Raw genomic sequence first — 230686 nt, forward strand, 5'->3', positions numbered from 1 at the left:
ATCACCGTAACCGGTGTCCGGAAATACTTGACCAGAACATGCCCGCTCCCACAGGAACATTGCAGGACTTGGCTTTGCTACAAAACCTGTGGGAGCGGGCGTGCCCGCGAATAGGCCCTTGAAGATAAAAACAAAAATGGAATAAATAAATGAAAAAATATGATTTCTAGATATATGCGGGGGCTGTTAATGTCACCTCCAACAGAACACAAGGAAGCGCTGCAATGCTGGTCGTCTCAATCGGTGGTAGCCCCAGTACCCGTTCACGCTCCGGCGTGCTGTTGGAGCGTTCTCGCCAGTGGCTGCAGGACCGTGGCGTCGAGGTAGTGACGTTCCAGGTGCGCGACTTTCCCGCCGAAGACCTGCTGCACGCCCGTTTCGACAGCCCGCAGGTGCAGCACTTCCAGCAGCTGGTCGCCCAGGCCGATGGCCTGATCGTCGCCACGCCGGTGTACAAGGCCTCGTTCGCCGGAGCCCTGAAAACCTTGCTCGACCTGCTGCCCGAACGCGCCCTGGCACACAAGATCGTGTTGCCTATCGCCACCGGCGGCAGCATCGCCCACATGCTGGCGGTGGATTACGCACTGAAACCCGTGCTGTCGGCACTCAAGGCGCAAGAGACCCTGCAAGGGATCTTCGCCGACGACAGCCAGGTCGCCTACGCAGAAGGCTCCAGGCCCGCGCAGCTGGTAGCGGCGCTGGAAGAACGCCTGCAGGACGCGCTGGAAACCTTCCACGTTGCACTAGCCCGCCGGCCGCGCCCCGTGGCGCCCGGCGTATTGAACGAACGCCTGATCAGCGCTCGCTGGAGCATCTGACCGGCCCAACCCGCTTCACCACCTTACTCGCCCGACAACGAGGCAAGCAGGTGCAACCCGAACCCACTCGCACAGGAGAGCGCCATGCGCACAGTCTTCTTGCGTCGCGGTCTGGTCGCCCTGTTTGCGGCGGCTGTGTCCTTCGGCGCCATCACCCAAGCCCAGGCCGAGAGCCTGCGTATCGGTTACCAGAAATACGGCACCCTGGTGCTGCTCAAAGCCAAGGGCACGCTGGAAAAGCGCCTGGCCGAGCAGGGCGTGCAGGTGCAATGGACCGAGTTCCCCGGCGGCCCGCAACTGCTTGAGGGGCTGAACGTCGGCTCCATCGATTTTGGCGTCACCGGTGAAACCCCGCCGGTGTTCGCCCAGGCCGCCGGTGCCGACCTGCTGTACGTCGCCTACGAGCCGCCAGCACCGCACAGCGAGGCGATCCTGGTGCCGAATGGCTCGCCGATCCAGTCGGTCAAAGACCTCAAGGGCAAGAAAGTCGCTCTCAACAAAGGCTCCAACGTTCACTACCTGCTGGTTCGCGCCCTGGAAGACGCCGGCCTGAAATACAGCGACATCCAGCCGGTGTACCTGCCCCCGGCCGACGCCCGCGCCGCCTTCGAGCGCGGCAGCGTGGACGCCTGGGTGATTTGGGACCCGTACCAGGCTGCCGCCGAGAAACAGCTTCAGGCTCATGCCCTGCGCGATGGCAAGGGCCTGGTCGACAACCATCAGTTCTACCTGGCCACTCGCAACTACGCGACCCAGCACCCGGCGGTGATCAACACCCTGATCGAAGAAGTGCGTGCCGTAGGTGAATGGTCCCAGGCCAACCCGCAGGAAGTGACCGACCAGGTCGCGCCGCTGCTCGGCCTGCCCGCCGATATCACCCTGACTTCGGTCAAGCGCCAAGGCTACGGTGCCGCGCCGCTCACCCCGGAAGTGGTGGCCGCGCAACAGAAGATCGCCGACACGTTCCAGGCACTGAAGCTGATTCCCAAGCCGCTGAGCATCAAGGACGTGATCTGGACTCCCCCGGCCAAGGTCGCCAGTGCGCCTTGATTGATTCGCCTGCGCCGGGGCGCCGCCCTGGCTGAGCCCCCCTTGAGGAGACAACTCCAATGAGCCTTGACATCTTCTGGTTTCTTCCTACCCACGGTGACGGCAAGTACCTGGGCACCTCCGATGGCGCCCGCGCAGTCGACCATGGCTACCTGCAGCAGATCGCCCAGGCGGCCGACCGGCTCGGCTTTGGTGGCGTGCTGATACCTACCGGGCGCTCCTGCGAGGACTCCTGGCTGGTCGCGGCATCGCTGATCCCGGTGACCCAGCGGCTGAAGTTCCTGGTCGCCCTGCGCCCCGGGATCATTTCGCCGACCGTGGCGGCACGCCAGGCAGCAACCCTTGATCGCCTGTCCAATGGCCGCGCGCTGTTCAACCTGGTGACCGGTGGCGACCCGGACGAGTTGGCCGGTGACGGCCTGCACCTGAACCATCAGGAACGTTATGAAGCCTCTGTAGAGTTCACCCGTATCTGGCGCAAGGTGCTGGAAGGCGAGGTGGTCGACTACGACGGCAAGCACATCCAGGTGAAGGGCGCCAAGCTGCTCTACCCGCCGATCCAGCAACCACGCCCGCCACTGTATTTCGGTGGTTCCTCCGAAGCCGCACAGGACCTGGCCGCCGAGCAGGTCGAGCTGTACCTGACCTGGGGCGAGCCGCCGAGTGCGGTCGCTGAAAAAATCGCCCAGGTGCGTGAGAAAGCCGCTGCTCAGGGCCGCGAAGTGCGCTTCGGCATCCGCCTGCACGTGATCGTGCGGGAAACCAACGAAGAAGCCTGGGCCGCTGCCGACAAGCTCATCTCGCACCTGGACGACGACACCATCGCTCGTGCACAGGCCTCGCTGGCGCGCTTCGACTCGGTCGGCCAGCAACGCATGGCCGCCCTGCACAACGGCAACCGTGACAAATTGGAGGTCAGCCCCAACCTGTGGGCCGGGGTCGGCCTGGTGCGTGGCGGTGCCGGTACCGCGCTGGTGGGGGATGGCCCGACCGTCGCGGCACGCGTCAAGGAATACGCCGAGCTGGGCATCGATACCTTCATCTTCTCCGGCTACCCGCACCTGGAAGAGTCGTACCGGGTGGCCGAGTTGCTGTTCCCGCACCTGGATGTGCAACGCCCGGAGCAAGCCAAGGCCGGCGGCTATGTGAGCCCGTTTGGCGAAATGGTGGCCAACGACATCCTGCCCAAGTCCGTTGCGCAGAGCTGAGGGCCAGGCCATGAGTCGTGCAACTTCCAACAACCTTGGCCAGCGCCTGGCGCCATGGGCGCTGCCGGTACTGCTGCTGGCTGCCTGGCAACTGGCGGTCAGCGCCGGCTGGCTGTCGACGCGCATCCTGCCCGCGCCCAGCGCCGTGGTCAGCGCCGGCGTCGAGCTGGTGCGCAGCGGCGAGATCTGGACCCACCTGGCCATCAGTGGCTGGCGTGCCGGGCTGGGCTTCGTCATCGGTGGCAGCATCGGCCTGGTGCTGGGTTTCATCACCGGCCTGTCGAACTGGAGCGAACGCCTGTTCGACAGCTCGGTGCAGATGATTCGCAACGTGCCGCACCTGGCGCTGATCCCGCTGGTGATCCTGTGGTTCGGTATCGACGAGTCGGCAAAGATCTTCCTGGTGGCGCTGGGCACGCTGTTCCCGATCTACCTGAACACCTATCACGGCATCCGCAACGTCGACCTTGCGCTGGTGGAAATGGCGCGTAGCTATGGCTTGTCCGGCTTCAGCCTGTTCCGCCAGGTGATCCTGCCCGGAGCATTGCCTTCGATCCTGGTAGGCGTGCGCTTTGCCCTGGGCTTCATGTGGCTGACCCTGATCGTTGCCGAAACCATTTCGGCCAATGCCGGCATCGGTTACCTGGCGATGAACGCCCGTGAGTTCCTGCAGACCGACGTGGTAGTGCTGGCCATCGTCCTGTATGCCGTGCTCGGCAAGCTTGCCGACCTCGCAGCCCGGGGCCTGGAGCGTGTGTGGCTGCGCTGGCACCCGGCCTATCAAGTGGCGAAGAAGGAGGGCGCATGACCGTACTCAAGGAACAGCCGCCACGCCTGCTGCGTGGCATCCCGCTGGCTTCCAGCGGCCTGCGCAAGACCTTTGGCCAGCGCGAAGTGCTGAAGGGGATCGAGCTGCATATTCCTGCCGGCCAGTTCGTCGCCATCGTCGGCCGTAGTGGCTGCGGCAAGAGCACCTTGCTGCGCCTGCTGGCCGGTCTCGACCAGCCCACTGCAGGCCAGTTGCTGGCCGGTGCGGCGCCGCTGGAGCAGGCCCGCGAAGAAACCCGCCTGATGTTCCAGGACGCGCGCCTGCTGCCATGGAAGAAGGTGATCGACAACGTTGGCCTGGGCCTGTCTGGCGACTGGCGCCCGCGTGCGCTGGAAGCGTTGGAGTCGGTTGGCCTGGCCGATCGCGCCAATGAATGGCCGGCGGCTCTGTCGGGTGGCCAGAAGCAGCGTGTGGCCCTGGCCCGGGCGCTGATTCACCAGCCGCGCCTGCTGCTGCTGGACGAGCCGCTCGGTGCGCTGGATGCATTGACCCGTATCGAGATGCAGCAACTGATCGAACGCCTGTGGCGTCAGCACGGCTTCACCGTGTTGCTGGTTACCCACGATGTCAGCGAGGCAGTCGCCGTGGCTGACCGGGTGATCCTGATCGAGGACGGCGAAGTCGGGCTCGACCTCACTGTCGACCTGGCACGGCCTCGGGCGCGTGGTTCGCACCGCCTGGCCGCGCTGGAAAGCGAAGTGCTCAACCGTGTTCTGTCGGCCCCGGGCGCTGCGCCCGAGCCGGATCCTGTAGCCCCTTTGCCCACGCAACTGCGTTGGGCGCACTGACTCACTTACCAGACTGAAGCCATAGAGAAGGAATCAAATCATGACCATCAAAGCCATCAACGTTCGCAACCAGTTCAAAGGCACCGTGAAGGAAATCCTGGAAGGCCCGGTACTGTCGGAAATCGACGTGCAGACTGCCTCGGGCATCGTCACTTCGGTCATCACCACCCGCTCTGTGCGTGAGCTGGAGCTGCAGGTGGGCAGTGAAGTGATTGCCTTCGTGAAATCGACTGAAGTGTCCATCGCCAAGCTGTGATGGGTGTTGGCCATGGGGCTGCTGTGCAGCCCTTCGCGGGCACGCCCGCTCCCACAGGTACTGCGCAGGTTTCATGTTTTGCGCGGCCCCAATGATCTCAGCTGGAACGCTTCGCCAGAAATGGCGGTAGATACAACCCCAGATACGCCTCGAACACTCGCTTGCCTTCCTCGGCCATGCGCGGGGTGATCGCCTCATGCAGCTGCACCGACCGCGCATACACCCGGTCACTCAATTCCATGGCCAGGGCAAACACGTCCACATCCGCCGGCATCACCGGCAGATGAAAATGCTGGCCGAACAACTTGTGCATCAAGTCGCCCAGTTCCATGTCGTGCTGCCGGTCGGCCTGCACCACTTCGCTCAGGCCATGCTGGGCCAGGATCAGTTGCCGCGCCGCCGCGTCCTCGTTATAGATATCCAGCATGCGCTGCTCGATCAGCCGTGACAGTTCGTGCCAGGTGTTGAACGCACTGCTGTCGATCGGCGCGCTCAGCGCTTCCCGGAAGGCCCGGTGCACATCGGCCGTCAACGCCTCCAGCAGCGCCGGCACGCTGGCGAAGAAGTGGTACACCGACGACGGTGGTATCTGTGCGCGCTCGGCCACGCTGTAGATCGACAGGCTCGCCACTCCCAGCTCGGCCAGTAACTCGCGTGCAGCAGCCAGGATCGCCTCGATCCTGGCCTGGCTGCTGGCGCGCGGCTTGCGCGGGGTGGCAGTGCGGGTCATCAGTTGCTGATCGCCAGGATGCTGGCCTGGTAGGCGCCGACGAACAGGTCGAAGTCGCCGACTTCCTGCTGTTCCAGGCGCGACTGCTCGGCCAGCGAGTCGCGGGCGAGGGTTTCGAAGGCCTGCTGGCGTTCGACCGGCAGTGGCTGCTCGCGGAAGGTTTCGGCGTGAATACGACTCTGGCGCAGGGCGAACTTGACGAAGCTTTCGTTATGCTCGGTCATGCGCGCCAGCACTTGGGCCGACGGGGTCAGCGAGGCGTCGTCGACCTTGGCCTGCTGGGCATCCAGGGCATTGCCGTGCTCTGCACCGCCTTGCGCCTGGTCGAGCAGATCGGCCAGTGGCCGGATACGCTCGATCAGCTCGCTGGCCCAGGTCTTCAGGCCGATCGGCTGGCCATTGCGGCGCAGTTCCAGGCCCGGGCGCCGGCCTTCCTTGACCACGGTCAGGAAGTTGTTGGTGCACTGGCCGCATTCGCCGTTGTCCAGTTGCGGGCTGTCTTCCAGCGCGCAGAACAGCAGGAACGCGTCGAGGAAGCGCGCCTCGGTCAGGTCGATGCCCACCGGCAGGAACGGGTTGATGTCCAGGCAACGCACTTCCACGTACTGCACGCCGCGCGAGGTCAGGGCCTGGATCGGCCGCTCGCCGGTGTAGGTGACGCGCTTGGGGCGAATGTTCGAGTAGTACTCGTTTTCGATCTGCAGGATGTTGGTGTTCAGCTGTACCCACTCGCCATCCACGTGCGTGCCGACTTCGACGTAAGGAGGGTAGGGCGTGCCCACCGCCTTGCGCAGGCTGTCGGTGTAGCTGGCCAGGTTGTTGTAGCACGGCGTGAGGCCGGCCTGGGCGTTGCTCTGGTAGCCCAGGTCGCTCATGCGCAGGCTGGTGGCGTAGGGCAGATACAAGGTTTCGGCATCCAGCTCTTCGAGCTGGTGCGGGCGGCCACGCAGGAAGCCTTTGTCCAGGGCCGGCGAGGCGCCGAACAAGTAAATCAGCAGCCAGCTGTAGCGGCGGAAATTACGGATCAGCGCGATATAGGCCGACGACTGGTAGTCGCGGTCGCTTTCTCTGCCGCCTTCTGCGGAGCGCAGCAACGGCCACAGCGCTTCGGGCAGCGAGAAGTTGTAATGGATACCGGCGATGCACTGCATGGTGCGGCCGTAGCGCAGGGCCAGGCCCTTGCGGTAGACATGCTTGAGCTTACCGATGTTCGAGCTGCCGTACTCGGCGATCGGGATGTCCTCCTCGGCCGGCAGCGTGCAAGGCATCGACGGGCTCCACAGGTATTCGTCGCCCAGCTTGCTGTAGACGAAACGGTGGGTCTCTTCGAGGCTTTCCAGCACCTTGGCCGGGTCGGGAAGGGCCGGGGTGATGAACTCCAGCAGCGACTCGGAATAATCGGTGGTGATCTGCTCGTTGGTCAGCGCCGATCCCAGAGCTTGCGGATGCGGGGTCTGGGCCAGGCGACCTTCGTCGGTCACGCGCAGACATTCGCGCTCAATACCGTGCAGGCACTGCTTGAGCAGGGGAAGATTGGCGCCGAGCAGGCTCAGGCGGCGGTTGAGGAGGTCGCTCAAGATGTATTCCTTCACGCGTCAGTCGCCCCAATATGGGGGTAGAGATAACGGTCTACAAGGGTAGGAAGAAAGGAACTGGCGTTGTCGCCTGGTTAACGCGGATCCAGCAGTGCCAGCGCACTGCTGAAAATACCGCAGATAATGCTTGGTGAGCTAGAGAACCGCGAAGGTTCCTTGCGCTTTCGCCACCAGCTTGTCGCCCTGAACTACGTCGGCGTCGACCACCAGGGTACGCCGCCCGGCGTGCAGCACGCGGGCGGTGCACAGCACCTCGCCGTCACTGACGGCGCGCATGTAGTTGATCTTGCACTCGATGGTGACGCTTTGCTGGTCGAAGCCATGGCTGGCCGAGCAGGCCAGGCCCATGGCGATGTCCACCAGGCTGAAGATCGCCCCGCCGTGCAGCTTCTGGCCACGGTTGCGCAAGTGTGGCTCGAGCGCCAGGGCTACCTCGGCAACACCTGTTTCCAGGCGTTGCAGGCGGCAGCCGAGGAGCTGGCTGAAGGCGCTTTCGACGTATTCGCGTGGAACGTCCATCACTTCTTCTTCAGCTGCTTGGCGTTGGCGAACAGGGCTGCCATGGCGTTGTTGGCCGGTGCAGCGGTGGCGGTTTCGCGCTGGCGCGGCGCCTGCTGCTGGCGGTTGCCGCCATTGCCACGGTTACCGCCGCGGTTGCCATCGACCTTCTCGCCAGGGGTGTCGCTCATGCGCATGGACAGGCCGACACGCTTGCGCGGGATGTCCACTTCCATGACCTTGACCTTGACCACGTCGCCGGCCTTGACCGCTTCACGCGGGTCCTTGATGAACTTCTCCGACAGCGCCGAAATGTGCACCAGGCCGTCCTGGTGCACGCCGATGTCGACGAAGGCGCCGAAGTTGGTGACGTTGGTCACCACGCCTTCGAGGATCATGCCCGGTTCCAGGTCCTTGAGGTCTTCGACGCCGTCCTGGAAGGTGGCGGTCTTGAATTCGGGGCGTGGGTCGCGGCCAGGCTTGTCCAGTTCTTGCAGGATGTCGGTGACGGTCGGCAGGCCGAAGGTTTCATCGGTAAATTTCTTCGGGTCCAGACGCTTGAGGAAGCTGCTGTCACCGATCAGCGAGCGGATGTCACGGCCGGTATCGGCGGCAATCCGTTGCACCAGCGGGTAGGCCTCGGGGTGCACCGCAGAGGCATCCAGCGGGTTGTCGCCGTTCATCACACGCAGGAAGCCGGCGGCTTGTTCAAAGGTTTTCTCACCCAGGCGGCTGACCTTTTTCAGTGCCGCGCGAGTGGCGAACGGGCCGTTGGCATCGCGGTGGGCGACGATGTTCTGCGCCAGGGTAGCGTTAAGGCCGGAGATGCGCGTCAGCAGGGCCACCGAGGCGGTGTTGACGTCCACGCCCACGGCGTTCACGCAGTCCTCGACCACGGCGTCCAGGCCGCGCGCCAGTTTCAGTTGAGACACGTCATGCTGGTACTGGCCGACACCGATGGATTTCGGGTCGATCTTCACCAGCTCGGCCAGCGGGTCCTGCAGGCGGCGGGCAATCGACACGGCGCCACGGATCGACACGTCCAGGTCCGGGAATTCGCGGGCGGCCAGTTCCGATGCGGAATACACCGAAGCGCCGGCCTCGGAAACCATGATCTTGGTGATCTTCAGCGCTGGGTACTTCTTGACCAGCTCCGCCACCAGCTTGTCGCTTTCGCGGCTGGCGGTGCCGTTACCGATGGCGATCAGCTCCACCGAGTGCTTGGCGCACAGCGCAGCCATGATCGAAATGGTGCGGTCCCAATCGTTCTTCGGCGCGTGCGGGTAGACCGTGGTGTGGTCCAGCAACTTGCCTGTGGCATCGACCACAGCGATCTTGCAGCCGGTACGCAGGCCCGGGTCGAAGCCCAGGGTGGCGCGCGGGCCGGCCGGGGCGGCCAGCAGCAGGTCGTGCAGGTTGTGGGCGAACACATTGATCGCCTCGCCTTCGGCGTTGTCGCGCAGCTCGCCGAACAGGTCGGTTTCCAGGTGGGTGTACAGCTTGACCTTCCAGGTCCAGCGCACCACTTCGCCCAGCCACTTGTCGGCCGGGCGGTTGCGGTTCTCGATGCCGACGTGGTTGCCGATCATCAGTTCGCACGGGTGCAGGGTGCCGGGCAGTTCTTCGCCGACTTTCAGCGAGGCGCTCAGCACGCCTTCGTTACGCCCGCGGAAAATTGCCAGGGCGCGGTGCGACGGGGCGTTGCGCAGCAGTTCGTCATGGGCGAAGTAGTCGCGGAACTTGGCGCCTTCCTCTTCCTTGCCAGGCACGACGCGGGCGCTGAGCACCGACTCCTGCTTGAGGAAGCTGCGCAGCTTGTCGAGCAGGGCGGCGTCTTCGGCGAAGCGCTCCATGAGGATGTACTTGGCGCCTTCCAGCGCGGCCTTGACGTCGGCCACGCCCTTGTCGGCGTTGACGAAGCGTGCGGCTTCGCTTTCCGGGGCGAGGTCTGGGTTGTTGAACAGGCAGTCGGCCAGCTCGCCGAGGCCGGCTTCCAGGGCGATCTGGCCCTTGGTGCGGCGCTTCTGCTTGTACGGCAGGTACAGGTCTTCGAGGCGGGTCTTGGTATCGGCCAGCTTGATCTCGCGGGCCAGTTCCGGGGTCAGCTTGCCCTGCTCCTCGATGCTGGCCAGGATGCTGGCACGGCGCTCGTCGAGTTCGCGCAGGTAGCGCAGGCGCTCTTCCAGATGGCGCAGCTGGGTGTCGTCCAGGCTACCGGTCACTTCCTTGCGGTAGCGGGCGATGAAGGGCACGGTCGAGCCTTCGTCCAACAGGCCCACGGCCGCCTCGACCTGCTGGGGGCGTACGCCCAGTTCCTCGGCGATACGGCTGTTGATGCTGTCCATGTAAACCACCTGACATTTGTGAATACGGGGGTCGCCTGTGGGCCTGTCGCCCGGCGGCGCTGGATGAAAGCCGCGCATTATACCCATCGCAAACGGCTTGCGGTGATGGCGCCCGGCCAGCCGGAACTGGCGCCGGGGGAAAAATCTGCTAACAATGCTCACGCAACGTGCAGCAATGGCTACGCCATAATGCGCGGCGATATCAGAGGAGTTATTCATGACCGGCACGCCAAACACCGCTGAAGGTGACAAGATTCTCATCGTCGACGACGACCCGGGGCTGAGCAGCCTGCTGGAACGTTTCTTCACCAGCAAGGGCTACCGTGCCCGTGCGGTGCCCAACACCGAGCAGATGGACCGCCTGCTGCAGCGTGAGGTGTTCAACCTGGTGGTGCTCGACCTGATGCTGCCCGGCGAGGATGGCCTGTCGGCGTGCAAGCGCCTGCGCCAGCAGAACAACCAGATCCCGATCATCATGCTCACCGCCAAGGGTGACGAGCTCAGCCGTATCAAGGGCTTGGAGCTGGGCGCAGACGACTACCTGGGCAAGCCGTTCAACCCGGACGAGCTGATGGCCCGGGTCAAGGCCGTGCTGCGCCGCCAGGCACCGAGCGTGCCGGGTGCGCCTGGTAGCGAAGACGAGTCGGTCACCTTCGGCGACTACGAGCTGTCGCTGGCCACTCGCGAACTCAAGCGTGGCGACGAAGTGCACATGCTCACCACCGGCGAGTTCGCCGTGCTCAAGGCGCTGGTGATGCACGCACGCGAGCCGCTGACCCGCGACAAGCTGATGAACCTGGCGCGTGGCCGCGAATGGGATGCGCTGGAACGCTCCATCGACGTGCAGATTTCGCGTCTGCGCCGCATGATCGAGCCGGACCCGTCCAAGCCGCGTTATATCCAGACCGTGTGGGGCGTGGGCTACGTGTTCGTGCCGGACGGAAACGCCGGTAAATGATGCCGCGCCGTCGATGAAAACACCGCTCTGGTTTCCGCAAAGTTTCTTCGCCCGCACCCTGTGGCTGGTGTTGATCGTCGTCCTGTTCTCCAAGGCGTTGACCCTGGTCTACCTGTTGATGAACGAGGACGTGCTGGTCGACCGTCAGTACAGCCACGGTGTTGCGCTGACCCTGCGCGCTTATTGGGCGGCCGACGAAGAAAACCGCGACAAGATCGCCGAAGCGGCAGGCCTTATCCGGGTCACCGGCTCGGGCGTGCCCGAGGGTGAGCAGCACTGGCCCTACAGCGAAATCTACCAACGGCAGATGCAGGCCGAGTTGGGTGAAGACACCGAGGTACGGCTGCGCATTCATGCGCCGCCGGCGTTGTGGGTCAATGCGCCAAGCCTGGGGCCGGGCTGGTTGAAGGTACCGCTGTACCCGCACCCGCTGCGTGGGCAGAAGATCTGGAACGTGCTGGGTTGGTTCCTGGCCATCGGCCTGTTGTCCACAGCTTCGGCCTGGATCTTCGTGCGCCAGCTGAACCAGCCGCTCAAGCGCCTGGTGTTCGCCGCCCGGCAGCTGGGCCAGGGGCGCAGCGTGCGCCTGCCGATCAGCGATACGCCCAGCGAGATGACCGAGGTGTACAAGGCCTTCAACCAGATGGCCGAGGATGTCGAGCAGGCCGGGCGCGAGCGCGAGCTGATGCTGGCCGGGGTTTCCCACGACCTGCGTACACCGCTGACGCGCCTGCGCCTGTCGTTGTCGTTGCTGGACAGCGACAGCGAACTGAGTGACGACATGGTCCGCGATATCGAGGACATGGACGCGATCCTCGACCAGTTCCTGGCCTTTATCCGCGATGGGCGTGACGAGCCGGTTGAGGAGGTCGACCTGGCCGACCTGGTGCGCGAAGTGGTGGCGCCGTACAACCAGCCGGAAGAACGGGTGCGGTTGTGCCTGGAGCCGATCCCACCGTTCCCGCTGCGCCGGGTTTCGCTCAAGCGCATGCTGGGCAACCTGATCGGCAACGCCCTGCACCACGCCGGCAAAGGGGTCGAGGTGGCCGCCTATGTGTCGGGCGACGAGAGTGCGCCGTATGTGGTGCTGAGCGTGCTGGACCGCGGGACGGGGATCGACGAGTCGGAGCTGGAGACCATCTTCAACCCGTTCATTCGTGGTGACCGGGCCCGGGGGGGCAAGGGCACCGGGCTGGGGCTGGCGATCGTCAAGCGGATCGCGGCGCAGCATGGTGGGAATGTGGAGTTGCGCAATCGCTCTGGTGGCGGGATCGAGGCGCGGGTACGGTTGCCTTTGGGGCTGTTGCTACCGCGCAATGCCGTGTGATTGCCGGGGCCGCTTTGCGGCCCTTTCGCGACACAGGGCCGCTCCTACAGAGGATCGCGTAATCCTGTAGGAGCGGCCTTGTGTCGCGATGGGCTGCGCAGCAGCCCCAAAATCTCAGCCCTTACCCTTGGTCCGAGTCTGATTAGGCCCACCATTCTTCTCCAGATGCTCGATGATCATGGCGGCCACGTTCTTGCCGGTGGTCACTTCGATGCCTTCCAGCCCCGGCGATGAGTTCACTTCCATCACCAGCGGCCCGTGGTTGGAGCGCAGGATATCCACACCCGCCACACTCAAGCCCATTACCTTGGCCGCGCGAATGGCGGTCATGCGTTCTTCCGGGGTGATCTTGATCAGGCTGGCCACTCCACCGCGGTGCAGGTTGGAGCGGAATTCGCCTGGCTTGGCCTGGCGCTTCATCGACGCAATGACCTTGTCGCCGACCACGAAGCAGCGGATATCCGCGCCACCCGCTTCCTTGATGTATTCCTGCACCATGATGTTCTGCTTCAACCCCATGAACGCCTCGATCACCGATTCGGCGGCCTTGGTGGTTTCGCACAGCACCACGCCGATGCCCTGTGTACCTTCCAGTACCTTGATCACCAGCGGGGCGCCGTTGACCATCTGGATCAGGTCGGGGATGTCGTCCGGCGAGTGGGCGAAACCGGTAATCGGCAGGCCGATGCCGCGCCGCGACAGCAATTGCAGTGAACGCAGCTTGTCGCGGGAGCGGGCTATCGCTACCGACTCGTTGAGCGGATACACACCCATCATCTCGAACTGGCGCAGCACTGCGCAGCCATAGAAGGTCACCGATGCACCGATGCGCGGGATCACCGCGTCGAAGCCTTCCAGCGGCTTGCCGCGGTAGTGGATCTGCGGTTTGTGGCTGGCAATGTTCATGTAGGCCCGCAGGGTGTCGATCACCACCATTTCGTGGCCCCGCTGGGTACCGGCTTCGACCAGGCGGCGGGTGGAATACAGACGCGGATTGCGCGACAGCACAGCGATCTTCATGCAGCACCTGTGGCAGTAGAAAGGGTGGCCGGGAAGGCCGGTTTGTCTTGTACGTATTTGAGGCCAGGGTTGACCACCAGTTGACCATGGATCAGGGCCTTGGAACCCAGCAACAGGCGATAACGCATGTTCTTGCGGCAGGCCAGGGTGAACTCCACTTCCCACACACCATCGCCCAGGGCCAGTGACGTGCGGATGACATAGCGGGTCTGGGCCTGGCCGTTGGAGCTCTTGATGGTTTTCATGGTCACCAGCGGTGCCTCGCAGCGGCGGTGGCGCAACTGCACCACCGAGCCAAGATGTGCGGTAAAGCGGACCCAGGGCTGGCCGTCGCGCTCGAACGGTTCCACCTCGGTGGCGTGCAGGCTGGAGGTGCTGGCACCAGTGTCGATCTTGGCGCGCAGCCCGGCCACGCCGAGGTCGGGCAGGGCGACCCACTCGCGCAGGCCGATCACAGTCAAATGGTCAAATGTCTTCACGAAACGCACCCTGCGGATGAGGTGGTGAACTGTAAGCACGGCGGGGATTTTTTGCATCCGATCGTTACGGTAGTACAGTTCGATGAAACACAGCGTTCGAGGTAACGGGATGGCACAAAAAGCCGAAGACGACGACAAGGTCCGCCTGGACAAATGGCTGTGGGCGGCACGCTTCTACAAGACTCGCGCGCTGGCCAAGGCGGCGATCGAGAGCGGCAAGGTGCATTGCCGGGGTGAGCGCTGCAAGCCGGGCAAGGAGCCGCGGGTGGGTGACGAGTTCGTGCTGCGCACCGGGTTTGACGAGCGCACCGTGGTGGTGAAGGCTCTGTCGGTGGTGCGGCGTGGGGCGCCAGAGGCGCAGACGTTGTACGAAGAGACCGAGGACAGCGTGCGCCGGCGTGAACAGGCGGCGGAACTGCGCAAGGCCGGGGCGATGGGCGTGACCACCGATGGGCGGCCGACCAAGAAGCAGCGGCGGCAGATTCATCAGTTGCATGGGAGCTTCGAATAGCCGGGGCCGCTTTGCGGCCCTTTCGCGACACAAGGCCGCTCCCACAAGCAGGGCGTTGCCTGAATGCCTTGTGCGGTACTTGTGGGAGCGGCCTTGTGTCGCGATGGGCTACGCAGTAGCCCCAAGGATCTAGCGGGTCACCGCCAAGCGCCCGACCAGCGGTAACTTGGCCGTGATCGCGAACACTGGCGCCGTCCAGCGCATCAGCACCGCACTTCCCTTGGCCGCCAGCGGCGTGTAGCAGCTCCAGCCCAACGCCAGCACCGCCATCAGCAGCCCGCCGATGTAGTCATCCTGCCCCCAGTGGGCACCGGCCACCAGGCGCGGCAACATGAACAAAACCGCCAACCCCCAGACCACCAGGTACTGCACCAGGCGGCGGCTGAACACGCTCATGAACAGCGCCCAGACCAGCAGCACCGAGGCATGATCGCCCGGGAAACTCTTGCTGGAACGGTCCTTGAGCTCCCAGACCGCCTCCAGGTTCGGATAGTAGTCGCTGAGGTGCACCACCTCGTCGAACATCATCGAAGGGCTCTTGTGCTGCCAGCCGGCTGCATCCACCCACTTGGAAAACAGCGCGCGAATCACCACTAAGAGGATTAGCGTGACCAGGAAGCCGAAAAAGGCCTGGCGCACCTGGGTTGCCTTGAACACCCAGTCGCCACGGATAAGCACTGCCAGAAGGATCAGGCCGACGACGATGTCGAATGGGCGCAGGCTACCGACGGTCCAGATGTAGCGCCAGGTGGTGTTGTCGGCCAGCGGCGCATTCAGGCTGTGGAATAGCCACTCGTCGAAAGTCAGGCACAAGATCTGGCCAATGGGCCATAACCAGAAACACAGTAGAGCGATAGGAAGCAGCGTACAGGCTGCCAATGGCCCCCAGGACCACCTTGCTTGGAACAGTGGTCGATTGTCCATAAAATACCTCTATTGCAAACAGGAATCGGAGCGCCTTGTGAGCGCTCTGTCACGGGTTCTCGCATGTTTTCCGACAACCCTTGTAACCATTTTGTCATCATTTTTCAGATAGCCAAAACCTATGAGCGACTTGCCTGATACCGATTTCACCCAACGTTTCATCTTCGACGAGCGCGATGTGCGCGGCGAGTGGGTGTCTCTCGATGACAGCTACGCCGCGGTGCTGGCGCGTCATGAGTACCCACAGCCGGTGCAGGCACTGCTGGGCGAGCTGATGGCCGCCACCGCCTTGCTGGTGGGGGCGCTGAAGTTCGACGGCCTGCTGATTCTGCAGGCGCGTTCCGCAGGGCCGATCCCGCTGTTGATGGTCGAATGTTCGGGTGACCGGGACATCCGTGGCATGGCCCGCTACGAAGCGGACCAGATCCCGGCGAATGCGACCCTGTCGCAGCTGATGCCTGACGGCCACCTGACCCTGACCATTGATCCAGTCAAGGGCCAGCGCTACCAGGGCACTGTCGACCTCGACGGCGCCACCCTGTCGGAGTGCTTCACCAACTACTTCGTCCAGTCGCAACAGCTCAACACGCGCTTCTGGCTCAACGCCGAAGGCGGCAAGGCCCGTGGCCTGCTGCTGCAGCAACTGCCGCGCGATCGCCAGCCGGACGATGAAGAGCGTGAAGAAAGCTGGCAGCATGTTGTGGCATTGGCCACCACGCTCAAGGCCGATGAGTGGGCGCTGGACAACGAAACCCTGTTGCACCGCCTGTACCACGAAGATGCCGTGCGCTTGTTCGATATCCAGCCGCTGCGCTTCAACTGCAGCTGCTCTCGCGAACGTTCCGGCAATGCGCTGGTCAGTTTGGGCGAGCACGATGCCAAGGCACTGGTGGAAGAGTGTGGCGGTCAGGTTGAGATCGATTGCCAGTTCTGCAACGAGCGCTATTTCTTCGACGCCAGCGATGTGGCGCAACTGTTTGCTGGTGGCGGCACTGACGTAGCCTCAGAAACTCGTCACTGAAACGTTTAACTACAGGATAATCTCCTGTCGAATTGCGCAAAAGCGCAGTTCTGACAGGAGGGGCCTACTTTTTTTGGGCGTTTCTGGCATAATCCGGCCACTTTTTTCGCTGTAGTAGTTTTTTCAAGACAACTACAAAACGTTTGGAGCACTCGGCCTCGGGCCGGATGGGGTATCTCATGACGCAAGCCAAAAACACCGTGTACACCGACCTGAGCGTCGATGAGCTGGTAAAAGAAGCGCTGCAACGCGGTGAAGGCGTACTAGCCGATACTGGCGCACTGGTCGTGGAGACTGGTCACCGTACAGGCCGTTCGCCGGCTGACCGTTTCATCGTCGAAGAACCTTCCACCCAGGATGCCATTGCCTGGGGCCCGATCAACCGCAAGTTCCCGGCCGACAAGTTCGATGCCCTGTGGGACCGCGTCGAGGCGTTCAACAACGCCCAGGATCACTTCGTTTCCTACGTTCACGTAGGGGCGGCCGCCGAGCACTACCTGCCGGTGAAGATGACCACCCAGACTGCCTGGCAGAACCTGTTCGGTCGTTGCCTGTTCATCAACCCGGAGCAGTACAACCCGGCTGGTCGTGGCGAGTGGCAGGTCCTCAACGTCGCCAACTTCGTGTGCGAGCCTGAGCGTGACGGCACCAACTCCGATGGTTGCGTGATCATCAACTTCGCTCAGAAGAAGGTTCTGATCGCTGGCATGCGCTACGCCGGCGAAATGAAGAAAGCCATGTTCTCGGTACAGAACTTCCTGCTGCCGGCTGCCGACGTACTGCCGATGCACTGCGCCGCCAACATCGGCGAAGCAGGCGATGTAACCCTGTTCTTCGGCCTGTCCGGCACCGGCAAGACCACCCTGTCGGCCGACGAAAGCCGTTACCTGATCGGTGACGACGAGCACGGCTGGGGCGAGGGCGTGGTCTTCAACATCGAAGGCGGCTGCTACGCCAAGTGCATCGACTTGTCCGAGAAGAACGAGCCGGTCATCTGGAAAGCCATCAAGCATGGCGCCGTGCTGGAAAACGTCGTTCTCGACGCCAACAAGCACGCCGACTACACCGATGTCAGCCTGACCCAGAACAGCCGTGCGGCCTACCCGCTGGAGCACGTTGCCAAGCGTTCCGAAGCGAACCTGGGCGGCGAGCCGAACGCAGTCATCTTCCTGACCTGCGACCTGACTGGTGTACTGCCGCCGGTTTCGATCCTGAACAACGAGCAGGCGGCCTACCACTTCCTGTCCGGCTACACCGCGCTGGTCGGTTCCACCGAAATGGGTTCGGGCAGCGGCATCAAGTCGACCTTCTCCACCTGCTTCGGCGCCCCGTTCTTCCCGCGCCCGGCTGGCGAATACGCCGAGCTGCTGATCAAGCGTATCAAGGGCTTCGACTCGAAGGTCTACCTGGTCAACACCGGCTGGACCGGCGGTGGCTACGGCGTTGGCAAGCGCTTCAGCATCCCGACCACCCGTGCCGTGATCGCTGCGATCCAGAGCGGCGCGCTGATCGGTGCCGAAACCGAGCACCTGGACATCATCAACCTGGACGTGCCTAAGGCCGTTCCAGGCGTTGATACCGTGCTGCTCAACCCGCGCACCAACTGGGCTGACAAGGCTGCCTACGACGAGGCTGCCAAAGGCCTGGCCAAGCTGTTCATCGAAAACTTCAAGAAGTTCGAAGTTTCCGACGCCATCAAGGCCGCTGGCCCGCAGCTGTAAGCTGAGCTTGCCGGTAACGAAAAGGCCGCCCCAATGGGCGGCCTTTTCGTTTTCTACTGCCTGTACCGGCCTCTTCGCGGCTAAAGCCGCTCCTACAGGTACTGCACTGCATTCAACGTTGGTGGTGTAGCCGCGAAGAGGCCGGCACAAGCAGCGGGAAACCGGTTTTTCTGTTTCACTGTCAGCATTCATTGCGAAGACAAGAGCCAGCCAGATGACCGAATCCCCACAGCGCACTGCCTTCTCCCACTTCCACCCCATCCTCACTCGCCCCCAGGACAATGACCTGAATGGCCACGTCGCCGGTGCCACCGTGCATGGCTTTTTCGAAACCTCCATTCAAGCGTTCCTCGTCGAACAGGCCGAACTGGACCTGCGTGACGGCGAGCTGGCGGCCTTCGTGGTCAGTTCGGCGGCGGATTTCTACGCACTGCCCGGCTTCCCGGATGTGCTGGAAGTGGGGCTGGGGGTGATGCGCCTGGCGGGCAGCACGGTGGAGTACCGCCTGGCCCTGTTCCGCCCAGGGGAGCCGGAGGCGTGTGCGGCAGGCACGGTGGTGCAGGTGTTCATCGAACGCGCCAGTGGCCGGCCGGTGGCATTGCCAGAGACGCTGCAGGTGATCCTGTCTGGTGTACTGCTGGAACAGCAGGCATAAAAAAGCCCCGCTGGCAGGGGCGGGGCTTTTGTTGCCGGGGCAGGGCCCTCAGGCGTTAGTCGCGCCAGTGGCGCTTGTGCTTGCGATGGCCGTAATGATGGCCACGGTCCCAGTGGCGACGGTCGTCGTCATAACCACGACGGTAGCGGCGGCCATCGTGGTAATCGTCTCTGTCGGCCTCCTTACCCATGTAGTTACCCAGTGCGCCACCGGCACCACCGCCGGCTGCCGCGCCAATGTAGCTACCGGTAGTGCCGCCCACGGAGCGGCCGACCACGTTACCGCCTGCTGCGCCCAGCGCGCCGCCGATTGCGGCTTCCCCACGCTGATGCTTGTCGGCACCCAAGGCACCGCCAGCCGCGCCGCCCAGGCCGGCACCAATGGCGCCGCCGGTGCTACCACCGATGGAGTTGCCCACCACGGAGCCCAGTACCCCACCCAATGCGCCGCCAATGCCGGCCTCGGTGGTGCCGCCTGCCATGGCAACGCCGCTGAGCAAGCTGAAAGACAACAACAGTATCGAGGAGTACTTCTTCATCAAGAGAGCCTCATTAGGATGACGGGGCGATTTTTGAGCCTTACAGGCGCGGCTGGCAACGGAAATCCGACGAGTAACACGAGTTGTACACAATTCTCTAACTTACTGTATTTACTGTGAAACTTTATCGTTTTTTCGCTGTCTGAGACCTTTATGACGAAGCCCTGAACCTTGATGGAACAGGGCTTTTTTCGTTTTTGGCGGCACGGCTTCCGGCCTCTTCGCGGGTGAACCCGCTCCTACAGGGATACCACCGCTCTCAGACCTTGAGTTACCTCTGTGGGAGCGGTTTTACCCGCGAAAAGCCAACACCATTCCTACAGGATGCGCCCGTCGTCCCGCGCCCGCTCCAGTTTGATGGCAATGAACTTCGACGTCGGCGTATGGCTGCCATCGCCAATGCTTTCCAGAGGCACCAGCGGGTTCACCTCCGGGTAGTACGCCGCCGCCTGCCCGGCCGGGATGTCGAAGGCCAGCAGGGTAAAGCCATGCACGCGGCGTACATGCTCATCCCCCCACAACGACACGATGTCGACCTGCTGCCCAGGCTGGAAGCCCAGGCGGATGATGTCGGCTTCGTTGGCGAACAGCACCTCGCGCTGGCCACGCACGCCACGGTAGCGGTCGTCCAGGCCGTAGATGGTGGTGTTGTACTGATCGTGCGAGCGCATCGATTGCATGATCAAGTCTGGCACCTGGCCGCTGGCGCGTACACGCTCGTCGAGCAGCGTGTCGGGCAGCAGGTTGGCCTTGAAGTTCGCGCGGCCGGTGCTGGTATTCCATTCGCGGCTGGCGGCGCTGTTGCCCAGGTAGAAACCGCCCGGCTCGCGCAGGCGCTGGTTGAAGCCGCTGAAGCCGGCGATGGTGTCGCCGATCAGCTCGCGGATACGGTCGTAGTCAGCCACCAGCCAGTGCCAGTCCACGGGCTTCTTGCCCAGGGTGGCGGCGGCGATACCGGCGATGACCGCCGGCTCCGAGCGCATCTGCGTCGACAGCGGCTTCAGCTGGCCATTGGAGGCGTGGACCATGCTGAACGAGTCCTCTACCGTTACCGCCTGTGGCCCTTCTGCCTGCAGGTCGATGTCGGTGCGCCCCAGGCACGGCAGGATCAGAGCCTGCTTGCCGTGCACCAGGTGGCTGCGGTTGAGCTTGGTGCTGATGTGCACGGTCAGCTCGCAGTTGCGCAGTGCCTGGGCGGTGCGCTCGGTGTCTGGCGTTGCCTGGGCGAAGTTGCCGCCCAGGCCGATAAATACCTTGGCCCGGCCGTCGAGCATGGCGTGGATCGCCTCGACGGTGTTGTGGCCGTTGTGCCGGGGCACGGGGAAGCCGAAGCGCTGCTCGATGGCGTCCAGCAGGGCCACCGGCGGGCGCTCGTTGATGCCCATGGTTCGGTCACCCTGCACGTTGCTGTGACCACGCACCGGGCACAGGCCGGCACCTGGCACGCCGATATTGCCGCGCAGCATTTGCAGGTTGACGATTTCCTGAATGGTCGGCACCGAGTGGCGGTGCTGGGTAATGCCCATCGCCCAGCACATGATCACCCGCTTGCCACGGCAGTACATGCGCGCGGCCAGTTCGATATCGGCCAGCGCCAGGCCGGACTGGGTCTGGATGTGCTCCCACGGGGTGGCATCCACTACCGCCAGGTAGTCGTCGACGCCATGGCCATGTTCGGCGATAAAGGCGTGGTCGAAGACTGCCGGTTCGCCGTTGGCCTGGGCTTCGCGTTCCCATTGCAGGACGAACTTGGCCATGCCGCGCAGCAGCGCCATGTCGCCGCCCAAGGCCGGGCGGAAGAATGCGGTGTTGGTCGGCCGGTCGCTGTTGGTCAGCATTTCCAACGGGTTCTGCGGGTGCTGGAAGCGCTCCAGGCCACGTTCCTTGAGCGGGTTGATGCACACCACCTGGGCGCCGCGTTTTACCGCATCGCGCAGCGGGTCAAGCATGCGCGGGTGGTTGGTACCGGGGTTCTGGCCCCAGACGAAAATCGCATCGGCGTGTTCGAAGTCATCGAAGGTGACGGTGCCCTTGCCGACCCCGACGCTTTGCCCCAGGGCCACGCCGCTGGCCTCGTGGCACATGTTCGAGCAGTCGGGGAAGTTGTTGGTGCCGTAGGCCCGCACGAACAGCTGGTACAGGTACGCTGCTTCGTTGCTGGCGCGCCCCGAAGTGTAGAACTCGGCCTGGTCAGGGCTGGCCAGCTTGTTCAACTCGCGAGCGATCAGGGTGAAGGCGGCTTCCCAGCTGATCGGCTGGTAGCGGTCGCTGGACGCGTCATAGACCATCGGCTCGGTCAGGCGCCCCTGGTACTCCAGCCAGTAGTCGCTCTGCTGCAGCAGCGAAGTGACGCTGTAGCGGGCGAAAAAGGCGGCATCGACGCGGCGCTTGGTCGCCTCCCAGTTCACTGCCTTGGCACCGTTCTCGCAGAACTTGACCATGCCGCTTTCCGGCGAGTCGCCCCATGCGCAGCCGGGGCAGTCGAAACCGCCGTTCTGGTTGGTCTTGAGCAGCGCGCGAATGTTCTTCAGCGCGTTATCGCTGCCAACCCAGGCCTTGGCCACGCTGCGCAGCGCGCCCCAACCACCGGCGGGGCCGTGGTAGGGCTTGTAACGAGGTGGAGAGGCTGGGGCGTTGTCCGGGAGGTGTTGGTACGAGGTCACGACTGTTACGACTCCGCCGCTGGGCTGTAGACCCGCGGTGCGCTGTGCTTGGGCAGATGGATAAGGTTGAGGTTGTGCTTGCGCGCCCATTGCAGGGCAAGGCCGGTGGGCGCCGACAGGCTGACCAGGGTCTGGATACCGGCCCGCAGCACCTTCTGGATCAGCTCCAGGCTGCAGCGGCTGGTGACGATGGCCAGGCCACCCTGGCTGTCGATGTCTTGGCGAAGCAAGGCGCCGATCAGCTTGTCGAGGGCGTTGTGTCGGCCGATGTCTTCACGGCCTAGCAGCAGCTCGCCATGGCGGTCCATGAACAGCGCCGCATGCACCGCGCCGCAGTGTTGGCCGAGGGGCTGGAAGGCATCGATGCGCTCACGCAGGCCGACCAACCATTGCGCGGGTGGCAAAGGTGCGCCAGGCAGCTTGGCCAGCTCTGGCAGTGCCTGCTCCAGCGCTTCGACCCCGCACAGGCCGCAACCACTGGTGCCGGCCATTTGGCGGCGCTGGTTTTTCAGGTTCCAGAACGCACGGCTGGAAATCTCCAGGTCGGCGTACATTGCCGAGCCGCTGCCGGAGAGTTTCAGGTCGTAGATTTCCGTTGTGCCTTCGACTATGCCGCTGCCGACACTGAAGCCGACGGCGAAGTCTTCCAGGTCGGTGGGGCTGACCAGCATCACCGCCTGGTTCAGGCCGTTGTAGGCAATGGCCAGGGCCACTTCTTCGGCCAGGGGCGTGCTGTCGCGTCTGGCATCGTTGAGCTGGACGTAATCGTAGGTGTTGCTGGCGGCGGGCATGGTCAAGGGCGATGAGGCCGCGCAGACCGGAGGCTTGCTGTTCATCGGGGCTGACTGTTCATCGGACTATCGGCAACTTTCAGATAGCACAAGCCTAGGCGTGCGGGCCGGCGGCGTCTAATCGCTAGGGTCTATGCCTTGATAGACCGCGTCGATTGGTCGCATGGGGCGCCAGGGGAAAAGCTGGCCTAGACTGCTGTGTCCGAGGTTTCGTCAACAAGGAGAGCGTTATGAGCTTGTTCAGTTTCGTCAAGGAAGCGGGCGAGAAGTTGATCGACCTGCTGACCCCCGGCAATGCCAATGCCGAAGAGCAACTGAAGAAACACGTGGAAAGTGTCGGCCTGGGCAACCCGAATATCACGGCCACTGTAGAGGGAGACACGATCATCCTCAAGGGTGAGGTGGCCAGCCAGGAGGAGAAGGAGAAGATCATCCTGGCGGCGGGTAACGTCGAAGGCGTTGCCAGTGTCGACGACCAGATCACCGTGACCGGGCCGGTGGCCCAGGCCGCGCGGTTCGTGACGGTGGAGAAGGGGGATACGTTGAGCGCGATTTCGAAGAAGGTGTATGGCGACCCCAACAAGTACCAGAAGATCTTCGAGGCCAACAAACCGATGCTCAAGCACCCGGACAAGATCTATCCGGGGCAGGTGCTGCGTATTCCTGACTGATCTCTGCAGCCTGTACCGGCCTCTTCGCGGGTAAACCCGCTCCCACAGGGATCGCACACAGTTCAGACCTGTGGTGATCCTGTGGGAGCGGGTTTACCCGCGAAAGGGCCTTCACAAGCCTACCAATAATTCCCGGTAATCCTCGACCGCCGCAAACTCTTCGGTATCGCGCGGCCCGGCCTGGCTATCCGGCTGGCGCACCGCCAGCAGATGCCCCACGCCAAACCGTCGCGCACTGCGCAGAATCGCCAAGGTGTCATCAATGAACAGGCTGCGCTCCGGTTCAAAGCCGATGTCCGCCTGCAATGCATCCCAGAACTGCGGGCTTTCCTTCGGGTAGCCGTAGTCATGCGAGCTGATCAGCCGTTCGAAGTAAGGCGCCAGCTCCACCCGCTCCAGCTTCAGTGACAGCGAATCCCGGTGCGCATTGGTGATCATCACCACGCGCTTGCCCGCGTCGCGGATCGCGGCAAGGAAAGTGTCGGCATCCGGGCGCAGGGCGATCAGGTCGGCGATTTCCTGTTTCAGCTCACGGATCGGCAGCCGCAGTTCGCGGCTCCAGAAGTCCAGGCAATACCAGTTAAGCGTGCCGGCATTGCGTTCGAACAGCGGCTGCAGTTCCATTTCCGCCATGGCCCGGCTCACCCCGTGCAGCTCGGCATAGCGCTGGGGCAGGTGGTCCAGCCAGAAGCGGTTGTCGTAATGCAGGTCGAGCAGGGTGCCATCCATGTCCAGCAGGACGGTATCGATGGCGGACCAGGGAAGAACAGGCATGGGAAACTCTCGATCAGTCGGCAAGCCACGGTATAGTAACCCGTTCACGCCAAGGAGCCGCCCCATGCGCCAGAAACCCACCGTCCTCAGCCGCGAAATCGTCGCCAGCAGCCGCCTGTTTCGCGTCGAAGCCGTGCAATTGCGCTTCAGCAATGGCAACGAGCGTACCTACGAGCGCCTGGTGGGCCGAGGTAATGGTTACGGCGCGGTGATGATCGTGGCCATGCTCGATGCCGAGCACGCGGTGCTGGTGGAGGAATACTGCGGCGGCACCGACGAATACGAGCTGTCGTTGCCCAAAGGCCTGATCGAGCCGGGCGAGGACGTGCTGGCGGCAGCCGACCGGGAGCTCAAGGAGGAAGCCGGCTATGGCGCTCGCCAGCTGGAGCACCTTACCGAGCTGTCGCTGTCGCCGGGCTACATGAGCCAGAAGATCCAGGTGGTGCTGGCCAGCGACCTCTACGAGGAGCGCCTGGAGGGCGATGAGCCGGAGCCGATGCGGGTCGACAAGGTTAACCTGCGCGAGCTCTCGGCCCTGGCCATGCACCCACAGTTCACCGAGGGGCGTGCCTTGGCGGCGCTGTACCTGGCGCGTGACCTGCTGATTCAGCGGGGGCTGCTGGAAGCATGAACGACCTGCAACTGATGCACGAAGTGGTCAAGCTGGCCCTGTTGGCGGGCGAGGCGATCTTGCCGTTCTGGCGCGCCGATGTGGCAGTGACCAACAAGGCCGACGATTCGCCGGTCACCGCCGCCGACCTGGCGGCGCACCGGGTGATTGCCGATGGCCTGCTGGCGCTGGCGCCGCAGATCCCGGTGCTGTCCGAAGAGGACTGCAACATTCCGCTGGCCGAGCGTCAGGGCTGGAGCCGCTGGTGGCTGGTCGACCCGCTGGATGGCACCAAGGAATTCATCGCCGGCAGCGAGGAGTTCACGGTCAACATCGCCCTGGTCGAAAACGGCGAGGTGGTGTTCGGCGTGGTATCCATGCCGACCAACGGGCGCTGCTACTTCGGTGGGCGTGGGTTGGGCGCCTGGCGTGCGGAAGCGGGTGAGGCTCCGCAGCCGATCCAGGTTCGCGACGCGCCGCCGGCAGGTGGGCGTTTCACCGTGGTTGCCAGCCGTCGCCATTCCAGCCCGGAACAGGAAGCGCTGTTGGCCGGGTTGGGGGCTGCGTTGGGGGAACTGGAGCTGGCCAATATCGGCAGTTCGCTGAAGTTCTGCCTGTTGGCCGAGGGCAGCGCTGATTGCTATCCCCGCCTGGCACCGACCTCGCAGTGGGATACCGCGGCGGCGCAGGGGGTGGTGGAAGGGGCTGGTGGGGAGGTAATCGGGCTGGATGGCTTGCCGTTCCGGTACCCGGCGCGGGAGTCGTTGCTCAACCCGCATTTCCTGGCGTTGCCGGCAAATGCTGCTTGGCGCGAAGCTTTCCTGAGCCTGATCTGATCGCCGCTTCGGCACGATCTTGTGGGAGCGGCCTTGTGTCGCGAAAGGGCCGCAGCGCGGCCCCAGTGTTCATAGTTCGCCGCCTATTTTTCTGGGGCCGCTTTGCGGCCCTTTCGCGACACAAGGCCGCTCCCACAGAGATCGTGCCAGCCTGTTACCAAGTGGTCCGTGTCAGCGGTGCAGCACGTACTGGCCGCTGAATTTCACCGCAGGCTCGTCACTACCGGCATTGCTCACCGTGGTCTCCAGCGTCAACCGTGCCCGCCCGCGCCGCTGGTACATGGTCAGGAACCGCTCCCAGGTCTTCTCATCCGGCGCCGCACAGCGCGCCACCGCCGCCCCGGTAACCGGCAGCGGATAACTGATCTGCCCTTCCTGGATGACGATATGCCCGTCATCGATACCCGACTCGCGCAGGCGCAGGTGCAGCCAGCCCCAGCCCACCAGCACTGCGGCGCAGTACAGGCTACCGCCGAACATGGTGCTCTTGTGGTTGACGTTGGCCGCCAGCGGCAATTGCAGGCGCAGGGTGTGCTGCTGCCAATCGAGCACTTCCAGGCCCATTTCGCGGGTCAGGGGGATGTCGCCGTGCAGGACGGTCTGCAGGTACTGGCTATCGGTGTTCATTAACGGTTGTCCTCTTGATCGTCATGCCCGCCGCTACCGCCATCGAAGCTCAAGCCATGCTTGCGCAGCTTGTCGTGCAAGGTTTTGCGGGGGATACCCAGCGCCTCGGCCAGGCTGCGCATGGAGCTGTGTGGCTGGGCCAGTTCGGCAGCGATCAGCGAGCGTTCGAACTGCTCGACCTGTTCGCTGAGGTTGCCGCTCGGCATCGGTGCCGAAGGCATTGCCGCCGGCGGCGCCTGGCCGTCCAGAGCCAGTTCCAGGCCAAGGGCGAAACGCTCGGCGGCGTTCTGCAGCTCGCGTACGTTACCGGGCCAGTCGTGACGCAGCAGCATGGCGCGCTGGGCCGGCTGCAGGGAGTGTGGCGGCAGACCATGGCGCTCGCTGGCGGCGTCGGCGAAGTGCTGGAAAAGCACCAGGATGTCATCGCCGCGTTCGCGCAGCGGTGGAATACGCAGCGGCGCCACGTTCAGGCGGTAATACAAATCGGCGCGGAACCGCCCTTGGTCAGCGGACTGGCGCAGGTCCTCCTTGGTCGCGGCGATGATGCGGATGTCCAGCGGGATCAGCTGGTTGCCACCCAAGCGCTCGACCACCCGTTCCTGAAGCATGCGCAGCAGTTTCACCTGCACATCCAGGCTCATGCTCTCGATTTCGTCGAGGAACAGCGTGCCGCCGTTGGCGAACTCGAACTTGCCGATGCGGCGTTTCTGCGCGCCGGTGAACGCCCCGGGCTCATGGCCGAACAGCTCGCTTTCGACCACCGACTCGGCCAGTGCGCCGGCGTTGATCGCCACGAACGGCCCGTCGCGGCGGCTGGACAGGTCGTGCAGGGCGCGGGCCACCACCTCTTTGCCGGCACCGGTCTCACCCAGGATCAGCACGTCGGCGCGAGTGCCGGCCAAGGCGCCGATCTGCTCGCGCAAGCGCTGCATGGACGGCGACTGGCCCACCAGGCGGGTGGCCAGTTGCTGGCGGTCGCTCAGGGCCAGGCGCAAGCTGCGGTTGTCCAGCACCAGGCGGCGCAGGGCCAGGGCGCGGCGCACGCTGTCCAGCAGGGCGTCGCTGGCAAAGGGTTTTTCCAGGAAGTCATAAGCCCCGGCGCGCATTGCCTGCACCGCCAGCGGCACATCACCGTGGCCGGTGATCAGCAATACCGGCAGCTCGTTGTCACGGCCGTGCAGTTGTTCCAGCAGCTGCAGGCCATCGATACCCGGCATGCGGATGTCGCTGACCACCACGCCGGGCCAGTCGGCCTCGATGCGTTCGGCCAGGCCCTGGGCGTCGGCCAGGGCGACCACCTTGAGCCCGGCCAGGTCCAGGGTCTGGCTCAGGGCCTGGCGAAGGTGCGGGTCATCATCGACCAGGATGACCTGGGCTCGGCTGTCGATCAGTGTCTCGGTGGTCATGCCGAGGGGTCCTCCGAATTGGGCAAAGTAGCGCCAGGCGCGGCCACTCGCAGCTGCAGGGTCAGCAGTGCGCCACCTTCCGGGTGGTTGGCCAGCAGCAGTTCACCGCCCAGGGCACGCATCAGGCTTTCGCAGATGGCCAGGCCCAGGCCCAGGCCCTGGGTGCGGGTCTTGGTGGTGAAGAACGGCTCCTTGGCGTGCTCCAGGGCCTGGCGGCTGAAGCCGGGGCCGTTGTCGCGAATGTACAGGTAGACGCAGTCATCGCGCTGTTCGGCACTTAGCCACAGGCGGCGCGGGTTGGCTTTTTCGGTCAGGGCGTCGAGGGCATTGGCCAGCAGGTTGCCGAGCACCTGGCGCAGGCGGGTCTCGCCGGCCTGTACCCACAAGGTGGCTTCCGGCAGGTCGCGGATCAGCTCCACGGCCATCGCCCGGCGGCGCTTGGCCAGCAGCGCCAGGGCGTCGTCCAGGGCCGGCTGCAAGGCCACGCTCTCCGGGGCATGGCGGTCACGGCGGGCGAAGGCGCGCAGGTGGGCGATGATCGAGGCCATGCGCCCGGTCAGCTCGCCAATCAGCTTGAGGTTGCCGCGGGCTTCTTCGGTTCGCTGGTGGTCGAGCAGGATCTCGGCGTTTTCCGCGTAGCTGCGGATGGCGGCCAGCGGCTGGTTGAGTTCGTGGCTGATGCTGGCCGACATGGTGCCGAGCACCGACAGCTTGCCGGCCTGTACCAGTTCGTCCTGGGCGCGCACCGCCTCCTGTTGGGCGTTCTCACGCTCCAGTACGGCGCTCTTGAGCCGGGTGTTCAGGCCTTCGAGGTCGGCGGTGCGCTCGGCCACGCGTTTTTCCAGTTCCTGGCGGCCGCGTGCCTCGAAGTCGATGCGGTCGATGTAGTGACGGCGCCGCTGCATCACCAGGCCGGCCAGCAGTATCAGCACCAGCAGGGTGCCCGCGCCGATGGCCATGACGGTTTGCACCGAACGGTCGACCAGCATGCGCGGGGCGAGGATGCTGACCTGCCAGCCGGTTTCCTTGATGTCGCGGGTCTGGCTGATCCAGGCGTCCGGGTTGAGCACCAGCGGCTGCGGGGCTTGGGTCGGGTAGGGCTGGATGGCGATGATCGCCTGACGCTCGGCCTCGGTCAGCGCGCGGGTCGCGCGGAAGCGCCAGTCGGGCCGCGAGGTCAGGATGACCACGCCATTGTGGTCGGTCAGCAACAGCTGCTCTGGGGTGCGGCCCCACAGGGTTTCGGTGTGGTCGAGGTCGACCTTGACCACCAGTACGCCAACGATGCGTTCACGGTCTCGCACGGCGGCGGCGAAGAAGTAACCGCGCTTTGCCGATGTGGTGCCCTGGCCAAAGAAGCGCCCCAGGCGGCCGGCCATGGCTTCGTTGAAGTAGGGGCGGAAGGCGAAGTTGCGGCCGACGAAGCTGTCGCGCTTGTCCCAGTTGGAGGCAGCCAGGGTATTGCCGCTGACGTCCATCAGGTACATCACCTCGGCGCCGGTCTGCTGGACGATGTCCTTGAGCAGGCGGTTGGCATTGGTCACTGCCTCCAGGCGGAGCGGGTCGGCCAGCACACCGCGCAGCGCCGGCAGGTCGCCGAGTATCTGCGGCAAGGTTTCGTAGCGGTGCAGGGTACCGAGCAGGTTGGCGACGTACAGGTCGAGGGTCTGTCGGTTCTGCGAGGCCAGTTCTTCCTGATAGTAACGTTCGGCCAGGTGATGCAGGGGCCACAACAACGGAACCAGGCACACGGCCAACAGGGCCAGGCTGCGCCAGCGGGGACGGCGTGGGGGCGTGGGTTTTGCAATCATCAGGTAAATGCGCCAGAAAGGTCTGCCGCAATTATGCGCTAGTTAAGGCAGCAGTTCCGCCTCTGCCAGCGGCAGGCCGAGCTTGTCCTTGTCCGAGAGCACGGGTGGCTGCTGCAACCCCCAGTCTATGGCCAGCGTCGGGTCATCCCAGCGGATGCAGCGGTCGGCGCCCGGGTTGTAGTAGTCGGTGGTCTTGTAGAGGAACTCGGCCGACTCGCTCATCACCGCAAAGCCATGGGCGAAGCCGGGGGGAATCCATAACTGGCGATGATTGTCGGCCGACAGCTGCACCGCGACCCATTGGCCGAAGGTTGGCGAGCTCTTGCGCACGTCCACGGCAATATCACGGATTTCCCCCTGCACCACGCGCACCAGCTTGCCTTGGGTGTTTTCCACCTGGTAGTGCAGGCCACGCAGCACACCCTTGATGGAGCGCGAGTGGTTGTCCTGGACGAACTGGACATTCACGCCGGTTTGCCGGGCGAACTCACGGGCGTTGAATGCCTCGAAGAAAAAACCACGGCTATCACCGAAAACCTTCGGCTCGATGATCAGTACTTCAGGGATCGCGGTAGGGATGATGTTCATGGCGGTTCGCTGGCCCGTTCTGCTCATGTATTGACCCTAGCCGGTCTGGCCGTTTTTTCCGCCTCGGGCTTCAACGGCGTTCACAAGGGCTGGCTATGGTAGATGTCGTGCCGTTTTGCTTCTCGGTCAAGGTTGGGGGTTTATCGATTGTTATCGATTTAATTCCCTTGCATTCTCATGATTTTCCCGATTATCGGGCTTCAAATATCGATATATATCGGTTATAAATTGACAAACGCCCCAGCACAGTCCGGCTCAGGGCCATCACAGAGGTCAATCATGAAAACCCTCAACTCCACTCCCCGTGCCGATGGTTTCCACATGCCCGCCGAGTGGGCCCCGCAAACCCAGGTGTGGATGGTCTGGCCGGAGCGCCCGGACAACTGGCGCCTTGGCGGCAAGCCGGCGCAGGCTGCCCATGTGACCCTGGCCAAGGCCATTGCCCGCTTCGAGCCGGTAACCGTCGCGGTTTCCGCTGGCCAGTACGAAAATGCCCGCCGCCAGCTCGACCAGCCGAACATTCGCGTGGTCGAGATCAGCAATGACGATGCCTGGGTGCGTGACACCGGCCCGACCTTCGTCATCAACGACCAGGGTGAAGTGCGTGGTGTGGACTGGGGCTTCAATGCCTGGGGCGGCTTCGACGGCGGCCTTTACGCACCGTGGAACCGTGACGAGGAGCTGGCGGCCAAGGTCCTGGAAATGGAGCGCTGCCAGCGCTACCACACCGAAAGCTTCGTGCTCGAGGGCGGCTCGATCCACGTGGACGGCGAAGGCACGGTGATTACTACCGAAGAATGCCTGCTCAATCGCAACCGCAACCCGCACCTGAACCGCGAGCAGATCGAAGCGGTGCTGCGCGATCATCTGGCGGTGGACACCGTGGTCTGGTTGCCGGATGGCCTGTACAACGACGAGACCGATGGCCATGTCGACAACTTCTGCTGTTACGTGCGCCCGGGCGAAGTGTTACTGGCCTGGACCGATGATTCCAACGACCCCAACTATGCACGCTGCCATGCCGCCATGGAGGTGCTGAAGAACACCCGCGATGCCAAGGGCCGCGAGTTCATCGTGCACAAAATGCCGATCCCGGGCCCGCTGTTCGCTACTGCCGAAGAGTGTGCCGGGGTCGATCAGGTGGCAGGCAGCCAGGAGCGTGACCCATCGGTGCGCCTGGCAGGCTCGTACGTGAACTTCCTGATCGTCAACGGCGGCATCATCGCGCCTAGCTTCGACGACCCGGCAGATGCCGAGGCCAGAGCGATCCTGGCGAAGATTTTCCCCGACCACGAGGTGGTGATGATCCCTGGTCGTGAGCTGCTGTTGGGTGGTGGCAACATCCACTGCCTGACCCAGCAGCAACCGGCACCGGTAAAGCGTTGAGCGCACGGTGAATCAAGAGGCCCGTCATGACGGGCCTTTTTTATTCGCGAGGGCCGTCCGCAGGCTGGTGCTGGCATAGGTTTTGTATTGTTTTCAGTGAGATAGCTCGGCCATGCCGCGCTCTCGGACCTGTAACAATCCTTACGTAGATTAGCCGCTCACGGGCCAGGGAGTACGTGTAGAAATGAACGCAGCAAGTGAGTCGGCTTTGCGCCCATCGGCAGTGAATCACCAATCGCTCAGGCTTGTGGCGAAGTGGTTGAAACACCATGGAAGCATCAGGGTCAGGACGACCGACCCACGACGTCTGCTTGCCGGACGATACCCCCAAGGGCTGATCAGCGAAGCAGAAATGCAGGCGCTGATGGCGGTGTGGCACTGATCGATTGCTTAAACCTGTGCTGGCCCCTTCGCGGCTAAAGCCGCTCCCACAGGTACCCCACTGGGCTCGATACATGTTGGGTACCTGTGGGAGCGGCTTTAGCCGCGAAGAGGCCGGCACAGGCAATAAAGATCAGAAGCTGTAGCTACCAGTCACCACCAGGCTACGCGGCTCACCCACCTCGATCTGCGCCGCACTGGTCGCCGAGCTGTAGTAGGTCTTGTCGGCGATATTGCTCAGCGCCGCCCGCACATCCCAGTCATGCGTGCGGTACCCCGCCAGTGCATCCCAGCGGCCATACCCCGGCAGCACCGTGGTGTTCTGGTTGTCCGCATAACGCTCGCCTACCAACGTCAGGCCGGTTTCGGCGTACCAGCCCAGTTCCGGTTTCCAGGTCACGAACAGGCTACCGTTGCGCTTGGCCACGTCATTGATGCGGTTGCCTTCCTGGCCGTTGTTGTCCTTGACGATGGTCGCGTCCTGCAGGCCGATGCCACCGCGCACGTACCAGTTGCCAACGATGTTGCCGGTGGCGGTCAGCTCGATACCGCGCGAACGCTGCATGCCGCTGAGCAAGATGTTTTCCGGGACAAGCGGGTCGCGGGTGCGGCGGTTGTACAGCTCCAGCTCGTAGATGGCCAGGGTGGTGGTCAGGCGCTGGTCGAGCCAGTCGCTCTTCACGCCGATTTCCTTCTGACGGGTTTCTTCCGGCTTGGCGTCGTTACCGTTGCCTTTTGCGCCTGGGGTGATGCCGATCAGCCCGCCGCCAACCGGCGAGAAGGTCTTGCTCCACGAGGCGTAGAACGAATGGTCGCGCCACGGTGTATAGACCACACCCAAGCGTGGGCTGGTGCTGTTGCTGTCCTGTGTTTCGCGCACGCCATCCTTGTTGGTGGTCTGCACGTCGAACTGGTCGAAGCGTACACCGGCAAGAACCTGCCACTGATCGTTCAGGCGGATCTGGTCTTGCAGATAAAGGCCGCGGCTATCGACCACGGTATGGTTGTCACTAAACAACGTCATTGGGCCATTGAGCTGCTGGTTGCGGCCGGGCTTGCCCAGGCCCTGCAATTTCTGGTCGACCGCTTTGTACAGCACCGGGTCGCGCTTCTGGTTGCCGAACTCCAGGCCCAGCAACAGCTTGTGCTCCAGGCCCAAGGTGTCGAAGTCGCCCTCGGCCTCCAGGGTGTTGAACAGGTTTCTGGTGTTCAGGTCCTGCTGCCAGCGCTGGCGGGTCAAGGTGTCGGTGCTGGCGTCGTAGCCCGTGACGTAGGTGTTGTCGAACTCACTGTCGAGCTTGAACAGGCCCAGGGTATGGCGCAACTGCCAGGTTTCGTTCAACTGGTAGTTAAGGCGCGAGCGCAGCGACTGGGCGCGGTCGTCGATGTAGTCGCGCTGGGTGTCGCCATAGGTGGTGCTACGGCCGACATCGGCCGGGCGGCCGTTGACCCCGGGGATGCCTCGGTCCGGGGTGCGGTTGTAGCGGCTGTATTCGTATTGCACCAGCCAGTTCAGGTCGGAGGTGACCTGCCAACTGATCGACGGGGCGAACAGCTGGCGGCTGCCGTCGATGCCGTCGCGGAAGCTGTTGTTGTCCTGGTTGCCCATGTTCAGGCGCAGGCTGACGGTGTCGCTGGGGTCGGCACTGAGGTCGGCATACAGGCTGCGCAGGTCTTCGCTGCCGGCCTGCGCCTCGATGCTCGAACGGCGGCCGTGCTCCGGCGCCTTGCTCACCCGGTTGACGATACCGCCCTGGCTGCCACGGCCATAAAGCACCGCTGCCGGCCCCTTGAGCACTTCGACCCGCTCGATGTTATGCAGGTCGCGGATGTACTGGCTGTCGTCGCGAATGCCGTCCAGGTAGAAGTCGTTGCTGGCTTCGAAGCCGCGGATGCGCACGCTGTCGAAGCGGGTGTCGGCACCGCTGCTGACGTTGGGGATGCCTTCCAGCGCCTTGCCCAGGGTGTTGCTGCCGTAATCCAGCACGTTGACGGTCTTCACCGTGTCGATGGCCTGCGGCACATAGCGTACTGGCGTCGAGGTGCGGGTCGCGGTGCTTACCTCCTTGACCCGCGGGTTGTCCTCTTCGCGTTCACTGTCGGCGGTTACCGACAGTTCCGGCAGGGTGGTGGTGGCGGCACTGGCCAGGCCGGCGCCGAACAGCAGCGACAGGCCAAGCGTCAGGGGTGAAAGACGGCAGGGTACAAGCATGAGCACATCCGGAGCGAGCAGGTGAAAAAGAGGTGCGGATGGTAATGCTTGTTATTTGCTATTGCTTGAGTATTTGTAAAGGCTTGTCATTACATCTGTGTCAGTTTGTTACGGTCTCTGCCGCCCCGCGTTTCCGTGTAGGAGCAGCCTTGCGCTGCGAAGGCGCCCTGACAGGAAAATTGTCCGTTCGATCAAAAGGCTATTTCCCACACAAGATAAATTGTCCGCTGATAGCGCAAACCTGCATGGAAATGCACCAGACCCATAGGCAATTTTGGTTATATCAACCTGCATTTCACGACTTTTTGACATTTGTAATCGCACACGGCTAGGATTCGGCCAACGCCTGCTGGCCATGATCTTGGCCATGCTGCTGCCAGAGGCCGCCGTGTGATTACCGGCAGGCCTTCCAGTCTGGATCCGCATAGCGTCGAACCTACGAAGGGGCGTTGGTTCCTGGCGTCATATTGCAGAGCGTTTTTGATTAACAAATAAGGAAAACAACATGTTGAAAACCAGGATCAGCCTGGTCGCCCTGGCGATGATCGCCGCGACCCAGGCACAGGCCAATGATCAGGCCGACAGCAAAGGCTTCATCGAGGACAGCCACGCCAACGTCCTGCTGCGCAACGCCTACATCAATCGTGACAAGAAGCACGGCACCGACGACCAGATCGAATGGGGCCAGGGCGTCATCGCCAACTTCTCCTCCGGCTTCACCCAGGGCACCGTCGGTGTCGGCGTCGATGCATTCGGCCTGTACGCCGTGCGTCTGGACGGCGGCAAGGGCCACAACGGTGGCGCCGGTGTCGACTTCTTCAAGCCTTCGGACTTCAAGGACGAGAACGGCAACGCCAACTCGCCGCACAACCTGGCCCGTGGTGGCGCTGCAGTGAAGTTCCGCATCTCCAACACCGTGCTCAAGTACGGTGACCAGATGCCGGCACTGCCAGTGCTGCAGTACGACGACGCCCGTCTGCTGCCAGAAAGCTTCACCGGTACCCTGATCACCTCCAAAGAGATTCAGGGCCTGGAACTGAACGCCGGCCGCTTCACCCAGGAAGCGCGCAAGAGCGCCGAGCGCCGTGACGGTGGTGGCCTGAAGTCGATCAACGTCCTTGGTGGTAGCTACAAGTTCACCGACAACTTCACCGCTTCGCTGTACACCGCCGACAACGAAGACGTGATGAAGAAGCACTACCTGGGCCTGAACTACGTCTTCCCGATTGCCAACGACCAGTCCCTGACCCTGGACTTCAACGGCTACAAGTCGGACATCGACAACAAGTTCGTGAAATCCGCTGGGCTGAACGGCGACTCCAACACTATCTGGAGCCTGGCAGCCACCTACGCCTACGGTGCCCACTCGTTCACCATCGCCCACCAGCGCAGCACCGGCAGCACCGGCTACAACTACGGCTGGTACCAGAACGAGGGTGGCGTGGGTGACGGTGGTTCGACCATCTACCTGGCCAACTCGTACTGGTCCGACTTCAACGCCGAAGACGAGCGCTCCTGGCAGCTGGGCTACGGCCTGGACTTCGGTGCCTACGGCATCCCGGGCCTGACCTACAAGCTGGCCTACGTGGTGGGTGACAACATCAACACCCGCAACGTCGACAACCCGCAGGGCTTCGGTGAAGGTAAAGAGCGCGAGATCTTCAACCAGATCCGTTACGTGGTGCAGGACGGCCCGGCCAAGGACCTGTCGATCAAGCTGCGTAGCTCGTTCGTGCGTACCAACAACGCCGTGCAGCAGAACGGTTACAACGACGACGGCAACGAAGTCCGCGTATTCGTCGAGTACCCGATCAGCATCTTCTGATCCTGATCTGATGGCCTAGGGGCTGCTTTGCAGCCCATCGCGACACAAGGCCGCTCCCACACGATTCTGTAGGAGCGGCCTTGTGTCGCGAAAGGGCCGCAAAGCGGCCCCCGGCTTTCACGCCGTCTCCACCACTTCCCTGCGCCGCACCCCAGCAACCTTCACCTCTCCCTCCCCAGTCTCCGGCGCAAAGCTGTCACTACGCGCCATCCGCCACATCCGCGCATAAAACTCGCTTTCAATCGAGCCACTGAGCAATTCGCCCGGCTTGAGGAACGTGTGCAGGTCCGAGAACAGCCCGATTTCGCTAGGGCTGATACGCCGCGCCAGGTGCTTGGGCTTGAGCTCCGAAGGGTGTTCCAGGCCCGCGGCAGCCAACATTTCGGCCAACGTATGCAGCGTGTTGCGGTGGAAGCTGGCCACCCGCTCGGCCTTGTCCGGCACCACCAGGGCGCGCTGGCGCAGCGGGTCTTGCGTGGCCACCCCGGTCGGGCATTTGTTGGTATGGCAGCTCTGCGACTGGATGCAGCCAATGGCGAACATGAAGCCGCGCGCGGAGTTGACCCAGTCCGCCCCGATGGCCAGCACGCTGGCGATGTCGAAGGCGCTGACGATCTTGCCTGCCGCGCCAATGCGGATACTGGCGCGCAGGTTCAGGCCGACCAGGGTGTTGTGCACGAACATCAGGCCCTCGCGCATCGGCACGCCCATGTTGTCGCTGAACTCGCGTGGCGCCGCACCGGTGCCGCCCTCCTTGCCATCGACGACGATGAAGTCCGGAGTGATGCCAGTGGCCAGCATGGCCTTGGCAATGCCCATGAACTCCCAAGGGTGGCCCAGGCAGAATTTGAACCCCACCGGCTTGCCGCCCGACAGCTCGCGCAGGCTGGCCACGAACTGCAGCAACTCGACTGGCGTGCGGAAGGCACTGTGCGCCGCTGGCGAGATGCAATCTTCGCCCACGCGCACGCCACGGGTTGCGGCAATTTCGGGGCTGACCTTGTGCCCCGGCAGGATGCCACCGTGGCCCGGCTTGGCGCCCTGGCTGAGCTTGATCTCGATCATCTTCACCTGCGGCGAGCGCGCCTGCTCGGCGAATCGCTGCGGGTCGAAGCGGCCGTCCTCGGTGCGGCAGCCGAAGTAGCCACTGCCGATTTCCCAGATCAGGTCACCGCCATGTTCGCGGTGGTACGGGCTGATGCTGCCTTCGCCGGTGTCATGGGCAAAACGGCCCATGCGTGCACCGCGGTTCAGGGCAGCGATGGCGTTGGCGCTGAGGGCGCCGAAGCTCATGGCCGAGATGTTGAAGATAGATGCCGAATAGGGCAGGCGGCATTGCGGCCCGCCAATGGCGATGCGGAACGATGCCGGGTCTGGCGTGGCCACTGGCAGCATGGAATGGCTGATGAACTCGAAGCCGGGCTTGTAGGCATCGTTGAGGGTGCCGAAGGCCTTCTCGGCGCTTTCGTTCTTGGCCCGGGCGTAGACCAGCGAACGCTGCGAGCGGGAGAACGGCAGCTTGTCGTCGTCGCCCTCGATCAGGTACTGGCGGATTTCCGGGCGGATGGTTTCGATCAGGTAGCGGATGTTGCCCAGGATCGGGTAGTTGCGGCGCACGGCGTGGTGGCTTTGCCGCAGGTCGTTCAGGCCGACCAGGCTGAGCAGCGTGGTAATCAGTGTCAACGGCCACAACCAGGCATGCTGGGGTAGCAGCGGCAGGCTGGCGAAGGTGAACAGCAGGCAGAGGGCGAGGCAGGCGTAGCGGCTGGGTAGAGAGTGTTTCATGGGTCCATCGCAGGCAGGATGACCGGGCATAGGATAGGCAAAGGCGGGGAGGGGAAAACCTGGGTAATCGGTAAAAGACTGTTACCTGATCGCGTATTTCCAGGCTCATGCGCTCCTACAGGGGGGCGCGTAAAGGCTGATTGGGTAGCAACACGCTGACCCGCAACCCACCCCCCTCGCGGTTCGCCAACAGCAACTCGCCCCCATGGCTGGCAGCAATCCGCTGGGCGATGCTCAACCCCAGCCCATACCCCCCGGACGCCTGATTGCGCGACCCGTCACCGCGCACGAACGGGTCGATGATGGTCGCCAGCAGGCCCGGCGCAATCCCCGGGCCGCGGTCATCGATATGGATGAACACCCCCGTGGTCGCCTGCTCCAGCGTGACCGAAACCTCCTTGGCATAACGCAACGCATTGACCAGCAGGTTCTGCAGGCAGCGCTGCAGCAGCAGGGCATCGGCCTGCAGGCTGCCCGCCTGGCCATGCACCGGCAGTGGCTCTTCGGCAGTGGCCAGCTCCGCGCACTGGCGCACCACCAGCCGGTCCAGGTCTACCTGTTGCAAGTTCTGCTGCTCCCCCGCGCGCAGGTAATCGAGCACCTGGCCGATCATGTTGTCCATCTGCGCGATGTTCTGCCGCAGGCGTTGCCGGTTTTCGTCGTCCGGCAAGCGCTCCAGGCGCAGGCGCATGCGCGTCAGCGGGGTGCGCAGGTCGTGGGACACGGCGGCCAGAAAGTAGGCCTTGTCGTTGACCATCGCGATCAGCCGCTGCTGCATGGCGTTGAAGGCTTGGGCCGCCTGGCGCACTTCCTCCGGGCCATCCAGCGCCAAGGGCGGCTGCTCGAGGTTGCTACCCAGGCCGCGCGCGGCATCGGCCAGGCGCCGAAGCGGGCGCAGGCACAGGCGCACGGCTATCAGGCACACCAGCAATACCGCGACGATGCGCAGCGCGTACACCCGCAACAGGTAATCGCTGATCAGCACCCAGGCCGACTCGCCGCTCCAGCCTTGCAGTTCCTGGCCCTCGATGGTCAGCCAGTGCCCATCGGCCAACGGCACCGCAAACTGCAGATGCGCCTGGGCCGTGCGCAGGCCGAACAGGCTGCGCCAGACGATCGGCTGGCCCTGTTCGTCGGTCAACTGCACCTTCATCAGGCGCACGTCCTGGGCATGCCCCAACTCGTACTCGAGGGCCTGGTGCAGCAACAGCTCGACACGCCTGCGCCCGCGGCGCTCGTCCTGCACCGGCGTGGGCAGGGCTTCGCTGCACCGCAGTTGGTAATGGGCTGGCGCCTGCAGTGCACCGGCACGGCAGTCGGCCTGGGCGATCAACGGAGCGCTGCGTGCGGCAATCAGCCGGACAGGGGCCTCGAGAACCTGGGCAAAACGCACATCGAACCAGATGCTGCTGGACATCAACTGGATCAGCACGGTGCCGCTGACCATTATCAGCAGCAACTGGCCGAACAACGTGCGTGGCCACAGCCGGCGCAGCCAGCGCATGTCAGGCATCGGCCCCGTTGGCGGCGATGCTCAGCAAATAGCCTTCGTTGCGGATGGTGAGAATTTGCGCGGCACCCGCCGGCGCGTGGCGCAGGTGCTGGCGCAGGCGGCTGACGCACATGTCCACCGAACGGTCGTCGGGCAGGTGGTCGCGGCCGAACGCACTGCGCGTCAGCTGGTCGCGGGACACCACGCGGTTGTTGGCTTCCAGCAGCTCGCGTAGTACGCGGTAGTCGGAGCGGGGCAGGGTCAGGGTCTCGCCATCGGGGCGGGTGAGCAGGCGTTTCACGTGTTCCAGGCGGAAGCCGGCGAACAGCTGGGCATCTTCTACCGGCTCTACGGCGGGCGCATCCAGGCGTTGCGGACGACGCAGCACGGCCTTGATCCGGGCGATCAGCTCGCGTGGCTCGAAGGGCTTGGCCAGGTAGTCATCGGCACCCACCTCCAGACCGATGATGCGGTCCAGCGTGCTGCCCTTGGCCGACAGCATGATCACCGCCAGCCCCGGCGTGGCTTGAAGCTGGCGGCACAGGCTCAGGCCATCTTCGCCCGGCAGCATCAGGTCCAGCACCACCAGCTCAACCTTGTGCCGGGCCAGATGCTCGCGCATCTGCTCGCCGTCAGCCGCTGCCAGCACGTTATAGCCGGCATCTGTCAGGTAATCACATAGAAGTTCGCGGATCTCGTCGTCATCGTCGACAACAAGCAAAGTTGTGCTCATGCAGAAAAACACCTGTTCGGTTAGGGCTGGTAGCGCTCGTTACGTTCGATTACATCCCCGTACAAGCCGGGTCTGGAGCCCGGGGGGCCGATCCCTAGAATCCTAACAAAAAATCATCTGCAAATACGAAGCCTTCCCAAATGAACTCCGAGAGCACCCCGAACGCCTTCCCCTCCATCAGCCGAGGCGGCACGCGCCTCAAACCGCTGGCCCTGTTCATTGCCGTGGCCGTCAGCGGTGGCGCGATGGCTGCCGACAGCAAGCCCCTGGAACTGGAGGCCACGCAGATCGAAGACAGCGCCCTGCTGCCTGCCGACGAAGCTGGTCAGCTGGGTTACACCGTCGAAAGCACCCGCAGCTCCACCGGCCTGGCCCTGACGCCGCGCCAGACGCCGCAGTCGGTCACCACCATTACCCGCCAGCAAATGGATGACCGCGACATCCACACCATCGAGCAAGCGCTGGAAACCACCCCAGGCGTGACCGCGAGCAAGTCCGAAGTGGGCGGGCGTACCGACTACCGTGCCCGTGGTTACTCGATCAGCAACTGGAAGGTCGATGGCCTGCAGTTCCAGGGCGGGTCCGATTTCAGTGGCGGCGGCAACGCACTGAACATGGACCTGTACGAGCGCATCGACATCGTGCGCGGCGCCAACGGCCTGCTGGGCGGTACCGGCGACCCGTCGGCCACCGTCAACCTGATCCGCAAGGCACCGACCAGGACGTTCGGCGGTAGCGCCTATGCCACCTACGGCAGCTGGGACAAGCGCCGCCTGGGCGCCGACCTTAACCTGCCGCTGTCCGAAGACGGTCGCCTGCGTTCGCGCTTCGTGATGACCCAGCAGGACGCCAACTCATTCCGCGACAACCAGTCCGAGCGCTCCCGCGCAGCGCTGGCCAACTTCGAGTTCGACCTGGACGACGCCACCACTCTCGGTGCCGGCTACCAGTACGAGTACAACAAGATTGTCGGCGGTGGCTGGGGTGCGAACATCCCGATCTGGTACAGCGATGGCAGCAAGACCGACCTGCCGCGCAGCACCAACGTGGTACCCAGCTGGAGCTTTGGCGAGTACACCACCCGCACCGCGTTCGGCTCGCTGGAACACCGCTTCGACAACGACTGGACGCTGGACCTGAAAGCCACCCAGAGCACCGCCGAAACCCTAAACCACCGCGGCCTGGCCAAGGTCAACTCGGCGGGCCGTGGCAGCTACGGTGGCTACTGGGACCAGGATGGCAGCGGTGCCGTGCTCAACGGCCTGCACAGCTCCACCGACACCACCCAACAGTCGGCGCAGATCGACCTGTCCGGCCCGTTCCAGCTGTTCGGCCGTACCCACCAGGCGATGGTTGGCTACAACGACAGCCGCACCGTGGCCTGGTCGCCGGAATACACCTGCACCATGGTTGGCGACGGCATGGCCAGTGCGCCTGCGCTGGGTTGCCAGTTCCGCGCCAACAACGGCTTCCCGCTGACCGACTGGCGCAATGGTGTGGATGACGACTACAACATCATCGCCTCGCGCACCGGCCGCCACAGCAAGACCACCACCCGCCTGCAGGGCATGTACGCGGCAACCCGCCTGAGCATCACCGACCCACTGTCGGTCATCCTCGGTGTGCGCACCAGCAACTACTCGGCCACCACCCGCAGCGTGGCTGGCGCACGTACCAGCCAGGAAGAGAACGGCATCGTCACCCCGTACCTGGGCGCCGTGTACGACCTCAACGACAACTACTCGCTGTACGCCAGCTACACCGACATCTTCACCCCGCAAACCGCCGAAACCAGCAGCGGCAGCAAGGTTGAGCCGATTCGCGGGCAAAGCTACGAGACGGGTATCAAGGGAGAGTGGTTCGATGGCCGCCTGAACGCCTCGGCGGCGTACTTCCGCACCAAGCAGGAAAACAAGGCAGTGCTCGACGGCGACCTGACCACCCCGACCGGTGGCGACGCCTACAAGGCCGGTTCCGGCCAGGAAACCGACGGTATCGACCTGGAAATCGCCGGCGCCCTGACCCCCAGCTGGAACGTGTACGCCGGCTACACCTACCTGCACTTCCGCCGCCTCGACAGCGACGGCCGCAGCGACCCATCGCACCTGTTCAAGGCTTCGACCACCTACCGCCTTTCCGGCCCGCTCGACCGCCTGACCCTGGGTGCCGGGGTTACTGCGCAGAGCAACATCCGCGCAATCTCCAGCCCGGCGGGCCAGCCGAGCAATGGTGTGAGCACCGGTGCCACTGACGTGAATTGGTCCGGTTATGCCATCTGGAATGCCATGGCCAAGTACCAGCTGACCGACGACACCAGCGTCAGCCTTAACGCCAATAACCTGTTCGACAAGCACTACTACACCCGCTACGGGTTCTATGCCGGGGCGATTTATGGTGACCCACGCAACCTGTCGCTGACGGTCAGCACAGCGTTCTGATCAACCGCACCTGGGGCTGCTGCGCAGCCCATCGCCGGCAAGCCGGGCTCCCACAGGTACAGCGCACACCTTGAGCCCGGCGCTCCCCATTGGTAGCAACTGCCTTGCTCAATTTCTAACAGGTGGCGCGATCCTTGTGGGAGCGGGCGTGCCCGCGAACACGGGCGAAGCCCGTGCCATCCACCGCAGCACCTCATTCGCTGGGTCGGCGCCAGGCTCAAACCATGCGCTGTACCTGTGGTAGATGGCCCAGCCCTTTGGGCTGCGCTGTCGTGAAGATAACTGAAATTGCAAGCAATCCGCGTACCCTGTGGGAGCGGCTTTAGCCGCGAAGAATCCAACGCGGTGTATGGCACCGGCTGCGCCGGTGTTCGCGGCTAAAGCCGCTCCCACAGGGCCCCCGCTAATTCAATGAGTTATGTGCAGTTCTATGAGAGCCTGGCTTGCCGGCTATGGGCCGCAAAGCTGCCCTATTTCACCTAGGGCCAGTCTCTTGCTGGCAATCAACCGGCTTCTCCAGCCGGTCCTCGAAACTGTCCCAGTCCTCGCCAAACAGTTCCACCGGGTGCATGGTCCGACTCGACCCATTGCCACAGGCCAATGCCTTGGCCGGGCAGTACAGGTCGCAGCCCCAGCAGATGCGCTCCGGGTGGCTGGGGGTTTTGGGGAATTTCTTGGCCATGGTTTCCTTCCCTCAAGGGCTGACTGATCTCAGGCTAAGCTGCGTGCCGGCGTTAGGCTTGATTGAGATCAATCTTGGAGGAAGGGGTCATGCAGAGCGTGCTGGAAACAAAAAAGGCCCACCTTTCGGTGAGCCTTTTTTGATACTGCGTATGGTGCCGGCACCAGGAATCGAACCCGGGACCTACTGATTACAAGTCAGTTGCTCTACCATCTGAGCTATACCGGCAATGGGGCGTCATTATAACGATCGGTTGGCGCCTGTAAACCACTTCGTTGCGAATGTTCGCAAATGACCTAAGTCACCGACCTGAAAGAAGAATTTTCCTACCAGCCGCGATGGATGGTGGTGACGCTCGGCTCGGTTTTGCCCGGGTTGAAGAACAGCTTGTCGTTGTCGCAGCCGCGCTTGCGGCAGGGGCTTTCGGTGCGCAGGGGCAGGCCGTTGTCGCCGCCGAGCTGCATGCCGGGGTGGTTCCAGCCCAGGCTGCTGGTGGGGTGGGGAGCGGTGCCGCTGGCGCAGGCGGTCAGGGCCAGGGTGAGGGTCAGCAGGGCGAGGGGCTTGGCTTGGGTCACGATGGTCGGGTCCGTTAGTCCATTGTCGGCTCTGGCGCAACGCCAGAAGGTCGCGGGGCTGGCGGGCAGCGCGCGACGTCACTTTTTAATCATTTGGGGGGCGGATGATACACCGTTGCGGTGGTCAGGCATTAGCTTTGTGTTGCTTGTGATGGCCTATTCGCGGGCTTGCCCGCTCCCACAGGATCTCCACAAGCCTTGAAACTGTGTAGTACTTGTGGGAGCGGGCGCGCCCGCGAATAGGCCATCAGCTGTACGAAGATTCTGAACTTTAGGGCTAACAGCTTCAGGGGTTGGTGGCTTCGGAACTATCCTACGCGCGCCGCCGAAGTATCGCTGTTGTCGGGGAAATGGCTCACGGATACCGTTTTCGGGTCGCTCTGGCGACCGGGTGTGAGAACCCTGATCGAATAAGCGCTACCCATTTATGGTGGCCGTACGCGGGCAGACTTCGGTCTGGCCGGGCTTCCTTATTCGACCGGTTTCTCACCCCGCGAACGGCTGCCACCCAAATCCGTGAGAAAGATTTCTGGCAGTCCCCTCCCCGAGTAAGGATTTATGCCATGAAGAAAACCATCATCGAACCCATCACTACCGCAGGCGTGGAAACCTTCCTCGCAGCCGGTAACCCATCCCTCAATCTGCTACGCGTCGAGCCTGGTGTCCCCGTCGATGCTGCCTATGAGCATGTCTCGATCCTGATGGGCTACATCAAGCATCTGGTGCGCGAAGGGGATATGGAGGATGACCATAAATTCCTGGGCGCCGCCGATTATCTGTGCGACATGGCCAAGGCGCTGATGAACGATATCGAGATTGCCAAGAACAAGGCGCATTGAAAGGTGTGGGAGTGGGCACCGCGTTGCATGGCACGGGCTTCGCCCGTGTTCGCGGGCACGCCCGCTCCCACAGGAATCGCGTAAACCTGCCGGTTTTTGAGCGAGAAAAAAAGAGCCTACAAAGGCCGTGCAAACAATGCTTGCGCCAACCATAAGAAATGTTTATGCACAAGTGGCATCGGCGACTTGCGCGAAAGGCATGCCGGATCGATACACCGCCGGTCTTTGCGCAAACGCCTGTTTTTACTGGCCTTGACGCGCAAGCCGGAATAAGCCAAACGCTTGAAATAGCGCTTGGATCCAACAGGTAATCACAAGCTTGTTCACAGAGTTATCCACAGGTTGTGCTGCGGCTAACGGTCGCGTTCGGCAAGGATTAGCAGGTTGCGCGGGGTGAGTGGGTAGTCGCAGAACAAGCCAAGGCGCACGTTGTAGCCTTGTTCTTCGAGGAACAGGGCCCGATCGAGAACCAGCCACAGCTCCAGCGGCCGGCGGAACAGGTTGCGCACGCGCTCCAGGTTGCGGACCTCGGCCAGGCGTTGCCAGCCGGCGGCTTCCAAGGCTGCCCAGTCCGGGTTGCCAGTCAGCTGCAATTGCTTGAGTTCGGCCAGGTCGCGGCAGTACTGCTCGAAGGGCTTCTCCAGCCAGGCCACGGGTAGCGACGGTGTCGGCAGGTACTCGTCGGTCTGGCGCTGCTGGCGTTGCAGCAGGTCGAAGCCCAGGCGCCGGGCCATCGAGGTGTCGCGCTGGCGCCGCACGCGGGCGCCGGCGGTAACGGTTTCGCTCAAGGGCAGGCCAAGGTCATCCAGTGACAACCGCAGGCTGGAGGCTTGGGCGGCTGTGGATAACGCCTGGTAATGCTGCGCCGCGATGCGGTTGTAGCAGCAGGGGGCCACGGCCAGTTGTCGGCAACCTTGCTGGCTGGCCAGTTGCATCAGGCGCACATGCAGGTCGCCACAGGCGTGCAGGGCAACCACGCTTTTGTCGCCAGCCAGGTGGCGGGCGCTGTCGTTGGCCATCACATCCTGGTGCACATGCTGCGCCGGCAAGTGGTGGTGCGTGCTCAGGGCCTGGCCGGCGGCGACCAGTTCGGCATCGTATTCCAGGCAGGTCAGGTGTTGGCCGGGTTGCAGCAGGCGGCGGCCCAGGTGGCCTTTGCCGGAGCACCAGTCCAGCCAGTGACGGGGCTGTTCGCGGAAGGCCAGGTGGCTGGCGAAGGCTTCGATCTGCTGCCATTTGCGGCCCGGGACGGCTACGTCGAGGCGATGCGCGGCGGGGGGCAGGTCGGTTGCCGGGAGGTTGCCGAGTGCCGAAAGCTGTCGGGCTTGCTGGGCCAGTTGCGGGAACGGGGCGGGCAACCGGGCAGCGGTGGTGTCGGTTTCGGCGTCTTCCAGGGAGCATTGGCGCAGGTGGGCGGCAAGCTCGGGGTGGGCGGTTTCCCAAGCCAGCTTCAGGCTGGTGAAGGGGCGGGGTTTCCACAGTTGCTGGTGCTCGATCAGGAACTGGTCGAGGGCCTGGAAGCGGGTGCTTAGGTGGGGGCTGTGGAGGTGGTTGGGCATGGGATGTGTGTTGGTTTTGAGGGCCTCTTCGCGGGTGAACCCGCTCCCACAGGTATAGTGCACAGCTTGAGGGCTGTGGGGTCCCTGTGGGAGCGGGTTCACCCGCGAAGCAGTCAGTGAGGTCTCAGCGGCCCTGGCACGCATCCACGCGCAACCAGCGCTCCAGCAGCTTGAAGCCCTGCACCAGCACGAACGAGATCACCAGGTAGAACACCCCGGCGGCAAAGAAGATCTCTACCGGCAGGTAGGTGCGGGCGATGATGGTACGGGCCATACCAGTCAGTTCCAGCAGGGTCACGGTACTGGCCAGGGCGCTGGCCTTGAGCATCAGGATCACTTCGTTGCTGTACGCCGGCAGGCCGATGCGCGCGGCGCGTGGCAGCATGATGTAGAACAGCGTCTTGCCTCGCGACATGCCCAGCGCCCGCGCCGCCTCGATCTCACCCTTGGGGATCGACTGCAGCGCGCCGCGCAGGATCTCGGCGATGTAGGCAGCAGTGTGCAGGGTCATGGTCAGCACGGTGCACCAGAACGGGTCGCGCAGGTACGGCCATAGCGAACTCGAACGCACCATGTCGAACTGCGCCAGGCCGTAGTAGACCAGAAACAGCTGCACCAGCAGCGGCGTGCCACGGAAGAAGAAGATGTAGCCGAACGGCACCGCGCGCACATACCAATGGCGCGAGGAGCGGGCGATGCCCAGCGGGATGGCCAGGACCAACCCGGCAACCACCGCGATGGCTACCAGCTCCAGGGTCAGGGTCGCACCCTGGGCCAGGCGTGGCAGCCATTTGATGATGACTTCCCAATTCATTATTCGGCCCTCGCAAAGCCGCGAGCGGCGCGTTTTTCCATGAAGTGCATACCGGTCATGGCAATGATGGTCAGGCTCAGGTAGATGCAGGCCGCGACCATGTAGAAGGTGAACGGCTCTTTGGTCACGGTCACGCCGATTTGTGCGTGGCGCATGATTTCTTCCAGGCCGATTACCGATACCAGGGCAGTGTCCTTCATCAGGATCATGAACAGGTTGCCAAGGCCGGGCAGGGCGATGCGCCACATCTGCGGCAGGATGATCCGCGACAGGATGCGGCCTTTGGACAGGCCAAGCGCCAGGCCGGCTTCACGGTGGCCCTTGGGGATTGCCAGGATGGCGCCACGGAACACTTCGGTGGCGTAGGCGCCGAAGCACAGGCCCAGGGCGATCACGCCCGCAGCGAAGGCGCTGAGCTCCAGGCCTGGCATGTTCAGGGCTTCACCGAGGGCGTTCATCAAGCCGACGGTGCCGAAATAGATAAGCAGTACCCACAGCAGTTCGGGCACGCCGCGAACCAGGGTCGAATAGAAGCCACCAAGCCATTGCAGCGGCTTGATTGCGGAAGTCTTGGCCAGGGCGCCGAGCAGGCCCAGGACCAGGCCCAGCAGCAAGGCGCAAAGCGCCAGTTTTACGGTCATCAGGGTGCCGGCCATCATGGCCGGACCGAATCCGTGCAGGTCGATATTCATGGGCAGGTCATTCTAGGGACTGGCGCGCCGCAAGGGCGCGCCGGTCGGGGCGGATCATTCGATGCTGAACGGGAAGTACTTGTCGTTGATCTTCTTGTACGTGCCGTCGGCCTTGATTTCTGCCAGGGCCTTGTTCAGGTCGTCGCGCAGCTTGGTGTCACCCTTGCGCACGGCAATGCCGATCTTGTCGCTGTCCATCACTGGCTCGCCCTTGAACTCGAAGTTCGAGCCGTCTTTGCTCTTCAGCCACTCGTACTGCACGTACTTGTCGGCCAGGATGCCGTCGATGCGGCCGGAAACCAGGTCGAGGTAGGCGTTTTCCTGGGTGTCGTAGAGTTTGATCTCGACATCCGGGTAGTTGTCTTCAAGGTAGGTGCCAGCCAAGGTTGCGCGCTGGGTGCCAATGACCTTGCCCTTCAGCGAAGGTTTGTCAGTCTTGAAGTCGACGTTTTTCGGCGCGATGAACTGCAGCTTGTTGGAGTAGTACGGCTCGGTGAAGTCCACGGCCTGCTTGCGCTCGTCGGTGATCGACAGCGACGACACCAGGAAGTCGAACTTCTTGGCGTTCAGGGCCGGGATGATGCCGTCCCAGTCGGAGGTGACGACCGAGCACTCGACTTTCATCTTGGCGCACAGGGCGTCGCCGATGTCTTTGTCGAAGCCGACCACGTTACCGCTGGCATCCTTGTTGTTGAACGGTGGGTAGGCGGCTTCGATACCCATGCGCAGTTTTTCTGCGGCCAGGGCGTTGGCCGACATCACCAGCGTGGCAGCAGCTGCCAGGAGGAACTTCTTGTAAGTGTGCATGTATTGCTCCGTTAGCGGTGGCTGGACATGAATTGCTTGCAACGCGCCGAGGTCGGGTTCTCGAAGACCTGCTGCGGCGATCCCTGCTCTTCGACCAGGCCCTGGTGCAGGAAGACGACTTCACTGGACACATGGCGGGCAAAGCTCATCTCGTGCGTCACCAGCAGCATGGTACGGCCTTCTTCGGCCAATGCGCGGATAACGTTTAGCACTTCCTGGACCATTTCCGGATCGAGCGCCGAAGTTGGCTCGTCGAACAGGATGACCTTGGGCTTCATGGCCAGGGTACGGGCAATGGCGGCGCGCTGCTGCTGGCCACCGGAAAGCTGGGCGGGGTAGCTGTGACGCTTGTCGTAGATGCCCACCTTGTTCAACAGGGCTTCGGCGGCTTCGATGGCCTCGGCCTTGCTCTGGCCGAGCACGCGGCGTGGCGCCTCGATGATGTTGTCGAGGATCGACATGTGCGGCCACAGGTTGAAGTTCTGGAAGACGAAACCGATCTCGCTGCGCAGGCGGTTGATCTGGCGGTTGTCGGCGGCGACCAGGTCGCCGTTCTTGGCGGCCTTGAGCTTGAGGGCTTCACCGGCAACCAGGATTTCGCCCTGGTGCGGGTTTTCGAGCAGGTTGATGCAGCGCAGCAGGGTGGACTTGCCGGAGCCGGACGACCCCAGGATGGAGATCACGTCACCGTCGCGTGCGGTCAGCGAAATGCCCTTGAGAATTTCCTGCTCGCCGTAGCGTTTGTGCAGATTGCGGATTTCCAGCGCGGGCGTGGCCTGAGCCATGTGCGGTCCTCATGTGTACGGGTGCGTTCCCAGCTGTTGGCGGCCTTCCTGGCGTGCGCCACGCTAGCATAGCGGCATTATCACGGCCAACAGGGTCGCTGGGGACTCGGGGCGCTGGTGGGGCAGTTTGTCGCATCGTTGCAGCGCAACGTCGCGCGGATGTCCGCGAAGGTGTCGCCCAGCACCAGAGCCTTGATGAAAAAAGGCGCGATGGTGCCAGCTTTGGCCCGCTCATGGAAGCGGTTTTAGACCTTTCGCGGGCACGCCCGCTCCCACAGGTTCTTTAAAAGGGCTCAAATGGTTGCACCTGACCTGTGGGAGCGGGCATGCCCGCGAACGGGGGCGGCCAGGTCTTCAGGTTGTACCTCTAGGTTGCACTTTTTTGCATTGCAGCGGTGCACAGGTGTTACCGGGGAGCACCTTTGGTGCGTTTGTAAGTGGGTATTTCAGTAATCCGATGATTTGATGGTCTTTCGGTCAGCCGTTGGCCGAAAGCCCTCCAAACCGCATGCTAAAAGGGATACCGACTTTTCTGACGAATGTATTCAGCACATGGCGCGCTTATTGCCAGTAGGAAACCGCCGATTGCAGCGACGCCCAGGTCAACCCCAGGCGCGCTCCGTAACCGCAGTCGGAGTGGTCCACTCCTTACAAAGGTAGTTTCAATGAGCGGTAACAATTCCAATGACCTCGCTCAGGGGCTCAAACAACGGCATGTGACCATGCTGTCCATCGCTGGCGTCATCGGTGCCGGCCTTTTCGTTGGCTCCGGCCACGCCATTGCTGCTGCCGGCCCTGCCGTGCTGCTGGCTTACGCTGCCGCCGGTACGCTGGTCGTGCTGGTCATGCGCATGCTGGGTGAAATGGCTGTCGCCTCGCCTGACACCGGTTCGTTCTCTACCTATGCCGACCGCGCCATCGGGCGCTGGGCCGGTTTCACCATTGGCTGGCTGTACTGGTGGTTCTGGGTACTGGTAATTCCGCTGGAGGCCAACGCCGCCGCGGCCATCCTGCATGCCTGGTTCCCTGCGGTCGACCTGTGGGCGTTCTCCCTGGTCATCACCTTGGCGCTGACCCTGACCAACCTGTGCAGCGTGAAGAACTACGGCGAGTTCGAGTTCTGGTTCGCTCTGCTGAAGGTGCTGGCGATCATCGGCTTCATCGCTGTGGGTTGTGCTGCCTTGTTCGGCTTTGTGCCGAGCAGCCAGGTAAGCGGTGCCAGCCACCTGTTCGACACCCAGGGCTTCATGCCTAACGGCCTGGGCGCGGTGCTGGCAGCCATGCTGACCACCATGTTCTCGTTCATGGGTACCGAAATCGTTACCATCGCCGCTGCCGAGTCGAAGGACCCGGGCAAGCAGATCAGCCGCGCCACCAACTCGGTGATCTGGCGTATCTGCCTGTTCTACCTGGTGTCGATCTTCCTGGTCGTGGCCCTGGTGCCGTGGAACGACCCGGCCCTGGCCGAGACCGGTTCCTACCAGACCGTGCTGAGCCGCATCGGCGTGCCGAATGCCAAGCTGATCGTCGACATCGTCGTGCTGATCGCCGTGACCAGCTGCCTGAACTCGGCGCTGTACACCTCGTCGCGCATGCTGTTCTCGCTGAGCAAGCGTGGTGACGCTCCGGCCATTGCCCAGCGCACCACCAAGTCGGCTACCCCGCATGTGGCGGTTCTGCTGTCCACTGCAGCGGCGTTCCTCTGTGTGTTCGCCAACTTCGTGGCCCCGGCCCAGGTGTTCGAGTTCCTGCTGGCCAGCTCTGGTGCCATTGCGCTGCTGGTGTACCTGGTGATTGCCGTATCGCAGCTGCGCATGCGCGCCCAGCGTGAGGCCCGCGGCGAGAAGATCACCTTCAAGATGTGGCTGTTCCCGGGCCTTACCTGGGCGACCATTGCCTTCATCATTGCCATTCTGGTGGTAATGGCGCTGCGTGAGGACCACCGCGCCGAAATCATCGCGACCGCGCTGCTGAGCATTGGTGTGGTGGCGGCTGGCTTGCTGGTGCACCGCAAGCGTGAAGCTGCCGGGCGGGTGGCGCTGGATAACTGATCCGCGCTGGCTGAAATGAAAAGGCCGCGCCCTGTGAAGGGCGCGGCCTTTTTTGTTGCCTGTTCCGGCCCTTTCGCGGGCTTGCCCGCTCCCACAGGGACGGCATTGCCTTTGGGCCTGGGGTGTACCTGTAAGGAGGCGGCTTGCCGGCGATAGGGCCCGGTCAGGCTACACAGCCCTGTCAGCCAAATTGCTTCTGCTGCTGTTGCTGCTTGGCAACCAGCTCCGAAGCCGCCACGTAGGCGGCCTGGAACTCATCGCTCTCCAGCCAGGCCATGGTGGCTTCTTCGTCGGCCCCATCCAGCCATTTGCGGTAGGCGTTGAACACCAGCACGATGTAATCGGTGGCGTGTTCTTCCTTGTGTCCCTTGAGCACAAGGGCCAGCAGCGGATCTACCAGGAACACCGAAATCATCGGTACCAGGCCGCCTTCCTGGGCTTCCTTCATCTTCTTGAATAGCGGGTCGTAGCTGCCCGACTCCATGGCCTTGTTGTACACCTGCTCGATGCTGGCGCTGTCGCCAGCACTGGCCTTGACCGCCTGGCCGCTGCGTACCATGCGGTTCTGCTTGGCCTTGCTGGCGGCGCGCTTGGCGCGTTTCTGTTGCTTGGTTGGGGTGGCCATGGTGAATCCTTGGTGGGGCGGAAATTGCGCGTATTGAAGCGCAGCAGGCACGCCGATTCAACAGGCCTGCGGCTCTGCCTCATCTTCCTCGAAGCCGCGGGACGCTCGCCCGACCAGTAGCGCATCCGGCGCATGCGCCACGCTGCGGTCCTTGCCCGGGTAGTCCAGCGAATGCAGGAAGTGCCGGATGCAATTGATCCGCGCACGCTTCTTGTCATCGGACTTGATCACCGTCCAAGGTGCATCGGCCGTGTCGGTATGGAAGAACATCGCCTCCTTGGCTGCGGTGTAGTCCTCCCACTTGTCCAGCGACTTGATGTCGATGGGGGACAGCTTCCAGTGTTTGAGCGGGTCGTCCCGGCGCGAGATGAAGCGGCGCAGCTGCTCTTCGCGGTTCACCGAGAACCAGTACTTGAACAACAGGATGCCGCTGTTGCACAGCATGCGCTCCAGCTCCGGCGCCTGGCGCATGAACTCCAGGTACTGCAGTGGCGAGCAGAAATCCATCACCTTCTCGACGCCGGCGCGGTTGTACCAGGAGCGGTCGAAGAACACCATTTCACCTGCCGTGGGCAGATGCTGGATGTAGCGCTGGAAGTACCACTGTCCTTTTTCCTGCTCGGAAGGCTTTTCCAGGGCCACGATGCGCGCGCCGCGTGGGTTGAGGTGCTCCATGAACCGCTTGATGGTGCCGCCCTTGCCTGCGGCATCGCGCCCTTCGAACAGGATCACCACGCGCTGGCCGGTTTCCTTCACCCAGCTCTGTACCTTCAGCAACTCGATCTGCAGCGCATGCTTGGCCTTCTCGTAGTCCAGGCGACGCATGCGGGTGCGGTACGGGTAGCTGGTGGGCAAGCGGGCCGAAGTGCTGTCTTCGTTGCTGCCCTTGGGGGCGGTGGCGACTTCCAGTGCAGCAGGTTGCTGGCTGATGCTGGTGATCGTCGGCTCCGGCTTGCGCTGGCGTGGGCGACGCGTGCGGGCTGGGGTGATGGCGGGCTCGCTGGGGGCGGGGAGCAGGAGGGGGGATTCTTCGCTCATGGAGGTCCTTGCGGGTCGAGTCGGATGTCCGTCTTCGATTGTGAAGGTGAGCGAGTGATAGCTATTTGATGTCTATCAATGAGACGTGAGGGGATTTGAGGATTGAAGCTGTTGGATTATGAAAATTCACAGACAACAAAAAACCCGCACTAGGCGGGTTTCTTGTTGTCGCTTCGGGTAACTTTGCAACCACCAGAAGCTTGAAGGTGGTGCCCAGAGACGGAGTCGAACCGCCGACACGAGGATTTTCAATCCTCTGCTCTACCGACTGAGCTATCTGGGCGACGAGGTGAATTAAATAGACTTTCAGACCGCTCGTCAACGACTTTTTGAAAAAATTTTAAATTAATTCCGTCGCTTACGTTCCGTGGGGTCATTCCGAGGGTGGAACGTAGCCTTCCGCCTGGGCGTATTCTTCGCCGGCGAAAAACTTGTCCATCTCGCCCTGGAGGAATTTGCGGTCCTCGGCGTTCATCATGTTCAGGCGCTTTTCGTTGATCAGCATGGTCTGGTGCTTCTGCCAGTCAGCCCAGGCTTTCTGCGAGATGTGTTCGAAGATGTCCTGGCCCTTGGCGCCGGGGTAGGGCGGGCGCTCCAGGCCTGGCAGTTCTTCTTTGTACTTGCGGCACATCACGGTGCGGGTCATCGGGCGTCTCCTGCAATCAGTTCGTCGGCCGCGCGTTTGAGCAGCTTTTTCACCGGGGCGGCGAGGCCCAGGCGCGGCGGGGTGGCGAGGTTATACCAGAGCCAGTCGGCCTCGGCCACGTGCTGGCCGACCGGGTCGACGCGCACCAGCCAGGGCTCGATCGCCAGCTGGAAGTGGCTGAAGGTATGGGTCAGGCCGTCCATGGCGCGGCTGTCAGCCAGGCGCAGGCCGTGCTGGTAGGCCAGGTCGTCGAGTTGGGCAATGTCGTCCAGTTCCGGCAGGCTCCACAAACCACCCCATAGGCCGCTGGACGGACGGCGGTAAAGCAGGATGGCGCCTTCGTGGTTGGCCAGCAGCGGCATCAGCGTGCGGCGCTGCGGCAGTGCCTTGCGCGGCTTGGGCTCGGGGTAGCGGGTTTCTTCACCGTGCAGGTGCGCTTCGCAGCCGCGCTGCAGCGGGCAGATCAGGCAGCTGGGCTTGCTGCGGGTGCACAGCGTGGCACCCATGTCCATCATCGCCTGGGTGTAGTGGTTGGCGCGCTGCTGTGGGGTAAAGCGTTCGGCCGTGGCCCACAGCTGGTTGGCCACCTTGGGTTCGCCGGGGTAGCCGGCCTGGGCGGTGTAGCGGGCCAGCACGCGCTTGACGTTGCCGTCGAGGATCGGTGCGCGGATGCCCATGCTGATACTGGCGATGGCGCCGGCGGTGGAGCGGCCGATGCCAGGCAGCTCGGTGAGCTGCTCGACACTGCGCGGGAATTCGCCGCCATGCTGTTCGACCACGATCTTCGCGGCCTTTTGCAGGTTGCGTGCCCGGGTGTAGTAGCCCAGGCCCGTCCACAGGTGCAGCACCTCGTCCTCCGGCGCTTCGGCCAGGGCCTGCACGGTCGGCAGGGCCTGCATGAAGCGGTCGAAGTAGTTGAGCACGGTGCTGACCTGGGTCTGCTGCAACATGATTTCCGACACCCACACCCGGTACGGGTTGATGCCCTGTTGCCAGGGCAGGTCGTGCCGACCGTGTTCGTCATACCAATCCAGCACAGCGCTGGAGAACTGCTCGGGGCTCATCGCTTGAACAGCCCCTTGAGCGCGTCTTTCAATTCTGGGCTCACTTTGTCTCCGAGTTTTTCATCGATCTTGTCTTGCAGACGGTTGCCGGCCACCTTGGCGGCAACCTTGCCCAGGCCGTCCTGGTCCAGGCGGCAGGCTTTGGCGCCCAGCTCCAGCGGGCCGCGGCAACGCAGCGGTATTTCGACACCGACATACCGTTCGTTGACCTGGCAGGCCGGGTCCGGCATGGCGCGCTGGTCGCCTTCGACGACCACGCCAACGTTGTAGTCCATGCCCAGTACACGCAGGTCGAGGTCACCATGGCCATTGACGGTAAGGCCCGGAATTCGTGCCTTGAGGTCCGGGTTGCTGGCAACGCCATTGCGTACTACCAGGCTGCCACGCAGTTCCTGGAACGGGGTGTCCTTGCCACGCGGCTCGCCGCTGAGCGACTTGCGGTTCAGCGTGGCGATGGCCTTGCACAGTTGCTGTTCCAAGTTGGCATTGACCAGCACGCCATCGTTGATGACGAAGTTGGCGTTGCCGTTGAGGGTGTCGACCAGGGTCTTCTGGCTGTTGCCGGTGGCGGTCAGGTCGCTGGTCAGGGTTAGCAGGCCTTTGACCGGTGGCGTCTGTTCCTTGCCCTCGGTCTTGATGAAGTGTTCGACCGGCACCCGCTGGATGCTGGTGTTGACGCCCAGTTGCGGCACGGCAGGGCGCACGTCGACGGTGCCCTTGGCCTCGAAGGTGCCGTTGTACAGTTCACCGCGCAGGGTTTGCAGGGTCAGCAGGCCGCCCTGGCCGATGGCCTTGAGCTGGGCGTCTTCGATCGGCAGTTTGTCCAGGGTCAGCGAGCCGAAGGCCAGGTCGGCCTGTAGGTCGAGGGCGCGCAGGCGATCGACCGGCAGCAGCTTGTCGTCGCTCCAGGCGACCTGGGTCGGGGCATTGGGGAGCGGCGTGGTGCCAGGGCCGGCGACCGCAGTGGTTTCCTGTTGCTTGACCTCGGCCTGACGCGCGGCGGTGGCGCCCTTGGCCTCTTCACTCTTGGCCGGCAGGTAGCGGTCGGCGTTGAAGGTGTCGCCCTTGAGCTGCAGGCGCAGGGCCTGTTTGGCGAAGTCTTCGACGGCCACGCGGCCAGTGAAGGTGCTGTCGTCCAGCTTCACCGCCAGGTCTTCCAGGGCCAGGCTGTTCGGCGTGCCCTGCAGGCGGGTGACCAGTTCCAGCTTGGCGAAGGCCGCCGGGTCGTTGGTGGCCGGCAGCGGGCGGCCGATGCTGTCGAGGAAGGTGCGCAGGTCGAACTGGGCGATGGACAGGCCGCCGCTCAGCTGCGGTGCCTTGTCCAGGTCTCGCAGGTTCAGCTCGCCCAGGGCGCGCAGCTGGTTGGCCGAGACTTTCAGGCCGTTCCACGAGGCGACATTGGCGGCCAGGTCGACCAGCAATTGGCCTTGGGCGGCGAAGGTCACGGTCTTGCCGCCGGTGGGCTCACCCGAGGTTTCGCCCGACAGGCGCATGTCTTCGAAGTTGTAGCGCTTGAGCTTGCGGTCGAAGCGCAGCTCGCCGGCCAGTTCGGTGCGGGCCTTGATGTTCGGCTGGCTGGCGCTGAGGAAGGCGCTGGCCTTGAGCGGAATGTTCGCCCCTTCGTGGACTGGGCCGGTGCTCAGCTGGATGCTTTCGGCGCTGTAGCTCTGGCCGGTCTTGGCATCGGTGTACTGTACGCGGGCGTTGTTCACGGTCAGGCTGTCGATGTCAAGCTTGACGGCGCGTTCGTTGCTGGCGACCGGTGCCGACGCCTGTTCGGCCGGTGCCTGGGCTGGAGCACTGGCCTGCCCATCGGCACTGGCGCCGTTCTGCGCGGGCAGCGGTTTACCGATGTCTTCCCAGTTGCCATGGCCCTGTTCGTCACGGGCCAGGGTCAGGTTCAGGCCCTCGACGCGCACGTCGCTCATCTGCACTTCGCGGCGCAGCAGTGGCAGCACACGTACAGAAAGCCCCAGCATCTGCAGGTCGGCGAACGGCTCCTTGGGTTTGTTCAAGGTGGCGATGCTCGCATCGTGCAACTCCAGGCCCAGCCACGGGAACAGGCTCCAGCCAATGTCACCGTTGAGGGTCAGCTCGACGTGAGCCTTGTCACGTGCCAGCTGGCGAATCTCGTCTTTGTAGTCGTTGGGATCGAAGAGGTGGGTCAGGGCGAAGCCCAGCGCCACGATGATCAGCAGCAACCCGAGAAGCCCAAGTCCCAGGATTTTGCCGAACGCTTTCATGGGCGAGTCCTTGTAGTCCGTTTTTGAAATTCAAGCGCCAGAGTATAGCGCCGCAGTGGTTACCCCTGCGTATTCGACTAGAGATACGGGGCATTTCCTACGCGTACAACAGATGGTACGGCTTTCGACAGCCATGATTTTGTCAGTTCCGAATGTGTGGCCTGTACTGGCCCTATCGCCGGTATAGGCAACATGACCGTTTCAGCCGAGCAAAAATTAACGATATCAGATTGCTTTCACGCTACTTGATGCTGCTACCCTTGCGCCGCTTTGCCTGCACCCTCCCTATAAGAAGGATCTGATCCATGAGCAGTACCGTCGCGGCGGGGACCTTGGCCAGTGCGCCAAGCTTCCTGTCGAAGGAGCGCATCATCGCCCGTCCGGGCTTCAACCGCTGGCTGGTCCCACCGGCCGCCCTTGCCATCCATCTGTGCATCGGCATGGCCTATGGCTTCTCGGTGTTCTGGCTGCCGCTGTCGCAAGCCCTAGGCATCACCGCCCCGGTCGCCTGCGCGGCGGACATGGGCTTCATGGCCCGCATGTTCAGCGCCGAATGCGATTGGCCGATTTCCATGCTGAGCTGGATCTACACCCTCTTCTTCGTCTTCCTCGGTTGCTCGGCGGCCGTGCTGGGTGGTTGGCTGGAACACGCCGGCCCGCGCAAGGCCGGCCTGGTGTCGGCGCTGTGCTGGTGCGGTGGCATGCTGATTTCGGCGATTGGCGTGAAAACCCATCAGTTGTGGCTGATGTGGCTGGGTTCCGGCGTAATTGGGGGTATCGGCCTGGGCCTGGGCTACATCTCGCCGGTGTCGACCCTGATCAAGTGGTTCCCGGACAAGCGCGGCATGGCCACCGGCATGGCGATCATGGGCTTCGGTGGCGGGGCCATGGTCGGTGCTCCGCTGGCCACCGCGCTGATGGGCCATTTCGGCAATGCGCAAGAAGTGGGCGTGTGGCAGAGCTTCGTCGTCATGGCGGCGATCTACTTCGTGTTCATGACCGCTGGTGCCCTGGCGTATCGCGTACCGCCAACCGGCTGGAAGCCCGAAGGCTGGAGCGCCCCAGTGAAGAAAGCTGGCAACACCATGGTCACCGACCGCCACGTTCACGTCAGCGTGGCCTGGAAGACCCCGCAGTTCGCGCTGATCTGGCTGGTGCTGTGCCTGAACGTGTCGGCGGGTATCGGCATCCTCGGCATGGCTTCGCCGTTGCTGCAGGAAGTGTTCGCCGGCAAGCTGCTGGGCAACGGGCTGAGCTTCAGCGAGCTGAACAGCGCCCAGTTGGCGCAGATTGCCGCGATCGCCGCCGGCTTCACCGGCCTGCTGAGCCTGTTCAACATCGGCGGGCGGTTCTTCTGGGCGTCGTTCTCGGACTACATTGGCCGCAAGAACACCTATTTCGCCTTCTTTGCCTTGGGCGTGGGCTTGTACAGCCTGGTGCCGAACATGGGGCACCTGGGTAACGTGGCGCTGTTCGTGGCGGCGTTCTGCATCATCCTGTCGATGTACGGTGGTGGTTTTGCCACGGTACCGGCCTACCTGGCCGACCTCTTCGGTACGCAGATGGTCGGCGCAATTCATGGCCGCCTGCTGACTGCCTGGGCGGCGGCGGGGGTGCTGGGGCCGGTGCTTATCACCTACCTGCGCGAGTACCAATTGGCGGCCGGGGTGGAGCGTGCGGCTGCTTATGACATGACCCTGTACATCCTCGCCGGCCTGCTGGTGCTGGGCTTTGTCTGCAACATGCTGGTACGACCGGTGGCCGACAAGCACTTCATGAGCGATGCCGAACTGGCTGCCGAGCGGGCTTTGAGCCATGACAAGGGCGCCGACGGGGCGCGCTCGCTGGAGTGGAAGGCGGCGCCGGGTAGCCTGCCGCTGGTACTGCTGGCCTGGGCTGTGGTGGTCGTGCCGTTGGCCTGGGGCGTTTGGATTACCTTGCAGAAGACGGCTGTGCTGTTCCATTGATTGGGGGCGCTTTGCGCCCCATCGCGACACAAGGCCGCTCCTACAGGCGACCCCTGTAGGAGCGGCCTTGTGTCGCGATGGGCTGCAAAGCAGCCCCAAGCCATGCGGTTGTATAGACCTGTAACGGTATCCAGCCTGCGTAATTCCTCGTTTTGCCATATGTCATCCGCGTTTCAAGCCGGCGCGTTCTAGGCCTATAATGAAGCCCTTTTCGCCTAATGATTTTGCGGAGCTGGTGATGGTCGAACGTAAGGCTTCCGTCGAGCGCAATACCCTGGAAACCCAGGTCAAGTGCTCGATCAACCTCGATGGCAGTGGCAAGGCCCGATTCGATATCGGTGTGCCTTTCCTTGAACACATGCTGGACCAGATTGCCCGCCATGGGCTGATCGATCTGGATATCGAGTGCAAGGGTGACACGCATATCGACGATCACCATACCGTCGAAGACGTCGGCATCACCTTGGGCATGGCATTTGCCCAGGCCATCGGTGACAAGAAGGGCATCTTCCGCTACGGCCACGCCTATGTGCCGCTGGACGAAGCGCTGTCGCGCGTGGTCATCGACTTCTCCGGTCGCCCGGGCCTGCAGATGCATGTGCCGTACACCCGCGCCAGCGTCGGTGGCTTCGATGTCGACCTGTTCCAGGAGTTCTTCCAGGGCTTCGTCAACCACGCCCTGGTGACCCTGCACATCGACAACCTGCGTGGCCACAACACCCACCACCAGATCGAGACCGTGTTCAAGGCTTTCGGCCGCGCCCTGCGCATGGCCATTACCCTCGACGAGCGCATGGCCGGGCAGATGCCTTCCACCAAAGGGTGCCTGTAAATGCAGACGGTAGCCGTAATCGACTATGGCATGGGCAACCTGCATTCGGTGGCCAAGGCGCTCGAGCATGTAGGTGCCGGCAAGGTGCTGGTCACCAGTGATGCCACGGTCATCCGCGAAGCCGACCGCGTGGTATTCCCGGGCGTGGGCGCGATTCGCGACTGTATGGCAGAAATCCGCCGCCTGGGCTTCGACAGCCTGGTGCGTGAAGTCAGCCAGGACCGCCCGTTCCTCGGCATCTGCGTGGGTATGCAGGCACTGCTCGACCACAGCGAAGAAAACGACGGTGTCGACTGTATCGGCCTGTTCCCCGGCCAGGTTCGCTTCTTCGGCAAAGACCTGCAGGAAGACGGCGAGCACCTGAAGGTGCCGCACATGGGCTGGAACGAAGTCGGCCAGACCAACGACCACCCGCTGTGGCACGACATCCCCGACCGTGCGCGGTTCTACTTCGTGCATAGCTATTACATCAATGCAGGCAAGCCGGCCCAGGTGGTCGGTCGCGGCCATTACGGTGTCGATTTCGCCGCTGCACTGGCCGATGGCTCGCGCTTTGCCGTGCAGTTCCACCCGGAGAAGAGCCATACCCATGGCCTGCAGCTGCTGCAGAACTTCGTCGCCTGGGACGGGCGCTGGTAAATGAGCAGGTCGAAGACCAAGGCCCCGGTCATCACCCTGGCCCCCGAGCAGGAGCGCGAAGCGCTGCACACGCTCAAGCGCTTCCTCGAAGACCGTTTCGAGCTGGAGCTGGGGTCGTTCGAAGTGGCCGAAGTCCTCGAACTGTTCAGCAAAGAAATTGCACCCCTTTACTACAACAGGGCGATTGCCGATGTTCAGCTGCACCTCAAGGAGCGGTTCGAGAGCATCGAAAGCGATCTGTGGGCGCTCGAGAAGCCCTGAAACCCCAAGAACAGACAGGTTCCCAAGATGCTGATTATCCCCGCTATCGATCTGAAGGACGGTGCCTGCGTGCGCCTGCGCCAGGGCCGCATGGAAGACTCCACGGTATTTTCCGACGACCCTGTGAGCATGGCCGCCAAGTGGGTCGAGGGTGGCTGCCGCCGCCTGCACCTGGTCGACCTCAACGGCGCCTTCGAAGGCCAGCCGGTCAACGGTGAAGTGGTCACCGCCATTGCCAAGCGCTACCCGACCCTGCCGATCCAGATCGGTGGTGGCATCCGCTCGCTGGAAACCATCGAGCACTACGTCAAGGCTGGCGTCAGCTACGTGATCATCGGCACCAAGGCGGTCAAGCAGCCGGAGTTCGTCGCCGAAGCGTGCAAGGCCTTCCCGGGCAAGGTCATCGTTGGCCTGGACGCCAAGGACGGCTTCGTCGCCACCGACGGCTGGGCTGAAGTGAGCTCGGTGCAGGTCATCGACCTGGCCAAGCGTTTCGAGGCCGATGGCGTCTCGGCGATCGTCTACACCGACATCGCCAAGGACGGCATGATGCAGGGCTGCAACGTGCCGTTCACCAAGGCGCTGGCAGAAGCTACCTCGATCCCGGTGATCGCCTCGGGCGGCATCCACAATCTGGGCGACATCAAGGCCCTGCTGGACGCCAAGGCCCCGGGCATCATCGGCGCCATCACCGGCCGTGCCATCTACGAAGGCACCCTCGATGTCGCCGAGGCCCAGGCCTTCTGCGACAACTACCAAGGCTGAGGACTGAACCATGGCACTGGCCAAGCGCATCATCCCTTGCCTGGACGTGGACAACGGCCGGGTGGTCAAGGGCGTCAAGTTCGAGAACATCCGTGATGCCGGCGACCCGGTGGAAATCGCCCGTCGCTACGACGAGCAAGGTGCCGACGAAATCACCTTCCTCGACATCACTGCCAGCGTCGACGGCCGCGACACTACCCTGCATACCGTCGAGCGCATGGCCAGCCAGGTGTTCATCCCGCTGACCGTGGGCGGTGGCGTGCGCACCGTGCAGGACATCCGCAACCTGCTCAATGCCGGTGCCGACAAGGTCTCGATCAACACGGCCGCGGTGTTCAACCCAGAGTTCGTCGGCGAGGCAGCGGACCGTTTCGGTTCGCAGTGCATCGTTGTCGCCATTGATGCCAAGAAGGTGTCCGGGCCGGGCGAAGAACCACGCTGGGAAATCTTCACCCACGGCGGGCGCAAGCCGACCGGGCTGGATGCCGTTGAATGGGCGAAGAAGATGGAAGGCCTGGGTGCTGGCGAGATCCTGCTGACCAGCATGGATCAGGACGGCATGAAGAACGGCTTCGACCTGGGTGTTACCCGTGCGATCAGTGATGCGCTGGGTATTCCGGTGATTGCCTCGGGCGGTGTGGGTAACCTGCAGCACTTGGCTGACGGCATTCTGGAAGGGCATGCCAGTGCGGTGCTGGCTGCCAGTATCTTCCACTTTGGTGAGTACACGGTGCCGGAAGCCAAGGCCTACATGGCTTCGCGCGGGATCGTCGTTCGCTGACCCATTGTTGGGAGGGCTTTGCCCTCTCGCGACACAAGGCCGCTCCTACAGGGATATGCGTTCCCCTGTAGGAGCGGCCTTGTGTCGCGAAAGGGCCGCAAAGCGGCCCCAATGGCATCAGCCGTGGTTCTTGCCGAGCAATGCGTGATAAAGCTCGGTATCCCCAAGTATCCCCACCACCTTGTCGTTATCCTGCAACACCAGCTTGTTGCCGGTCTGATAACGAATCTGCAGCGCCTCGCGCATGCCGATATCGGCATTTACCAACGTTGGGCGGCGGCCCAGCAGCTCCACATCCTGCCCTGGTGCCCAGTTTTGCAGGTCAAGCCCGTTCTGCCCCTGGCGTGCGCGCTTGATCGAGCCGCCTTCGCCAAGGTCCAGCCACGAGTCGATGCCGGGGTCTAGGCACACCGAACCGTTCACCCGCTTGCAGTTGTCCAGGCTGCGCATCAGGCTGCGCCCGCACAGCACGTTCAGTGGGTTGGTATGGGCAACAAAGGTACGCACATACTCGTCGGCCGGGTTGAGCACGATCTCTTCCGGCTTGCTGTACTGAATGATCCGCCCGTCCTTCATGATGGCGATGCGGCTACCCAGTTTCAGTGCCTCGTCCAGGTCGTGGCTGACGAACACGATGGTCTTGCTCAGCTTGGCCTGCAGGCCAAGCAACTCGTCCTGCAGCCCTTGGCGGATCAGCGGGTCCAGTGCCGAGAACGGTTCGTCCATCAGCAGGATGTCGGCATCCATCGCCAGCGCCCGGGCCAGGCCCACACGCTGCTGCATGCCGCCAGACAGTTCGTCCGGCTTCTTGTTGCGCCACTGGGTCAGGCCCACCAGTTCGAGCTTCTCGTCTACCAGCTTGCGCCGTTCCTTCTCGGGGCGGCCCTGCATTTCCAGGCCAAAGCTGATGTTCTCGCGCACCGTCAGCCAGGGCATCAGGGCGAATTTCTGGAACACCATGGCAATGCGCTTGGTGCGCATCATCTTCAGTTCGGCCGGGGTGCAGTGGGCAATATCGATGTGCTTGCCTTCGTGCTCGACGAACAGCTTGCCGCGGCTGACGGTGTTGAGGCCGTTGATGCAGCGCAGCAAACTCGACTTGCCCGAGCCGGACAGGCCCATCAGCACGCAGATCTCGCCCTTCTGGATATCCAGGTTGGCCTTCTCGACACCCACCACCAGGCCGGTCTGCTTGAGAATCTGCTCGCGGGTCTGGCCTTGGTCGAGCAGCGCCAGCGCTTCGCGCGGCTTGTTGGAGAAGATGACGTCGACGTCTTCGAAACGAATGATGCTCATGCTTCACCCCTTACCGGCAGGTCCGGTTGCTTGCAGATACGGTCGAGCATGATCGCCAGCAGCACGATCGCCAGGCCCGCTTCGAAGCCCAGGGAAATATCGGCGGTGTTCAGTGCGTTGACCACAGGTTTGCCCAGGCCGTCAGCGCCGACCAGGGCGGCGATCACCACCATCGATAGCGACAGCATGATGCACTGGGTAACGCCGGCGGCGATGCTTGGCATCGCGTGCGGCAGTTCGATACGGGTGAGCAGCTGGCGCCGTGAGCAGCCAAATGCCTTGCCGGCATCCATCAGCTCCTGCGGGACGTCGCAGATGCCCAGATACGTGAGACGGATCGGCGCGGCGATGGCAAACACCACTGTCGAGATCAGCCCCGGCACCACACCCAGGCCGAACAGGGTCAGGGTGGGGATCAGGTAGACGAAGGTAGGTACCGTCTGCATCAGGTCGAGTACCGGGCGCATGGCGGTATAGAACATCGGTTTGTGCGCGGCGACGATGCCCAGTGGCACGCCGATGGCCACGCAAACCACCGTGGCGAAGGTGACCTGCGCCAGGGTTTCCATGGTTTCCTGCCAGTAACCCAGGTTGAGGATCAGCAGGAACGACAGGGCGACGAATGCGGTCAGCGCCCACTTGCGCTGGATGAAATGCGCCAGGGCGGCGAACAGAGCGATGAGCACGAACGGATTGAAGAAAGTCAGGGCACTGGTTACGCCATGGATCATGAACTCCAGGCCTTGCGCGATGGCGTCGAAGTAATTCGCGCCGTTCTGGGTCAGCCACTCGACGAACGACGCGATGTACTGGCCCAGGGGTATTTTCTGATCGATAAGCATGATAGCGAGCTTCCACCTGCATAGATTGAACTCAACCCGGGGCAGGCACGGTCCTGCCCCGAGGTAGCGCTATTGCGTATTTCGTTATTGCGTCAGCTTGGCCTTGGCCGCCTCAAGGCCGGGTTTGCCATCCACGGTGGTTACGCCGGCCAGCCAGGCATCCAGTTTGCCAGGGTTGTCCTTGAGCCACTTCTTGGCAGCCGCCTCGGGTTTCATCTTGTCGTCCAGGACATAGCCCATCATGGTGCTTTCATCCTTGAGCTCGAACGACAGGTTCTTCAACAGCTGGCCAACGTTGCTGCACTCCTGCACATAGCCCTTGCGGGTGTTGGTCAATACGGTCGCCTTGCCGAAGTCGGGGCCGAAGAATTCGTCTCCGCCGGTCAGGTACTGCATCTTGAAGCGGGTGTTCATCGGGTGCGGTTCCCAGCCGAGGAACACGATGGCCTCGCCGCGTTTCTGCGCGCGGTCGACCTGCGACAGCATGCCGGCCTCGCTGGACTGAACGATCTTGAATCCGGCGTCCTTCAGGCCGAAGGCGTTCTTGTCGATCATGCTCTGGATGGTGCGGTTGCCATCGTTGCCGGGCTCGATGCCGTAGATCTTGCCGTCCAGTTCCTGCTTGAACTTGGGAATGTCGCTGAAATCCTTCAGGCCCTTGTCATACAGCGCCTGGGGCACGGCCAGGGTGTACTTGGCGTTTTCCAGGTTGGCGCGCACGGTTTCCACGGTGCCGGCGTCGCGATACTGCTTGATGTCGTTCTCCATGGTCGGCATCCAGTTGCCGAGAAACACGTCCAGGTCCTTGCCGGTGGCCAGCGACTTGTAGGTCACCGGTACCGAGATCATGGTGGTGTGGGTCTTGTAACCCAGTGCTTCGAGCACAACGCTGGTGGTCGCGGTAGTGACCGTGATGTCGGTCCAGCCGACATCCGAGAACCGTACCGTCTGGCATTGCTCGGGTTCGGCGGCCTGGGCCAGCAAAGGCGCGGACAGCAACGCAACCAGCAACAGCGAGGGTGAACCTTTCATGGATGGACTCCTGTGATTTTGTCTTCGGGTTCGCGTGGGTCGCCGGGCTTTCTCAGGGTCCGGTCGACCAGGCCTGCAGAGGGCAGGATGCGTGGCCGTGCTTTACGAGTCGCTTTCGATAATCCTCCAGCGCCGGGCAATCGCCTACTGGTGGGGTCGTAACCAGTACGGAACGGGTCGTATCCAGTATGGGCGATGTCGTTTATGGATTTTTCCACCCCCTCAGCCGCATTTTTACGTCACCAGGCCGCCGTAAAGCGGCGTGGCAAGGGCAGCTCCCCGGTTGAAAACAGCGCGGCGCTGCTGGACAAAAGTACGTCGGTTGCAGACGGCGAGGGGGTTGGTAAAAGCCCGATGATGCGTGCATTCAAGGCGGCCCGCTGCTTCAGCCTAGCAGTTGCCCCGCCCTGCGCATGGCGCGCAGAGACAAGCCCAGCAAGAGGTGATTCGACAATGGCCATCAGCGTGTTCGACCTGTTCAAGATCGGTGTCGGGCCCTCCAGCTCCCACACCGTAGGCCCCATGCGTGCTGGCGCCCTGTTCGTCCAGGGCCTGCGCGAACGCGGCGAGCTGGAACGTGTGAAGCGGATCGAAGTGCGCCTGTATGGCTCGCTGTCGGCCACAGGTGTGGGGCACGGCACCGACAATGCCATCATCATGGGCTTGATGGGTGAATGGCCTGACGCCATCGACCCGACCCAGATCGTGCCGCGTATAGCCGACCTGCGCGAAACCAACACCCTGCAGCTGGACAGCCGCCTGCCCATCGAATTCGTCTGGGCCCGCGACATGCTGTTGCTGGACGAGAATTTGCCGTACCACCCCAACGCCATGACCCTGGTTGCCGAAGGCGAACAGGGCGAGCTGCACCGCGACACCTACTACTCGGTGGGTGGCGGCTTCGTGGTCGATGCCGCCCAGGCCGCCAGCGGCGTGCTGGATGCTGACCAGACGGTGCTGCCTTACGATTTCAATAGCGCTGCCGAACTGCTGCGCCTGTGCAAGCAAAACGACCTCAGCGTGTCGCAATTGATGATGGCCAACGAGAAGGTCTGGCGCAGCGAGGAAGAGATCCGCGCCGGCCTGCACAAGCTCTGGGAAGCCATGCAGGAATGCGTCAACAACGGCCTCAAGTACGAAGGCACGCTGCCCGGCGGATTGAACGTGCGCCGCCGCGCCGCCAAGCTGCACCGCAGCCTGCAGGAAATCGGCAAACCCAACGTGATCGGCTCGACCATGAGCGCCATGGAGTGGGTCAACCTGTTCGCCTTGGCGGTCAATGAAGAAAACGCTGCCGGCGGGCGTATGGTTACCGCACCGACCAACGGTGCGGCGGGCATCATCCCGGCGGTGTTGCACTACTACATGCGCTTCAGCGATGCGGTGGACGAGTCCAGCGTGGTCGACTTCTTCCTCGGTGCTGCCGCGGTGGGCATCCTGTGCAAGAAGAACGCCTCGATCTCTGGTGCCGAAGTGGGTTGCCAAGGGGAAGTCGGTTCGGCTTGCGCCATGGCAGCGGCGGGGCTTGCCGAAGTGCTGGGCGCGACCCCGCCACAGGTGGAGAACGCTGCCGAGATCGCCCTGGAGCACAACCTGGGCCTGACCTGCGACCCGGTCGGTGGGTTGGTGCAGGTTCCGTGCATCGAGCGCAACGCGATTGCCGCGGTCAAGGCCATCAACGCTGTGCAGATGGCCCTGCGTGGTGACGGCGAGCACTTCATTTCCCTCGACCAGGTGATCCGCACCATGCGCGATACCGGGGCCGACATGCACGACAAGTATAAAGAGACTTCGCGCGGTGGTTTGGCGGTCAGCGCGATCGAGTGCTGATAGCTTGACCGGACCTCAAGGGCCTCTTCGCGGGTGAAACCGTGAAGAGGCCCTTGAGTTTGACGCAGGTGCAGCACAGCCCCCCCAATGCATCCTTATGGTGCAGTGCGACGCATACCAATCGTCGGGTGTCGTAATCAGTGCGGGCATTGTCGGTGACACTCAAGAGTGTCGTTTCTGGGCATCCTACACTGCGCGTGTCACCAAATTGCTCAGCCATTCCACGCACACCGCCTAGCACGCCCGTTCTACGATGATTGACCAACTCGATCAAAGCACCTGATTTGCCTAACAAAGGCGTCGTTTTCAGGTTTTTTTGGATGGCCGTTCAACTTCAGGCACGGCGTTTGCGTAGAGATTGGTACCAAGGCCCCCACACATGAAACCGGGGCCATACATAACAAGAAATCAGTGCTCGCCTGAGGCACCCCCTGCATTTGTGTGAGGAGAAATCGCGATGACGTCGTACACCTCCGGGAACCCAACCCAGAACCGCACAGCCCCCCAGTCCATCGGGTTTCTCCTATTGGACAATTTCACCCTGATTTCCCTGGCGTCGGCCGTCGAGCCGCTGCGCATGGCCAACCAGCTGTCCGGCCGCGAGCTGTACCGCTGGCACACCCTCACCGCCGATGGTGGACAGGTGTGGGCCAGCGATGGCTTGCAGATAACCCCTGACGCCGCGATGCACAGTGCGCCTCCCATCGATACCGTGATTGTTTGCGGCGGCGTGGGCATCCAGCGCAGTGTCACCCGCGAGCATGTCACCTGGTTGCAAACCCAGGCCCGCCAGTCGCGCCGCCTGGGCGCGGTATGCACCGGCAGCTGGGCCTTGGCCTGTGCCGGGCTGCTGGATGGTTTCGATTGCAGTGTGCACTGGGAATGCCTGGCCGCGATGCAAGAGGCTTTCCCGCGCGTCAACATGAGCACCCGCCTGTTCACCCTCGACCGTAACCGCTTCACCAGCTCCGGCGGTACTGCGCCGCTGGACATGATGCTGCACCTGATCAGCCGCGACCACGGCCGTGAACTGTCGGCGGCGATCTCCGAAATGTTCGTCTACGAGCGCATCCGCAACGAGCAGGATCACCAGCGCGTGCCGCTCAAGCACATGCTTGGCACCAACCAGCCGAAGCTGCAGGAAATCGTTGCGCTGATGGAGGCCAACCTCGAAGAGCCGATCGACCTGGACGAACTGGCGGTATACGTGTCGGTATCGCGCCGGCAGCTCGAGCGCCTGTTCCAGAAGTACCTGCACTGTTCGCCGTCGCGTTACTACCTGAAGCTGCGCCTGATCCGCGCCCGGCAGCTGCTGAAGCAGACGCCGATGTCGATCATCGAAGTGGCGTCGGTGTGCGGCTTCGTGTCTACCCCGCACTTCTCCAAATGCTACCGCGAGTATTTCGGCATTCCGCCGCGTGACGAGCGCGTGGGCTCCAACACCGCGCAGCAGGTGGCGATGATGCCGATCCCGCAGGCCATGACCCTGTCGCCGCACAGCGGGCCGATGGCGGCCCTGAGCCAGGCGCGCAACGAGTCGACCTTTGCCAGTGTAAGGCTCTGAAACAGCACTGGCCTCTTCGCGGGTAAACCCGCTCCCACAGGTACTGCACCGGATTCAAAAGCGGTGCGATACCTGTGGGAGCGGGTTTACCCGCGAAGAGGCCAGTACAGGAAAACGAATCAGCCGCGCTTGTTGAACTGCGCCAACGCCGGCAACAGCTGTTTGTCGATGGCCTGGCGCACCGCCGGCAGGATCGTCGCACTACCAGTATACATCTGCTCCACCATCCCCTTCAGCGCCCGTGCATTGGGCTCGGTCAACCCACGCACCACCGCTTCGCACGCCTGCTCGGCAGTAGCGCCGGCCGGAATCTCGAACCCGCGCGCGCGCAGGTGGCCTGCCAGATCGTCCTGGTCAATCAAATCCGCATGCATCATGGCTGTTGTCCCTTTTATCGCTAAGAGAGTGCTGCTGTGATTTACGACCGATTCTGTGACGCCGGCGACATGCCCGCAACAACAGAATGGCGCCATGGCTGCTTTGGCTAAGAACAGGTCGTTTACGGCTAAATCCAGTGTTCGGGAAGTGCGCAAACTCAAGCCATCTGCCGCAACGGAGGGTTTGGTCACCCTCGTTCGTGTACAGTGGATGTTGCTCGCTCTTGGCCCCGGATGCTCACGGCTTTCCGGGGTTATTTTTTTGCCCGGAGCAACACCGCCACCGCTGTTGGCTCACTGTCTTGCTCAATACTTGCAGGCATGCATGCCTCTGTGGGAGCGGGTTCACCCGCGAATGCGTCGGTAGCTTCACCATCGCATTCGCGGGTGAACCCGCTCTCACAGGGTACGCAGTTTTGTTCAGGATCGGGTGTTCAAACCCATCACCCGTCCGACGAACTCAGCCGGGGGCACATCCTGCTGCTCATCCACCAACCCTTGCAGCAACTCGACACTACGCTCACTGAACGGTGCCGACCTCGGCCCCGCCAGGTCCACATGCAGCAGCATCTGCTCACTGGTCGCCAGCGCTTCGGCGAACCCTGCCCGGTGCAGGCTGTGGTAGACATGCAGGCGCTTGCGATCAAAGCCGATGATCTGCGTCTGCACCCATACCTCGGTGCCCAGCTTTACTTCGTGCAGGTAGTTGATGTGCGCCTCCAGGGTGAACAGCGAGTTACCGCTCTGGCCGCGGCTGTCGGCATCCAGGCCGATGCGCTCCATCAGCGCGTCGGTGGCGTAGCTGAAGATCAGCAGGTAGTAGGCATCGCGCAGGTGCCCGTTGTAGTCGACCCAGTCCTCCTGGACCGGGGTGCGGTAGGTGATCAGTGCGGGCATCGCGGTCTCCTCAGTCGCCGAAAGCCATACCGTGGCTGGCCTTGCTGGTCTTTACCGCTTCCAGCACTGCCAACAGGGTGTCATCACGATAGCGCTCCAGCGCGGCGATGCTGCGATCCGCCAGTTGCACGGATGTCCCTTCGACCACATCGTCGATCAACTTGTCGGTGAGTTCCGGCGCCGGCAGGTAGGTCCAGGGCAGTTTCAACGCCGGGCCGAACTGGGCCATGAAGTGACGCATGCCCGCATCACCACCGGCCAGGGTGTAGGTGAGGAACGTGCCCATGAACGACCAGCGCAAGCCGGCACCGAAACGGATGGCATCGTCGATCTCGCCGGTACTGGCCACGCCGTCGTTGACCAAGTGCAGTGCTTCGCGCCACAGCGCTTCGAGCAGGCGGTCGGCGATGAACCCGGGCACTTCCTTGCGTACGTGTAGCGGGCGCATGCCCAGGGCGGTGTAGATGGTCCGGGCCGCTTCGATGGCTTCGGGGGCGGTGCGGTTGCCACCGACGATTTCCACCAGCGGCAGCAGGTACACAGGATTGAACGGGTGGCCGACCACGCAGCGCTCGGGGTGGGTGGCCGACTCGTAGAACTCGCTGGGCAGCAGGCCCGAGGTGCTGGAACCGATGATCGCGTCGGGTTTGGCGGCGGCGCTGATCTTTGCGTGCAGGTCGAGCTTCAGGTCCAGGCGCTCAGGGGCGCTTTCCTGGATGAAATCGGCGTCGCGGACACATTCCTCGATGGTGGCGACGAACTTCAGGCGGTCTTGTGATGCTCCTGGTGCCAGGCCTTGTTTTTCCAATGCCGGCCAGGCGTTGGCGATGCGCTTGCGCAAGGCCTGCTCGGCGCCTGGCGCCGGGTCCCAGGCGACCACGTCCAGGCCGTGGGCCAGGGCGCGCGCGACCCAGCCGCTGCCGATCACGCCACTACCCAGCGCGGCGAAGGTCTTGATCTCGGTGATGAAGGTCATGTTGAGCTCCTGAAGGTGTCAGCGGCGTTTGAGGTTCATCTTTTCCCGGCCTTCGGCCGGGGTCAGCACACGGGCGCCAAGGCGCGAAATGATTTCCACCGCGCGCTCGACCAACTGGCCGTTGCTGGCCAGCACGCCACGGTCCAGGTAAAGGTTGTCCTCCAGGCCCACCCGCACGTTGCCGCCCAGCAGCACCGCCTGTGCGGCCATCGGCATCTGCATGCGACCGATACCGAACCCGGCCCAGGTGACGTTTGGCGGCAAGTTGTCGACCATCGCCTTCATGGTGGTGGTATCGGCCGGAGCGCCCCACGGGATACCCAGGCACAGCTGGAACAGCGGGTCTTCGAGCAGGCCTTCCTTCATCATCTGCTTGGCGAACCACAGGTGGCCGGTGTCGAAGATTTCCAGCTCGGCTTTTACCCCCAGCTCGGTAATGCGCTTGGCGCCGGCGCGCAGTTGTGCCGGGGTGGAGACGTAGATCGAGTTGCCGTCGCCGAAGTTGAGAGTGCCGCAGTCGAGGGTGCAGATTTCCGGCAGCAGCGCTTCGACATGGGCCAGACGCTCCAGTGGGCCGATCAGGTCGGTACCCGCGCCGAACTCCAGTGGTGTTTCACCCGGGCCGATTTCCAGGTCGCCACCCATGCCCGCGGTAAGGTTGACGATGATGTCCACGTCGGCTTCGCGGATGCGCTCCATGACTTCGCGATACAGCGCCACGTCACGGCTGAAGCGACCGGTTTGCGGGTCGCGCACGTGGCAGTGGACCACGGTGGCGCCGGCTTTGGCGGCCTCTACGGCAGACTCGGCGATCTGCTTGGGGGTGACTGGAACAAGGTGGCTTTTCGAGGCGGTGTCGCCGGCGCCGGTGAGGGCGCAGGTGATGATGACGTCGTGGTTCATGGCGGGGTTCCTTGTGGTGTCTGGTGGCCTTTTCGCGGGTAAACCCGCTCCCACAGGGGACGATGTTGCCCCTGGCATGTGCATGCCTTGTGGGAGCGGGTTTACCCGCGAATGGGCCGGATCAGTTGGCAGTGAGGTTTAGGTTGTCGGCAGCCGGCTTGCCATCGAAGGTGGTCACACCCTCCAGCCAGCGGGCCTTGTCCTCGGGGTGGTCCTTGAGCCACTGGCGGGCCGACTCCAGCGCATCCTTGTGGTCGAGCAGCGGCTGCATCATGCGGCTCTCGTCCTCGGCACTGAAATTCAGGTTGGCCAGCAGGCGGTGGGCGTTGGGGCAGCGTTCGGCGTAGTCCGGCGCGGTCACCGTCCACACTGTCGCGCGGCCTTCGTCCGGGCCCAGTGCGTCCTGGCTGTCGCCCAGGTAGACCATGTCGATATTCACGTTCATCGGGTGCGGTGCCCAGCCGAAGAACACCACTGCCTCGTTGCGCCGCACCGCGCGGTCGACGGCGGCGAGCATGCCGGCCTCGCTGGACTCGACCAGCTGGAACTTGCCCAGGCCGAACTGGTTCTTGGCGATCATCGCCTTGATCTGGGTATTGGCGCCGGAGCCTGGTTCGATGCCGTAGATTTTCCCACCCAGTTCCTTCTCGAACTTGTGGATGTCGGCAAAGGTCTTCAGGCCCTTGTCGGCCAGGTACTTGGGCACCGCCAGGGTGGCGCGGGCGTCTTCCAGGCTCGGCTTGTCGAGCACCTTGACCTGTTTGGCGTCGACGAACGGTGTGATGGTCTGGGTCATGATTGGGTTCCAGTAACCCAGGAACATGTCCAGGCGCTTGTCGCGGATGCCGGCGAAGATGATCTGCTGTGAAGCGCTGGTCTGCTTGGTCTGGTAGCCAAGGCCATCGAGTAGCACCTGCGCCATGGCGCTGGTGGCGATGACGTCGGTCCAGTTGACCACGCCCAGACGGACGTTCTTGCAAGCCGCGGGCTCGGCGGCGAATAGTGGGGAAGTGGCGATGCTGCTCAGGGCAAGGGTCAACAGGCTGCGGCGGATCAAGCTGTGCATGGTGGCTCTCCATCGGCAGTGCATATTGTTATTGGGGTTCGACCTCTCTGGGTCGTATGAAGAAGCTACGCTGCTGTCAGGGTGGAAAATCGCACCCTGGCGACCAACATTTGCACGGAGGCGACCACCTTTGCCGTGGAGCATGCAATGCCGCAAATCATTCACTTCCTGTTGTTGCCCGGGTTCTCGGCCATGGGTTTCATCAGTGCCCTGGAACCACTGCGGGTGGCCAACCGCTTCAAGGGCCCGTTGTATCGCTGGCAGGTGTTGAGCCTGGACGGCGGGGCGGTGCTGGCCAGCAATGGCATGTCGGTGAACGCCGATGCAGCGCTGGCGGCGGGCGAGCCTGGTGGCATCCTGCTGATCGTCGCCGGTTTCGAGCCATTGGCCTGTTATGGGCCGGCGCTGCAGCAGGCGCTACGCCGCCTGGACCATGAGCGGGTGGTTCTGGGTGGCATCGATACCGGCGCGGTGGTGCTGGCCGAGGCCGGCCTGCTCGACGGCCACCGCGCCACCGTGCACTGGGAGGCGCTGGAGGCGTTCAAGGAGCGCTATCCACGCTTGCAGGTGACCCAGGAGCTGTTCGAGATTGATCGGCGTCGCATCACCTGCGCAGGCGGTACCGCGTCGATCGATCTGATGCTCGACCTGATCGGCCAGGCCCATGGCAGCGAGCTGGCGGTGCAGGTGTCCGAGCAGTTCGTGCTCGGGCGCATTCGCCAGCGCCAGGACCACCAGCGCATGCAGATCGCGAGCCGTTACGGCATCAGCAACAAGAAGCTCGTGAAGGTGATCGGAGAAATGGAGCGAAATATCGAGCAGCCGCTCAACAGCCAGGTGCTGGCCGATGCAGTGCAGGTGACCCGGCGGCAACTGGAGCGCCTGTTCCGCTTGCATCTGGACGACACGCCCAGTGGCTTCTATCTGCGATTGCGACTGGACAAGGCTCGGCAGTTATTGCGCCAGACCGACATGAGTGTGCTGGAGGTGGCGGTGGCGTGCGGGTTCGAGTCGGCGTCGTATTTTACACGCAGCTACCGGGCACGGTTCGAGCGGTGTCCGCGGGAGGATCGGTTGGCCCGGGTGGTGTGACTGGTCCTCGTGAGCCATGGAGGTTCAACTCTCACCTCCTTGGAAACTTGTTTGGTTAGACGAGGTGGGAACCCCGATTAGTTTTTTGACCGCCTTTACAACTGATCGGGGGGGCACATATTAGGGTTGAGCAAATCCTGGTTTGCCGTTTGCAGCACGCCAAGCCTTCACCTCGGCCACAATTTGCTCAGGACTATCTTTCCCTTCCTCTGGGTAAAAAAGAAGATCTGATCCAGCGGGGTGCTCTGACAGTTTCTCAAACTTCTCCACAGCGCTACGGTGCGCTTCGTCGCTAGGGTAGTCAACTACGTAAATTTTGTTCACAAACTCCAAAAATTCTATTTCTTTAATATTGTTAATCGAATCATTCATCTTTAATCACCTTGGTGAATTTGGATGTGGAGGCCGGCAGTTATAAGGAGAATGCTCTCTGCGTTATTGCAGCGCTTCCCTTCTTATGGCCTCTTTGGTCTGTTGGGCCAACTTACGGCGTGCCTGCTCACCGCAGTTGTCGGGGCAGATATGAAGGGGCGTTCAACGTCCCAGACATGTATCAGGAACATCCGCTGCCTAAGGGGCTGAGCATGGCGCAATCGGTAGGAGGTATCGAGCGAATCGGCCAAGTTGTCTACCGAGCAGAAGCCAAACAGGGTGAAAAAGTAACTGAAATCCTTTACGCGGCCCATGCTCTGGGCCATGCGTTCTTGCGACTAACCTTTGCACGGTGGCGACCACCCTCAGCCGTGGAGCGTGCAATGCCGCCTGGTTAGAACTGATCGAGGTCAGAAAGCGCCTGGAGGCGGTTTTCGACCTGTACTCGTCGCGCCTCGAAAGCCCGGGCGTCGAGTTTCGCGCCCATGTGGTCCAGTTGCAGGGCAAGGCGCGTACGTGGGGCATCCGGGTCGGTCGAACAGCACAGGTTGAAGACGATCGCCAGCGGGCTGCCGCTGTCATCTAGGTCAAATTCGATGCGCAGGTGCGAGCTGGCCGAAGTGCTGCGCAGCAGGGCGAGGTCTGGCTGTTTCAAGCCATTAAGTATGTCGTTGGCAACCCGCTCGAACTTGAGGTTGCGACGCTGGGGCGCTGGAATCCAGCCGTTGAAGACGTCTTGAAACACAGCATCCGTGGGTACGCAGTTGATGCTTTTCGTCGTCCGTTCGATCAGTTCGACACCGCTGTTCTCCAGGCCCTGCAGAAAACGGCTGAACCAGCGCTGGCCATCCTGTTGGCGATCGTGAGCCTGGTTGGCCTCTAGTTGCGCCAGGCGCAGGCAGGCATGAAGGTCTTCCCAGGGTTGGTTGGCGAGTTTGGTGGGCATGCTTGTGGTCCTCGCTGCAGGCGTAGGAAGGGGAGCCTGGCGCCGCTGGGCGGCGCCAGGTGCAGGTCAGAGTTCCAGCGCCAGGATGTCGAACGCCTGGCTGGCCAACTTCATCCTGACGGCTTCGCGCATGGCGTCGAAGTGGCGAACACTGAACGAGCCCTGTTGCGAGGCCCGGTATACACGGGTATTCGACTTGTCGATGATGCGGCCAGCGGACCCTGCGGCTTTCTCGGCCTTGTCATAGCTCAGCTGAACGCTGGTCATGTGCATGATCGGCAGGCCTTGCGGTGTCATCTCGCAGGCCGAAATCTGGATGGTGCTGGATTTGCCCGAAACACTCACGCTGCTTTCTTCGAGCAGTTGCTGCGCCTTGGGTGTTTGCACGATCACTTCGAAGGAGCGTTTTACACAGCGGCTCAGGCGGTGGCTGGCGCCGATCTGGACGGTGACGATCTGCGGCACCAGGGTGGCCAGCGTGTGGGTGTCCTTGTCGATTGCTTCCTCGACATGGGCGGCGCCGGTCAGCGTCCAGCCGAACTTGCCCAGGCCGTCGTTGTAGAAGTTGTACCACTCGCGCTGCTGGGTTTCCTTGTCGAACTTCTTGTTTGCCGACAGGTTCATCAAGCGCATGCCATCGAGCACGTCTTCGGCAACGCTGGCAGGTACATCCGGGGCAAAGATGCAGACGGTGTTGGCAACCATGACGGCGCGTTCTTCGCCTTCTTTCTTCAGGGCGGCAATGGCGCTGTTCATGTCGGTCTTGCTGATAGTAGAGGTCATGTCTTGGTTTCCGATCGAGTTCATCATCGGCACCTCGGGTGAGGCGCCGGGGACGCACTTTGGTTCGGATCGTCAAGACAGATAAGCCGAAAGCCTTTCCTGCCGAGGAACTCCCTTACTGCTGGCCGATGGACTGCAGGTACTCCGAGCGGTCATCGCTGCGTTGTGCCACGCAGGTGTTCCACGCCGCTTCGAACGCCTTGCTGCCCGGTTTCTCGGCATAGGTTTCGACCTTGCAGTCGGCATCGCGCAGTTGCGTCCACAGTTTCTCGGCCGCCTCCATACGCTCGGCCAAGGCGTCTGCCTTGTCGCCTTCGTCGGCGTACTGGTCGCGAATGCGCTGTATCAGGTCGTCATACGCCGACTTAAGTTCACGCTCGGCCGTCTGCTTGTTGAACGCCGCGCAAGCGAATGTCTGCTGGTCGGTCTCGACGTTGTCGCACGGGGTGCTTTCTTCCTCGCCGGCCTGGGCGCCCGATACGACAGCCAGCAGTACCAGCCATGCCATTGATTTCATCCGTTTTCTCCTCAACAAGGCTGACGAATCGGCTGGATTCTCGCTCAGCCGCCGACAAGACGATAGCTCCCTGAAGAAATGTTCATGAAACGGTCGGAAATGTCGTTATCGAGACTGTCTCTCATCGCCAGACGGCGCGCCAGAGGGCGCGATGTCGCGCATTGACGCTTTCGGCAAACCCCCTGTCGTTTTTGCATCGGGGCGCCTTTGGGCACAGGCATATGCTGGCCCCAAAGCGCCGGCAATAAGGTTTGGCGCAAACCCATTCAATAAAAGGGGACAGCCTGATGAGCCCAGCCGAACTTCACGCCGACAGCATCGTCATCGACGGCCTGATCATTGCCAAATGGAACCGCGAGCTGTTCGAAGACATGCGCAAAGGCGGGCTGACTGCGGCCAACTGCACGGTGTCGGTCTGGGAAGGCTTCAAGGCTACCGTCGACAACATCGCCGCCAGCCAGAAGCTGATCCGCGATAACAGTGACCTGGTGATGCCGGTACGCACCACCGCCGACATCCGCAAGGCCAAGGAACTGGGCAAGACCGGCATTCTCTTCGGCTTCCAGAACGCCCACGCCTTCGAAGACCAGATCGCCTACGTCGACGTATTCAAGCAGCTGGGCGTGGGCATTGTGCAGATGTGCTACAACACCCAGAACCTGGTCGGTACCGGTTGCTACGAGCGTGACGGCGGCCTGTCGGGCTTCGGTCGCGAGATCGTTGCCGAAATGAACCGCGTCGGCATCATGTGCGACCTGTCCCACGTGGGCTCCAAGACCTCCGAAGAAGTCATCCTCGAGTCGAAAAAGCCGGTTTGCTACTCGCACTGCCTGCCTTCGGGCCTGAAAGAGCACCCGCGCAACAAGTCGGACGAAGAGCTGAAGTTCATCGCCGACCACGGCGGTTTCGTTGGCGTGACCATGTTCGCGCCGTTCCTGGCCAAGGGCATCGACTCGACAATCGACGACTACGCCGAAGCCATCGAGTACACCATGAACATCGTCGGTGAAGACGCCATCGGTATCGGTACCGACTTCACCCAGGGCCACGGCCAGGACTTCTTCGAATACCTGACCCACGACAAGGGTTACGCCCGTCGCCTGACCAACTTCGGCAAGATCATCAACCCACTGGGCATCCGCACTGTGGGCGAATTCCCCAACCTCACCGAAACCTTGCTCAAGCGCGGCCACTCCGAGCGCGTGGTGCGCAAGATCATGGGTGAGAACTGGGTCAACGTCCTCAAGGACGTGTGGGGCGAATAAGCCGCTCTCCAAGCCTGAAAGCCCCTGCCAGCAACGCCGGGGCATCCCGATAAAAAATTTTATGGAGTTGAGTTTCCATGGCCAAGATCGCCCCGCAATTGCCAATCGAAGTAGACAGCGAGACCGGTGTCTGGACCAGCGACGCCTTGCCGATGCTGTATGTGCCGCGCCATTTCTTCGTCAACAACCACATGGGCATCGAAGAAGTCCTGGGCGCCGACAAGTACGCCGAGATCCTCTACAAGGCCGGCTACAAGTCCGCCTGGCACTGGTGTGAAAAAGAGGCCGAGTGCCATGGCCTGGAAGGCGTGGCGGTGTTCGAGCACTACATGAAGCGCCTGAGCCAGCGTGGCTGGGGCCTGTTCGAGATCCAGGACATCGACCTCGACAAAGGCACCTGCAGCGTCAAGCTCAAGCACTCCGCGTTCGTGTACGTCTATGGCAAGTGCGGCCGCAAGGTCGATTACATGTTCACCGGCTGGTTCGCCGGCGCCATGGACCAGATTCTCGCTGCCCGCGGCAGCTCGATCCGCACCGTGGCCGAACAGGTCTATGGCGGGTCGGAAGAAGGCCACGAAGATGGCCTGTTCGTTACAAAGCCGTTGTAAGCCGGAGATAGCGTCATGGCATTCGAAGCAATGTTCCAGCCGATCCAGATCGGCAAACTGACCATCCGCAACCGTGTGCTCAGCACCGCGCACGCTGAGGTCTACGCCACTGACGGCGGCATGACTACCGACCGCTACGTGAAGTACTACGAAGAAAAGGCCAAGGGCGGTATCGGCCTGGCGATCTGCGGCGGCTCGTCGGTGGTGGCCATCGACAGCCCGCAGGAGTGGTGGTCGTCGGTCAACCTGTCGACCGACCGCATCATCCCGCACTTCCAGAACCTGGCCGACGCCATGCACAAGCATGGCGCCAAGATCATGATCCAGATTACCCACATGGGCCGTCGCTCGCGTTGGGACGGCTTCAACTGGCCGACCCTGATGTCGCCGTCGGGTATCCGTGAACCCGTGCACCGCGCCACCTGCAAGACCATCGAGGTGGAGGAGATCTGGCGCGTGATCGGCAACTATGCGCAAGCTGCCCGCCGTGCGAAGGAAGGCGGCCTGGACGGCGTGGAACTGTCGGCCGTGCACCAGCACATGATCGACCAGTTCTGGAGCCCACGGGTCAACAAGCGTACCGACGAATGGGGCGGCACCTTCGAAGGCCGCATGAAGTTCGGCCTGGAAGTACTGAAGGCCGTGCGCGCCGAAGTCGGTGACGACTTCTGCGTGGGCATGCGTATCTGTGGCGACGAATTCCACCCCGATGGCCTCAGCCACGAGGACATGAAGCAGATCGCTGCCTACTATGACGCCACCGGCATGCTCGACTTCATCGGCGTGGTCGGCTCGGGTTGCGACACCCACAACACCCTGGCCAACGTCATCCCGAACATGAGCTACCCGCCGGAGCCGTTCCTGCACCTGGCGGCCGGCATCAAGGAAGTGGTCAAGGTCCCGGTGCTGCACGCGCAGAACATCAAGGACCCGAACCAGGCCACGCGCATCCTCGAAGGCGGCTACGTGGACATGGTCGGCATGACCCGTGCGCACATGGCTGACCCGCACCTGATCGCCAAGATCAAGATGGGCCAGATCGACCAGATCAAGCAGTGCGTCGGTGCCAACTACTGCATCGACCGCCAGTACCAGGGCCTGGATGTACTGTGCATCCAGAACGCCGCGACCTCCCGTGAATACATGGGCGTGCCGCACATCATCGAGAAGACCACCGGCGCCAAGCGCAAGGTGGTGGTGGTTGGCGCCGGCCCGGCCGGCATGGAAGCGGCCCGCGTGGCTGCCGAACGTGGCCACGATGTGACCCTGTTCGAGAAGAAGGAGCAGATCGGCGGGCAAATCACCATCGCCGCCAAGGCCCCGCAGCGCGACCAGATCGCCGGTATCACTCGCTGGTACCAGCTGGAGCTGGCGCGCCTGAAGGTCGACCTGCGCCTGGGCACCGCCGCCGACGTGGCTGCCATCCAGGACCTGCGCCCGGACATCATCGTGCTGGCGGTGGGTGGGCATTCCTTCCTGGAGCAGAACGAGCACTGGGGCGCCGCCGAAGGGCTGGTGGTCAGCAGCTGGGACGTGCTCGACGGCAAGGTTGCGCCGGGCAAGAACGTGCTGGTGTACGACACCATCTGCGAGTTCACCGGCATGTCGGTGGCTGACTTCATCGCCGACAAGGGCAGCCAGGTCGAGATCGTCACCGACGACATCAAGCCGGGTGTGGCCATGGGCGGTACTACCTTCCCGACCTACTACCGCAGCATGTACCCGAAAGAAGTGATCATGACCGGCGACATGATGCTGGAAAAGGTCTACCGCGAAGGCGACAAGCTGGTGGCGGTGCTGGAAAACGAATACACCGGCGCCAAGGAAGAGCGCGTGGTCGACCAGGTGGTGGTGGAGAACGGCGTGCGTCCTGACGAGCAGCTGTATTACGCACTGAAGGAAGGTTCGCGCAACAAAGGCCAGATCGACGTGGAGGCACTGTTCGCCATCAAGCCACAGCCGATCCTCAGCCAGCCGGGCGAAGGCTACCTGCTGTACCGCATCGGCGACTGCGTGGCCCAGCGCAACGTGCATGCGGCGATCTACGACGCCTTGCGCCTGTGCAAGGACTTCTGATCGAGAAAAATCGTCGCCACCGGGCGCGGTCCCTGTGGGAGCGGGTTCACCCGCGAAAGCGTCAGCACAAGCAACAAAGTTGTCTGATCTGACGCATTCGCGGGTAAACCCGCTCCCACAAGGGGCCGATCCCATCTTCAGAGTGGCGCAAGAATCCAGCTGTTGTGGGAGCCTCCCATGTTGAACACCCTTCTACCTATCCTGCTGTTCGCTGCCCTTGGCCTGGCAGTGCTCGGCGCCCTGCGCCGGGTGCGCATGTGGCGGCGTGGCCGGCCGTCCAAGGTCAACCTGATCGGCGGCTTGCTGGCCATGCCACGCCGCTACCTGGTGGACCTGCACCATGTGGTCGAGCGCGACAAGTACATGTCCAAGACCCACGTGGCTACCGCTGGCGGCTTCGTGCTGTCGGCCGTGCTGGCGATCCTGGTGCACGGCTTCGGCCTGCAGAGCAAGATCCTCGGCTACGCGTTGCTGGTGGCCACGGTGATCATGTTCAGCGGCGCCATCTTCGTCTTCAAGCGCCGCCTCAACCCGCCTTCGCGCCTGTCCAAGGGCCCGTGGATGCGCTTGCCGAAGAGCCTGCTGGCGTTTGCCGTGAGCTTCTTCATCGCCACCTTGCCGGTCGCCGGCATCCTGCCGGCCAACACCGGTGGCTGGGTGATGGTGGGCATTCTCGGTCTGGGCGTGCTGTGGGGCGTGTCTGAGCTGTTCTTCGGCATGACCTGGGGCGGCCCGATGAAACACGCCTTCGCCGGTGCCCTGCACCTGGCCTGGCACCGCCGCGCCGAACGCTTCGGCGGCGGCCGTTCCACCGGCCTCAAGCCGCTGGACCTGGAAGACCCGAACGCGCCGCTGGGCGTGGAAAAGCCGGTGGACTTCACCTGGAACCAGCTGCTGGGCTTCGACGCCTGCGTGCAGTGCGGTAAATGCGAAGCCATGTGCCCGGCCTTTGCCGCCGGCCAGCCGCTGAACCCGAAAAAGCTCATCCAGGACATGGTCATCGGCCTGGCCGGTGGCACCGACGCGCAGTTCGCCGGCAGCCCATACCCGGGCAAACCGATCGGTGAGCATGGCGGCCACCCGCACCAGCCGATCGTCAATGGCCTGGTCGACGCCGAAACGCTGTGGTCGTGCACCACCTGCCGTGCCTGCGTCGAGGAATGTCCGATGATGATCGAGCACGTCGATGCCATCGTCGACATGCGTCGTCACCTCACCCTGGAAAAAGGCGCCACCCCGAACAAGGGCGCCGAAGTGCTGGACAACCTGATCGCTACCGACAACCCGGGCGGCTTCGCCCCTGGCGGGCGCATGAACTGGGCCGCCGACCTCAACCTGCAACTGCTGTCGGAGGTGAAAACCACCGAGGTGCTGTTCTGGGTCGGTGACGGTGCCTTCGACATGCGCAACCAGCGCACCCTGCGCTCGTTCGTCAAAGTGCTCAAGGCGTCGGGCGTGGACTTTGCCGTGCTCGGCCTGGAAGAGCGCGACAGCGGCGACGTGGCGCGCCGTCTGGGCGATGAAGCGACCTTCCAGCAATTGGCCAAACGCAATATCCAGACCCTGGCCAAGTACAAGTTCCAGCGCATCGTCACCTGCGACCCGCACAGCTTCCATGTGCTGAAGAACGAGTACGGCGCCCTGGGCGGCGACTATCAGGTGCAGCACCACAGCACGTACATCGCCGAACTGATCGCGGCCAACAAGCTCAACCTCGGCCAGCACAAGGGCGGCAGCGTCACCTACCACGACCCGTGCTACCTGGGCCGTTACAACGGTGAGTACGAAGCTCCGCGTGCCGTGCTCAAGGCCCTGGGTATCGAAGTGCGCGAGATGCAGCGCTCGGGCTTCCGTTCCCGTTGCTGCGGCGGTGGTGGCGGTGCGCCGATCACCGACATCCCTGGCAAGCAGCGTATCCCGGACATGCGCATGGACGACATCCGCGAGACCGAGGCCGAGCTGGTGGCCGTGGGTTGCCCACAATGCACCGCCATGCTCGAAGGTGTGGTCGAACCGCGCCCGCAGATCAAGGACCTGGCCGAACTGGTGGCCGACGTGCTGATCGAAGAGGACGCGCCCTCTGCCCCAAAGCCGCAAACGGCCAAACGTGAACCTGCGGAGGTGCACTGATGAGCGACATTATCCGCCGCGACCCACGCGCCGAGTGGATCGCCCGTAACCGTCTGCACCCGCTGCATGCAGCGATGCAGACGCAGCAGACCAGCTGGATGGGGCCCAACGGCCTCATCCGCAAGAACCCCCATGCGATTGCCGCAGGCTTCATCGGCCCGGCCGGCATCAAGCGCATCGACCGCAGCGGCGCCCAGCAGGGCACCGCCGTGGGCGGGCGACGCACGGCGGCGGCCGAGGTCAAGCTGCCGCTGCACCAGGTGCCGGCGCCGGCGTTCTACATCGCCGTGGTGCCGGACATGGTCGGTGGCCGCCTGAGCAGCCACGACCGCGACCTGCTCGGCCTGGCCCACAGCCTGGCCGGCAGCGACGGTGCGGTGCTGGCAGTGGTGTTTGGCGAGCACAAGGAAAGCAACTTTTCCACAGCCGGGGTCGACCGCCTGCTGGTCATCGAAGGCGAGGCGTTCGAAGGTTATGCACCGGAGCAACTGGTACAAGGCCTGCGGGCTGTGGATAACCAGTTCACCCCGCGCCACTGGCTGCTGCCCGACAGCCGCACCGGTGGTGGCGAACTGGGCCGGCGCCTGGGCGCGGCACTGGGCGAGCGCCCGGCGACGCGGGTATGGCAGGTCAAGGACGGCCAGTGCATCGGCCGTGCCGGTGCCGGCCAGCAGGACCTGCAGCGCGCCGTACCACGCTTGATCCTGGCGGCGGCCGAGTGCGCCGAGCCGGTCAGCGAAACCCGTCACGAAGCGCTGCCCGTGGAGTTGTCCACAAGCGTGGCGCGCAGCCTGTCGCGCATCGAAGACCTCGGTTCGGTGGCCGTGGACCCGGCCACCATTGCCATGGCCGAAGCCGAGTTCATCATCTCGGGCGGCAACGGGGTCAAGGACTGGGACCTGTATCACAAGGCCACCGCGGCCCTTGGCGCCACCGAAGGCGCCTCGCGGGTGGCGGTGGACGACGGCTTCATGCCGCGCAACCGCCAGGTGGGTGCCACCGGTACCTGGGTTACCGCGCGGGTCTACGTGGCTGTGGGTATCTCGGGCGCGATCCAGCACCTGCAGGGCATCGGCGCCTGCGACAAGGTGGTAGCGATCAACATGGACCCGGGCTGCGACATGATCAAACGGGCGGACTTGTCGGTGATTGGTGACAGTTCGGCGATTCTCCAGGCACTGATCGAGGCTGTGGACAACTACCGCAGCGGCGGCCAGCGCGACGCGGCATAAGGGCACGAGCATGAGTACGAAAGTGATCAGCCTGGTTTCCATCGGTGCCCACCCCAGCTCCGGCCGCGCTCGCCGCGCCGAGCAGGATGCGCGCGCCGTGGAGCTGGGTTTGCAGCTGGCTGGGGATAACTTACAGGTGGTGCATGCCGGCGACCCACGGGAAGAGGCGCTGCGCGCCTACCTGGGGATGGGCCTGGACCACCTGGATGTGCTGGAGCAGCCGGCCGGCGCCGACGTGCTGGGCGTGCTCGGGGATTACCTGCGCGATGCCGGGGCACAGCTGGTGCTGACCGGCAGCCAGGCCGAGACTGGCGAAGGGTCGGGCATGTTGCCGTTCCTGCTGGCCGAAAAGCTCGGCTGGCCGCTGATTGTGGGGTTGGCTGAAGTGGAGTCGATCGAAAACGGCACCGCCCAGGTATTGCAGGCGCTGCCGCGCGGTCAGCGGCGTCGGCTGAAGGTGCGCCTGCCGTTGCTGGCGACTGTGGATAACGCCGCGCCCAAGCCGCGCCAGAGTGCTTTCGGGCCGGCGCGTCGGGGTGTGTTGGCGGCACGCAACGTGGCTATCGTCGAAGACGAACTGCTGGCCGAAGCCGAACTGCAACCAGCCCGCCCACGGCCCAAGCGGCTGAAGGTGATCAAGGCCAAGAGCGGTGCCGACCGGATGAAGGCGGCGACGGCCAAGGCCAGTGGCGGCGGTGGCAAGGTGTTGAAGGACGTTTCTCCACAGGAAGGCGCCGAGGCCATCCTCAAGCTGCTGGTGGAAGAGGGCGTGCTGCGCTAGAGCCTCACGCGGTCCCGGTGTGGGAGCGGCCTTGTGTCGCGATGGGCTGCGCAGCAGCCCCGGCAATCTTGACTCATAGTCGAGATCCTGAGGCCGCACTGCGGCCCATCGCGACACAAGGCCGCTCCTACATTCCATACACAGCCTCGATCGAGCGCTTTTGCCCACCGAATCTGTTCGCCAAGGTGTGGATAAAGTGTTGGCGCATGGCCGCAGCCCTTGTGTGACGGCGCCTCCAAGATTATGGTCAAAAAACAACCAGTATTATCCCTGCCTTCGCATGCAACGCGCGGCAGTACCCTCCGGATTTTGTCCACAATCACTGTTAGCCGGTCTGTGGATAATCTGTTCGGTAGCACCTGTAAGCCACATAGTTAAAGGCTTTGACAGGTTTGTTCAGAAAGTGATCAATCTCGCCACAATCCTGCTCGATCCTTGATAATCATGGTCGTGAGTGGCTTATCCACAATCCGATTGCACAAACTGCATCAGTTGCTCACAAACTCTGTTGGTGTTTCTGTGGACAAGGTGTAAGAAATCCGCTGTAGCCCAATATCCACGCCATCCTGGCCGGTTTGATCAAACAATGATCAGGGGTTTGTCTGATATTTTTGCCAGTACGCAAACCTGGCGTCCGTCGTTACCCTGTCCACATGCGATCAGTGTGAGTCAACCATGGCGACATCCCTGTTGAATATCGATCGGCAGCACTCTGTACTGGGCGCGCTTTCCTTGGGTCCGCGCGCTTACTCACCCTATGGCTTCCTTAGCGGTTCCCTGGGTTCAGGGCTGGCTTTTTGTGGCCAATACCAAGATCCGTTGACGCATAATTATCTGTTGGGCAGTGGCCATCGCTCCTACAGCCCGGGCCTGATGCGGTTCATCACGCCGGATTCGCTTAGCCCATTCTCCAAGGGCGGAATCAATGGATACGCCTATTGTGAGGGGGACCCGATTAACAGGCACGATTCAACGGGCCGCGTTTGGCAGTGGATACCTCCACTGGCTCAGGCCGCCTCTAGTGTTTCAACAGGACTCGGCGCGGTTAACCGCAGGTCGCTTGCTGTGGTTAGACAGCGGATTCAGAGGATGAACGGGGAGTTACCCGACCAGGAACTTGTGCGCGCAGAGCTTGCAGACTCGCTCCAGTTTTATTCCTCTATCCCTATGGGGGCTGGTGCCAATCTCGCCCGAAATATCCTCAATGCACCTGTGTCGCCGGCAGATCCACTGGTCAGTCAGCTTGTCTGGACCGGAGCTGGGGGAAGTTCTGGCGTTGCCATAGGCACCCATTTAAACGGCTATTCGGTGTATCAAACATGGACGCAACTCGCAGATCAACATGGCATCAACCGGTGGAGCGTGGTGGCCGAGGCCATAGGGCAAGTCTTGCTCCCACCTTTCGTCAGGAGGGGGAGTTTGCAGGCGGGGCAATGGGCAGCGGAAGCGCTCGGTAGCGGAATAGCCGGGGCCTACCGTGTGCCGGGGAGGGTGATGGCCAAGGTACATAGCGATGATGGAGGAGAAGTTCTGAGAGCTGTCCTTGTCGTTAGAGGGAGTTGATGCTATTAGCGCCCCTTACTGAAACGCAGGTGTGTCGTGCCTCGTCATACCGGACGAGGCACGGCATCATCGTTTACTGTGCCTGAACTTCCTTCAGATACGCCGCCGGCTCCGCCCCCAGGTTGTTCAGCAAGCGCTGGCTGTACCAGTCAATGAAGTTGACCACGCCAAACTCGTAGGTTTTCGAGTATGGCCCAGGCTGGTAAGCGGTGGAGTTGATACCACGCTGGTTTTCCTCGGCCAGGCGACGGTCCTGGTCGTTGGTGGCGTCCCACACCTTGCGCATGTTCTCGGGGTTGTAGTCCACACCCTCCACGGCATCCTTGTGCACCAGCCACTTGGTGGTGACCATGGTTTCCTGGGCGCTGATCGGCCACACGGTGAACACGATCATGTGGTCGCCCATGCAGTGGTTCCAGGAGTGCGGCAGGTGCAGGATGCGCATCGAGCCCAAGTCCGGGTTCTGGATACGACCCATCAGCTTCTGGCAGGCCTGTTTGCCGTCCATGGTCATCGACACGGTGCCCTTGAGCAGCGGCATGCGCACGATACGGTTACGCAGGCCATGGCTTTTGTGCAGGTACGGGATCTTCTCGGCTTCCCAGGCGGCGGCGGAGGCAGCCACGTGGTCCTTGAATTCCTGGCTGGCGCGCGGGTCGTTGGTGTCGTCCCATTCCAGCAGGGTTTGCAGCAGCTCCGGGTGCGAACCGTTGCAGTGGTAGCACTCGCGGTTGTTTTCCAGCACCAGCTTCCAGTTGGCCTTTTCCATCAAGGTGGTCTGTACCGCCACCTTGGTGTTTTCCATGTCGTACGGTTCCATGTAGTGGTCCAGGGTGGCCAGGAACTCGTCGATGGCAGGCGGGTTTTCCGCCAGGCTGATGAAGATGTAGCCGCCGGCGACCTTCACGTTCACAGGCTTCAGGCCATACTGGTTCATGTCGAAGTCGGCACCCATTTCGGTACCGGCGAACAGCAGGCGGCCGTCCAGCTCGTAGGTCCACTGGTGGTACGGGCAGACCAGCTTGGCCACCTTGCCCTTGTCGCTGACGCACAGGCGCGAACCGCGGTGGCGGCAGACGTTGTGGAAGGCGTGCACCTTACCTTCGGCGCCACGCACCACGATGATCGGGTTCTTGCCGATCTGCAGGGTGATGTAGTTGCCCTTGGCCGGGATCTCGCAGGTCATGCCGGCGATCAGCCACTCCTTGTGGAAGATCTCCTGCATGTCGATCTGGAACAGACGCTCGTCGGTGTAGAAAGGCTGGGGCAGCGAGTAGGTGCGCTCGCGGGTCTGCAGCATCTCGGCGGTGGCCTTGCGTGCAGGTTCCAGTGGATCGCCCAGGCTCAGGGTTGCGGTGACGTCCATCGTGTATTCCTCGGGGCCGTGTGCGGCCGGCAAAAGGTGGCTAATCGTTGTTGTGGTGCCGCAAGGCTGCTCATCAGAAACAGCTAGTTGTTTTGCGGTGGAGTGTGCGTCCGAAGGCGTCATGAACCGTATCCATGGGCGACATGGCCGATTTGAATTACGACGCGCCAGCCCTTGCAGTGCGGGGCTGGTCGCGATAAGCACGCCGATGTCGCTGGCAGGAATGTACGTCGTCTTCAGCTTGCGCATTATCCAAGCCATAAAACGGCCAATAGTCGGCTGCTGGAGATGAACATGTCCGATACCTTCCTCAATCCGGTCACTACCCAGACCTGGGCCAACGGCCGCCACATCGTGCGCTGCGTCAAGGTCATCCAGGAGACCTGGGACGTGCGCACCTTCTGCTTCATGGCCGATCAACCGATCATGTTCTTCTTCAAGCCGGGGCAGTTCGTCACCCTGGAGCTGGAGATCGAAGGCAAGCCGGTGATGCGTTCCTACACCATCTCCAGTTCACCGTCGGTGCCCTACAGCTTCTCGATCACCGTCAAGCGTGTACCGGGCGGCCTGGTGTCCAACTTCCTCCACGACACCATGCACGAAGGCGCCGAGCTGCCGGTGCACGGCCCGGTGGGGCTGTTCAACGCCATCGATTTCCCGGCGCAGAAGGTGCTGTACCTCTCGGGCGGTGTCGGGATCACCCCGGTCATGTCGATGGCGCGCTGGTTCTACGACACCAACGGCAATGTCGACATGGTGTTCGTGCACAGCGCCCGTTCGCCGAAGGACATCATCTACCATCGTGAACTGGAGCAGATGGCCTCGCGCATCCCCAATTTCAGCTTGCACATCATTTGTGAAAAGCATGGCCTGGGTGAGCCGTGGGCGGGTTATCGCGGTTACCTCAACCAGCGCCTGATGGAGCTGATCGCGCCGGACTACATGGACCGTGTGGTGTTCTGCTGCGGCCCGACGCCATACATGACTGCGGTCAAGCGCATGCTCGAAGCGGTCGGCTTCGACATGAAGAACTATCACGAGGAATCGTTCGGTGCGACGCCGCCTGAGGCCAAGGCCGATGCGGTGGAGCATGCCGAGCAGGCTGCCGACGCGCCGGAACTGGATGCGGCCGACCTCAACCTGGTGGAGTTCATCGGTAGCGAGAAGAGCATCCGCATCGCCCCGGGCGAGACCGTGCACGCGGCGGCGGCCAAGGTTGGCCTGATGATCCCGAAAGCCTGCGGTATGGGCATTTGCGGCACCTGCAAGGTGCTCAAGCTGGGCGGCGAAGTGGAGATGGAACACAACGGCGGCATTACTGAAGAGGACGAAGCCGAGGGCTACATTCTGTCGTGCTGCAGCGTGCCGAAAGGGGATGTGCGGATCGATTACTGATCCGGGAATGCAGGGGGCTGCCTTGCAGCCCATCGCGACACAAGGCCGCTCCCACAAAGGCTCCGGTTACATCGGCCAATGTGGGAGCGGCCTTGTGTCGCGAAAGGGCCGCAAAGCGGCCCCGGCTTTTTAAAGTCAGGTACGGAACCGCGCCACCAAGCCATTCAGATCCACGGCCAACCGCGACAACTCCGCACTCGCCGCACTGGTCTGATGCGCCCCGGTAGCACTCTGCACCGACAGGTCATTGATGTTCACCAGGTTGCGGTCCACTTCCCGCGCGACCTGCGCCTGCTCTTCCGCCGCGCTGGCAATTACCAGGTTACGCTCGTTGATCTGCGCCACTGCCCCGGCAATGGTGTCCAGCGCCATGCCTGCGCCACGAGCAATGTTCAGGGTGGATTCGGCACGCTCGGTGCTGGTGCGCATCGATTCCACCGCTTCTTCCGTACCGCCCTGAATACTGCCGATCATCCGCTCGATCTCACTGGTCGACTGCTGGGTACGATGAGCCAGCGCTCGCACCTCATCAGCCACCACGGCAAAGCCCCGGCCCGCCTCACCGGCACGTGCCGCCTCGATCGCGGCGTTCAGCGCCAGCAGGTTGGTCTGGTCGGCCAGGCCACGGATCACGTCCAGCACCTTGCCGATATCGCGCGACTGTTCGGCCAGGTGGGTGACCAGTTTGGCGGTGGCCTGCACATCGCCACTCATGCGCTCGATGGCACCCACGGTTTCCATGACCAGGTCGCGGCCGTCGCCCGCCGAACGGCTGGCTTCGCTGGAGGCTTCCGAGGTGCTGACTGCATTGCGCGCTACTTCTTCGACGGCGCTGGTCATCTCGGTCACCGCCGTGGCGGCCTGTTCGATTTCGTTGTTCTGCTGCTGCAGGCCGCGGGCGCTTTCGTCAGTGACGGCGTTCAGCTCTTCGGCAGCCGAGGCCAGCTGTGTCGCCGACCCGGCGATCAGCTGCAAGGTGTCGCGCAGTTTGTCTTGCATGCGGGCCATGGCGCGCAGCAGGCGGGCAGCTTCGTCGGTACCCTCGGCATGGATGACATGGGTCAGGTCGCCGTCGGCAATCTGTTCGGCACATCTAAGCGCCTCGTCGATCGGCTTGACGATGCTGCGGGTCAACAGCAGGGCACAGACAAAAGTCAGCACGGTGGCGGCGACCAGCAGGCCGATCACCAGAGAGAAGGCCGCGTCATACTGGCTGGCGGCTTTCGCGTTGGTGTCACGGGTCTGCTCGGTATTGATGCCCACCAGGGTCTCCATGATCTTGTTGATCTGCTCGGAGTTGGCCTGCAAGTCACGGTTGAGAACATCTCTCAGCTCGTCGAGGCGGCCGGCCTGGTTGAGGCTGCGCATTTGCGCCTCCAGCTGGCGATACTGGTTGAGCAACTGAACATACTGGTCGTACGCAGCCTGTTCGTCGGCGGCAGTGATCAGCGGCACGTAGGCCTCTCGCGCGCGGTCGATCTGCTGGTTGCGCTGGTCCATCAGGTTGAGGATTTCCTGCTGGTTTTGCGGGTCGCGGTTCACCAGCAGGCGGTAGGAGAGGCTGCGCAGGCGCAGGTTCAGCGCGCTGATCTCATCCAGTGTCTTGATGGCGGGGACGCTGATTTGCTCGATGACCAGGCCGGCCTGGCGGATGTTGCCCATCTGCATCAGAGAGAAGATACCGAGGCCGAGCATCAGCAGGCCGATGAGCGCAAAGCCCAGCAATGCGCGTGGGGCAATATTGATGTTGCGTAATGACATGGTGGGCAGATCCAGGCAAGTGAAGGAGACGCTTCCAGTGCGACAGAATGTGTCTCTCTGAGTATCGGTCGTGACCCGTCAGCCTTGAGTGCGCGCCTGGCAAAACTCCGAGTTGGCCCGGTTGTTCCTGACCGGCGGTTGACCCAGGTCGGAACAAGGGGCCGGTTACCCTGTCAATCTGCGGGTTAGACACTTTGTGAATCCGATATTTAATGGCGATGGGCCGCACTTTTCTTTATCGTGTGCGCCCCTCGCAACAACCTGAGATAGACCCATGCTGGAAGCTTCCCTGAATCAAATCGAGCAACTGGTCAGCGACCTGATGCAGAAGAACGCTCAACTCACCGAGCAGAACGCCGCCCTCGGTCAGGAACTGGCCCAGGCCAAGGAAGAGAACGAAACCCTGCAGCTGTCGCTGATGGAGCAGGAAGAGAAGAACGGCAGCACCGCCGCACGCCTGCAGGCCCTGCTCGAGCGCGCCAACGCCGGCGTCGTAGGCGCATGACACTGCGAGCGCAGCCGATCAATGTCGTGTCGATCCTCGGCAACGACTATTCGATCAAGGCGCCTGCAGGCCAGGAAGCGACCCTGGCCCAGGCGGTGCAGATGCTCAACACCGCCCTGGCCCAGACCAAGCGTCAGTACCCGACCCTGATCGGCGACAAGTTGCTGGTGCTGGCCGCGCTGAACCTATGTTCGCGGCAGATCGAGCTGCAGGATGAGCACCGCAAGACGCTGGAGCGTACCCAGGCGCAGATCGATGCCACGGTGGACGCCATCGTGCGGACCATAGCCGAACAATAAGGCCTTGCATCGACCTCTGTGGGAGCGGATTCACCCGCGAATGCGTCAGTGCATTCAGCATCGCATTCGCGGGTAAACCCGCTCCCACAGGGTATCTGATTGCTTCAGGTCACTGGATTAACTGCATACGCAAGTGTATACACTTTCCGCAAAACAATAATTATGCGGGGAGTAGGGCATGCGTATCTGGCGTAAAAGCATCCAGTGGCAGTTGATCACCAGCATGGGCGCCGCCCTGCTGGCGAGCATCCTGGTGGTGGTCATCATTTTCACGGTGGCGCTAAACCGCCTCACCGAACGCTACCTGGTCGATACCGCGCTGCCCGCCAGCATCGAGGCCATCCGCAACGACATCGAGCGCATGCTCGGCCAGCCGCTGGTGGCGGCGGCGGATATTGCCGGCAACACCCTGCTGCGCGACTGGCTTGCCGCCGGTGAAGACCCCGCCCATGCCGCTCCATTCATCGAATACCTGACCGCCGCCAAGCAGCGCAACCAGGCCTTCACCACTTTGTTCGTTTCGACCGAAACCGGCCACTACTACAACGAGAATGGCCTGGACCGTACTCTCAGCCGCAGCAACCCCAAGGACAAATGGTTCTACGGCTACATCGACAGCGGTGCCGAACGCCTGATCAACATCGACATCGACGGTGCCACCGGCGAGCTCGCGCTGTTCATCGACTATCGCGTGGAAAAGAATGGCCAACTGGTCGGTGTGGCTGGCATGGGCCTGCGCATGACCGAACTGTCGAAGCTGATTCATGACTTCAAATTTGGCGAGCACGGCAGGGTGTTCCTGGTGCGTAACGATGGCCTGATCCAGGTTCATCCGGACGCTGCCTTCAGCGGCAAACGCCAGCTCACCGAACAGCTCGGCGCGGATGCCGCCAAGGCGCTGATGACCGGCGACGAGGGCCTGCGCAGCAGCCGCTTCAGCCGTGACGGCGAAAGCTACCTGGCGCTCGGCCTGCCCTTGCGCGACCTCAACTGGACCCTGGTGGCCGAGGTGCCGGAGGAGGAAATCTACGCGCCAATGCACCAGGCGGTATGGCTGACCAGCCTGATCGGTGGTGCCGTGGCCCTGGTATCGCTGCTGCTGGTGGTGCTGCTGGCGCGTGGCCTGGTGCGGCCGATCCGCCGCGTGACAGCGGCGCTGGTGCAGATTGGCAGTGGCGCGGGCGACCTCAGCCACCGGCTGGACGATTCACGCCAGGACGAACTGGGCGACCTGGCGCGTGGCTTCAACCGCTTCCTCGACAGCCAGCGCCGGTTGATCGGCGAGATATTGCACACTTCCGAGCGGCTGCACCTGGCGGTCGAGCAGGTGACACAGGTGGTGGACAACACCGCCGAGCGTTCCGGGCGCCAGCAGGAAATGACCGAAATGGTCGCTACCGCCGTGCACGAAATGGGTTTGACCGTGCAGGACATTGCCCGCAATGCCGGTGATGCGGCCCAGGCCTCGCAGTCGGCGAGGGACGAAGCCTTGCAGGCGCGTGAAGTGGTGCAACGCTCGATCCGTGGTATCGAAGGGATGTCGGGTGATATCGGCAAGGCTGCCGATGCAGTCAGCCAGCTGGCCGAGGAAGTAGCTTCGATCGACGAAGTTCTGGCGGTGATCCGTAGTATTTCCGAGCAAACCAACCTGCTGGCGCTGAATGCCGCCATCGAGGCGGCCAGGGCAGGGGAGATGGGCCGTGGGTTTGCCGTGGTGGCCGATGAGGTGCGTACCTTGGCCCGGCGCACGCAGCTGTCCACCGACGAAGTGCAGCAGATGATCCAGCGCTTGAAGCAGGGCGCGGGTTCGGCTGTGAGTTCGATGCAGGCTGGGCAGCAGGCGACGGGTAGCGGGGTGGAGTCGAGCCAGCGCACCGGAGCGTCATTGGGGGCGATCACTGACCAGGTCGAGCACATCAGCGACATGAACCATCAGGTAGCTACTGCGACCGAAGAGCAGTCGGCGGTGACCGAGGAGATCAATCGTACGGTGCAGGGGATTTCCGACCTGGCGCGGGAGACCGCGGCGGAGGTGCAGGGCTGTCGTGAAGAGTGCCAGGCGCTGCGTGGCTTGGCGGATGACCTGGCGCGGCAGATGGGTGGGTTCAGGCTTTAGATCAGTGTTGGCTTCTTCGCGGGTAAACCCGCTCCCACAGGTTCATCATTGCTCTTGAGGGCAGAGCTGTACCTGTAGCTCCCACAGGCTCACCTCAGGCCTTGAAACCTGCGCGATCCCTGTAGGAGCGGGTTTACCCGCGAATGCGGCCTGTCAGGCGCCGATGATGGCGCGGATATCCGCCGCCAGCTCGCGCACCCGCTCTTCCTCGGTATCCCACGAGCACATGAACCGCGCCCCGCCGCTACCAATGAAGGTATAGAACCGCCATCCCCTGCTGCGCAGTGCCTCGATCGCATGCTCCGGCATCTGCAGGAACACCCCGTTGGCCTCAACCGGGAACATCAGATCCACTCCCGGCAAATCACTCACCAGCGAGGCGAGCAACTGCGCGCAATGGTTGGCATGCGCGCCATGGCGCAACCAGGCGCCATCTTCCAGCAGGCCCACCCAAGGCGCCGACAGGAAGCGCATCTTCGATGCCAGTTGCCCGGCCTGCTTGCAGCGGTAGTCGAAGTCCTCGGCCAGTTGGCGGTTGAAGAACAGGATCGCCTCGCCCACCGCCATGCCGTTCTTGGTGCCGCCAAAGCACAGTACATCGACACCGGCCTTCCAGGTCAGCTCTGCCGGGCTGCAGCCCAGGAACGAGCAGGCATTGCTGAAGCGTGCGCCGTCCATGTGCAGGTTCAGCCCCAGCTCTTTGCAGGTGGCGCTGATCGCCTTCAGCTCGTCGGGGCGATAGACGGTGCCCACCTCGGTGGCCTGGGTAATGGTCACCACCCGTGGCTTGGGGTAGTGGATGTCCTGACGCTTCAGCGCCACTTCGCGGATCGACTGTGGTGTCAGCTTGCCGTTGACGCTGGGCGCGGTCAGCAGCTTGGAGCCGTTGGAGAAGAACTCCGGCGCACCGCACTCGTCGGTTTCGACGTGGGCGGTCTCGGAGCAGATCACGCTGTGGTAGCTCTGGCACAGCGAGGCCAGCGCCAGGGAGTTGGCGGCGGTGCCGTTGAAGGCGAAGAACACCTCGCAGTCGGTTTCGAACAGCTTGCGGAAGTATTCCGCGGCGCGTTCGGTCCACTGGTCGTCGCCGTAGGCGCGGTCGTGGCCATGGTTGGCCTTTTCCATCGCTGCCCAGGCTTCGGGGCAGATGCCGGAATAGTTGTCGCTGGCGAATTGTTGGCTCTTATCTGTCATGACACTGTCCTGTGAACGACGCAGAACAGCACTCTAAACCATCGATTCAGCAGTTGCCTATACAAGCGGTGCAGCGTTTGATTTCGGCATTGCCTGTACTGGCCTATTCGCGGCTAAAGCCGCTCCCACTGGGAGATTGCAAGCATTGAGGCAGCGCCGTACCTGTGGGAGCGGGTTCACCCGCGAAAGGGCCGGCACGGTCAACACAAAAGCGAATGTCGTAAACGCGCCATTGCAAGGCGTGCGCAGGCATCTGACCCGCCCCGGCCAGTCATAACATCGCCACAAAGGGCCACAGTGCCCCACGACAAAAAACGATCGCTGCCGGGAGATACACGATGTTCAGCAAGCAAGACCAGATTCAGGGTTACGACGATGCACTGCTGGCGGCGATGAATGCCGAAGAGCAGCGCCAGGAAGACCACATCGAGCTGATCGCCTCGGAAAACTACACCTCCAAGCGCGTGATGCAGGCCCAAGGCAGCGGCCTGACCAACAAGTACGCCGAAGGCTACCCGGGCAAGCGCTACTACGGTGGCTGCGAGCACGTGGACAAGGTCGAGGCCCTGGCCATCGAGCGCGCCAAGCAGCTGTTCGGTGCCGACTACGCCAACGTCCAGCCGCACTCCGGCTCCTCGGCCAACGCTGCGGTTTACCTGGCCCTGCTGCAGGCTGGTGACACCATCCTCGGCATGAGCCTGGCCCACGGCGGCCACCTGACCCACGGCGCCAAGGTGTCGTCCTCGGGCAAGCTGTACAACGCTGTGCAATACGGCATCGACACTAACACCGGCCTGATCGACTACGACGAAGTCGAGCGCCTGGCTGTCGAGCACAAGCCAAAAATGATCGTTGCCGGCTTCTCGGCCTACTCCAAGACCCTCGACTTCCCACGCTTCCGCGCCATCGCCGACAAGGTCGGTGCGCTGCTGTTCGTCGACATGGCCCACGTAGCCGGCCTGGTTGCCGCTGGCCTGTACCCGAACCCGATCCCGTTCGCCGATGTGGTTACCACCACCACTCACAAGACCCTGCGCGGCCCACGTGGCGGCCTGATCCTTGCCAAGTCGAACGAAGAGATCGAGAAGAAGCTGAACGCCGCGGTGTTCCCAGGCGCCCAGGGCGGCCCGCTGATGCACGTGATCGCCGCCAAGGCCGTTTGCTTCAAGGAAGCGCTGGAGCCTGAATTCAAGGCCTACCAGCAACAAGTGATCGAAAACGCCCAGGCCATGGCCCAGGTGTTCATCGACCGCGGCTACGACGTGGTTTCCGGCGGCACCGACAACCACCTGTTCCTGGTCAGCCTGATCCGCCAGGGCCTCACCGGCAAAGATGCCGACGCCGCCCTGGGCCGCGCGCACATCACCGTCAACAAGAACGCCGTGCCGAATGACCCGCAGTCGCCATTCGTCACCTCGGGCCTGCGCATCGGTACCCCGGCCGTTACCACCCGCGGCTTCAAGGTCGCTCAGTGCGTGGCCCTGGCCGGCTGGATCTGCGACATCCTCGACAACCTCGGTGACGCAGACGTCGAAGCCGATGTGGCGAAGAACGTCGCGGCCCTGTGCGCAGATTTCCCTGTTTACCGCTGAGTGGAGTCACACACCATGCAACGTTACTCGGGCTTCGGCCTTTTCAAGCACTCCCTCAGCCACCACGAGAACTGGCAGCGCATGTGGCGCACGCCAACCCCTAAAAAGGTCTACGACGTGGTTATCGTCGGCGGTGGCGGCCATGGCCTGGCCACGGCCTACTACCTGGCCAAGGAACACGGCATCACCAACGTTGCCGTGATCGAGAAGGGTTACCTGGGCGGCGGCAACACCGCCCGTAACACCACCATCGTGCGTTCCAACTACCTGTGGGACGAGTCGGCGCACCTGTACGAGCACGCCATGAAGCTGTGGGAGGGCCTGTCCCAGGACCTCAACTACAACGTGATGTTCTCCCAGCGCGGCGTGTACAACCTGTGCCACACCCTGCAGGACATGCGTGACTCCGAGCGCCGGGTCAGCGCCAACCGCCTGAACGGCGTGGATGGCGAGCTGCTCAACACCGCCCAGGTCGCGGCCGAGATCCCGTACCTGGATTGCTCGAAGAACACCCGCTACCCGATCCTTGGTGCCACCGTGCAGCGCCGTGGCGGCGTGGCCCGTCACGACGCCGTGGCCTGGGGCTTCGCCCGTGCCGCCGACGCCCTGGGCGTGGACCTGATCCAGCAGACCGAAGTGATCGGCTTCCGCAAGGAAAACGGCGCGGTCATCGGTGTGGAAACCAACAAAGGCTTCATCGGCGCCAAGCGCGTCGGCGTGGTCACCGCCGGTAACTCCGGGCACATGGCCAAGCTGGCCGGCTTCCGCCTGCCGCTGGAATCGCACCCGCTGCAAGCACTGGTATCCGAGCCGATCAAGCCGATCATCGACAGCGTGATCATGTCCAACGCCGTGCACGGCTACATCAGCCAGTCCGACAAGGGCGACCTGGTGATCGGTGCCGGTATCGACGGCTGGGTCGGCTACGGCCAGCGCGGTTCGTACCCGGTGATCGAGCACACTCTGCAGGCCATCGTCGAGATGTTCCCCAACCTCTCGCGCGTGCGCATGAACCGCCAGTGGGGCGGCATCGTCGATACCTCGCCGGACGCTTGCCCGATCATCACCAAGACCCCGGTCAAGAACATGTTCTTCAACTGCGGTTGGGGTACTGGCGGCTTCAAGGCGACCCCGGGTTCGGGCAACGTCTTCGCCGCGAGCCTGGCCAAGGGCGAAATGCACCCACTGGCCGCGCCGTTCTCCATGGACCGTTTCTACAACGGCGCACTGATCGACGAACACGGCGCCGCCGCCGTCGCCCACTAACCGGAGACACCGTCATGTTGCATATTTTCTGTCCCCACTGCGGCGAGCTGCGCTCCGAAGAAGAGTTCCACGCCTCTGGCCAGGCGCACATCGCCCGCCCGCTGGACCCTAACGCCTGCTCCGACGAGGAGTGGGGTACCTACATGTTCTACCGTGACAACCCACGCGGTATTCACCACGAACTGTGGGACCACGTTGCCGGCTGCCGCCAGTATTTCAACGTCACCCGTGACACCGTGACCTACGAGATTCTGGAAACCTACAAGATTGGCGAGAAGCCGCAAGTGACCGCCAGCGGCAAGCAGAGCAGCGCCGCGTCGACCGTCAAAGGCCAAGGGGAAAAAGTATGAGCCAGACCTATCGCCTCGCCAGCGGCGGCCGTATCGACCGCAGCAAGGTCCTTAACTTCAGCTTCAACGGCAAGACCTACCAGGGTTATGCCGGTGACAGCCTGGCCGCCGCGTTGCTGGCCAACGGCGTCGACATCGTCGGCCGCAGCTTCAAGTATTCGCGCCCACGCGGCATCATCGCCGCCGGTACCGAAGAGCCGAACGCCATCCTGCAGATCGGCTCCAGCGAAGCCACCCAGATCCCCAACGTGCGTGCCACCCAGCAGGCGCTGTACGCAGGTCTTGTAGCTACCAGCACCAACGGCTGGCCGAACGTCAACAACGACGTCATGGGCATCCTGGGCAAGGTTGGCGGCAGCATGATGCCGCCGGGCTTCTACTACAAAACCTTCATGTACCCGAAATCGTTCTGGATGACTTACGAGAAGTACATCCGCAAAGCCGCAGGCCTTGGCCGCGCGCCGCTGCAGAACGACCCGGACAGCTACGACTACATGAACCAGCACTGCGACGTGCTGATCGTCGGCGCCGGCCCTGCCGGCCTGGCCGCTGCCCTGGCCGCTGGCCGCAGCGGTGCCCGCGTGATCCTGGCTGACGAGCAGGAAGAGTTCGGCGGCAGCCTGCTCGACACCCGCGAAACCCTCGACGGCAAGCCTGCTGCCGATTGGGTCAGCGCTGTGGTCAAAGAGCTGGAAAGCCTGCCGGAAGTGACCCTGCTGCCACGTGCCACGGTCAACGGCTACCACGACCATAACTTCCTGACCATCCACGAGCGCCTCACCGACCACCTCGGCGATCGCGCCCCTATCGGCCAGGTACGCCACCGCGTGCACCGCGTCCGCGCCAAGCGCGTGGTGCTGGCTGCCGGCGCCCACGAGCGCCCGCTGGTGTACGGCAACAACGACCTGCCGGGCAACATGCTGGCCGGTGCCGTGTCCACCTACGTACGCCGCTACGGCGTGGCCCCGGGCCGCAAGCTGGTGCTGTCGACCAACAACGACCACGCCTACCGCGCCGCGCTGGACTGGCACGACGCCGGCCTGCAAGTGGTCGCCATTGCCGACGCCCGCCACAACCCACGTGGCTCGCTGGTTGAAGAAGCACGTGCCAAAGGCATCCGCATCCTTACCTCCAGCGCCGTGATCGAGGCGAAGGGCAGCAAGCACGTCAGCGGCGCCCGTGTGGCCGCCATCGATGTGCAGGCACACAAGGTCACCAGCCCTGGCGAAACTCTCGAGTGCGACCTGATCGCCACCTCCGGCGGCTACAGCCCGATCGTGCACCTGGCTTCGCACCTGGGCGGTCGCCCGGTATGGCGTGAAGATATCCTCGGCTTCGTGCCGGGCGATGCTCCGCAGAAACGCGAATGCGTGGGTGGCATCAACGGCGTCTACGCCCTGGGCGACGTGATCGCCGATGGCTTCGAAGGCGGCGTTCGCGCAGCCACCGAAGCGGGCTTCAAGGCCACCGTCGGCAGCCTGCCGAAAACCGTTGCGCGCAAGGAAGAGGCCACCGTGGCACTGTTCCAGGTGCCGCACGACAAGGGCACTGCCCGCGCACCCAAGCAGTTCGTCGACCAGCAGAACGACGTCACCGCGGCCGCAATCGAACTGGCCACCCGCGAAGGCTTCGAGTCGGTCGAGCACGTAAAACGCTACACCGCGCTGGGCTTTGGTACCGACCAGGGCAAACTGGGCAACATCAACGGCCTAGCCATCGCCGCCCGTTCGATCGGCATTACCATCCCTGAAATGGGCACCACCATGTTCCGCCCCAACTACACGCCGGTTACCTTCGGTGCAGTAGCGGGCCGTCACTGTGGCCACCTGTTCGAGCCCGTACGCTTCACCGCCCTGCATGCCTGGCACGTGAAGAACGGCGCCGAGTTCGAAGACGTCGGCCAGTGGAAACGCCCGTGGTACTTCCCGAAAGCCGGTGAAGACATCCACGCCGCCGTGACCCGTGAATGCAAGGCCGTGCGCGACAGCGTGGGCCTGCTGGACGCCTCGACCCTGGGCAAGATCGACATTCAGGGCCCGGATGCGCGTGAGTTCCTCAACCGCATCTACACCAACGCCTGGACCAAGCTCGACGTGGGCAAGGCCCGCTATGGCCTGATGTGCAAGGAAGACGGCATGGTCTTCGACGACGGCGTAACCGCCTGCGTCGGCGACAACCACTTCATCATGACCACCACCACTGGCGGCGCCGCCCGCGTGCTGCAGTGGATGGAGCTGTACCACCAGACCGAATGGCCGGAACTGAAGGTGTACTTCACCTCGGTCACCGACCACTGGGCCACCATGACCCTGTCCGGCCCCAACAGCCGCAAGCTGCTGAGCGAGCTGACCGACATCGACATGGACAAGGAAGCCTTCCCGTTCATGACCTGGAAGGAAGGCAACGTCGGCGGCGTACCGGCCCGGGTGTTCCGTATCTCGTTCACCGGCGAGCTGTCGTACGAAGTCAACGTGCAGGCCAACTACGCCATGGGCGTGCTGGAACAGATCATCGAGGCAGGCAAGAAGTACAACCTGACCCCGTACGGTACCGAGACCATGCACGTACTGCGTGCCGAGAAGGGCTTCATCATTGTTGGCCAGGATACCGACGGCTCGATGACCCCGGACGACCTGAACATGAGCTGGTGCGTAGGCCGCAACAAGCCGTACTCGTGGATCGGCCTGCGTGGCATGAACCGCGAAGACTGCGTGCGCGAGAACCGCAAGCAACTGGTAGGCCTGAAGCCGGTCGACCCGAACCAGTGGCTGCCGGAAGGCGCCCAGCTGGTATTCGACCCGAAACAGCCGATCCCGATGGATATGGTTGGCCACGTCACCTCCAGCTATGCGTCCAACTCCCTGGGCTACTCGTTCGCCATGGGTGTGGTCAAAGGCGGCCTCAAGCGCATGGGCGAGCGCGTCTACTCGCCGCAGGCGGATGGCAGCGTGATCGAGGCGGAGATCGTGTCTTCGGTGTTCTTCGATCCGAAGGGTGAGCGGCAGAACGTTTGAGGCTTCACCGGTAGCTCTGATTGGAATGCGGCCTCTGTGGGAGCGGGTTCACCCGCGAATGCGATGGTGGATTCACCGCCCTCTTCGCGGGTAAACCCGCTCCCACAATGGGTCTCCTCAGTCTGTGACTACAGGTTCTACCTCAGGTCTTCGCGATCAACAGAATTCAAGGCAGGTAAGAAATGAGCGCTATCAACGTCTTCCAGCAAAACCCCGGTGCCGAGGCCAAGGCCCAGTCGCCACTGCACCACGCCGACCTGGCCAGCCTGGTTGGCAAAGGCCGCAAGAACGCAGGCGTAACCCTGCGTGAACGCAAGTTCCTCGGCCACCTGACCATTCGTGGCGATGGCCACGACCCGGAGTTCGCTGCCGGCGTGCACAAGGCCCTGGGCCTGGAGCTGCCAGTGGCACTGACCGTGGTCGCCAACAACGAAATGTCGCTGCAATGGATGGGCCCCGACGAGTGGTTGCTGATCGTCCCGGGTGGCCAGGAGTTTGCCGTTGAGCAAAAGCTGCGCGCAGCCCTCGAAGGCCAGCACATCCAGGTGGTCAATGTCAGCGGCGGGCAGAGCCTGCTGGAACTGCGCGGCCCGAACGTGCGCGAAGTGCTGATGAAATCCACCAGCTATGATGTTCACCCGAACAACTTCCCGGTGGGCAAGGCAGTCGGCACCGTGTTCGCCAAGTCGCAACTGGTGATCCGCCGCACCGCCGAAGATACCTGGGAGCTGGTGATTCGCCGCAGCTTCGCCGACTACTGGTGGCTGTGGCTGCAGGACGCTTCGGCCGAGTACGGCCTGAGCATCGAGGCTTAAGGAGAACAGAACATGAGTCGGGCACCGGATACCTGGATTCTCACCGCCGACTGCCCGAGCATGCTCGGCACCGTCGACGTGGTGACGCGTTACCTCTTCGAGCAGCGCTGCTACGTGACGGAGCACCACTCCTTCGATGACCGGCTGTCGGGGCGTTTCTTCATTCGCGTGGAGTTCCGCCAGCCGGATGATTTCGATGAAGCCGGCTTCCGGGCCGGCCTTGCCGAGCGCAGCGAGGCGTTCGGCATGACCTTCGAGCTGACCGCACCTAACCATCGCCCCAAGGTGGTGATCATGGTGTCCAAGGCCGACCACTGCCTTAACGACCTGCTGTATCGCCAGCGTATCGGTCAGCTGGCCATGGACGTGGTCGCGGTGGTATCCAACCACCCTGATCTCGAACCACTGGCACACTGGCACAAGATTCCTTACTACCACTTTGCCCTCGACCCCAAGGACAAGCCCGGGCAAGAGCGCAAGGTACTTCAGGTGATCGAGGAAACCGGCGCCGAACTGGTGATTCTTGCGCGCTACATGCAGGTGCTGTCACCGGAGCTGTGCCGGCGTCTGGATGGCTGGGCGATCAATATTCACCACTCGTTGCTGCCAGGGTTCAAGGGTGCCAAGCCTTATCACCAGGCGTACAACAAGGGCGTGAAGATGGTTGGCGCTACGGCACACTACATCAACAACGACCTGGACGAAGGCCCGATCATCGCCCAGGGCGTGGAGGTGGTCGACCACAGCCATTACCCCGAAGACCTGATTGCCAAAGGGCGCGACATCGAGTGCCTGACCCTGGCGCGAGCGGTGGGGTATCACATCGAGCGACGAGTGTTCCTCAATGCGAACAGGACTGTGGTGCTCTGACCGCGTCTAGCTTTTATCGCGGGCATGGGCTTTCAGGGTTTCGCGGATGGCTGTAACGAACCTCTGGCGCATGTCCGCACCCAGTTTGTTGCCTGGGATTGGATCGCCGTCGCGGTCCACCCAGCCTGCTTTGAACTCGTGAAGATCCATGTCTTCGGCTTCTTCGTCGAAGTCGTAGCCGGGACCATAAGCCGCGTAATAGAAGATCTTATCGGCGTCCAGAAAGTACCGCTGTTTGCCGAACAATGCTGCTTCGATGTCTGGGTCGAAGCCCTGCTGCCTGGCAGCCTCGACCCAGTAGGGCCAGAAGGCGTCCTCGGGGCGCTCAGTATCCGTCATGGTGGTTCTCCAGTTTGATAGACGATGGGTTACTGCATCCCTATCGAAACACTCGGTCGCCGACGTATTGCGGTAGATATTCATCGTCCCGGGCATGCGCGCGACCACCACCTGGCCGATTGCCGTTCAGAGGCATTTGCCTGTCGTTTCCAGTCAGCGCATCCGTCCCCATCAGGCCCACAATTCCCTGCATTCCAGTAACACATGCCGCCCACGGATGGCGGCGCGTTCAACCACCGCTGCATAAATATAAATCAAGCGAGGTAAGAGCATGTCTGGCAATCGTGGAGTGGTATATCTCGGCGCCGGCAAGGTCGAGGTGCAGAAGATCGACTACCCGAAAATGCAGGACCCACGCGGCAAGAAGATCGAGCACGGCGTGATCCTGAAGGTGGTCTCCACCAACATCTGCGGCTCCGACCAGCACATGGTCCGCGGCCGCACCACTGCCCAGGTCGGCCTGGTCCTGGGCCACGAAATCACCGGTGAGATCGTCGAGAAGGGCCGTGACGTCGAGCGCATGCAGATTGGCGACCTGGTCTCGGTGCCATTCAACGTCGCCTGTGGCCGCTGCCGCTCCTGCAAGGAAATGCATACCGGTGTCTGCCTCACTGTCAACCCTGCCCGCGCTGGCGGTGCCTATGGTTACGTCGACATGGGCGACTGGACCGGCGGCCAGGCCGAGTACGTGCTGGTGCCGTACGCTGACTTCAACCTGCTGAAACTGCCCGAGCGCGACAAGGCCATGGAGAAGATCCGTGACCTGACCTGCCTATCTGACATCCTGCCTACTGGTTACCACGGTGCCGTGACTGCCGGTGTAGGCCCAGGCAGCACCGTCTACGTTGCTGGCGCCGGCCCGGTCGGTCTGGCTGCCGCTGCCTCGGCGCGCCTGCTGGGTGCTGCTTGCGTCATCGTCGGCGACCTCAACCAGGCCCGTCTGGCTCACGCCAAGTCCCAGGGCTTCGAAGTGGTCGACCTGTCCAAGGATACCCCGCTGCACGAGCAGATCGTCGATATCCTCGGTGAGCCGGAAGTGGACTGCGCCGTCGACGCCGTCGGCTTCGAAGCCCGCGGCCATGGCCATGAAGGTGCCAAGCATGAAGCCCCGGCCACCGTGCTGAACTCGCTGATGCAGGTTACCCGCGTTGCCGGCAACATCGGTATCCCGGGCCTTTACGTGACCGAAGACCCGGGTGCGGTGGATGCTGCCGCCAAGATCGGCGCGCTGAGCATTCGCTTTGGCCTGGGCTGGGCCAAGTCGCACAGCTTCCACACCGGCCAGACCCCGACCATGAAGTACAACCGCCAGCTGATGCAGGCAATCATGTGGGATCGAATCAACATCGCTGAAGTGGTTGGTGTGCAGGTGATCAACCTGGATCAGGCGCCGGAAGGTTATGGCGAGTTCGATGCAGGTGTACCGAAGAAGTTCGTGATCGACCCGCACAAGATGTGGGGTGCGGCGTGATGCCATGATGTAACGAGAAGCCCCTCATACTGAGGGGCTTTTTGCATGGGTGCGCCAGCGCATTAAGCTTGTCTGTAGCGGCCGTGCTGGTGATTTGGTGGTGGCGAGACGTGATGCAATACTTAATTTCTTCGAGCATTGCTCATTATTGCCCAAACAGCCAGCCCGACAATTATCCCGCCAAAAAGAACCCCGAATATCCCTCCAAGCATATTGGAGCTGCGTCTGTCTCCAATGATACGGTTAACTCTGACTTCGCTAGGTTGAGTCGGTTTTCTGACCGCAGGGGTGTGGATCTTATCAATATTCGAAAAAACGGGTTCAACGGGTTTTTCTGGGGCGATTGTCAAAGCTTTGGAGCCAGTCGATGTAGATGCTGGAGCAGTACCTGCTAATGTGGAGGGATTTGCAGTTATCGTGGTGGCGTTATTTGCAATGTTATTAAAGCCTGCTTTTTTTCTGCTGGCGCCTTTTCCTACGAATCCGTGACCCCCATTAATAGCAAAATTGACCGATGCTTTCTTGAACGAGTTGAAAGCGCGGAAAAGCAGCAACCGGGAAGATTCACCCGTTGGGTCATCCCGATTGATAGGGTCTCCCACGCAGTAGGCATATGAATTCAGACCGCCTTTTCCGAATGGGCTCGACGGGTCTTCGGTGCACAAGCGCATAAGTCCGGGTGAGTGAAACCGACGCCCCGCACCCAGGGGGTTCCCTTGAGTAACCCGGTCATACCTCTGCCCAGTGAATCCCAGCAACGCTTCCAATCTGTCGGTGGCCAAGTATCCATAGGGTGAATACGCCATTGGCCAAGAACCAATACCGAGGACTGAATTGGCAAGGTCAACTCGAAGCATCTTTGCCGATGGTGCCTGATCCAGTTGGGCTAGCGCCATGTCATTTGCCCATAACAAGCGACGATTGCCCTGCGCGGCTATTTCAGTTGTCAGATTCTCACTCTTGTAGAAGTGCAGGCTACGCTGGGGAGCCAGACCCTGATCGTTCTTGCTTGTGGAAGAGGTAGGCATGATGGTGACCTGAGTGGTGATTGCTGTGTCGATTACTTTGCGGGTCCTGTAAAACCATCACAACTAGCAGTTTTAACAGGTCGTGAGCACTGTGGCGGATTGCAAAGGTGGTCGACAGCCGGGTCGGAACAAACCTGCAAAAAGCCAGTCAGATGTCGCGTTTCCCAGGCCATCCCGGCCCACGAGGTCCCACCCGATGAAAGCATTCACCTTGGCAACCTTGATGACCCTGGCCGCAAGCCCGGTGTTCGCCTTCAACCTCAGCGACGCCGCTAACGCCGTGTCGGCCATGCAGAACCAGAATCAAAGCCAGCAAGGCCAGGTGCAGGCACCCGAGGCGCAGGCAAACCTGCTCAACACCTTGGGTAGCCAATTGAATATCACCCCAGAGCAGGCCGTGGGCGGGGCAGGGGCCATGCTGGGGCTGGCGCGCAACAACCTGAGTTCCGACGACTACGGTCAGCTGACCAAGGCCGTGCCAGGGCTGGACCTGCTTGCCGGGGCCAATGCACTGGGTGGCTTGAGTGGCTTGGGTGAGTTGCTGGGCAAGAACAGCGAGAGCCAGTCGGCGTTGAGCAATGCGCTGGGCAACAATGTGGAAAACCGCAGCGACCTGGACAATGCGTTCAAGGCGCTGGGCATGGATACCGGGATGATCGGGCAGTTTGCGCCGTTGCTGCTGCAGTACCTGGGGCAGCAGGGGATTGCCGGGTCGCTGTTGCAGAACCTGGGGAGTTTGTGGACCACTCCTGCTCCATTGACCCGACCTTCGGTCTGAGGGTTTTGCCAGCATCACAGCCTTGAAGGCTGACGCTGTACCTGTTGTGGGAGCGGCCTAGCGTCGCGAAAGGGGCGCGAAGCGGCCCCAGGGTTTCGGCATAATTGCAGAGATTGCTGGGGCCGCTTTGCGGCCCTTTCGCGACGCAAGGCCGCTCCCACAAAAAGGCAGATTTGCGTCGGGTCAGCAGATCAGGTCGCTTCGGTGAAATCCACCAGCCGCACCGGGCGGCGGAAGCCGGCGGTCAGTACTGCCAAGTACGCAAGACCCAGCGCAAACCAGCACAGGCCAATCACCAAGGTAAGCGCCGACAGGCTGGTCCACAGCCACAGTGTCAGCCCCAACCCCACCATCGGCACCAGGCCATAGCTCAGCAGCCCTTTGAGGCTGCGCTGCGAGCCATCGTCCACCAGGTGGGTCTTAACCACCGCCAGGTTCACTGCCGAAAACGCCACCAGCGCACCAAAGCTGATCAGCGAGGCAAGGGTCGCCAGGTCGATTATCAACGCCAGCAACGAGAACGCCGAAACCAGCAGAATGGCGAACACCGGCGTGTCAAAGCGCGGTGACAGGTAGCCGAACGTTCGCTGCGGCAGCACCTTGTCACGACCCATGGTGAACAGAATGCGCGACACCGCCGCCTGCGAGGCCAGCGCCGAGCCCAGGCTCCCAGCTACATAGGCCGCAGTGAAGAAGTTGGCCAGGAATTGCCCACCCGCCTTGAACATTACCTCGTTGGCCGCCGCATCGGCATTGGCAAAGTTGGTGCCGGGCAGTACCAGTTGGCTGACATAGGCCAGCACGGTGAACAGCACGCCGGCGAACAGGGTGGTGAGGATGATTGCCCGTGGCACATCGCGGCGGGCATCGCGGCATTCTTCGGCCAAGGTCGAGACAGCGTCAAAGCCGAGGAACGAGAGGCACAGCACCGCCGCACCAGCCATCAGCGCGCCGAAGCCCGGCTGCGAGCCGTCGCCCAGCAGTGGCGAAAGCAGGTCGAGCGGTTGGCCGGCCAGGGACTGGCAGGACAGGGCGACGAACACCACGATGAAGACGATCTGTGCACCGACGATCAGGTTGCTGGTCTTGGCCACAGAGTGAATTCCGACCACGTTGAGCACCGTGACCAGGGCGATAGCAGCCAGTGCGATCGACCACGCAGGGATGGCCGGAAAGGCGATGTTCAGGAACAGGCCGATCAGCAGGTAGTTGATCATCGGCAGGAACAGGTAGTCGAGCAGCAGCGACCAGCCGGCCAGGAAGCCCACGTTCGGGCCGAAGGCCATGTTGGTGTAGGAGTACGCCGAGCCCGCGACCGGGAAGCGTTTGACCATGAAGCTGTAGGAGGTGGCGGTGAACAGCATGGCCACCAGGGTGACGATATAGGCGCCGGCCGTGCGGCCACCAGTAAGTTCGGTGACGATGCCGTAAGTGGTGAAGATGGTCAGCGGGACCATGTACACCAGGCCGAAGAATACCAGGGCGGGCAGGCCGAGGACACGGCGGAGCTGGACGGGGGTGGAGCTGGGTGGGTTGGCCATCGTTCGATCCAGAGCTTTTTTGTAGTTGTGCTTTGGTCGATTTTTATCCACTTAGGTGGGGTGTGACAAAGAAGTAATCCTAATGCTGATTATTAGCCAGGTTTTTAATCGGATTCTTGTAATGCCTGTACCGGCCTCTTCGCGGGTAAACCCGCTCCTACAGGGGGCTCACAGGTCTTGAGTACTGCGCAGTACCTGTGGGAGCGGGTTTACCCGCGAAGAGGCCTGGTCAGGCAATGGAAATCTCAGCCCATCTCCACCCGCAGCTGCTCGATCCGCAAGTCCTTCTCAACCCACAACTGGTTCACCCAGGCCTGCACGGTCTGCCTGAACTCAGCATCATTCTCGTAATCCCCCGCCCACAGCATCGGGTCCAGTTCACGTACACGAATGTCGATAATCACCCGGCTGATGCTGCCATTGAGCAAATCCCAGAACCCCGGCGCCTTGTTGCCGGGGTACACGATGGTCACGTCCAGCAAGGCATCCAGCTGCTCGCCCAATGCCGCCAGCACGAACGCCACGCCACCAGCCTTGGGCTTGAGCAGGTAGCGATAGGGCGATTGCTGCTCGCGGTGCTTGGCCTCGGTAAAGCGTGTGCCTTCCAGGTAGTTCACCACGGTCACCGGCTGGCGTTTGAACAGCTCGCAGGCCGCCTTGGTGATCTCTAGATCCTTGCCCTTGAGCTCTGGGTGTTTCTCCAGGAAGGCCTTGCTGTAGCGCTTCATGAACGGGTAATCCAGGCCCCACCAAGCCAGGCCCAGCAACGGCACCCAGATCAGCTCCTTCTTCAGGAAGAACTTGAAGAACGGTGTACGGCGGTTGAGGCTCTCGATCAGCGCCGGGATATCGACCCAGGTCTGGTGGTTGCTGACGGCTAGGTACGAGGTGTCCTTGCGCAGGTTCTCGACGCCGCGGATATCCCACTGGGTAGGAATGCACAGGGCAAAGATGGCCTTGTCGATCTCCGACCAGGTCTCGGCCACCCACATCACCGCCCACGAGGCATAGTCACGCCCACGCCCCGGCAGCACCAGTTTGAGCAGGGCGAAGACCAGCAGCGGGCAGATCAACACCAGGGTGTTGAGCAGCAGCAGGGTGGTAGTGAGGATGCCGGTCAGCAGGCGACGCATAAAGAGACTCTTGTTGTGGGAGATAAACGGTTGGCAATGATAAGCAGGGCAGTGGCCTACGCCAAATTTCCAGTGCCCTGCGGCGAGGACAAATGTTTCACATTATGTTGGATAGGCTTGTGACAGCGAACCTATCCTGCCAGTGCAGTCTAAGCACTGACTCTCCTCAAGGAAGCTTGCCTGTGAAACCTCTGCTTGCCCTGTTGTCGTTGTTGGCGCTGCCGGTCATGGCCGCCGAGCCCACAATCTATGGCCGTTACGAGAACATAGCCCTGCCCGAACTGGGCGAAACCCTGAAAGCCAAGATGGATACCGGTGCCTTCACCGCGTCGCTGTCGGCCAAGGACATCGAGCTGTTCACCCGTGATGGCGACGAGTGGGTGCGCTTCCGTCTGGCCACCAAGGACTCGGACGGCAAGGTGTATGAGCACAAGGTCTCGCGCATCAGCAAGATCAAGGGCCGTGCCGATGAAGAGGAGGAAGGCGATGCGCCGGAAATCTCCAAGCGCCCGGTGGTCGACCTGGAGCTGTGCCTGGGGGACGTGAAGCGCACCGTCGAGGTCAACCTGGTGGACCGCAGCAGCTTCAACTACCCGTTGCTGGTGGGCTCCAAGGCTTTGCGCGAGTTCAAGGCGGCGGTCAACCCGGCCAAGAAGTTCACCGCTGGCAAGCCTGACTGCTGATCGCAAGCCACCTGTGCCGGCCTCTTCGCGGGCTTGCCCGCGAAGAGGCCGGTAAGTTAAAAGTCCAGTCTGCCCCCAGTTAGGCCGGACGCCATGCCCCACATCCTCATCGTCGAAGACGAAGCCGCCATCGCCGACACCTTGGTCTATGCCCTGCAGGCCGACGGCCATAGCACCGAATGGGTAACCCTGGGCAGCGCCGCCCTCGACCAGCAGCGCCAGCGCCCGGCCGACCTGGTCATCCTCGATATCGGCTTGCCCGATATCAGTGGCTTCGAAACCTGCCGTCAGCTGCGCCGCTTCAGCGAAGTACCGGTAATGTTCCTCAGCGCCCGCGACAGCGAAATCGACCGGGTGGTGGGACTGGAAATCGGCGCAGACGACTATGTGGTCAAACCCTTCAGCCCGCGTGAAGTGGCGGCGCGAGTACGGGCGATCCTCAAGCGCATGGGCCCCAGGGTCGAGCCAGCTGTCGAGACCACGCTGTTCCAGCTCGATACCTTACGCATGCAGATCACCTACCGCAGCCAGCCTCTTCCCCTTACCCGCCACGAATTCCGCCTGCTGCAATGCCTGCTCGAGCAACCGCACCGGGTATTCAGCCGCGAACAGTTGCTCGACGCTGTGGGCGTGGCCTCTGACGTGGGGTACGAGCGCACCATCGACAGCCATATCAAGAGCCTGCGCGCCAAGCTGCGCCAGGTGGCCAGCGACGCCGAACCGATCCAGACCCACCGCGGCCTCGGCTACAGCTACAGCCCGGACCATGCCTGATGCGCCTGGGTATCCGGATCTTCCTGGTGTACTTCCTGTTCGTCGGGCTGGCGGGCTACTTTCTGCTCAACACGGTGCGTGAACAGATCCGTCCGGTAGTGCGACAGTCCTCGGAAGAAACGCTGGTGGACACCGCCAACCTGCTGGCCGAGATCCTGCACGATGACGTCAAGGCCGGCACCCTGAACCAGAGCCGCTTGCCCGAAGTGCTCAAGGCCTACGGCTCGCGCAGCCCGGGTGCGCAGATCTGGGGCCTGGCCAAGAACCAGGTCAGCCACCGCATCTATGTCACCGACGCCAAGGGCACCGTGCTGCTGGACTCCAGCGGCGAGGACCTGGGCAAGGACTACTCGAAGTGGAATGACGTGTACCTGACCTTGCGGGGCCAGTACGGCGCCCGCTCCACCCGCAGCGACCCCGACGATGAAAGCACGTCGGTGATGCACGTGGGCGCACCGATCATCGACGAGGGCAAGATCATTGGCGTGGTCACAGTGGCCAAGCCCAACAGCTCGCTGCAACCGTACATCGACCGTTCCGAACGGCGCTTGCTGACCCTGGGCCTGGGGTTGATCGGCCTGGGCCTGCTGATCGGTGCCGCGTTGTCATGGTGGCTGGCGCGCTCGCTGCGCCGGCTGGCCCACTACGCTCAGGCGGTCAGCGAGGGCGAGCGCGCCGCTCTGCCGCATTACAAGGGTGGTGAACTGGCGCACCTGGCCCAGGCGGTCGAGCGCATGCGCACCCAACTGGAAGGCAAGGCTTATGTCGAGCGGTATGTGCATACCCTGACACACGAGCTGAAAAGCCCGCTGGCGGCCATTCGTGGCGCTTCCGAGCTGTTGCAGGGCGATGACATGCCGGCTGACCAGCGGGCGCGCTTTGCCGGCAACATCGAGCGCGAGAGCGAGCGTTTGCAGCAGATGATCGACCGCCTGCTCAACCTGGCCCGGGTCGAGCAGATGCAGGCGCTGGAGGATGAGCAGCAGGTGGCGCTGGCGGCATTGGTGGACGAGTTGCTGTTGGCCCATGCGGCGCGTATCGAAGGTGCCGATTTGCAGGTGCGCCAGCGGGTGCCGGCTGGTTTGCGCTTGTTGTGTGACCCATTCCTGATGCGCCAGGCGCTGGCCAACCTCCTCGACAACGCGTTGGACTTCACCCCGGAGGGCGGCGCGCTGCTGTTCGACCTGGAGCGCGATGGCGAGCGGGTGGCGCTGAGTGTGTTCAACCAGGGGCAGGCGATACCTGCCTACGCCATTGGGCGGGTGAGCGAGCGGTTCTACTCGCTGCCGCGGCCGGGGAGTGGGCGCAAGAGCACCGGGTTGGGGCTTAATTTTGTGGCCGAGGTGATGCAGCTGCATGGCGGGGCGTTGGCTGTGGATAACGTCGATGGAGGGGTGCGGGTGAGGTTGTGGCTGCCGGTGCGGCGTATCAGCTGACATTGCCGGGGCTGCTGCGCAGCCCCAAAAACACACAATCTCCACACCATCTCCCCGAGGCCTCCACGCAAGGCGCAGACACTGCGCCCACTGCCACAGGAGGCCCCATGAACAAGACCCTCGGTTTCAAACTCGGCATGATCGCCGTATTGATGTTGCTGCTGCTCGTCCCGCTACTGCTGATCAGCGGCCTGATCGGTGAACGCCAGGCCCTGCGCGACAGTGTGCTGCGCGATATCGCCCAGAGCGCCAGCTTCGACCAGCAACTCAGCGGCCCGCTGCTGGTGGTGCCCTACCGCAAGTACCAGCGCCGCTGGATCGAAAAGGACGGCGAGCGCACCCAGGAAACCAGCACCATTGCCGGCCACCTGTACTTCCTGCCGGAAACCTTCGCCGCCGACCTTGGCGTGGACACCGAACTGCGCGCCCGTGGCATCTACCAGGCCCGGCTGTTCCACGCCAAGGGCCGTATCAGTGGCCGCTTCAAGCTCCCGGAACGCTGGGGCATCGACAAGGATTTCGACGACTACCGCTTCGACAAGCCGTTCCTGGTGGTGGGTATCAGCGATATCCGCGGCATCGAGAACGGCCTTGAGCTGAGCATCGGCGAGCAGAAAGTACCGTTCGAAGCCGGTACCCGGCTCGACTGGATGCGCGGCGGCGTGCACGCCAGCCTGCCGGGGCTGGACGGCCTGCAGGCGCGTGAATTCAGCTATGGTTTCGATCTCGCACTGCAAGGCACCGGCCAGCTGCATGTAGTGCCGGTGGGCCGCACCAGTGCCGTGGACCTGCGTGCCAACTGGCCGCACCCGAGTTTCGTCGGCAACTACCTGCCCAGTCGCCGCGATATCGAGGCCCACGGCTTCAGTGCCCACTGGCAGACCTCGTTCTTTGCCACCAACCTCGAAGACGCCCTGCGCCAGTGCGCCACCGCCGGGCAGTGTGCGGACTTCAGCGAGCGCAGCTTCGGCGTCAGCTTCGTCGACCCGGTGGACCAGTACCTGAAGAGCGAGCGGGCGATCAAGTACGCCTTGCTGTTCATCGCCCTGACCTTCGCCGGCTTCTTCCTGTTCGAAGTGCTTAAGAACCTCAGCGTACACCCGGTGCAGTACATCCTGGTGGGGGTGGCGCTGGCTTTCTTCTACCTGCTGTTGCTGTCGTTGTCCGAGCACATCGGCTTTGGTTTGGCGTATGGGCTGTCAGCTTCGGCGTGTGTGCTGCTGATCGGCTTCTACCTGAGCCATGTGTTGCGCAGCCTGGGGCGTGGAGTGGGCTTTGCGGTGGGGTTGGCGGCGTTGTATGCGCTGCTCTACGGGCTGCTGAGTGCCGAGGACTATGCGCTGTTGATGGGCTCGTTGCTGTGCTTTGGCTTGCTGGGGGTATTCATGGTGCTGACCCGGCGGCTGGATTGGGCCCGGGTGGGGAGAGTGGCATGAGGGAGGACAGAGAGATCGGGCGGTGGTTGGCTCTCAGAATCGGGCAGCTGTTTCCTTTGATACCGAGGTAAGGCCTTCGCGGGTGAACCCGCTCCCACAGGTACGGCGCACATTTCGAACCTGGCGCTATTCCTGTGGGAGCGGGCATGCCCGCGAAGAGGCCCTTCAGGCCACCGGAGAGGTTGCGACCATCGACGGCCGCTTGACCACCTCGGCATACCACGCAGCCAAGCCAGGCTGGTGCTCACGCCAGCCAAACTCGGGCTGGCGCAAATCCAGATACCCCAGCGCACAGGCCACGCCAATCGCTGCCAGGTCGAACCCGGACATCAACTCGGGCAAATGCTCCTGCTCCAGATTGGCCAGGCTACGGCGGATCTTGTCGCCCTGTGCCTGCAGCCAACCATCCCAGCGCTTGTCTACAGGGCGCAGGAAACTCTCGTAGCGGCTCGACACCGCCGCATCCATGATGGCATCGGCCTGCGACACCAGCGTCATGCGCCGCCAGCGTGCCGAGCCTTCGCGCGGCAGCAGCGGCAGGCCGACGTGCTGCAGGTCGAGGTACTCGCAGATCACCCGGCTGTCATGCAGCACGGTGCCGTCTTCCAGGCGCAGGGCCGGGATCTTGCCGATCGGGTTGTCCTGGTTGAGCTGTGGGTCGCCGCTGACCGGGCTGATGTTCACCGGCTGCAGCTGCACGCGCTCAAGTTGGCCGGTCTCGTGCAACACCACCATGACCTTGCGCACGAAAGGCGACAACGGCGAGTGGAACAGGGTCATCGTGCTCATGCTTCAGTTACCCTGCAGGCTCGGTGGCAGGCACACGCCGGTACCGCCGATACCGCAGTAGCCGTCCGGGTTCTTGGCCAGGTACTGCTGGTGGTAGGCCTCGGCGAAGTACACGGTCGGTGCCTGGTCGATTTCGGTGGTGATCTCACCGAAGCCGGCCTTGCTCAGTTCGGCCTGGAAGGCGTCGCGGCTGGCCTTGGCCTGTTCCAGCTGCTCAGGGCTGGTGCAGTAGATGGCCGAGCGGTACTGGGTGCCGATGTCGTTGCCCTGGCGCATGCCCTGGGTCGGGTTGTGCAGTTCCCAGAACATCGCCAGCAACTCGCGGTAGCTGACTCTGTCCTTGTCGAACACCACCAGCACCACTTCGGTGTGGCCGGTCAGGCCCGAGCACACTTCCTCGTAGGTGGGGTGGGGGGTGAAGCCGCCTGCGTAGCCGACCACTGTGCTGACCACGCCTTCACGCTGCCAGAAGCGGCGCTCGGCGCCCCAGAAGCAACCCAGGCCGAAGATGGCGAAGTCGATGGCGCCTTCGAAGAATGGGCCGAGCAGCGGCGTGTCTTTGAACACGTAGTGGAACTCGGGCAGGCTCATTGGCGTTTCGCGGCCAGGCAGGGCCTGTTCCGCGGTTGGCATGACGTTTTTGTTCACCAGGATTTCCGAACGCAGGACCATGGCCGTTCCTCTGTAGATCTTTGAGATGGGGGCTGGGGGCATTCGCGGGTAAACCCGCTCCCACAGGTCCTGCACAGATTTCGAATATTGTGATGTACCTGTGGGAGCGGGTTCACCCGCGAAGGGGCCCGTATGGGCTCTATAGTGCCCGAGGTTTGCGCGGCTGTCAGGCCACCGGACCACGCGGATAGCGCTTCAGCCGTTCAGCCAGCTCGCGCCCCGGAATCGGCCGGTCGAACAGGTAGCCCTGGCCCACGTCGCAGCGGTGCCGACGCAGGAACGCCAGCTGCTCCGGTGTCTCTATACCCTCGGCCACCACCTTCAGCTTGAGGTTGTGAGCCATGGCTACCACCGCCGAGGTGATTTCCATGTCGTCCTGGTTGTCCGGGATCTCGTTGATGAAGCTGCGGTCGATCTTGAGGATGTCGATCGGAAACTTCTTCAGGTAGCTCAGCGACGAATAACCGGTGCCGAAATCGTCCATGGCCAGGGTCAGGCCCAGGGCCTTCAGTTCATCCAGCTGGCGGTGGGTATCTTCGGTGGCCTCCAGCAGCAGGCCTTCGGTCAGCTCCAGCTCCAGCAGGTGCGGGGGCAAGGCTTCTTCCTCAAGGATCGTGCTGATCGATGCCACCAGGTCCGGGTCGGAGAACTGCTTGGGGGACAGGTTGATGGCCACATGCAGGTTGCCCATGCCGGCTTCGCGCAGTTGCTGGCTCATGCGGCACGACTGGCGCACCACCCATTTGCCGATGGGGATGATCAGGCCGGTTTCTTCCGCCACGCTGATGAACTGGTCCGGGCGGATCATGCCGCGTTCGGGGTGGTTCCAGCGCAGCAGTGCTTCCAGCCCCAGCAGGCGGCCGCTGCGCAGGCACAGCTTGGGCTGGTAGAACACCTCCAGCTCGTTCTGGGTCAGGGCACGACGCAGGTTGTTCTCGACGAACAGCTTGTAGCTGGCTTCGGCATTGAGCACTTCGGTAAACACCTGCACCTGATGCTTGCCGTTGGCCTTGGCCTTGTGCAGCGCCAGGCCGGCGTTCTTCATCAGGCTGGCCGGGTCGGCGCCATGCAGTGGCGCGCAGGCCAAGCCCACCGAGGCGGTGACGTTGATCAGCTGGTTGTCGACGAACATCGGTTTGTCGAGGGTGCGCAGCAATTGCTGGGCGACGCCCTGGCCATCTTCAAGGCTTGTATCGTCGAGCAGTACGGCGAACTCGTTACTGGCAAAGCGCGCCAGGATACCGCCGGAGTGCAAGCTGTTGCGCAGGCGCCGGGCCAGGCTGATCAGCAGCTTGTCGCCGGTCTGGTGGCCGAGGCTGTCGTTGATGCGCTTGAAGTTGTCGATGTCCACCAGCAGCAGGCACATCGAGTATTCGCCATCACGGGCAAAGCGCTCGTCCAGGCTGCGAATGAACGCCGGGCGGTTGCCCAGGTTGGTCAGGTTGTCGGTGTAGGCCAGGCGCTCGATGCGCTGCTGGGCCAGCTTCGTCTGGGTGACGTCTTCGTAGATGCCGATGTAGTGGGTCAGCTCACGGTTGTCGCCATATACCTTGGAAATCGAAAGCTGCCCCCAGTAGGGTTCGAGGTTCTTGCGCCGGCTCTTGAACTCGCCCTGCCAGCTGTTACCCATGGCCAGGCTCGACGGCGAGTCGAACAGCAGCTCGCTCAGGTTCTCCAGCGCTGGCAGCTCAGCCAGGTGGCGGCCTTGCACTTCTTCGGTGCTGTACTGGGTGATGGCAGTAAAACTGGGATTGACGTATTCCACCACACCGTCGCGGTTGACCAGCAGGAAGGCGCTGGCGCTTTGCTCGACTGCGCGCTGGAACAGGTGCAGGGCGCTGGCGGCGGTGCGCCGGTTGTGGTTGGTGATGACCTGGGCGAACTGGTCGGCCAGTTCGCCGGCAAAAGCGATTTCGTCCGACTGCCAGGCCCGTGTCTGGCCGGTCTGCTCCAGGCACAGCACGCCGACAACCTGGCCATCGACACGGATACTGGCATCGAGCATGGCCTTGTTATCCGGGCACAGGCTTTGCGTCAGGGCGCGGGTCCGCGGGTCGTGGCTGGCATTGTGGGCGTCGATGGCGCGGCTGGCGTGCAACGCGTCAAGGTAGTCGGGGAAGCGGCTGGCATCGATGGCTTCGGGCTGGCGGTGTTCTTGCGCGTCCCGGTACCAGGCGATGATCGGCTCCAGGCGCTGGTCTTCAAGGTGCCAGATACTCGCAATATCGACCTTGTAGATTTCGCAGGCGCTCTGGGTAATCAGCTGGGCGGCTTCCCGCAGAGAGTTGCCTGCGCTGTAGCGCTGGCGGGCCAGGCGCAGGATCAGGTCTTGCTGGCCACGTACCCGCTCCAGGTGCTCGAGTTGTTCCTGCTGCGCGCGCTGGTTCAGTTGCAGTGCCAGTTGCAGGCGGTTGTTGCGCGATTCCAGGTCGCTGGCACCGGCCTCGCTGGTATCTTCGGCGAGGTCGTCGAGCACGCTCAGGAAGCCGCGCAACAGATGGCGGTTGTGCTGCTTGTAGGCTTCCCCAGCCTCCAGCAGGCGTAGCGAAGCAGTTGGCGTGTGCAAGGTGTAGCGCACGCGGTAGTAGCCGCGCTGGGCCAGTTGCAGCTGGATCTCGTCGTGCAGCCGGTAGCGGGCCTCGGGTTCCATCAGGCTGGCGTAGGGTGCGTCTACCAGGGCGCAGAGCTCGCCAGCGTGCAGGCCGAACTGGCGCTCGCAGGCCGGGTCGAGGTAAAGCATCGCCCAAGTGGCTTCGTTGAGCCTTTCGAAGCGCAGCATGCCGAGCCGCGAGGGCACGGGTAACTGCGTGACGACCTCGGCCGCCACACGGCTGGCGGCATCGGGTTGGCTTTTCATCGAAGACTCGCTTGAAGAGGAAACGCGGCCTTTGGGGGCGGCAGGTCTGGCAAGGTTGCATCATGTCCCGGGGGCTGGCAAGCAGCCATGCGTGATGCTGTGGACGGGTTATCGGCTGGTGGGCGGGAATCTGTAGTCTGGCTGATATTTCCGGGGCCGCTTTGCGGCCCATCGCAGGCAAGCCAGCTCCCACAGGCGATCGCGGTACCTTGTGGGAGCGGCCTTGTGTCGCGATAGGAGGGCAAAGCCCTCCCTGCTTTCTCAAGGCAAAAAAAGCCCCGCCAATCGACGGGGTTGAGGTACGAGCGTGGCAGCTCGAAAAGCATACTGCCCCTCGCAGGGAGGGGCAGCGGGCTGCCTTACAGCAGCATGGTGCGGATATCGCTCAGCACGTCGCCCAGGCGCTTGGTGAAGCGCGCGGCGGCAGCGCCGTTGATCACACGGTGATCGTAGGACAGCGACAGCGGCAGCATCAGCTTCGGCTGGAAGGCCTTGCCATCCCAGACTGGCTGCATGGTCGCCTTGGAGACGCCCAGGATCGCCACTTCCGGCGCGTTGACGATCGGCGTGAAGCCGGTGCCGCCAATGTGGCCGAGGCTGGAGATGGTGAAGCAGGCGCCTTGCATCTCGTCGGCCGACAGCTTCTTGGTGCGGGCTTTTTCGGCCAGCGCAGCCGCTTCGGCAGCCAGTTGCAGCAGGCTCTTCTGGTCGACGTTCTTGATCACAGGGACCAGCAGGCCGTCCGGGGTGTCCACGGCAAAGCCGATGTGGACGTACTTCTTGCGGATGATGGCCTTGCCGCTTGGCGCCAGCGAGCTGTTGAAGTCTGGCAGTTCCTTGAGCAGGAAGGCGCAGGCCTTGAGCAGCAGGGGCAGCACGGTCAGCTTAACGCCAGCCTTCTCGGCCACGGCCTTCTGCGCAACGCGGAAGGCTTCCAGCTCGGTGATGTCGGCGGAGTCGAACTGGGTCACGTGCGGCACGTTCAGCCAGCTGCGGTGCAGGTTGGCAGCACCGACCTGCATCAGGCGGGTCAGGGCCACTTCTTCCACTTCACCGAACTTGCTGAAGTCCACGGCAGGGATCGGCGGGATGCCGGCGCCACCGGTTGCGCCGGCGGCTGCCGGTGCTTCCTTGGCCTTCTGCATCATCGCCTTGACGTAGACCTGCACGTCTTCTTTCAGGATGCGGCCGTGCGGACCGGTCGCGGCAACCGCGCCCAGGTCGACGCCGAATTCACGGGCCAGCTGACGAACCGCCGGGCCTGCGTGAACCTTGGCGTTGCTACCGGCAGCCGGTGCGGTAGCAACCGGTGCAGGAGCAGCAGACGGGGCAGCAGCGGCAGGTGCGGCGGCCGGAGCCGCTTCAGCCTTGGCCGGGGCAGCAGCGGCAGGTGCCGGAGCAGCAGCCGGGGCAGCACCCGCGACTTTCAGCTTGAAGATCAGGTCGCCAGTGCCGACTTCGTCTTCCAGCTTGCACAGGACTTCTTCGACCACGCCGGCAGCCGGCGACGGGATTTCCATGGAGGCCTTGTCGGACTCCAGGGTAATCAGCGACTGGTCGGCTTCGACGGTGTCGCCGACCTTGACCAGCACTTCGATGATCTTGGCCTTGCCCGACGAACCGATGTCCGGCACGTGGATGTCCTGCACGCTGGCGGCAGCCGGGGCTGCTGCCGGAGCTGGGGCAGGGGCGGCTTCGGCGGCCGGAGCCGGCGCAGCAGCCTGGGCCGGAGCCTCAGGGGCCGCTGCAGCGGCGCCCTCGGCTTCCAGGACCAGCAGCTCGTCGCCTTCTTTCAGGCGGTCGCCCAGCTTGACCTTCAGTTCCTTGATGACGCCGGCTTTCGGGGCCGGGATCTCCATGGAGGCCTTGTCGGACTCCAGGGTCAGCAGGCTCTGGTCAGCCTCGATACGATCACCGACCTTGACGAACAGCTCGATGATTTCACCTTCACCGCTGCCGATGTCAGGTACGCGAATGAGTTCGCTCACTTAAAAATACTCCTCAGCAGTCCAGTGGGTTGCGCTTGTCCGGGTCGATACCGAACTTGACGATAGCGTCTGCAACAACCTTTGGTTCGATCTCGCCGCGGTCAGCCAGGGCTTCCAGGGCAGCCAGCACCACGAAGTGGCGGTCGACTTCGAAGAAGTGACGCAGCTTCTTGCGGCTGTCGCTGCGACCGTAACCGTCGGTACCCAGGACCTTGAACTCTTTGCTCGGTACCCACTGGCGAATCTGCTCGGCGAACAGCTTCATGTAGTCGGTGGAGGCGATGACCGGGCCCTTGCGACCGTTCAGGCACTGCTCGACGTAAGTCTGCTGTGGCTTCTGGCCAGGTTTCAGGCGGTTGGCGCGTTCCACGGCCAGGCCGTCGCGACGCAGTTCGTTGAAGCTGGTGACGCTCCACACGTCGGCACCAACGTTGAACTCTTCACGCAGGATCTTCGCTGCTTCGCGGACTTCGCGCAGGATGGTGCCGGAGCCCATCAGCTGTACGTGGTGCGCGGCTTCGCGGGTGTCTTCTTCCAGCAGGTACATACCTTTGATGATGCCTTCCTCGACACCGGCCGGCATGGCTGGCTGCTGGTAGGATTCGTTCATCACGGTGATGTAGTAGAAGATGTCCTGTTGCTCTTCGGTCATCTTCTTCATGCCGTCCTGGATGATCACCGCCAGCTCGTAGCCGTAGGTCGGATCATAGGTGCGGCAGTTCGGGATGGTGCCCGCCATCATGTGGCTGTGACCGTCTTCGTGCTGCAGGCCTTCACCGTTCAGGGTGGTACGGCCGGCAGTACCGCCGATCAGGAAGCCACGGGTGCGGCTGTCGCCAGCGGCCCAGGCCAGGTCGCCAATACGCTGGAAGCCGAACATCGAGTAGAAGATGTAGAACGGCAGCATCGGCTGGTTGTGGCAGCTGTACGAGGTACCGGCAGCGATGAACGACGACATGGCGCCGGCTTCGTTGATGCCTTCCTCGAGGATTTGGCCCTTCTTGTCTTCGCGGTAGAACATCACCTGGTCTTTATCGACTGGCTCGTAGAGCTGGCCGACCGACGAGTAGATGCCCAGCTGGCGGAACATGCCTTCCATACCGAAGGTACGGGCTTCGTCCGGGATAATCGGGACGATGCGCTGGCCGATTTCCTTGTCCTTGACCAGCTGCGCCAGAATACGCACGAAGGCCATGGTGGTGGAGATTTCGCGGTCGCCCGAGCCGTCCAGGATCGCTTTCAGCGTTTCCAGTGGAGGGGTCGGTACGCTGAAGCTCTTGGCGCGGCGCTGTGGCACGAAACCACCCAGGGCAGCACGGCGCTCGGCCAGGTACTTGGCTTCGGCAGAACCTTCTTCCGGCTTGAAGAACGGCAGGTTCTCCAGGTCGGCATCCTTGACCGGGATGTCGAAGCGGTCACGGAAGTGACGCAGGCTGTCGACGTCGACCTTCTTGGTGTTGTGCGCGGTGTTCTTGGCTTCGCCGGCACCGGTACCGTAACCCTTGATGGTCTTGGCCAGGATGACGGTAGGCTGGTCCTTGTGATTGACCGCCTGGTGGTACGCCGCGTAGACCTTGTACGGGTCGTGGCCGCCACGGTTGAGCTTCCAGATCTCTTCGTCGGACAGGTCTTCGACCATGGCCTTGAGCTCTGGGGTGTTGAAGAAGTTTTCACGAACGTACGCGCCGTCTTTGGCTTTGTAGTTCTGGTACTCGCCGTCGATGACTTCGTCCATGCGGCGCTGCAGGGCACCGTTGGTGTCCTTGGCGAACAGTGGGTCCCAGAAGCGGCCCCACACGACCTTGTTGACGTTCCAGCCACCGCCACGGAACACGCCTTCGAGTTCCTGGATGATCTTGCCGTTGCCGCGAACCGGGCCGTCGAGGCGCTGCAGGTTGCAGTTGATGACGAAGATCAGGTTGTCCAGCTTCTCGCGGCCGGCCAGGGCGATTGCGCCCAGGGATTCCGGCTCGTCGCACTCGCCGTCACCCATGAAGCACCAGACCTTCTGCTTGCCGGCCGGGATGAAGCCGCGGGCTTCCAGGTACTTCATGAAACGTGCCTGGTAGATGGCCTGGATCGGGCCCAGACCCATCGAAACGGTCGGGAACTGCCAGAAATCAGGCATCAACCATGGGTGCGGGTACGAAGACAGGCCGTTGCCGTCCACTTCCTGACGGAAGTTGTTCATCTGGTCTTCGCTGATGCGGCCTTCCATGAACGCACGGGCGTAGATGCCTGGCGAAGCATGGCCCTGGAAGAAGATCAGGTCGCCGCCGTGTTCTTCGGTCGGGGCCTGGAAGAAGTAGTTGAAGCCGATGTCGTACAGGGTGGCGCTGGAGGCGAAGCTGGAGATGTGTCCGCCCAGGTCCGAGTCTTTCAGGTTGGTACGCATGACCATGGCCAGGGCGTTCCAACGCACCATCGAGCGAATGCGGCGTTCCATGAACAGGTCGCCAGGCATGCGTGCTTCGTGGGTGACAGGGATGGTGTTGCGGTATGGCGTGGTGATCGCATACGGCAGCTGGGAGCCACTACGGGTGGCCAGCTCGCCCATACGGGTCATCAGGTAATGAGCGCGGTCTTCGCCTTCTTTGTCGAGGACCGACTCCAGGGCATCCAGCCATTCCTGGGTTTCGATTGGATCGAGGTCTTGCATGGCTTGCTCCAGGGCGGAAAGGCAACCAGAATCGATTGCCTGAGATTGCGACTGGCCTTATGGGCAGACGTCGTGAATTCTTGGATTACCGGGGTGTCCTCCGGCGCCGTGTAGTTTTACTACATTTGCTTTCGCATTTCATGCTTTTACACGACACGAGTAGTAGTAAAACTACATTTGTGCGACGTTTCGTCGCATGTTGGCTTGTGAGGAAAAACGTTCATGTTGGTTGGCATTGTGTCGCGAACGGGTAATTCTTGATGTTTGTTGCCATTTTTGCGCTTCTTTCAGCTATTTCCAACTTTTGTACGACAGTCCAACCGTGGTCCGGCTTCCCCTTGGCCGCTTCTTCCCCTCTATTTCACGCCGATCAAGGATAGACCATGCGCCTACCTTTGCCGTCCGATCTGCCCGCTACCCTGCAGCCGCTGGTCGCGCGCAACCAGCAATTCATCAGCGATGCGGTGGCTACCCACCCGGAACTCGACCTCCAGGCCTGGAGCCCGCTGCACCGGCAACAGTTCGATCAGGTAGCCGCCGCCAGCGACTTCGTGCTCGGCCTGGTCCGGCGCGAGCCGGCCATGCTGTTCGGCCTGCTGGCCAGTGGCGAGCTGGATCGGCGTTACGCCGCGGGTGAACTGCGCGGGCACATCGCTGCAGCCGCCCAGGCGGCGCAGAGCGAGGACGAGCTGGCGCGCAACCTGCGCCGCGAGCGCAACCGCCAACAGCTGCGCATCATCTGGCGCGACATCACCCGCCAGGCCGCGCTGGGCGAAACCTGCCGCGACCTGTCCGACCTGGCCGACGCCGCCATCGACGAAGCCTACCAATGGCTGTACCCGCGCCACTGCCAGCAGTTCGGCACGCCTGTCGGCAACCGCAGCGGCCAGCCGCAGCACATGGTGGTGCTGGGCATGGGCAAGCTGGGTGCAGTGGAGCTGAACCTGTCGTCGGACATCGACCTGATCTTCGCCTTCCCCGAAGGCGGCGAAACCGAAGGGGTGAAGCGCTCGCTGGACAACCAGGAGTTCTTCACCCGCCTGGGCCAGCGCCTGATCAAGGCGCTGGACCCGGTCACCGTCGACGGTTTCGTGTTCCGCGTCGACATGCGCCTGCGCCCGTATGGTTCGGCCGGCGCGCTGGTGCTCAGCTTCAATGCCCTGGAGCAGTACTACCAGGACCAGGGCCGTGACTGGGAACGCTACGCGATGATCAAGGCGCGGGTTGTGGCCGGCGACCAGGCGACCGGGGCACAGTTGCAGGAGATGCTGCGGCCGTTCGTGTACCGCCGCTACCTGGACTTTTCCGCGATCGAAGCGCTGCGCACCATGAAGCAGCTGATCCAGCAGGAAGTGCGGCGCAAGGGCATGGCCGACAACATCAAGCTGGGTGCCGGTGGCATTCGCGAGGTGGAATTCATCGCCCAGGCCTTCCAGCTGATCCACGGCGGGCGCGACCTCAGCCTGCAACAGCGGCCACTGCTGAAAGTGCTGGCCACCCTCGAGGGCCAGGGCTACCTGCCGCCAGCCGTGGTCGCCGAGTTGCGCGAGGGCTATGAGTTCCTGCGCTATACCGAACACGCCATCCAAGCCATCGCCGACCGCCAGACGCAGATGCTGCCGGACAACGAGATCGATCAGGCGCGGGTGGCCTACATGCTTGGCTATGCCGACTGGCAAAGCTTCCATGACCAGCTGACGCACTGGCGTAGCCGTATTGACTGGCACTTCCGCCAAGTGATCGCCGACCCGGATGATGAAGACGGCGAGGGCGAGCTGGTGGTGGGGGGGGAATGGTCACCGCTGTGGGAGCAGGCACAGGATGAAGATGCGGCTGGCCGTCAGCTGCAAGAGGCCGGATTCCGGCAGCCTGCCGAAGCCCTGCGGCGCCTGGCCGCGCTGCGCTCCAGCCCGCAGTTGCGTTCGATGCAGCGGATTGGCCGTGAGCGCCTGGACGCCTTTATCCCACGGTTGCTGGCCCAGGCTGTGGAACATGACAACCCCGACCTGGTGCTCGAGCGCGTGCTGCCGCTGGTCGAGGCCGTGGCACGGCGTTCCGCCTACCTGGTGCTGCTCACCGAAAACCCCGGGGCCTTGCGCCGCTTGCTGACACTGTGCGCCGCCAGCCCGTGGATTGCCGAGCAGATTGCCCGCTACCCGCTGCTGCTCGACGAGCTACTTAACGAAGGCCGCCTGTTCAGCCCGCCACTGGCGCCGGAGCTGGCCAGCGAACTGCGCGAACGCCTGACGCGCATCCCTGAGGACGACCTGGAACAGCAAATGGAGGCGCTGCGCCACTTCAAGCTGGCCCACAGCCTGCGCGTGGCCGCTTCGGAAATCAGCGGCAACCTGCCGCTGATGAAAGTCAGCGACTACCTGACCTGGCTGGCCGAGGCCATCCTCGACCAGGTACTGGCCCTCGCCTGGCGCCAGACCGTGACCCGCCACGGCCAGCCCAAGCGCAGCGACGGCAGCCTGTGCGACCCGGGCTTCATCATCATCGGCTACGGCAAGGTAGGTGGCCTGGAGCTGGGCCACGGCTCGGACCTGGACCTGGTATTCATCCATGACGGCGACCCGCAGGCGGAAACCGACGGCGCCAAGCCGATCGACAGTGCGCAGTTCTTCACGCGCCTCGGCCAGCGCATCATTCACCTGCTGACCACCCAGACCAACTCGGGCCAGCTGTATGACGTGGACATGCGCCTGCGCCCGTCGGGTGCCTCGGGTCTGCTGGTGAGCTCGCTGGGAGCGTTCGAGCGCTATCAGCAGAACGAGGCCTGGACCTGGGAGCACCAGGCCCTTGTGCGGGCCCGGGTGCTGGTGGGCTGCAAGCAGGTGGGCACGGCGTTCGAAGGTGTGCGCGCCAAGGTGTTGGGCCAGGCCCGCGACCTGGAAAAACTGCGCAGCGAAGTGAGCGAAATGCGCGCCAAGATGCGCGACAACCTCGGCACCAAGGCCACCGCTGCCGGTACCGCGGCCAACGCCTTCGAGGCCGGTGTACCGTTCGATATCAAGCAGGATGCCGGCGGTATCGTCGATATCGAATTTATGGTGCAATACGCCGCTTTGGCCTGGTCCCACGACCACCCGGCCATACTCCGATGGACCGATAACATCCGCATTCTGGAAGAGCTGGAGCAGGCGGGTTTGATGCCGGCCAGTGACGCGGTGCTGTTGCGTGAAGTGTACAAGGCGTTCCGCTCGGCCTCGCACCGCCAGGCCCTGCAGAAGCAGGCCGGGGTTATCGATGCGGCGCAGTTTGCCGATGAACGCCGTGAGGTGCGGCGGATCTGGGGTGAATTGGGCCTTACCTGAAGGCCCCGCCAACCCTGTGGGAGCGGGTTCACCCGCGAATAAGGCCACGCGGTGCCTGGCACCGGCTTCGCCGGTGTTCGCGGGTAAACCCGCTCCCACAGGGTCTGCAATCAGCGGCGGATATGCCTGAGTGGTACACTGTCCGCCACATAGCCTGAATATAAAGAGGGGAGGCCAGGCTGTACCGCAGCCTGTAGCCTCCCCGAGCGTTTCTGGACTAAGCATGAGAATACTGATCATTGGCCCCAGCTGGGTTGGCGACATGGTGATGGCGCAGACCCTGTTCCAGTGCCTGAAACAGCAGCACCCCGACTGCGTGATCGATGTGCTGGCCCCCGAGTGGAGCCGGCCGATCCTCGAACGCATGCCCGAGGTCCGTCAGGCCCTGAGCTTCCCGCTCGGCCACGGCGCACTGGAACTGGCCACGCGGCGACGCATCGGCAAGTCCTTGGCCGGCCAGTACGACCAGGCCATCCTGCTGCCCAACTCGCTGAAGTCGGCGCTGGTGCCGTTCTTTGCCGGTATCCCCAAGCGCACCGGCTGGCGCGGCGAAATGCGCTTCGGCCTGCTCAACGACGTGCGCAAGCTGGACAAGGCCCGTTACCCGCTGATGATCGAGCGCTTCATGGCCCTGGCCTACGCACCCGGCGCCGAGCTGCCGCAGCCGTACCCGCGCCCCAGCCTTCAGATCGAAGCGCAAAGCCGCGACGCCGCCCTTGCCAAGTTCGGCCTGGAGCTGGACCGCCCGGTGCTGGCGCTGTGCCCCGGTGCCGAGTTCGGCGAGGCCAAGCGCTGGCCGGCCGAGCACTACGCCACCGTGGCCGATGCGATGATCCGCCAGGGCTGGCAGGTGTGGCTGTTCGGCTCGAGGAACGATCACCCGGTCGGTGAGCAGATTCGCGATCGGCTGATCCCGGGCTTGCGTGAAGAGTCGTCCAACCTGGCCGGCGAAACCTCGCTGGCCGAGGCCATCGACCTGATGTCCTGCGCCCATGCCGTGGTGTCCAACGACTCGGGCCTGATGCACGTGGCCGCCGCGCTGAACCGCCCGCTGGTGGCGGTGTACGGCTCGACCTCGCCGGGCTTCACCCCGCCGCTGGCCGAGCATGTGGAAGTGGTGCGCACCGGCATCGAGTGCAGCCCGTGCTTCGACCGCACCTGCCGCTTCGGCCACTACAACTGCCTGCGCCTGCTGGAGCCGGGCAAAGTCATCGCTGCCCTGCACAGCCTGACCGGGCCGGACCTGATCGATACCGTGGCCGAGGTCGACTAAGTGCGGGTACTGATCATCAAGACTTCGTCGCTGGGTGATGTGATCCACACCTTGCCGGCGCTTACCGATGCCGCCCAGGCCATCCCGGGCATCCGTTTCGACTGGGTGGTGGAAGAAGGCTTCGCCGAAATCCCCAGCTGGCACCCGGCGGTCGACCAGGTGATCCCGGTGGCCATTCGCCGCTGGCGCAAGAACCTCTGGCAAACCATCAAGAGCGGTGAGTGGAAGGCATTCAAGCAGCGTGTACGCGAGCGCAAGTACGACCTGGTGATCGACGCCCAGGGCCTGGTCAAGTCGGCCTGGCTGACCCGCTATGTGAAGGCGCCTGTGGCTGGCCTGGACCGCTACTCGGCCCGGGAGGGCTGGGCCAGCCGCTTCTATGACCGGCGCCTGTCGGTTGCCACCGGCCAGCATGCGGTGGAGCGGGTGCGCCAGCTGTTCGCCATGGCCCTGGCCTACGACCTGCCGGAAGGCATCGGCAACTACGGCCTCGACCTCGAGCGCCTGCAACTGCCGCCGGCCGCCCCCTATGTGGTGTTCCTGCACGGTACCACCTGGGCGACCAAGCACTGGCCCGAAGCCTACTGGCGCGAACTGGCCGAGCGCATGGGCCGGCGCAAGCTGGAAGTGCGCCTGCCGTGGGGCAACCCGGCCGAGAAGGCGCGGGCCGAGCGCATCGCCCAGGGCTTGAACAACTGCCAGGTGCTCCCCAAATTGAACCTTGCCGGCGTCGCACGCGTGTTGGCGGCGGCAAAAGCCTGTGTGGCGGTCGATACCGGCCTCGGCCACCTGGCGGCGGCACTTGATGTGCCCACCATTTCGCTGTTCGGCCCGACCAACCCGGGCCTGACCGGCGCCTACGGACGGACCCAGATTCACCAGGCCAGTGACTGGCCCTGCGCGCCCTGCCTGCAGAAGAAGTGCACCTACAAACCGAGCGCCGACGACCTGCGCCGGTTCGATCTGAAACGCGAGTGGCCGCTGTGCTTCACTCGCCTGAATCCCGAGCATGTGGCGAGCCGCTTGAGCGCGTTGCTGCTGGCTGAGGATGTCCGTTGATGCAACTGGCTTTCGTGCTTTACAAATATTTCCCCTTCGGCGGGCTGCAGCGCGACTTCATGCGCATTGCCCTGGAATGCCAGAAGCGGGGCCACCAGATCCGTGTGTACACGCTGATCTGGGAGGGTGACATTCCGCCGGGCTTCGAAGTGCTGGTGGCGCCGGTGAAGGCGATTTTCAATCACCGCCGCAATGAGAAGCTCAGCGCCTGGATGGCCGCCGACCTGGCCAAGCGCCCGGTCGACCGCCTGATCGGCTTCAACAAGATGCCTGGGCTGGATGTGTACTACGCCGCCGACGGCTGCTTCGAGGACAAGGCGCAGACCCTGCGTGGCGGCCTGTACCGCCGCTGGGGCCGCTACCGGCACTTTGCCGAGTACGAACGTGCGGTGTTCGCCAAGGACGCCCATACCGAAGTGCTGATGATTTCCGAAGTGCAGCAGCCGCTGTTCATCAAGCACTACGGCACCCCGGTGGAACGTTTCCACCTGCTGCCGCCGGGCATTTCCCAGGACCGCCGCGCGCCGGCCAATGCCGGCGAAATCCGCGCCGAGTTCCGCAAGGAATTCAACCTGGGCGATGACGACCTGCTGCTGGTGCAGATTGGCTCAGGCTTCAAGACCAAGGGCGTTGACCGCAGCCTCAAGGCCCTGGCCGCGCTGCCATCGGCCTTGCGCAAACGTACCAGGCTGATGGTGATAGGCCAGGATGACCCCAAGGTGTTCCAGCTGCAAAGCGCTACCTTGGGCCTGGGCGAGCAGGTGCAGTTCCTCAAGGGCCGCAGCGACATCCCGCGCTTTCTGCTTGGCGCCGACCTGCTGATCCACCCGGCGTACAACGAGAACACCGGCACGGTGCTGCTCGAGGCACTGGTGGCCGGCCTGCCGGTGCTGGTCTCCAAAGTATGCGGCTACGCCCACTATATCGCCGAGGCCGACAGTGGCCTGGTGCTGGACGAGCCGTTCGAGCAGGAACAGCTCAATGGCTACCTGCAGCGCATGCTCGAAGACCAGCAGGCCCGCGCCAGCTGGTCGCGCAACGGCCTGGCGTTTGCTGAAACCGCCGATCTGTACAGCATGCCGCAGCATGCCGCCGACGTGATCCTGGGGCAGGAGTCCGCATGAAGCTGATACTGGCCGAACCGTTCAAGCGCCTGTGGGCCGGGCGTGATGCCTTCGATGCCGTGGAGGCGCTGCAAGGCGAGGTCTATCGCGAACTGGAAGGGCGCCGCACGCTGCGCACCGAAGTCGCTGGCGAGGGCTTTTTCGTCAAGATCCACCGCGGCATCGGCTGGGGCGAGATCTTCAAGAACCTGCTTACCGCCAAGCTGCCGGTACTCGGCGCCGGCCAGGAATGGCAGGCCATACAGCGCCTGCACCAGGTTGGCGTGCCGACCATGACAGCCGTCGCCTATGGCGAGCGTGGCAGCAACCCGGCCGCGCAGCACTCGTTCATCATCACCGAAGAGCTGGCGCCGACCATCAGCCTGGAAGACTTCAGCATCGACTGGGTCAGGCAGCCGCCCGAGCCGCGCCTGAAGCGCGCGCTGATCGCCGAAGTGGCGAAGATGACCGGCGGCATGCACCGCGCCGGGGTCAACCACCGCGACTGCTACATCTGCCACTTCCTGCTGCACACCGACCGCCCGGTGACGGCGGAAGACTTCAAACTGTCGGTAATCGACCTGCACCGCGCGCAGACCCGGGCGAAAATCAGCCGCCGCTGGCGCGACAAGGACCTGGCCGCGCTGTACTTCTCGGCGCTGGACATCGGCCTGACCCAGCGCGACAAGCTGCGTTTCCTGCGCGGTTACTTTCAGCGCCCGCTGCGGCAGGTCCTTAAGGATGAAGCCGCGCTGCTCGCCTGGCTGGAGCGCAAGGCGCAGAAACTCTATGACCGCAAGCAACGTTATGGGGATGCACTCTGATGGCGGGGTGGACACTGGCGCCAGGCTACCAACACCTGGCGGCGGACTTCGGCAGCCTGGAAGCGGTATTTGCCCTGCAAGGCGAGCGCCTGACCCGCGACCCGCTCAGTGAGGTGGTGCGTATCACGCGTGACGGGGTCAATTATTACGTCAAGCGCTACACCGGGGCCGGCAAGCACATGCGCCGTTACCTGGGCCGGCCGCGGATCAAGGCCGAATGGCAGAACCTCAAGCAGTTCGCCAAGTGGGGCATCGCCACTGCCGAAGTGGTGGCGTGGGGCCTGGAGCGTAATGGCCTGGCCTTTGGCCGGGGGGCCATGATCACCCGCGAACTGCCGCGTACCGAAGACTTGTCGGCGCTGGCCGAGCGCAACGATGCACGCCTGGCCGATCGCGCCTGGGTCGGGCATGTCAGCAGCCAGCTGGCGCGCCACACCCGGGTCATGCACCAGCACCACTTCGCCCATAACGACCTGAAATGGCGCAACTTGCTGGTCGACGACCAGGGCACGCTATTCTTCATCGACTGCCCCACCGGCGATTTCTGGCGCGGCTTCATGTGGCGGCACCGGATGATCAAGGACCTGGCATGCCTGGACAAAGTGGCCAAATACCACCTGTCGGCGACCCAGCGCCTGCGTTTCTACCTGCAATATCGTGGCCGCGACCGGCTGAATGTGCGTGACAAGAAGCGCATTCGCCAGGTGGTGAGCTTTTTCGAGGGAAGGGAATGACCGATTACCTGGCCAGCGCGGACCTCGCGCTGCTCAAGCGCCATGGCCTGGACGACTTCGAGGCACTGTGGGCGCTGCAACTGGATGCCGTGGACGAACCGAACACCGGCCGCGGTGGCTGGAGCAGCGTGTACCGCCTGGAGCTCGAGGGCAAGGGCTACTACCTCAAGCGCCAGAGCGACTACCTGACCCGTACCCTGCACCGGCCATTCGGCGAGCCGACCTTCGCCCGCGAATTCCGCAACATCAGCCGTTACCAGAAACTGCAGATTCCGGCCTTGCAGGCGGTGTTCTACGGCGAGCGCAAGAAAGGCGGCACGCACCGGGCGATCCTGATGACTCGTGCTCTGGACGAATGGGCCGACCTCGACAGCTTGTTGGCCCGGTGGCCACAACTTAGCGATGCCGAACGCAATGGTGTCCTGCAGGCCTGCGGCCAGCTGGCGCGCACCCTGCACCGTGCCGGCCAGGTGCATGGTTGCTTCTACCCCAAGCACATCTTCCTGCGTCAGCGCCGCGAAGGCTGGGACGCGCAACTGATCGACCTGGAGAAGACCCGACCCCTGTTGTTCGGCATGCGTGACCGCCTCAAGGACCTGGAACCGTTGCTGCGCCGCGCACCGGTCTGGGGCGAGCGCGATGTACGTACCTTGCTGGCCAGCTACCTGGCGCAGCCTGCCGATGGCACGCTGGTCGATACCTGGCTGCAACGCCTGACGCAACGCCGTCGTGAAAAAGAGGCCCGCTGATGCGTTTGTCTGAATTGAAAGAGGCCGGGCGCAGCCCCTCGTTGCCCCTGAGCATCACCCTGGCCGATGCCGCCGGCACGGCCGACCTGCAATTGCTCAGCCTGCTGCGCGTGCTGCCGGGCCAGCGCTATGTGGGTGCCGGCGTGTGGCGCGGTACCCCCGTGCTGGCCAAGCTGCTGGTCGGTGGTAACGCTGCACGGCATTTCCAGCGCGAACTGCAAGGCGTGAAACTGCTGGCCGAGCAGGGCCTGACCACGCCGAAGCTGCTGGCTGACGGCCTCAAGGAAGGCGAGGGCGGCTGGCTGCTGTTCGAATTCCTCGACGGCGCCGAGAGCCTGGCCGATGCCTGGGCGGCAGTGGAGAGTTTGCCGGTGTTGGCAGACGAGCAGCATCTGGTGCTGGGCGAGGCGCTCACTGCAGTGGCGCACATGCACGCCCGGGGTTTATGGCAGGAAGACCTGCACCTGGACAACCTGCTGCGCCACGGCGGCAAGCTGTACCTGATCGACGGCGCCGGCATCAAGGCCGAAACGCCTGGCCAGCAGCTGTCACGCCCGCGTGTGCTGGAAAACCTGGGGGTGTTCTTCGCTCAGCTCCCCAAGCGCCTGGAGCCTTTCATCGAAGAACTGTTGGTGCACTACCTGCTGGCCAACGCCGAGCATGCGCTGCCGCTGGAAGCCTTGCAGAAGCAGGTGGACAAGGTGCGCAGCTGGCGCCAGAAGGATTACCTGGAAAAGGCTGGTCGTGAATGCAGCCTGTTCAGTGTCGAGCGCAGCCTTTCGGGCTTGCGGGCAATCCGCCGCGACGAGGTCGAAGCCATGCTGCCGGTACTGGAGCAGGCTGACGCGTTGATCGACCAGGGTCACCTGTACAAGACCGGGGGTGCGGCCAGTGTGGCGCGCATCGAGGTTGGCGGCCGCACGCTGGTGCTCAAGCGCTACAACATCAAGAACACCGCACACTGGTTCAAGCGCTTCTGGCGCCCGAGCCGGGCCTGGCATTCCTGGATTGAAGGCCATCGCCTGGAATTCCTCGACATTGCCACGCCGCGTCCACTCGCGGTGCTGGAGCAACGGGTGATGGGGCTGCGAAGCCGTGCCTACCTGGTCACCGAGTATATCGATGGCCCAGACCTGGCCGAATGCTTCGCGCCCTACGTGGATAACGGCGATGCGCCCGAGGAGCAGGTGGATGCCCTGGTGCATGTGATGCAGCAGCTGATTCGCGAGCGTATCAGCCATGGTGACTTCAAGGGCCACAACCTGTTCTGGCACAACGGCCAATGGTCGCTGATCGACCTTGACGCCATGTGCCAGCACGCCACCCAGCTCAGCTTCGCCCCGGCCTACGCCCGTGATCGGGCGCGGCTGCTGCGCAACTGGCCGAGTGGCAGTGCCTTGCATCAGCGGCTGGACCGGCTGCTGCCCAAGCTGGCCGAGTAATCCGCCGGCAGTGCCAGCCAGTCGCTGCTGCGGCCTGGCTGGCGCACGCGAATGCGCCATTGGCCGCCCTGTTGGCGCAATACTGCCCAGGCGTGGACTGCGCCCAGTGCCTTCTCGGGCAGCAGCAAATGGTATTGCCCGGCAAGCAGGTGCCGTCGAACCGGCAACTGATGGTTACCCAACTGCAAATAGAGTTGCCCCCCATCGTCGTGCAGGTCGGCGTCCCCTGCCACCGGTTCGCCCGCTAATGGTTGTTGCAGGCGTACCTCTTCCAACAGGTGGGCTATGTCAGGCAACCCGTCATGCCAAAGCACGATGGAATCGACCACCCAATTGCCGTTGCGCAGCCGTTTGATCGGCAGTTGCGCGTAGGCATCCGGCTGCCTGGGGTCGAGTACCCGCCAGCGATAGCCGTCGAAGTGGACGTTGTACAACCGCCCCTGGCTGTCCTTGACGAAGTACCGGTCCGGACCTGGCACGCTGTTGATCTGTTCGTACACTTCCTCGCCATGAACGCCGTCGATCCGGTAGCGCAGCTTGCTCACATCCACGGCCGCTTCGTGGGTATTCGGCAGTGGGCGCGGAGGTTGCGGCGGCAGGCCGCGCATCGCCCGGCGCATGAGGGGCGAACCAGCGAAACTGGACAACCCATCGGCGCTGTGGCTCAAAGCGGCCATGGCGTGGTGGAAGGTTGCTGCATAGTCCTCTTTTTCCAGGGCTTCGAAGCCGTCCCACAGCGAAATCGACATACGGCCGAAGGCCAGGGCTGACATTGTCGGGGCCGGTAGCACGAGGCTGATCATGTCGAGAACCAGGCGCAGCGTCGACAGCCCGTACTCGCCGAGCAGCTCGCGGTTGCTGCGGCTGTTGGTATCGGCCTCGGCGATCATGGCGTGGACCTGGGCCTTGTAAAGGGCATCGAAGAGGTTGCCGTTGATCATTGGTCTTTGCACATATGGCCCGAGGCGGCCTTTGCGCACCAACTTGTCGAGCCGCTTGCCATCAGCCAGAGGCGCGCGCTGGATCAGGTACTTTCGCAAGGAAGGCGTGCTGCGAAGGGTTCTGAGCAGCGCCCGGGTATCGGGGTATTCACGCCATGCGCGCCGGTCGGGAGCGTCCGGTGTATACAGCACCAGCGACGGCTGGTTGTCGCTCTCGGCATTGAGCAGCAGTACCCCTTGCAGCGTGTGCCCGTCGATGATCAGTTGGCGCACCGCGATACGATGCTCGTCGATGGTAGGACGCCAATTGTTGTCGGGGTGGTCGGTGACGGCCTTGACCCAGCGATAGCCCCGCTCGTGGGTATCGTTCAGAAAGTGCCTGGCATAGCGGGCCTTGGCAGCCTCGGCGCGCATGCGGGCGCGGTTCATGTTGCCGTGGCATTGCATGCGCCAGCGCGCACCTGGAGACTCCAGCAGGTGGGTTCGCAGGTAGCGGATGTAGCCACTGCCGGCGTCCAGCTCACGCACCAGGCGCTTTACCCCTTCAGCGGATATTGATTCCAGCGTGGAACCGTCTTCGTGGTGTATTCGGGCAGTCAGCCAGTAATCGACGTCGAACCAGCCGATGTTCAGCAGGGCCAGCTCGTCCAGGCGGTAGGTGGTGGTTACCAGTTCGATGGTGCCACCGACATGGCGACGGTTGGCAACGGCCACGTAACCCGAAGGTGCCAGCGGGTTGATCAGCGGGCCGGTGCGGTGTGCAAGCGTGACGGTTATGCAGACTTTTTCGGCAGGCAATTCGATGGAGAATTCGCGCCGCAGCGCCTTGCCAAGGCGTTCGCGCACCCATGCCAGCAGGTGGTGGCGATTGCCGAACGCCTCCAGGGTCAAAAGGCCGGGTGCAGCAGCCTGGGTGATGGCCCCGGCGAGCTCTTGGATCGTTTGCATGATGTGCGTCAGGCTTTGCGTGGAGCTCTGGCGCAGCCAGGCGGGCAGGTGTTTTTCCAGCAGCAGCGCATAACGGGTGGACAACGCATATTGGCTGCCCATGAGATCGGTCAGTGACTGCTGTTTGGCCAGGGTGCTTTTCAGTGCCGGTAGATTCGGGTTCTGGTCAAGCGCCCAGGCGGCGTGCCAGGCGATGGTAAGCCGTTGATGCTGCGCGTCGATCACGTCAGTGGCCTGTTGTTCGACCAGGTCGCCAGTAAACCACTCGTAGCGCAGCCGGTCGGCACACCGGACCAGTTGCTGGTCCTGCAGGCGGGGGAGCAGTTGCAGCATTGGCCGGCTTTGCATGGGGTCGTCCAGGCGCTCGCACAGCTCCCTATGCAGTTCAGCCAGGTTGGCGAAGCCTTCAACGCCATGAGACACGCTGCACAGCAGTGCCTGGCCTGTGGCTGTTGCAGGCTCGGCAACGGCCCCTTCCGGTGCGTCTGCCACCAATACCAGCACGCCGGGTAACGGCAACCGGCCATGGGGGCTTGAACGGTTGAATACCGGCCGATAAACCTGGGCCCGGTGGGTGTCTGGCAGGTGGTTGCGCTGCCAGGGTAGCGGCAGCTCCAGGGAGGTGCGCAGCAGGCTGATGTGGCTGTAGTCCAGGGTCTGGTCGGCGAGGCGCAGTTCCAGTTCGGCCAGAAGTTGCTCATGACGCAGTTCGCGCAGTTGCCGGACGCGGCTGTGGCCTGTTTCGACAGGGTCGTTCCAGAACGCTGCCAGGTCACCAAAAAAACGCTGGCGCAGGGCGGCCGGTTCCGTTTCGCTCGCCAGTTCGGGTTTGCCTTGCTCAAGGGCGATGAGTTGTTGATCGAGCGCTTCGAGGCGCTGCAAAGGTGTCATGGTATGGCTCCTTGGAAAATGGCAGCCAACCATGTCGCGGCAAAAGAGGGTGCGGGTATTATCCGGTTACTGCCGTGGACGAGGGTAGAAACCTTGCAGGCCGAGAGCCGTCGACACCCCCAGGCCGAGCCAGGCCAGGCTGTCCCAGACCCCGTCCCCCAGCAAGGCGGCAAACAGCCCCACGGCAGTGAGCAAGGCCACGACCATCGGCCAGATGAAGATGCGCCAGGTCGGCTGTGACTTGTGGCTCATGCCCGCGCCTCCCGCTTCGTGCGCTGTTTGCCCCACCACAGATACAAGCCGCTGCAGAGGACGATGATGGTCAGCACATCGAGTAGCGCCCACAGGATTTGCATGGGCCGGCCACCGTAGTCACCGAAGTGCAGCGGTTGCGACAGGCCCATGGCATCCATGTACCAGGGGCGTTCGCCGACGGCGGTCACTGCCAGTGTTCGCGCATCGATCAGCACGGGCGTGAGCAGGTGCGAGGTCAGGTGCGTGGCGCCCTTCATGAACACCGCATAGTGGTGCTCACTGGAAAAGCGTGTGCCCGGGAAGGCGATGAAGTCCGGACGCATGCCGGGGGCGGCCTGTTCGGCGATGGTCAGCAGGTGGGTTGCCGGGGCGCGTTCGGTGAGCGGTGGGGCATCACGGTATGGGGCAACCATGGCGGCCAGGCTGTCGTTGCGCCAGGCGGCGATGACCAGGTCCGACAGCGCGCTGATGACACCGGTCACGCCTACCGTCAGTGCCCAGGCCAAGGTGACCACGCCGATCAGGTTGTGCAGGTCGAGCCAGCGCAGGCGACGGGATTTGCCGTGGCGCACCGTGCCGAAGTCCAGACGGCGCATGAACGGTGCATAGAGCACGGTGCCGGAGATGATCGCCACGACGAACAGCACGCCCATGAAGGCCAGCAGCAGCTTGCCGGGCAGGCCGGCGAACATGTCCACGTGCAGGCGCAGCATGGTCATCATGAAGCCGCCGTTGGCGGCCGGCATGGCCACGGCTTCACCGGTGCGGGCGTCGAGCATGAAGGTGTGCGAAGAATTGGGTTCGGTGCCGGCGGTGGCGGCGGTTATGGCCACTACGCCGTTGGCTTCGTCCTTGTCGTAGCCGAAGTACTGCATGACCTCGTCGGGTCGGTGCTGCTCGGCCTTGATCACCAACTGCTGCAGGTCGAGGTGTGGCGTATCGGCCGGCATTTCCCGCAGTTCGGGGGCGTCGCCGAGCAGGTGTTCGAGTTCGTGGTGGAAGATCAGCGGCAGGCCGGTGACTGACAGCAGCAGCAGGAACAGGGTGCAGACCAGGCTGCTCCAGGTGTGGATCACCGACCAGCGGCGGATGGTTGGGCTTTTCATCACGGTACCGATTTTTGCCTGTTGGAAGCTGGGGCCGCAAAGCGGCCCCCGTTCACTCAGAACTTGTAATTGACACTGGCCACCACGTTGCGCTCGTCGCCGTAGTAGCAGTAGTACCCGTCACAGGTAGACAAGTAGTCCTTGTTGAACAGGTTCTTCGCATCCACGGCTACGGTCACCCCCTTGAGGGTGCTGTTCAGGCGGCCCAGGTCGTAGTGCACCGAAGCGTCGTACACGGTGTAGGACCCAACATGCCCCCAATCGGTGTTAGTGGTATTACCGTAGGTGTCGCCCACGTAGCGCACGCCAACGCCGACCCCGAACCCATCCAGTGGTCCGCTGTGCCAGGTGTAGTCAGCCCAGGCAGTAGCCTGGTTGCGCGGCACCTGCGCCATGCGCTTGCCTTTCTCGTCACTGGTGCCTTTGATGATTTCGCTGTCGTTGTAGGTGTACGAGCCCACCAGTTTGAGGTTCTCGGTCACATCCGAGGTAGCCTCCAACTCCAGGCCTTTTACGCGCACTTCGCCTACCTGGCGGGTGACACCACCCTCGGTCACCGACATGTTCTCCTGTGTCAGGTCGAACACAGCAGCGGTGAACAGGCTATTGCTGCCTGGAGGCTGGTACTTGATGCCCAGTTCGTATTGCTTGCCTTCGGTCGGTTCGAAGGCATCGGAGCTGTTGACGGTGGAACCGGTGGCAGCCTGGAACGACTCGGCATAGGAGATGTAAGGCGTCAGGCCGTTATCGAATACATAGCTGAGAGCTGCGTTACCACTGAACTTCTTGTCGCGTTGGGTGTTGGTTGCGTCGCCTTGATTGTGGAAGGTGGTGCCGGTGTGCACCCAGTCCTCACGGCCACCAAGGGTCAGGCGCCAGTTGTCCAACGCCATCTGGTCCTGGATATACAGGCCGGTCTGCTGGGTTTTCTGGTCGTAGTCGTACATGTCGAAGTACTGAACGTTCGAGAAATCCTGACCGTAGATGGGGTTGTGGATATTGCTCGGTGGCACACCCGCCGAGCCCCAGCGCCAGCGGGCATTGCTGTCCGAGCGCTGGTGGTCGAGCCCCAGCAGCAGGGTATGGGCAACCTGCCCGGTCTGGAAGTCGGCCTGGAAGTTGTTGTCCAAGGCGAACTGTGAGATGTCCTCCTCGACGATACCGGCGGTGCGTTGCACGGTGCCATCGGCGCTGACAGCTTCGTCCGGGCCGGCTGGCCAGATCGAACCACCGGCGGTAATGCCCTTGAAGTCCAGTTCGTTACGCGCGTAGCGCAGGTTCTGACGGAACTGCCAGGTATCGTTCAGGCGGGTCTCGAACGCATAGCCCAGGTGGTAGTAGGTGCGGTCGTAGGACTCCCAATCCGGGTCGCCCAGGTTCTTGTGGTGCGAAATCTTGCCTGCGGGGCTATCCAGCTTGGTGCCTTGCAGTGGCAGGAACTGGCCGGTGATGCCGGTGTCATCGCGGGTGTATTGGCTGATGAAAGTCAGCTTGGTGTCGTCGTTGATGTTCCAGGTCAGGCTGGGCGCGATGTTGTAGCGTTTGTCCGGGATGTGGTCTACCGGCGAACCGCTGTCACGCACGGTGCCGCTCACTCGGTACAGGAACTGGCCTGCATCGTCGAGCTTGCCAGTGCTGTCGAAGTTGATCTGCTTGTGGTTGTTGCTGCCAACCTGGGCTTCGACTTCGTGGCTGCTTTCCAATTGCGGCTGACGACTGGTCATGTCCAGCAGGCCGCCTGGTGGAGTCTGGCCGTAGACCGAAGAGGCAGGGCCACGCAGCACGGCGATGCGCTCCAGGTTCCAGGGCTCGATCTTGGGGGTGGCGTAGTTGCCCTTGGGCAATGGCAGGCCATCGAGGAACTGGGTAGGCACAAAACCCCGTACCAGCAACCAGTCACTGCGCGAGTCGGATCCATAGCCGCTGCTCTGCACGCCAGCGGTGTAGCGAAGGGCGTCGTTCAGGCTGAGCACCGGCCGGTCTTCCATCTGCTGGCGGGTGATCACGCTTACCGAGCGGGGAAGTTCGGCGATGGCGGTGTCGGTCTTGGTGCCAGCTGCTGTCCGGGTCGCGGTGTAACCCTCTACCGGTCCCCAGGCGCTTTCATAGCTGGAAGTCGCATTGATCGCAGTCTCCGGCAACGCCAGTGTCCCTTCCGGCGTAGCCACCAGGCTGTAGCTGCCCACGCTGCTTTGCTGCAGTTGCAGGCCGGTGCCGCGCAGGGCGGCCTGCAGGGCACCAAGGCCATCGTACTGCCCGCTCACTGGGGCCGAGGTGCGGCCGCTTACCAATGCCGGGTCGATGGCCAGGGTGATGCCGGCCTGGCTGGCGATCTGGTTGAGAGTGGTGGCCAGCGGGGCGCTGGTCAGGTCGTAGGCGCGCTGAGCGGATTGCTCGGCGGCGAACAGGGCAGGGCTGGCCAATGGTGCGGTCACGGCGATGGCCAGGGCCATCAGGCTGGGGCGCAGGATACGATCAACAGCACGGGACATGCAGAGGCTCCTCGACGGATAAGTGCTTTCTGCTTCCTTGCCGAGCGAGATTTGAAAAGTGACAGGGCGAATCTGAAAAAAATTGAGAATTATTTGAAGTTGGTTTTCGCCTGTACCGCCCCTTTCGCGGGCTTGCCCGCTCCCACAGGGATCGCGGGGGCTTTGAGGCTGGTGCAACCCTGTGGGAGCGGGTTTACCCGCGAAGAGGCCGGTGCAGGTTTATTTGGGAACGACGGTCACCCACCACGGCGTATGCCGCTCGACCTTCACTGGCAGTGCCGGCACCAGCGACGACAGTGCCAGGTCGGTATCGGTCAGCGGGAAGCTGCCGGTCACCCGCAGATCGGCGACCTGGTCGTCTACCCCGAGGTAACCGCTGCGGTACTGGCCAAGCGTGGCCAGCAGGTCAGCCAGGCGCACGTTGTCCACCACTAGCATGCCGCGGGTCCAGGCGTCGGCACCGGCTGGCACCGTGCCGATCCGGCCAAGGCCGTTGGCGTTCATCAGAACCTGCTGGCCTTCGCGCAGCACCTGTTCGTCGCCGCTGTTCAGCGGCATGGCAGCGACCGAGGCTTGCAGTACTTCCAGGCGCGTGCCGTCGTCCTCGCGGCGCACCAGGAAGCGTGTGCCCAACGGGCGCAGGCGGCCATCGTCGGTGCGCACCAGCAGCGGGCGCCGGTCCTGATGGCCGGTTTCGACCGAAATCTCGCCTTGGTGCAGCACAATCACCCGTTGCTTGCCGGTGTAGTCGATATCCACGGCCGTGTGGCTGTTCAGGCTCAACAAGGTGCCGTCTTCCAGGCGCAGGGTACGCAGTTCGCCGGTGGCGGTACGCTGATCGGCCAGCCAGTAGCTCGGTGCCAGCGATGGTGCGCCGACCCAGGCCAGCAGCGAGCCCAGCAGAAACATGCCGGCCAGCCCGCCGCCGACCTTGCCGATACGTCGGCGCAGCCCGGCGCGCGATTGCAGCAGGGCCTGGCGTGCCGGGCCGGCAGCGGCGCTCACGCGCTGGTCCATGGCACCGAGTTGGCGCCAGGCGCGGGCATGCTCCTCGCTGGCGGCATGCCAGCGCATGAATTCGCTGCGCTCGTCAGGTGTGCCGCTGCCGTTGTCGAGGCTGAGCTTCCAGGCAATGGCGGCTTCCAGCACCCGGGACGAAACCGGTGAACTGCTCACGTCGGCTCCCCGTACAGGGCCACGTAGCACTGGCGCATGCCCTGGGCGATGTACTGGCGCACCCGCGAAACCGAAACCCCCATGTGCTCGGCGATTTCGGCATGGCTCATACCTTCCAGGCGATTGTGCAGGAATGCTGCGCGGGCCTTGCTCGAGAGCTTGCCGAGCAGGCGGTCGATGGCCTTGAGGTCCTCAAGGATCAGGTGTTGCACTTCCGGGGAAGGTTGTTCGACTTCCGGCATCAGGGCCAGTTCGGCCAGGTAGGCCTGTTCCAGCGCGGCGCGGCGGAAGTGGTCGAACATCAGGCCCTTGGCCACGGCGGCCAGGAACGCGCGGGGTTCGCGGGGCGTATCCAGTTGCGCACGGCCGAGCAGGCGCACGAAGGTGTCCTGGCTCAGGTCTTCGGCACGTTGGCGGCAGGCCATGCTGCGTTGCAGCCAGGCGAGCAGCCAGCCGCGATGGTCGCGGTACAGCGCACCGACCAGATCGGCGTGTGGGCTCTGTGCAGAAGACAAGCAGCGTCCCCCCGGAACGAATGCATTAACTAACGATAATTATTCGCGATTGTTGCAGAGGGGAGGGGGTGGGTGCAATGGACGCTTATCGGATGGCCATCATCCAAGTCGTGCAGATGTTATGCCTGTGCTGGCCTCTTCGCGGGTAAACCCGCTCCCACAGGATCTCCAGGGCATCAAAGGCAGTACAGTCCCTGTGGGAGCGGGTTTACCCGCGAAGAGGCCAGCAAGGGCGGTGAAAAGCTACAGGCCGTGGTTGTGCACCTTGCGCCTGCGCCACCCGCGCAAGCGCTGCTCCAGCTGCAGCGGGCTGTCCAGCTGCTGGCGCCGGGCCTGGCTGAACAGGATCAGCGCCAGTTCGGCGGTAACCAGGGCATCGGCGCTGGCATGATGGCGCTCCTCGACTTGCAGGCCAAACCGCGCGACCCAGTCATCCAGCCCGGCCTCGCGCAGCACTGTGTCGGGGTTGAGCATCGGTGCCAGTTCGGCAACATCCAGGAAGGGCGAGTGCAAGCGATAGCCCAGGCTTTCCTTCAGCGCACGGGCCAGCATGCGCTGGTCGAACGGCGCGTGGAATGCCAGCACCGGGCTGTTGCCAATGAAGTCGAGCAGGTCGAGCAAGGCCTCGGCCGGGTCGCAACCGGCAGCCAGGGCACTCGGGCCCAGGCCATGGATCAGCACGCTGGCGTTGGTCTTCTGCAAAGGCCGGTGCAAGGTGCGTTCGAACTGCTGGGCAAAGTCGATGGCGCCGTCTTCGATGGCGACGGCACCAACCGATAGCACCTGGTCACGGTTGGTGTTCAGGCCGCTGGTCTCCAGGTCCAGCACCACCCAGCGTTGCTCGCGCAGGGTACACACCCCCAATGGCGCTGGCTTGGGCAGCCGGGCCAGGCGCTGGCGCGTGGCGTGGTCCAGTTCCGGCGCACTGGGGCGCAGCCAGGCGAACAGGCTCATAGCTGGTACCGCAAGGCCAGGCTGCTTTGCAGGCGCTGGGCCTGGCGCAGGGACTCGCGCAGGATGCGCCGGTCCAGGTGGTTGAGGCTGTCCGGGTCCAGGCGGTTGGAATAGGGCAGGTTGTCGCGGGTCTGGCGCTGGTGCTGCTGCATGCGCGTTTGCTGGATGAAGTGGTAGGCCTCTTCATACGCTGCGCCATCCAGTGCCTCGATCACGCCCTTGGCCACGAGCTGGCGCAGGCGCTCCAAGGTATTGCAAGCACCGATGCCGTTGGCCAGGGCCAGCAGCCGCGCACCATCGACGAAGGGCGTCAGGCCCTGGACCTTGAGGTCGAGGGTGGCGGCCTTGTCGTTGCCCTGGCGGGTCAGCACGAACTCGCGCAGGCGGCCCACCGGCGGGCGCTGGCGCAGGGCGTTGTCAGCCATCATGCGCTGGAAGATGCGGTTGTCGGCCACCTGGTCCAGCAGGCCCTGGCGCAGCTGCTCGCAACCTTGCTCGTCGCCCCACACTACGCGCAGGTCGAAATAGATGCTCGAGCCCAGCAGGTTCTCCGGGCTGGCTTCGCGGACAAAACCGGCAAAACGCCGCGCCCATTCACTGCGCGACAGGCACAGCTCGGGGTTGCCGGCCATGACGTTGCCCTTGCACAGGGTGAAGCCGCACTGGGCCAGGCACTGGTTGATGTATTGCGCCAGCGGCAGCAGGCGTGCGCGGATGGCGTCGGCTTCGGTGCTGTCGGCGGCTTCGAAGAGGATGCCGTTGTCCTGGTCGGTGTGCAGGGTTTGTTCTCGTCGCCCCTCGCTGCCAAAGCACAGCCAACTGAACGGCACGCCCGGGTCACCGCGCTCGGCCAGCGCCAGTTCGATCACCCGGCACACGGTGTGGTCGTTGAGCAGGGTGATGATCTGGGTGATCTGCGTGGAGGACGCGCCATGGGCCAGCATGCGCTCGACCAGCTGGCTGATTTCTCCGCGCAGCGAGACCAGGGTATCCAGGCGTGGCGCATGGCGGATGGTGCGTGCCAGGTGCACCAGGTCGACCCGTTGCAGGGAGAACAGGTCGCGCTCCGAAACCACACCGCACAGGCGTCGGTTTTCCACCAGGCATACGTGGGCGATATGCCGCTCGGTCATGGCCATGGCTGCGTCGAAGGCGCTGGCCTGGGGGCTGAGGTAGAACGGCTGGGCGGTCATGTGCCGCGCGATGGGCGCGCCCAGGTCGGCATCGGCCGCCGCCACCACCTGGCGCAGGTCGCGCAGGGTGAAGATACCGGTGGGGTAGCGCTGCGGGTCGACCACCACGATGCTGCCAACCTGCTGCTCGTGCATCAGCCGCACGGCGTCGCGCAGGGGCGTGTCGGGGCTGCACACCACCGGGTGGCGCATGGCCAGTTCACCCAGTGGCGTGTTCAGCGAATACTGGGTGCCGAGGGTTTCCACCGCGCGCTGGCGTACCTGCTGGTTGACCTGGTCGAGCAGGCTGCTGACCCCGCGCAGGGCAAAATCCCGAAACACTTCCGACATCGAGAACACGCGGATGAACGCGGCCTTGTTCAGCTGCAGGCAGAAGGTGTCCTCGCCGGCCAGATGTTCGGTGCGTGTCGCCCGCTCGCCGAGCAGGGCAGCCAGCGGGAAGCATTCGCCACTGGTGATCTCGAAGGTAGTCTCCACACCAGGTTTGACCAGATGCTGGCGTTCGCCGACCACGCGGCCCTGCTTGACGATGTAGAAGTGCTCGACCGGCCCGTCGGCAGGTTTGACGATGCTTTCGCCGCTGGCATAGAAGCGCAGCTGGCACTGTTCGACCAGGTAGGCCAGGTGGCTGTGTTCCATCTGGTTGAACGGCGGAAAACGCTGCAGGAACTGCAAGGTGCCCTGGATGTTCTGCAGCACTGCCGTCCTGCCCGCCTGGCTGTAGGCGTCCTTTTTGCTCATGAAACTGACCGTATCGCTATGCCGAACTATATATCTATATATATAGGTGCCGGCCATGTTGTTCTCTGCCTCCATGGTCGGCTTGCGGCGGGATGGTGCCCATTGGACGTAAGTCTATGAGAGCCCCTGTCAAAGACCCGACGAAAGGCCAGCCGGGTTACGCAAGTTCTGCGGTCCTAATGCTGAAGCGGAAATTTTTTGACGAGATGAGCATGCCTGAGCAATACGACATCCTGAGCGACGCCGAGCGCGAGGCATTGGCCGTCGTAAGTGCGCCCGTGGCTGCCAAGCCGCTGGTGCTGGTGGTGGATGACAATGCGGTGAATCGTGAGGCGCTGATCCTGTACCTGAAAAGCCGGGGGATTGACTGTGTCGGGGCGGATGGGGCCGAGGAGGCCAGGCTGTACCTGCACTACCAGCAACGGATTGGCTTGATGATTACGGATTTGCGCATGCAACCGGAGGATGGCCTGGACCTGATCCGCAAGGTTCGCGAATCAGAGCGGGCGGCGTTGTCGATCATCGTGGTGTCGGGCGATACCGACGTGAAAGAGGCGGTGGACGTGATGCACCTGGGGGTGGTGGATTTTCTGTTGAAGCCGGTGGATCTGGGCAGGCTGTTGGAACTGGTGAAGAAAGAACTGAAGATCGAGTAGTGCAGGAGTGGGGCTGCTTTGCAGCCCTTTCGCGACACAAGGCCGCTCCTACAAGTACCGCGCCAGACCTCAGCCTTGCGCGGTACATGTAGGAGCGGCCTTGTGTCGCGAAAGGGCCGCAAAGCGGCCCCCTGTCGCAGATGTTGCTTACAACCCGTTACGCGCCTTGAACTCGCGGCGACGGCGGTGCAGTACCGGCTCGGTATAGCCGTTCGGCTGCTTGCCACCTTCCACCACCAGTTCTACCGCCGCCTGGAACGCGACGTTGTCGTCGAAGTTCGGTGCCATCGGGCGGTACAGAGGGTCGCTGGCGTTCTGCTGGTCCACCACCACGGCCATGCGTTTGAGGCTTTCCAGCACCTGCTCCTGGCTGACCACGCCATGGCGCAGCCAGTTGGCCAGCAGCTGGGCCGAGATGCGCAGGGTGGCGCGGTCTTCCATCAGGCCGACGTTGTTGATGTCTGGCACCTTCGAGCAACCTACGCCCTGGTCGATCCAGCGCACCACGTAGCCGAGGATGCCCTGAGCGTTGTTGTCCAGTTCGTTGCGGATCTCTTCGGCCGACCAGTTGGTGTCGGCGGCCAGCGGGATGGTGAGGATGTCATCCACCGACGCGGGTGTGCGCGAAGCCAGTTCACGCTGACGCGCCTGTACGTCCACCTTGTGGTAGTGCAGAGCATGCAGGGTGGCTGCAGTCGGCGACGGCACCCAGGCGGTGTTGGCACCGGCCAGGGGGTGGGCGATCTTCTGCTCGAGCATGGCTGCCATCAGGTCGGGCATGGCCCACATGCCTTTGCCGATTTGCGCACGGCCTTGCAGGCCGGTGGCCAGGCCAACGTCGACGTTGTTGTTCTCGTAGGCACCGATCCACTTCTCGTTTTTCATGGCGCCCTTGCGCACCACGGCGCCGGCTTCCATCGAGGTGTGGATTTCATCGCCGGTGCGGTCGAGGAAGCCGGTGTTGATGAACACCACGCGCTCGGCTGCGGCCTTGATGCACGACTTGAGGTTGACCGTGGTACGGCGCTCCTCGTCCATGATGCCGACCTTGACGGTATTGCGCTTCATGCCCAGCAGGTCTTCGACCTGGCTGAAGATTTCGGCGGCGAAGGCTACTTCCTCCGGGCCGTGCATCTTCGGCTTGACGATGTACACGCTGCCGGTGCGGGTGTTCTTGCGGCTGGTGTTGCCATTGAGGTTGTGCAGGGCGATCAGGTTGGTGAACAGGCCGTCCTGAATGCCTTCGGGGATTTCGTTGCCTTGGGCGTCGAGGATCGCCGGGTTGGTCATCAAGTGGCCAACGTTGCGCACGAACAGCAGCGAACGGCCATGCAGGGTCACGCTACCGCCGTTGGGCGCGGCGTACTCGCGGTCCGGGTTCATGGTGCGGGTGAAGGTCTTGCCACCCTTGCTAACGCTTTCTGCCAGGTCGCCTTTCATCAGGCCCAGCCAGTTGCGGTAGACGATTACCTTGTCGTCGGCGTCCACGGCGGCAACCGAGTCTTCGCAGTCCATGATGGTGGTCAGCGCCGATTCCATCAGGATGTCTTTCACGCCTGCGGCGTCGGTGCTGCCGACCGGGGTGCTGGCGTCGACCTGGATTTCGAAGTGCAGGCCGTTGTGCTTGAGCAGCACCGCAGTCGGCGCGGCGGCATCGCCATGGAAGCCGATCAGCTGGGCGTCGTCACGCAGGCCGCTGTTGCTGCCGCCTTTCAGGGCAACTACCAGCTTGCCGCCTTCGATGCGGTAGCCGGTGGAGTCGACGTGCGAGCCGGCCGCCAGTGGCGCGGCTTCGTCGAGGAAGGCGCGGGCGAAGGCGATGACCTTGTCGCCACGCACCTTGTTGTAGCCCTGGCCTTTCTCGGCGCCGCCTTCATCGCTGATGGCATCGGTGCCATACAGTGCGTCGTACAGCGAACCCCAACGGGCGTTTGCGGCGTTCAGGGCGAAGCGGGCGTTCATCACCGGTACGACCAGCTGCGGGCCGGCCATGTGGGCGATTTCTTCGTCCACGTTCTGGGTGGTTGCCTGGAAATCGTCGGCTTGTGGCAGCAGGTAGCCGATTTCCTGAAGGAATGCTTTGTAGGCTACGGCGTCGTGGGCCTGGCCTTTGCGTGCCTGGTGCCAGGCGTCGATCTTGGCTTGCAGCTCGTCGCGCTTGGCGAGCAGGGCTTTGTTCTTTGGAGCGAGGTCATTGATGATCTTCTCTGCACCGGCCCAGAACTGCTCGGCGACGATGCCGGTCCCTGGGATGGCTTCGTTGTTCACGAAGTCGTACAGGACCTTGGCGACCTGAAGGCCACCGACTTGAACGTATCCAGTCATTGCTTGCCTCACTCTGCTCAGCTATTTCGCTCTTCTGTATTAAGCCTGTAGCGCTTCTCTAAACACGGCACCAGTGCATGCCCCCGAGTAAAGCCCCGAGCGCGGCTGGGTGCGGCCTGCCAGACCGGCTGGCAGACAGTGTGCGTATTTTCACAGGCGCCTTGGCAGACATCCAAACGACGTTTTGTAGTCCGCGCCACGGGATACTACATGAAGCAGTAGGCGGGGCAAAATCAGACTAAAAGCGCCGTTATGCGACCCGTTGGTCGCGTATGGTCACGCTGGGAGTGAGTATGTTCGCAAAAAACAGGTGGATTGTTCCAGATAAATCTTGAAACAGTACACGATTCGTTGTGCGGATTGCCCTGCGGCAGGTTGCCGCGCCTTGCCTATACTGAGTCGATCCCCCGATTTTCTGCCGCACGGCGCGGTCCGACACGAGGAAGGGCTTGTGGATCATCTTGTACTGACTGTGATTGCCCCTGACAAGGCCGGCCAGGTCGAGCGCATTGCCCAGTGCATCGCCGACCACAGTGGCAACTGGCTGGAAAGCCGCATGTCGCGCATGGCCGGGCAGTTTGCCGGCATCCTGCGTGTGGCGGTGCCGGCGGAAAACTACGACGAGCTGGTGGCTTCGCTGCAGGGGTTGGTCCGATATGACATCCGCGTGCTGATCGCCGAGAGCGGCATCGAGCCGTCGTGCACCTGGAAACCGATTGCCATGGAGCTGGTAGGTAATGACCGGCCAGGGATCGTGCGTGATATCACCCGCTTGCTGGCTGAATTGCAGGTGAACGTCGAGCGGTTTTCAACAGAAGTGCGGCCGGCGCCGATGAGCAGCGAGCCGTTGTTTCATGCAGATGCGTTGTTGGCTTTGCCGTTGACTCTACCGCTCGAAGAACTGCAGCAGCGACTGGAGAGCCTGGCGGATGACTTGATGGTGGAGTTGAAGCTGCGGCCGGAGGATTGATCCGAGATTGCCGGGGCCGCTTCGCGGCCCATCGCGACACAAGGCCGCTCCTACAAGGGTTACGCGTTCCCCTGTAGGAGCGGCCTTGTGTCGCGATGGGCTGCAAAGCAGCCCCCTGCGGTTATCCCGATATCACGGGGAAGGCCCTGTGGATAACCTGGGGGTTCCCCTCTCCAGCCCAGGCCGCTCGCGCCTTGCACGGCCGTGATCAAAAAACACCCAAAAATCAGCAGCTTGTGCACAAAGCACGGGGACGAGGGTGTGGATAACCTTTGGAGATGTCTCTGCAGGCCACGAATCACAAGGCCTGCAGAGTTTTGATCATTTTCTGATCAACTACGCTTGCGCAAACTGACCCACGCATCGACGCTGTAAATCGCCAAACCTGCCCAGATGAACATGAACGCCACCAAGTTGCTCGACGACAAGTGCTCATCAAACAGCAGCACCGCCTGCAGCAGCACCAAGGTCGGCGCCAAGTACTGCAGGAAGCCCAGCGTGGTGTACGGCAAGTGCCGCGCGGCAGCGTTGAAGCACACCAGCGGCACCAGTGTCACCGGCCCCGCAGCCATCAGCCACAACGCTTCGCTGCTGGTGTAGAACGCGCCCTGGGCACTTGTCGCCGCCGGATGCAGTAACAGCCAACCAAGGGCCAGCGGCACCAGCATCCAGGTTTCCACCACCAGGCCCGGCAGTGCCGCTACCGGTGCCTGTTTGCGAATCAGCCCATAGAAGCCGAAGCTCAGCGCCAGTACCAGCGACACCCACGGCAGGCTGCCCACCTGCCACACCTGCTGAGCCACACCCACGGCGGCCATGGCCACGGCCAGCCATTGCAGCCGACGCAGGCGCTCGCCAAGAATCAGCATGCCCAGCAGCACATTGATCAGCGGGTTGATGTAGTAACCCAGGCTGGCCTCAAGCATGCGCCCGTTGTTCACCGACCATACGTAGGTCAGCCAGTTGCCGGCGATCAGCGCCCCGCTCAGGGCCAGGATGCCCAGCCGGCGCGGGTTGTCACGCAGTTCACGCCACCAGCCGGGGTGTTTCCACACCAGTAGCAGCAGCGAGCCGAACAGTGCCGACCACAGCACCCGGTGGACAATGATTTCCACCGCCGGAACGCTCTGGATTGCCTTGAAGTACAGGGGGAAAAGACCCCAGATGATGTAGGCGCTGAGGCCCAGTAGGTACCCGCGACGCGGGTTTGCGGCGTGCATGCAGAATCCTTGCTTAGGTAGCTAAATAAAGCGACGCCTATTGTAGACAGAGGCGGGCGTGCTTCTAGAACAATTTCAGCGGCGCTTCATCCAGTGCGGCCATTTGCTCGCGCAGGGCGAGAATCTGGTCTCCCCAGTAGCGTGGCTGGCCGAACCAGGGGAAGCTCGGCGGGAACGCCGGGTCGTCCCAGCGCCGCGCCAGCCAGGCGCTGTAGTGCAGCTGGCGCAGGGCGCGCAAGGGTTCGATCAGGGCCAGTTCGCGCGGGTCGAAATCGTGGAACTCGTTGTAGCCGTCGATCAGTTCGGCCAGTTGGCCCAGGCGCTCCTCGCGGCTGCCGGCCAGCATCATCCACAGGTCCTGCACCGCCGGGCCCATGCGGCAGTCGTCGAGGTCGACCACGTGGTACACCTCGTCGCGGTGCATAAGGTTGCCGGGGTGCAGGTCGCCATGCAGGCGGATGAGCTTGTGCGGGGTGCGGGCATAGATGTCCTCCACTCGCTTGAGCAGGTCGCGGGCCACCGATTCGAACGCCGGCAGCAGTTCGCGAGGGACGAAATCGCCTTCCAGCAGGGTATTCAGCGAGGCGTGGCCGAAGTTGTCCACAGCCAGCGCTTCGCGGTGCTCGAACGGTTTGCTGGCGCCCACGGCATGCAAGCGGCCGAGCAACTGGCCAAGACGGTAGAGCTGGTCGAGGTTACCCGGCTCTGGCGCGTGGCCGCCGCGGCGGGGGAACAGGGTGAAGCGGAAGCCCTGGTGTTCGAACAGGGTGCGGCCGTCGTGCTGCAGCGGGGCGACCACCGGCACTTCGCATTCGGCCAGTTCGGCAGTGAAGCTGTGCTCTTCGAGGATGGCCGCGTCGCTCCAGCGGCCTGGGCGGTAGAACTTGGCGATCAGCGGTTGCGCGCCCTCGATGCCCACCTGGTAGACGCGGTTTTCGTAGCTGTTCAGCGCCAGCACCCGGGCATCGCTGAGAAAGCCCAGGCTTTCCACGGCGTCCAGGACCAGGTCGGGGGTGAGGGTATCGAAGGGGTGGGACATGGTGGCTCCGGGGATAGGCTGCGTGGGGACCATGGTAACGCGTTATGCCTGTACCAGCCTCTTCGCGGGTAAACCCGCTCCCACATGGACGGCGCAGCTGCCGGGGAAACGATGCACCTGTGGGAGCGGGTTTACCCGCGAACCGCGCAAAGCGCGGCCAGGCTATGCAGGAATCCCAAGCAATACATAAGAGGGATGAAATTGAACCCGCACCGAACTGCCTGCTGCTACCCGCTGCCCAGCCAACCAATCCGTCTCGGCAAACGCACACAACGTCTGCCCATTCCCCAACGCCAACCGGACCTCACCAGGCCCATCAGCCTCCGCCAGCACCTCCTCCACCGTCGCCCGTAGGCAATTGCTATCCGCTTCGGCCTCTTCGTCGTCGGCCAGCAACCTCACCCACCCCGCCTTGAGCAGCGCCACTACCGTCGTCCCCAGCGTCAGTTCCAGCCGTGCGGTGCTGTCGTGGGTGATCAACGCCTCGATCTCCAGCCCACCACCCAACGCCAGGCTGACGCGATCATGCCGTCCCTCGCGGCGCAGGCCGCTGACCTGGCCCTGCAACTGGTTGCGCGCACTGGTACGCAGCATCAGCCGGCCGAGCAGGTCGAGGTCGCTGGACTCCTCGGCCGCTTCGAGGATTTGCGCCTGAAGGGCCTGCAGCCTCTGGTACAGGCGCAGCACCCGCTGGCCTTCCGGAGACAGACGGGCACCACCGCCACCACGCCCGCCGGTACTGCGCTCGACGAGGGGCTGGCTGGCCAGGTTGTTGAGTTCGTCGATGGCGTCCCAGGCGGCCTTGTAGCTGATGCCCGCAGCCTTGGCGGCGCGGGTGATCGAACCTTCTTCGGCAATGTGCTGCAGCAGCGCGATGCGCTGGGGGCGGCGGGCGATGTGCTGGGTGAGGTGGGGGGGCAGGGGCATGGGCATTTGGTCATTGTAAGTGGCAGCGAAGTGTAGCTTGTGTGGGAGCGGCCTTGTGTCGCGAAAGGGCTGTGTAGCAGCCCCAGCGATTTTTGCTGTGGCAGAGATCCTGGGGCTGCTACGCAGCCCTTTCGCGACACAAGGCCGCTCCCACAAGTCATACATACCCCGGCTTGGCCGTACGCGCCAGGCAATACACATCCACCCGCCGCGCACCGGCCTTGCGCAGCACTTCGGCAACCGCTTGCGCGGTCGCACCGGTGGTCAACACGTCATCGATAATGGCGACATGCTTGCCCGTCAGCTTGCCCGTGACGGTAAACGCCTGGCGCAAGTTGCGGCGCCTGGCCTTGGCGTCCAGTTGCTGCTGCGCAGGTGTCTCCCGTGTGCGCAGCAGCAACCGCTCGTCGCAAGGTACCCCCACGTGCGACGACAGCCAGCGCCCGAGCATCCCCGCCTGGTTGAACCCCCGCTCCCGTAGTCGACGTTTGGCCAAGGGTACAGGCAACAACAGGTCGGGGCGCGGCAGCCCTTCGGTAAAGCGGTGCAGCAGCCCATGCGCGAGCAATTCGGCCATCAGGCGCCCCAAGGGCCACTGGCGGTTGTGCTTGAAACGGCTGATCAGCGTGTCCACCGGAAAGCCGAAATGCCACAGTGCAAGCACCTGCTCGAAGGCCGGTGCGCGGCGCTGGCATTGAGCGCAAGTCAGGCCGGCTATCGGCAATGGCAGGGCGCAGCGCAGGCAATGATCGCCCAGCCAGGGCAGTTCCTGCTCGCAGGCGACGCACAGCGGGTAGGCCTGCTCGGCAGGTTCATCGCACAGCAAACACAGTTGATTAATAAGTGAGCACTTGTAAACCAGTATTTTCCAGTGTGGTTGACAGTTCATAGGCCTTCCATGACTATGCGAGCTATCCGTGATGCGCTGGCGGGCTTTCCTGTCCCGGCGCCTGCTTCAGCCTAAACAAGGAAACGCCAATGAGCGCCAGCACAACTGCAACAACACGTCACGACTGGTCCCTGGCCGAGGTCAAGGCGCTGTTCCAGCAACCGTTCAATGACCTGCTGTTCCAGGCGCAGACCGTGCACCGCGCGCATTTCGACCCGAACCGCGTGCAGGTTTCGACCCTGTTGTCGATCAAGACCGGCGCCTGCCCGGAAGATTGCAAATATTGTCCACAGTCCGGCCACTACAACACCGGGCTGGAAAAACAGAAGCTGATGGAAGTGCAGAAGGTGCTGGAAGAAGCCGCCCGCGCCAAAGCCATCGGTTCTACACGCTTCTGCATGGGCGCGGCGTGGAAGCACCCGTCGGCCAAAGACATGCCCTACGTGCTGGAGATGGTCAAAGGCGTGAAGGCCATGGGCCTGGAAACCTGCATGACCCTCGGCAAGCTCGACCAGGAGCAGACCAAGGCCCTGGCCCAGGCCGGCCTGGACTACTACAACCACAACCTCGACACCTCGCCTGAGTTCTACGGCAGCATCATCACCACCCGCACCTACAGCGAGCGCCTGCAGACCCTGGCCTACGTGCGCGATGCCGGGATGAAGATCTGCTCCGGCGGCATCCTCGGCATGGGCGAGTCGCTGGACGACCGCGCCGGCCTGCTGATCCAGCTGGCCAACCTGCCCGAACACCCGGAGTCGGTACCGATCAACATGCTGGTCAAGGTGGCCGGTACGCCGCTGGCCGAGGAAGAAGACGTCGACCCGTTCGACTTCATCCGCATGCTGGCCGTGGCCCGTATCCTCATGCCCAAGTCGCACGTGCGCCTGTCCGCCGGCCGCGAGCAGATGAACGAGCAGATGCAGGCCCTGGCCTTCATGGCTGGCGCCAACTCGATCTTCTACGGCGAAAAACTGCTGACCACCGCCAACCCGCAGGCCGACAAGGACATGCAGCTGTTCGCACGCCTGGGCATCAAGCCCGAAGCGCGTGAAGAGCACGCCGACGAAGTGCACCAGGCGGCCATCGAGCAGGCGCTGGTCGAGCAGCGCAGCAGCGAGATGTTCTACAACGCCGCGACAGCCTGAAATGGCCTTCGACCTGGCAGCGCGCGTGGCCGAACGGCGCGCCGCAGACCTGTATCGGCAGCGGCCACTGCTGGAAAGCCCGCAGGGGCCGGAAGTGGTGGTCGATGGCCAGCGTTTGTTAGCCTTCTGCAGCAATGACTACCTGGGCCTGGCCAACCACCCCGATGTGATTGCCGCCTGGCAGGCCGGCGCCGAGCACTGGGGTGTCGGTGGCGGTGCCTCGCACCTGGTGATCGGCCACAGTACGCCGCACCACCAGGTGGAAGAGGCCTTGGCCGAACTCACCGGGCGCCCGCGCGCGCTGCTGTTCTCCACCGGCTACATGGCCAACCTGGGCGCCATCACCGCGCTGGTGGGGCAGGGCGACACGGTGCTGCAGGACCGCCTGAACCACGCTTCGCTGCTGGATGGCGGGTTGCTCAGTGGTGCCCGTTTCAACCGCTACCTGCACAACGACCCGGCCAGCCTGGCCAGCCGCCTGGACAAGGCCGTCGGCAATACCCTGGTAGTGACCGATGGCGTGTTCAGCATGGACGGCGACCTGGCTGACTTGCCGGCGCTGGCCGATGTCGCCCGCGCTCGCGGTGCCTGGCTGATGGTTGACGATGCCCATGGCTTGGGCACCCTCGGCACCCAGGGCGGCGGTATCGTCGAGCACTTCGGTCTGGGCGTTGAGGATGTGCCGGTGTTGATCGGTACGCTGGGCAAGGCTTGTGGTACCGCCGGTGCCTTTGTGGCCGGCAGCGAAGAGCTGATCGAGGCGCTGGTGCAGTTCGCCCGCCCGTACATCTATACGACCAGCCAGCCACCGGCGCTGGCCTGCGCCACCCTCAAGAGCCTGGAATTGCTGCGCCGCGAAACCTGGCGCCGCGAGCACCTGGCCGCGCTGATCCGCCAGTTCCGTGAAGGTGCGCAGCAGATCGGCCTGGAGTTGATGGACAGCCCGACGCCGATCCAGCCCATCGTCATCGGCGACAGCGCAAAGGCCCTGCGCCTGTCACACATGCTGCGCGAGCGCGGCTTGCTGGTGACGGCCATCCGCCCGCCCACCGTGCCGGCGGGCAGCGCACGCCTGCGGGTGACATTGAGCGCCGCGCACAGCGAGGCGCAGGTGCAGCTATTGTTGAATGCATTGGCCGAGTGTTATCCACAGTTGGAGAGCGCCGATGCGTAATCGACTTGTTCTGTTGCCTGGCTGGGGCTTGGGCACTGCTTCCCTGGAGCCGCTGGCCGCCAGCCTGCGTGCCCAGGACGCCCGCCTGCAGGTAGAGCTGGTGCCCTTGCCGGAACTGGCCCACAGCGATGTGCAGGCCTGGGTCGACCACCTCGACCGCAAGCTGCCGAGTGATGTCTGGCTGGGTGGCTGGTCGTTAGGCGGCATGCTGGCCAGCGCGCTGGCGCACAAGCGCGGCGACCATTGCTGCGGCCTGCTGACCCTGGCCAGCAACCCCAGTTTCGTGGCTCGCCCCGACTGGCCCCACGGCATGGCCGAAGACACTTTCGGCACCTTCCTCGACGGCTGCCGCAGCCATACCCAGGTCACCCTGAAGCGCTTCCGTACCTTGTGCAGCGACGGTGCCCTGCAACCGCGCACCCTGCTGCGCCAGCTGGGTGTCGGCGTGCCGGACACCGACCCGCTGTACCTGGCCACCGGCCTTGAAGTGCTGGCCAAGCTGGATACCCGCGAAGCACTGCAGGCCTACGGTGGCCCGCAACTGCACCTGTTCGCCGGCAGCGATGCGCTGGTGCCGGCAGAGGCGGCAAAAGCGCTGAGCGAGCTGCTGCCCGATGTGGAAGTGGGCCTGGTCGAAGACAGTTCCCACGCGTTCCTGCTGGAATACCCGCAGGAACTGGCGGCGGGCATCAAGAGTTTCCTGCATGAGAGTGGCGATGACTGACCTTTCCCGTCCGACCCTACCCGGCGCGCTGCCCGACAAGCGCCAGGTAGCGGCCTCGTTCTCCCGCGCCGCAGCCAGCTACGACAGCGTGGCAGCCTTGCAGCGTGCGGTGGGTTCGAGCTTGCTGGAGCAGTTGCCGGAAGGCCTGCAGCCGTCACGCTGGCTGGACCTGGGCAGCGGCACCGGTCATTTCAGCAGGGCGTTGGCCGAGCGGTTCACCCAGGCCAGCGGCGTTGCGGTGGATATCGCCGAGGGCATGTTGTGCCATGCCCGCAACGAACAGGGCGGGGCGCTCTATCACGTGGCCGGTGACGCCGAGCGTTTGCCGCTGCGTGATGCCAGTGTCGACCTGGTGTTCACCAGCCTGGCCGTGCAGTGGTGCGGCCAGTTCGCCAGCGTGCTGGCAGAAGCGCTGCGAGTGCTGCGCCCGGGCGGCGTGCTGGCCTTCAGCAGTTTGTGTGTGGGTACCCTCGATGAACTGCGCGCCAGTTGGCAGGCGGTGGATGGCCTGGTGCATGTGAACCGCTTCCGCCGTTTCGAGGACTATCAACGCCTGTGCGCAGGCAGCGGCTTCGAGCAGCTTGGGCTGCAGCGCTGCCCGCACGTGTTGCACTACCCGGATGTACGCAGCCTGACCCATGAGCTCAAGGCACTCGGCGCCCACAACCTGAACCCTGGCCGGCCTTCCGGGCTTACCGGCCGGGCCCGCATGCAGGGCCTGCTGCAGGCGTATGAGGCGTTTCGCCAGCCCGAGGGGCTGCCAGCCACCTACCAGGTGGTCTATGGTGTGTTGCGCAGGCCACAGGCTTAAGGGGAGCGAGATGAGCCAGGCGTATTTCATTGCCGGTACCGATACCGATGTTGGCAAGACCACCATCGCTGCCGGGCTGTTGCATGCGGCACGGTCGCAAGGCTTGAGCACGCTGGGGGCCAAGCCGGTGGCCTCCGGTTGCACGATGACGCCCAAAGGCTTGCGCAACAGCGACGCTCAGGCGCTGATTGATGAAAGCACGATCAAGCTGCCCTACGAGCAGGTCAACCCGTTTGCCTTCGAACCTGCGATTGCGCCGCATGTGGCAGCACGTGAGGCAGGGGTGACGCTGGCCGTGCCGGAACTGCTGGCGGCGATGCGGAATGTGCTGCAACAAAATGCCGATTTCACCCTGATCGAGGGAGCCGGAGGCTGGCGCGTGCCGTTGTCGGGGCTGGAAAACCTGTCCGACCTTGCGGTGGCCCTGCGGCTGCCGGTGATTCTGGTGGTCGGGGTGCGGCTGGGCTGTATCAGCCATGCCTTGTTAAGCGCTGAGGCGATCGAGCGTGACGGGCTGCAATTGGCTGGATGGGTGGCGAACATCATCGAGCCGCGTACTTCGCGCCTGGAAGAGAACCTGGCCAGCCTGGCCGAGCGTTTGCCGGCGCCATGCCTGGGGCGGGTGCCCAAGTTGAAGCAGGCCAGTGCCGACATGGTTGCTGAACACCTTCAGCTGGATCTTCTGGATTAGCCGTTTCCAGGCCCGGCTCTTTCGCGGGTAAACCCGCTCCCACAGGTATTGCACAAGTCTCGAAAACTGTGGAGACCCTGTGGGAGCGGGTTTACCCGCGAAGAGGCCCGTGCAGGAATACCCAGGGCCTATCAAATGGCACCAGGCCATTAGGGATTTAAACGGGCCTTTTCACCCCTGGCCTGCTTTAATTGGGCCTGTTCGTCATCCAGCGTCAATGGAGTCCTGACATGGAAATCACCGGTAGCTCCGCCTATTACGCAGGCCTGAGCGCAATCCAGACCGGCCAGAACCGCGTCGATCAGGCTGCTAGCCAGATCGCCAGCACCACCGCCGAACGTAGCGCCACCAGCCAGTCCAGCGATTTTCAGGCCGAACGCCTGCGCGCGGTCGACCGCAGCCAGCAGATGGACCTGGCCACCAGCACCGTGCAGCTGACTCTGGGCAAACTCGAAGTAGAGCTTGGCGCAAAGGTCGCCAAGGCATCCGACGAAATGCTCGGCCGGATCATCGACACCTACGCCTGACCCGGCGGCCCTTCCCGAACATAACGCTATCCCTGTGGGAGCGGGTTTACCCGCGAATGCGTCCGCCCGGAAACCTCTGTTTTCCGGGCTGGCCCATTCGCGGATAAACCCGCTCCCACAGGGGGACTTATCATTGATTGACGCTTTTGCCATTTTTCGTGGCGCAAATGGCACCATAGTCCATCCTTGACATAAGGCGGAGCTAAACGTAAGTTTCAAACAACTGTTTGATCGACGGCCGCCAAGTGCGGGTCACCCCACAGAACTCACCTAGAGGTTCATCGCAATGCCTGATTACAAAGCCCCCTTGCGTGATATCCGCTTCGTTCGCGACGAGCTGCTCGGCTATGAGGCGCACTATCAGAGCCTGCCGGGTTGCCAGGACGCCACGCCCGACATGGTCGACGCGATCCTCGAAGAAGGCGCGAAGTTCTGTGAGCAGGTGCTGTCGCCGCTGAACCGCGTGGGTGACCAGGAAGGCTGCACCTGGAGCGAGGCGGGCGTTAAAACCCCGACCGGCTTCAAAGCGGCCTACGAACAGTTCGTAGAAGGCGGCTGGCCGAGCCTGGCGCATGACGTCGAGCACGGCGGCCAGGGTCTGCCGGAGTCGCTGGGCCTGGCGCTGAGCGAAATGGTCGGCGGTGCGAACTGGTCGTGGGGCATGTACCCGGGCCTGTCCCATGGCGCGATGAACACCATCTCTGCGCACGGCACCCCCGAGCAGCAGCACACCTACCTGACCAAGCTGGTATCCGGCGAGTGGACCGGTACCATGTGCCTGACCGAGCCGCACTGCGGTACCGACCTGGGCATGCTGCGCACCAAGGCCGAGCCACAGGCCGACGGTAGCTACAAGGTGTCGGGTACCAAGATCTTCATTTCGGCCGGTGAGCACGACATGGCCGACAACATCGTCCATATCGTCCTGGCCCGCCTGCCGGACGCACCGGCTGGCACCAAAGGCATCTCGCTGTTCATCGTGCCGAAGTTCCTGCCCAACGCCGAAGGCGGTGTGGGCGAGCGCAACGGCGTGAGCTGCGGCTCGATCGAACACAAGATGGGTATCCACGGCAACGCCACCTGCGTGATGAACTTCGACGGCGCTACCGGCTACCTGATCGGCCCGGCCAACAAAGGCCTGAACTGCATGTTCACCTTCATGAACACCGCTCGCCTGGGTACCGCGCTGCAAGGCCTGGCCCACGCCGAAGTCGCGTTCCAGGGTGGCCTGAAGTACGCCCGTGAGCGCCTGCAGATGCGCTCCCTGACTGGCCCGAAAGCACCGGACAAGGCTGCTGACCCGATCATCGTCCACCCGGACGTGCGTCGCATGCTGCTGACCATGAAGGCCTTCGCCGAAGGTAACCGCGCGATGGTGTATTTCACTGCCAAGCAGGTGGACATCGTCAAGTACAGCCAGGATGAAGAAGAGCGCAAGAAGGCCGATGCCCTGCTGGCGTTCCTGACCCCGATCGCCAAGGCGTTCATGACCGAGGTCGGCTTCGAAGCAGCCAACCATGGCGTGCAGATCTACGGTGGCCACGGCTTCATCGCCGAATGGGGCATGGAGCAGAACGTACGGGACAGCCGCATTTCCATGCTGTACGAAGGCACCACCGGCATCCAGGCCCTGGACCTGCTCGGCCGCAAGGTGCTGATGACTCAGGGCGAAGCGCTGAAGGGCTTCACCAAGATCGTGCACAAGTTCTGCCAGGCGCAGGAGGGCAACGAAGCGGTCAAGGAGTTCGTCGAACCGCTGGCGGCGCTGAACAAGGAATGGGGCGAGCTGACCATGAAAGTGGGTATGGCCGCCATGAAGGACCGCGAAGAAGTGGGTGCGGCCTCGGTCGATTACCTGATGTATTCCGGCTACGCCTGCCTGGCCTACTTCTGGGCCGACATCGCCCGCCTGGCGGCCGAGAAACTGGCTGCCGGCACCAGCGAAGAAGCGTTCTACACCGCCAAGTTGCAGACCGCGCGCTTCTACTTCCAGCGCATCCTGCCGCGTACCCGTACCCATGTGGCGACCATGCTGTCGGGTGCCAACAACCTGATGGCGATGGACGAAGAGCACTTCGGTCTGTCGTACTGATCCTGCCGCTGTAAAGCAAACCCGCCTGCCTTCACCGGCAGGCGGGTTTTTACATTCTGGAAAGCTGAACGCTATCCCCTGTGGGAGCGGCCTTGCGTCGCGAAAGGGTTGCGTAGCAACCCCGGCAATTTCGGCTGTGATACAAAAAGCTGGGGCCGCTTCGCGCCCCTTTCGCGACGCAAGGCCGCTCCCACAATGATCGCGTGCACGCCGGAATTTCCTGTTCATTCAATCCGCATACTCAACTGTTCATGTGCACTGCCGATGAAGTAAGGGCACAATGCCATCATTGATCTGCCGGGTTGGAGATTACCCTTGTTTCGTTTTAACGCTGTTCGCGCGAGCCACTTCCTGCCTTCGCTGATTCTTTTGCTGGCAGGACTCGCCGCGGCCTATGTGAGAGACCTCAGTGTCTTTTTCACATCGCTGTTCAACGTCCTGCCCACCTTGGTCCTGCTGCTGGGTGGCGCCTACTGTGCGGTGTACCGTCGCCAGCGCGAACTGTTCCTGATGCTTACGGTGTACATCGCCTACTACCTGCTCGACACCCAGACCGACTTCTACCGTGACCATGGCCGCGTTCGCGAGGACGCGGCGGTGATCTTCCATCTCGTGTGCCTGCTGCTACCCGCCCTGTTCGGGCTGTATGGTGCCTGGCAGGAGCGCACCCACCTGCTGCAGGACCTGGTCGCCCGTGGCGCCGTGCTGTTCGCCGTCGGTAGCGTGGCGGTGGCCCTGGAGCAAAGCTACCCCCAAGCACTACTGACCTGGTTGGCGGAAATCCGCTGGCCAACCTTGCATGGCCAATGGATGAGTCTGATCCAGATGGTCTATCCGCTGTTCCTCGGCGTGTTCATCCTGCTGGTGGTGCAATACCTGCGTGCGCCACGGCCGCTCCACGCTGCGCAGGTGATGGGCCTGCTGGGTATCTTCTGGATGTTGCCGCAAACCTTCATCCTGCCGTTTACCCTGAACATCATGTGCAGCCAGGTCATGCTGATGATCGCCGCAGCGGTGGCGCACGAGGCCTACCAGATGGCTTTCCGCGACGAACTGACCGGCCTGCCGGGGCGCCGTGCGCTGAACGAGCGCATGCACCGCCTGGGACGCAACTATGTGATCGCCATGACCGATGTCGACCACTTCAAGAAATTCAACGACACCCACGGCCACGACGTCGGCGACCAGGTGCTGCGCCTGGTTGCCAGCCGTCTGTCCAAGGTAACCGGGGGTGGCCGTGCCTACCGCTATGGCGGCGAGGAGTTCGCTCTGGTGTTTGCCGGCAAGACCGCCGAGGAATGCGTGCCCCATGTGGAAGCCGTGCGCGAAATGATCGCCAACTATGTGATGCACCTGCGCGACCAGCACAACCGTCCGCAGGATGATACCGCCGGGCGCCAGCGGCGGGCGGGCAGCAGTGGGGGTACGGTGTCGGTCACCATCAGCATCGGTGTGGCGGAGCGCCATGCCGATCATCGTAACCCCGAAGCGGTGCTGAAATCCGCCGACCAGGCGCTGTACAGCGCCAAGGGCGCAGGGCGTAATTGTGTCATGGTTCATGGGCAACAAGCGCAGCGAGGGGCGGTGCGCACGGCGTGACCGAGCCAGACTATACGGTCTATTGATGACCCTATGTCTCGTAAAAGTTGTTCGGTTACACTGCCTGCAACCCAGTGTCGCGGTTCCCCGAGACCGCCCCGACCCGACTAGCGAGAGGTTGTCATGGCTGAATATAAAGCGCCCCTGCGCGACATGCGCTTCGTACTGAATGAAGTCTTCAACGTGGCCGAGCAGTGGGCGCAGTTGCCCGGGTTGGCCGAGGTTGTCGATGCCGACACAGCCATGGCCGTGCTGGAAGAAGCCGGCAAGGTTACCGCCAAGTCCATCGCACCGCTCAGCCGTGCCGCCGACGAAGAGGGCTGTCACTGGGAAAACGGCGCGGTAAGTACCCCAGCCGGTTTCATCGAGGCGTACAAAACCTACGCCGAAGGCGGTTGGGTGGGTGTGGGTGGCGACCCGCTGTTCGGCGGCATGGGCATGCCCAAGGTCATCTCGGCCCAGGTCGAGGAAATGGTCAACGCCTCCAGCCTGTCCTTCGGCCTGTACCCGATGCTGACTGCTGGCGCCTGTCTGTCGATCAATGCCCACGCCAGTGAAGCGCTGAAGGAAAAGTACCTGCCAAACATGTACGCCGGCGTGTGGGCCGGTTCCATGTGCCTGACCGAGCCGCACGCCGGTACCGACCTGGGCATCATCCGCACCAAGGCCGAGCCCCAGGCCGACGGCAGCTACAAGGTCAGCGGCACCAAGATCTTCATCACCGGCGGCGAGCACGACCTGACCGAGAACATCATCCACCTGGTGCTGGCCAAGCTGCCGGACGCACCGGCGGGGCCGAAAGGCATTTCGCTGTTCCTGGTGCCGAAGTTCCTGGTCAATGAAGATGGCAGCCTGGGGGCGCGCAATCCCGCCACCTGCGGCTCGATCGAGCACAAGATGGGTATCCAGGCCTCGGCCACCTGCGTGATGAACTTCGATGAAGCGGTCGGCTATATCGTCGGTGAGCCGAACAAGGGCCTGGCGGCCATGTTCACCATGATGAACTACGAGCGCCTTGGCGTTGGTATCCAGGGCCTGGCGTCGGCCGAGCGCTCCTACCAGAATGCCGTGGAGTACGCCCGCGACCGCCTGCAGAGCCGCGCCCCGACCGGGCCACAAGCCAAGGACAAGGCCGCTGACCCGATCATCGTCCACCCGGACGTGCGCCGCATGCTGTTGACCATGAAGGCGCTGATCGAGGGTGGCCGTGCCTTCTCCAGCTATGTGGCCATGCAGCTGGACAGTGCCAAGTTCAGCGAAGACACCGCCGTGCGCAAGCGCAGCGAAGAACTGGTGGCACTACTGACGCCGGTTGCCAAGGCCTTCCTCACCGACCTGGGCCTGGAGTGCGCGGTGCACGGCCAGCAGGTGTTCGGCGGGCATGGCTACATTCGCGAATGGGGGCAGGAGCAACTGGTGCGCGATGTGCGCATTACGCAGATCTACGAAGGCACCAACGGCATCCAGGCCCTCGACCTGATGGGGCGCAAGGTGGTGGCCAGTGGTGGGGCATACTACCGGCTGTTCTCCGACGAGATTCGCCAGTTCATTGCCAGCGCAGGTAGCGAGCTGGATGAATTTGCCAAGCCGTTGGGTGCTTGTCTCGATCAGCTCGACGGGCTGACCGAGTGGGTGCTGGAACAGGCCAAGGGCAACCCGAACGAAATCGGGGCGGCTTCGGTCGAGTACCTGCAGGCCTTTGGTTATGTCGCCTACGCCTACATGTGGGCACTGATGGCGCGGGCGGCGAAGGCGGGTGAGGGGGATGAAGCGTTCTATACGGGCAAGCTGGGTACGGCGCGGTTCTACTTTGCGCGGTTGCTGCCGCGGGTGAATTCGCTGGTGGCTTCGGTGAAGGCGGGGAGTGAGTCGTTGTACCTGCTGGATGCCGAACAGTTCTGACAGATATGGGGACTGCGTAGCAGTCCCTGCCGTGTAAGCTTTTTCCTACACAACGTGGTGACTTTTCACCACTGTTCTCAGATTGGATCCACGGTTATTCTTTACCACATGGACGTTGCGCAGGAAGCGCAAAGGACAGATCAAGGACGACGACGAAGGACCACCTGCCAGGATGGCGGGGCGATACGGATGTCACAGGGAAACAGTCTGGAAAACCCCGCTTCGGCGGGGTTTTCTTTGTGCGCGTGTTTTTCAGCCCAGCACATCCAACGGTGATGCACCCAACAGGCGGGCGTCCGTCTCTTCCTCCAGCAACGTGCGCAGCAGCTCCACAGAGGCCTGCTGGCGCTGGGCATCGCGGAACACCAAGCCAACCTTCAGCGGTACCCGTGGCTCGCTCAACGGCTTCCACAGCAGCCCCTGGTCATCCTCGGCGGCCTCCTTGGCCCGCCCCGGCAAGATGGTGGCCAGCGCGGTATGGGCCAGGCTGTCGAGAATCCCCGCCATGTTGTTCATCTCTGCCTGCACCTGCGGCCGACGCCCTTGGCTGGCCAGCTGCGCCTGCCAGATCTGGCGGATCTGGAATTCCTCGCCCAGCATCAGCATGGGCAGCTCGGCGGCCTGGCGAATGGACACCTTCTTGAAGTCCTTCAGCGGGTGGGTAGCGGGGATGACCAGTTGCAGCTCATCTTCGTACAGCAGCAGACCATGCAGCCCCGGCTGGCGTGGCGGCAGGTAGCTGATACCGATGTCCAGGCTGCCATTGAGCAAGCGCCGTTCGATCTCCAGCCCTGACAATTCGTAGATCTGCACCACCAGGTGCGGCTGTGCCCTGCGCAGGCGCTCAAGCAGCTGCGGCACCAGGCTCGGCCGCACGGTCTGCAGCACGCCGATGGCCAAGGTACGCAGCGACTGGCCCTTGAAGTTGCGCATGGCCTCGTGGGCGCGCTGCAGGCCGTCGAGCAACGGCAGGGCGTGGTTGTACAGGGTGTGGGCGGCCAGAGTCGGCAACAGGCGCTTGTTGCTGCGTTCGAACAGGCTCAGGTCGAGGCTGTGCTCCAGCTGGCGGATCTGCTGGGAAAGCGCTGGCTGGGACAGCGACAGGCGCTCGGCGGCGCGGCCCACGTGGCCTTCTTCATACACCGCGACGAAATAACGCAGTTGGCGGAAATCCATAAGTGATACTTATCGAAAATGCTGGAAAAACGAAATGGTCGAAAACCCTCGCGAGGCCTAGTCTATCGCCGTATTCCAACGGGTTACAGCGATGAATCGATCGATTGTTACTCCGGATGAAAAACACTTTTGATAGGCAAGGCAAAATATCGAGTGCCGCACCAAGACCGCACCGTGACCGCCCCTGTCGTGATTGGTTGGAGCCCTGATGAACCTGTTCAACCTGCGCCGCCCGGCCCCTGCCGCCGTCGCCGAGCCCAAGCGTGCGCCGGTGATCGTGCCGGAAGCGCCACAGCTGTCGCGTGAGTGCCTCATGCCCAGCACCGAACGCGCAGCGCAGGTATTCGTGCGTGGCCAGGGCTCCTGGTTGTGGGACAACGAAGGGCATGCCTATCTGGACTTCACCCAGGGTGGTGCGGTCAACAGCCTGGGCCACAGCCCCAGTGTGCTGGTGAAGGCGCTGGGCAGCCAGGCCCAGGCGTTGATCAACCCGGGCTCGGGCTTCCACAGCCGTGGCCTGCTGGGGCTGGTCAACCGCCTGTGCCAGAGCACCGGCAGCGACCAGGCCTACCTGCTCAACAGCGGCGCCGAAGCCTGCGAAGGTGCGATCAAGCTGGCGCGCAAGTGGGGCCAGCTGCACCGTAACGGCGCCTATCACATCATCACCGCCACCCAGGCCTGCCATGGCCGCAGCCTGGGCGCGTTGTCGGCGTCCGACCCGCTGCCGTGCAACCGCTGCGAGCCGGGCCTGCCGGGCTTCAGCAAGGTGCCGTTCAACGACTTGGCGGCGCTGCACGCCGAGGTGGACTCGCGCACCGTGGCGATCATGCTCGAGCCGATCCAGGGCGAGGCGGGTGTCATCCCGGCCACGCAGGAATACCTCAAGGGTGTGGAAACGCTGTGCCGCGAACTCGGCATCCTGCTGATCCTCGACGAGGTGCAGACCGGCATCGGCCGCTGTGGCGCGCTGCTGGCTGAGGAAACCTACGGCGTGCGCGCCGACATCATCACCCTGGGCAAGGGCCTGGGCGGTGGCGTGCCGCTGGCGGCCTTGCTGGCCCGGGGCACGGCGTGCTGCGCCGAGCCTGGCGAACTGGAAGGCAGCCACCATGGCAACGCGCTGATGTGCGCCGCCGGCCTGGCCGTGCTGGATACCGTGCTGGAGCCTGGCTTCTTCACCCAGGTGCAGGACAACGGCCGCCACCTGCGTGAAGGCCTGAGCCGGCTGGCCGGGCGTTATGGCCAGGGCGAAGTGCGCGGACAAGGCCTGCTGTGGGCCCTGCAAATGAAAGAAAACCTGGCCCGCGAGCTGGTGGCGGCTGCCTTGGATGAAGGCCTGTTGCTCAATGCACCGCAGGCGGATGTGGTGCGTTTTTCGCCAGCGTTGACCGTGAGCAAGGGCAACATCGACGAAATGCTGCTGCGCCTGGCCCGTGCCTTTGCCCGCCTGCATGCCCAGCAGCAGGCCCGCCGCGAAATGCCAGCCTAGCGGCCTGGTGACATCGAGAATTCTACGAACCGTCTGGCGTTCCTGCGCATCGCCCTTGGCCTGTTTCATTCGGCCCGGGGCGTTTTTTTTTACCTGTTGAACCTCTGTGGTGGGCGGCTAGTCTCTGATGTAACCCCTTCAGGAGAGACTCGCATGGACTTTATACGCATCATCATCGCCATCATCCTGCCACCGCTGGGCGTGTTTCTGCAGGTGGGGTTTGGCGGGGCGTTCTGGCTGAATATCTTGCTGACCTTGCTGGGGTACATTCCGGGGATCGTGCATGCGGTGTATATCATCGCCAAGCGCTGAAATTGCTGGGGCTGCTCTGCAGCCCTTTCGCGACACAAGGCCGCTCCCACAGGTAAAGTGCAACATTCGGGTTTGCGCGATCGCTTGTGGGAGCGGCCTTGTGTCGCGATGGGCCGCAAAGCGGCCCCAGAGGCTCAGCCCCTCAACACCCGGCAATAGAACTTCCACTCTTCTTCCAAGGCATGCGCCAGGTTCTCCGCCTTGCGGAACCCGTGCCGCTCCCCCGCATAGAAGTGCCCTTCAGCCTCGATCCCGTTAGCCTGCAGTGCCGCCAGCATCGACCGCGTCTGCTCCGGCACCACCACCGCATCCAGTTCGCCCTGGAAGAAGATCACCGGCACCTTGATCTGCCCCGCATGCAGCAGCGGCGTACGCTGGCGATAGCGCTCGGCATCCTGCAGCGGGTCGCCGATCAGCCAGTCCAGGTAGTCCCCTTCGAACTTGTGGGTGGCCCGGCCCAGGGCAACCGGGTCACTGACCCCGTACAGGCTGGCGCCGGCGCGGAACACATCATGGAATGCCAGGGCGCACAGTGTGGTGTAGCCGCCCGCGCTACCGCCGCGGATGAACGCCTTGCGGCTGTCGACCAGCCCACGTCCGGCCAGGTGTTCCACCGCCGCGCAAGCATCGGCCACATCGCTTTCGCCCCAGCGCAGATGCAAGGCCTGGCGGTATTCACGGCCATAGCCGGTGCTGCCCCGGTAGTTCAGGTCGGCGACGGCGAAGCCGCGTTGGGTCCAGTACTGGATGCGCGGGTCGAGCACGGGATAACAGGCCGAAGTCGGCCCGCCATGGATGAACACCACCAACGGCGCGGCACCTTGCGAGCGGGCTGCTGGGTAGAAGAAGCCATGGGCGCGCTGGCCGTCACTGCCGTAGTGGATCGACTGCGGCAGGCTGATATGCCTTGCCGGCAGCACTTCGGCGCCACCAGCCAATACGCTGACCTCGTGGTTGTTGCGGGCGACTGCGATGACCGCCGGCGGGCTGATTGGCGAGGCGGCTATCGCGTACAGGTGTTCTGCATCCATGGCCAGGCTGCGAAAGCGCGTGTAGGCGTTGGCGAAACGCTCCAGGCGGCCATCGGCAGTGCGCAGGCCCAGTTGCCCGAAGCCGTCTTCGAACCAACTGGCCAGATAGCTTCGCGGCCCCAGCGCCAACCAGGTACTGGCGCCCAGTTGCCAGGGGGCTGCGGCGTGGTCCGCCGGCTCGGCAGGAAGGGCCTGCCAGCAGCCATCGACCTCGCCCCAGGGTTGCCAGAAGCCATTGCGGTCAGACAGGCAGTAGAGTCGGCCTTCGCTATCGAAGCGCGGCTGCTGCAGCGATTCGTCAGCGCCGGCCACACATTGCGGGGGCCCCCAGTGGCCACTTGCATCACGTGTGCGGCACATCAGCCTGGTGACGGTCCAGGGTTGTGCCGGGCGGTCCCATTCGACCCAAGCCAGGCGCTGGCCGTCGATACTCGCCGTAGGTGAGGCATAGAAGTCGGCCCCCTCAGCGAGCACTTCGCGAGCTTGTTCCCAAAGGGCGACCAAGCGATGCTCGACCCGTTCGCCATGCTGCTCCTCGACCGCCAGCACCAGGCCGTCGTGCCACTGCACATCGCCGTAGCGGCAGCTGGCATCATCAGTCAGGGCGCGCGGTACCGCGCCTTCCAGGGCCTGGGTATAGACCTGCTGGTCCTTTTCATTGACGAACAGCAGCCCATCACCACCCAGGCAAAAACTGCCACCGCCGTATTCGTACACCCGGCTACGTACGCTGAAGCCATCAGGTGTCAGGCAGCGGGCCTGCTGGTGCTGCCAGTGCCAGATGCGACAGGCACCATCGGCCGGGCGAAACTCGTTCCAGAACAGCCCCGCGGCGCTGACCTTGAGTTCGGCGAAGTCGGTGCCGGCGGCAACTGCCTGGGCCGCGCTGAACTCAGCCGCGGACGATGACACGGGAGTTTCGTTCATTGCGGAAGGTCATCTCTTCAATGGTGAGCTGGGCGCTTTCCGCCTCCTCGCGGGCCTTGAGGATGATGCCGTGGTCGGCCGACTTGGCGCACACCGGGTCGGCGTTGCTGGCATCGCCGGTGAGCATGAAGGCCTGGCAGCGGCAGCCGCCGAAGTCCTTTTCCTTCTCGTCGCAGGAACGGCAGGGTTCGGGCATCCACTCATAGCCACGGAAGCGGTTGAAGCCGAACGAGTCGTACCAGATGTGGTGCAGGTCGTGGTCGCGCACGTTGGGGAACTGCACCGGCAGCTGGCGCGCGCCGTGGCAGGGCAGGGCGGTGCCGTCCGGGGTGATGGTGAGGAACAGGCTGCCCCAGCCATTCATGCAGGCCTTGGGGCGCTCCTCGTAGTAGTCCGGGGTGACGAAGATCAGCTTGCACGGGTTGCCCTCGGCCTTGAGCTTGTCCCGGTACTCGTTGGTGATGCGTTCGGCCCGTTCCAGCTGCGCGCGGGTCGGCAGCAAGCCCAGCCGGTTAAGGTGGGCCCAGCCGTAGAACTGGCAGGTGGCAAGCTCGACGAAGTCGGCCTCCAGGGCGATGCACAGCTCGATGATGCGGTCGATCTTGTCGATGTTGTGCCGGTGGGTGACGAAGTTGAGCACCATCGGGTAGCCATGGGCCTTCACCGCACGGGCCATTTCCAGCTTTTGCGCAAAGGCCTTCTTCGAGCCGGCCAGCAGGTTGTTGACCTGCTCGTCGCTGGCCTGGAAGCTGATCTGGATATGGTCCAGGCCGGCCTTCTTGAAGTCGGCGATGCGCGCCTCGGTCAGGCCGATGCCCGAGGTGATCAGGTTGGTGTAGTAGCCCAGCCGGCGGGCCTCGCCGATCAGTTCGGCGAGGTCCTGACGTACCAGCGGTTCTCCGCCGGAGAAACCGATTTGCGCGGCACCCATTTCCCGGGCTTCGGCCATCACCTTGAACCACTGCTCGGTGCTCAGCTCCTGGCCCTGGGCTGCGAAGTCCAGTGGGTTTGAGCAGTACGGGCACTGCAGCGGGCAGCGGTAGGTCAGCTCGGCCAGCAGCCACAGCGGCAGGCCGACTGCGGGCGTGGGCGGTAACTCAGGCGAGGACGATCCAGTGTTCGGCACGGGCCACCTCCATGAACTGCTCGATGTCATCGGCCACTTCCGGGACACCGGGGAACTGTTGTTCGAGTTCGCTGATGATCGCGGCAACGTCGCGTTGGCCGTCGATCAGGCCACCAATCAGGGCTGCGCTGTCGTTGAGCTTGATCATGCCCTCTGGGTACAGCAGCACATGGCCCTTTTGCGCCGGCTCGTACTGGAAGCGGTAGCCGGGGCGCCAGGCTGGCACTTGATTACGGTCGAAACTCATAGGGGGATCCCTTTGTGCCACACCCGTTCCTGGGTGACGGAGTGATAGGGCGGGCGGTTCAGCTCGTAAGCCATGCTCATGGCGTCGAGCATGCTCCAGAGAATATCCAGCTTGAACTGCAGTATCTCCAGCATACGCTCCTGGCCCGCGCGGGTGGTGTAGTGCTGCAAGGTAATCGCCAGGCCGTGCTCCACGTCACGCCGGGCCTGGCCCAGGCGGGTGCGGAAGTATTCATAGCCGGCCGGGTCGATCCACGGGTAGTGCTGCGGCCAGCTGTCCAGGCGCGACTGGTGGATCTGCGGGGCGAACAGCTCGGTCAGCGAGCTGCTGGCCGCTTCCTGCCAACTGGCCCGGCGGGCGAAGTTGACGTAGGCGTCCACGGCAAAGCGCACACCGGGCAGTACCAGTTCCTGGGAGCGCAGCTGGTCAGGGTCCAGGCCCACGGCCTGGCCCAGGCGCAACCAGGCTTCGATGCCACCGTCCTCGCCGGGCGCGCCATCGTGGTCGAGCAGGCGCTGGATCCACTCGCGGCGTACTTCGCGGTCCGGGCAGTTGGCCAGAATCGCGGCATCCTTCATCGGGATGTTGACTTGGTAGTAGAAGCGGTTGGCTACCCAGCCCTGGATCTGTTCGCGGGTGGCGCGACCCTGGTACATCGCCACGTGGTACGGGTGATGGATGTGGTAGTAGGCGCCCTTGGCGCGCAGGGCCTGCTCGAATTCGGCAGGGGACATTGGCAGTGCGTCGCTCATTCGGCTGGCTCCTGTATAGCTGAGTCTCGGCGCGATCCCTGTGGGAGCGGGTTTACCCGCGAACACCGGCGAAGCCGGTGCCATACACTGTGTGGGATTCTTCGCGGGTGAACCCGCTCCCACAGGGCCTGTGTTGCTTGTGCGATCTGGCTGTTACAACTCGATACTCATGCCATCGAAGGCCACTTCCACACCCCGGCGCAGCACTTCAGCACGCTCGGGCGAGTCTTCGTCGAGAATCGGGTTGGTGTTGTTGATGTGGATAAGTACCTTGCGCTGGCGCGGGAAGCCATCCAGCACCTCCAGCATGCCGCCTGGGCCGTTCTGCGCCAGGTGGCCCATCTCGCGGCCGGTGCGGGTGCCCACGCCACGGCGCTGCATTTCATCATCTTCCCACAGGGTGCCGTCGACCAGCAGGCAGTCGGCGCCGTGCATCATCGTCAGCAGCTTGTCGTCCACCTGGCCCAGGCCCGGGGCGTAGAACAGCTTGCCGCCGGTGCGGGTGTCCTCGACCAGCAGGCCAAGGTTGTCGCCCGGGTGCGGGTCGAAGCGGTGCGGCGAGTAGGGCGGCGCGGCGCTGCGCAGGGGGAACGGGGTGAAGCGCAGGTTGGGGCAGGCGTCGATGACGAAGCTGCCTTCCAGCTCGATGCGGTTCCACTGCAGGCCGCCGTTCCAGTGGCTGAGCATGTTGAACAGCGGAAAGCCCGTGGTCAGGTCCTGGTGGACCATGTCGGTGCACCACACCTGGTGCGGGCAGCCTTCGCGCAGGCTGAGCAGGCCGGTGGTGTGGTCGATCTGGCTGTCCAGCAGGATGATGGCGTTGATGCCGGTGTCGCGCAGGGCGCGGGCCGGCTGCATCGGCGCAAAGGCCTGGAGCTGGGCACGAATATCGGGCGAGGCATTGCACAGCACCCAGTGCACGCCGTCGTCGGACAAGGCGATGGACGACTGGGTGCGTGGCGTGGCTCGCAGGGTGCCGTCACGCAAGCCCTTGCAGTTGACGCAGTTGCAGTTCCACTGTGGGAACCCGCCGCCGGCGGCGGAACCGAGAACCTGGATGTACATGGCCACTCTCTCTGCAGAAACCGTAGCGAAAAAACGAAAACGCCCCGGCAGGCCGAGGCGTTGAACCGTAAGCCGGGCTTAGCGGTTGGCGAAGTACATGGTGACTTCGAAGCCGATGCGCAGATCAGTGTATGCAGGTTTGGTCCACATGGAATTACTCCTTCCGGATGAGGGGGTGGGTTTGTCAGCTACTACTTGGGTACCGCCATTGGCTGGAGGTTCCCAAGGTTGGGATTGCGCTATCTTACAAGAAAAATTTGTACCGAAAGGTTAATTATTCGAAAACTCCGTTGCGGTTTTCGTAACAATCATGGGTTTGTACCCAGCCAGGAAGTATCTGGTGCGACTGCGTTGGCAAGGCATAGCCAAGTGGAATCTTTATCGAGCAAGTGGTTCAGCAACTGGTCCAGATCCGTCTGCCGCGTTTTCAGGATAGACCTGCACAGCGCATCCAGCCTGCCGGGTTGTGTGGCCAGGAATGTCTGCCACGCCCATTCGGCGACTTCGGCGTTGCCCATCGCCGGTTCATCGAATTGCCCGGCCAGGGCCTGACGAGCGGCAGGGGCCAGGGTAACGCCCTGGCGCAGCAAGGTGAGCAGGTGGTCGAGGATCTGTACCTGGCTGGCATGAGGCGACTGGACCCCGAACAGCAGGCCGCCGACACCCTCTACCTGACGAAAGGTACTGAATACCGCATAGCCGAGTTGCAGTTCTACCCGTAGCCGTTGGTAAACCGGCCCTTGCAGCAACTGCGCGAGCAGGCGGCCAGCGGCTTCCATGGCCGCTGGCAGTGGGCAGAACAGCAGCAGGGCATGCTCACTGCCGGGTACTTCGGCATGTTGCCAACGGTGGTTGGCCCAGGCGGGCAGAGGGCCAGGCGCTGAGCCTTGCCCAGGGCAGTGCTGCAGCACGGTGCCCAATGCGTTCAGGGCGCCATCGTCGAAGCCGGCAGCCAGGCCGTACCAGCGTGCTTGCTGCCACAGTTTGTCGAGATGCGTCTGTGCCAGGGTGCAGGCCGCAGCAGGTGCAGGCGTGGCGCCCAGCACGGCGTCGGGCAGCTGCTTGAGCAGGGCCCGGATGGGAATCAGTGCCGGAGGCTGCGTCGAACTGGGCAGCCAGCTGCCTGCCGGGGGCTTGCGCATCAGCGCCAAGGCTTGGTCCACAGTGCGCAGTACCGCTGCCGGCAGCCCGGCGCAGCGAAGTTGCCAGTATTCGCCAGCGGCACTGAACTGCAACTGCACCGATACGCGCTCGCAGCGCTCCTGCAGGGGGTGCAAGGCGCGTTCGAGCAGCGCATGCAGGCGCTGGCGCAACGGCGAAGGGACATGCCAGCGCAGGTACAGCGCCGCGTACTGACGAGCACCAGGCAGCTGGTCGCTGACTTTCAGTGCCGCTGGCAGCGGGTGCGGCCTGGCATCAGGCAAGTCGGCCAGGAGCAAGGGGTCGACTGCGGGCAGTTGCCAATGCCCATGTGCGCGGCCCGGCAGGCCTTCCAGCAGGGCACGGAGCGCCTGCAAGCCTTGTGTGTCCAAACCGCTGAACGGCTGGCCGGCGCTGTCCCGGCGGGCCAGCTCAAGCGCACTGGCACTGCGTTCGCGGCTTTGCTGCAGCAGCTCGAATTCGGCACTCAATTGCTCAGGGGCGGCCTGGCGGATGAAGCCGAACCAGCCCTGCAACAGGGCATCGGCTTCCTCTGGGCAGGCGTCCTCGCTCAGCTTCAGGTCAATGTGCCACAGCAACTGCCCGGCGAAGGCATACAGCGCCTCGGCCTTGAAACCTTGCAGCCAGCCACGCTGGCGAAGCGCATGCAGCCAGGTGCCCGGGCGGCTATCGCCGAGGCAGGCGATCAGCAACTCAAGGGCCTGCTCGGCACCTGCCGGCAGGTTTTCGTGGCTGAACAGCAGGTGCGTATCGGACGTCGATAAAGGCGGTGGCAGAGCTTGTGGCACCCGTTCACCTGTTGCGAACAGCTTGGCATGCTGCCGGCCCAGCAATTCCAGTTCATCCAGCGATTGCGGGCCGCACAGGCTCAGGGTGACCTGGCCGCCTTGGTAGAAGCGCTGGTGAAAGCCACCGAGCGCTTGCTGGAAGGCAGGGTCCTGCAAGGCCAGGGTATGCCGGTTACCGGCATGAAAAGCGCCCAATGGATGGCCGGGCGCTGCCGATTGCAGCAAGGCGAACTGCTGCTGGGCCTGAGGGTTGCGCGACCAGGCAATGAACTCGGCATGGATTACTTCGCGTTCGCGGCGTTGGCGCTCGATGCCCAGGTCTGGTTCGGCCAACATCTGGCACAGGCGCTCCAGCCCCCCGGCCAGGGCGCTGGGCGGGACCTCGAAGAAGAAGTCGGTGGTGCGTTCGCGGGTGCTGGCATTGACCTGGCCGCCGAGGGCCTGCACATAGCGCATTAGGCCGTCGTCGAGAGGGAAGCGCGAGGTGCCGAGGAAGAACAGGTGCTCCAGGAAGTGGGCCAGGCCGGGCCATTTGGTCGGCGTGTCGTGGCTACCCGCGTGCACCCGCAGGGCCGCGGCCGAGCGCTTCAGGCGCGGGGCGTGGCGCAGGGTCAGCTGCAGGCCGTTGGCGAGGGTGAGGTGGCGGGTGGCGTCAGGCATGGAAACTCCGGGGCAGGTGTTCATGCTAACCCATTTGTTTGCAGGGCCGGCCTCTTCGCGGGTAAACCCGCTCCCACAGGCACGGCATAGCTTTCAGGCCTGTGATTTACCCTGTGGGAGCGGGTTTACCCGCGAATGGGCCGCCCAGCGGCCCCTGTCAGCCTTTACGCAGGTGCAGCTCCTGGCGCAGATCGCTCAGGTAAGGAAACGCCGCCCGCCCCTGCACCACCCGCTCATGCTCCAGCTCCGCCAGCAACTGGCATTCGTCCCGCCCGGCCATGGCCAGCAGGCTGCCATCCGGGCCGATGATGCTGCTCTGCCCGCAATACTGGATCTCGCCTTCCGAGCCGCAGTAGTTGGCATACACCAGGTAGCACTGGTTCTCCTGCGCCCGCGCCCTCACGGTCACCTGGCAGATGAAGTCGTACGGCGACATGTTCGCCGTCGGCACCAGGATCAGCTCGGCACCGTCCAGCGCCAGGCGCCGGGCATTCTCCGGGAACTCGATGTCGTAGCAGATCAGCAGGCCGACCTTCCAGCCATCCAGCTCCACCACCGGGAAGTGATCGGCACCTGCGCTGAACATCGAGCGGTCCAGCTCGCCGAACAGGTGGGTCTTGCGATAGTTGCTCAGGCTGCGGCCGTGACCATCGATCAACTGCACGCTGTTGTAGATCGCGCCATCATCGCCACGCTCCGGATACCCGTAGACGATGGCGATGCGGTGCGCCTGGGCGATTTCCACCACCTCCATGGCCGTCGGGCCATCGGCGGCCTCGGCCAGGCGCTCGACCTGGGCCAGGCCGATGTTGTAGCCGGTCAGGAACATCTCCGGGCACACCAGCAAACTGGCGCCGCGTTCGGCCGCCAGTTGCGCCTGGTGGCGCAACCGTTGCAGGTTGCCGGGCACGTCCAGTGGCTTGGGTGCGCCCTGGAACAGAGCGATGCGCATGCTGCCTCCTTGTCTCAGTCCGGCAGGGCGATCGGGCCGATTTCGTCGAACACGTCGCCTGGGCCGGGGTTGTCCGGGTGGGTGCGGCCACCGAAGTGATTCATGATACCCCACACCGCATTCAGCGATGTCTGTACCGCGCCTTCCACCCAGGCCGGCGTCCACGACACGTCGTCACCGGCGATGAACATGCCGCGCTGTTCGGCAGGCATGTCCTGCTGCATGAAGTGCGCGTACATGCGCTGGTTGTAGCGGTAGTGCCCAGGCAGCGCGCCCTTGAAGGCGCCGAGGAAGTGCGGGTCGGCCTCCCAGGAAACGGTAATCGGGTCGCCGATGATGTGCCCGGCGATGTCGGTCTTCGGGTAGATCTTCTTCAGTGCGTCCAGGGCCAGTTGCACGCGTTTTTCCACCGGGTGCGGCAGCATCTTCAGCGCATCGCTCATCCACGAGTACGAAAGGCAGATCACCCCCGGCTTGTCGTTACCGTTGTCGAACAGGTAAGTGCCGCGGGTGAGGCGATCGGTGAGGGTCATGCTCATCAGGTCGCGGCCGGTTTCCGGGTCTTTGTCCTTCCAGAACGGCCGGTCGACCATGACGAAGGTCTTCGACGACTGCATGTAGCGGGTGCGGTCCAGGGCCATCCACATCTTCTGCGAGAACAGCGATTCCTCGCAGTCGATCTGGGTGGTCAGCAGCCAGGTCTGGCAGGTGGCGAGCACGGCACTGTAGTGACGGGTGTCGCCCCAGTTGTCGGTGACCGCCAGGCGGCCATCGGCAGCGCGAGCGATGCGCTTGACCCCGGTACGCGGTGCGCCGCCATGCAGCCCGCTCAGGCTGGTGCCTTCCGGCCAATGCACGCAGCGCTCCGGTACATGGCGCCAGATACCTTGCGGTACCTGCTCCACACCGCCGACCACCAGGTGTTGGTGGTCGTCGCAGTTGGTCATCACCACGCGGAAGATTTCCAGCATCGAGTTGGGGAAGTCCGAGTCCCAGCCGCCGGTGCCGAAGCCGACCTGGCCGAACACTTCGCGGTGCTGGAAGCTCAGCTGGGCGAACGAGCGCGAGGTGGCGACGAAGTCGTAGAACGTGCGGTCGTCCCACAGCGGTACCAGCTTGTTCCACAGCTCTTTCAGGCGCGGTACGTCCCGGTCGCGGATGGCCTGCTGGATGTCGGCGAACCGGGCACCGCTTTCCAGCGCGTCGGCCCAGGCATCGGCCACTTCGTGGAACAGCTTGGGCAGGTCGGTGGGTTTTTCGGCGTAGTAGGTCTGGCCTTCCAGGTCGATCACGGTGCTGCCCGAGGCCGGGGTCAGCGGGTTGGGGAACGGTTTGGTCTCCAGGCCCAGCTTGTCCACGTAGTGGTAGAAGGCAGTAGACGACACCGGGAAGCGCATGCCACCCAGTTCGGCGATGATCCCGTCGGTGCCGTTGAAGGTTTGCGAGCGCAGCCGGCCACCCAGCTTGGATGCTTCGTACACCACCGGCTTGAGGCCCAGCTTCATCAGCTCGTAGGCCGCCACCAGGCCGGCGATACCGGCGCCCACGATTGCCACTTCCTCACCATGGCGCTCGGCCGGGATGCTGCCCAGGCCTGCGGGATGTTCCAGCCAGTCGTCGAAGGCGAAGGGGAAATCCGGGCCGAAGATGGTGACGGGTTTTTTACCATCGGCGGGGTGGCGGTTTTTCTTGTTCATGAAGTGACCTTGCCAGAGAGGCTGCGCAGCGGGCGGAGCCTGAGTATAGGAGATGCCTGGAGGCCATTTTAGGGAGTGGGGTGTTCGTTATTAAGGTGCAGATTGTTGTCTGAATGTAGCTTGTGTCGTCGAAATGAAGGTATTCATAGGTATTATGACGAAAAGCGCGATTGAGTAATCGAGAGTTGAACTGGTCTATGTAGGAGCGGGTTTACCCGCGAATGCTGCAGTCAATCTACCGACGCATTCGCGGGTAAACCCGCTCCCACAGGGGGGCTGTGTTGCCCTTGCCATGCGGTCGATCAGACAGTGCCTACACCCATGCCGGGAAATAACGAATTACCCTACGCCCCCTATCGCCTTGGTCTGGCATCGCGGGAATCGCTTCATCGTTAACTTCACTGGGTCGCCGGAAATTCGGCGATCGGGCGTGAGAACCCGCGGACCGTTCTGGAGGCGCACTGCTATGGCAGCTGTGCGCGGGCAGGCTTTGCCTGGCCGGGACGCGCCTCCAAGTTCGCCGGTTCTCACCTCGTGCATGGCTGCCACCCAATTCCCGTGAGAAGGATGCGATTGGCCGCCGATCACCCTTGTGATTTGGAGGCTATACCATGACCAACCGCTTACCCGACCAACCCGAAAAACTGAAACCCACCGCAGAAAAAACCTTCTGCAACTGCGAATCCAGCCATCCGCCATTATTCGCCATACGCCCCGGCATCGACGCTGCAGACGCCTTGGTCCACGCCTGCCTGCTGGCCCGTGGCCTCAATCAGATCGCCACCGACTACGCCCAGCATCACGCCCCCGAGCGTAGCCGTGACATCGTCTGGTCGATGCAGCATTCCGCCGAAAGCCTTTCGGCGATTCTGGAAGGCCTGCTCGACGGCCAGGAGGCCTGACCGCCAGCCAGGTTCAGAACGGCTGCCCGCGGTCCACCTTGCTGCTGAGAATGATCGACGTGGTGGTCTTCTCCACCCCGTCGACACTGCCGATCTGGTCGAGCAACTGGTCCAGTTGCTCGGGCGAATCCGTACGCAGCCAGGCCACATAATCGAACTCGCCGCTCACTGCGCACAGCTGTTGCACCTGGCCCATGGCACTCAGGCGCCGCACCACCTCCTTGCCCGAGCGCGGCTGCACCTTGATCCCCACATATGCCTGCAGCCCACCACCCATCACCCGCTGGCCCAGGCGCACGCCATAGCCGGAGATGACCTTGTTCTTCTCCAGCCGCTCCAGACGCGAGTTGACGGTAGTACGAGCGATGCCCAGCTGGCGGGCGAGGGTGGCTACGCTTTCGCGGGCGTTTATCTGCAACAGGGCGATCAGCTGGCGATCGATTTCATCCAGCGTGATGGAGCGGGAATCCGACATGGCGAGTCTCTACGGTTGACCCGCTAGCCTAGCTAGCCTGCGGTAAGCAGGGCAAGGGTAGACAGTTGTCCATGCTTTGCATCAGTGCTGCAATCCCGGGGCCGCTTCGCGACACAAGGCCGCTCCTACAGCTGCTGCGCCGGCATGTAAGCATCGGGCGCAATGACAGAACTGCTCGATTGGTCCGGCAGGTCGAGGTGCGGTCTAGGGTGGAATAGGAGCTCACAAAATCTAACGATTTATAGCTGTTTAGATAGCCATGCCTGAGCAGAGAATGGCCCTCTCACGAACGTTGTGTTTCGGAGGACGAGGATGCCAGCCTACCACCTTGCATCAGCTCCCTCATTGCGCAATACTGCCGACAACAACTAACCCTCACGACCGGCGTGGCATGACCATCTGGTTGGAGGGGGAAAAAGCCGGCTTAAGCCGGTTTTTTCGTTTCTGGAGTGCAAAAAATGCAGAGAAAGCTTGATTCTGAGCCTCTGCGCACTCGTATCTATATCGACGGCTACAACTTCTACTACGGCTGCTTGCGCGGCACACCGTACAAATGGCTCGACCTGTTGCCTCTCTTTGAAAAGCACATCTAGCCTTCCATACTGGTCACGGACAGCCATGGCCAGATCAGGGCATCGCGGCTCCTGGAATCCCCCTCGATCAAATATTTCACGGCAAAGATCATTGAATCGGTCGCCCGTGCCGGCGATTCGGTATCGTCACAAGCTCGCTACCACACCGCTTTGCGAAAGCTGCATGACGGTCGAATAGAGCTCATCGAAGGTTATTACGCCGTCAATAAAATGAAGGTGAAGATCGTCGACCCTGAAGATCCGGACAAGGCTCCGCGTGAGTGCCAGGAAATCCAGGCCTGGAAGGTGGAGGAGAAACAGAGCGACGTGAATCTGGCCCTCCAGGCTTATCATGATTCGATCACGGGGCAGGTTGACCATGCCGTCATCGTTACCAACGATACTGACATCGCTCCTGCACTTCAGATGATTCGTGCTCACACAGATGTGCAGATTGGCGTGGTTGTGCCGACGTCCGGGCAAAACCGCTCGGCGAATACCGACCTGATCAAGTTTGCGCACTGGAAGCGAGAGCACATCAATTCAGGCGAGCTTGCGGCCTGTCAGCTACCGAGAGTGATTCCAGGGAGGAAACCAACCATCAAGCCGGAGTCCTGGTATGGGCAACCTGAACTGCTGCAGGAAATTCTGGATTTGGCCATCCCTGTACGCGGAAGCAGGGCGGCAGCGTTCAAGTGGATGGAGCAGCCCAATCAGTTCCTCAGTGGTGAGCGGCCGATAGAGCTGGTGGAAACTGCCGAAGGTGCGACACGGGTTCTTCAGTACATACACAGCTGGATAGCCCAGCAAGAGGAGTTGCCCTAGTCAGGAGAACATGACTGCAGTCCCCGAAAAGACAAAGGCCTACGTTCTGCAACGTAAGCCTTTGATTATCTGGTGGGCCCACACGGACTCGAACCGTGGACCAAAGGATTATGAGTCCTCTGCTCTAACCGACTGAGCTATAGGCCCTCAGTAAGTGGCCGGATTATAACGAGGGTTTCGCACCTGTGCCATCTGAAAGATCCGATAGTGCTATGCGAAGAAACGTCGCCGCGAACTCGTCCGGGGGCAGGGGCAGGCTGACGATGTAGCCCTGGATCTGCTCACAGCCTTCCGCCGCCAGGAACCGTTGCTGGGCCTGGTTTTCCACGCCCTCGGCAATGATGGTCAGCTGCATGCTGCGGCCCAAGGCGATGATGGCGCGGGCGATGGCGGCGTCATGAGGGTCGTCGGGCAGCCCGCGGATGAACGACTTGTCGATCTTGAGAATGTCCAGCGGGAGGCGCTTGAGGTAGCTCAGCGATGAATAACCGGTGCCGAAATCGTCGATGGCCAGTTGCACGCCCAGTTTCTTCAGCTGGTACAACACGGCCAAGGCTTCCTCTGCCTGGCTCATGATGAAGTTTTCGGTGATTTCCAGCTGCAGGTCACCGGCTGTGAGCTGGTAGTGCTTCAGCAACTGTTCGATGCGCCTGGCAAGATGGGGATGGCGCAGCTGGGCGCCGGCGAGGTTTATCGACAACGGGCCGAAGGGTTCGTAGTGCATCTTCCACGCCTGCATCTGCCGGCAGGCCTGCTCCAGTACCCAGTCACCGATCTGGAGGATGGTGCCGTTCTCTTCCGCCAGGTGAATGAAGTGCTCTGGCGGCACTTCACCAAAGGTCGGGTGGCTCCAGCGTATCAGCGCTTCGGCACCGACCAGGCTCTGTGTCTTGAGGCTGAGCTTGGGCTGGAAGCACAGGCTCAGTTCGTTGCGTTCGATGGCGCGGCGCAGTTCGTGCTCCAGGGCGATGCGTTCGCTGGCCTGGGCGGTGAGGTCGAGGGTGTAGGCTTCGACGCGGTTACGGCCCTTGGCCTTGGAGCGGTACATGGCGGCGTCGGCGTTGCGAATCAGTGTGGCAACGTCGGTGCCGTCCTGTGGATAAAGGCTGATGCCGATGCTGGCGCTTGTGAAGAACTCATGCTCGCCAGCCTGGAACGGCGCGTTGAAGCAGGTCAGCAGCTTGTTGGCGATGGCGCTGGCGTCACTGGGTTTGTGCAGGCCGGGCAGCAGGATGATGAACTCATCGCCACCCAGGCGGGCCACGGTGTCGACATCACGCACCTGCTCCTTCAAGCGTTGGGCGATGCCCTTGAGCAGCAGATCGCCGACTGGGTGGCCGAGGCTGTCGTTGATGTGCTTGAAACGGTCGAGGTCAAGGAACAGCACCGCGCCCTTGCGGTTGGAGACCTGCGCGCAGGTGAGCGCGGCCTGCAGGCGGTTCTCGAACAGGGCACGGTTGGGCAGGCCGGTCAGTGGATCGTGGTGGGCCTGGTAGTCAAGCTTGGCCTGGGCGTGCTTGAGGCTGGAGATGTCGGCGAACACAGCGACGAAGTGGGTAATCTCGCGCTCGCTGTTGCGCACGGCGCTGATGGTCAGCCAGCCGGGGTACAGTTCGCCGTTCTTGCGCTTGTTGTAGATCTCGCCTTGCCAATGGCCTTCATCGGTCAGCTGGTGCCACATGGCGGCATAGAACGCACTGTCGTGCTGGCCGGAGGCGAGCAGGCGTGGGGTCTGGCCGAGGGCTTCGATCTCACTGTAACCGGTGATTTCGCTGAAGGCGCGGTTTACGGCACTAATGTGCTGGTCGATGTCGGTGATCAGCACGCCTTCGGCGGTGTTCTCGAACACGGTGGCGGCCAGCTGCAGCTTTTCCTGCATCAGATGGCGCTCGGTGATGTCGCGGGCGATGGTCAGTATGCAGTCGTCGCCAGCAATCGGCAGCGGCCGTGCAGAGAGTTCGCAGAGGCGAATCTGCCCGTCGCTGCGGCGCAGGTGGCACGTGAAGTCGCGTACGAAGCCGTCGCGGTTTAGCTGTTGGACCAGACGCTTGCGCTCGTTGAGGTCGACCCAGATGCCCAGGTCCAGCGAGGTCTGGTCGATGGTCGGGCTGAGGTCATAGCCGGTCAGGCGGCAGAAGCCTTCGTTCACTTCGAGCAGCAAACCGTCGCTCTGGCGTGACAGCAGCAGGCCATCGGGCGAGGCATGGAAGGCCTTGGCGAATTTCTCTTCCGAGGTTTGTAGCTGCTCCTGGGTTTCCTTGAGCTGGCTGATATCGCGTACCGCCACCACGAACGCGAGGTTGCCGTCGAGTTCAAAGGTTTCGGCCGAGGTCAGGCCGGTGAAGAGTTGGCCGTTGCTGCGGCGGAAGCTCATTTCCAGGTTGCGGATACCGCCTTGGTGCAGGCGTTCGAGCAGCCGCGGGCCGTCGCCTTCGACGCCCCACAGGTTGAGTTCGGTGGCGGTGCGGCCAATTACCTGGTTCGGGGTGAGGCCGATCTGCTCTTCGAAGGCCTCGTTCACCTCCAGCAGGCAGCCGTCGCTGTGGCGGGCGATCAGCAGGATGTCGGGGCACTGCTGGAACACCGAGGCGAACTTCTGTTCGGACAGGCGCAGGGCGTCCTCGGTGCGCTTGGTCTCGCTAATGTCGATCATCAGGCCACGCATCACCGGCTGGTGGCCATGCTCGATCATGCTGACGATGTTGCGTACCCACAGTGGCTGGCCATCGGCTCTGATCACCCGGTAGTCGAGGCTGTGGTCGCGGCCGGCGGCAGTCTCGCTGTCGCAGTAGGCCTGGGCCCAGAGGGCATCCTCCGGGTGCAGGATGCTGCGCCAGAAGCCAGGTTTGAGCCAGTCGGCCAATGGGTAGCCGAGCAAGCCTTCTGCGTGGGGCGAGACGTAGCTGTAGGTGAAGTCGTTGGCGTCGGCCTCCCAGGCTATGGCGGACAGGCTCTCGACCAGGCTGCGATAGTGGTACTCGCTGCTGCGCAGTTCCTGCTCCAGGGCGATGCGCCGTGAAATTTCCGAACTGAGCCGGCGGTTGATGCGGATGACCGCTGCCAGCACGGCCATCAATACCAGCACCGTGGGCAGGCCATACACCAGCAGGTCCGACCAGAACATCCGTTGGTCGACCACATTGCCCACCCAGCGTTGCTGGATCTGGCTGACTTCGCTGCTGCTCATGTCGGCTATCACTTTGTCGAGTATGCCGACCAGTACTTTCTTGTCGCGCGGGGCGGCCATGGCCAGTTGGTAGCGGTAGGGCGTTTCGCCGCTGACGTAGAGGCCGTCGAGCTTGAGCTGGCGCAGGCTCCAGATGCTTGAAGCGAGGTCACCGACCACGGCGTCCACTTCGTCGGTGGCCAGGGCCTGCAGGGTGGAGCTGACGTTAGGTAGAGCCACCAGGTTGAGGTCTGGGTGGTGGGTGCGCAGCAGTTCGTGCGGGGCGTAGTTTTCGACCACGGCGATCTTCAGGCCGTAAAGGTCGTCTAGGTTGCGCGGCTGTGCACCGCCTTTATGGGCGAGGATTACGATGGGGAAGTCGAGGTACGGCCGGGTGAAGGCCAGGTAGCCTTGGCGTTCGGGGGTGGACATGATGCCGGGCAGCAGGTCGATGCGGCTTTCGCGTGCTTGCGCCAGTACCTCGGTCCAGCTGCTGGGTTCGACCGGTTTGAGCGTCACGCCCAGGCGTTGCTGGATCGTGGCGATGTAATCGGCGGCCAATCCCTGGTACCGGCCCTCCTGGTCGCGAAACTCGAACGGTGGCCAAGAGGCGTCTACACCCAGGCTTAGCTGCGGGTGGGCAGCCAACCAGGCTTTCTCCTCGTCTGTCAGGGTCAGGGCGCCGGCCGCTGTGTTCCACAAAATCAGGAGCAGCAACAGGATGGCCGGCATCAGCGGCATAGCGGCCTCACATTCAAGTGGTATGAAGTCGAGTGTAGACGGGCATTGCTGTAGGTGTGCGGTGGAAGGACGGGCTTTGTGTTCTGGCTGTCGGAAGGGGGAGGTAATGAGGAAATGGGGCTGCTGCGCAGCCCATCGTCGGCAAGCCGGCTCCCACAGGGATCGCGCAGGGCCGGAAAAGAAAAACCCCGGCCTAGGCCGGGGTTTTGTCATCACTCGTCGAGGAAGGAGCGCAGATGCTCGCTGCGAGTCGGGTGGCGCAGTTTGCGCAACGCCTTCGCTTCGATCTGACGGATCCGCTCGCGGGTCACGTCGAACTGCTTGCCCACCTCTTCGAGGGTGTGGTCGGTGTTCATGTCGATACCGAAGCGCATACGCAGCACCTTGGCTTCGCGTGCGGTCAGGCCCGAGAGCACGTCACGAGTGGCTTCCTTGAGGCTTTCGACCGTGGCCACGTCAATCGGGGACTGCATGGTCGAGTCCTCGATGAAGTCGCCCAGGTGCGAATCTTCGTCGTCACCGATCGGGGTTTCCATGGAGATCGGCTCTTTGGCGATCTTCAGTACCTTACGGATCTTGTCCTCAGGCATTTCCATGCGCTCGCCCAGCTCTTCCGGGGTCGGTTCGCGACCCATTTCCTGCAGCATCTGGCGGGAAATACGGTTGAGCTTGTTGATCGTCTCGATCATGTGCACCGGAATACGGATGGTGCGCGCCTGGTCGGCGATCGAACGGGTGATCGCCTGGCGGATCCACCAGGTGGCATAGGTCGAGAACTTGTAGCCGCGACGGTATTCGAACTTGTCCACCGCTTTCATCAAGCCGATGTTGCCTTCCTGGATCAGGTCGAGGAATTGCAAGCCACGGTTGGTGTACTTCTTGGCGATGGAGATCACCAGACGCAGGTTCGCCTCGACCATTTCTTTCTTGGCGCGGCGGGCCTTGGCTTCACCGATCGACATGCGACGGTTGATTTCCTTGATCTCGGCAACGGTCAGGCCGGTTTCGGTCTCAAGGTCGATCAGCTTCTGCTGGCAAGCGACGATGGCAGCGTCCTTTTCACCCAGGGCGGCAGCCCATTTGGTGTTGCGCTTGGCCAGGTCACCGCTCCAGGTCTGGTCGGTTTCGTTGCTCGGGAACATGCGCAGGAAGTCGGCACGCGGCATGCGGGCATCACGCACGCACAGCTGCATGATGGCGCGTTCCTGCTGGCGCAGGCGGTTCAGGGCGTCACGAACACGCTCTACCAGTACCTCGAACTGCTTCGGTACCAGCTTGATCGGCATGAACAAATCGGCCAGGGCCTGCAGGGCGTCGATGCTTTCCTGGTGGGTGCGACCATTCTTCTTCAGAACCTTGTTGGTGGCCTGAAGCTGGTCGTTGACCGCGCCGAAACGCTGACGGGCGACTTCCGGGTCCGGGCCGCTCTCGGCCTCTTCCTCGTCGTCACCGCTTTCGGATTCGTCCTCGTCGTCGTCGGACTCTTCCTTCGCAGCGGCGGCCTTGGTGCCCGGGATCGGCACTTCTTCGGTCGGCGCGGCGATATTGTCGTCAGGATCGATGTAACCGCTGAGAACGTCCGACAGACGGCCGCCTTCGCTGGTGACACGGTCATATTCGCTGAGAATGTAGTCGACAGTGCCCGGGAAGTGAGCGATGGCGCCCATGACTTCACGGATGCCTTCCTCGATACGCTTGGCGATTTCGATCTCGCCTTCGCGGGTCAGCAGCTCGACGGTGCCCATTTCGCGCATGTACATGCGCACCGGGTCGGTCGTGCGGCCGATATCGGTTTCAACTGCCGCCAACGCAGCAGCGGCTTCTTCGGCCGCGGCTTCGTCGGTGTCGGCTTCCGCCAACAGAAGGGCATCCGCATCCGGAGCACTCTCGAATACGTTGATCCCCATGTCGTTGATCATGCGGATGATGTCTTCCACCTGTTCCGGATCTGAAATATCCTCAGGCAGGTGGTCGTTGACCTCCGCGTAAGTCAGGTAGCCCTGCTCACGACCGCGGGTGATCAACTCTTTGATACGAGACTGCTGTTGCGCTTTTCCGGACATAACACCCTATCCACTGAAGGTCTTGGCGGGCAAAAAACAAGCCGAGGATTATACCCGAGCATGGGCCTCACGCGCCAGATGAGGTCGGCGTTTGTGCGGGAACATTCCGGCTCAGCAGGGCGAGGAGCTGGGTTTTTTCCTCGCTGGTCAATTCGCTTTGACGTGATTTCCTGAGCAGTTGTTCCAGGCTGCGCTCGCGTTGGCGGGCGGACAAGCTAGTTATAGTGTCGAAAAACTGTTGTTCAAGGTTGTCGGCCACGATCAGCCATTCCTTTTCCGCCAAGGCCCGCAGCAGGCGCCCCTGTTCGGTGCCGTGCCAGCGTGCGATCAACTGCATAGAGCTTAGCCCAGGATTTTTCTGCGCGGCTTCGATCAGTGCCACCAGCAGCTGGCTGTACAAGTGTTCTTCATCGGCGAAGTGGCTGGCATCTTCCACCTTGCCGGCCAGCAGAGGGTGGTGCAGCAAGGTGCGCAGGGCGGCCAGGGTGGGCGGCTCGACCGGGGCCGGTACGCGTGGTGGTGCTTCGTCACGCTGCTGCCATGGCTTGCCACCCTTGCGGTTCTTGTCCCAGGGTTTGTCGCCCCACTGCTTCTTGCCAGCGCCCTTGTTCGGCTTCCACTCCTGTTCCTGATGAACGGGGGCGAAGTCGTGCTGCGGCATGTCGCCGTAATCGGGGGTATAGCTGGCCATGGCGTCATAGTCGTAGCCAGGGTCGTAGTCCGGCACGCTGCTGGTGGCCGGGGCGTGTTGCGCCAGTTGCTCGACCTGCTGCGGGTCGAGGCCGGTGATTTCCTTAAGGCGGTTGCGCATCAGCTGGCGCAGGTTGGCGCCGGGGATCTTTTCGATCAGCGGTGCGGCAAGGGTCGCCATGTGCGCCTTGCCTTCCAGCGAGCGCGGGTCGGCTTCGACGCTTAGCTGCTCGAAGAAGTAATCGGCCAGCGGCTGGGCGTGCTGGTTGATGCGGGCCATGAAGGCGTCGGTGCCTTCGGCGCGCACCAGGCTGTCCGGGTCTTCGCCTTCGGGCAGGAACAGGAAGCGCGCGCGGCGGCCGTCCTGCAGGTTCGACAGGGTCGACTCCAGGGCGCGCCAGGCGGCCTTGCGCCCGGCCTGGTCACCGTCGAAGCAGAACAGCACGCTGGGTACCACGCGGAACAGGCGCTTGAGGTGCTCTTCGCTGGTGGCGGTGCCGAGGGTGGCCACGGCGTTGCGCAGGCCCTGCTGGGCCAGGGCAATGACGTCCATGTAGCCCTCGACGACGATGATTTCGTCGAGGTTGCGGTTGTGCTTGCGTGCCTCGTACAGGCCGTAGAGTTCCTGGCCCTTGTGGAACACCGGGGTTTCCGGGGAGTTCAGATACTTGGGCTTGTCGTCGCCGAGCACTCGGCCACCAAAGGCGATGATGCGTCCGCGGCTGTCGCGGATCGGGAACATCACCCGGTCGCGGAAACGGTCGTAGCGCTTGCCGCTTTCGGCGTTTTCGATCAACAGGCCGGCATCGATCATCACCTTCTGCTGCAGGGTGTCGGCACCCAGGTGCTTGAGCAGGTTATCCCAGCCTGGCGGGGCGAAGCCCAGGCCGAAGTCACGGGCGATTTCCCCGGACAGGCCGCGGCCCTTGAGGTAATCCACCGCTGCCTTGCGGGTCGGGTGGCTGCGCAGGGCCTGGCGGTAGAACTCCGAGGCGGCGTCCAGCAGCGGGTACAGCGGCGAATCGGTTGGCTGGCGCGGCTTGTGGTCGCGGCGACCTTGCTCGCGGGGTACTTCCATGCCGGCGGCGCGGGCCAGCTCCTCGACCGCCTGGGGGAAGTCCAGGTTGTCGTGGTCCATTACGAAGCCCAGGGCGTTGCCGCCGGCGCCGCAGCCGAAGCAGTAGTAGAACTGCTTGTCGGGGCTGACCGTGAAGGAAGGGGTTTTTTCCTTGTGGAACGGGCAGCAGGCGGAATAGTTCTTGCCGGTTTTTTTCAGCTGGACGCGCGAACTCACCACGTCGACGATGTCGAGGCGGTTGATAAGGTCGTCAATGAAACTCTGGGGAATCAGCCCGGCCATGGCAGTCTCGTCATCTGGCAGCTGGCAAGTCTAATCGCTCACGCGCCGAATGGGGCGAGTGCCGCTTGGGAAAGTGCGAGGGAATGTGTGCTCGTCGCCAGCCCCTGAGGGCTCGTCAGTCGGACGTGCACGTCTGGTCATACAACAAGGAGGACCAGCTCTGACGTTTCAGGCAGGTTGCCCATGTGCAGTTCGCATGAAGCTTGTGCAGGGCCTTGAGCTAGCTGCTCAAGTTTGAAGCGACCACTGCCATCGCCCGGCGGTTAGCCGGGCAGGGCAGAAGCTTTGCGTAGAACGTCTGTATTAGTACAGACGAACGGCGCGGCGCTGTTCGCGCTGAACTTTCTTGGCGTGACGCTTAACAGCAGCAGCTGCTTTGCGCTTACGCTCGGCGGTCGGCTTCTCGTAAAACTCGCGGCTACGAACTTCAGCCAGTACACCGGCTTTTTCGCAGGAGCGCTTGAAACGACGCAGAGCTACGTCGAAGGGTTCGTTCTCTTTAACTTTGACGGCTGGCATCCAGGGCTACCTTAATTCATTACCGGGGTAGACGTGCTCCTGGCAAAACAAAGGTGTGCTGGAGAACGTCGGTTTTCAAGGGTTGCGGATGTTAACCCTTAGCAAGCCGGAATGCAAAGCCTCTGATCGAAAACCGCTGGTCGGCATCCGACACGGGGACTATCATGCGCGGCTTCGAATTCAGCCCCTACAAGGGACGAACCCATGCTAGTACTGGGATTGGAAACATCCTGCGACGAAACTGGCGTCGCATTATACGACAGCGAACGCGGTTTGTTGGCCGACGCGCTGTTCAGCCAGATCGACCTGCACCGCGTGTTCGGCGGTGTGGTGCCTGAGCTTGCCTCGCGCGACCACGTCAAGCGCATGCTGCCACTCATCCGCCAGGTGCTGGATGAGGCCGGCTGCGTCGCCACCGAGATCGACGCCATCGCCTACACCGCGGGCCCTGGCCTGGTCGGTGCCCTGCTGGTGGGGGCCTCCTGTGCCCAGGCGCTGGCCTTTGCCTGGGACATCCCGGCGATTGGCGTACACCACATGGAAGGCCACCTGCTGGCACCCATGCTGGAGGAAAACCCACCGGAGTTTCCGTTCGTCGCTTTGTTGGTTTCCGGTGGTCACACCCAGCTGGTGCGGGTCGATGGCATCGGCCAGTACGAGCTGCTGGGCGAGAGCCTGGACGACGCCGCCGGCGAAGCGTTCGACAAGACCGCCAAGCTGATCGGCCTGAACTACCCCGGTGGCCCGGAAATCGCCCGCCTGGCCGAGCGCGGCGTGCCTGGCCGCTTCGTGTTCCCGCGGCCGATGACCGACCGCCCGGGCCTGGAGTTCAGCTTCAGCGGCCTGAAAACCTTTGCCCTGAACACCTGGCAGCAGTGCCGCGATGCCGGTGACGACAGTGAGCAAACCCGTTGCGACCTGTCCCTGGCATTCCAGCAGGCGGTGGTGGAGACTTTGACCATCAAGTGCAAGCGGGCGTTGAAGCAGGCAGGCCTCAAGCGCCTGGTCATTGCTGGTGGCGTCAGCGCCAACAAGGCCTTGCGTGCGTCCCTCGAGGACATGCTCGGCAGCATCAAGGGCAACGTGTACTACGCGCGCCCGCAGTTCTGCACCGACAACGGCGCGATGATCGCCTATGCCGGCTGCCAGCGGTTGTTGGCCGGGCAAAAGCAGGACCTGGCAATCAGCGTGCAGGCACGCTGGCCGATGGAGCAGTTGCCGCCGGTTTAAGCGTTAGAAGTGCCGTTCGCGGCCTGCGAACAGGTCGCGAAGGTTGCTGCGGTGGCGCCATACGATCATCGCCGTCAGCACAGTGATCGGTAGCAGGGCCTCTGGCTCGCGCCAGGCCAGCAACGGCAAGGTCAGTGGTGTGGCGATCAGTGCCGCCAGCGAACTGGTGCGGGTGAGGTAGAAAGTCAGCAGCCAGGCGCCGATGGCCAGCAGCGCGGCCGGGAAGTACAGGGCCATGAGCATGCCGGCGGCGGTTGCCACGCCCTTGCCGCCCTGGAAGCGGAAGTACAGCGGGAACAGGTGGCCCAGCACTGCGCACACGCCAATCCAGGCCTGCGCTTGCAGGTCCAGGCCGGCACCGCGGGCGAGCAATACCGGCAACAGGCCCTTGCACAGGTCGCCAAGCAGGGTCAGGATCGCCAGTTTGCGGCCTGCCAGGCGTAGCATATTGGTGGCGCCGGCATTGCCTGAACCGCTGGAACGCGGGTCCGGGCTGCCCGTAAGGCGGCTGAGGACGATGGCGAAGGACAGCGAGCCGAGCAGGTAGGCGAGCAACGCCAGTAACCAAAACATGCTAACTATTCCGGGCGAGGACGCCTTGATTCTAACGGCGCCAGTCGCCCTTGTCGTGCTGTGGAGAGAAGTGCTTGGACAGAGTGTTCATCGAAGGCCTGGAAGTCGATACCGTCATCGGTGCCTATGACTGGGAGCGGGATATTCGCCAGTGCTTGCGCCTGGACCTGAGCTTTGCCTGGGATAACCGCCCGGCTGCGGCGGGTGACGACCTGAACCTGGCGCTGGATTATGCCAGTGTGTCGGCCCGTATCCAGGCGTTTGCCGAACAGGCGCGTTTCGAGTTGGTTGAAACTTTCGCCGAGCGCCTGGTGGCGACGCTGATGGAAGAATTCCACATCCCGTGGGTGCGGTTGAAGCTGACCAAGCCGGGTGCGGTACCGGCGGCCCGTGGCGGTGTTGGCGTGGAGATCGAGCGCGGATGTCTCTGAGCACGGTTTACCTGGGCCTTGGCAGCAACATTGATCGCGAGGTGCATTTGTGCGCCGGGCTCGATGCATTGGCAGGCATCCTGACCGACATGCGCTGCTCGCCGGCGTTCGAAAGCCAGGCGGTGGGGATCAAGAGCGGTCCGTTCATCAACTTCGTGGTGACTGGGCAGACTGCGTTGCCGTTGATCGAACTGGACCGCCGGTTGAAGTTCATCGAGGCCGACAATGGCCGCTATGCCCCGGACCGCAAGGGGCTGCCGCTGGATATCGACGTGCTGATGTATGACGACTTGCACGGCACGTTCGATGGGCTGGTGTTGCCTCGGGCCGAGATCCTGAAGAACGCCTTTGTGCTGTGGCCACTGTCGCTGCTGGCGCCGGAGCTTGTGCATCCGGGGGTAGGCAAGACAATGGCGCAGTTGTGGCAGGAGGCGCGGATTGATCAGGTGCTGGCGCCGGTTGCCTTTGAGTGGCGTGGGTTGCAGCTGACTTCCGCGTAAGCCTGTTCCGGCCCTTTCGCGGCTAAAGCCGCTCCCACAGGTTTGGTGCGAGGCTCAGAAAATGCGCGGTTCCTGTGGGAGCGGGCGAGCCCGCGAACACCGGCGTAGCCGGTGCCATCCACTGAGTTGAGTTCTTCGCGGCCATGCTCGCTCAGGCTCACGCAGTCCCTGTGGGAGCGGCTTTAGCCGCGAAGGGGCCGGTATGTTCAACCGAGCTTGTAAGCTTCGAGGGCTTTCAGCCGCTCACTTTTGAGCGCTTCACCCAAGGCCTTGCCGGTCAGCCCTGCCTGCACCAATGGCTTAACATCCACTGCCCGCGCCGCCGCCGCTGCTCCTCGCAGGTAGTCGGCCTGTGGATAACCCGATTTTCCCTCGCCCAGTGCTGTCATCTCGCAAGCGATCAGGAAGTCCTCGAACCGCTGCGGCCGCCGGTACACGTCGAACTTCTGCAAAAGCTCCAGGATTATCGCCGCAGGCAGTTCCTGCGCCTGGTTGCCTAGCTCCAGGCACTCACCCGTCAGCAACGCCAGCTCCTGACACTCTCGCGGCGCCTTCAGGCGCTGGTTGATGGCTTTGATCACGGCCGGTGTCAGCGACTGCAGCAGGCAGGCCCAGCGTACATGCAGGGCCTGTTCGTGCATTGCCGCCTGTTCCAGCGCCGCCAGAGCCTGGGGGGCGTCATCTAGCTCTGGCAGCAGCTCCTGCAGGGCCCCACAAGCATGCAGCACCTGGAAGAACACCTGCGGCTGCGCCTCCATCAGCGCCCGCTCGATTTCCTTCCAGCTGCGCTCGGCGGTCAGCGCCTGCAATTCGCCAGAGGCACTGATCTGACGCATCAGCTCAAGCGTCTCATCGGCAACCCGGAAACCCAGCGGTGCATAACGGGCAGCAAAGCGCGCAACTCGCAGCACACGCAATGGATCTTCGGCGAATGCCGGGGAAACATGGCGTAAAAGGCGCTGGTCGATATCGTCCTGGCCATGATAGGGATCGTATACCGTACCCGTCTCGTCCTCGGCCATTGCATTGATGGTCAGGTCACGACGGATCAGGTCTTCTTCCAGGGTCACATCGGGGCTGGCGTGGAAAGTGAAGCCGCCGTAGCCCCGCCCGCTCTTGCGCTCGGTGCGCGCCAGGGCGTATTCCTCGCCGGTTTTCGGGTGCAGGAACACCGGGAAATCAGCGCCAACCGGTCGAAAGCCCTTGGCGTGCATTTCCTCGACCGTGGCGCCGACCACCAGCCAGTCGATATCGCTGACAGGGCGGCCGAGCAGGCGGTCGCGCACGGCGCCGCCGACTTTGTAGATGTGCATGTGCAGCTCTCCATAACTGCCGACAGGATAACCCGTCGGCAGCCTTGAAGTTGCACTAGAGGTGGTGAATGACAGCCAGATCCATGCGGCCATAGTCGGCGCTTTCGCCGTGCTCGCCGCGTGGTGGCATGTGGTGGGTTTTCATCACCTGCTCGCCCTGGACGGTCTCCAAGTGGATGTCGAAGCCCCACAGGCGGTGCAGGTGCTTGAGCACTTCATCGGTAGAATCGCCCAGCGGTTTGCGGTTGTGTTGCTGGTGACGCAAGGTCAGCGAGCGGTCGCCGCGGCGGTCAACGCTCCAGATCTGCACGTTCGGTTCGCGGTTACCCAGGTTGTACTGCGCCGCCAATAGTTCGCGAATGGTCCGGTAGCCGGCCTCGTCGTGGATGGCAGGTACATACAGGTCGTCGCGCTGGTCGTCATCGAGGATGCTGAACAGCTTCAGATCTCGAATGACCTTCGGCGACAGGTACTGCAGGATGAAGCTCTCGTCCTTGAAGCTGCTCATGGCGAACTTGATGGTAGAAAGCCAGTCGCTGCCGGCAATGTCGGGGAACCAGCGCCGATCTTCTTCGGTCGGGTTTTCGCACATGCGGCGGATGTCGGTGTACATCGCAAAGCCCAGTGCGTAGGGGTTGATGCCGTTGTAGTAGGGGCTGTCGAAGCCGGGCTGGAATACCACGCTGGTGTGCGACTGCAGGAACTCCATCATGAAGCCTTCGGTGATCAGCCCCTCGTCGTACAGGTCGTTCATCAGCGTGTAGTGCCAGAATGTCGCCCAGCCTTCGTTCATCACCTGGGTTTGGCGCTGCGGGTAGAAATACTGGGCGATCTTGCGCACGATGCGCACCACTTCACGTTGCCAGGGCTCCAGCAGCGGGGCGTTCTTCTCGATGAAATACAGGATGTTTTCCTGCGGTTCGGCGGGGAAGCGCGCATCATCTCGCTCGTTACCCTTGTCGGCGCTTTTAGGAATGGTCCGCCAAAGGTCATTGATCTGCCGCTGCAGGTGCTCCTCGCGTTCCTTCTGCCGCCGCCGCTCCTCTTCGGCGGAAATCGGATAAGGCCGCTTGTAGCGGTCGACGCCGTAGTTCATCAGGGCGTGGCAAGAGTCGATCAGGTCTTCCACGGCATCGATGCCATGGCGCTCTTCGCACTGGGCGATGTACTGCTTGGCGAACACCAGGTAGTCGATGATCGAGCTGGCGTCGGTCCAGGTGCGGAACAGGTAGTTGCCCTTGAAGAAACTGTTATGGCCGTAGCAGGCATGGGCAATCACCAGTGCTTGCATGCACATGGTGTTTTCTTCCATCAGGTAGGCGATGCACGGGTCGGAGTTGATCACGATCTCGTAGGCCAGGCCCATCTGGCCACGGCTGTAGGACTTCTCCGTGCTGAGGAACTGCTTGCCGTAGGACCAGTGGTGATAACCCAGCGGCATGCCGACCGAGGCGTAGGCGTCCATCATCTGCTCGGCGGTAATGACCTCGATCTGGTTGGGGTAGGTGTCCAGGGCGTAACGCTCGGCCAGGCGGCTGATTTCCCGGTCGTAGGTCTGGATCAGTTCGAACGTCCACTCGGACCCGGTGGAAATAGGTTGGCGTCTCTGTGCTCTGGCGGTCATGTGGCTAACCTGCGCTGGAAGAGTTCACGGAAGACCGGGTAGATGTCGCCGGCCGATACCAACTGCTGCTGGGCGAACGTGTCGGGGAAGGCTTCGCCGATGCGCTCGTATTCGTACCACAGCGCCTGGTGTTCACGCGGGGTGATTTCAACGTAAGTGTAGTACTGCACATGCGGCATGATCTGCTTGGCCAGGATGTCACGGCAGATCGGCGAGTCGTCGTTCCAGTTGTCGCCGTCGGAGGCCTGGGCGGCGTAGATGTTCCAGTCGCTGGCCGGGTAGCGTTCGGCCATGACCTCCTGCATCAGCTTCAGCGCGCTGGAAACGATGGTGCCGCCAGTTTCCCGCGAATAGAAGAATTCTTCCTCGTCGACTTCACGTGCGCTGGTGTGGTGGCGGATGAACACCACTTCGATGCGGTCGTAGTTACGCTTGAGGAACAGGTACAGCAGGATGAAGAAACGCTTGGCGATGTCTTTGGTGGCCTGGGTCATCGAGCCGGACACGTCCATCAGGCAGAACATCACAGCCTTGGAGCTGGGGTTGGGCTGCTTGACCAGCAGGTTGTACTTGAGGTCGAAGGTGTCGAGGAAGGGCAGGCGGTTGATGCGTGCCTTCAGGCGTTCGATCTCGTGTTCGACTTCCTGGATATCGGTGAAGTTGTCTGGCTCCTCGACCTTCAGGCGGGCGAGTTCCTTCTGTGCTTCGCGCAGCAGTGCGCGGCTGCTGCCGGTCAGGGCGATGCGCCGGGCATGGGCCGAACGCAGGGTGCGCACGATGTTGATGCGTGACGGGTTGCCTTCGTTGGCGATACCGGCGCGCACGGTCTTGAAAGTGTCGGCCCCGGTCAGGTGACGTTTGACCAGGTTGGGTAGCTCGAGGTCCTCGAACATGAACTCGAGGAATTCTTCCTGGGTGATCTGGAAGACGAAGTCGTCCATGCCCTCGCCGGAGTTGCCGGCCTTGCCGCGGCCGCTGCCACCGCCGCCGCCTTGTGGTCTTGGGATGTGTTCACCGGCAGTGAATTCCTTGTTGCCTGGATGCACGATGGTCTGCTTGCCCCCGCGACCATGGTGCAGCACCGGTTCGTCGATGTCGCGCCCCGGAATGCTGATCTGCTCGCCATGTTCCATGTCCATGATGGAACGGCGGCTCACCGCCTCTTCGACGGCTTTCTTGATGTGTTCGCGGTACCGCCGCAGGAAGCGCTGGCGGTTCACCGTGCTCTTGTTCTTGCCGTTCAGGCGTCGATCTATAACGTAGCTCATGGTCCCTCCGGTAGCTGGGAACAGCTGCACGCTTCAAGCTACGAGCTGCTGCACATAAAGGCAGCAAAGCAGCTGCCGCCGCCCAGGGCTGGCATGGCAGCCCTGGGCGCGCGGTGGGTAGCTTGTCGCTTTATTGCGATTTCCTGACCCGCAGGTACCATTCCGACAGCAGACGAACCTGTTTGTCGGTGTAGCCACGCTCCACCATACGCGTGACGAAGTCGTTGTGTTTCTGTTGGTCCTCCTTGCTTGCCTTGGCGTTGAAGCTGATGACCGGCAGCAGGTCTTCGGTGTTGGAGAACATTTTCTTCTCGATCACCACCCGCAGCTTTTCGTAGCTCAGCCAGCTCGGGTTCTTGCCGTTGTTGTTGGCGCGGGCGCGCAGCACGAAGTTGACGATTTCGTTGCGGAAATCTTTCGGGTTGCTGATGCCGGCCGGCTTCTCGATCTTCTCCAGTTCTTCGTTGAGGGCGATACGGTTGAGGATTTCGCCGGTTTCCGGGTCGCGGTATTCCTGGTCCTGGATCCAGAAGTCTGCGTACAGAACGTAGCGGTCGAAGATGTTCTGGCCGTATTCGCTGTAGGACTCCAGGTAGGCGGTCTGGATCTCCTTGCCGATGAACTCGATATAGCGCGGGGCCAGGTATTCCTTCAGGTAGCGCAGGTAGCGTTCGCGCACTTCGGCCGGGAATTGTTCCTGCTCGATCTGCTGCTCCAGCACATAAAGCAGGTGCACCGGGTTGGCGGCCACTTCATGCGGATCGAAGTTGAACACCTTGGACAGGATCTTGAATGCGAAGCGGGTCGATAGGCCGTTCATGCCTTCGTCGACGCCTGCCGCATCGCGGTACTCCTGGATCGACTTGGCCTTCGGATCGGTGTCCTTGAGGTTCTCCCCGTCGTACACCCGCATCTTCGAGTAGATGTTGGAGTTTTCCGGCTCTTTCAGGCGCGACAGCACGGTGAACTGGGCGAGCATTTTCAGCGTGTCTGGCGCGCAGTGCGCCTTGGCCAGCGAGCTGTTGATCAGCAGCTTGTCGTAGATCTTGATTTCGTCGCTGACGCGCAGGCAGTACGGCACTTTGACGATGTAGATCCGGTCGATGAACGCCTCGTTGTTCTTGTTGTTACGGAAGGTGTGCCACTCCGATTCGTTGGAGTGAGCCAGCAGAATCCCGGAGTAGGGGATGGCGCCGAGGCCTTCGGTACTGTTGTAGTTGCCTTCCTGGGTGGCGGTAAGCAACGGGTGCAGGACCTTGATCGGGGCCTTGAACATCTCGACGAATTCCATCAGGCCCTGGTTGGCCCGGCACAGCGCGCCCGAATAGGAATATGCGTCGGCGTCGTTCTGCGGGAATTCCTCGAGCTTGCGGATATCGACCTTGCCGACCAGGGCCGAGATGTCCTGGTTGTTCTCGTCGCCAGGTTCGGTCTTGGCGATGGCGATCTGGTTGAGGATCGACGGGTACAGCTTCACCACCTTGAACTTGCTGATGTCGCCGCCGAACTCCTGCAGGCGTTTGGTGGCCCAAGGCGACATGATGGTGTTCAGGTAGCGCCGCGAGATGCCGTACTCTTCCTCGAGAATGGCCCCGTCTTCGGTGGCATTGAACAGGCCCAATGGCGACTCGAATACCGGCGAGCCCTTGATGGCGTAGAACGGTACCTTTTCCATCAGCTGCTTGAGTTTTTCGGCCAGCGACGACTTACCGCCGCCCACCGGGCCCAGCAGATAGAGGATCTGTTTCTTTTCCTCCAGGCCTTGGGCGGCGTGGCGGAAGTAGGACACGATCTGGTCGATGCACTCTTCCATGCCATGGAAGTCGGCAAAGGCCGGATAGCGGCGGATAACCTTGTTGGAGAAGATTCGCGACAGTCTGGAGTTGGTTGAGGTGTCGATCAGCTCCGGCTCACCGATGGCCAGCAACAGCCGTTCGGCCGCCGATGCGTAGGCACTGCGATCCTCTTTGCACAGCTCGAGGTACTCCTGCAGCGAGAGTTCTTCCTGGCGCGTAGACTCGAAACGTTGTTGGAAGTGGCTAAAAATACTCATGACGTCACCTCGCTCGATACGTGGAGACGACGCCGGATCAGTCAGCTGATGCTGGCATGCAACCGGGGCTGCCGATTGCTGTATACCCCCCAGAACACCCTGTAACGCTACCGATGACCCGCACGCCGGTGTACCGGCTCTCCCCTTTTTCTGGATGGCCTGCGCTTAAGAATAGTTGGTTATCCGCAAGGTCAAGGGCGAGGGGCGGAGAAGTTGCGAACGACCGTTCGTCAGATAAGCCGCAAGCCCGCATGGGGCGCGGGCTGCAGTAAAAATGAAAAAATTATTCGGCAGCGCCCTGGGCGGTTTCGGCCGGGTAGGTGGCGCGCCACAGCTCAAAGCCGCCGTCGACGCTGTATACGTCCGAGAAACCCTGGTTCACCAGATAGGCCGCAGCACTCTGGCTGGAATTGCCGTGGTAGCACACCACCAGGGTTGGGGCGTCGAGGTCGGCATTGCGGATGAACTCGGCGACAGAATGGTTATCCAGATGCTTGGCGCCAGTGATGTGGCCGGCGGCATAGGCCTGCGGGTCGCGAATGTCGACGACTACCGCACCTTGCGCGCGAAGGGCCAGGGCCTGTTCGGGAGGGATGCGCTTGAATTCGCTCATGGGTACGGCTTCCTTCAGGATTGATCGTTCAGTGTAGGCGTTTGGGCGGGGAGGCGTAAGTTGCCGTCGTCGCTGCAGTCACAGCGGTGATATTCGCCGCTGTCGACGTTGTACAGGGTCATGGCACCGCCCCACACGCAACCGGTGTCCAGGGCGATGATGCCGGGCTCGTTGACCAGCCCCTGAAGGGCGGCCCAGTGGCCGAAAATAATCTTCACGTGGCGCGAGCGGCGGCCTTTGTGTGCGTACCAGGGCTTGTAGCCTTTGGGGGCGGTATCCAGGCCTTCCTTGCTCTTGAGGTCGAGCTTGCCCTCGGCGGTGCAGAAGCGCATGCGCGTGAGGCAGTTGGTGATGACCCGCAGGCGTTCGATGCCGGTGAGGCTTTTGCTCCACTTGTTCGGCTCATTGCCGTACATGCCGTCAAGGTACAGTTTCAGGCGCTCGTCGTCGCGCAGCACTTCCTCGACCTCGGCAGCCAACTCCAGGGCTTTGCCCAAGGTCCATTGCGGTGGAATGCCGGCGTGAACCAGGGCAATGCCGCGGGGTTCGTCGTAATGCAGCAGCTTTTGCTGGCGCAGCCAGTCGAACAGCTGGTCGGCGTCAGGCGCTTCGATGATCTCGCGCAGGGTGTCGCTTTTCTTCAGGCGTTCGACGTTATGCCAGGCGGCCAGCAGGTGCAGGTCATGGTTGCCCAGCACGCACACCAGCGACTGGCGGATCGAATAAAGGAAGCGCAGGGTTTCCAGTGACTCGGGGCCGCGGTTAACCAGGTCGCCGACCAGCCACAGGTGGTCGACGGCGGGGTTGAAATTGACCCGTTCGAGCAGGCACTTGAGTGGCTGCAGGCAGCCCTGCAGGTCACCGACGGCGTAGGTAGCCATCAGTGCAGCGCCCCGGGCACCGCCAGGCGGAAGGGGGCGATCTCGGCATCGAAGCGTTTGCCGTCTTCGGCGAACATCTGATAGCTGCCCTGCATGGTGCCCACGCGGGTGCTGATGACCGCGCCGCTGCTGTATGTGTGGCTCTGGCCCGGGTCGATATTGGGCTGCTGGCCGACCACGCCGGCGCCACGCACTTCCTCGACCTCGCCGTCACCGTTGGTGATCAGCCAGTGGCGCGACAGCAGCTTGGCCTTCAGCGAGCCATTGTTCTGCACGGTGATGGTGTAGGCGAAAGCGAAACGACTGTTTTCGGGGTCGGATTGTTCTTTGAGGTAGCGGGTCACGACGCTGACGTCGATTTTATAGCGAGGGTCGGACATGCAAGGGCCTTGGGCAAACTGACGCAATAATGCAGTCTAGGCCATTGAGAGGGGGAAGGGCCAGCGGTGAGGGGCTTGGGGATTTGTGTGGTCTGTCCCGGCCCTTTCGCGGGTAAACCCGCTCCTACAAGGTGCTACGCAGATTTTGAGGGCTGCAGTACCTGTGGGAGCGGGTTTACCCGCGAAGAGGACGGTACACGCGATATCAGGCTTGCTGATCGGCCAACTGGTCAGCCAGGCGCACGAAGGCGGCCAGATCCAGCTGTTCAGGGCGCAGGCTGCCATCCACGCCGGCAGCTTCGATGGCCGCGCTATCGAGCAGGCCTTTCATGGTGTTGCGCAGGGTCTTGCGACGCTGGTTGAAGGCTTCGCGTACCACTTGCTCCAGCAGCTTTGCATCCTTGGCCGGGTACGGCAGCACTTCGTGCGGCACCAGGCGGACGATGGCCGAGTCCACTTTCGGCGGCGGGTTGAATGCGCCAGGGCCAACGTTGAACAGGTGCTCGACCCGGCAGTGGTACTGCACCATGATCGACAGACGCCCCCAGTCACCTCCGCCAGGGCCGGCGGCCATGCGCTCGACCACTTCCTTCTGCAGCATGAAGTGCATGTCGCGGATCAACCCGGCATGGCTGAGCAGGTGGAAGATCAGTGGGGTGGAAATGTTGTAGGGCAGGTTGCCCACTACCTTGAGGCTGCGCGGTGGCACGCCTAGCTGGTTGAAGTCGAACTTCAAGGCGTCGCCCTGGTGCAGGCGGAAATTGCTGCGGTCGGCGAACTTGTGCTGCAGGATCGGCACCAGGTCCTTGTCCAGTTCCACCACGTCCAGTTGCGCCCCGCTGCCCAGCAGGCCTTCGGTCAAGGCGCCCTGGCCTGGGCCGATTTCCAGCAGATGTTCGCCGGCCTTGGCGTTGATGGCACGCAGGATGCGGTCGATGATGCCGGCGTCGTGCAGGAAGTTCTGGCCGAAGCGCTTGCGCGCCCGGTGTTGGTATTGCTCGTTCATGGTCGGTTCTCGGCCATCTGGTAGGCGGTTTCCAGCGCGACGCGCAGGCTGCCGGTGTCGACCTTGCCGGTGCCGGCCAGGTCGAGGGCCGTGCCGTGGTCGACCGACGTGCGGATTATCGGCAGGCCCAGAGTCACGTTGACCGCAGCGCCGAAGCCTTTGTACTTGAGTACGGGCAGGCCCTGGTCGTGGTACATCGCCAGCACCGCATCGCAGTGCTCCAGATATTTGGGGGTAAACAGGGTATCGGCCGGCAGCGGCCCGCGCAGGTCCATGCCTTCGGTGCGCAGGCGGGCCAGGGTCGGCTCGATGATGTCGATTTCTTCGCGGCCCAGATGGCCACCCTCGCCCGCGTGCGGGTTGAGGCCGCACACCAGGATACGCGGGTTGGCAATGCCGAACTTGTCGCGCATGTCGGCATGCAGGATACGGGTTACACGCTCGACGCGCTCGGCAGTTATGGCGTCGGCAATGTCGCGCAGCGGCAGGTGCGTGGTAACCAGGGCCACGCGCAGGCCACGGGTAGCCAGCATCATCACCACTTGCGCGGTGTGGGTCAGCTCGGCAAGGAATTCGGTATGCCCGGAGAAGGCGATACCGCTTTCGTTGATTACGCCCTTGTGTACAGGGGCGGTGATCATCCCGGCGAAATGCCCTTCCAGGCAGCCTTGCCCGGCACGGGTCAGGGTTTCCAGCACAAACGCGGCATTGGCCTTGTCGAGCTGGCCCGGCACTACCGGGGCCGCCAGGGGGGTATCCCAGACATACAGGCTACCCGCTGGCGCCGGCTGCTCGGGCCATAGGCCCGGCGCTACCGGCAGCAGGTTGACGGCCAGCCCCAGCTGCGTGGCCCGCTCGGCGAGCAGGTCACGGCTGGTGATGGCGATCAGGGGGTGGGGCTGGGCGTCTGCGGCGAGCAGCAGGCACAGGTCAGGGCCTATGCCGGCCGGCTCGCCGGGGGTGACGGCGAAGCGCAGGGGCTTCACTGGGCAGCCTGGTCAGCGCCAGGCAGCTTGATTTCAACGTAGGCCTCGTCGCGGATCTGGCGCAGCCAGGTCTGCAGCTCTTCGTCGTACTTGCGGTTGCGCAGTACGTTCATGGCCTGTTGCTCACGAGCCTGCTCGGTGCTGTCGGTGGCGCGACGGCCCAGCACTTCCAGGACATGCCAGCCGTACTGGGTCTTGAACGGACGGGTGACTTCGCCTTGGGCGGCGTTGGCCATCTGCTCGCGGAACTCCGGTACCAGGCTGTTCGGGTCAACCCAGTTGAGGTCGCCGCCGTTGAGCGCCGAACCCGGGTCTTCCGAGAAGCTCTTGGCCAGCTCGCCGAAGTCTTCGCCGTTCTTGATGCGCTCGTACAGGCGTTCGGCCAGTTGCTCGGTGGCCGCCTCGCTGCGGATCTCGCTCGGCTTGATCAGGATGTGGCGAACGTGCACTTCGTCACGCAGCACGTTCTCGCTGCCGCCGCGCTTCTCCTCGAGCTTGAGGATGATGAAGCCGTTGGGGATGCGGATAGGCTGGGTAATTTCGCCAACCGGCATGCTGCTGAGCATTTTGGCGAAGTCTGGTGGCAGCTGGCCGGCTTTACGCCAGCCCATCTCGCCGCCTTCCAGCGCGTTTTCGCTGGCGGAGCGGGCAATGGCCATCTGGCCGAAGTCCGCGCCCTGCTTGAGCTGCTGGTACACATCGCCAACCTGGCGTGCGGCGGCCTGGATGGCTTCCGAATTGGCCGCTTCCGGGGTCGGGATCAGGATGTTGGCCAGGCGGTACTCTTCCGACATCTGCATCTTGCCAAGGTCGGAGTTGAGGAAGTTCTTCACTTCCTGCTCGGAGACCTGGATACGCTCGGCCACGCGGCGCTGGCGCACGCGGCTGATGATCATCTCGCGCTTGACCTGCTCACGGGCGTCGTCGAACGACATGCCGTCACGAGCCAGGGCGGCGCGGAACTGGTCCAGCGACATGCCATTGCGCTGGGCAATGGTGCCCATGGCCTGGTTCAGCTCTTCGTCGGTGATGCGGATGCCGGAGCGCTCGCCGATCTGCAACTGCAGGTTCTCGACGATCAGGCGTTCCAGCACCTGCTGATCCAGCGCACCGGCAGGCGGCATGCCGCCGCCACGCTTGGCGATGGTTTGCTGCACCTCTCGGACACGCTGGTCCAGCTGGCTTTGCATGACCACGTCGTTGTCGACGATGGCCACCACGCGATCAAGAGGTTGCACCGCGGCATGCACCGCGCCACTCAGCAATGCAACGCCCAGCAACGCCGGGCGCAGTCGATCAATAAGCTTGGTCTTCACGTTCACGATAACCTTGAATGCCTTGGTCGAGGAAAGATTCGACCTTGTTGCCGACTACACCACCGAGGCCTTTCAGCACGATCTGAAGGAAGATGCCGTGGTCGCCCTTTTCGTTTGTCGGAAGGGCTTGGCTGAAGTCGTCGTAATCGATCCAGTAACGGTTGATCAAACGCAGCTTCCAGCAGCAGTTGTCGTACTCGAAACCGCCCATGGCTTCCAGGGTGCGGTTGCGGTTGTAGTCATGCTGCCAGCGAGCGATGACGCTCCACTGCGGAACGATCGGCCAGATGACCGAGAAGTCATGCTGCTGGATCTTGTAGTAATCCTTGATGTAGTTCGGGTCCCCCGGGTTGCCATAGTCGCCGCCGCCCACTTTCCAGGTACCGGTGGTGGAGTCGTAGGCGATGGTGTCGTTACGGTAGCGATAACCGAGGTTGACCACCTTGTTCGGGTTGTCTTCAGGCTGGTAATGGAACATCGCGCTGCCCGAGCGGGTGCTGCGGCTGTCCGGGTCCCAGTTGAAATCCGAGTTGAAGCGCCAGTCGCGGTTGAAATAGTAGTTGTACAGCAGAGCGTACGGCGACACATCGGATTGCGCGTCTTTGCGGTCGCGGTAGTCGATGCCTGGCAACTGGACCTTGCGGTCTTTGAAGTAGTAGGCCTGGCCGATACTGAAGTTCTGGCGCTCGAAGCCGTTTTCCTCGATCCAGCGGGTGGTCACGCCCAGCGACAGCTTGTTCTCGTCGCCGATGCGGTCGACGCCGCTGAAGCGGTTGTCGCGGAACAGAGAATCGTAGCTAAAGAGCGTCTCCCCAGAGTCAAACAGCGGAATGTCGACCTGGTCCTTGTATGGAACGTAGAGATAGAACAGGCGCGGTTCGAGGGTCTGCTTGTAGTTCGTGCCGAACATGGATGTGTTGCGGTCGAAGTACAGGCCACTGTCGACGCTGAAGATCGGAACGTCACGGTTCTGGTTGCTCTTGAAGTCACCGTAAAGATCGATCCGGCCCGGGTTATCGATCAGGTCTTGTTTGCCCTTGCTGTCCAGATCAAGGTCATAATGTGTGTACATGTACTTCAGCTTTGGCGTGATATAGCCATAGCTGGCTTCCATCGGCAGGCTGATCGACGGTGCGACATTGAAGCGGTTGCCCGTGGAGCGAGCTACGCCGAAGATATTTTCGTCGAGTCGCTTACCCGGCACGCCGCCAACGCTGGTGTCTGGGTTGCCATCTTCGTCGAAGACGAAGTCATCTTTCAGATCGCGATCAAAGCGTACTGCTTCCGTCTCGTAACCGAAGTTCAAGCCGCTAGGATGGAACGGCAGCGTACCGTTGAATGTGATTTGCGGCAGGCGATCGTACGGCGTGATCTGCGAGATAGTCGCCATTTCGTAGGCGTGCACGTTCAGTCGCGCGGTGTAGCTGTCGCCGCGCCAGGTCAGTGCACCCTGTTGATCCAGGATGTCCTTGCTTTCAACACCGATCTGATCAGACTCCAGGTCCTGGAAATAGAACGGGTCGCTGATGTCGGTGTAGTCCACCTCGGTCATCAGGCGCTCGTCCAGCCCGCCCTTGTGCTGCCAGTTGACCATCCAGCGCTGCTCTTTGTAGTCAGTCTGGTCTTTGCGGTCGTCGTTCTTGTCGTTGAGGTACGCGCCACCGAACTGGCCTTCGCTGGAAGGCGTCAGGTAGCGGAACTCGCCTTCCATCAGCAGGCCGCGCTTGGTCATGTAGCGCGGGTACAACGTGGCATCGTAGTTCGGCGCCAGGTTGAAGTAGTACGGCGTGACCAGCATGAAACCGGTATCGCTGGTGCTGCTGAACGATGGCGGCAGGAAGCCGGACTGGCGACGGTCGTCGATCGGGAAGTAGATGTACGGTGTGTAGAACACCGGGAAATCCTTGACCCGCAGCGTAACGTTGGTCGCGGTACCGAAACCGGTGGCCGGGTTCAGGGTGATGTTGTTGCCCTTCAACTGCCAGGCGTTGCTGCCCGGTTCGCAGGTGGTGTACGTACCGTCCTTGAGACGAATGATGGCGTTCTCGCCACGCTTGGCGTACAGGGCACTGCCGCGGATGTGCGACTTGTGCATCACGTATTCGGCGTTGTCGACCTGGGCTTCGCCCGTGTCGAGCTGGATCTGTGCCTCGTCACCGACCACCAGCGAACCGTTGTCACGGATCTTGACGTTGCCCTTGAGCTCGCCACGGTTTTCGGTCTGGTAGAGGTTGGCCTCGTCGGCCTCGGCCTGCATGCTGCCCTGGCGCATCACCACGTCACCGGCGAGGGTAGCGATCTGCTGCTCTTGCTGGTACTTGGATACCTTGGCGTTGATGTAGGTCGGCGACTCGTCCTTCGGCGTGGTGTCGGCCATGCCAGGGCGGGTTGGCTCGATGTAGGCGCCACCGCAGTACGGGCCGGTTTCGGCCAGCTGTGCGGCAGTGAGCTTTTCACGCGGAACCCAGTCCAGGTGGCTGTAGTCTTCGCTACGCGACTTCAGGCCACGGCCCTTGGCCTCGGTGACCAGCATCGGCCGATCCGCGGTTTCGCCTTCGCTCGCGGCTTCGGTGCCGGTGCTGACGGCAGCACCCTCGTGCACCGGGCGCGGCGGCAGGTTGTTGGCTGGGGTCTTGGGCTTGCAGTCCCAACCACCGGAGGCGGACACTTGGCAGTCGAACTGTTCGGCTGCCACCACGTAAGACGTGGCCAGAGGTTGCAGGGCCAGCAGACCGCCGGTTACCAGCAACGGAAACTTTCTACGAAACGCGGGGGATTTCAATGCCATCTTATTAGTCCGGGCTTCCTGCGTGCCATCTGCCCGCGTGTGGGGCCGCACGCCTCTCGATGGTCTGAAAAAGATGCTGGATAATAAAGCATGACCCGCTTGACGGCTAGGGCCGTCGGAGACCCTTGTAATGCCTGAACACGATGTACGCCTGCAACAACTGACGGTCTGGCTCGATGAGCAGCTCAATGATCTTTTCCGGAAAAATGCTTGGGGCGACGTGCCTGCAGGCAGCTTGACCGCGGCCAGCAGCGACGCCAGCTTCCGCCGTTATTTCCGCTGGCAGGGTGCCGGCCACAGCTTCGTGATCATGGATGCACCACCTCCGCAGGAAAACTGCCGACCGTTCGTCGCCATCGATCACCTGCTGGCCAGCGCCGACGTGCACGTGCCGCTGATCCATGCCCAGGACCTGGAACGTGGCTTCCTGCTGCTGGGTGACCTGGGCCACCAGACATACCTTGATATCATTGATGCGGACAACGCCGACGGCCTGTTCGCCGATGCCATCGACGCGCTGCTGGCGTTCCAGCGCCTGCCGATGGACGCGCCGTTGCCCAGCTACGACGATGCGCTGTTGCGCCGTGAAGTCGAGTTGTTCCCGGAGTGGTACGTGGGTTGTGAGCTTGGGCTGGCCTTCAGCGATGCCCAGAAAGCCACTTGGCAACGAATCAGCCAGCTGCTGATCGACAGCGCACTGGCCCAGCCCAAGGTGCTGGTGCACCGCGACTACATGCCGCGCAACCTCATGCAGAGCACGCCCAACCCCGGCGTGCTGGACTTCCAGGATGCCGTGTATGGCCCGGTCACCTACGACATCACCTGCCTGTTCAAGGACGCGTTCCTCAGCTGGCCGCAGGCACGGGTCGAAGGCTGGCTGCGCGACTACTGGCAGAAGGCGCAGGCTGCCGGCATCCCGGTGCAGGCCGATTTCGAGGCGTTCCAGCGTGCCAGCGACCTGATGGGTGTACAGCGCCACCTGAAGGTGATCGGTATTTTCGCCCGTATCTGCCACCGTGACGGCAAACCCCGTTACCTGGGCGACGTACCGCGCTTCTTCGCCTATATAGAAGAAGTGATCAGCCGCCGGCCCGAATTGGCGGAGCTGAGTGAGCTGATTGCCGAGTTGCGGGCCGGAGCGCGTGCATGAAGGCAATGATCCTGGCAGCGGGCAAGGGCGAGCGCATGCGCCCGCTTACCCTGCACACCCCCAAACCGCTGGTCCCGGTCGCCGGTCAGCCATTGATCGAGTACCACCTGCGGGCCCTGGCTGCGGCGGGCGTCACCGAGGTGGTGATCAACCATGCCTGGCTCGGCCAGCAGATCGAGGACCACCTGGGTGACGGCAGCCGTTTCGGCCTGAGCATCCGCTATTCGCCCGAAGGAGAGCCGCTGGAAACCGGCGGTGGCATCTTCAAGGCCCTGCCATTGCTGGGTGACGCGCCGTTCCTGTTGGTGAACGGCGATGTCTGGACCGACTACGACTTCGCGCGCCTGCAGGCTCCCCTGCAAGGCCTGGCTCACCTGGTGCTGGTCGATAACCCAGGCCATCACGGCCGCGGCGACTTCCGCCTGGTGGGCGAGCGGGTGGTCGATGGTGACGATGCGCCCGGCACGCTGACCTTCAGTGGCCTGTCGGTGCTGCACCCGGCGCTGTTCGAAGGCTGCCAGCCTGGCGCCTTCAAGCTGGCGCCGTTGCTGCGTCAGGCCATGGCTGCGGGCCAGGTCAGTGGCGAGCACTACCATGGGCACTGGGTTGATGTCGGTACGCTCGAACGCTTGGCCGAGGCCGAGCGCCTGATCGGCGAGCGTGCCTGACATGTGGTGGCCAAGCACGGTGATTGGTGTCGGTGCCGGCTTTGCCGTTGCCAGCATCCCCGGGGCCTTGCTCGGGGCGTTGCTCGGACAGGCCATGGACCGTCGCCTGCGTTTGCAAGGCTGGGAGGACATGCGCGAGCGCCTGGGCGGGCGCCCGGCGTTGCAGGACGACGAATTGCTGTTCGTGATGCTCGGGCGCCTGGCCAAGTGCGATGGCCGGGTGGGCGAGCAGCATATTCAGCAGGCACGCCAGGAGATGGTGCGCCTGGACCTGGCCGAAGCGGCTCGGCTGCGTGCGATTGCTGCGTTCAACCGCGGCAAGGCGGGCAAGGACCGGCTGGGTGGGCACCTGCGGCGCATTCGCCAGCAGCCGCATGCGGCCGAAGGTACCCTGCGTGCCTGTTGGCGCATGGTCTGGGCCGACGGCAAGATGGGCAACAAGGAGCGTGAACTACTGCTGGACTGGGGGCAGAAACTGGGCCTGAGCCGGCGGCAGGTGCAGGCCATGTCGCTGGAGTACGAACCACGCAAGGCGGCGGGGCCGGAAGGGGTCGCCATGACCTATGCGGCGGCGTTGCGCTTGCTGGCGGTCGAGGCGGATACCGATGGCGACAAGGTCAAGCAGGCGTATCGTCGACTGGTCAGTCGGCATCACCCGGACAAGCTGGCGGGTACTGGTGCCAGTGAGTCGCAGGTGCGTGAAGCGACTGAACGGACCCGGGAGCTGCATCAGGCTTATGCCATGATCCGCAAGCGGCGGGGCCTTTAAAAAGCGGGGGCGCTTCGCACCCCTTTCGCGACACAAGGCCGCTCCCACAAGTACTGCGCAGCCCTCGGGTTTTGCGCGGCACCTGTGGGAGCGGCCTTGTGTCGCGAAAGGGCCGCAAAGCGGCCCCAGCATTCCTGGATCAATCCTGTGGGCTCATCCACCCCCGCACCCGGCGGAACAGTTGCTCCTGCTCGGCCGCCTTGTTCCCCGGCATGGCAATCAGCGACAACTGTCGGTACAGGCTGTCCTTCTGCCGCTTGCTGGCCTGCAGGCGCTGTGCGGCTGCATTGCGGTCACTGCTGCGGGTGGCGTAGTAGATGTCGGCAGTCGGCACTTTCAAGGTCGGCGCCAGGCTTTCCAGGTCATGCTCCACCCGCGCCGGTGTCTGCGCGGCAACCATCACCAGTTTCTGCACCTGCGGTGGCTGTTTCTCGCTCAGGTAGCGGGCCGCCCAATATGCGCCGCTGCCATGGCCGATCAGCACGATGCTGCGGGCGTTGTGCTGCTGGGCAAAGGCCACCGCAGCATCCAGGCGGGCGAAAATGCGCTCGGCATCGGCTGGGTCGGTTTGTTCGCTGGCCTGTTTGGCGTCAGTGCTCTCTGCGGTGTCGGCATCGGCTGCGGTAGCCTGGGCGACGTTGGCATTGGCATCGGCTGGTACGTCCTTGGCCGGGGCGCTTTCGCCCTTGTCTGGCTGCGGCTCGGCAGCCGGCTTGGCCTCGACTCGCGCCTGCGGGCTGTCGGCGAGCAGGTCGGGCAGGCTTATGCTGAGGCTGTGCCAGCCGATATCGGGGAACTTCTGCCGCAGCGGGCCGACCGCATTCGGCCAGTCAGCCGTTTCGCCAGCCCCCGGGACGATGATGACCGCGCCCTGTGGATCGCTGTCGTTGGCCGGTTTCCACAAGGCCAGGAAGCTGTCGGCACCGGCCTGAAGGGTCTGCTGTTCGGCCTTGGGCACCAGCCGTTCAAGTGCCTGGGCATCCTCCTGGCTGCGTTCCAGCAGCGGCGGGCGAGGAGCTTGGGCAACGGGTGCCTCGGTGGTGGTGGATGGTTTTTCGGCATCGGCGGCCAGGGCGCCGAGTGGAAGGATCGATGCCAGGCAGCACATTGCCAGCGTCGTGCGATAAAGTGTGGACATGAGTCAACCCGGGGCCAGAATGATACCGGCAGCCTAATGGTATTTGCCCGTGACGGCCATGCTGCATGGCCGCTTTGCCAAGACGAGCGTGTAGATGAAGCGAGTGCGTCGCCTGTTGGTTATCGGCTGCTTGTGGCTGCCCTTGATTGCATTGGCCAGGCCCGAAGCGGTGCCCACGGTTGCCCTGGAACCTGCCCAGCAGCAATGGCTGGATACACATCGGAGCCTGCGTGTCGGCCTGGTGTTGCAGGCGCCCTACGCTCAGTTCGACCGGCGCTTGCAGCAACTGTACGGTGCCAACGTGGAACTGGTGAGCAGCCTGGCGCAGGCGCTGCGGCTGGACCTTACCTGGCGCAACTTCGCCGACCAGGCCAGCCTCGAACATGCCCTCCAAGCCGGCGAAATCGACTTTGCCCCGGGGCTTACCCAGACCCCCGCCAGCTTGCGTCTGTGGCTGTTCAGCGAGCCTTACATGCGCGTGCCGCAACTGGTGGTGGGGCCGCGCACCGGGACGATGGCCGTGGAGCTGGAAACGCTCGGAGCCGAGCAGCGGGTGGCGGTGCGCATGCCCAGCCAGCTGGCGGACTACCTGCGCGGTAACTACAGCAACCTCAACCTGCAAGGGGTGCCCAACGAGCGCGAGGCCCTGCAATTGGTGGTGGGCGGCCAGGCCAGTTTCGCCGTGCTGGATGAAGCTCAGCTCAGCCGCCTGTCGCGCGAAAGCGAGTTCGGCGAGCTGGCTGTGGTCGGCGATATCGGCCTGCCGCAACTGTTGCGCATCGGTTCGCGGCGCGACTGGCCGCTGCTGGCCGATGTGTTGGAGCGCGGCCTGCAGGCGCTGCCGGCCAAGGAACTGGAGCAACTGCACCAGCGTTGGCTGCAGCCAAAGTACCCACGCCTGAGCGAGTCGACAGGATTCTGGAAGAACCTGGCACTGCTGTTCGGCTTGCTGCTGTTGTGCGCGCTGGCCACCCTGGTGTGGCAGCGTCGGCAACAGCGCCAGCTGGAGCGCAGCCTGCTGGCCACGCGCGAAAGTCTTGTGGAGCGGCAAGTGCGCGAAGAAGCGTTGCGCCTGAGTCAGTTTGCCATCGACCAGAGCACGGTGGGCATCCTCTGGGTCAACTGGGACAGCCACGTACGCTACGCCAACCATGCCGCCGAGCGCATGCTGGGCTACGGCGAAGGCGCGCTGCTGGAGCGGCCGCTGAGCGACTTTGAACCCAGCCTGACCATGGACCGCTGGCTAGAGCTGTGGAAGGGCGCGCGCACCGGGGCGGGCGGTGTCGGCCAGTTCGAGACGCAGTGTCGCCGGGCTGACCACAGCCTGCTGCCGGTCGAGCTGTCGCTGAGTTTTCTGCGCTTTCGTGACTCCGAGTACCTTGTGGTTTACCTCGCCGATGTTACCGAGCGCCACCGCGCCCTTGCGGCCCTGCGCGAAAGCGAGGCGCGGCTCAAGGGCATTGCCGGCAACGTGCCGGGGTTGGTGTTCCGTCTGGAGCGCGACCCGGCCGAGGGCGACCTGGAATTCCCCTACATCAGCGAGGGCAGCGAGGCCTTGGTGGGCTATTCGCCCAGCGAGATCCAGCACCCGCAGATGGGCCTGCGCAACCTGGTACATCCCGAGGACCGCGCCGATTACCACCGAGTGCAGGACCTGGCCCTGGCCAGCGACCAGGACTGGTCCTGGCAGGGGCGCATCCTCACCCGCCAGGGTGAACAGCGCTGGGCCGACATCAAGGCCAGCACCCGGCGCCTGGGCAACGGCCAGGTGGTGTGGGACGGTGTGGTGTGGGACATCACCCAGGGCAAGCGGGCCGAGTTGGCGCTGGCGAAATCCCAGGAGCAGCTGCGCGAACTGTCGGCCCACCTGGAGAGCGTGCGTGAGGAAGAAAAGGCCCGCATCGCCCGGGAAGTGCACGATGAGCTGGGGCAGATGCTGACCGTGCTCAAGCTCGAGGTGTCGATGTGCGAGCTGGCCTTCGCCGAGCTGGACCCGGGCCTGAACGAGCGCCTGACCAGCATGAAACGCCTGATCGCCCAACTGTTCCAGCTGGTGCGCGATGTGGCCACCGCCTTGCGCCCGCCGATTCTCGATGCCGGCATCGCCTCGGCCATCGAATGGCAGGCGCGGCGTTTTGAAGCACGCACGCAGATCCCCTGCCTGGTGCAAGTGCCGGATAATCTGCCAGCATTGAGCGATGCCAAGGCCATCGGGCTGTTCCGTATCCTCCAGGAGGCGCTGACCAACGTGATGCGCCATGCCCAGGCGCATAGCGTGGAGATCGAACTGGTGCGTGAGCACGGGCAATTGCGCATGACCGTCAGCGATGACGGCCAGGGCTTTTGCCGCGACCAGCCTCGGCCCACCTCGTTCGGCTTGGTAGGGGTACGTGAGCGGGTGCTGATGCTGGGCGGCAGCATGGCGCTGGACAGTGAACCGGGCGAAGGCACCAGCCTAAGCGTGGCCATACCGTTGGAGTAGGAGAGCGATCGTGATTCGAGTGCTGGTGGCCGAAGACCACACCATTGTCCGTGAGGGCATCAAGCAGTTGATTGGCCTGGCCAAGGACATGCAGGTGGCGGGGGAGGCCGGTAACGGCGAGCAGTTGCTGGAAACCTTGCGCCATACCCCGTGCGAGGTGGTACTGCTGGATATCTCGATGCCGGGCGTGAATGGCCTGGAGGCGATTCCGCGAATCCGCGCGTTGCAGGACGCCCCGGCGATCCTGATGCTGTCGATGCACGATGAAGCGCAGATGGCGGCGCGGGCGCTGAAGGCCGGAGCGGCGGGCTATGCCACCAAGGACAGCGACCCAGCGTTGTTGCTGACCGCGATTCGCCGGGTTGCCGCTGGCGGGCGCTATATCGACCCTGCGCTGGCCGACCGTATGGTCTTCGAGGTGGGCCTGACCGAGTCGCGGCCGTTGCACACCCTGCTGTCGGAGCGAGAGTTTTCGGTGTTCGAACGCCTGGCCCAGGGCGCCAACGTCAACGACATCGCCCAGCAACTGGCGCTGTCGAGCAAGACCATCAGCACCCACAAGGCGCGCCTGATGCAGAAGCTGAAAGTGAATTCGCTGGCTGAGCTGGTGAAGTACGCCATGGAGCACAAGCTGGTCTGATTGCGACATGCGCTTCCTGCGTCCTGTAGCGAATCCCTGTGGGAGCGGGTTTACCCGCGAAAGGGCTTGACCTGCCATCTGCGGTGCCTGGGCTGGCCTCTTCGCGGGTGAACCCGCTCCCACAGGGGCGTGCCGGAGGGCTGAGAGAAATATTCCAAACCCGCCATCTTTGTAGGGGAATCCCTACAACAAATCTTCCATCCGGATGATGGCATTCTCTCAGCACCCCCGATTTTCCGGCGCTTGCCGCTTGTCTAGTCTATGCCTACGCAGTCATCCAACAAGAAGGTGCAGGCATGAGCGAGGCGAAGTCGAACGCTGCAACCAGCGAAACGCTGGTCAGCTTCCGTGGTGTGCAGAAGAGCTACGACGGCGAGTCGCTGATCGTCAAAGACCTCAACCTGGATATTCGCAAGGGCGAGTTCCTCACCCTGCTTGGCCCGTCCGGCTCGGGCAAGACCACCAGCCTGATGATGCTGGCCGGCTTCGAAACCCCCACCGCAGGTGAAATCCAGCTGGCCGGGCGTTCGATCAACAACGTGCCGCCGCACAAGCGCGACATCGGCATGGTGTTCCAGAACTACGCGCTGTTCCCGCACATGACCGTGGCCGAGAACCTGGCGTTCCCGCTGACCGTGCGCAACCTGAGCAAGACCGACATCAGCGAGCGGGTAAAGCGGGTGCTGAACATGGTCCAGCTCGATGCCTTCGCCAAGCGTTACCCCGGCCAGCTGTCCGGCGGCCAGCAGCAGCGTGTGGCCCTGGCCCGGGCACTGGTGTTCGAGCCGCAGCTGGTGCTGATGGACGAACCGCTGGGCGCGCTGGACAAGCAGCTGCGCGAGCACATGCAGATGGAGATCAAGCATATCCACCAGCGCCTTGGCGTGACCGTGGTGTATGTGACCCACGACCAGGGCGAGGCGCTGACCATGTCCGACCGGGTGGCCGTGTTCCATCAGGGCGAAATCCAGCAGATTGCCGACCCGCGCACGCTGTACGAAGAACCCTGCAACACCTTCGTCGCCAACTTCATCGGCGAGAACAACCGCATCAACGGCACCTTGCTGGCCAGTGATGGCAAGCGCTGCCAGGTGCAGTTGCCGCGTGGCGAGCGGGTCGAGGCGCTGGCGGTGAATGTCGGCCAGGCCGGCGAGCCGGTGACCCTGTCGATCCGCCCAGAGCGCGTGCGCCTGAACGGCCACAGCGAGAGCTGCGTGAACCGCTTCTCGGGCCGGGTGGCGGAATTCATTTACCTGGGCGACCACGTGCGGGTGCGCCTGGAAGTTTGCGGCAAGGGCGATTTCTTCGTGAAACAGCCGATTGCCGAGCTCGACCCGGCCCTGGCCGTGGGCGATGTGGTACCGCTGGGCTGGGAGGTGGAGTACGCCCGCGCGCTCGATCCGATTGCCGAAGCCCATTGATGGATTGCTTCACCAACCCTGTACTGTGGAGAGAATAATAATGCGCAAGCAGTTGAAACTGACCGCCCTGGCCCTGGGGCTGTTCGCCGCTGGCCAGGCCATGGCCGCAGACCTGACTGTTGTCTCGTTTGGTGGTGCCAACAAGGCGGCCCAGGTGAAGGCGTTCTACGAACCGTGGGAAAAGGCCGGCAAGGGCAAGATCATCGCGGGCGAGTACAACGGCGAGATGGCCAAGGTCAAAGCCATGGTCGACACCAAGAGCGTGTCGTGGAACCTGGTGGAAGTGGAGTCGCCAGAGTTGGCCCGCGGCTGTGACGAGGGCATGTTCGAAGAACTCGACCCGGCCCTGTTCGGTAATGAGGCCGACTATGTGCCGGGTGCCATTCAGCCATGCGGCGTTGGCTTCTTCGTATGGTCCACGGTGCTGGCCTACAACGCCGACAAGTTGAAGACCGCACCGACCAGTTGGGCCGATTTCTGGGACACCAAGAAATTCCCGGGCAAGCGCGGCCTGCGCAAGGGTGCCAAGTACACCCTGGAATTCGCCCTGATGGCCGACGGTGTGGCGCCGAAGGACGTGTACCAGGTGCTGGGCACCAAAGAGGGCGTGGACCGCGCCTTCAAGAAGCTCGACGAACTCAAGCCAAGCATCCAGTGGTGGGAAGCTGGCGCCCAGCCGCCGCAGTACCTGGCCTCGGGTGACGTGGTCATGAGCTCTGCCTACAACGGCCGCATCGCTGCGGTGCAGAAAGAGAGCAACCTGAAGGTGGTGTGGAACGGCGGCATCTACGACTTCGACGCCTGGGCCATCCCGAAAGGCGCCAAGGATGCCGAGGAAGCGAAGAAATTCATCGCCTTCAGCGTGCAGCCCGAGCAGCAGAAGACCTACTCCGAGAACATCGCCTATGGCCCGGCCAATTCCAAGGCCGTGAGCCTGTTGTCGGACGATGTGAAGAAGGACATGCCGACCACGCCTGAAAACATCGCCAACCAGGTGCAGATCGATGTGGCCTTCTGGGCCGACAACAGCGAGCAGCTGGAGCAGCGCTTCAACGCCTGGGCGGCGAAGAAGTAAACGACCAGTGTAGGGGGCCGCTTTGCGGCCCATCGCCGGCAAGCCAGCTCCCACAGGGGGCCGCTGCCCTGGAGCCAGCGCAGTATCTGTAGGAGCTGGCTTGCCTGCGATGGGCTGCGCAGCAGCCCCATTTTCAGTTCGTATCGCGGAGTTCGCCATGGCCATTGCAGTGCCCCTCAAAGAAGGCGCAGGTCCAAGTCTCAAGCAGCGCCTCAAGCATGCCGAGCGGGTCAACCGCTGGAAGGCGCAGGCGTTGATCGCGCCGCTGGCGCTGTTTCTCCTGCTGGTGTTCCTGGTGCCTATTGCGGCGCTGCTGTACAAGAGCGTCGGCAACCCGGAAGTGGTTGGCGGCTTGCCGCGCACCGTTGGCGTCATCACCCAGTGGGATGGCAAGAGCCTGCCGGGCGAGGACGTTTACAAGGCGTTGAGCCAGGATTTGGCCGAATCGCGCAAGAACCAGACCTTGGGCGACCTTTCCAAGCGCCTGAACATGGAGCTTGCCGGTTACCGCAGCCTGTTGGCAAAGACCGCGCGGGCGCTGCCGTTCAAGAGCGAACCCGCTTCGTATAAAGATGCCTTGCAGGCTCTCGACGAGCGTTGGGGCGACCCGGCTTACTGGCAGGCAATCCGCCGCAACACCAGTACGGTCACCTCTTTCTACCTGCTGGCTTCGCTCGACCACCGTATCGATGACCTTGGCGAACTGGCCAAGGCCACCCCGGACCAGGCCATTTACCTGGACATCTTCGCCCGCACCCTGTGGATGGGTGTGGTGATTACCGCAATCTGCCTGGTGCTGGCCTACCCGCTGGCGTACCTGCTGGCCAACCTGCCGACCCGGCAGAGCAACCTGCTGATGATTCTGGTGCTGCTGCCGTTCTGGACCTCGATCCTGGTGCGGGTGGCGGCGTGGATCGTGCTGCTGCAGTCGGGCGGCCTGATCAACAGCGCGCTGATGGCCATGGGCATCATCGACCAGCCGCTGGAACTGGTGTTCAACCGCACCGGCGTGTACATCTCGATGGTGCACATCCTGTTGCCGTTCATGATCCTGCCGCTGTACAGCGTGATGAAGGGCATTTCGCCGAGCTACATGCGTGCGGCGATCTCGCTGGGCTGCCACCCGTTCGCCAGTTTCTGGCGGGTCTACTTCCCGCAGACCTACGCCGGGGTTGGCGCTGGTTGCCTGCTGGTGTTCATCCTGGCCATCGGCTACTACATCACCCCGGCACTGCTGGGCAGCCCGAATGACCAGATGGTCAGCTACTTCGTGGCCTTCTACACCAACACCAGCATCAACTGGGGCATGGCCACCGCGCTTGGCGGGCTGTTGCTGCTGGCGACCGTGCTGTTGTACCTGATCTATAGCTGGCTGGTCGGCGCCAGCCGCCTGCGCCTGAGCTGAGGAGCGTTGTCATGCTGAGCCCTTACATGTCGCCCGTGGAGCGGGTGTGGTTCTACAGCCTGCGCATTCTTTGCGGCTTGATCCTGCTGTTCCTCATTCTGCCGGTCTTGGTGATAGTGCCGCTGTCGTTCAACAGTGGCAGCTTCCTGGTGTACCCGCTGCAGGGCTTCTCGCTGCAGTGGTACCAGGACTTCTTCGGCTCGGCCGAGTGGATGCGGGCCTTGAAGAACAGCATCATCGTCGCCCCGGCAGCCACGGTGCTGGCCATGGTGTTCGGCACCCTGGCGGCCATCGGCCTGACCCGTGGCGACTTCCCGGGCAAGTCGCTGGTGATGGCGCTGGTGATTTCGCCGATGGTGGTGCCGGTGGTGATCATCGGTGTGGCCAGCTACCTGTTCTTTGCCCCGTTGGGCATGGGCAACAGTTTCACCTCGCTGATTCTGGTGCATGCGGTACTCGGCGTGCCGTTCGTGATCATTACCGTGTCGGCGACCTTGCAGGGCTTCAACTACAACCTGGTGCGCGCGGCAGCCAGCCTGGGCGCCTCGCCGCTGCTGACTTTCCGCCGGGTGACCCTGCCGCTGATCGCGCCCGGGGTGATTTCGGGGGCATTGTTCGCCTTTGCCACGTCGTTTGACGAAGTAGTGGTGACCCTGTTCCTGGCCGGGCCGGAGCAGGCGACCCTGCCGCGGCAGATGTTCAGTGGTATTCGCGAGAACCTGAGCCCGACCATTGCCGCGGCGGCGACCTTGCTGATTGCCTTCTCGGTAGTGTTGCTGCTGACCCTGGAGTGGTTGCGTGGGCGTAGCGAGAAGCTGAGGACCCAGCAGCCTGGTTGAAGGTATGTTGCCTGTGCTGGCCTCTTCGCGGCTAAAGCCGGTCCCACAGGATTTGTGCAGCTTTCGATGCCTGCGCGGTCCCTGTGGGAGCGGCTTTAGCCGCGAAGAGGTCGGTACAGGTTGATGCTAATCAGCCTTCATCCGCTTCCCTGGGTTACAATGCGCGCCACCGTGATTCTGCCAACAGGTGCGCCATGCAGCCCTACGCTATTGCCCCCTCCATTCTCTCCGCCGATTTCGCCCGTCTGGGCGAGGACGTCGACAAGGTATTGGCCGCGGGTGCCGACATCGTCCACTTCGATGTGATGGACAACCACTACGTCCCCAACCTGACCATCGGTCCGATGGTCTGCACCGCTCTGCGCAAGTACGGCGTCACCGCCCCGATCGACGTGCACCTTATGGTCAGCCCGGTCGACCGCATCATCGGCGACTTCATCGAAGCTGGCGCCACCTACATCACCTTCCACCCGGAGGCCTCGCAGCACATCGACCGTTCGCTGCAGCTGATCAAGGACGGTGGTTGCAAGGCCGGTCTGGTGTTCAACCCGGCCAGCAGCCTGGATGCCTTGAAGTATGTGATGGACAAGATCGACATGGTGCTGCTGATGAGCGTCAATCCTGGCTTTGGCGGGCAGAAGTTCATCCCTGGCACCCTCGACAAGCTGCGCGAGGCGCGTGCGCTGATCGACGCCAGCGGCCGTGATATCCGCCTGGAAATCGACGGTGGCGTCAACGTCAACAACATCCGCGAGATCGCTGCCGCTGGCGCCGACACTTTCGTGGCCGGCTCGGCGATCTTCAACGCCCCGGACTACCAGGAAGTCATCGCCAGGATGCGCGCCGAACTGGCTCAGGCCCGCCCATGAGCGGCTTCGAGCAGCTGTTCCCCGGGACGCTGCCCAGGCTGGTGATGTTCGATCTGGACGGTACCCTGATCGATTCCGTGCCAGACCTGGCCGCCGCCGTGGACCGCATGCTGCTCGAACTGGGGCGCCCGGCTGTCGGCCTGGAGGCGGTGCGCCACTGGGTGGGCAACGGTGCCCAGGTGCTGGTGCGCCGGGCGCTGGCCGGCGGCATCGACCACGCTGCCGTGGAAGATGCGCTGGCCGACCAGGCGCTGGCGCTGTTCATGGATGCCTATGCCGAAAGCCACGAACTGACCGTGGTCTACCCCGGTGTGCAGGACACCCTGCGCTGGCTGCGCAAGCAGGGCGTGGAGATGGCTCTGATCACCAACAAGCCCGAGCGCTTCGTTGGCCCACTGCTGGACCAGATGAAGATCGGCAACTACTTCCGCTGGATCATCGGTGGTGACACCCTGCCGCAGAAAAAGCCCGACCCTGCGGCGTTGCTGTTCGTCATGCAGATGGCCGGTGTCACCCCGCAGCAGTCGCTGTTTGTCGGCGATTCACGCAGTGACGTGCTGGCGGCCAAGGCGGCTGGCGTGCAGTGCGTCGGCCTGACCTACGGCTACAACCATGGCCGGCCGATCCACGACGAATCCCCCAGCCTGGTGATCGACGACCTGCGTGCATTGCTGCCCGGTTGCGCAGACCCGGCCACTGGGATAACGTTGGCGGACCTTCAAGCCTCACAAGACAGAGAGTCCACCGTGGCGGTTACCGGCAAATTCTGGATGAAAGTCATCAAGGCCCTGGCCCGTTGGCGTTGGCGCGCCTGACTTCAGCCTGCCGGCGCGTGCCGGCCCGTCCGTTTGCCTGACCTATTGCTGCTTGCCACGAGGCTACCCATGACCCGCGAAGAATTCCTGCGCCTGGCCGCTGCCGGCTACAACCGCATTCCCCTGGCCTGCGAAACCCTGGCCGACTTTGACACGCCGCTGTCGATCTACCTGAAACTGGCCGACCAGCCCAACTCGTACCTGCTCGAATCGGTGCAGGGCGGCGAGAAATGGGGCCGTTACTCGATGATCGGCCTGCCGTCGCGCACCGTGATGCGTGTGCACGGTTACCACGTCAGCATCCTGCAGGATGGCGTGGAGGTGGAAAGCCACGATGTCGAAGACCCGCTGGCCTTCGTCGAAACCTTCAAGGACCGTTACAAGGTCGCCGATATCCCTGGCCTGCCGCGCTTCAACGGCGGCCTGGTCGGCTACTTCGGCTACGACTGCGTGCGCTATGTGGAAAAGCGCCTGGGCGCCAGCCCCAACCCGGACCCGCTGGGTGTGCCGGATATCCTGCTGATGGTGTCCGATGCGGTGGTGGTGTTCGACAACCTGGCGGGCAAAATGCACGCGATCGTGCTGGTCGACCCGGCGGAAGAGCAGGCTTTCGAACAGGGCCAGGCACGCCTGCAAGGCCTGCTGGAAACCCTGCGTCAGCCGATCACTCCACGCCGTGGCCTGGACCTGAGTGGCCCGCAGGCTGCCGAGCCGGAATTCCGCTCCAGCTACACCCGCGAGGATTACGAGAACGCCGTCGGCCGCATCAAGGAATACATCCTGGCTGGTGACTGCATGCAGGTGGTACCGTCGCAGCGCATGTCGATCGACTTCAAGGCGGCGCCTATCGACCTGTACCGCGCGCTGCGCTGCTTCAACCCGACGCCGTACATGTACTTCTTCAACTTTGGCGACTTCCATGTGGTCGGCAGCTCGCCCGAGGTGCTGGTACGCGTCGAGGACAACCTGGTCACCGTACGCCCGATTGCCGGCACCCGCCCGCGTGGTGCTACCGAAGAGGCCGACCGCGCGCTGGAAGACGACCTGCTGTCGGACGACAAGGAAATTGCCGAGCACCTGATGCTCATCGACCTGGGCCGTAACGACGTCGGTCGCGTGTCCTCGACCGGCAGCGTGCGCCTGACCGAGAAGATGGTGATCGAGCGTTACTCCAACGTGATGCACATTGTGTCCAACGTCACTGGCCAGCTGCGCGAAGGGCTGACGGCGATGGACGCACTGCGGGCGATCCTGCCGGCCGGTACGCTTTCGGGTGCGCCGAAGATTCGCGCGATGGAGATCATCGACGAGCTGGAGCCGGTCAAACGTGGGGTTTACGGTGGTGCCGTCGGTTACTTCGCGTGGAACGGCAACATGGATACCGCCATTGCCATCCGTACCGCGGTAATCAAGGACGGTGAGCTGCATGTGCAGGCCGGGGGTGGCATCGTTGCCGACTCGGTGCCGGCGCTGGAATGGGAAGAGACCATCAACAAGCGCCGAGCGATGTTCCGCGCGGTGGCGTTGGCTGAGCAGACTTCGGCCAAATAAGTTGATCGGGGCTGCGTTGCAGCCCTTCGCGGGCATGCCCTTTCCCACAGGGAAATCACATGCTGCAAGGCCTGTGCAATACCTGTGGGAGCGGGCGAGCCCGCGAAGGGCCGCAAAGCGGCCCCATCAATTCAAAAGTCGACACTGATGCCCAAGCTCACTCCCTGCTGCGTCAATTCATCACTCTTGCGCCAGTTATAGTTGCCGCGCAAATGCACCCCCGCCACCACTTCATGGCTCACCCCCAGGCTCGCCCGGGTCAGGTCGCTGTGCGGCGTATACCCTGTCAGGGTGAAATCGTTCGCCGGCAGGCTGGTCAGGTGCATCGTCACATCCTGCTGGTCATCCTTGAACTCGTGCTCCTGCGCCACCTCGGCGAACAGCCGAGTACCTCGCAGCACCTGCACGCTACCCAGCAACCCCACGCCCAAACGGCGTGATGTACGTTCCTGGTCATCGAAACCCAGCGCCGTCGAGCGCCCGCTCTTCTCGTCATAGCCATCCACCTTCACCCGCGCATAGTCGGCGCTGATGAACGGTGCCAGCTGCCAGCTGCTGCTCTCGGCTGCCATGTTGTAGCCCAGTCGCCCCGACATCGCCCAGGCCTCGCCGTTGGTGTCGCCCTTTTCGCTGCGGTCGTTCACGCCAAGGGCGAAGGTGCGCTTGAGGTCGCTGTAGTCCAGGTGCCCGGCGGTAAGCGCCGCGTCGGCCCACCAGCGGTCCTGGCGGTATTGGGCGAAAGCGCTGGCAAGGTAGCTGTCCAGCTTGTAGTCCGAGTCCTGTGCGCCGGCTTCCAGCTTCTGCCGGTACACGCCTCCGGCCAGGCCCAGGCGCCATGCATCGTTCAGGCGGTAGCTGCCGCCCAGGGTCAGGTTGTAGCCGCGGCCGTCGCCGCTGGCCGCGCTGCGCTGGCCGTCGAAGTCCAGGTCCTGGGCGCCGGTGGCAACGAAGGCCTGCCACTGGCCAACTGCCTGCCAGGGTGTTTGCCACTGGTTGCGCAGTTCGTCCTGGTGAGCGCGCAGGCTGGCGTGGGCCATTTCCGGAAGCAAGGTCAGTTCCCAGGGGGCGGCGATGATCGAATAGGCGTAGTCGGCAATCAGTTGCTGGCCGGCGATGGTCGGGTGGACCGAGTCGTTGAACAGCAGCTTGGTCGGGTCTGGCGTGGCGCCGTTGATGCCGTACACCGGATTTTCCACACAGCCTTCGCCGCTGTAGCAGGTGCCGACCAGATTCTGGCCGCTGGCCAGGCCGAACTGTTCGGGGCTGGCCAGCGCTTCGCTCAGCAGCACAGGGATGTTCAGCGGAATGATTTCGGCATCGATCTGCCCCAGTTGGCTGAGCAGCGACTGGTTGAACGCGCCGGATAGCAGCGACAGTGGGTTTTGTTGCGGCGTACCGCTGAAGTTCGGTGTTTGCCCGAGGTCGGGCAGCAGCCAGACCATGATGTAGCGGGCGCCGCCTTGCTGCAGAGCCTGGGTGCTGGCGGCCAGGCGGGCGCCGGCGGCCACGGCATCGGCCGGGCTGTTGACCAGGCCTTGCAGGAAGTCATTGCCGCCGCCAGTCAGGTAATACAACGCGTTGGGGTCGGCGCGCAGACCGTTGGCCAGGTAGCCCGGTTTATCACGCAGTACCAGCCCGGCGCCGGGTCGCCCTGGCGGGATGACGGTTTCGGAGGTACTGGTGATCGAATCCAGGATCTGCTGGGTGGTGTAGCCACCGACTGCCCAGTTGTTGCCGTCGGGAAGCCCCAGCACCGGATTGACCGGGGAGGTGGAGGGGCCAAGCTCGGTCGGGCTCACACCAAGCCGCCCGCCCAGGATCATCGGTGACACTGGCGCATAATTGCCATTGGCATCGCGGTTGGTGAAGCGCACCCCGCCAAACTGCCCAGCGTCGCTGAGGCTGTCACCAAACACGATCATGCTGGAGTAGGGCGAGGGTGCAGCAAAGGCCTGGCTGCAGGCTAACGCCAATGAGGCGAGGGTAAAGCGCAATAACGGTGCTTTTCGCATCAGGGAACATCCTTTTCTTTGTTTTTATCAGGACAACCCCATCGACCTTAGCAAATCGCAGTGCATCCCTCCCAAGTCCATTCGTTTCCCCGTGTTTACGGGCATATTGCGCCCGCCGCCCCGGTAGGCTACTGTGCCGGAACGTATGAGCGAGACCTATCCTGTGTTGATCGTCAGCAAACTCTTGATGCGCGTTATCAAGGCCCACGCCCGTTGGCGTTGGCGCGCCTGACTTTATCCCCTGCCGGCCCGTCCGGCCCGCCCCCGTTTGCCTTCCTGTCTACCGCCCCTGAATGGCCAAGCTGCGCCTTTGGCAGAAGCAGGAAGGTTCGAATTTTGAAGTCAGTAGATTCAAGAGGTTTAACCCGATGTTACTGATGATCGACAATTACGACTCATTCACTTACAACGTCGTTCAGTACCTTGGCGAGCTGGGTGCCGAGGTAAAGGTCATTCGCAATGACGAAATGACCATCGCCCAGATCGAAGCCCTCAACCCCGAGCGCATCGTCGTATCTCCAGGCCCGTGCACGCCGAGTGAGGCGGGCGTGTCCATCGAGGCCATCCTGCATTTTGCCGGCAAGCTGCCGATTCTCGGTGTATGCCTGGGCCACCAGTCCATCGGCCAGGCTTTTGGTGGTGATGTGGTACGTGCCCGCCAGGTGATGCACGGCAAGACCAGCCCGGTACATCACCGTGACCTGGGCGTGTTCGCCGGCCTCAACAACCCGTTGACCGTTACCCGTTACCACTCGCTGGTGGTAAAGCGCGAAACCTTGCCCGAGTGCCTGGAAGTGACCGCCTGGACCGCCCATGCTGACGGTTCGGTCGACGAGATCATGGGCCTGCGCCACAAGACGCTGAATATCGAAGGGGTGCAGTTCCACCCCGAGTCGATCCTGACCGAACAGGGCCACGAACTGTTCGCCAACTTCCTCAAGCAGACCGGCGGCCGCCGCTAAGGATCGAACATGGATATCAAGAGTGCGTTGAGCCGTATCGTCGGCCAGCTGGACCTTTCAACCGAAGAAATGCGCGACGTCATGCGCCAGATCATGACCGGCCAGTGCAGCGAAGCGCAGATCGGCGCCTTCCTGATGGGCATGCGCATGAAGAGCGAAAGCATCGACGAGATCGTCGGTGCGGTGTCGGTGATGCGCGAGCTGGCCGACAAGGTCGAACTGCAGAGCCTCGATGGCGTGGTCGATATCGTCGGTACCGGCGGTGATGGCGCCAACATCTTCAACGTGTCCACCGCCTCGTCGTTCGTACTGGCGGCGGCAGGTTGCACCGTGGCCAAGCATGGCAACCGCGCGGTATCAGGCAAGAGCGGCAGTGCCGACCTGCTGGAGGCCGCCGGTATCTACCTGAACCTGACGCCCACCCAGGTGGCCCGCTGCATCGATAGCCTGGGCATCGGCTTCATGTTCGCGCAAAGCCATCATTCGGCCATGAAGCACGCTGCCGGCCCGCGTCGCGACCTGGGGCTGCGCACCCTGTTCAACATGCTCGGCCCGCTTACGAATCCGGCCGGGGTGAAGCACCAGGTGGTCGGGGTATTCGCCCAGACCCTGTGCCGCCCGTTGGCTGAAGTGCTGCAGCGCCTGGGCAGCAAGCACGTGCTGGTGGTGCACTCGAAAGACGGCCTGGACGAGTTCAGCCTGGCTGCGCCGACCTTCGTCGCCGAACTGAAAAATGGCGAAATCACCGAATACTGGGTAGAGCCGGAAGACCTCGGCATGAAGAGCCAGAGCCTGCACGGCCTGGCCGTCGAGAACCCGCAGGCGTCGCTGGAGCTGATCCGCGATGCGCTGGGCCGACGCAAGACCGAAAACGGCCAGAAGGCCGCCGAGATGATCGTGCTCAATGCGGGCGCGGCGCTGTATGCCGCTGACCATGCCATGAGCCTGAAAGCCGGTGTGGAACTGGCCCACGACGTTCTGCACACCGGGCTGGCCTGGGAGAAGCTGCAGGAGCTGGGTGCCTTTACTGCAGTATTCAAGGTGGAGAACGAAGCATGAGTGTGCCGACGGTGCTGGAAAGGATCATTGCCCGCAAGTTTCAGGAAGTGGCCGAGCGCAGCGCGCGCGTCAGCCTCGCCGAACTGGAGGCCCTGGCCAAGGCTGCCGACGCCCCGCGTGGCTTTGCCAAGGCCCTGATCGAGCAAGCCGCGCGCAAGCAGCCGGCGGTGATTGCCGAAATCAAGAAGGCCTCGCCGAGCAAGGGCGTGATTCGCGAGAATTTCGTGCCGGCGGAAATCGCCGTCAGCTACGAGAAGGGCGGGGCGACCTGCCTGTCGGTGCTGACCGATGTGGATTACTTCCAGGGCGCCGACGAGTACCTGCAGCAGGCCCGCGCGGCGGTGTCGCTGCCGGTGATCCGCAAGGACTTCATGGTCGATCCGTACCAGATTGTCGAGGCCCGGGCCTTGGGCGCGGACTGTGTGCTGCTGATCGTGTCGGCTCTGGATGACGTGAAGATGGCCGAACTGGCGGCCACGGCCAAGGATGTTGGCCTCGACGTGCTGGTGGAAGTGCACGATGGCGATGAACTGGAGCGCGCGTTGAAAACCCTGGATACACCGCTGGTGGGGGTGAACAACCGCAATCTGCACACCTTCGAGGTCAGCCTGGAAACCACCCTCGACCTGCTGCCGCGTATTCCGCGTGATCGCCTGGCGGTTACCGAGAGCGGCATCTTGAACCGGGCCGATGTGGAGCTGATGGCGATCAATGAGGTCTACTCGTTCCTGGTAGGTGAGGCATTCATGCGCGCCGAGCAGCCAGGGCTTGAATTGCAGCGGTTGTTCTTCCCGGAACAGGTGAAGAAGACTGTTCAGCAACTGGACTGACCGAATGAAGCCGGCGTTATTGCCGGCTTTTTTGTATGTCTGTAATGGCCCCTTCGCGGGCTCGCCCGCTCCCACAGGATGATCACCGGCTTTGGCATCTGTGGAATTCCTGTGGGAGCGGGCGAGCCCGCGAAGAGGCCGGTAAAAAAAACACATAGGTGGATCAATGACCGATCAACCCCTGGCCCTGACCGTAGAACAAGGCCTGCACGCCGAACAGGAATTGCTGGCCGCCGTCTGCCGCGGGGAGTGCGACAGTGGCGTGCTGTTCTGGCGCCCGACCGACCACGCCCTGGTCATGCCCCGGCGCATGAGCCGTCTGGAAAACTTCGAAGCCGCCTGCGCGGAGCTGGCGATTGCCGGCTGGCCGGTGCTGCTGCGCGAAACCGGCGGCGAACCGGTGCCGCAGTCACACTCCACGGTGAACGTAGCCCTGGTCTATGTTGCCCCCCGCAGCGAAGGCGACCACGGCCGTATCGAAAACGCCTACGAGCGCCTCTGCCTGCCGCTGTGTGAGGTGCTGCGCGAGTGGGGCGGGGTGGCGTCGGTGGGCGAAATCGACGGCGCCTTCTGCGATGGCCGCTACAACGTCAACCTCAATGGCCGCAAACTGGTGGGCACCGCCCAGCGCTGGCGCCAGGGGCTGGGTGGAAAGCGCCCGGTGGTGCTGGTGCACGGTGCGCTGCTGCTGGACAACGAGCGTGATTCGATGGTGGCTGCGGTCAACCGCTTCAACGAGTGCTGCGAGCTGGAGCAGCGCTGCCGCGCCGATGCGCACATCGCCCTGCACGAAGTGGCGCCTGCGGCCCCATGGTTCGAGCGGCTGTCGCAGGCCTATGCCAAGGTGCTGGCCGACCTGCCCAGGGACTAGCGGGTACCGTAGACCACCATGGTCTTGCCTTTGACCTGCACCAGGCTGCGTTCTTCAAGGTCCTTGAGGACGCGGCCGACCATTTCCCGCGAGCAACCGACGATGCGGCCGATTTCCTGACGAGTGATCTTGATCTGCATGCCATCGGGGTGGGTCATGGCGTCGGGTTGCTTGCACAGTTCCAGCAGGCAGCGGGCGACACGCCCGGTAACGTCGAAGAACGCCAGGTCGCCGACCTTGCGCGTGGTGTTGCGCAGGCGCTGGGCCATCTGGCTGCCCAAGGCATAAAGGATTTCCGGGTCCTGGCGCGCCAGTTCGCGAAATTTCTCATAACTGATTTCGGCCACTTCGCATTCGGTCTTGGCGCGCACCCAGGCACTGCGCTGCTGTTCACCTTCGACTGGTTCGAACAGGCCCAGCTCGCCGAAGAAGTCGCCATTGTTGAGGTAGGCGATGATCATTTCATGGCCGTCATCGTCCTCGATGAGGATGGTGACCGAACCCTTGATGATGAACGACAGTGTCTCGGCCCGGTCGCCGGCGCAGATGATGTTGCTTTTGGCGGTATAGCGACGGCGCTGGCAGTGCACCAGCAGCTTGTCGATGTTCTTGATCTTGGCGGGTAGGGCGGAAGCAACCATCACGAAATCCTGTTCGACATGACGCATAGGCTTTTTATAAAGGTTGGCTGGCGAAGTGCGCCAGTCATTTGGCGCCAGCTTATCAGACACTACCGGATGTTTCGGTACTAAACCGACATGACTCGTACTTTTCCCACAGCCGTACAAGGTCTAAGCTGACACCCTTTTTCGTAAATCAGGAGTCCGGGTAGATGAAGGCACGTATCCAGTGGGCCGGTGAGGCGATGTTCCTCGGCGAATCGGGGAGCGGCCATGTCGTCGTGATGGACGGCCCGCCCGAGGCCGGTGGCCGTAACCTGGGCGTGCGCCCGATGGAGATGCTGTTGCTGGGCCTGGGTGGCTGCAGCAGCTTTGACGTGGTCAGCATTCTGAAGAAGTCGCGCCAGGCGGTGGAAAGCTGCGAGGCGTTCCTGGAGGCCGAGCGTGCCAGCGAAGACCCGAAGGTGTTTACCAAGATCCACATGAACTTCGTGGTGAAGGGGCGTGGGCTGAAGGAGGCCCAGGTCAAGCGTGCGGTAGAGCTGTCGGCGGAGAAGTATTGCTCGGCTTCGATCATGCTCGAGCGTGCCGGGGTTGAGATTAGCCACGGGTACGAGATTGTAGAGCTGGGTCAAGGCTGACATTTTGGGGCCGCTTTGCGCCCCATCGCGACACAAGGCCGCTCCTACAAGGGATCGCGTACCACCTGTAGGAGCGGCCCTGGCAATTTCAGCTGCGAAGCGCCGGCAGCGCAGCCCGCACCCATCCCGGCAAACAATCGCGCATCACCCGGCTCAACCGCTCCCGCCGCTTCTGGTAAACCAGCCCCAGCCCGATAACCCCCAGCCCGATCAGGGTCACCACCACCGGGAACAGCAGCGAGTCGGCAAACACCTCGTACGACAGGTACCCCAGGTAAGCCGCCACACCCAACGCCCCGAACACCATGAACACCGGCCGGCGCAACAGCACCGCCATTCCCATCAAGGCAATATTGATCAGGCAGTACAGGGCCTTGCCCAGCTCGCTGCCGCTGTCCACCAGCGTCAGCCCGCCCCAGAATGCCGCCAGCCCGGCCAGGTAGCCCCAGTGGGCATAGTCTTCGCGGGTGCGGCCGTCCACACCAACAAAAAGCACCAGCAAGCCCAGACCGAACCACAGCGAAACCTCGCGGCGCTGTTCCCAGCTGAATGGCGAGCCGAAAAACCATTCGCTCAAGTCCATCGACATGAACCACAGGGCGACGGCAATCGGCATGACGATAAACGGGTAGGGGATCAGCCTCAGCATCAACAGCCCGGCAAGTACCGTGGCTGCTTCCATTGCCAGCCAGCCGCCCTGCACGTAGGTGTAGTACTGGTGATAGTTCGCCTGCGCATCATCCATTGGCCACCAGCCGGCCAGCCGTTCGATGGCGAACACCGCCAACGGCACGATGCTGACCGCCACCGCCGCCAGTACCCCGGCCGCGACGGGCTGTACGCGCCGTTGCAGGTTAACGGCGAACAGTGTGAGCAGCAGAATATAGAGGCTGGCGATGAGCAGTAGCGCCCAGTCGCCGATGCGCATCCAGGCTTCGGTGAGCAACCAGCCCATGGCTGCCATGATCAGCATGGCGCCGAAGTAGAACGCGACATGGGTCAGCTGGAAGCTGCCACGCTGTGCTGGTCGCTGGCGCAGGAATGCCAGCAGGGCCTGGTCCTGGCCCGGCTGGAGAATGCCGGCTTGCACGGCGCGCGCCAGGTCCTTGGCGTCGAAACGGTCCGTCATGGTGATGCCTTCAGATACGGTAGGTGCTCTTGGTCATGACTTTGGCCAACAGGCTCATGCCAAAGCGAACCGGAGCAGGGAAGCGATAACCGCCGGCTTCCAGTGCAGACTCGGCGTGCTGTTCCTCGTCGACGCGCATCTGTTCGAGGATGGCCCGGGACTTTTCGTCTTCCTGCGGAATCTGCTCCAGGTGCTCGTCGAGGTGCTTGCACACCTGATGCTCGGTGGCGGCGACAAAGCCCAGGCTGACCTTGTCGCTGACCAGCCCGGCGAGTGCACCGATACCGAACGACATGCCGTAGAACAACGGGTTGAGCACGCTGGGGTGGCTGTTCAGCTGGCGAATGCGCTGTTCGCACCAGGCCAGGTGGTCCACTTCTTCCTCGGCGGCATGTTCCATGGCCTTGCGCACTTCGGGCAGCTTGGCGGTCAGGGCCTGGCCCTGGTACAGCGCCTGGGCGCACACTTCACCGGTGTGGTTGATACGCATCAGCCCGGCAACATGGCGGGCCTGCTGTTCGTCAAGGTCGACGTCCGGCTGGACGATGGCCGGCGATGGGCGGGCGGGTTGGCCGCTGAAGGGCAGCAAGGTGCGCATGGCGGTATCGGCCTGCAGCAACAAGCGGTCGAGCGGCGAGTAGTGACGTTCGGTAGCCATCGGGCACCTCCGCAAGAATGTGCCCGACAGTTTACCGCAATAGTGGCAGGGTCGCTTGCCGTGGATCAGCCCGGTGGCCAGTGCATCTGGCGCTGGCCAAGCACGTGCATGTGGATGTGGTAGACGGTCTGGCCGCCTTGCTCGTTGCAGTTCATGACTACGCGGAAGCCTTCTTCGCAGCCAAGTTCCTTGGCCAGGCGCTGGGCGGTGAACAAGATGTGACCAGCCAGGCCTTTGTCTTCCTCGGTCAAGTCATTGAGAGTGCGGATGTGCTTTTTCGGGATGACCAGAAAATGCACGGGCGCCTGGGGGGCGATATCGTGGAACGCCAGAACCTGGTCGTCCTCGTAGATGATCTTCGCCGGGATTTCCCGGTTGATGATCTTGATGAATAAATCGTCCACAGCACTTGCTCCATGGTGAGGGTCGGGCCGAGTGTACTCAGCCGGGCGCCGCTCGCCCAGTAGCTATTCCATACCAACCGGGCAATAGCGGCGGTGGATGGCACCGGCCAGCTTGCGCACCAGCCAGCGCGGCAGCAGACGCGGGGCGAACGCCAGCCAGCGGTTGCGCCGGCCGGGCATGATCAGCGCGCGGTTCTTGTCCAGCGCGCGTACCGTGTACAGCGCAACTTCCTCAGGGCTGAGGCAGCGTGGCTTGCCATCCAGCCGCGGAATGCGCCGGCGCGAGGAGTGCACCGGGCCTGGGCACAGTACCGAAACCTTGATGCCGGTGCGCTTGAGTTCTTCACGCAAGGCCTGGGAGAAGCTCAGTACATAGGCCTTGCTAGCGGCATAGGCGGCCATCCACGGGCCAGGCGCCACCCCTGCCAGGCCCGCGACATTGAGGATCTGTCCGCCGCCCTGCACGGCCATCAGGTTACCGATGGCGTGGCACAGGCGGCTCAGGGCCAGCACGTTGACTTCCAGCAAGTCCTGCTCGTCCGCCCACTCATGGGCCAGGAATGGCCCGTAGGTGCGCAGGCCGGCACAATTGACCAGCAGGTCTATACGTCGCTCGCCTTCCTCCAGTTCAAGCACGAAGCCTGACAGGCGTAACGGTTGGCTCAGATCGCAGGCGCGGAATAGCACCTCGACACCGAAGCGTTGGGTCAGTTCGATGGCCACCGGCTCCAGCGTTTCACGCTGGCGAGCCACCAGGATCAGGTTGCGCCCGCGCCGCGCCAGGGCTTCCGCCAGGGCGAGGCCCAGGCCGCTGGAAGCACCAGTGATCATGGCGTAACGGGTCATGCAAGGCTCCTGGGGGCTGAAGAGGGCGCCTAGTGTACAGCTTGGCCAGTCAAGGTGTTGCCTTTTGCTACAAGGTACGGTCGCGCAGGGCCTGGCAGCGCTCCAGAGCGTCCCGGTACTCGTCATGCAGCCGTCCGATGAGCGCGCTGGCACTGGGCAGGTCGTCGATACCGCCGACCCCCTGGCCCGCCGACCACACGGTCTTCCAGGCCTTGGCTTCATCGTCGATCGGCTTGAGCTTGCCTTGCTCGTGGCCGCCCTTGAGGTTATCCATGTCGTAGCCAGCTTGCTCCAGGCTCGGGCGCAGGAAGCTGGCAGGGACGCCGGACACCGCTGGGGTGTGGATGATGTCGGCGGCATGGGAATCGAGCAGCATCTGCTTGTAGGCGCCCGGGGCCTGGCTTTCTGCGGTGGCGATGAAGCGGGTGCCCATGTACGCAAGGTCCGCACCCAGCATTTGCGCGGCGAGGATCTCGTGGCCGTGGTTGAGGCAGCCGGCCAGCAGCAGGGTCTTGTCGAAGAACTGGCGAATCTCTGCGGCCAGGGCGAACGGGCTCCAGGTGCCAGCATGGCCGCCTGCGCCCGCAGCGACGGCGATCAGGCCATCGACGCCGGCTTCGGCGGCTTTCTCGGCATGGCGGCGGGTGGTGACATCGTGGAACACCAGGCCGCCGTAGCCATGTACGGCATCGACCACTTCCTTCACCGCGCCGAGGCTGGTGATGACGATCGGTACGCGATGCTCCACGCACAAGGCCAGGTCGGCCTGCAGGCGCGGGTTGGTCGGGTGGACGATCAGGTTGACGGCATAGGGTGCTGGCGCCTGCAACAGTGCCAGGCCTGCCTCGATTTCCTCCAGCCAGGCCTTGAAGCCGGCACTGTCGCGCTGGTTCAGGGCCGGGAAGCTGCCGACCACGCCGTTGGAACAGCAGGCCAGTACCAGCCTGGGGTTGGAGATCAGGAACATCGGTGCGGCAACCACGGGCAGGCGCAGGCGTTGTTCGAGGGAGGCAGGTAGCGACATGGCAAGGCTCCTTGAGCGGGTGGCTATGTCAAAACGGTTTGACCACCACCAGAATTACGATACCCAGCAGGAACAATACGGGTACTTCGTTGAACCAGCGATAGTAGACATGGCTGCGGGTGTTGCTGCCGCTGGCGAAGCGCTTGCGCTGGGCGCCGCACATGTGATGGTAGACGGTCAGCAGGATGACCAGGGTCAGCTTGGCATGCAGCCAGCCCTGGCTGAGCCAGCCGGGCGTGAGATAGAGCATCCACGCGCCGAATACGTAGGTGGCGATCATCGCCGGGTTCATGATGCCGCGAAACAGCTTGCGCTCCATGGTCACGAAGCGTTCCTGGCTGATGCTGTCCTGGCTTTGGGCGTGGTAGACGAACAGCCGCGGCAGGTAGAACAGGCCGGCGAACCAGCAGACCACGCTGACGATATGCAGCGCTTTGATCCATAGGTAAAGCATGGGGGAGTTCCTTCAGGTATTCACGGTCGTCAGATAGTAGTGGTCAAGC

Annotated in this window: 199 protein-coding genes, 3 tRNA genes and 1 pseudogene; 96 read left to right on the plus strand and 107 right to left on the minus strand. The window is 63.1% G+C overall.

The annotated features are described in order from the left end of the window. Positions 1–224: 224 nt before the first annotated feature. From ssuE to MJ643_RS03400, 6 genes are all read left to right on the plus strand, one after another. On the plus strand, positions 225–818 hold the full coding sequence (gene ssuE / locus MJ643_RS03375; RefSeq protein ID WP_024087992.1) for an NADPH-dependent FMN reductase: 594 nt from the start codon (positions 225–227) through the stop codon (positions 816–818). 84 nt (positions 819–902) lie between these two features. Further along, positions 903–1868: a sulfonate ABC transporter substrate-binding protein gene (locus tag MJ643_RS03380; protein ID WP_023660886.1), complete on the plus strand. Its 966-nt coding sequence runs from the start codon at positions 903–905 to the stop codon at positions 1866–1868. A 59-nt stretch (positions 1869–1927) separates the two neighbouring features. Beyond that, the gene (gene ssuD, locus MJ643_RS03385; protein ID WP_013970448.1) at positions 1928–3076 is read left to right on the plus strand and encodes an FMNH2-dependent alkanesulfonate monooxygenase; all 1149 of its coding nucleotides are present in this window, start codon (positions 1928–1930) and stop codon (positions 3074–3076) included. A gap of 10 nt (positions 3077–3086) precedes the next feature. Next, positions 3087–3884 carry an aliphatic sulfonate ABC transporter permease SsuC gene (gene ssuC, locus MJ643_RS03390; protein WP_013970449.1) on the plus strand — a complete coding sequence of 266 codons (798 nt, stop codon included), beginning with the start codon at positions 3087–3089 and terminating at the stop codon, positions 3882–3884. Then, positions 3881–4693: an aliphatic sulfonates ABC transporter ATP-binding protein gene (ssuB, locus tag MJ643_RS03395; RefSeq protein WP_013970450.1), complete on the plus strand. Its 813-nt coding sequence runs from the start codon at positions 3881–3883 to the stop codon at positions 4691–4693. The genes ssuC and ssuB overlap by 4 nt, the downstream gene beginning before the upstream one ends. A 40-nt stretch (positions 4694–4733) precedes the next feature. After that, entirely contained in the window at positions 4734–4949 is a 216-nt protein-coding gene (locus MJ643_RS03400) for a molybdopterin-binding protein (RefSeq protein WP_003255829.1), read from the plus strand. A 97-nt stretch (positions 4950–5046) separates the two neighbouring features. Here the strand turns inward: MJ643_RS03400 and MJ643_RS03405 are convergent, their stop codons facing one another. The 4 genes from MJ643_RS03405 to MJ643_RS03420 all read right to left on the minus strand — a co-directional run bounded on the left by MJ643_RS03405 (position 5047) and on the right by MJ643_RS03420 (position 10117). Next, positions 5047–5679: a TetR/AcrR family transcriptional regulator gene (locus MJ643_RS03405; RefSeq protein ID WP_013970451.1), complete on the minus strand. Its 633-nt coding sequence runs from the start codon at positions 5677–5679 to the stop codon at positions 5047–5049. Beyond that, the gene (gene gshA, locus MJ643_RS03410; protein ID WP_024087993.1) at positions 5679–7256 is read right to left on the minus strand and encodes a glutamate--cysteine ligase; all 1578 of its coding nucleotides are present in this window, start codon (positions 7254–7256) and stop codon (positions 5679–5681) included. The genes MJ643_RS03405 and gshA overlap by 1 nt, the downstream gene beginning before the upstream one ends. 153 nt (positions 7257–7409) lie before the next feature. Further along, the gene (locus tag MJ643_RS03415; RefSeq protein WP_003257433.1) at positions 7410–7793 is read right to left on the minus strand and encodes a PaaI family thioesterase; all 384 of its coding nucleotides are present in this window, start codon (positions 7791–7793) and stop codon (positions 7410–7412) included. Then, entirely contained in the window at positions 7793–10117 is a 2325-nt protein-coding gene (locus MJ643_RS03420; protein WP_013970453.1) for a Tex family protein, read from the minus strand. The genes MJ643_RS03415 and MJ643_RS03420 overlap by 1 nt, the downstream gene beginning before the upstream one ends. Before the next feature lie 217 nt (positions 10118–10334). On the opposite strand from MJ643_RS03420, the gene ompR reads away from it, so the two are divergent. Together ompR and MJ643_RS03430 are read left to right on the plus strand one after the other, a co-directional pair. Further along, on the plus strand, positions 10335–11075 hold the full coding sequence (gene ompR / locus MJ643_RS03425) for a two-component system response regulator OmpR (RefSeq protein ID WP_012270052.1): 741 nt from the start codon (positions 10335–10337) through the stop codon (positions 11073–11075). Positions 11076–11088: 13 nt separating this feature from the next. Continuing rightward, positions 11089–12402 carry an ATP-binding protein gene (locus MJ643_RS03430; protein ID WP_013970454.1) on the plus strand — a complete coding sequence of 438 codons (1314 nt, stop codon included), beginning with the start codon at positions 11089–11091 and terminating at the stop codon, positions 12400–12402. 114 nt (positions 12403–12516) lie between these two features. Here the strand turns inward: MJ643_RS03430 and rimK are convergent, their stop codons facing one another. After that, a complete protein-coding gene (rimK, locus tag MJ643_RS03435; protein WP_013970455.1) occupies positions 12517–13422 on the minus strand; it encodes a 30S ribosomal protein S6--L-glutamate ligase in 906 nt (301 codons plus the stop codon). After that, complete coding sequence (locus MJ643_RS03440) at positions 13419–13868, minus strand: ATP-dependent zinc protease (protein WP_169774668.1); 450 nt, start codon at positions 13866–13868, stop codon at positions 13419–13421. Before MJ643_RS03440 ends, rimK begins: the two co-directional genes overlap by 4 nt. A gap of 142 nt (positions 13869–14010) precedes the next feature. Here MJ643_RS03440 and MJ643_RS03445 point away from each other — a divergent pair, with 142 nt between their 5' ends. Beyond that, positions 14011–14412 carry a S4 domain-containing protein gene (locus MJ643_RS03445; RefSeq protein ID WP_013970457.1) on the plus strand — a complete coding sequence of 134 codons (402 nt, stop codon included), beginning with the start codon at positions 14011–14013 and terminating at the stop codon, positions 14410–14412. Positions 14413–14541: 129 nt separating this feature from the next. On the opposite strand, the gene MJ643_RS03450 is transcribed toward MJ643_RS03445, so the two are convergent. Next, entirely contained in the window at positions 14542–15336 is a 795-nt protein-coding gene (locus MJ643_RS03450) for a phosphatase PAP2 family protein (RefSeq protein WP_023662013.1), read from the minus strand. 121 nt (positions 15337–15457) lie between these two features. Between MJ643_RS03450 and hslO the strand changes: the two genes are divergently transcribed. From hslO to MJ643_RS03465, 3 genes are all read left to right on the plus strand, one after another. Continuing rightward, on the plus strand, positions 15458–16357 hold the full coding sequence (gene hslO, locus MJ643_RS03455; protein WP_013970459.1) for an Hsp33 family molecular chaperone HslO: 900 nt from the start codon (positions 15458–15460) through the stop codon (positions 16355–16357). Positions 16358–16536: 179 nt separating this feature from the next. Continuing rightward, the gene (locus tag MJ643_RS03460; RefSeq protein ID WP_013970460.1) at positions 16537–18078 is read left to right on the plus strand and encodes a phosphoenolpyruvate carboxykinase; all 1542 of its coding nucleotides are present in this window, start codon (positions 16537–16539) and stop codon (positions 18076–18078) included. Between the two features lie 214 nt (positions 18079–18292). Then, on the plus strand, positions 18293–18733 hold the full coding sequence (locus MJ643_RS03465; protein ID WP_013970461.1) for a thioesterase family protein: 441 nt from the start codon (positions 18293–18295) through the stop codon (positions 18731–18733). A gap of 55 nt (positions 18734–18788) precedes the next feature. Here the strand turns inward: MJ643_RS03465 and MJ643_RS03470 are convergent, their stop codons facing one another. The 3 genes from MJ643_RS03470 to fdhD form a co-directional block, all read right to left on the minus strand. Next, the gene (locus tag MJ643_RS03470) at positions 18789–19271 is read right to left on the minus strand and encodes a glycine zipper domain-containing protein (RefSeq protein WP_013970462.1); all 483 of its coding nucleotides are present in this window, start codon (positions 19269–19271) and stop codon (positions 18789–18791) included. Between the two features lie 317 nt (positions 19272–19588). After that, positions 19589–21934, minus strand: a complete 2346-nt coding sequence (locus MJ643_RS03475) for an FdhF/YdeP family oxidoreductase (RefSeq protein ID WP_024087994.1) — start codon at positions 21932–21934, stop codon at positions 19589–19591. Positions 21935–21939: 5 nt separating this feature from the next. Next, complete coding sequence (fdhD, locus tag MJ643_RS03480; RefSeq protein ID WP_013970464.1) at positions 21940–22770, minus strand: formate dehydrogenase accessory sulfurtransferase FdhD; 831 nt, start codon at positions 22768–22770, stop codon at positions 21940–21942. Between the two features lie 185 nt (positions 22771–22955). Between fdhD and lysM the strand changes: the two genes are divergently transcribed. After that, positions 22956–23396, plus strand: coding sequence for a peptidoglycan-binding protein LysM (gene lysM, locus MJ643_RS03485; RefSeq protein WP_013970465.1), 441 nt, complete (start codon positions 22956–22958; stop codon positions 23394–23396). A 111-nt stretch (positions 23397–23507) separates the two neighbouring features. Here lysM and yrfG read toward each other — a convergent pair whose 3' ends face one another. Beyond that, a complete protein-coding gene (gene yrfG / locus MJ643_RS03490) occupies positions 23508–24170 on the minus strand; it encodes a GMP/IMP nucleotidase (RefSeq protein ID WP_003257447.1) in 663 nt (220 codons plus the stop codon). Between the two features lie 64 nt (positions 24171–24234). Between yrfG and nudE the strand changes: the two genes are divergently transcribed. Beyond that, positions 24235–24801, plus strand: a complete 567-nt coding sequence (gene nudE / locus MJ643_RS03495) for an ADP compounds hydrolase NudE (RefSeq protein WP_013970466.1) — start codon at positions 24235–24237, stop codon at positions 24799–24801. Beyond that, a complete protein-coding gene (gene cysQ, locus MJ643_RS03500; RefSeq protein WP_024087995.1) occupies positions 24798–25616 on the plus strand; it encodes a 3'(2'),5'-bisphosphate nucleotidase CysQ in 819 nt (272 codons plus the stop codon). The genes nudE and cysQ overlap by 4 nt, the downstream gene beginning before the upstream one ends. 171 nt (positions 25617–25787) lie before the next feature. Here the strand turns inward: cysQ and MJ643_RS03505 are convergent, their stop codons facing one another. From MJ643_RS03505 to rfbC, 4 genes are read right to left on the minus strand one after another with little or no spacing between them, the layout of a single operon-like run. Further along, complete coding sequence (locus tag MJ643_RS03505) at positions 25788–26243, minus strand: YiiD C-terminal domain-containing protein (protein ID WP_013970468.1); 456 nt, start codon at positions 26241–26243, stop codon at positions 25788–25790. Then, the gene (locus MJ643_RS03510) at positions 26243–27649 is read right to left on the minus strand and encodes a sigma-54 dependent transcriptional regulator (RefSeq protein WP_013970469.1); all 1407 of its coding nucleotides are present in this window, start codon (positions 27647–27649) and stop codon (positions 26243–26245) included. Before MJ643_RS03510 ends, MJ643_RS03505 begins: the two co-directional genes overlap by 1 nt. Beyond that, complete coding sequence (locus tag MJ643_RS03515) at positions 27646–29460, minus strand: ATP-binding protein (RefSeq protein ID WP_024087997.1); 1815 nt, start codon at positions 29458–29460, stop codon at positions 27646–27648. Before MJ643_RS03515 ends, MJ643_RS03510 begins: the two co-directional genes overlap by 4 nt. A 42-nt stretch (positions 29461–29502) precedes the next feature. Next, positions 29503–30048 (minus strand): dTDP-4-dehydrorhamnose 3,5-epimerase, encoded by a 546-nt coding sequence (rfbC, locus tag MJ643_RS03520; protein WP_013970471.1) that lies wholly within the window; start codon positions 30046–30048, stop codon positions 29503–29505. A gap of 279 nt (positions 30049–30327) precedes the next feature. On the opposite strand from rfbC, the gene aguA reads away from it, so the two are divergent. Next, complete coding sequence (gene aguA / locus MJ643_RS03525; RefSeq protein WP_013970472.1) at positions 30328–31434, plus strand: agmatine deiminase; 1107 nt, start codon at positions 30328–30330, stop codon at positions 31432–31434. Between the two features lie 184 nt (positions 31435–31618). Further along, entirely contained in the window at positions 31619–31816 is a 198-nt protein-coding gene (locus tag MJ643_RS03530) for a hypothetical protein (RefSeq protein ID WP_080563721.1), read from the plus strand. Positions 31817–31948: 132 nt separating this feature from the next. Here MJ643_RS03530 and MJ643_RS03535 read toward each other — a convergent pair whose 3' ends face one another. Next, positions 31949–34027: a TonB-dependent siderophore receptor gene (locus MJ643_RS03535; protein WP_013970473.1), complete on the minus strand. Its 2079-nt coding sequence runs from the start codon at positions 34025–34027 to the stop codon at positions 31949–31951. Positions 34028–34532: 505 nt separating this feature from the next. Between MJ643_RS03535 and MJ643_RS03540 the strand changes: the two genes are divergently transcribed. Beyond that, positions 34533–35852 carry an OprD family porin gene (locus MJ643_RS03540; RefSeq protein WP_013970474.1) on the plus strand — a complete coding sequence of 440 codons (1320 nt, stop codon included), beginning with the start codon at positions 34533–34535 and terminating at the stop codon, positions 35850–35852. A 117-nt stretch (positions 35853–35969) separates the two neighbouring features. Here the strand turns inward: MJ643_RS03540 and MJ643_RS03545 are convergent, their stop codons facing one another. The 3 genes from MJ643_RS03545 to MJ643_RS03555 all read right to left on the minus strand — a co-directional run bounded on the left by MJ643_RS03545 (position 35970) and on the right by MJ643_RS03555 (position 39862). Further along, positions 35970–37637, minus strand: a complete 1668-nt coding sequence (locus tag MJ643_RS03545) for an FMN-binding glutamate synthase family protein (protein WP_013970475.1) — start codon at positions 37635–37637, stop codon at positions 35970–35972. 115 nt (positions 37638–37752) lie between these two features. After that, positions 37753–39141 (minus strand): ATP-binding protein, encoded by a 1389-nt coding sequence (locus MJ643_RS03550; protein WP_013970476.1) that lies wholly within the window; start codon positions 39139–39141, stop codon positions 37753–37755. Between the two features lies 1 nt (position 39142). Beyond that, positions 39143–39862: a response regulator gene (locus MJ643_RS03555; RefSeq protein WP_023661060.1), complete on the minus strand. Its 720-nt coding sequence runs from the start codon at positions 39860–39862 to the stop codon at positions 39143–39145. Between the two features lie 140 nt (positions 39863–40002). On the opposite strand from MJ643_RS03555, the gene MJ643_RS03560 reads away from it, so the two are divergent. Beyond that, a complete protein-coding gene (locus tag MJ643_RS03560) occupies positions 40003–42300 on the plus strand; it encodes a TonB-dependent siderophore receptor (RefSeq protein ID WP_023661061.1) in 2298 nt (765 codons plus the stop codon). A gap of 475 nt (positions 42301–42775) precedes the next feature. Here the strand turns inward: MJ643_RS03560 and MJ643_RS03565 are convergent, their stop codons facing one another. From MJ643_RS03565 to MJ643_RS03575, 3 genes are all read right to left on the minus strand, one after another. Continuing rightward, positions 42776–42982, minus strand: a complete 207-nt coding sequence (locus MJ643_RS03565; protein WP_013970481.1) for a DUF3079 domain-containing protein — start codon at positions 42980–42982, stop codon at positions 42776–42778. A 152-nt stretch (positions 42983–43134) separates the two neighbouring features. Then, positions 43135–43210 (minus strand) — tRNA-Thr (locus tag MJ643_RS03570). Positions 43211–43308: 98 nt separating this feature from the next. Beyond that, on the minus strand, positions 43309–43557 hold the full coding sequence (locus MJ643_RS03575; RefSeq protein WP_003257464.1) for a hypothetical protein: 249 nt from the start codon (positions 43555–43557) through the stop codon (positions 43309–43311). A 563-nt stretch (positions 43558–44120) separates the two neighbouring features. Here MJ643_RS03575 and MJ643_RS03580 point away from each other — a divergent pair. Further along, positions 44121–44396, plus strand: a complete 276-nt coding sequence (locus MJ643_RS03580; RefSeq protein ID WP_013970482.1) for a DUF3077 domain-containing protein — start codon at positions 44121–44123, stop codon at positions 44394–44396. Positions 44397–44749: 353 nt separating this feature from the next. Here MJ643_RS03580 and MJ643_RS03585 read toward each other — a convergent pair whose 3' ends face one another. The 5 genes from MJ643_RS03585 to MJ643_RS03605 form a co-directional block, all read right to left on the minus strand. Continuing rightward, positions 44750–45955: a methyltransferase gene (locus tag MJ643_RS03585; RefSeq protein ID WP_024087998.1), complete on the minus strand. Its 1206-nt coding sequence runs from the start codon at positions 45953–45955 to the stop codon at positions 44750–44752. 124 nt (positions 45956–46079) lie between these two features. Next, positions 46080–46769 (minus strand): ABC transporter permease, encoded by a 690-nt coding sequence (locus MJ643_RS03590; protein WP_013970484.1) that lies wholly within the window; start codon positions 46767–46769, stop codon positions 46080–46082. Further along, a complete protein-coding gene (locus tag MJ643_RS03595) occupies positions 46769–47461 on the minus strand; it encodes an ABC transporter permease (protein WP_013970485.1) in 693 nt (230 codons plus the stop codon). The genes MJ643_RS03590 and MJ643_RS03595 overlap by 1 nt, the downstream gene beginning before the upstream one ends. Positions 47462–47515: 54 nt before the next feature. Continuing rightward, positions 47516–48268: an ABC transporter substrate-binding protein gene (locus MJ643_RS03600; protein ID WP_013970486.1), complete on the minus strand. Its 753-nt coding sequence runs from the start codon at positions 48266–48268 to the stop codon at positions 47516–47518. 11 nt (positions 48269–48279) lie between these two features. Continuing rightward, positions 48280–49053 carry an ABC transporter ATP-binding protein gene (locus MJ643_RS03605; RefSeq protein ID WP_003257472.1) on the minus strand — a complete coding sequence of 258 codons (774 nt, stop codon included), beginning with the start codon at positions 49051–49053 and terminating at the stop codon, positions 48280–48282. A gap of 665 nt (positions 49054–49718) precedes the next feature. Between MJ643_RS03605 and gabP the strand changes: the two genes are divergently transcribed. After that, on the plus strand, positions 49719–51104 hold the full coding sequence (gene gabP / locus MJ643_RS03610; RefSeq protein ID WP_013970487.1) for a GABA permease: 1386 nt from the start codon (positions 49719–49721) through the stop codon (positions 51102–51104). 181 nt (positions 51105–51285) lie between these two features. Here gabP and MJ643_RS03615 read toward each other — a convergent pair whose 3' ends face one another. From MJ643_RS03615 to MJ643_RS03640, 6 genes are all read right to left on the minus strand, one after another. Continuing rightward, complete coding sequence (locus tag MJ643_RS03615; RefSeq protein WP_013970488.1) at positions 51286–51729, minus strand: hypothetical protein; 444 nt, start codon at positions 51727–51729, stop codon at positions 51286–51288. Between the two features lie 57 nt (positions 51730–51786). Further along, positions 51787–52767 carry a polyphosphate kinase 2 gene (ppk2, locus tag MJ643_RS03620; RefSeq protein ID WP_024087999.1) on the minus strand — a complete coding sequence of 327 codons (981 nt, stop codon included), beginning with the start codon at positions 52765–52767 and terminating at the stop codon, positions 51787–51789. Positions 52768–52974: 207 nt separating this feature from the next. Then, positions 52975–53050: transfer RNA gene (locus MJ643_RS03625), tRNA-Phe, on the minus strand. A gap of 90 nt (positions 53051–53140) precedes the next feature. Continuing rightward, positions 53141–53413 carry an oxidative damage protection protein gene (locus MJ643_RS03630; RefSeq protein ID WP_003257478.1) on the minus strand — a complete coding sequence of 91 codons (273 nt, stop codon included), beginning with the start codon at positions 53411–53413 and terminating at the stop codon, positions 53141–53143. After that, entirely contained in the window at positions 53410–54477 is a 1068-nt protein-coding gene (gene mutY / locus MJ643_RS03635) for an A/G-specific adenine glycosylase (RefSeq protein WP_013970490.1), read from the minus strand. The genes MJ643_RS03630 and mutY overlap by 4 nt, the downstream gene beginning before the upstream one ends. After that, positions 54474–56720: an AsmA family protein gene (locus MJ643_RS03640; RefSeq protein ID WP_023661917.1), complete on the minus strand. Its 2247-nt coding sequence runs from the start codon at positions 56718–56720 to the stop codon at positions 54474–54476. Before MJ643_RS03640 ends, mutY begins: the two co-directional genes overlap by 4 nt. Before the next feature lie 305 nt (positions 56721–57025). Here MJ643_RS03640 and MJ643_RS03645 point away from each other — a divergent pair, with 305 nt between their 5' ends. From MJ643_RS03645 to hisF, 6 genes are all read left to right on the plus strand, one after another. Continuing rightward, positions 57026–58687 (plus strand): OFA family MFS transporter, encoded by a 1662-nt coding sequence (locus tag MJ643_RS03645; protein WP_013970492.1) that lies wholly within the window; start codon positions 57026–57028, stop codon positions 58685–58687. Positions 58688–58925: 238 nt separating this feature from the next. Then, positions 58926–59519: an imidazoleglycerol-phosphate dehydratase HisB gene (gene hisB, locus MJ643_RS03650; protein WP_003255736.1), complete on the plus strand. Its 594-nt coding sequence runs from the start codon at positions 58926–58928 to the stop codon at positions 59517–59519. Beyond that, on the plus strand, positions 59520–60158 hold the full coding sequence (gene hisH / locus MJ643_RS03655; protein ID WP_013970493.1) for an imidazole glycerol phosphate synthase subunit HisH: 639 nt from the start codon (positions 59520–59522) through the stop codon (positions 60156–60158). It begins immediately after the preceding gene. Then, positions 60159–60419: a DUF2164 domain-containing protein gene (locus MJ643_RS03660; RefSeq protein WP_003257483.1), complete on the plus strand. Its 261-nt coding sequence runs from the start codon at positions 60159–60161 to the stop codon at positions 60417–60419. Positions 60420–60446: 27 nt separating this feature from the next. Continuing rightward, positions 60447–61184: a 1-(5-phosphoribosyl)-5-[(5-phosphoribosylamino)methylideneamino]imidazole-4-carboxamide isomerase gene (gene hisA / locus MJ643_RS03665; protein ID WP_003257484.1), complete on the plus strand. Its 738-nt coding sequence runs from the start codon at positions 60447–60449 to the stop codon at positions 61182–61184. Between the two features lie 10 nt (positions 61185–61194). Further along, positions 61195–61965, plus strand: coding sequence for an imidazole glycerol phosphate synthase subunit HisF (gene hisF / locus MJ643_RS03670; protein WP_013970495.1), 771 nt, complete (start codon positions 61195–61197; stop codon positions 61963–61965). Positions 61966–62082: 117 nt separating this feature from the next. On the opposite strand, the gene choV is transcribed toward hisF, so the two are convergent. The 3 genes from choV to MJ643_RS03685 all read right to left on the minus strand — a co-directional run bounded on the left by choV (position 62083) and on the right by MJ643_RS03685 (position 65135). Further along, positions 62083–63261, minus strand: a complete 1179-nt coding sequence (gene choV / locus MJ643_RS03675; protein ID WP_003257485.1) for a choline ABC transporter ATP-binding protein — start codon at positions 63259–63261, stop codon at positions 62083–62085. After that, positions 63258–64106: a choline ABC transporter permease subunit gene (gene choW / locus MJ643_RS03680; RefSeq protein ID WP_169774667.1), complete on the minus strand. Its 849-nt coding sequence runs from the start codon at positions 64104–64106 to the stop codon at positions 63258–63260. Before choW ends, choV begins: the two co-directional genes overlap by 4 nt. An 81-nt stretch (positions 64107–64187) precedes the next feature. After that, positions 64188–65135 carry a choline ABC transporter substrate-binding protein gene (locus MJ643_RS03685; protein WP_003257486.1) on the minus strand — a complete coding sequence of 316 codons (948 nt, stop codon included), beginning with the start codon at positions 65133–65135 and terminating at the stop codon, positions 64188–64190. A gap of 453 nt (positions 65136–65588) precedes the next feature. On the opposite strand from MJ643_RS03685, the gene MJ643_RS03690 reads away from it, so the two are divergent. Both MJ643_RS03690 and MJ643_RS03695 read left to right on the plus strand, forming a co-directional pair. Next, positions 65589–66965 carry an L-serine ammonia-lyase gene (locus MJ643_RS03690; RefSeq protein ID WP_013970497.1) on the plus strand — a complete coding sequence of 459 codons (1377 nt, stop codon included), beginning with the start codon at positions 65589–65591 and terminating at the stop codon, positions 66963–66965. A gap of 457 nt (positions 66966–67422) precedes the next feature. Beyond that, on the plus strand, positions 67423–68529 hold the full coding sequence (locus MJ643_RS03695; protein ID WP_015268639.1) for a GlxA family transcriptional regulator: 1107 nt from the start codon (positions 67423–67425) through the stop codon (positions 68527–68529). 119 nt (positions 68530–68648) lie between these two features. Here the strand turns inward: MJ643_RS03695 and MJ643_RS03700 are convergent, their stop codons facing one another. The 5 genes from MJ643_RS03700 to choX form a co-directional block, all read right to left on the minus strand. Then, positions 68649–68906 carry a hypothetical protein gene (locus MJ643_RS03700; protein WP_003257487.1) on the minus strand — a complete coding sequence of 86 codons (258 nt, stop codon included), beginning with the start codon at positions 68904–68906 and terminating at the stop codon, positions 68649–68651. 420 nt (positions 68907–69326) lie between these two features. Beyond that, a complete protein-coding gene (locus MJ643_RS03705) occupies positions 69327–69803 on the minus strand; it encodes a thioesterase family protein (RefSeq protein WP_013970499.1) in 477 nt (158 codons plus the stop codon). 10 nt (positions 69804–69813) lie between these two features. Continuing rightward, a complete protein-coding gene (locus MJ643_RS03710) occupies positions 69814–70779 on the minus strand; it encodes an L-carnitine dehydrogenase (RefSeq protein WP_013970500.1) in 966 nt (321 codons plus the stop codon). Between the two features lie 18 nt (positions 70780–70797). Continuing rightward, positions 70798–71682 carry a 3-keto-5-aminohexanoate cleavage protein gene (locus MJ643_RS03715; RefSeq protein WP_024088001.1) on the minus strand — a complete coding sequence of 295 codons (885 nt, stop codon included), beginning with the start codon at positions 71680–71682 and terminating at the stop codon, positions 70798–70800. A gap of 121 nt (positions 71683–71803) precedes the next feature. Continuing rightward, complete coding sequence (gene choX, locus MJ643_RS03720; RefSeq protein WP_013970502.1) at positions 71804–72748, minus strand: choline ABC transporter substrate-binding protein; 945 nt, start codon at positions 72746–72748, stop codon at positions 71804–71806. A 147-nt stretch (positions 72749–72895) separates the two neighbouring features. Here choX and MJ643_RS03725 point away from each other — a divergent pair, with 147 nt between their 5' ends. Beyond that, the gene (locus MJ643_RS03725) at positions 72896–73840 is read left to right on the plus strand and encodes a GlxA family transcriptional regulator (RefSeq protein WP_208209536.1); all 945 of its coding nucleotides are present in this window, start codon (positions 72896–72898) and stop codon (positions 73838–73840) included. 120 nt (positions 73841–73960) lie between these two features. On the opposite strand, the gene MJ643_RS03730 is transcribed toward MJ643_RS03725, so the two are convergent. The 4 genes from MJ643_RS03730 to MJ643_RS03745 form a co-directional block, all read right to left on the minus strand. Next, the gene (locus tag MJ643_RS03730; RefSeq protein ID WP_038408553.1) at positions 73961–74212 is read right to left on the minus strand and encodes a bacteriocin immunity protein; all 252 of its coding nucleotides are present in this window, start codon (positions 74210–74212) and stop codon (positions 73961–73963) included. A 394-nt stretch (positions 74213–74606) separates the two neighbouring features. Beyond that, complete coding sequence (locus MJ643_RS03735) at positions 74607–75158, minus strand: hypothetical protein (RefSeq protein WP_013970504.1); 552 nt, start codon at positions 75156–75158, stop codon at positions 74607–74609. A 66-nt stretch (positions 75159–75224) separates the two neighbouring features. Beyond that, positions 75225–75941 (minus strand): hypothetical protein, encoded by a 717-nt coding sequence (locus tag MJ643_RS03740; RefSeq protein WP_230397048.1) that lies wholly within the window; start codon positions 75939–75941, stop codon positions 75225–75227. Positions 75942–76056: 115 nt separating this feature from the next. Further along, positions 76057–76458 (minus strand): lysozyme inhibitor LprI family protein, encoded by a 402-nt coding sequence (locus tag MJ643_RS03745; RefSeq protein ID WP_013970506.1) that lies wholly within the window; start codon positions 76456–76458, stop codon positions 76057–76059. A gap of 287 nt (positions 76459–76745) precedes the next feature. Between MJ643_RS03745 and MJ643_RS03750 the strand changes: the two genes are divergently transcribed. The 7 genes from MJ643_RS03750 to MJ643_RS03780 all read left to right on the plus strand — a co-directional run bounded on the left by MJ643_RS03750 (position 76746) and on the right by MJ643_RS03780 (position 86113). Continuing rightward, complete coding sequence (locus MJ643_RS03750) at positions 76746–77723, plus strand: dipeptidase (protein ID WP_003257506.1); 978 nt, start codon at positions 76746–76748, stop codon at positions 77721–77723. Positions 77724–77800: 77 nt separating this feature from the next. Next, the gene (locus MJ643_RS03755; protein ID WP_013970507.1) at positions 77801–78331 is read left to right on the plus strand and encodes a DUF5943 domain-containing protein; all 531 of its coding nucleotides are present in this window, start codon (positions 77801–77803) and stop codon (positions 78329–78331) included. A gap of 15 nt (positions 78332–78346) precedes the next feature. Then, positions 78347–80407, plus strand: a complete 2061-nt coding sequence (gene dgcA, locus MJ643_RS03760) for a dimethylglycine demethylation protein DgcA (protein WP_013970508.1) — start codon at positions 78347–78349, stop codon at positions 80405–80407. A 177-nt stretch (positions 80408–80584) separates the two neighbouring features. Further along, positions 80585–82537: a dimethylglycine demethylation protein DgcB gene (gene dgcB, locus MJ643_RS03765; RefSeq protein ID WP_013970509.1), complete on the plus strand. Its 1953-nt coding sequence runs from the start codon at positions 80585–80587 to the stop codon at positions 82535–82537. Further along, positions 82537–83769 carry an electron transfer flavoprotein subunit alpha/FixB family protein gene (locus tag MJ643_RS03770; protein ID WP_013970510.1) on the plus strand — a complete coding sequence of 411 codons (1233 nt, stop codon included), beginning with the start codon at positions 82537–82539 and terminating at the stop codon, positions 83767–83769. The genes dgcB and MJ643_RS03770 overlap by 1 nt, the downstream gene beginning before the upstream one ends. Positions 83770–83779: 10 nt before the next feature. Further along, positions 83780–84550, plus strand: a complete 771-nt coding sequence (locus MJ643_RS03775) for an electron transfer flavoprotein subunit beta (RefSeq protein WP_013970511.1) — start codon at positions 83780–83782, stop codon at positions 84548–84550. Between the two features lie 675 nt (positions 84551–85225). Next, positions 85226–86113: an RHS repeat-associated core domain-containing protein gene (locus MJ643_RS03780; RefSeq protein WP_247726598.1), complete on the plus strand. Its 888-nt coding sequence runs from the start codon at positions 85226–85228 to the stop codon at positions 86111–86113. 73 nt (positions 86114–86186) lie between these two features. On the opposite strand, the gene gbcA is transcribed toward MJ643_RS03780, so the two are convergent. After that, a complete protein-coding gene (gene gbcA / locus MJ643_RS03785) occupies positions 86187–87479 on the minus strand; it encodes a glycine-betaine demethylase subunit GbcA (protein ID WP_013970512.1) in 1293 nt (430 codons plus the stop codon). Positions 87480–87773: 294 nt separating this feature from the next. Here gbcA and gbcB point away from each other — a divergent pair, with 294 nt between their 5' ends. Beyond that, positions 87774–88874 (plus strand): glycine-betaine demethylase subunit GbcB, encoded by a 1101-nt coding sequence (gene gbcB / locus MJ643_RS03790; RefSeq protein ID WP_015268654.1) that lies wholly within the window; start codon positions 87774–87776, stop codon positions 88872–88874. Between the two features lie 135 nt (positions 88875–89009). On the opposite strand, the gene MJ643_RS03795 is transcribed toward gbcB, so the two are convergent. After that, positions 89010–90635, minus strand: a complete 1626-nt coding sequence (locus tag MJ643_RS03795; protein ID WP_013970514.1) for a methyl-accepting chemotaxis protein — start codon at positions 90633–90635, stop codon at positions 89010–89012. Between the two features lie 274 nt (positions 90636–90909). Between MJ643_RS03795 and MJ643_RS03800 the strand changes: the two genes are divergently transcribed. From MJ643_RS03800 to mcpH, 3 genes are all read left to right on the plus strand, one after another. Next, positions 90910–91140: a hypothetical protein gene (locus tag MJ643_RS03800; RefSeq protein WP_003257514.1), complete on the plus strand. Its 231-nt coding sequence runs from the start codon at positions 90910–90912 to the stop codon at positions 91138–91140. After that, positions 91137–91439, plus strand: a complete 303-nt coding sequence (locus MJ643_RS03805; protein WP_013970515.1) for a cell division protein ZapA — start codon at positions 91137–91139, stop codon at positions 91437–91439. The genes MJ643_RS03800 and MJ643_RS03805 overlap by 4 nt, the downstream gene beginning before the upstream one ends. A gap of 178 nt (positions 91440–91617) precedes the next feature. Next, positions 91618–93555, plus strand: a complete 1938-nt coding sequence (mcpH, locus tag MJ643_RS03810; protein ID WP_013970516.1) for a methyl-accepting chemotaxis protein McpH — start codon at positions 91618–91620, stop codon at positions 93553–93555. A 153-nt stretch (positions 93556–93708) separates the two neighbouring features. Here mcpH and MJ643_RS03815 read toward each other — a convergent pair whose 3' ends face one another. Next, a complete protein-coding gene (locus tag MJ643_RS03815) occupies positions 93709–94749 on the minus strand; it encodes a low specificity L-threonine aldolase (RefSeq protein WP_013970517.1) in 1041 nt (346 codons plus the stop codon). Between the two features lie 338 nt (positions 94750–95087). Between MJ643_RS03815 and MJ643_RS03820 the strand changes: the two genes are divergently transcribed. From MJ643_RS03820 to purU, 6 genes are all read left to right on the plus strand, one after another. After that, positions 95088–96341, plus strand: a complete 1254-nt coding sequence (locus tag MJ643_RS03820) for a serine hydroxymethyltransferase (RefSeq protein WP_013970518.1) — start codon at positions 95088–95090, stop codon at positions 96339–96341. A 15-nt stretch (positions 96342–96356) separates the two neighbouring features. Continuing rightward, on the plus strand, positions 96357–97607 hold the full coding sequence (locus tag MJ643_RS03825; protein WP_003255680.1) for a sarcosine oxidase subunit beta family protein: 1251 nt from the start codon (positions 96357–96359) through the stop codon (positions 97605–97607). A gap of 14 nt (positions 97608–97621) precedes the next feature. After that, complete coding sequence (locus tag MJ643_RS03830; protein ID WP_039613194.1) at positions 97622–97957, plus strand: sarcosine oxidase subunit delta; 336 nt, start codon at positions 97622–97624, stop codon at positions 97955–97957. Then, on the plus strand, positions 97954–100971 hold the full coding sequence (locus tag MJ643_RS03835; protein WP_013970520.1) for a sarcosine oxidase subunit alpha: 3018 nt from the start codon (positions 97954–97956) through the stop codon (positions 100969–100971). The genes MJ643_RS03830 and MJ643_RS03835 overlap by 4 nt, the downstream gene beginning before the upstream one ends. Before the next feature lie 182 nt (positions 100972–101153). Further along, positions 101154–101786: a sarcosine oxidase subunit gamma family protein gene (gene soxG / locus MJ643_RS03840; protein WP_013970521.1), complete on the plus strand. Its 633-nt coding sequence runs from the start codon at positions 101154–101156 to the stop codon at positions 101784–101786. 12 nt (positions 101787–101798) lie between these two features. Continuing rightward, the gene (gene purU / locus MJ643_RS03845) at positions 101799–102656 is read left to right on the plus strand and encodes a formyltetrahydrofolate deformylase (protein WP_013970522.1); all 858 of its coding nucleotides are present in this window, start codon (positions 101799–101801) and stop codon (positions 102654–102656) included. A 6-nt stretch (positions 102657–102662) separates the two neighbouring features. Here the strand turns inward: purU and MJ643_RS03850 are convergent, their stop codons facing one another. Then, the gene (locus tag MJ643_RS03850; protein WP_023660605.1) at positions 102663–102995 is read right to left on the minus strand and encodes a hypothetical protein; all 333 of its coding nucleotides are present in this window, start codon (positions 102993–102995) and stop codon (positions 102663–102665) included. Positions 102996–103266: 271 nt separating this feature from the next. On the opposite strand from MJ643_RS03850, the gene fdhA reads away from it, so the two are divergent. Continuing rightward, positions 103267–104466, plus strand: a complete 1200-nt coding sequence (gene fdhA / locus MJ643_RS03855) for a formaldehyde dehydrogenase, glutathione-independent (protein ID WP_023660606.1) — start codon at positions 103267–103269, stop codon at positions 104464–104466. A 122-nt stretch (positions 104467–104588) separates the two neighbouring features. On the opposite strand, the gene MJ643_RS03860 is transcribed toward fdhA, so the two are convergent. Beyond that, complete coding sequence (locus MJ643_RS03860) at positions 104589–105494, minus strand: RHS repeat-associated core domain-containing protein (RefSeq protein WP_080563728.1); 906 nt, start codon at positions 105492–105494, stop codon at positions 104589–104591. Positions 105495–105690: 196 nt separating this feature from the next. Between MJ643_RS03860 and MJ643_RS03865 the strand changes: the two genes are divergently transcribed. Further along, a complete protein-coding gene (locus MJ643_RS03865) occupies positions 105691–106272 on the plus strand; it encodes a DUF2780 domain-containing protein (RefSeq protein WP_013970525.1) in 582 nt (193 codons plus the stop codon). A gap of 191 nt (positions 106273–106463) precedes the next feature. Here the strand turns inward: MJ643_RS03865 and MJ643_RS03870 are convergent, their stop codons facing one another. Together MJ643_RS03870 and MJ643_RS03875 are read right to left on the minus strand one after the other, a co-directional pair. Next, positions 106464–107813, minus strand: coding sequence for an APC family permease (locus MJ643_RS03870; protein WP_247726599.1), 1350 nt, complete (start codon positions 107811–107813; stop codon positions 106464–106466). A 245-nt stretch (positions 107814–108058) separates the two neighbouring features. Then, complete coding sequence (locus MJ643_RS03875) at positions 108059–108946, minus strand: acyltransferase (protein ID WP_013970527.1); 888 nt, start codon at positions 108944–108946, stop codon at positions 108059–108061. 182 nt (positions 108947–109128) lie between these two features. Between MJ643_RS03875 and MJ643_RS03880 the strand changes: the two genes are divergently transcribed. From MJ643_RS03880 to creD, 4 genes are all read left to right on the plus strand, one after another. Then, entirely contained in the window at positions 109129–109629 is a 501-nt protein-coding gene (locus MJ643_RS03880) for an ATP-dependent zinc protease (protein WP_003257529.1), read from the plus strand. A gap of 93 nt (positions 109630–109722) precedes the next feature. After that, positions 109723–110403, plus strand: coding sequence for a two-component system response regulator CreB (gene creB, locus MJ643_RS03885; protein WP_013970528.1), 681 nt, complete (start codon positions 109723–109725; stop codon positions 110401–110403). Further along, positions 110403–111839 carry a two-component system sensor histidine kinase CreC gene (gene creC / locus MJ643_RS03890; RefSeq protein ID WP_023660608.1) on the plus strand — a complete coding sequence of 479 codons (1437 nt, stop codon included), beginning with the start codon at positions 110403–110405 and terminating at the stop codon, positions 111837–111839. Before creB ends, creC begins: the two co-directional genes overlap by 1 nt. Positions 111840–111946: 107 nt before the next feature. Further along, positions 111947–113275: a cell envelope integrity protein CreD gene (gene creD / locus MJ643_RS03895; RefSeq protein ID WP_024088009.1), complete on the plus strand. Its 1329-nt coding sequence runs from the start codon at positions 111947–111949 to the stop codon at positions 113273–113275. A 165-nt stretch (positions 113276–113440) separates the two neighbouring features. Here creD and MJ643_RS03900 read toward each other — a convergent pair whose 3' ends face one another. From MJ643_RS03900 to aceE, 5 genes are all read right to left on the minus strand, one after another. Next, positions 113441–114064: a glutathione S-transferase gene (locus MJ643_RS03900; RefSeq protein ID WP_013970531.1), complete on the minus strand. Its 624-nt coding sequence runs from the start codon at positions 114062–114064 to the stop codon at positions 113441–113443. A gap of 3 nt (positions 114065–114067) precedes the next feature. Beyond that, positions 114068–114736, minus strand: coding sequence for a peptide-methionine (S)-S-oxide reductase MsrA (gene msrA, locus MJ643_RS03905; protein ID WP_003257532.1), 669 nt, complete (start codon positions 114734–114736; stop codon positions 114068–114070). 166 nt (positions 114737–114902) lie between these two features. Further along, a complete protein-coding gene (locus MJ643_RS03910) occupies positions 114903–117593 on the minus strand; it encodes a GGDEF and EAL domain-containing protein (RefSeq protein ID WP_023660611.1) in 2691 nt (896 codons plus the stop codon). Between the two features lie 359 nt (positions 117594–117952). Next, positions 117953–119581, minus strand: a complete 1629-nt coding sequence (gene aceF, locus MJ643_RS03915; protein WP_047933223.1) for a dihydrolipoyllysine-residue acetyltransferase — start codon at positions 119579–119581, stop codon at positions 117953–117955. A 13-nt stretch (positions 119582–119594) separates the two neighbouring features. Next, a complete protein-coding gene (gene aceE, locus MJ643_RS03920) occupies positions 119595–122240 on the minus strand; it encodes a pyruvate dehydrogenase (acetyl-transferring), homodimeric type (RefSeq protein ID WP_003258640.1) in 2646 nt (881 codons plus the stop codon). Between the two features lie 383 nt (positions 122241–122623). Here aceE and glnE point away from each other — a divergent pair, with 383 nt between their 5' ends. From glnE to MJ643_RS03960, 8 genes are all read left to right on the plus strand, one after another. Next, positions 122624–125557: a bifunctional [glutamate--ammonia ligase]-adenylyl-L-tyrosine phosphorylase/[glutamate--ammonia-ligase] adenylyltransferase gene (gene glnE, locus MJ643_RS03925; RefSeq protein ID WP_208209585.1), complete on the plus strand. Its 2934-nt coding sequence runs from the start codon at positions 122624–122626 to the stop codon at positions 125555–125557. A 223-nt stretch (positions 125558–125780) separates the two neighbouring features. Then, the gene (waaF, locus tag MJ643_RS03930) at positions 125781–126830 is read left to right on the plus strand and encodes a lipopolysaccharide heptosyltransferase II (RefSeq protein WP_208209586.1); all 1050 of its coding nucleotides are present in this window, start codon (positions 125781–125783) and stop codon (positions 126828–126830) included. Beyond that, positions 126831–127889 (plus strand): lipopolysaccharide heptosyltransferase I, encoded by a 1059-nt coding sequence (gene waaC / locus MJ643_RS03935; protein ID WP_013970537.1) that lies wholly within the window; start codon positions 126831–126833, stop codon positions 127887–127889. Then, positions 127889–129013 carry a glycosyltransferase family 4 protein gene (locus MJ643_RS03940; protein WP_013970538.1) on the plus strand — a complete coding sequence of 375 codons (1125 nt, stop codon included), beginning with the start codon at positions 127889–127891 and terminating at the stop codon, positions 129011–129013. The genes waaC and MJ643_RS03940 overlap by 1 nt, the downstream gene beginning before the upstream one ends. Beyond that, positions 129010–129816: a lipopolysaccharide core heptose(I) kinase RfaP gene (gene rfaP / locus MJ643_RS03945; protein WP_013970539.1), complete on the plus strand. Its 807-nt coding sequence runs from the start codon at positions 129010–129012 to the stop codon at positions 129814–129816. Before MJ643_RS03940 ends, rfaP begins: the two co-directional genes overlap by 4 nt. Next, a complete protein-coding gene (locus tag MJ643_RS03950) occupies positions 129816–130550 on the plus strand; it encodes a lipopolysaccharide kinase InaA family protein (RefSeq protein WP_208209587.1) in 735 nt (244 codons plus the stop codon). Before rfaP ends, MJ643_RS03950 begins: the two co-directional genes overlap by 1 nt. Continuing rightward, entirely contained in the window at positions 130547–131299 is a 753-nt protein-coding gene (locus MJ643_RS03955; RefSeq protein ID WP_015268682.1) for a lipopolysaccharide kinase InaA family protein, read from the plus strand. The genes MJ643_RS03950 and MJ643_RS03955 overlap by 4 nt, the downstream gene beginning before the upstream one ends. After that, positions 131299–132741: a lipopolysaccharide kinase InaA family protein gene (locus MJ643_RS03960; RefSeq protein WP_013970541.1), complete on the plus strand. Its 1443-nt coding sequence runs from the start codon at positions 131299–131301 to the stop codon at positions 132739–132741. Before MJ643_RS03955 ends, MJ643_RS03960 begins: the two co-directional genes overlap by 1 nt. On the opposite strand, the gene MJ643_RS03965 is transcribed toward MJ643_RS03960, so the two are convergent. The 8 genes from MJ643_RS03965 to MJ643_RS04000 all read right to left on the minus strand — a co-directional run bounded on the left by MJ643_RS03965 (position 132702) and on the right by MJ643_RS04000 (position 143953). Then, positions 132702–135521 (minus strand): DUF6543 domain-containing protein, encoded by a 2820-nt coding sequence (locus MJ643_RS03965; RefSeq protein WP_208209588.1) that lies wholly within the window; start codon positions 135519–135521, stop codon positions 132702–132704. The two genes, MJ643_RS03960 and MJ643_RS03965, sit on opposite strands and share 40 nt — an antisense overlap. A gap of 66 nt (positions 135522–135587) precedes the next feature. Next, positions 135588–135773: a hypothetical protein gene (locus MJ643_RS03970; RefSeq protein ID WP_054573682.1), complete on the minus strand. Its 186-nt coding sequence runs from the start codon at positions 135771–135773 to the stop codon at positions 135588–135590. Then, positions 135770–136882 carry a PepSY-associated TM helix domain-containing protein gene (locus tag MJ643_RS03975; RefSeq protein WP_208209589.1) on the minus strand — a complete coding sequence of 371 codons (1113 nt, stop codon included), beginning with the start codon at positions 136880–136882 and terminating at the stop codon, positions 135770–135772. Before MJ643_RS03975 ends, MJ643_RS03970 begins: the two co-directional genes overlap by 4 nt. Positions 136883–136938: 56 nt before the next feature. Further along, a complete protein-coding gene (locus tag MJ643_RS03980) occupies positions 136939–139374 on the minus strand; it encodes a TonB-dependent siderophore receptor (RefSeq protein ID WP_208209590.1) in 2436 nt (811 codons plus the stop codon). 219 nt (positions 139375–139593) lie between these two features. Continuing rightward, on the minus strand, positions 139594–140550 hold the full coding sequence (locus MJ643_RS03985) for a FecR family protein (protein ID WP_038408568.1): 957 nt from the start codon (positions 140548–140550) through the stop codon (positions 139594–139596). Then, positions 140547–141065: an RNA polymerase sigma factor gene (locus MJ643_RS03990; RefSeq protein WP_024086129.1), complete on the minus strand. Its 519-nt coding sequence runs from the start codon at positions 141063–141065 to the stop codon at positions 140547–140549. The genes MJ643_RS03985 and MJ643_RS03990 overlap by 4 nt, the downstream gene beginning before the upstream one ends. Positions 141066–141308: 243 nt before the next feature. Beyond that, entirely contained in the window at positions 141309–142019 is a 711-nt protein-coding gene (locus tag MJ643_RS03995; RefSeq protein ID WP_013970547.1) for a 3'-5' exonuclease, read from the minus strand. Then, positions 142016–143953 carry a DUF294 nucleotidyltransferase-like domain-containing protein gene (locus MJ643_RS04000; protein WP_024086130.1) on the minus strand — a complete coding sequence of 646 codons (1938 nt, stop codon included), beginning with the start codon at positions 143951–143953 and terminating at the stop codon, positions 142016–142018. The genes MJ643_RS03995 and MJ643_RS04000 overlap by 4 nt, the downstream gene beginning before the upstream one ends. Before the next feature lie 116 nt (positions 143954–144069). Here MJ643_RS04000 and MJ643_RS04005 point away from each other — a divergent pair, with 116 nt between their 5' ends. Continuing rightward, positions 144070–144609 carry a response regulator gene (locus MJ643_RS04005; RefSeq protein WP_208209591.1) on the plus strand — a complete coding sequence of 180 codons (540 nt, stop codon included), beginning with the start codon at positions 144070–144072 and terminating at the stop codon, positions 144607–144609. 147 nt (positions 144610–144756) lie between these two features. Here the strand turns inward: MJ643_RS04005 and MJ643_RS04010 are convergent, their stop codons facing one another. Then, the gene (locus MJ643_RS04010; RefSeq protein ID WP_015268691.1) at positions 144757–146934 is read right to left on the minus strand and encodes a malate synthase G; all 2178 of its coding nucleotides are present in this window, start codon (positions 146932–146934) and stop codon (positions 144757–144759) included. Positions 146935–147385: 451 nt separating this feature from the next. Between MJ643_RS04010 and MJ643_RS04015 the strand changes: the two genes are divergently transcribed. After that, on the plus strand, positions 147386–147904 hold the full coding sequence (locus tag MJ643_RS04015) for an ACT domain-containing protein (RefSeq protein ID WP_013970551.1): 519 nt from the start codon (positions 147386–147388) through the stop codon (positions 147902–147904). Between the two features lie 332 nt (positions 147905–148236). Here the strand turns inward: MJ643_RS04015 and rarD are convergent, their stop codons facing one another. The 4 genes from rarD to MJ643_RS04035 form a co-directional block, all read right to left on the minus strand. Next, positions 148237–149124: an EamA family transporter RarD gene (gene rarD / locus MJ643_RS04020; protein WP_013970552.1), complete on the minus strand. Its 888-nt coding sequence runs from the start codon at positions 149122–149124 to the stop codon at positions 148237–148239. Positions 149125–149188: 64 nt separating this feature from the next. Next, a complete protein-coding gene (locus MJ643_RS04025; protein ID WP_013970553.1) occupies positions 149189–150163 on the minus strand; it encodes a serine/threonine protein kinase in 975 nt (324 codons plus the stop codon). A gap of 162 nt (positions 150164–150325) precedes the next feature. Further along, complete coding sequence (locus MJ643_RS04030; protein ID WP_047933210.1) at positions 150326–151090, minus strand: TOBE domain-containing protein; 765 nt, start codon at positions 151088–151090, stop codon at positions 150326–150328. Positions 151091–151247: 157 nt separating this feature from the next. Beyond that, positions 151248–151979, minus strand: a complete 732-nt coding sequence (locus MJ643_RS04035; protein WP_047933207.1) for a ComF family protein — start codon at positions 151977–151979, stop codon at positions 151248–151250. Between the two features lie 89 nt (positions 151980–152068). Between MJ643_RS04035 and bioB the strand changes: the two genes are divergently transcribed. From bioB to MJ643_RS04080, 9 genes are all read left to right on the plus strand, one after another. Next, positions 152069–153127 carry a biotin synthase BioB gene (gene bioB / locus MJ643_RS04040; RefSeq protein ID WP_013970556.1) on the plus strand — a complete coding sequence of 353 codons (1059 nt, stop codon included), beginning with the start codon at positions 152069–152071 and terminating at the stop codon, positions 153125–153127. A 1-nt stretch (position 153128) separates the two neighbouring features. Continuing rightward, on the plus strand, positions 153129–154301 hold the full coding sequence (gene bioF / locus MJ643_RS04045; protein WP_047933203.1) for an 8-amino-7-oxononanoate synthase: 1173 nt from the start codon (positions 153129–153131) through the stop codon (positions 154299–154301). Beyond that, entirely contained in the window at positions 154294–155025 is a 732-nt protein-coding gene (locus MJ643_RS04050; protein ID WP_024086135.1) for an alpha/beta fold hydrolase, read from the plus strand. Before bioF ends, MJ643_RS04050 begins: the two co-directional genes overlap by 8 nt. Then, positions 155018–155836, plus strand: a complete 819-nt coding sequence (bioC, locus tag MJ643_RS04055; RefSeq protein ID WP_047933202.1) for a malonyl-ACP O-methyltransferase BioC — start codon at positions 155018–155020, stop codon at positions 155834–155836. Before MJ643_RS04050 ends, bioC begins: the two co-directional genes overlap by 8 nt. A gap of 10 nt (positions 155837–155846) precedes the next feature. Further along, on the plus strand, positions 155847–156527 hold the full coding sequence (gene bioD, locus MJ643_RS04060; RefSeq protein WP_047933200.1) for a dethiobiotin synthase: 681 nt from the start codon (positions 155847–155849) through the stop codon (positions 156525–156527). Positions 156528–156757: 230 nt separating this feature from the next. Next, complete coding sequence (locus MJ643_RS04065) at positions 156758–157054, plus strand: pyrroloquinoline quinone biosynthesis protein PqqE (protein WP_208209401.1); 297 nt, start codon at positions 156758–156760, stop codon at positions 157052–157054. Positions 157055–157340: 286 nt separating this feature from the next. After that, entirely contained in the window at positions 157341–159146 is a 1806-nt protein-coding gene (locus tag MJ643_RS04070) for a phenylacyl-CoA dehydrogenase (RefSeq protein ID WP_013970562.1), read from the plus strand. A 315-nt stretch (positions 159147–159461) separates the two neighbouring features. Further along, the gene (locus MJ643_RS04075; protein WP_013970563.1) at positions 159462–160745 is read left to right on the plus strand and encodes a GGDEF domain-containing protein; all 1284 of its coding nucleotides are present in this window, start codon (positions 159462–159464) and stop codon (positions 160743–160745) included. Positions 160746–160868: 123 nt separating this feature from the next. After that, positions 160869–162647 carry an acyl-CoA dehydrogenase C-terminal domain-containing protein gene (locus MJ643_RS04080; protein ID WP_013970564.1) on the plus strand — a complete coding sequence of 593 codons (1779 nt, stop codon included), beginning with the start codon at positions 160869–160871 and terminating at the stop codon, positions 162645–162647. Positions 162648–162899: 252 nt separating this feature from the next. Here MJ643_RS04080 and MJ643_RS04085 read toward each other — a convergent pair whose 3' ends face one another. Then, positions 162900–163823, minus strand: a complete 924-nt coding sequence (locus MJ643_RS04085) for a LysR family transcriptional regulator (RefSeq protein WP_004375209.1) — start codon at positions 163821–163823, stop codon at positions 162900–162902. A gap of 208 nt (positions 163824–164031) precedes the next feature. Between MJ643_RS04085 and MJ643_RS04090 the strand changes: the two genes are divergently transcribed. Both MJ643_RS04090 and MJ643_RS04095 read left to right on the plus strand, forming a co-directional pair. Then, entirely contained in the window at positions 164032–165312 is a 1281-nt protein-coding gene (locus MJ643_RS04090; protein ID WP_024086139.1) for an aminotransferase class III-fold pyridoxal phosphate-dependent enzyme, read from the plus strand. Between the two features lie 153 nt (positions 165313–165465). Beyond that, positions 165466–165624, plus strand: coding sequence for a YqaE/Pmp3 family membrane protein (locus MJ643_RS04095; RefSeq protein ID WP_009681539.1), 159 nt, complete (start codon positions 165466–165468; stop codon positions 165622–165624). A gap of 134 nt (positions 165625–165758) precedes the next feature. Here MJ643_RS04095 and MJ643_RS04100 read toward each other — a convergent pair whose 3' ends face one another. The 9 genes from MJ643_RS04100 to MJ643_RS04140 form a co-directional block, all read right to left on the minus strand. Next, complete coding sequence (locus tag MJ643_RS04100; protein WP_038408575.1) at positions 165759–167582, minus strand: S9 family peptidase; 1824 nt, start codon at positions 167580–167582, stop codon at positions 165759–165761. Further along, positions 167548–168708 carry a pyrroloquinoline quinone biosynthesis protein PqqE gene (gene pqqE, locus MJ643_RS04105; protein WP_024086141.1) on the minus strand — a complete coding sequence of 387 codons (1161 nt, stop codon included), beginning with the start codon at positions 168706–168708 and terminating at the stop codon, positions 167548–167550. Before pqqE ends, MJ643_RS04100 begins: the two co-directional genes overlap by 35 nt. After that, positions 168680–168955 (minus strand): pyrroloquinoline quinone biosynthesis peptide chaperone PqqD, encoded by a 276-nt coding sequence (gene pqqD / locus MJ643_RS04110; RefSeq protein WP_004375207.1) that lies wholly within the window; start codon positions 168953–168955, stop codon positions 168680–168682. The genes pqqE and pqqD overlap by 29 nt, the downstream gene beginning before the upstream one ends. Continuing rightward, entirely contained in the window at positions 168952–169707 is a 756-nt protein-coding gene (gene pqqC / locus MJ643_RS04115; protein WP_024086142.1) for a pyrroloquinoline-quinone synthase PqqC, read from the minus strand. The genes pqqD and pqqC overlap by 4 nt, the downstream gene beginning before the upstream one ends. Before the next feature lie 153 nt (positions 169708–169860). Next, on the minus strand, positions 169861–170772 hold the full coding sequence (pqqB, locus tag MJ643_RS04120) for a pyrroloquinoline quinone biosynthesis protein PqqB (RefSeq protein WP_024086143.1): 912 nt from the start codon (positions 170770–170772) through the stop codon (positions 169861–169863). A 78-nt stretch (positions 170773–170850) separates the two neighbouring features. Beyond that, on the minus strand, positions 170851–170922 hold the full coding sequence (pqqA, locus tag MJ643_RS04125) for a pyrroloquinoline quinone precursor peptide PqqA (protein WP_003243383.1): 72 nt from the start codon (positions 170920–170922) through the stop codon (positions 170851–170853). Positions 170923–171080: 158 nt separating this feature from the next. Further along, positions 171081–173381, minus strand: a complete 2301-nt coding sequence (gene pqqF, locus MJ643_RS04130; protein ID WP_208209402.1) for a pyrroloquinoline quinone biosynthesis protein PqqF — start codon at positions 173379–173381, stop codon at positions 171081–171083. A 157-nt stretch (positions 173382–173538) separates the two neighbouring features. Next, on the minus strand, positions 173539–174333 hold the full coding sequence (locus MJ643_RS04135; RefSeq protein WP_208209403.1) for a carbon-nitrogen hydrolase family protein: 795 nt from the start codon (positions 174331–174333) through the stop codon (positions 173539–173541). A gap of 14 nt (positions 174334–174347) precedes the next feature. After that, the gene (locus MJ643_RS04140; protein WP_208209404.1) at positions 174348–176030 is read right to left on the minus strand and encodes an NAD(P)/FAD-dependent oxidoreductase; all 1683 of its coding nucleotides are present in this window, start codon (positions 176028–176030) and stop codon (positions 174348–174350) included. Between the two features lie 611 nt (positions 176031–176641). Here MJ643_RS04140 and MJ643_RS04145 point away from each other — a divergent pair. Next, complete coding sequence (locus tag MJ643_RS04145) at positions 176642–176932, plus strand: hypothetical protein (RefSeq protein WP_023661772.1); 291 nt, start codon at positions 176642–176644, stop codon at positions 176930–176932. Positions 176933–176945: 13 nt separating this feature from the next. Here the strand turns inward: MJ643_RS04145 and MJ643_RS04150 are convergent, their stop codons facing one another. Beyond that, the gene (locus tag MJ643_RS04150; protein WP_013970574.1) at positions 176946–177407 is read right to left on the minus strand and encodes an Lrp/AsnC family transcriptional regulator; all 462 of its coding nucleotides are present in this window, start codon (positions 177405–177407) and stop codon (positions 176946–176948) included. A 458-nt stretch (positions 177408–177865) separates the two neighbouring features. Here MJ643_RS04150 and nicB point away from each other — a divergent pair. Then, a pseudogene (nicB, locus tag MJ643_RS04155) lies at positions 177866–178804 on the plus strand (6-hydroxy-3-succinoylpyridine 3-monooxygenase). 70 nt (positions 178805–178874) lie between these two features. Here nicB and MJ643_RS04160 read toward each other — a convergent pair. The 5 genes from MJ643_RS04160 to rpsU all read right to left on the minus strand — a co-directional run bounded on the left by MJ643_RS04160 (position 178875) and on the right by rpsU (position 187343). Continuing rightward, positions 178875–178951: transfer RNA gene (locus MJ643_RS04160), tRNA-Ile, on the minus strand. Positions 178952–178967: 16 nt separating this feature from the next. Next, complete coding sequence (locus tag MJ643_RS04165) at positions 178968–182711, minus strand: bifunctional diguanylate cyclase/phosphodiesterase (RefSeq protein WP_013970577.1); 3744 nt, start codon at positions 182709–182711, stop codon at positions 178968–178970. A gap of 212 nt (positions 182712–182923) precedes the next feature. After that, the gene (gene rpoD, locus MJ643_RS04170; protein WP_013970578.1) at positions 182924–184774 is read right to left on the minus strand and encodes an RNA polymerase sigma factor RpoD; all 1851 of its coding nucleotides are present in this window, start codon (positions 184772–184774) and stop codon (positions 182924–182926) included. Between the two features lie 67 nt (positions 184775–184841). Then, positions 184842–186824 carry a DNA primase gene (gene dnaG / locus MJ643_RS04175; RefSeq protein ID WP_013970579.1) on the minus strand — a complete coding sequence of 661 codons (1983 nt, stop codon included), beginning with the start codon at positions 186822–186824 and terminating at the stop codon, positions 184842–184844. A gap of 303 nt (positions 186825–187127) precedes the next feature. Then, positions 187128–187343, minus strand: coding sequence for a 30S ribosomal protein S21 (gene rpsU, locus MJ643_RS04180; protein WP_003255575.1), 216 nt, complete (start codon positions 187341–187343; stop codon positions 187128–187130). Between the two features lie 204 nt (positions 187344–187547). Here rpsU and tsaD point away from each other — a divergent pair, with 204 nt between their 5' ends. Continuing rightward, a complete protein-coding gene (gene tsaD, locus MJ643_RS04185; RefSeq protein WP_023661234.1) occupies positions 187548–188573 on the plus strand; it encodes a tRNA (adenosine(37)-N6)-threonylcarbamoyltransferase complex transferase subunit TsaD in 1026 nt (341 codons plus the stop codon). 3 nt (positions 188574–188576) lie between these two features. Here tsaD and plsY read toward each other — a convergent pair whose 3' ends face one another. Then, the gene (gene plsY / locus MJ643_RS04190) at positions 188577–189146 is read right to left on the minus strand and encodes a glycerol-3-phosphate 1-O-acyltransferase PlsY (protein WP_004375186.1); all 570 of its coding nucleotides are present in this window, start codon (positions 189144–189146) and stop codon (positions 188577–188579) included. Between the two features lie 74 nt (positions 189147–189220). On the opposite strand from plsY, the gene folB reads away from it, so the two are divergent. Further along, entirely contained in the window at positions 189221–189577 is a 357-nt protein-coding gene (gene folB, locus MJ643_RS04195; protein WP_004375185.1) for a dihydroneopterin aldolase, read from the plus strand. Further along, positions 189568–190077, plus strand: a complete 510-nt coding sequence (gene folK, locus MJ643_RS04200) for a 2-amino-4-hydroxy-6-hydroxymethyldihydropteridine diphosphokinase (protein ID WP_024086155.1) — start codon at positions 189568–189570, stop codon at positions 190075–190077. Before folB ends, folK begins: the two co-directional genes overlap by 10 nt. A 206-nt stretch (positions 190078–190283) precedes the next feature. Here folK and MJ643_RS04205 read toward each other — a convergent pair whose 3' ends face one another. From MJ643_RS04205 to MJ643_RS04255, 11 genes are all read right to left on the minus strand, one after another. Further along, the gene (locus tag MJ643_RS04205) at positions 190284–191390 is read right to left on the minus strand and encodes a multifunctional CCA addition/repair protein (RefSeq protein ID WP_038408580.1); all 1107 of its coding nucleotides are present in this window, start codon (positions 191388–191390) and stop codon (positions 190284–190286) included. Positions 191391–191445: 55 nt separating this feature from the next. After that, on the minus strand, positions 191446–193014 hold the full coding sequence (locus MJ643_RS04210) for a SpoVR family protein (protein WP_013970585.1): 1569 nt from the start codon (positions 193012–193014) through the stop codon (positions 191446–191448). Further along, positions 193011–194282, minus strand: coding sequence for a YeaH/YhbH family protein (locus tag MJ643_RS04215; protein ID WP_013970586.1), 1272 nt, complete (start codon positions 194280–194282; stop codon positions 193011–193013). The genes MJ643_RS04210 and MJ643_RS04215 overlap by 4 nt, the downstream gene beginning before the upstream one ends. Positions 194283–194412: 130 nt before the next feature. After that, the gene (locus MJ643_RS04220; RefSeq protein WP_023661236.1) at positions 194413–196335 is read right to left on the minus strand and encodes a PrkA family serine protein kinase; all 1923 of its coding nucleotides are present in this window, start codon (positions 196333–196335) and stop codon (positions 194413–194415) included. Positions 196336–196618: 283 nt separating this feature from the next. Further along, positions 196619–196948, minus strand: a complete 330-nt coding sequence (gene glpE, locus MJ643_RS04225) for a thiosulfate sulfurtransferase GlpE (protein ID WP_013970588.1) — start codon at positions 196946–196948, stop codon at positions 196619–196621. A 14-nt stretch (positions 196949–196962) separates the two neighbouring features. Beyond that, positions 196963–197829 carry a symmetrical bis(5'-nucleosyl)-tetraphosphatase gene (locus MJ643_RS04230; RefSeq protein WP_208209405.1) on the minus strand — a complete coding sequence of 289 codons (867 nt, stop codon included), beginning with the start codon at positions 197827–197829 and terminating at the stop codon, positions 196963–196965. Further along, a complete protein-coding gene (apaG, locus tag MJ643_RS04235) occupies positions 197829–198209 on the minus strand; it encodes a Co2+/Mg2+ efflux protein ApaG (protein WP_013970590.1) in 381 nt (126 codons plus the stop codon). Before apaG ends, MJ643_RS04230 begins: the two co-directional genes overlap by 1 nt. A gap of 205 nt (positions 198210–198414) precedes the next feature. Further along, on the minus strand, positions 198415–199215 hold the full coding sequence (gene rsmA, locus MJ643_RS04240) for a 16S rRNA (adenine(1518)-N(6)/adenine(1519)-N(6))-dimethyltransferase RsmA (protein ID WP_013970591.1): 801 nt from the start codon (positions 199213–199215) through the stop codon (positions 198415–198417). Next, positions 199212–200201, minus strand: a complete 990-nt coding sequence (gene pdxA, locus MJ643_RS04245) for a 4-hydroxythreonine-4-phosphate dehydrogenase PdxA (protein WP_038408583.1) — start codon at positions 200199–200201, stop codon at positions 199212–199214. The genes rsmA and pdxA overlap by 4 nt, the downstream gene beginning before the upstream one ends. After that, positions 200198–201517, minus strand: a complete 1320-nt coding sequence (locus MJ643_RS04250; RefSeq protein ID WP_015268722.1) for a peptidylprolyl isomerase — start codon at positions 201515–201517, stop codon at positions 200198–200200. The genes pdxA and MJ643_RS04250 overlap by 4 nt, the downstream gene beginning before the upstream one ends. Then, positions 201498–204305: an LPS-assembly protein LptD gene (locus MJ643_RS04255; protein ID WP_024086163.1), complete on the minus strand. Its 2808-nt coding sequence runs from the start codon at positions 204303–204305 to the stop codon at positions 201498–201500. The genes MJ643_RS04250 and MJ643_RS04255 overlap by 20 nt, the downstream gene beginning before the upstream one ends. 130 nt (positions 204306–204435) lie before the next feature. Between MJ643_RS04255 and MJ643_RS04260 the strand changes: the two genes are divergently transcribed. Genes MJ643_RS04260 through MJ643_RS04270 form a run of 3 tightly spaced genes read left to right on the plus strand, consistent with a single transcriptional unit; the run spans position 204436 to position 206892 of the window. Next, a complete protein-coding gene (locus tag MJ643_RS04260; protein WP_024086164.1) occupies positions 204436–205455 on the plus strand; it encodes a phosphotransferase in 1020 nt (339 codons plus the stop codon). Next, positions 205452–206123: an N-acetylmuramate alpha-1-phosphate uridylyltransferase MurU gene (gene murU, locus MJ643_RS04265; protein ID WP_023662470.1), complete on the plus strand. Its 672-nt coding sequence runs from the start codon at positions 205452–205454 to the stop codon at positions 206121–206123. Before MJ643_RS04260 ends, murU begins: the two co-directional genes overlap by 4 nt. Before the next feature lies 1 nt (position 206124). Continuing rightward, positions 206125–206892, plus strand: coding sequence for a TerB family tellurite resistance protein (locus MJ643_RS04270; RefSeq protein WP_013970597.1), 768 nt, complete (start codon positions 206125–206127; stop codon positions 206890–206892). Between the two features lie 139 nt (positions 206893–207031). Here the strand turns inward: MJ643_RS04270 and MJ643_RS04275 are convergent, their stop codons facing one another. Further along, positions 207032–208030 (minus strand): alpha/beta hydrolase family protein, encoded by a 999-nt coding sequence (locus tag MJ643_RS04275; RefSeq protein WP_031325444.1) that lies wholly within the window; start codon positions 208028–208030, stop codon positions 207032–207034. 94 nt (positions 208031–208124) lie between these two features. Between MJ643_RS04275 and MJ643_RS04280 the strand changes: the two genes are divergently transcribed. The 9 genes from MJ643_RS04280 to trpE all read left to right on the plus strand — a co-directional run bounded on the left by MJ643_RS04280 (position 208125) and on the right by trpE (position 219127). Continuing rightward, the gene (locus MJ643_RS04280; protein WP_208209406.1) at positions 208125–210512 is read left to right on the plus strand and encodes a sensor histidine kinase; all 2388 of its coding nucleotides are present in this window, start codon (positions 208125–208127) and stop codon (positions 210510–210512) included. Positions 210513–210519: 7 nt separating this feature from the next. Next, positions 210520–211152 carry a response regulator transcription factor gene (locus tag MJ643_RS04285; RefSeq protein ID WP_169774891.1) on the plus strand — a complete coding sequence of 211 codons (633 nt, stop codon included), beginning with the start codon at positions 210520–210522 and terminating at the stop codon, positions 211150–211152. A gap of 296 nt (positions 211153–211448) precedes the next feature. Continuing rightward, positions 211449–212573 carry an ABC transporter ATP-binding protein gene (locus tag MJ643_RS04290; protein ID WP_247726600.1) on the plus strand — a complete coding sequence of 375 codons (1125 nt, stop codon included), beginning with the start codon at positions 211449–211451 and terminating at the stop codon, positions 212571–212573. 40 nt (positions 212574–212613) lie between these two features. After that, positions 212614–213648 (plus strand): ABC transporter substrate-binding protein, encoded by a 1035-nt coding sequence (locus tag MJ643_RS04295; protein WP_023662375.1) that lies wholly within the window; start codon positions 212614–212616, stop codon positions 213646–213648. A gap of 157 nt (positions 213649–213805) precedes the next feature. Continuing rightward, entirely contained in the window at positions 213806–215053 is a 1248-nt protein-coding gene (locus MJ643_RS04300) for an ABC transporter permease (protein ID WP_013970602.1), read from the plus strand. Between the two features lie 11 nt (positions 215054–215064). After that, on the plus strand, positions 215065–215892 hold the full coding sequence (locus tag MJ643_RS04305; RefSeq protein ID WP_013970603.1) for an ABC transporter permease: 828 nt from the start codon (positions 215065–215067) through the stop codon (positions 215890–215892). 194 nt (positions 215893–216086) lie between these two features. Beyond that, a complete protein-coding gene (rpe, locus tag MJ643_RS04310) occupies positions 216087–216761 on the plus strand; it encodes a ribulose-phosphate 3-epimerase (RefSeq protein WP_023662374.1) in 675 nt (224 codons plus the stop codon). Beyond that, entirely contained in the window at positions 216758–217576 is an 819-nt protein-coding gene (locus MJ643_RS04315) for a phosphoglycolate phosphatase (RefSeq protein WP_023662373.1), read from the plus strand. The genes rpe and MJ643_RS04315 overlap by 4 nt, the downstream gene beginning before the upstream one ends. Positions 217577–217645: 69 nt before the next feature. Next, positions 217646–219127: an anthranilate synthase component I gene (gene trpE, locus MJ643_RS04320; RefSeq protein WP_013970606.1), complete on the plus strand. Its 1482-nt coding sequence runs from the start codon at positions 217646–217648 to the stop codon at positions 219125–219127. A gap of 131 nt (positions 219128–219258) precedes the next feature. Here trpE and estP read toward each other — a convergent pair whose 3' ends face one another. Further along, positions 219259–221139, minus strand: coding sequence for an esterase EstP (estP, locus tag MJ643_RS04325; RefSeq protein WP_024086169.1), 1881 nt, complete (start codon positions 221137–221139; stop codon positions 219259–219261). 368 nt (positions 221140–221507) lie between these two features. Here estP and MJ643_RS04330 point away from each other — a divergent pair, with 368 nt between their 5' ends. The 4 genes from MJ643_RS04330 to MJ643_RS04345 all read left to right on the plus strand — a co-directional run bounded on the left by MJ643_RS04330 (position 221508) and on the right by MJ643_RS04345 (position 224861). After that, the gene (locus MJ643_RS04330; RefSeq protein ID WP_003259809.1) at positions 221508–222101 is read left to right on the plus strand and encodes an aminodeoxychorismate/anthranilate synthase component II; all 594 of its coding nucleotides are present in this window, start codon (positions 221508–221510) and stop codon (positions 222099–222101) included. Positions 222102–222110: 9 nt separating this feature from the next. Next, a complete protein-coding gene (gene trpD / locus MJ643_RS04335; protein ID WP_013970609.1) occupies positions 222111–223160 on the plus strand; it encodes an anthranilate phosphoribosyltransferase in 1050 nt (349 codons plus the stop codon). Beyond that, positions 223157–223990 (plus strand): indole-3-glycerol phosphate synthase TrpC, encoded by an 834-nt coding sequence (trpC, locus tag MJ643_RS04340; RefSeq protein ID WP_013970610.1) that lies wholly within the window; start codon positions 223157–223159, stop codon positions 223988–223990. The genes trpD and trpC overlap by 4 nt, the downstream gene beginning before the upstream one ends. A gap of 166 nt (positions 223991–224156) precedes the next feature. Beyond that, complete coding sequence (locus tag MJ643_RS04345; protein ID WP_013970611.1) at positions 224157–224861, plus strand: lipoate--protein ligase family protein; 705 nt, start codon at positions 224157–224159, stop codon at positions 224859–224861. On the opposite strand, the gene crp is transcribed toward MJ643_RS04345, so the two are convergent. Further along, positions 224858–225502 (minus strand): cAMP-activated global transcriptional regulator CRP, encoded by a 645-nt coding sequence (crp, locus tag MJ643_RS04350; RefSeq protein WP_012270218.1) that lies wholly within the window; start codon positions 225500–225502, stop codon positions 224858–224860. The genes MJ643_RS04345 and crp overlap by 4 nt on opposite strands. A 191-nt stretch (positions 225503–225693) precedes the next feature. Between crp and MJ643_RS04355 the strand changes: the two genes are divergently transcribed. Continuing rightward, positions 225694–226122, plus strand: coding sequence for an OsmC family protein (locus MJ643_RS04355; RefSeq protein WP_013970613.1), 429 nt, complete (start codon positions 225694–225696; stop codon positions 226120–226122). Between the two features lie 88 nt (positions 226123–226210). Here the strand turns inward: MJ643_RS04355 and MJ643_RS04360 are convergent, their stop codons facing one another. From MJ643_RS04360 to hemJ, 6 genes are all read right to left on the minus strand, one after another. Then, positions 226211–227251 carry a hypothetical protein gene (locus MJ643_RS04360; RefSeq protein WP_024086170.1) on the minus strand — a complete coding sequence of 347 codons (1041 nt, stop codon included), beginning with the start codon at positions 227249–227251 and terminating at the stop codon, positions 226211–226213. A gap of 10 nt (positions 227252–227261) precedes the next feature. Beyond that, the gene (gene coq7, locus MJ643_RS04365) at positions 227262–227909 is read right to left on the minus strand and encodes a 2-polyprenyl-3-methyl-6-methoxy-1,4-benzoquinone monooxygenase (RefSeq protein ID WP_003258825.1); all 648 of its coding nucleotides are present in this window, start codon (positions 227907–227909) and stop codon (positions 227262–227264) included. A gap of 65 nt (positions 227910–227974) precedes the next feature. After that, entirely contained in the window at positions 227975–228313 is a 339-nt protein-coding gene (locus tag MJ643_RS04370; RefSeq protein ID WP_013970615.1) for a histidine triad nucleotide-binding protein, read from the minus strand. A 63-nt stretch (positions 228314–228376) separates the two neighbouring features. Further along, positions 228377–229159 (minus strand): SDR family oxidoreductase, encoded by a 783-nt coding sequence (locus MJ643_RS04375; RefSeq protein ID WP_013970616.1) that lies wholly within the window; start codon positions 229157–229159, stop codon positions 228377–228379. A 67-nt stretch (positions 229160–229226) separates the two neighbouring features. Continuing rightward, positions 229227–230183, minus strand: coding sequence for a nitronate monooxygenase family protein (locus MJ643_RS04380; RefSeq protein ID WP_013970617.1), 957 nt, complete (start codon positions 230181–230183; stop codon positions 229227–229229). Between the two features lie 28 nt (positions 230184–230211). Beyond that, positions 230212–230637 carry a protoporphyrinogen oxidase HemJ gene (gene hemJ, locus MJ643_RS04385; protein ID WP_003258833.1) on the minus strand — a complete coding sequence of 142 codons (426 nt, stop codon included), beginning with the start codon at positions 230635–230637 and terminating at the stop codon, positions 230212–230214. Between the last annotated feature and the right edge of the window lie 49 nt (positions 230638–230686).

This window comes from Pseudomonas sp. PNPG3 (genome assembly GCF_023093815.1).
In the GTDB taxonomy this organism is placed as follows: domain Bacteria; phylum Pseudomonadota; class Gammaproteobacteria; order Pseudomonadales; family Pseudomonadaceae; genus Aquipseudomonas; species Aquipseudomonas asiatica.

Bases quoted from the DNA above. Each gene is read 5' to 3' on its own strand.
- MJ643_RS04085 (WP_004375209.1), bottom strand. From the start codon at position 163,823: ATGGATTTCCGCCAACTGCGTTATTTCGTCGCGGTGTATGAAGAAGGC.
- bioF (WP_047933203.1), top strand. From the start codon at position 153,129: ATGGCCTTCGACCTGGCAGCGCGCGTGGCCGAACGGCGCGCCGCAGAC.
- rfbC (WP_013970471.1), bottom strand. From the start codon at position 30,048: ATGAACATCATCCCTACCGCGATCCCTGAAGTACTGATCATCGAGCCG.
- MJ643_RS03965 (WP_208209588.1), bottom strand. From the start codon at position 135,521: ATGACACCTTTGCAGCGCCTCGAAGCGCTCGATCAACAACTCATCGCC.
- MJ643_RS03875 (WP_013970527.1), bottom strand. From the start codon at position 108,946: ATGCGTCGCCTGCTGACCGGCATCCTCACTACCACCCTGCTGCTGCTC.
- MJ643_RS04380 (WP_013970617.1), bottom strand. From the start codon at position 230,183: ATGTCGCTACCTGCCTCCCTCGAACAACGCCTGCGCCTGCCCGTGGTT.
- MJ643_RS03750 (WP_003257506.1), top strand. From the start codon at position 76,746: ATGAGCCCAGCCGAACTTCACGCCGACAGCATCGTCATCGACGGCCTG.
- MJ643_RS03950 (WP_208209587.1), top strand. From the start codon at position 129,816: ATGGCGGGGTGGACACTGGCGCCAGGCTACCAACACCTGGCGGCGGAC.
- hisH (WP_013970493.1), top strand. From the start codon at position 59,520: ATGCAGACGGTAGCCGTAATCGACTATGGCATGGGCAACCTGCATTCG.
- mcpH (WP_013970516.1), top strand. From the start codon at position 91,618: ATGCGTATCTGGCGTAAAAGCATCCAGTGGCAGTTGATCACCAGCATG.
- dgcB (WP_013970509.1), top strand. From the start codon at position 80,585: ATGTTGAACACCCTTCTACCTATCCTGCTGTTCGCTGCCCTTGGCCTG.
- MJ643_RS03420 (WP_013970453.1), bottom strand. From the start codon at position 10,117: ATGGACAGCATCAACAGCCGTATCGCCGAGGAACTGGGCGTACGCCCC.
- lysM (WP_013970465.1), top strand. From the start codon at position 22,956: ATGAGCTTGTTCAGTTTCGTCAAGGAAGCGGGCGAGAAGTTGATCGAC.
- MJ643_RS03995 (WP_013970547.1), bottom strand. From the start codon at position 142,019: ATGAGCCTGTTCGCCTGGCTGCGCCCCAGTGCGCCGGAACTGGACCAC.
- MJ643_RS03865 (WP_013970525.1), top strand. From the start codon at position 105,691: ATGAAAGCATTCACCTTGGCAACCTTGATGACCCTGGCCGCAAGCCCG.
- rfaP (WP_013970539.1), top strand. From the start codon at position 129,010: ATGAAGCTGATACTGGCCGAACCGTTCAAGCGCCTGTGGGCCGGGCGT.
- MJ643_RS04260 (WP_024086164.1), top strand. From the start codon at position 204,436: ATGCCTGAACACGATGTACGCCTGCAACAACTGACGGTCTGGCTCGAT.
- MJ643_RS03770 (WP_013970510.1), top strand. From the start codon at position 82,537: ATGAGCGACATTATCCGCCGCGACCCACGCGCCGAGTGGATCGCCCGT.
- MJ643_RS03460 (WP_013970460.1), top strand. From the start codon at position 16,537: ATGACGCAAGCCAAAAACACCGTGTACACCGACCTGAGCGTCGATGAG.
- MJ643_RS03740 (WP_230397048.1), bottom strand. From the start codon at position 75,941: ATGACCTCTACTATCAGCAAGACCGACATGAACAGCGCCATTGCCGCC.
- bioD (WP_047933200.1), top strand. From the start codon at position 155,847: ATGAGCCAGGCGTATTTCATTGCCGGTACCGATACCGATGTTGGCAAG.
- bioB (WP_013970556.1), top strand. From the start codon at position 152,069: ATGAGCGCCAGCACAACTGCAACAACACGTCACGACTGGTCCCTGGCC.
- aceE (WP_003258640.1), bottom strand. From the start codon at position 122,240: ATGCAAGACCTCGATCCAATCGAAACCCAGGAATGGCTGGATGCCCTG.
- glnE (WP_208209585.1), top strand. From the start codon at position 122,624: ATGCGCCTACCTTTGCCGTCCGATCTGCCCGCTACCCTGCAGCCGCTG.
- pqqD (WP_004375207.1), bottom strand. From the start codon at position 168,955: ATGAGTTTCGACCGTAATCAAGTGCCAGCCTGGCGCCCCGGCTACCGC.
- aguA (WP_013970472.1), top strand. From the start codon at position 30,328: ATGAAAACCCTCAACTCCACTCCCCGTGCCGATGGTTTCCACATGCCC.
- MJ643_RS04375 (WP_013970616.1), bottom strand. From the start codon at position 229,159: ATGACCCGTTACGCCATGATCACTGGTGCTTCCAGCGGCCTGGGCCTC.
- MJ643_RS04360 (WP_024086170.1), bottom strand. From the start codon at position 227,251: ATGACGGACCGTTTCGACGCCAAGGACCTGGCGCGCGCCGTGCAAGCC.
- MJ643_RS04275 (WP_031325444.1), bottom strand. From the start codon at position 208,030: ATGTCCACACTTTATCGCACGACGCTGGCAATGTGCTGCCTGGCATCG.
- MJ643_RS03850 (WP_023660605.1), bottom strand. From the start codon at position 102,995: ATGACGGATACTGAGCGCCCCGAGGACGCCTTCTGGCCCTACTGGGTC.
- MJ643_RS03960 (WP_013970541.1), top strand. From the start codon at position 131,299: ATGCGTTTGTCTGAATTGAAAGAGGCCGGGCGCAGCCCCTCGTTGCCC.
- MJ643_RS03780 (WP_247726598.1), top strand. From the start codon at position 85,226: ATGGCGACATCCCTGTTGAATATCGATCGGCAGCACTCTGTACTGGGC.
- MJ643_RS04355 (WP_013970613.1), top strand. From the start codon at position 225,694: ATGAAGGCACGTATCCAGTGGGCCGGTGAGGCGATGTTCCTCGGCGAA.
- yrfG (WP_003257447.1), bottom strand. From the start codon at position 24,170: ATGCCTGTTCTTCCCTGGTCCGCCATCGATACCGTCCTGCTGGACATG.
- MJ643_RS03835 (WP_013970520.1), top strand. From the start codon at position 97,954: ATGAGCCAGACCTATCGCCTCGCCAGCGGCGGCCGTATCGACCGCAGC.
- MJ643_RS04205 (WP_038408580.1), bottom strand. From the start codon at position 191,390: ATGCACATCTACAAAGTCGGCGGCGCCGTGCGCGACCGCCTGCTCGGC.
- MJ643_RS03735 (WP_013970504.1), bottom strand. From the start codon at position 75,158: ATGCCCACCAAACTCGCCAACCAACCCTGGGAAGACCTTCATGCCTGC.
- rsmA (WP_013970591.1), bottom strand. From the start codon at position 199,215: ATGAACGAGCAATACCAACACCGGGCGCGCAAGCGCTTCGGCCAGAAC.
- creC (WP_023660608.1), top strand. From the start codon at position 110,403: ATGCGCCTGGGTATCCGGATCTTCCTGGTGTACTTCCTGTTCGTCGGG.
- MJ643_RS03400 (WP_003255829.1), top strand. From the start codon at position 4,734: ATGACCATCAAAGCCATCAACGTTCGCAACCAGTTCAAAGGCACCGTG.
- MJ643_RS03445 (WP_013970457.1), top strand. From the start codon at position 14,011: ATGGCACAAAAAGCCGAAGACGACGACAAGGTCCGCCTGGACAAATGG.
- hslO (WP_013970459.1), top strand. From the start codon at position 15,458: ATGAGCGACTTGCCTGATACCGATTTCACCCAACGTTTCATCTTCGAC.
- hisF (WP_013970495.1), top strand. From the start codon at position 61,195: ATGGCACTGGCCAAGCGCATCATCCCTTGCCTGGACGTGGACAACGGC.
- MJ643_RS03955 (WP_015268682.1), top strand. From the start codon at position 130,547: ATGACCGATTACCTGGCCAGCGCGGACCTCGCGCTGCTCAAGCGCCAT.
- trpD (WP_013970609.1), top strand. From the start codon at position 222,111: ATGGATATCAAGAGTGCGTTGAGCCGTATCGTCGGCCAGCTGGACCTT.
- MJ643_RS03690 (WP_013970497.1), top strand. From the start codon at position 65,589: ATGGCCATCAGCGTGTTCGACCTGTTCAAGATCGGTGTCGGGCCCTCC.
- MJ643_RS04315 (WP_023662373.1), top strand. From the start codon at position 216,758: ATGAGCGGCTTCGAGCAGCTGTTCCCCGGGACGCTGCCCAGGCTGGTG.
- MJ643_RS03535 (WP_013970473.1), bottom strand. From the start codon at position 34,027: ATGCTTGTACCCTGCCGTCTTTCACCCCTGACGCTTGGCCTGTCGCTG.
- MJ643_RS03870 (WP_247726599.1), bottom strand. From the start codon at position 107,813: ATGGCCAACCCACCCAGCTCCACCCCCGTCCAGCTCCGCCGTGTCCTC.
- MJ643_RS03940 (WP_013970538.1), top strand. From the start codon at position 127,889: ATGCAACTGGCTTTCGTGCTTTACAAATATTTCCCCTTCGGCGGGCTG.
- creD (WP_024088009.1), top strand. From the start codon at position 111,947: ATGAACAAGACCCTCGGTTTCAAACTCGGCATGATCGCCGTATTGATG.
- MJ643_RS04010 (WP_015268691.1), bottom strand. From the start codon at position 146,934: ATGACTGGATACGTTCAAGTCGGTGGCCTTCAGGTCGCCAAGGTCCTG.
- MJ643_RS04300 (WP_013970602.1), top strand. From the start codon at position 213,806: ATGGCCATTGCAGTGCCCCTCAAAGAAGGCGCAGGTCCAAGTCTCAAG.
- gabP (WP_013970487.1), top strand. From the start codon at position 49,719: ATGAGCGGTAACAATTCCAATGACCTCGCTCAGGGGCTCAAACAACGG.
- ssuC (WP_013970449.1), top strand. From the start codon at position 3,087: ATGAGTCGTGCAACTTCCAACAACCTTGGCCAGCGCCTGGCGCCATGG.
- MJ643_RS03820 (WP_013970518.1), top strand. From the start codon at position 95,088: ATGTTCAGCAAGCAAGACCAGATTCAGGGTTACGACGATGCACTGCTG.
- rarD (WP_013970552.1), bottom strand. From the start codon at position 149,124: ATGCACGCCGCAAACCCGCGTCGCGGGTACCTACTGGGCCTCAGCGCC.
- MJ643_RS03555 (WP_023661060.1), bottom strand. From the start codon at position 39,862: ATGAGCACAACTTTGCTTGTTGTCGACGATGACGACGAGATCCGCGAA.
- murU (WP_023662470.1), top strand. From the start codon at position 205,452: ATGAAGGCAATGATCCTGGCAGCGGGCAAGGGCGAGCGCATGCGCCCG.
- choX (WP_013970502.1), bottom strand. From the start codon at position 72,748: ATGCACAGCTTGATCCGCCGCAGCCTGTTGACCCTTGCCCTGAGCAGC.
- nudE (WP_013970466.1), top strand. From the start codon at position 24,235: ATGCGCCAGAAACCCACCGTCCTCAGCCGCGAAATCGTCGCCAGCAGC.
- MJ643_RS04140 (WP_208209404.1), bottom strand. From the start codon at position 176,030: ATGAACAAGAAAAACCGCCACCCCGCCGATGGTAAAAAACCCGTCACC.
- pqqF (WP_208209402.1), bottom strand. From the start codon at position 173,381: ATGCCTGACGCCACCCGCCACCTCACCCTCGCCAACGGCCTGCAGCTG.
- MJ643_RS03415 (WP_003257433.1), bottom strand. From the start codon at position 7,793: ATGGACGTTCCACGCGAATACGTCGAAAGCGCCTTCAGCCAGCTCCTC.
- choV (WP_003257485.1), bottom strand. From the start codon at position 63,261: ATGAGCATCATTCGTTTCGAAGACGTCGACGTCATCTTCTCCAACAAG.
- MJ643_RS03700 (WP_003257487.1), bottom strand. From the start codon at position 68,906: ATGATGCATGCGGATTTGATTGACCAGGACGATCTGGCAGGCCACCTG.
- MJ643_RS03715 (WP_024088001.1), bottom strand. From the start codon at position 71,682: ATGAACCACGACGTCATCATCACCTGCGCCCTCACCGGCGCCGGCGAC.
- MJ643_RS04150 (WP_013970574.1), bottom strand. From the start codon at position 177,407: ATGTCGGATTCCCGCTCCATCACGCTGGATGAAATCGATCGCCAGCTG.
- pqqC (WP_024086142.1), bottom strand. From the start codon at position 169,707: ATGAGCGACGCACTGCCAATGTCCCCTGCCGAATTCGAGCAGGCCCTG.
- MJ643_RS03545 (WP_013970475.1), bottom strand. From the start codon at position 37,637: ATGAAACACTCTCTACCCAGCCGCTACGCCTGCCTCGCCCTCTGCCTG.
- MJ643_RS04095 (WP_009681539.1), top strand. From the start codon at position 165,466: ATGGACTTTATACGCATCATCATCGCCATCATCCTGCCACCGCTGGGC.
- MJ643_RS04070 (WP_013970562.1), top strand. From the start codon at position 157,341: ATGCCTGATTACAAAGCCCCCTTGCGTGATATCCGCTTCGTTCGCGAC.
- MJ643_RS03725 (WP_208209536.1), top strand. From the start codon at position 72,896: ATGCCGCAAATCATTCACTTCCTGTTGTTGCCCGGGTTCTCGGCCATG.
- gbcA (WP_013970512.1), bottom strand. From the start codon at position 87,479: ATGGACGTCACCGCAACCCTGAGCCTGGGCGATCCACTGGAACCTGCA.
- MJ643_RS03800 (WP_003257514.1), top strand. From the start codon at position 90,910: ATGCTGGAAGCTTCCCTGAATCAAATCGAGCAACTGGTCAGCGACCTG.
- dgcA (WP_013970508.1), top strand. From the start codon at position 78,347: ATGGCATTCGAAGCAATGTTCCAGCCGATCCAGATCGGCAAACTGACC.
- MJ643_RS03590 (WP_013970484.1), bottom strand. From the start codon at position 46,769: ATGAATTGGGAAGTCATCATCAAATGGCTGCCACGCCTGGCCCAGGGT.
- MJ643_RS03805 (WP_013970515.1), top strand. From the start codon at position 91,137: ATGACACTGCGAGCGCAGCCGATCAATGTCGTGTCGATCCTCGGCAAC.
- MJ643_RS03710 (WP_013970500.1), bottom strand. From the start codon at position 70,779: ATGACCTTCATCACCGAGATCAAGACCTTCGCCGCGCTGGGTAGTGGC.
- tsaD (WP_023661234.1), top strand. From the start codon at position 187,548: ATGCTAGTACTGGGATTGGAAACATCCTGCGACGAAACTGGCGTCGCA.
- MJ643_RS03980 (WP_208209590.1), bottom strand. From the start codon at position 139,374: ATGTCCCGTGCTGTTGATCGTATCCTGCGCCCCAGCCTGATGGCCCTG.
- MJ643_RS03595 (WP_013970485.1), bottom strand. From the start codon at position 47,461: ATGAATATCGACCTGCACGGATTCGGTCCGGCCATGATGGCCGGCACC.
- MJ643_RS03910 (WP_023660611.1), bottom strand. From the start codon at position 117,593: ATGAAAAGCCAACCCGATGCCGCCAGCCGTGTGGCGGCCGAGGTCGTC.
- MJ643_RS03970 (WP_054573682.1), bottom strand. From the start codon at position 135,773: ATGAGCCACAAGTCACAGCCGACCTGGCGCATCTTCATCTGGCCGATG.
- MJ643_RS04345 (WP_013970611.1), top strand. From the start codon at position 224,157: ATGACCGATCAACCCCTGGCCCTGACCGTAGAACAAGGCCTGCACGCC.
- MJ643_RS03860 (WP_080563728.1), bottom strand. From the start codon at position 105,494: ATGCCTACCTCTTCCACAAGCAAGAACGATCAGGGTCTGGCTCCCCAG.
- MJ643_RS03705 (WP_013970499.1), bottom strand. From the start codon at position 69,803: ATGCCCGCACTGATCACCTACCGCACCCCGGTCCAGGAGGACTGGGTC.
- ompR (WP_012270052.1), top strand. From the start codon at position 10,335: ATGACCGGCACGCCAAACACCGCTGAAGGTGACAAGATTCTCATCGTC.
- MJ643_RS03565 (WP_013970481.1), bottom strand. From the start codon at position 42,982: ATGGCCAAGAAATTCCCCAAAACCCCCAGCCACCCGGAGCGCATCTGC.
- MJ643_RS03695 (WP_015268639.1), top strand. From the start codon at position 67,423: ATGACGTCGTACACCTCCGGGAACCCAACCCAGAACCGCACAGCCCCC.
- rimK (WP_013970455.1), bottom strand. From the start codon at position 13,422: ATGAAGATCGCTGTGCTGTCGCGCAATCCGCGTCTGTATTCCACCCGC.
- gbcB (WP_015268654.1), top strand. From the start codon at position 87,774: ATGTCCGATACCTTCCTCAATCCGGTCACTACCCAGACCTGGGCCAAC.
- mutY (WP_013970490.1), bottom strand. From the start codon at position 54,477: ATGAGCCCCGAGCAGTTCTCCAGCGCTGTGCTGGATTGGTATGACGAA.
- trpE (WP_013970606.1), top strand. From the start codon at position 217,646: ATGACCCGCGAAGAATTCCTGCGCCTGGCCGCTGCCGGCTACAACCGC.
- MJ643_RS04280 (WP_208209406.1), top strand. From the start codon at position 208,125: ATGAAGCGAGTGCGTCGCCTGTTGGTTATCGGCTGCTTGTGGCTGCCC.
- MJ643_RS03550 (WP_013970476.1), bottom strand. From the start codon at position 39,141: ATGCGCTGGCTGCGCCGGCTGTGGCCACGCACGTTGTTCGGCCAGTTG.
- MJ643_RS04270 (WP_013970597.1), top strand. From the start codon at position 206,125: ATGTGGTGGCCAAGCACGGTGATTGGTGTCGGTGCCGGCTTTGCCGTT.
- MJ643_RS03600 (WP_013970486.1), bottom strand. From the start codon at position 48,268: ATGCACACTTACAAGAAGTTCCTCCTGGCAGCTGCTGCCACGCTGGTG.
- plsY (WP_004375186.1), bottom strand. From the start codon at position 189,146: ATGTTTTGGTTACTGGCGTTGCTCGCCTACCTGCTCGGCTCGCTGTCC.
- hemJ (WP_003258833.1), bottom strand. From the start codon at position 230,637: ATGCTTTACCTATGGATCAAAGCGCTGCATATCGTCAGCGTGGTCTGC.
- MJ643_RS03430 (WP_013970454.1), top strand. From the start codon at position 11,089: ATGAAAACACCGCTCTGGTTTCCGCAAAGTTTCTTCGCCCGCACCCTG.
- MJ643_RS03380 (WP_023660886.1), top strand. From the start codon at position 903: ATGCGCACAGTCTTCTTGCGTCGCGGTCTGGTCGCCCTGTTTGCGGCG.
- creB (WP_013970528.1), top strand. From the start codon at position 109,723: ATGCCCCACATCCTCATCGTCGAAGACGAAGCCGCCATCGCCGACACC.
- crp (WP_012270218.1), bottom strand. From the start codon at position 225,502: ATGGTTGCTTCCGCCCTACCCGCCAAGATCAAGAACATCGACAAGCTG.
- MJ643_RS03450 (WP_023662013.1), bottom strand. From the start codon at position 15,336: ATGGACAATCGACCACTGTTCCAAGCAAGGTGGTCCTGGGGGCCATTG.
- MJ643_RS04000 (WP_024086130.1), bottom strand. From the start codon at position 143,953: ATGAGCAAAAAGGACGCCTACAGCCAGGCGGGCAGGACGGCAGTGCTG.
- MJ643_RS04025 (WP_013970553.1), bottom strand. From the start codon at position 150,163: ATGTCCCACCCCTTCGATACCCTCACCCCCGACCTGGTCCTGGACGCC.
- MJ643_RS03730 (WP_038408553.1), bottom strand. From the start codon at position 74,212: ATGAATGATTCGATTAACAATATTAAAGAAATAGAATTTTTGGAGTTT.
- MJ643_RS03815 (WP_013970517.1), bottom strand. From the start codon at position 94,749: ATGACAGATAAGAGCCAACAATTCGCCAGCGACAACTATTCCGGCATC.
- cysQ (WP_024087995.1), top strand. From the start codon at position 24,798: ATGAACGACCTGCAACTGATGCACGAAGTGGTCAAGCTGGCCCTGTTG.
- MJ643_RS03405 (WP_013970451.1), bottom strand. From the start codon at position 5,679: ATGACCCGCACTGCCACCCCGCGCAAGCCGCGCGCCAGCAGCCAGGCC.
- MJ643_RS04220 (WP_023661236.1), bottom strand. From the start codon at position 196,335: ATGAGTATTTTTAGCCACTTCCAACAACGTTTCGAGTCTACGCGCCAG.
- ppk2 (WP_024087999.1), bottom strand. From the start codon at position 52,767: ATGAGCGAAGAATCCCCCCTCCTGCTCCCCGCCCCCAGCGAGCCCGCC.
- MJ643_RS04050 (WP_024086135.1), top strand. From the start codon at position 154,294: ATGCGTAATCGACTTGTTCTGTTGCCTGGCTGGGGCTTGGGCACTGCT.
- MJ643_RS03660 (WP_003257483.1), top strand. From the start codon at position 60,159: ATGAGCAGGTCGAAGACCAAGGCCCCGGTCATCACCCTGGCCCCCGAG.
- MJ643_RS04255 (WP_024086163.1), bottom strand. From the start codon at position 204,305: ATGGCATTGAAATCCCCCGCGTTTCGTAGAAAGTTTCCGTTGCTGGTA.
- soxG (WP_013970521.1), top strand. From the start codon at position 101,154: ATGAGCGCTATCAACGTCTTCCAGCAAAACCCCGGTGCCGAGGCCAAG.
- MJ643_RS04135 (WP_208209403.1), bottom strand. From the start codon at position 174,333: ATGCGCATCGCTCTGTTCCAGGGCGCACCCAAGCCACTGGACGTGCCC.
- apaG (WP_013970590.1), bottom strand. From the start codon at position 198,209: ATGTCCGACCCTCGCTATAAAATCGACGTCAGCGTCGTGACCCGCTAC.
- MJ643_RS03605 (WP_003257472.1), bottom strand. From the start codon at position 49,053: ATGGCTCAGGCCACGCCCGCGCTGGAAATCCGCAATCTGCACAAACGC.
- MJ643_RS03645 (WP_013970492.1), top strand. From the start codon at position 57,026: ATGAGCAGTACCGTCGCGGCGGGGACCTTGGCCAGTGCGCCAAGCTTC.
- MJ643_RS03560 (WP_023661061.1), top strand. From the start codon at position 40,003: ATGAACTCCGAGAGCACCCCGAACGCCTTCCCCTCCATCAGCCGAGGC.
- MJ643_RS03580 (WP_013970482.1), top strand. From the start codon at position 44,121: ATGAAGAAAACCATCATCGAACCCATCACTACCGCAGGCGTGGAAACC.
- waaF (WP_208209586.1), top strand. From the start codon at position 125,781: ATGAGAATACTGATCATTGGCCCCAGCTGGGTTGGCGACATGGTGATG.
- MJ643_RS04080 (WP_013970564.1), top strand. From the start codon at position 160,869: ATGGCTGAATATAAAGCGCCCCTGCGCGACATGCGCTTCGTACTGAAT.
- MJ643_RS04305 (WP_013970603.1), top strand. From the start codon at position 215,065: ATGCTGAGCCCTTACATGTCGCCCGTGGAGCGGGTGTGGTTCTACAGC.
- MJ643_RS03530 (WP_080563721.1), top strand. From the start codon at position 31,619: ATGAACGCAGCAAGTGAGTCGGCTTTGCGCCCATCGGCAGTGAATCAC.
- MJ643_RS04090 (WP_024086139.1), top strand. From the start codon at position 164,032: ATGAACCTGTTCAACCTGCGCCGCCCGGCCCCTGCCGCCGTCGCCGAG.
- MJ643_RS03830 (WP_039613194.1), top strand. From the start codon at position 97,622: ATGTTGCATATTTTCTGTCCCCACTGCGGCGAGCTGCGCTCCGAAGAA.
- purU (WP_013970522.1), top strand. From the start codon at position 101,799: ATGAGTCGGGCACCGGATACCTGGATTCTCACCGCCGACTGCCCGAGC.
- rpsU (WP_003255575.1), bottom strand. From the start codon at position 187,343: ATGCCAGCCGTCAAAGTTAAAGAGAACGAACCCTTCGACGTAGCTCTG.
- MJ643_RS03615 (WP_013970488.1), bottom strand. From the start codon at position 51,729: ATGGCCACCCCAACCAAGCAACAGAAACGCGCCAAGCGCGCCGCCAGC.
- MJ643_RS04290 (WP_247726600.1), top strand. From the start codon at position 211,449: ATGAGCGAGGCGAAGTCGAACGCTGCAACCAGCGAAACGCTGGTCAGC.
- MJ643_RS03510 (WP_013970469.1), bottom strand. From the start codon at position 27,649: ATGACCACCGAGACACTGATCGACAGCCGAGCCCAGGTCATCCTGGTC.
- rpe (WP_023662374.1), top strand. From the start codon at position 216,087: ATGCAGCCCTACGCTATTGCCCCCTCCATTCTCTCCGCCGATTTCGCC.
- MJ643_RS03585 (WP_024087998.1), bottom strand. From the start codon at position 45,955: ATGCCCAACCACCTCCACAGCCCCCACCTAAGCACCCGCTTCCAGGCC.
- ssuD (WP_013970448.1), top strand. From the start codon at position 1,928: ATGAGCCTTGACATCTTCTGGTTTCTTCCTACCCACGGTGACGGCAAG.
- MJ643_RS04215 (WP_013970586.1), bottom strand. From the start codon at position 194,282: ATGAGCTACGTTATAGATCGACGCCTGAACGGCAAGAACAAGAGCACG.
- rpoD (WP_013970578.1), bottom strand. From the start codon at position 184,774: ATGTCCGGAAAAGCGCAACAGCAGTCTCGTATCAAAGAGTTGATCACC.
- hisB (WP_003255736.1), top strand. From the start codon at position 58,926: ATGGTCGAACGTAAGGCTTCCGTCGAGCGCAATACCCTGGAAACCCAG.
- MJ643_RS03775 (WP_013970511.1), top strand. From the start codon at position 83,780: ATGAGTACGAAAGTGATCAGCCTGGTTTCCATCGGTGCCCACCCCAGC.
- MJ643_RS03745 (WP_013970506.1), bottom strand. From the start codon at position 76,458: ATGAAATCAATGGCATGGCTGGTACTGCTGGCTGTCGTATCGGGCGCC.
- trpC (WP_013970610.1), top strand. From the start codon at position 223,157: ATGAGTGTGCCGACGGTGCTGGAAAGGATCATTGCCCGCAAGTTTCAG.
- MJ643_RS04005 (WP_208209591.1), top strand. From the start codon at position 144,070: ATGAGAGCCCCTGTCAAAGACCCGACGAAAGGCCAGCCGGGTTACGCA.
- MJ643_RS04330 (WP_003259809.1), top strand. From the start codon at position 221,508: ATGTTACTGATGATCGACAATTACGACTCATTCACTTACAACGTCGTT.
- glpE (WP_013970588.1), bottom strand. From the start codon at position 196,948: ATGAGCGAATTCAAGCGCATCCCTCCCGAACAGGCCCTGGCCCTTCGC.
- bioC (WP_047933202.1), top strand. From the start codon at position 155,018: ATGACTGACCTTTCCCGTCCGACCCTACCCGGCGCGCTGCCCGACAAG.
- folK (WP_024086155.1), top strand. From the start codon at position 189,568: ATGTCTCTGAGCACGGTTTACCTGGGCCTTGGCAGCAACATTGATCGC.
- MJ643_RS04100 (WP_038408575.1), bottom strand. From the start codon at position 167,582: ATGAACGAAACTCCCGTGTCATCGTCCGCGGCTGAGTTCAGCGCGGCC.
- MJ643_RS03900 (WP_013970531.1), bottom strand. From the start codon at position 114,064: ATGAGCACGATGACCCTGTTCCACTCGCCGTTGTCGCCTTTCGTGCGC.
- MJ643_RS04145 (WP_023661772.1), top strand. From the start codon at position 176,642: ATGACCAACCGCTTACCCGACCAACCCGAAAAACTGAAACCCACCGCA.
- estP (WP_024086169.1), bottom strand. From the start codon at position 221,139: ATGCGAAAAGCACCGTTATTGCGCTTTACCCTCGCCTCATTGGCGTTA.
- MJ643_RS03515 (WP_024087997.1), bottom strand. From the start codon at position 29,460: ATGATTGCAAAACCCACGCCCCCACGCCGTCCCCGCTGGCGCAGCCTG.
- hisA (WP_003257484.1), top strand. From the start codon at position 60,447: ATGCTGATTATCCCCGCTATCGATCTGAAGGACGGTGCCTGCGTGCGC.
- fdhA (WP_023660606.1), top strand. From the start codon at position 103,267: ATGTCTGGCAATCGTGGAGTGGTATATCTCGGCGCCGGCAAGGTCGAG.
- MJ643_RS03755 (WP_013970507.1), top strand. From the start codon at position 77,801: ATGGCCAAGATCGCCCCGCAATTGCCAATCGAAGTAGACAGCGAGACC.
- coq7 (WP_003258825.1), bottom strand. From the start codon at position 227,909: ATGGCTACCGAACGTCACTACTCGCCGCTCGACCGCTTGTTGCTGCAG.
- MJ643_RS03465 (WP_013970461.1), top strand. From the start codon at position 18,293: ATGACCGAATCCCCACAGCGCACTGCCTTCTCCCACTTCCACCCCATC.
- MJ643_RS03795 (WP_013970514.1), bottom strand. From the start codon at position 90,635: ATGTCATTACGCAACATCAATATTGCCCCACGCGCATTGCTGGGCTTT.
- MJ643_RS03640 (WP_023661917.1), bottom strand. From the start codon at position 56,720: ATGAAAGCGTTCGGCAAAATCCTGGGACTTGGGCTTCTCGGGTTGCTG.
- MJ643_RS03685 (WP_003257486.1), bottom strand. From the start codon at position 65,135: ATGAAAGGTTCACCCTCGCTGTTGCTGGTTGCGTTGCTGTCCGCGCCT.
- MJ643_RS03540 (WP_013970474.1), top strand. From the start codon at position 34,533: ATGTTGAAAACCAGGATCAGCCTGGTCGCCCTGGCGATGATCGCCGCG.
- MJ643_RS04295 (WP_023662375.1), top strand. From the start codon at position 212,614: ATGCGCAAGCAGTTGAAACTGACCGCCCTGGCCCTGGGGCTGTTCGCC.
- MJ643_RS03630 (WP_003257478.1), bottom strand. From the start codon at position 53,413: ATGACCCGCACCGTGATGTGCCGCAAGTACAAAGAAGAACTGCCAGGC.
- MJ643_RS04210 (WP_013970585.1), bottom strand. From the start codon at position 193,014: ATGACCGCCAGAGCACAGAGACGCCAACCTATTTCCACCGGGTCCGAG.
- pqqB (WP_024086143.1), bottom strand. From the start codon at position 170,772: ATGTACATCCAGGTTCTCGGTTCCGCCGCCGGCGGCGGGTTCCCACAG.
- ssuB (WP_013970450.1), top strand. From the start codon at position 3,881: ATGACCGTACTCAAGGAACAGCCGCCACGCCTGCTGCGTGGCATCCCG.
- MJ643_RS04230 (WP_208209405.1), bottom strand. From the start codon at position 197,829: ATGGCTACCTACGCCGTCGGTGACCTGCAGGGCTGCCTGCAGCCACTC.
- dnaG (WP_013970579.1), bottom strand. From the start codon at position 186,824: ATGGCCGGGCTGATTCCCCAGAGTTTCATTGACGACCTTATCAACCGC.
- MJ643_RS04035 (WP_047933207.1), bottom strand. From the start codon at position 151,979: ATGAACTGTCAACCACACTGGAAAATACTGGTTTACAAGTGCTCACTT.
- MJ643_RS03825 (WP_003255680.1), top strand. From the start codon at position 96,357: ATGCAACGTTACTCGGGCTTCGGCCTTTTCAAGCACTCCCTCAGCCAC.
- MJ643_RS04065 (WP_208209401.1), top strand. From the start codon at position 156,758: ATGGAAATCACCGGTAGCTCCGCCTATTACGCAGGCCTGAGCGCAATC.
- MJ643_RS03505 (WP_013970468.1), bottom strand. From the start codon at position 26,243: ATGAACACCGATAGCCAGTACCTGCAGACCGTCCTGCACGGCGACATC.
- MJ643_RS04030 (WP_047933210.1), bottom strand. From the start codon at position 151,090: ATGCCCCTGCCCCCCCACCTCACCCAGCACATCGCCCGCCGCCCCCAG.
- MJ643_RS03470 (WP_013970462.1), bottom strand. From the start codon at position 19,271: ATGAAGAAGTACTCCTCGATACTGTTGTTGTCTTTCAGCTTGCTCAGC.
- msrA (WP_003257532.1), bottom strand. From the start codon at position 114,736: ATGGTCCTGCGTTCGGAAATCCTGGTGAACAAAAACGTCATGCCAACC.
- fdhD (WP_013970464.1), bottom strand. From the start codon at position 22,770: ATGAACAGCAAGCCTCCGGTCTGCGCGGCCTCATCGCCCTTGACCATG.
- MJ643_RS03975 (WP_208209589.1), bottom strand. From the start codon at position 136,882: ATGAAAAGCCCAACCATCCGCCGCTGGTCGGTGATCCACACCTGGAGC.
- ssuE (WP_024087992.1), top strand. From the start codon at position 225: ATGCTGGTCGTCTCAATCGGTGGTAGCCCCAGTACCCGTTCACGCTCC.
- MJ643_RS04165 (WP_013970577.1), bottom strand. From the start codon at position 182,711: ATGCCGCTGATGCCGGCCATCCTGTTGCTGCTCCTGATTTTGTGGAAC.